The following is a 229,605-nucleotide window of genomic DNA, read 5'->3' on the forward strand; positions in this document are numbered from 1 at the left end:
AGGTCACCAGCGCGCCGTTGGTGGTCAGCCATCAGCAGCAGCTGCCGGCGGTAACGCTGGCGTTCAACGTGGCGGCGGGCTACTCGCTGTCCGACGCGGTGTCGGCGATCCACGAGGTCGAGGCGCAGCTCAACTTCCCGCCGCAGGTGCGCGGCGAGTTCGTCGGCAAGGCGGCCGAGTTCACCTCCTCGCTGGGCGACGAGGTGCTCTTGCTGCTGGCGGCGATCGTGGTGATCTACATCGTGCTGGGCGTGCTGTACGAGAGCTACATCCATCCGCTGACGATCATCTCCACCTTGCCGCCGGCCGGCGTCGGTGCGTTGCTGGCGCTGCTGATATGCGGCATGAGCCTGTCGGTGGATGGCATCGTCGGCATCGTGCTGCTGATCGGCATCGTCAAGAAAAACGCGATCATGATGATCGACTTCGCGATCGAGGCTCGTCGCACCGGACTGAATGCGCGTGACGCGATCCGCCGCGCCTGCCTGCTGCGCTTCCGCCCGATCATGATGACCACCGCGGCGGCCATGCTGGGCGCGTTGCCGCTGGCGCTGGGCAACGGCATCGGCGCCGAACTGCGCCGTCCGCTGGGCGTGTCGATCGTCGGCGGCCTGCTGCTGTCGCAGCTGGTGACGCTGTACACCACGCCGGTGATCTACCTGTACATGGAGCGTTTCTCCGACCGGCTGGCCGCACGCCGCGAGCAGCGTGCCTTGGCGCGCGCGCAGGCAGACGGCACGGCGTGACCGATCGCACCCTTCGCGTCCCGGCGCGAAGGGTGCGCCTGGCACTAGCGCCGATCAACCTTTTCGCGGCATGGACGTTGACCTAGAGACGCCTGCGTCGAATAGATCAGGGCGTCCCCTAGGGATGATTCGTTCACGCGTCATCTGTCATACCACCGCCAGCTTTCCGCTCACGTTGAAGCCATGAACATTTCCGGCACCTTCATCCGCCGCCCGATCGGCACCTCGTTGCTGGCGGCCGGATTGTTCGTGGTCGGCATGATCAGCTACTTCCTGCTCGGCGTGGCGGCATTGCCGAACATGCAGTTTCCGGCGATCTTCGTGCAGGCCAGCCAGGCCGGCGCGGACGCCAATACGATGGCGTCCACCGTGGCCGCGCCGCTGGAGCGGCATCTGGGCCAGGTGCCCGGCATCGAGACCATGCGTTCGTCCAGTTCCGAGGGCAGCACCTTCGTCTTCATGATGTTCGAGAACGGCACCGACCTGGACGCCGCCGCGCGCGAAGTGCAGGCGGCGATCAACGCGGCGGCGCCGGATCTGCCGACCGGGCTCAACGGTGCGCCTGCCTACCAGAAGGCGAATCCGAACGACGATCCGATCATCGCGTTGGCGTTGACCTCGGGCACGCAATCGGCGGCCGACCTGTATAACACCGCCGATTCCCTGCTGGCGCAGCGGCTGCGCCAACTACCCGGTGTGTCGTCGGTGGAGATCGCCGGTGCCGCCACGCCGGCGATCCGGGTCGACGTGAACCTGCGTGCGTTGAATGCGATGGGGCTGTCGCCGGATCAGCTGCGCAACGCGCTGAGCGCGGCCAACGTGACGTCGCCGGAGGGCTTCCTGTCCAACGGCAAGACCACCATGTCGATCAGCGCCACCGCCCAGCTGCATACGGCGGAAGAATTTGCCCAACTGGTGATCGCCAGCAACAACGGCACGCCGGTGCGGCTGTCCGACGTGGCCAAGGTCTACGCCGGCCAGCAGGACGCGTACCAGGCAGCCTGGTTCCACGGACAGCCGGCCGTGCTGATGTACGTCTACAAGAAGGCCGACGCCAACGTCATCGCTACCGTCGATCTGGTCAGGAGCCAGCTGCCGCTGTTGCGCGATTACCTGCAGCCGGGCACCGTGCTGACACCGTTCTTCGACGGCACGCCGACCATCCGCGCCTCGCTGCACGAGGTGCAGGCGACCTTGCTGATTTCGCTGGCGATGGTGATCCTGACCATGGCGCTGTTCCTGCGCCGGCTGGCGCCCACCCTGATCGCCGCGGTGGCGGTGCCGCTGTCGCTGGCCGGCGCGTTCGTGATGATGTACATCCTCGGCTACACGCTCAACAACCTCACCCTGCTGGCGCTGGTGATCGCGATAGGGTTTGTGGTGGACGATGCGATCGTGGTGATCGAGAACATCATCCGCCACATCGACGACGGCATGACGCGAATGCAGGCGACACTGGCCGGCGCGCGCGAGATAGGCTTCACCATCGTCTCGATCACCGCTTCACTGATCGCCGTGTTCATTCCGCTGCTGTTCGCCGGCGGCGTCACCGGCATGTTCATGCACGAGTTCTCGGTGACCCTGGTCTCGGCGATCGTGGTGTCGGCGATGGTTTCGCTGACGCTGACGCCAGCGTTGTGCGGACGCTTTCTGAGCGGCCACCGGCAGCGCGGCGGGCGCGAGCCGATGCCGCCGTCGCGGATCGGCGCTGCGCTGGATCGATTCCACGCCGGCATGCTGCGCATCTATAGCCGCGCCCTGAACTTCTCGCTGCGTCACGCGCTGCTGTTCGCATTGACCCCGCTGGTGCTGATCGTCGCCACGTTCTACCTGTTCGGCGTGGTCAAGACCGGCCTGTTCCCGGCACAGGACACCGGCCTGATCTGGGGCCGCGCCAGTTCCAGCGCCACCGTCTCTTTTGCCGAAAGCAAGCAGCGCCTGCAGCGGTTGACCGAGATGCTGATGGCCGACCCCGACGTGGCCACCGTGGGCTCGCGCCTGGGCAGCAGCCGGCAAGGCACCAGCGGCTCGTTCAATATCAATCTGAAGACCCATGCCGATGGCCGCAAGGACGACACTTTCGCGGTGCTGGCGCGGTTGAGTGCGAAGGCCGCGAATTATCCGGATCTCAACTTGCGGCTGCGTCCGGTGCAGGATCTGCCCAGCGGCGGCGGTGGCGGCACCAGCCAGGGTGCGCAATACCAGGTGTCGCTGCAGGGCAACGACCTCGCCGTCCTGGAAGAATGGCTGCCGAAACTGCAGGCCGAACTCAACAAGAATCCCAAACTGCGCGATGTCGGCACCGACGTCGACGAGGCCGGCCTGCGCCAGAACATCGTGATCGATCGCGACAAGGCCGCGCGCCTCGGCGTATCGGTGGGCACCATCGACGGCGCGCTGTACGACGCATTCGGCCAGCGCCAGGTCTCCACCATCTACTCGGACATCAACCAGTACAAGGTGGTGGTGAACGCGCTGCCCGACCAGACCGCCACGCCGGCCGCGCTCGATCGCGTCTACGTGCGCTCCAGCAGCGGCAAGATGATTCCGATCACCGCGTTCGCGAAGCAGGTGCCGGGCCTGGCGCCCTCGCAGATCAAGCACGAAAACCAGTACACCACGATGGATCTCAGCTTCAATCTCGCCCCCGGCGTAAGCATGGGCGAGGCGATGGCCATCATCCAGGCCACCGTGCGGAACATGCGCATGCCCGGTGACATCAGAGTGCAGCTGGGCAGCGATTTCCGCCGCTTCCAGCAATCGCAGGGCGGCATGTTGTGGCTGGTGCTGGCCGCCGTGCTGACGGTCTACATCGTGCTCGGCATGCTGTACGAGAACCTGATCCATCCGATCACGATCCTGTCCACCTTGCCGGCCGCCGGCGTGGGCGCGCTGATGGCGCTGTGGCTGACCGGTACCGAGTTGTCGGTGGTGGCTCAGATCGCGCTGGTGCTGCTGATCGGCATCGTCAAGAAAAACGCGATCATGATGATCGACTTCGCGCTGGTCGCCGAACGCGAACACGGCAAGAGTCCGATGGACGCTGCCCGCGAAGCATGCATCGTGCGCTTCCGTCCTATCATGATGACCACGATGGTCGCGATCCTGGCCGCCATGCCGATCGCGATCGGTCTGGGCGAAGGCTCCGAACTGCGCCGCCCGCTCGGTATCGCGCTGATCGGCGGCTTGCTGATCTCGCAAAGCCTTACCTTGCTCAGCACGCCCGCGCTGTACGTGATCTTCTCCTGCCTCGCCGAGCGGCGCAGAAGCTGGAGCGCACGCCGGCGCCAACGCAAGGCGATGGTGGCCGGGGCCAACGCCAGGTGAATCTCGCTTCGCGCCGAGCTCGCGGCGTGGCGATGATTTGATGAGCCGAGCGTGAAAGCACTGCCTGAACGTGCACGCAGGGGGCTCACAAGCCGTTAACCGCTGGCCGGGTATCACTGGCCACTGGCTTCAGCAATGTGCAATCGCTTGTCGGCTCGTCCGCAGACGAAACGACGATCCATAACGTGGGGCGGGCCGACGCCCTGAAGGGACGACCCGATCAGGATCGCCAACATCAGGATCGCCAAGCGGTCCTGCGGCAACGCGAATGCGTGGAAGACGATTTTCGACGCCGACCACGATCAGCTCTCGAATCCGGATCGGATCAAGACTGGTCAGGATCAAGACCGGTCAAAAGCTGAAGATTCCCGCCGCGCTCTGAAATACCGCCCGGTTCCAAAAGCAGGAGATGCCTTATGAAGACGACCCGCCAATCCTTGATTCTTGCCGTATCGCTGGGCGCCGTGCTGGCCTTGAGTGCTTGCGGCAAACATCATGATGAATCGGCCCCGTCGACGCCGGCCGCGCCGCCGCATGCCGCCACGGCCCCGGCGATGATGCCTGCGCCGGCCGCCACGGCGAAAACGGGTGCCGGGCCGGCCAGCGGGATGCCCGCCAGCGATGCATCCCCCGCCGTCAACTTCAGTTCGGTAGAGGTGGGTTCGACCGTCGATGCCAACAACAAGATCCTTGCCAGCGGCAGCAGCTTCTCGCCGAAAGACACCATCTACGCCTCGGTCGACACCAGCGGCAACGGCAACGCCACGCTGGCTGCGACATGGAGCGATCAGAACGGCCAGACCTTGCATGAGGACAGCAAGACCCTCACCTCCAACGGCCCGCAGACCACCGCCTTCATGATCGCCAAACCGGACGGCTTCCCGGCCGGCAAGTACAAGGTCGATATTTCCTTGAACGGCAGCCAGGTCGCCAGCAAGGATTTCTCGATCAAGTAAGCCCCCGCGACGGCGATGGACACAGCAAGGGCGCGGCCATGCCGCGCCCTTTGCCGTTGCGGCGACGCGCCGTGCTTTCCCCTCTCCGGCGAAAACGCGACAATGGGAGGCTTTTGTGAGTGCCGACCAGGCTTGCCCGGGTGATCGGAAATGATCCCGGCTGGCGCAAACGCGACGCGTCCGCCAACCCGGACCCGGGCGGCAGCCCCCACCCCTGAATGTCGTAGCAGAGAGGTCCATCAGACAATGTCCACCACGCCAAAGATCATCTACACGTTGACCGATGAAGCGCCGTTCCTGGCCACGCAGTCCTTGTTGCCGATCATCGACGCGTTCACCGGCACCGCAGGCATCAAGGTGGAGACGCGCGACATCTCGCTGGCCGGGCGCATCATTGCGCTGTTCCCGGAGTTCCTGCGCGACGACCAGAAGATGGCCGACGATCTGGCGGAGCTTGGCCAGCTGGCTACCACGCCGGAAGCCAACATCATCAAGCTGCCGAACATCAGCGCCTCGATGCCCCAGCTCAAGGCGGCCATCAAGGAGCTGCAGAGCCAGGGTTACGCGCTGCCGGATTATCCGGATGAACCGAAGGACGCGTCGGAAAAAGACATCAAGACCCGCTACGACCGGGTCAAGGGCAGCGCCGTGAATCCGGTGCTGCGCGAAGGCAACTCCGATCGCCGCGCGCCGACTTCGGTCAAGAACTACGCGCGCAAGCACCCGCATCGCATGGGCCCGTGGAGCGCCGACTCCAAGACCCACGTCTCGCACATGGACGATGGCGATTTCTACGGCACCGAGAAGTCCGTGGTGATCGGGCAGGCCGGCAACGTCAGCATCGAATGGTTCGGCAAGGACGGCGGCCACACGGTGCTGAAGCCGAAGACCTCTCTGCTGGCGGGCGAGATCATCGACGCCGCCGTGATGAGCAAGCGCGCGCTAGCCAGCTTCATCGACGCGCAGATCGCCGACGCAAAGCGGCAAGGTGTGCTGTTCTCCGTGCATCTGAAGGCCACCATGATGAAGGTCTCCGACCCGATCATGTTCGGTGTGGTGATCAGCGAGTTCTACCGCGACGTACTGGCGAAGCACGCCGCCGTGCTGAAGCAGGTCGGTTTCAATCCGAACAACGGTATCGGCGACCTGTATGCGCGCATCGCCTCGCTGCCGGAAACGCAGCAGGCGCAGATCAAGGCCGACATCGACGCGGAGTACGCGCAGCGTCCAGGCCTGGCGATGGTTAATTCCGACAAGGGCATCACCAGCCTGCACGTGTCCAGCGACGTGATCATCGACGCCTCCATGCCGGCGATGATCCGCGACTCCGGCAAGATGTGGGACGCCGAAGGCAAGTTGCAGGACATCAAGGCGGTGATCCCGGATCGCTGCTATGCCGACGTCTATCAGGCGACGATCGATGATTGCAAGGCGCACGGTGCGTTCGATCCCGCAACCATGGGCAGCGTGCCGAATGTCGGCTTGATGGCGCAGCAGGCCGAGGAGTACGGCTCGCACGACAAGACCTTCCAGATCGCCGCCGACGGCGTGGTGAAGGTGCTCGATGAAACGGGCAAGGTGCTGCTGCAGCACGATGTGGAAGCGGGCGATATCTGGCGCATGTGCCAGACCAAGGACGCGCCGATCCAGGACTGGGTGAAGCTGGCGGTGAGCCGCGCGCGCCATACTCCGGCGGTGTTCTGGCTGGATCCGCAGCGCGCCCACGACGCGCAGATGATCACCAAGGTCGAGCGCTACCTGAAGGATCACGACCTCAGCGGCCTGGACATCCGCATCATGGATCCGGTCGCGGCCACGCGTTTCTCGCTGGAGCGCATCCGCCAGGGACTGGACACGATTTCCGTCACCGGCAACGTGTTGCGCGATTATCTGACCGACCTGTTTCCGATCATGGAGCTGGGCACCAGCGCCAAGATGCTCTCGATCGTGCCGCTGATGGCCGGCGGCGGCCTGTTCGAAACTGGTGCCGGCGGTTCCGCACCCAAGCACGTGCAGCAGTTCCTGGAAGAGGACTACCTGCGCTGGGATTCGCTGGGCGAGTTTCTCGCGCTGGCTGCGTCGCTGGAACATCTGGGCAATCGCTACGGCAGCGCCGAGGTCGACGTACTGGCCAAGACGCTGGATCAGGCCAACGGCAAGTTCCTCGACAACAACAAGTCGCCGTCGCGCAAGGTCGGCGAACTGGACAACCGGGGCAGCCATTTCTACCTGACGCTGTACTGGGCGCAGGCGCTGGCCATGCAGGATACGCATCCCGCACTGAAGGCGAAGTTCGCTCCGCTGGCCAAGGCGCTGCAGGAGAACGAGGCCAAGATCGTCGCCGAGCTCAATGGCGCGCAGGGCAAGCCGGTGGATATCCAGGGTTATTACCACCCGAACCTGAAGCTGGTCAGCCAGGCCATGCGTCCGAGTGCGACCTTCAACACCGCGCTGGCGATGCTCGCCACGCGCTGATCACCGGTATCGAACGGCCGTCCATACGGCCAAATGAAACGGGGCGCCTAGGCGCCCCGTTTCATTTGCACGCCATCTGGCATGCCGCTGACGTCAGCGCCGCGATTGCACCGCCATATGCGCGGCCAGCCCCGCCAGCACAGTGCCCATCAGCCAGCGCTGCGCGGCCAGCCATAACGGGCGGCCGGCCAGGAAGCCGGCGATGGTTCCGGCCATCAGCACGATCAGCGCGTTCACCGTGAGGCTGATCGCCATCTGGGTGGAGCCAAGCGCCAGCGATTGCTGCAACACGTTGCCGCGGCCGGGCGTAATGAACTGCGGCAGCAGCGACAGGTACAGCACCGCGGCTTTCGGGTTCAGCAGGTTGGTGAGGAAACCCATCGCGAACAGCTTGCGCGGCCGGTCGCGCTCGAGCTGCCTCACCTGGAACGGCGAACGGCCGCCGGGCCGCAGCGCCTGCCATGCGAGGTAGAGCAGGTAGAGTGCGCCGGCAAGGCGCAGCGCGTCGTAGGCCAGCGGCACCGTGAGCAGCAACGCGGTGATGCCGAGCACGGCGCACAGCAGGTACAGCACGAAGGCCAGCGCCACGCCGCCGAGCGAGATCAACCCCGCCGCGCGACCCTGGTTGATGGAGCGGGAGATCAGATAGACCATGTTGGGCCCCGGCGTCAGCGCGAGGCCGAGGGCGACGAGGGCAAACGCGAGCAGCTTGGATGGTTCAGGCATGGTGGGCACACTCCTAAAAGAGAATCAGGGGGTGCCCAGGCGCGCGGCTCGTGGTCGTCCGCGTTTCCCGATGGTGATCCATCCGAGGCGCCAGTTGCGCGAACGGGTGCCATGATATCGCAGCGCGGTTGCCCAACAACAGGTGGCCGCTTCATCGCCATCGAGGCGGTCAGTCAGCTTCATCCCGGCACAATGGCGCTTTCCGTGAATGGAGCAAGATCGATGCGCTGGCCTGCCATGCTGTGCCTATTAGCCCTCACCGGCCTGTCACCGGCGTTCGCGCAATCGACAGCGACCACCGCGCCGCCGCCACCGGTGCCGTCGGACGCGGCCGAACTCGCCGCCGTGGTGGTGACCGGCGTGCAGCCGGGACCAGGGCTGTGGAAGGTGACCAGGAAAGATCCGGCGACCGGCGATCATGTGCTGTGGGTGCTGGGCACGCTGTCGCCGTTGCCGCAGAGCGTGCAGTGGCAGTCGCACGAGCTGGAGCAGGTGATCAGCCAATCGCAGCAGGTGCTGTTGTCGCCGTCGGTCACGTTCAAGGCGGACGTCGGATTTCTCGGCAAGATGTTCCTGTTGCCTTCGGCCTACAGCGCGCGCAAGAACGACGATGGCCAGACGTTGCAGCAGGTGCTGCCGCCGCCGGTGTACGCGCGCTGGCAGCTGCTGAAACAGAAATACATCGGCAACGATCGCGGCATCGAGCGCTGGCGGCCGATCTTCGTGGCGCAGGAGCTGTACCGGAAGGCGATCAAGGCCAATGGCTTGAGCAAGACCGGCGGCATCCAGGCCAACGTCGACGCACTGGCCAAACGCTACGGCGTCAAAGAGGTGCCGACCAGCTACCAGGTGGTCATCGAGCATCCGCGTGCGGCGCTCCAGGCCTTCAAGAGTTCCGCGCCGCACGACACCACCTGCTTCATCCGCACGCTGGACAGCATCGAACAGGACATGCCGGCGATGAAGGCGCGCGCCAATGCCTGGGCCACCGGCGATCTGCAGGCTCTGCGTGAATTGCCCGACAGCGAGCGGCGCGACGCCTGTGTTTCGGCGCTCGCTACGGCCGGCTTCGCACACACGCTGGGGCTGGACGACGTACCGGCGAAGCAGCAGGCCGTCTGGCTGGCCGCTGCGCGTACGGCACTGGGCAGCAATGCGCAGACGTTCGCGATGCTGCCGATGGCCGAGCTGCTGAAATCGGACGGTTACCTGGCGAAGCTGCAGGCCGAAGGCTATGAAGTCGAAGCGCCGGAGTGAATAGCGCGGGATACCTGTGGGATACCTGTGGGAGCGGCTTCAGCCGCGATGCTCCTGGTTTTCGGAATATCGAGAAGCGTCGCGACTGAAGTCGCTCCTACAACCGCTCAGGCGTCGCTGGCCAGGTCCAGCTGGGCGATCTCGTCGTGGGTCAGCTGCAGCGAAGTGGCGCCGAGCAATTCGTGCAGCTGCTCCACGCTGGTGGCGCTGACGATCGGCGCGGTGAGGCCGGGGCGTGCAATCAGCCACGCCAATGCGACCTGCGCCGGCGTGGCATGGTGTGCCGCCGCGACAGCATCTAGCGCGGCGAGCACCTGCAAGCCGTGCGGATTCAGGAATTTCTTTACGGCGCCACCGCGCGCCGTGCTCTTGGAAAGATCCGCCGCGCTGCGATATTTGCCGCTGAGGAAACCGCTGGCCAGCGCGTAGTAGCTGATCACGCCGATGTGTTCCGCGCGGATCAGCGGCTCCAGCTCCTTCTCGTAACCGGTGCGGCTGACCAGGTTGTATTCCGGCTGCAGGCTTTCGTAGCGCGGCAGGCCGTGCTGCTTCGACACCGCCAATGCATCGGCGAAACGGTCGGCAGCGTAGTTGGACGCGCCGATCACGCGCACCTTGCCGGCTTCGATCAAGCGGGCGAATGCCCCTAGCGTTTCCGCCAGCGGCACACTGGCATCATCCTCGTGCGCCTGGTACAGGTCGATGTGGTCGCACTGCAGGCGTTGCAGCGAGCCGTCGACCGCCTGCTGGATGTTGACCGGTGACAGGCCGGGTTGCTCGGTCCACTTCGCCACCTTGGTGGCGATCAGCACCTGTTCGCGCTTGCCGCTGCGCTTGAGCCACTTGCCGATGATCGTTTCCGATTCGCCACCGCGATTGCCCGGCACCCACGCCGAATAGACGTCCGCCGTGTCGATCAGGTTGCCGCCGGCATCGACGAAGGCGTCGAGCAGTTCGAACGAACGCTTTTCATCGACGCTCCAGCCGAACACGTTGCCGCCGAAGGCGAGCGGGGCGACGGACAAAGACGATCGGCCAAGTGGACGCTTGTGCACGGAGCAGCACCTCGGACTATGGGGAGCGGCAAGCATGCACGGGTCTGGCTAAAAAGAGCGTGACGTATCCGGGCGATGGCGTAACGAGCACGGGTCAACTGGGGGTCAGCGTGGCCCGGCCAATCGCGGCCAGACCACCGCCGCGCAGCACTTCACCGCCATAGCGTTGGCCTTTTTCTTTGCAACATCCTTGTTCCGCTCTGCCTCGGTGCGCGTATCGGCACGCCAGTCCAGGTCTTCCTTGCGTACGAGATGGCCGTGCAGGGACAGTAGATCTTTCCAGATTGAATTCATGGGAATGACTCCTGGGGAAAGCACGAGTTGCTTTGGGGTGGGTTCAAGATACGCGTGCGCCAGGGCGCCAAAAAGCGATATATTCGCAAGCCAGACTTGAGGATTATTCAAGATGGGAAAGTTGCCGTTAGGCCTGCTGCAACAATTCGTGCTGGTTGCCCGGCTGGGCAATCTGTCGCGCGCCGCGACGCAGGCGAACCTCACCGTCAGCGCGCTCAGCCACCAGATGCGGCAGCTGGAAGAGCGGCTGGAGCGCCGTTTGCTGGAGCGCGGCCCGCGCGGGGTCAAGCTGACGGTCGATGGCTGCGCGCTGCTGGAAGCGGTCGGCGAGCATTTCGACGGCATCGAGCACGCGTTGTCGCATTACCAGAAGCGCCGCAACGACACGCTGACCCTCAGTGCCAGTACCGGCATCATGTCGGGCTGGCTGGTGCCGCGCCTGCCGCGGCTGGTTGCCGTGCATCCCGAGCTGGAGCTCAACCTGCAATCGGGTTCGACCCTGGTGAACTTCGAGCGCGAGCCGGTGGATGCGGCGCTTCGCTACGGTCGTGGCGTATGGGCGGGACTGCATAGCGAGCGGCTGTTCGGCGAGTGGATTGCCCCGATTGCCGCGCCTGTCCTGGTGGCGCGGATGGCCGATGCCGACCCGAACGATCTTTCGCAGTGGCCGCTGCTCGGCGATCCCAATCCGTCGAACCGCTGGAAGGACTGGTTCGAGAAAGTCGGCGGTACCGTGCCGCGCCGTTACGTGGCGCACTTCGACAGTTTCGAGGCGCAGCGACATGCGGCGCTGGAAGGCCTCGGGGTGGCGATGGGCCGCATGGTGATGTCGAAGTCGCTGATCGACGCCGGTCGGCTGACGGTGCTTGGCAACCGCTACCTGCCGGTGGATGACGCGTACTGGCTGGTCTATCCCGAACGCTCGAAAGAGCATCCCGGACTGCAAGTGTTTCGCGAATGGCTGCTCGCCGAAGCGGACGATTACTGCAGCCATTTGCCGGTGCCGGGCACAGGCAACACGGCGGCCGGGGATTGACGCGGTTTCGCAAAACCGTCGCGCACGGCATGATGCTTCGCTGTGCATCGTCTGTCCGGAGTTGAGTCATGAAGTCACGCGCCGCCGTCGCCTGGGAAGCAGGCAAACCGTTGTCGATCGAGCAGGTCGACGTTGCCGGGCCCAAGGCCGGCGAGGTGCTGGTACGCATCGTCGCGACCGGCGTCTGCCACACCGACGCGTTCACCCTCTCCGGCGCCGACCCCGAGGGCATGTTCCCGGTGATCCTCGGTCATGAAGGCGGCGGCATCGTCGAAGAGGTCGGTGAAGGTGTCACCTCGCTCGAGGTCGGCGATCACGTGATTCCGCTGTACACGCCCGAATGCGGCGAGTGCAGATTCTGCCTGTCCGGCAAGACCAACCTGTGCCAGAAGATCCGCGTCACCCAGGGCAAGGGCTTGATGCCCGACGGCACGTCGCGCTTCTCGCTGAATGGCAAGCCGCTGCTGCATTACATGGGCACCAGCACGTTCAGCGAATACACCGTGCTGCCGGAAATCTCCGTGGCGAAGATCAACAAGGCAGCACCGCTGGAGAAGGTGTGCCTGCTCGGCTGCGGCATCACCACGGGCATCGGCGCGGTGCTCAACACGGCGAAGGTCGAGCCGGGTGCCACGGTGGCGGTGTTCGGCATGGGCGGCATCGGCTTGTCGGTGGTGCAGGGCGCGGTGATGGCGAAGGCCGGGCGCATCGTGGTGGTCGACACCAACCCGGCGAAGTTCGAGATGGCGAAACTGCTGGGCGCCACCGACTGCATCAATCCGAAGGACTACCCCGACACGCCGATCCAGCAGGTGATCGTCGAGCTCACCGATGGCGGCGTCGATTACTCGTTCGAGTGCATCGGCAACGTGCATGTGATGCGTGCGGCGCTGGAGTGCTGCCACAAAGGCTGGGGCGAGTCGGTCATCATCGGCGTCGCCGGCGCCGGTCAGGAGATCAGTACACGGCCGTTCCAGCTGGTGACCGGCCGCGTCTGGCGAGGCTCGGCGTTCGGCGGGGTCAAAGGCCGCTCGCAGCTGCCCGGTTACGTCGACCGCTACATGGCCGGCGAGATCAGGATCGACGAGATGATCACCGAGGTGCTGCCGCTGGAGCGCATCAACGACGCATTCGAGCTGATGCACGCGGGCAAGGTGATCCGCTCGGTGATCCACTACTGACAGGCCGTAGAATAGGCGCACGCGGCCAGCCTCATTCTGCTGGCCGCGTGCATCCTTGCTTGCCATGTCTGATTGTCCATAAGGTCGTCCTATGAACCGCACCGCCATCCTTGTCGACGGCGCTTTTTTTCTTGCCCGCTACCGCAAGGTATACGGCGAGCGCGATGCAGGCGACGCGCGCGCCGTGGCGAAAACCGTATTCAGCATGGCATTGGAGCATCTGAAGGCGGTCGACCGTCCGCGCGAATCGCTGTACCGGATCTTCTTCTACGACTGCCCGCCGCTGGAAAAGAGTCTCGTCAAACCGGTCAGCGGTGACAGCATCGACTTCGGGCGCACCGGTGCAGCGGCGTTCCGGCGCGAGCTGCACGATCAGCTGCGCCGCCAGCGCAAAATGGCCTTGCGGCTGGGTAGGCTGTCCGAGCGCGGCGAATGGCAATTGAAGCGCAATGCCTACCAGCAATTGCGCGACGGCAGCCTGCATTGGGATGATCTCGGCGACGAGCATTTCGAACCGGACATGCGGCAGACCCAGGTCGACATGAAGATCGGCATCGACATCGCCGCACTGACCTACAAGAAGCTGGTCGACCAGATCATCCTGATCGCCGGCGATGCGGATTTCATTCCGGCGGCGAAGCTGGCGCGCTACGAAGGCATCGACTTCATCCTCGATCCGATGTGGCAGGGCATCGCGCCGGATCTGCATGAACATATCGACGGTTTGCAGTCGGTATGCCCACGACCGTTCTGAATACCCGGTCTACACATGGTTTTCGTGATATTGCGGGCCGATAATGGCTAATACGCCAAGGAGCAATCGATGAAGCGCGAGATGGAAGCGAAGGGGACGAAGATGGCAAAGATGAAACCGGTGCGCGTGGGCGCAGCGCTGTGGCTGGCAGTCTGCCTGGGCCTGCCGATGATGGCCGGCGCCCAAGTGGTGCCGGCGGCCTCGGTCGAGCCCGATCAGCCTGCCGACCAGTTGGTACCACCGACCAGTGCCGGCGATTTCACTTCGGCGCAGCTGGACAGCGCGCTGGCCGGCAGCTGGCGCTCGCCTGCGAACCGTGCCCGCGACGCGTATCGCCATCCGAAGGCGACCTTGCAGTTCTTCGGCATCCGACCGGATCAGACGGTGGTGGAAATCACGCCCGGTGGCGGCTGGTACAGCGAGATCCTGGCGCCGCTGCTGCACGACAACGGGCACTACATCGCCGCCGTGCAGGCGCCCGCAGGCGACGGTGAAGCGCGTCGCGATGGCGATGCCCTGCACCGGAAGTTTGCAGCCGATACGGCGCATTACGGCAAGGCGAAGTTCGTCGAATTCGATCCGAAGGCGCCGGTGTTCGGCGCGCCCGGTTCGGCCGACCTGGTGCTCACCTTCCGCAACGTGCACAACTGGGTCATGGCCGATACCGCGCCGGCGATGTTCAAGGCGTTCTTCGCGGTGTTGCGGCCCGGCGGCGTGCTCGGCGTTGTCGATCATCGTGCCAGCGATGAGGCTTCGCTGGATACGGTGAAGCAGAGCGGCTACCTGCCGACCCGTTACGTCGTGAAACTGGCCACCGCAGCGGGCTTCGTGCTGGAGGAGAGCAGCGAGATCAATGCCAACCCGAAGGACACCAAGGATTATCCGAAGGGTGTGTGGACGCTGCCACCCACACTCTCGCTGGGCGAGCAGGACAAGGCGAAGTACCTGGCAATCGGCGAATCCGACCGGATGACTCTCCGTTTCATCAAGCCGTTGCCGCCGCCGCCCGCCGCATCGGCTCACTGAAGGGGTCGCGAAAAACTGGCCCTCGTCATCCCAGCGAAAGCTGGGACCCGGTGACTCTATTCGTTGAAACCCAGGGGCGCTGGATCCCAGCTTTCGCTGGGATGACGGTCCAGAGCAAGGGTTTTTGAGGTTTCCTGATAGACACGCGAGCCGGATCGCCATGCTGATCGCATTGAACAAGCCGTACGGCGTACTGTGTCAGTTCACCGATCCGGAAGGGCGCCGCACGCTGGCCGAATTCGTCAGGCAAAAAGACGTCTATGCGGCTGGGCGTCTGGATCATGACAGCGAAGGCCTGTTGCTGCTGACCGACGATGGCCGGTTGGCGCATCAGCTGACCGACCCCCGCCACAAGCAGGCCAAAACCTATCTCGCGCAGGTCGACGGCGAGATCGACGAAGCGGCCGTGCAGGCCTTGCGTCGCGGGGTGCAGTTGAACGATGGCCCGACCTTGCCGGCGGAGGCGGTACGAATTGCCGAGCCCGACTGGTTGTGGCCGCGCGATCCGCCGGTGCGTTTCCGCAAGAGCATCCCCACCAGCTGGCTCAGCCTCACCTTGCGCGAAGGCCGCAATCGCCAGGTGCGGCGCATGACCGCGGCCGTGGGCTTCCCGACCTTGCGGCTGATACGCGTGCGGGTCGGCGACTACGCGCTGGACGGGCTCGCTCCCGGCGAAGTCCGGCACCTGTCCGGCTGAGGCGAGCGGCGTTCCGCCGGCGAATGCGCACACCAACGAAGTCGGTCAATGGCAACCATTGATCGATAGGTGGTGCGAGCGTGGGCCTATGGCCGGAACCGGCCAACAACGGCCGATCGGCTGCAGCAAATGGCCGCCGCAAAGCGGTCACTCGGGAAGTATCGAGCGTCGCAGCGCAATGCGAAGGGCTCTTGGGAATCCCGGGGCGATTCAGTATCGCGTGACTGACATGGATTGGAACCTTCCGTGGCGATGGACACACCAAGCCAGGGTTCACGCAGGCATCGTCGCGCTCGCCGATGGCATAACTTTATGGCATCGGTTTGCATGGTTATCCGACGCGGCGGAATACCTCTATCCATGTACGCGCCGTCTTATGCGTCTTCACTAACTGCTTATCATTTGAGAAGACGCCATCAAAGAAAGTCCCATAGGCGGCAATGAAAGCATCCACCTGATGATTTACCAACTTAGCGGTGCACGTTTTCGATTGAGCGCCTTGCGCCCCAAGATCCATCGCCAGAAGCACGTGGCAGAGACACGCTCTGAATATGAGAGTGTTTGCGACTTCCTGCCTCTTGGGCCAGCGGCCCACGTTAGGGTGCCCTCGCAGAACTCCGGTCACCTGGGTTACCAACTGATCAAACATGTGAGCCACCCCCTCGATGGACGGCACGTCACCCTTGCGGATGCTCGCGAGGTCTTCGCGTGAGAAGCCACGGGCAAATTCATCAATGCGTTCTCCCAGCCCGGAAGCCTCTTCCGCAAGGCCATCCATATGCTCCGCCGGAGATCTACTATCGGACACGATGTGCCGGATCGCGCCCGCGTCGCCAGCCCGCGCCTGCTCAAGAAGTCGAGGGTATTCAGTAAACTCACGTGTTTGCTTCTCGGCGATCATCCGGCGCTGAAGCCCAGCCTCGCGGCCGTGCAAGCCTGAACATACCTTTGTCGGTTTAAGGACTAGGACCTGCCGCGGAAATTCGCAGAGAACCTCCATGCTTCGGCACACTCCGTCCACCGCCCCCCTCTTATAGGCCTCCAGAAACAGAAAGTCCGGCAGGACAGCAAAGTGGGTGACCTTCTTTGCCAGATACTCCTGTAGTTTGGACGGCTTCCCGGGAAGCGGCACCAAAAAGTTGGAATCAATCACCATCCGCACGCTATTGCTCCTCACGTTGTTGCTCCTGATATCCGCTATGGATCGACCTCCGTCGGTCGAGCATCCCAGGTGTCGTCGAGTCAGCAAGGGCTGCGAGCGGCCAGGAGCTGTCGGTCGCGGCTCCCGCAAGTTGCCGAATAGCAGTCGTTGGAAGCCTGCCTAGCCGGTGCTTGCGGCAGCGCGAGGAGGCGTGATTCCAGCGTCAGCCGCGTCAGGCTATACCAATTACGGTAAGCCGGACGCAGCCCCGCCAAGTTCCTTCTACATCATGAGGTTGTGTTAACGTTCGCGGAGGCCAACACGGGATGTATAACCGGACCCACGCGTCCGTATATTCAATAGTAAGCCCATCAAATGGAAGCCATGGCGTGAAGTGTTATCAGTGCTCATCCCAAGCCATGTACCAATTCGGCGAGGAAAATATCCCGCTGTGTCTTGATTGCTTCTCCAAGGCTTCGCACATTCAGCAGCAAGAGCTGGAGAATCACGAGCGGATGATGGACTATCTGAGCGATGAAATATCTTCTCAATTTGGCGTGCCGGCTATTGGGCCTCGCTTCCCGCCACGACCAAAGCCCGTGCATATCGGAGACGTCAAGTTGCACAACATCTCAGTCAACAACAGCGTTGTTGGGACGATCAACACCGGGTCAATTGGCAGCGTCGATCAGTCTATTTCTGCGCTCGTACAAATAGGCGAGCCCAATTTGGCGGAGGCAATAAAGGCCTTGTCCGAAGCTATCCTGCAAAGTGGCGATCTAACACGAAATCAAAAAAACGAACTGGTTGAGACCATAAGCGTTGTCGCAAAGGAAGCAGCAACTCCACCGGAGTCCCGGCGCAATACTGTTGCTTTGTCTCTTCTTGAAAAAGCAAGCAAGATTACAGGCATTGCCAACGACATTACTGACGTTTGTCAAAAGTGGTGGCCGGTTCTGGCCGCCGCGTTTGCATTGGCGCGCGGCTAACAACACGTTCAAGGCGGACGGCTTCGCCGCCGCTTAACTCCAGCGTTTGCCTTCAAAAGGCGCTCACCATGAAGCGAAAATTTCCCAACAAATCAAAAGCCGAGGCAAAGGACCGCGTGCTGAAGGCTCTAAACAATTCGACGTACAAGTATCGCACCCTCAACGGTCTCGCACGAGACACACACCTAGATCCAGAGTTCGTCAAGACAGTTTTGGATTCGAGTACAGCAGTTAGGAAATCCTTCGTAAAGTCAAAATCTGGAAAGCAGCTGTACGCCTCAAAGGAAAAGGTATCCGCCACTGAAGATCTCTGGGTTGCTTTCCAAGCCCTAAATTCTGCCAAGTTTGGAAACTGACATGGGACTCATAGAGGGGTTCACCTTGGGTACGCTAGGTGGAATTGTCACGGAACTCTATGGCCTATATCAGCTCCGCAAACACGCCAAGGCTAAACGCCCTGATTGGCTCTGTTCTACTTTCTACTGGGTTACAACAGGGCTTATGGTCGTTGTTGGAGGGGGCGTGGTGGTTCTCTATGTTATTTCCGGCGCCGTCCTCAACCCATGGCTGGCGATCCACTTGGGAGTGGCCACCCCTGCATTGATCGGGACTCTTTCCAAGAGCGCCCCAAATGTGGATCCAGCCGGCTAACAACTCGTTCAAGGCGGATGGCTTCGCCGCTGCTTAACTCCAACGTTAGGTTTTATCGTGCAGCATCGCGAAGAAACACTCCCAAAATTAAACACGCTGCCATTCACGGTGTTTGATACACCGCTCTCAAGCGGCCGGCGCGTCCTGACCGGTGCGCGTTATGAGCATTATTCCTCATAGAAAATGGCATCGAGCATTGCGGCCCTGCCATCCCAGACGGCCCCTTCAATTTTGTTCTTGGGGCGTTCGGAGTTCCACCACGGCGTATCCATGATGCGCCCGATGATCTCATCCCAATAGCGCTCGTAGTTCATGCCTGACTGCTTAATACTAAAGTCGTCGCAGAGCGCTTTTTGGTTCTTGCCGTCCAGGCAAATGAACTGATCCGGGCGCTTGAGCGCAATGAGGCGACTGGCGATGGCTACACCGTGCTTGCCGTTGGGGAACGCCTTGATGAATTCCGCGATGTAGCTTTCGTACTGTGAACGCGTCACGGTTCCGCGTCGTGGAATGTGATCCAGTGCGCGCGAAATGTGCTCGTTGTTGTTGTTGACGGCCTGATGGTAATACCCCGCGCCCTGCATGCTGCCAAACCACCCCCAGCGGTCTTCCTCGTCGTTGGGGAGCCCTGCGATTGTTTTGCGCATGGCCAGATCCATCTCGGCGAATGAATCATTCTCGGCAAACGCCTTACGGACGATGGCGAGAATGTCGCAGCGATTCTCAAAACCGTGATAAGGATCGGCCTTGACAGCCTTGAAGTAATCGCGCCATGCCATGGACATGACAGGCGATTCCGTCGGCGATCGAGAAGCCCTATTAGACCCATACTGGCCATTGAGACGATCGAGCATGGCCCGCTTCTGTTCCCATATCTGCCGATATGCCTTAGCTTCGGATTTCTTGATGGTCTTGGCATCGCCCCAGTATTCCTCGATGAGGCGGCCCATTTTGTGTTCGAGGTTATTGGGCTCCCCAATGGCGCCACCGACTAGAAGCATGGTCTCGGAATTTTTGCCCAGTGCCCCATTGGTGAGATTCGCGCTTCCGATTAGGGCTTCCCAGAAGTCCCTGTTCCGGAACAGGAAGATCTTGGGATGAAAAACGCCGCTGGGCTGAAGGACGAAGCGTACCTCCTTGAGGCCATGGAACGCGTCAAGCACGTCCGGGTGCGTCTGATAAAAGTGCGTGCCAATGACTGCCCTAGATATTCTGCCGTAGTGTGTTTGCAGAAGCTCGAAAACCGAGTTGCCAGAGGTGGCCCAAGCGACCGCGAACTGGATTTCGGTATAGTCCTCGATCAGCCGCGACAGTGTGTTTACCAACTTCTTATTGCTGGAAATCAGTTCCAACGGGATTTCTCCAAGAGCGGTGATGACAAGGTCGACGTAGAACAACTCGGCCTTCCCGAAAGCTGCCGTTCGCGATCGGATCAAATGGGTCGAACATTGCCCATTCGCAACATAGGTGCACACTGGCAGCGCTCTGCCACATCGGCAGGATGTCTGCCATGAACACGATCGACACATCCATCCAACGCCGCGGCCCCTGGAACGAGGGCAATCGTCACCATCGCAACACGTTAAATCTACTTGTCACGCGCATTGGTTAACGGTCTTGTTGTCGGCCGCGATTTGCGCCTGTTCTTGCTCGTTGGCAACGCCCCGCGCCCAATGGACGCTATCGCGCCGCCCCGGTCGGTTCCGGCATACCAGGCAAGATCTCGCGGAGCAACTTTCCGAATGCGGATGTAACGCGAAACTCCGCTCCGCCGTTACGCACTCCGTGAAGGTGTGCCGCTTGGCTAAGTGCCAAAATGCTGAAGAGCATCATGGCATTGATGAGCGCGCCTTGGGCCAATGCCCACGGGTTATGAGCAAGTACGTCGGTGAGGTAACGGCGAATGACCATCCTCCCGCCGTGCACTGCGCCGTGGAGGTCGTCCTTTTCAAGCCTGATGGCATCTGCGAAACCTTGCGCCACTGCGACACCATCCTTTCCGGTTTGTCTGATGACTTCTTCCGCCACGGTTTGCGTCAGCATATCGAACGAAATCGTGCGCGCCTTGGCATTTGGAATGTTTGGAGGCTTCCGCTTCGGCATCTCGTCATTCTCGAAAAACGCCAATACCTCTGCGTCTGTTGAAAGCACCGACGATCCAAAAAACACTGCGCGCATGTAACGTTCCAACTGCGGACGGAACATAGCCTCAGCGGCACTGCCGTACTGAACGGGGTCGGTGGTGAGGAGTCGTGTCGCAGCGGCGGCCACATCTATCGATGACTGCAACAGAGGAAGCGCCACGAGCAGACGCTGATCGCTGTTTTCCCACGCATAGAGCGCGAGCTGCTCTGTCAACTGCTCGATCACTTTATTGGCCGAACTGGCCCGCTGTTTCGTTTGCTCAATCTCGACGTCCCACATGGTTACGCCCTCGAATATCCCTCTAGCATGGCGAGTGATGCTGAGGGTACGGTTTGCGCCACTGTTCCGCCCGCGCGTTAGGGGCGTAGACGGTCATTGAGGTCCCGGATACAGATCCAAGGCGAGGCTCGCCAACTCTGCCCCACGGGCCAGGATCCCATCGACATCCCACTGGTCCAAAGCGATCAGCGCGGTGTTCAAACTGAGATTACTGTGCGCTATAAGCAGGCGCTTCTTGTCCGGGAACGCCTTGTTCTGAGCCTCGCGGTTCACGCTCAGATTCAGAAGTGTGAGGTTGCCCAGGGTACTGAGAGCCACATCCCGTCTGAGGATATCCTCCTGTCTCCCGGTGAGATCCAGTCCACTGAGTTTGGCGTTCGCTGCATGCTCCCTCTCATCTTTTGTCGCGTGCGTCCCGTCGGTCAACGGCCAGTGCGCGTACCAACTGCGGGGCATGATGTGTTCGATGTCCAGATTGCTCAGGTTGGGCAAGACCAGCTCCTCGGTCTTTTTCCCGCGCCGCCACGCGGCCTCCAGCTCGGTGAGCAGTTGGCGAGCTTTGGGCGCGTCTAGGTTGCCGCTGTACAAGGCATAGGAGGTCAACGCGCGCAGGGATTCGGCATCGTCCGGCCACCGCGTCGTGTCGCTCTTGGAACCGGAAAGGTGCTTGCGTACTGCCGTCTCGGAGATTTCCTCCCGATTCAACTGACGCATCACCGACATGAAAATGCTGGCGTACGCCTTATTGGTCAGGCCGCAGACCGCCCGCCGGACCAAGAAGGAGACCAGCAAATTGAACATCGCGGTCTTCTCTGCGTCCGTTCGGTCGGAGGTGGAGATCAGCAACGCCAGCGGATGGAGAGTACTGGCTTCATAGGGGATGATGCGCCGCCCGAACTGGGCAATGGGGAGCGGCCCCTCTCCGGATGTGAGGGCCTGGTAGTGCGCGGCGTATTTGGTCAGGGTATCCAGTTGCTGCGCCGCTGTAAGCGGGGGCTTGCCGCTGGGGGCGGCGTAGGCTTTGTACTGGTTGTAGAGACGAGCCAAGTCCACTTCAGCGCGTCCTTCCGCCTGCAGCATGGTGTAGAGCAACCACTCGAGCCGGGGACGCTTGATGCGTCCGCGCGTTTCGATGTTGGTCCAAGGGGCCTGCTCAAAGGGCGTCCACTTGGTTTCGTAGAGATCAGCCGACTCAGTGTTCTCCCGTGCCGCGCGCATGAAAATGAAGTTACGCACCAGGTCGGTAGCGTTCAACGCAGCGCCCCGTCCGTTCAGGGTTTCGAAGATGGTTTGGGCATCGTCGGCCTCTTCCAGGAAGATCATGACCAGCCGGAGGTCTTCTAGTACCGCCAGGGCCAACGCCTCGGCCCGCTGGCTAGGATCGCCTTCCTCGGTGATCCATTCCTGGAAATGCGCGGCGAAGAACCAGATAGCCTCCAACGCTGGCGGATGCTGCCCATATGCGCGCAGATGGCCCTGCTGAGTGAAGCTGCCAGGAAAGGCCACGCGCAGATCGTTGAAGGTGGTGCAATCGAAGGCGAGTTTGAAGTTGGCCTGGTCGCGGAAGGTCGGCCAGAGTTTGTAGGCCTCCACCTCAGGGCGATTCATGGTGTCCGCCGACCCGTTCCGCATGCAGTCCTCGAAGGTGGCCACCAGCCCTGACACGTGTGCCTCGTTGAAGGCCACCACCAACCCGCGCAGGACAAACTGCAGTGTGGTCAGGCGTTGCTGGCCGTCGATAATGTGAAAAGTGTCCACACCGCGCAACCCCGATCAGGGTTGCTGCTCCACCACGGTGGCACCCAGGAAGTGCGGGGCGATCTGTTTTGGATCTAGGGCTAGCCGGTCCTCCGCCTTGGCCTTGATGTCCTCCCACAAAGCCTCCCACTGGTCAGTCCGGGACCATGCGTAGGCGCGCTGGTAGTGCGGAACTGCAAAGAGGCGGCGCCCTTGATAGACATGACGAATGTCCCACGTTTCTGACTTCATTCCCTCGCCCCTGTATGTTCCGTTGATCGCCGGATTCTACGGGGTCGATGTGGCCAGCGTCCCATCCCGATCCCAGAGACTTTCATACGCCACGGTACGTAATGACATGCTGCTGCGTGCCTCATCGGCTGATGTGCATGCCCTGGTTTCGGATCGCCGATGTCAAGGCTCGTCGATTAGCGGCCTGCCCTAAAGCGGACCGTCACGACCGGCAGGTTGGGGTCGCGAACTGCCGGTCAGTGGTTGGCCAGTCGGTCGATTGCGGCGTTCGGCGGACTGATCATGACAGATCGATTCGGGGGGACGAGGACGTATGGCATTTACCGGGGCTGTCGCTGGAGGCGGAAGGGCAAGACGCCCGGCGATGCGGTCGCTGGGCGTCTTGTTCTTGTCGTGTGCAGGCTTGGGCGGGTCAGTCGTCGGGCTTGGCCGTGGCGGTGGGTTCCAGTGCCCGGGTGAGGCGGTCGGCGAGTTGCCGGAAGCAGTCGGCGAGCATGTTGCGGGGGAGTTCGAGGATGGCATCGTCCTCCTGATGGGTGATGGGGGCGATGCAGTGGGCGTGCAGCAGTAGCTGGTCGCGGATCTGCAGCAGCTCGTAGCAGGCGTCTTCGGACAGACAGCAGTTGTCGTCCTGGCAGAGCGGGGCGTGGTGTTTACTTTCCATGGTGGTGCTCCTGGCGTGGCCGCGCGCGCCTTGCGCGTGCGCGCGGCGGTGCGTGATCGGGCGCGGGGTGGCTTACGCGGCGGTGCGGTCGGCGGGTGTGTGCACGGCTGCTGTTGGGCTATGGCCGGGCTTGGCCGTTGCGCGGCCGATCAGGAGCGGGAGGGGAATGGGGGTGGCGGCATGGGGATAGGTACATGCCGTATGCTTTGTCGTAGCCATGATCAACTCTCGCTTAGTTGGTTGTGGTCAGCGGGTCGTGTGGGTTCCAGCCCATGCGGCCCGCGCTTTTTTGCTTTGCCGTGGATCACCGAACAGGTCGGTAATTTGGGCAAGTAGATCATTACGCAAATGGCGTTGTCGGTCTGTCAGGTCGGGCCGAAAATATGTAGGGAATGGACCGCATTATTTGGCGTGGGATGGCATGTACGGCGATGGTTTAAAAAAAGCGAGCTGATGATTATCAAGACCATCGGCTTTTGATAAATGGCGAATCGGTTCGGCTCGTGCAGGTAAATAAGGAAATGGAAAAGGAGCGAATCGTTGCACGATGGTGCCAACCAGCTATTCGGCAAATCACAGAGCGCTAGCATGGAATTCAAGGATCATTTCTCCAGCCACGCCGCGCTGTATCGCGCCGCCTCTACGCCGATACGCTGGGGCCGGACTGGCCGCCCGAGCGCGCGCTGGTGGACGCCGGCTACCGCGACCTGCCGTTCCCGTTCGCGCCGGTGGGAGCGCCCAGTTTCATGATGCGCGCGGACTGGAACCTCGCGCAGTTTCTCGCCTACCTGCGCTCGTGGTCGGCCACCCAGCGGCATGCGAAGCGCACCGGCATCGATGCGGTTGAGGCGGCCACGCCGTCATTCCCGCGAAAGCGGGAGTCCACAGGTTTTGAGATCACTGGATGATCAGACAGTCGTCTGTTGAAAACCTCGTTTTCGCGGGAATGACGAGCAAAAATACTCGGCTGGAGAGCGTGAGCGTTCCAGCCGTTTAAAGACGAATGGATATCAGAGCCTTGGCAGCCCGAAGAACGCCTCGGCTGCCGCCGTGCTGTTCGCTGCAGTGACTTCCACCGGTTCGCCGCGGTCGCGGGCGATCTCTTCGCAGATGTGCTTCAGGTACATCGGCTCGTTGCGCCGATGCGCGGGCGGCGGTCGCACCGTGCGCGGCAGCAGGTAGGGCGCGTCGGTCTCGATCATCAGCCGGTTGGCCGGAATCTCGCGCACCAGTTCGCGCAGATGGGTGCCGCGGCGCTCGTCGCAGATCCAGCCGGTGATGCCGATGTGGCAATCCAGCGCCAGGTACTCGCGCAACGCTTCGCCGGTGTCGGTGAAGCAGTGCACCACCGCGGCCGGCACTTTGTCGCGATAGCGCTTGAGCAGCGCCACGAAATCTCCATGCGCGTCGCGCTGGTGCAGGAACAGCGGCATCTGCAGGTCGACGGCGATCTGCAGCTGGCGTTCGAACACCTGCAGTTGCACGTCGCGCGGCGAATAGTTGCGGTTGTAGTCCAGGCCGGTTTCGCCCACGGCGCGCACCGCAGCATGGTGCACCAGTTCGCGCAGTGCGGCGTCGGTGGCATCGTCGTAATCGACAGCGTGGTGCGGATGCACGCCGGCCGTGGCGAAAAGCAGGCCAGGGTGCGCTTCGGCCAGCGCCGCGGCGTGACGGCTGCCATCGCGCGAGGCACCGGTCACCATCATGCGCGTCACGCCATGCTCGCCGGCCCGCTGCAACACCGCGTCGAGGTCGTGGTGAAACGATTCATGAGTGAGATTGGCGCCGATATCGAGGAGCTGCATGGGTTTTTCCGTGTCGGGAAACGTCATTCTCGCAGACAGCATCCCGCTGGGGCCCATCGCCGGCGTATGACCTTGCGACCGCGCTGCCAGTTTTTGAACAGGGGGAAATATTCCTAGATGGCGTATTGTCTTTATCGCTGGTCAACCCGGCACAATGTCGGGCTATCCCGAGCATGAACGGCATAGGGCCGAACTCCGGGGAGATTCGCGTGTGCCCGGGTGGATGTGATAACTATGGATTTCACCGTCTCGCGGTCGATCGCGCAGCGGTGTTGGCACGTACCTAGCGGGGTGGATGGATGTCGGCAGCGATTGAGCCGGTAACTGGCGGGGCAGACCGGATGCTGGACGGCCGCGAAGCGGAAGTCTGCGCATGGCTGGTTGCGCGTGGTCGCCTGAAAGACAGCGATCTGGGTCGTGCGCGCCGTTTGCATGAGGAATCGGCCGAGGGCACGCTGACGACCTTGATGGCGCGGCTCGGGCTGGTGTCCGAGCGCGATCTGGCCGAGGCGTGGGCGGAATTGCTGCAGGTGCCGCTGCTGTCCGCGCGCGATGCGCCGGAACTGCCGCCGGCCGAGCTCGAACTGTCGCTGCGTTTTCTCAAGCAGCAGCATGTGGTGCCGGTACATGACGACGAGCACGGGTTGGCCTTGATCGTGGCCGATCCTGCCGATCCGTATCCGCTGCAGGCTGTCGAACTCGCCGCCGGCCGACCGGTGGCGTTGCGGGTCGGGCTGCGCTCGGAAATCGACGGCTTGATCGAACGTTATTACGGCAGCGGCCGCTCGGCGATGGGCACCATCGTGGAGAACCTCGACGGCAGCGCCGCGGAAGAGGACGACGTCGAGCATCTGCGCGACCTGGCCTCCGAGGCGCCGGTGATCCGGCTGGTCAACCTGATTCTTCAACGCGCGGTCGAGCAGCGCGCCTCCGACGTGCATATCGAACCGTTCGAAAACCGCCTGAAAGTGCGCTATCGCATCGACGGCGTGCTGCACGAAGTGGAAGCGCCGCCATCGTCGTCCACGGCAGCGGTGATCTCGCGCGTGAAGATCATGGCGCGGCTCAACATCGCCGAGCGCCGCCTGCCGCAGGACGGCCGCATCCAACTGCGCGTGCAGGGCAAGGAACTCGACCTGCGCGTGTCGACCGTACCGACCAGCTTCGGCGAATCGGTGGTGATGCGCATCCTGGACCGCGAATCGGTGGTGTTCGACTTCGCGTCGCTGGGCTTCACCGACAGTTTCCAGCAGCGTTTCGTCGATGTGCTGGAGCGGCCGCACGGGATCCTGCTGGTGACCGGCCCCACAGGTTCCGGCAAGACCACCACGTTGTATACCGCGCTGTCGAAGATCAATACCAACGACGTGAAGATCATCACCGTCGAGGATCCGGTCGAATACCAGCTCGAAGGCATCAACCAGATCCAGGTGAAGCCGCAGATCGGGCTGGATTTCTCCGGCGCGCTGCGCTCGATCATGCGCCAGGATCCGGACGTGATCATGATCGGCGAGATGCGCGACCTGGAAACCTGCCGCATCGCGATCCAGTCCGCGCTCACCGGCCACCTGGTGCTGTCCACGCTGCACACCAACAGCGCGGCCGGCGGCATCACGCGCCTGCTCGACATGGGCGTGGAGGATTACCTGCTCGGCTCCACCATCAACGGCATCCTGGCGCAGCGGCTGGTGCGCCGGCTCGATCCGGAGACCGCGACGTCTTATGAGGCATTGCCGGAAGTGATCGAACAGTTCGAGCTGGAGAAATACACCGACGAGCGTCCGATCCGGCTGTGGAAGCCGGGCAGCAGCGCGGCCAACCCCACCGGCTACCGCGGCCGCCGCGCCATCATGGAGTTTCTGACCATGAGCGATCCGCTGCGCCGGCTGGTGATGCAGCGTGCCAATGAAGGCGAGATCGAAAGGCAGGCGCGCGCCGAAGGCATGCGCACGATGTACGAGGACGGCATCGCCAAGGCCGTGGCCGGCATCACCACACTGGAGGAGGTGCTGCGTGTCACTCAGGAGGGCTAATGCTCTTTCTCCCTCTCCCCACCGGGGAGAGGGCTGGGGTGAGGGGTCACTCTTGCGGCAAGGCTATTTCGAAGCGCGGCTTGAGCTTGCTTCATGGCAAGCCCCCACCCCTCTCCCCGACGGGGAGAGGGGGCGAACGTGCCGTGCGGGTTCGCATGTGTTTGAGTTTGTCGAGGCTCGGAGGCATCGAGTCCCATGAGTCAGTTTCGATATCGTGCGGTCAACGATGCCGGCGAGATGCTGCAAGGCCAGATGGAGGCTGCCAGCGTCGAGGAAGTGATCGGCCGCCTGCAGGATCAGGGCCACACGCCGCTGGAAGCGCGGCCGGCCGATGGCGCGGCCGGCGGCAGCGGTCTTGCGGGGCTGTTCAAGCGCGGTCCGTTCACCGGCGATCAGCTGGCCCAGTTCACCCATCAGCTGGCGACTCTGCTTGGTGCCGGCCAGCCGCTGGATCGCGCACTCAGCATCCTGCTCGACCTGCCCGAGGGGGAGAACGCGAAGAAGCTGATCGAGCGCGTGCGCGACCGCGTGCGGGGCGGCAACACTTTGTCTTCGGCGTTGGACGAGGAACACGGCGTGTTTCCCAAGCTGTACGTCAGCCTGGTGCGCGCCGGCGAGGCAGGCGGTTCGCTGGAGGAGACGCTGCGCCGGCTCGCCGATTATCTGGAACGCGCGCAGGCGATGCGCGGCAGCATCGTCAACGCGCTGATCTATCCCGCCTTCCTGATGGTCGGCGTGCTGGGTTCGCTGGTGCTGCTGCTGGCCTACGTGGTGCCGCAGTTCGTGCCGATCTTCGAAGACATGCAGGTGCCGATCCCATGGATCACCCAGGCCGTGCTGGTGGTGGGCAATACGCTGCAGTCCTGGTGGTGGCTGATCCTGCTGCTGCTCGGTGGCGGACTGTTCGTGTGGCGCGGGCGTCTGCGCGATCCGGCTGCGCGGCTGGCCTGGCATACCCGCTTGCTGAGCATGCGGCTGGTCGGCCCGTTGCTGTTGAAAGTGGAGACCGCGCGGATCGCGCGCACGCTGGGTACCTTGCTGAAGAACGGCGTGCCGCTGCTGAGCGCGCTGACCATCGCCCGTCAGGTCACTGGCAATCTTGCGCTGGATACGGCCTTGAGCGCGGCGCACGAACAGGTCAAGGGCGGCTCCGGCCTCAGCCTCGCGCTGGGGCAGTCGAAACTGTTTCCGCGGCTGGCGATGCAGATGGTGCAGGTCGGCGAGGAGGCCGGTCAGCTCGACACCATGCTGCTGAAAGTGGCCGACACGTTTGAACTTGAGTCCAAACGCGCGATCGATCGTTTACTCGCTGCGCTGGTGCCGGCGCTCACCATCGTGATGACGGTGATGGTGGCGATCATCATGGCGGCGATCCTGCTGCCGCTGCTCAGCCTGACCAGCAATATCCAATAGACATCCCATCCGCAGATTTGAGGTGATTCCCATGCAGTACAGGCAACCGCGACGTATCGGCTTGAATGCCGGTTTCACCCTGCTGGAAATGCTGGCGGTGATCGTGCTGATCGGCATCATCGGTGCGGTGGTGGTGACGCAGGTCGGCAAGAACGTCGACAAGGGCAAGTACGGCGCCGGCAAGGCGCAGCTGACGACGCTGAGCCAGAAGATCGAGAACTACGCGCTGGACAACGGCTCGCCGCCGCAACAGCTGCAGGATCTGCTGGTGAAGCCGGCCAACGCAACGAACTGGCAAGGGCCTTATGCGAAGGAGTCCGAGCTGAAGGATCCGTGGGGACATGCATTCGGCTATCAGTATCCGGGCCAGAACGGCCGCTTCGACCTGGTCTTCTACGGCCAGGACGGCAAGCCCGGCGGCGACGGCTACAGCAAGGACGTGGGTAACTGGCAGTAAGCATGCGACCCTCGCGCGCCATCGGCTTCACCTTGCTGGAAATGCTGGCGGTGATCCTGCTGGTCGGCATTGCCGCGGCGGCGGTGTCGATCTCGGTGACGCAGGGTTTGGCCAGTGCACGCGTGCGCGCGGCCGGCAGCGAGCTGGCCGGCGCGTTGCGGGCCGTCCGTGCCCAGGCGATCGTGCGCGGGCAGGACCAGCACTTCGACGTGGACACTCAGGCAAACAGCTATCGCAACGTGAAGCAGCAGGAAGTGCTCCTGCCGAAAGGCATGCGCGTGAGCATCACCAGCGCGAAGGAAGACCGGCCGAACGATCATACCGGGCGCATCCGCTTCTTTCCCGACGGGAGTTCCACCGGCGGGCGCATCACCTTGCAGAGCGGCAAGCGCGAGTGGCATGTCAACGTGTCGTGGCTGACCGGCGAAGTGCGTGTGGTCGACGCGGTAGCGCAGCGATGAAACATCAAGGCGGCTTCAGCCTGCTCGAAGTCATCGCGGCGATCATGCTGCTGGCGATCGCGTTCACCGCATTGATGAAGGTGGCCGGCGCGTCGATCAACCTGACCCAGAACGCGGCCGAACACAGCCAGGCGGCGATGCGGGCGCGCAGCCTGCTCGACAGCGTGTTCGTGGGCGAGCCGATCAGATTGGGCAGCAGCTCGGGCCGGTTCGACCAGCAGTACCGCTGGCAGCTCGACGTGACGCCATGGAACGAGGCCGGCAATGCTGCACCGGGGACGCCGCTGCGGCTCTATCAGCTTGACCTGGACGTGCTGTGGGGGCCGCTGGCGCATCCGCGTTCGGCGCATTTCCGCACCTTGCGGCTGGGCGGTCCGGACGTTGCCAACAATGCGCAGGCGTCTCCGTGAAGCGCGCGGCCGGCTTCACCTTGCTGGAAGTGCTGGCCGCGCTGGTGCTGCTGGCGCTGTTGCTGGTCGGCGTGTATTCGGGCATTCGCACCGCCACCCACAGCGTGCGTTCGGGCACGGCCGCGATCGAACGGCTTGATCAGATCCGCTCGGCCCAGCAGTTCCTGCGCCGCGAGCTGGCGCAGAGCCTGGCTCAGCCGATCGGCCACACCGATCAGGGCGAGCCGATCTTTTTCGTGGGTACCGCGCACGAGATGCGCTATGTCGCGCCGCTGCCCGGTTACCTCGGCAAGCTCGGGCCGCAATTGCAGCGACTGCAGCTGGTCGACGACGGCCACGAGGGGCTGCGGCTGGAGCTGAGCCTGGTCTTGCTGCCGCCTGACGGCAAGCCGCCGCAGCCGTTGGGCGAACCCCAGGTGCTGCTCGATCACATCCGCGACGGCGGCTTCAATTATCGCGGTATCGATGCCCGGGGCGCCGCCGTGCCGTGGGCACCGACATGGGCCGATGGCCGGCTGCTGCCGCAGCTGGTGAGCATCACGCTGCGGTCGCGAGACGGTGCCGACTGGCCGCAGCTGGACGTGCCGTTGCGGGTCAACCCGGTACAGACCGGTTTGTTGCAGCGGATGGGCTTGCGCGGCGGGAGCCTGCGATGAGACGTCGGCCACTGCCGCCGCATGGCGATCAGCGCGGGGTTGCGCTGCTGCTGGTGCTGTGGGCATGCACGTTGCTGGCGATCCTGCTCGGCGGCTATGCCGCGCTGGCGCGCACCGAAGGTCTGCAGGCGCGCTACCTGTTTGCGCAGACCCAGGCGCATTACGCCGCGGAAGCCGGCCTGATGCGTGCCGTCTACGGCTTGCAGGATCCGGTGGTGAAGCAGCGCTGGATCGGTGACGGCAGGGTTTATTCGTTCCCCTACGACAACGCCAAGATCACGCTGTCGGCGATCGACGAGAGCGGCAAGGTCGATCTCAACACCGCCACGCCCGAGGTGCTGCAGGCGCTGTTCCGTGCCACCGGTATGAAGCCGGCCGAGGCGCAGGTGTTGGCTGACCGTGTGGTGGATTGGCACAGCCCGGCCGGTCCCGCCGGCGAGGCCGACACCGACCGGGCGGCGTATGTGGCGGCCGGGCGCGATTACGGCCCGCGCCATGGGCCGTTCGTCAGCATCGAGGAATTGCAGATGGTGCTCGGCATCACGCCGGCGCTGTATCGGCAGCTGGCGCCGGTGGTCACGATCTGGTCGGGTACCGCGAGCCCCAATCCGAATACCGCACCGCCGCTGGCGCTGGCCGCGATTCCGGGCATGACGCCGGAACAACTGGCGGCGATCCAGGCCGCGCGCGCCAGGCAGGCGACGGACCCGAGTCTGGTTCTGGGCAATGGAACAACGCATAGTATCCAGTCTGAGGCTACGCTGGCCGACGGCACGCATGCCGTTCTGCGTGCCACGATTCGCTTGACGGGGCAGGGGGGCGCACAGCCGTACACGGTGCTGCGCTGGCAGGAGGGAGAGAAGGAATGAGTACGGCAACGCAGTCGCTGCGGCCGCTGATGGATCGCCTGCGCCGCGCCTGGCGTGCTTCGCCGATGCCGGGATTTTTCCGCTGGTGGGGCGGCGAGCTGCTTCGCTTGTTGCCGCTGCGCTGGCGCGGCTGGTTCGGCAGTGGCGCGGACTGGTATCTGCTGCAGCACTCCGATACACAATGGACGTTGCGCCGCAGCGGCTACGCCGAACTGCTGGCGAATTGGGACGACAGCGTCGACAACCCGGCCGGCGATGCGCGCATCGCGCCGGTGGCACTGGACGCGGCGTTGCACCACGTCGATCGCGAAGATAGGCGACTGGCGCTGCTGTTGCCGGCCGCCGTCGTGTTGCGCCGGGAACTGGCGTTGCCGCTGGCTGCCCGCGACAACCTGCTGCAAGTCATCGCGTTCGAGATGGATCGGCAGACGCCGTTCAACGTGGCGCAGGTGTATTATTCCGCGCGCGAGCTGACCACGTCCGCGGCAGCGGGCCGGTTCAATGCGGAACTGGTTGCGGTCACCCGCGGCACGCTGGATCCGTTGCTGGCGCGCCTGCGCGCGCAAGGTATCTCGATCGACGCGGTGGACGTGGCAGTAGCGAACGATCGCCTCGGCGTCAACCTGTTGCCGCCGGAACAGATACCGCATCGCGTGCGCCCGCGGCGCCGCCTGAATCTGGCGTTGGCCGCTGCCTGCGTGCTGTTGCTGGTATCGGTGCTCGGCGCATGGCTGCACAACCGGCAGACTGCACTCAGCCAGATGCAGACCGAGGTCGACGGCATGCGCGGTGAGGCGCAGCAAGTGGTCGCGCTGCGCCAGCAGCTGCAGGACAACGCCGGCGCGGCCGGTTTCCTGGCCCAGCGCAAGAAGAACACCGTCAGCATGCTCAGCCTGCTGCAGGAAGCCACCACGCGGCTGCCCGACAGCGCATGGCTGGAGCGCTTCAGCGTCGACAACACCGGTCAGATCGGTTTTCAGGGGCAGAGTCAGCAGGCGGCGAAACTGCTCGACACGCTGAAGGATTCCACGTTGATCACCGACGCCAGTTTCCAAGGCAGCATCCAGCCCGATCCGACCACCGGCAAGGAACGTTTCTACCTGACCGCGCGCGTGCACCAGCCCACGACCGGCAAGCCGAAGTCGCCGGCCCCGGCGACGGGCCCGGCAAATGGCGGGAGCGCGCCATGAAGATGACCGCGCTCAATCCGCGCGACAGCCGCATCGCGGCGATCGCATTGCTGCTGCTGGCGCTGCTGCTGGCTTATTTCGTGTTGCTGCATTGGTGGTTCGTGGCGCCGCTGCAGCAGATCCGCAGCGACATGGCCGACCTGCGCGACACACACAGTCGCTATGCCGCAGCGATCGCCGAGAAGCCGGCGTTGCAGCAGCGCATCGCCGCGCTCGGTGCAGGCCAGGCTGCCAGCAGCGCGTTTCTGGCCGCGGACGACCCGAACACCGCCGCGGCTGATCTGATGCAGCGCGTGGTCGACGTGGTGGCCGGCAACACGCAAAGCGGCAGCTGCGTGGTAAGCCAGAAGATGCCGCTGCCGAATCCGCCGGTCAGTGCCGGCGAGCCGTACCGCAAGGCCGCGGTGAGCATCAGCCTGAGCTGCGACATCGAACCGTTGGCGGCGGTGCTGCAAGCGCTGGAGCAGGGCACGCCGTATCTGTTTGTCGACGATCTCGGCATCTACCGCAACCCGGTGGCGGCGCAGCAGAACCACGCGGCGCCGCTGGAGGTGCAGTTCACCTTGTCCGGCTATGTGCGGCCGGCCCGCGGTGCGGCGTCGCCCGCGCCGTCCGGCACCAACGCGACGTCCGCCACCGCGGGAGGCGCGCTATGAACGCCGCGAACCAGCGTCAGCTGACGCCTATCCTGGTTGCGCTGGTAGTGCTGCTGAGTGCCGTGCTGCTGGCGTTGCTGAGCGGTGTCGGCCGCGAAGCGAAGTGGGATGCGCCGCGCTCGCTGGCCGCGCTGCCGCCAACCGGCAATCCTGCCGATCTGCCGCAGCCGTTGCCGCTGCAGAGGTTTGCGCTGGTCTGGCAAAAGCCCTTGTTCAGTCCCGACCGCAAACCGGTGGCCCGCGCGGCCGACGGCGGCAGCAATCTAGGCGATCTCGAACTGACCGGCATCATTCTCACGCCCGGCTTGCGCATGGTCTTGTTGCACGACAAGAACGGCGACAAGCAGGTGCGCCTGCACGAAGGCGAGGCGCTGCCCGACGGCAGCGTGAAGCTGGTGGAGGTGCGCCCGCGTTCGGCGCTGTTCGATTCGTCGGCGGGCCGCACCGAACTGAAGTTGCCGGCCGGCGCTCCGATCGACAACAAGCCCCCTGCGACGGCGAACACCGCTCCGGGTACCGGCACGATCATGCAGATCGAACCGGGCGCTGCCCGCCCGGGCGAGCCGGGCCCCCAGCCCGGCGGCAGCAATATGAGCGTGCCGCAGCAACGGCCCGCACCGAACCCTGCGGTGGAATCGGCCGCCCAGCGGCTGCGCCAGAATATTCAGAAACGTCGGGCCGCTCGCGCCGCCGCGGCCAATGAAGGAGTACGTTGATCCATGTTCCGCATGCTCACCCAGCAAGTCCTGCGCACCGCCACACTTGCCGTCGTCGTGGGCATGGCCGGTTGCGCCAGCCTGCCGCCTGCACCTGACAACGGCGCGCTGCAGCGCGAAGCGATGGCCGGCACTCGCAACCCCGTGCCCGCACCGCTGCCGTTGAACAACGACATCAACAACGAAAGCGCGGCCACCGTGAAAACCGAGGTCAGCCACGGCAGCGGCCAGTTCATCCGGCCCGGTGCTCTGACCACGCCGCGTCCGGCGGCCAGCGGCAATGGCGCGGTGACGTTCAACTTCGAGAACCAGCCGGTGCAGGCGGTAGTCAAGGCGATCCTCGGCGACCTGCTCAAGCAGAACTACACGATCGTGCCGGGCGTACAGGGCAACATCTCGTTCTCCACGTCCGAGCCGGTCGATTCGAGCCAGGCGTTGCCGATCCTGGAAACTCTGCTGTCGTGGACGCACAACGCGCTGGTGCGGCGCAATGGCGGCTACGTGGTGGTGCCGGAGAAGGAGGCCGTCCCCGGCAACCTGGTGCCCAGCCTCGGCGCGGCGTCGCCGCAGGGCGGCATGCAGGCGCGGCTGTTTTCGCTGCACTACATTTCGGCCACCGAGATGCAGAAGTTGATCAAGCCGTTCGCGCGAACGGATTCGATCCTGCTGGTGGATCCGGCGCGCAATCTGCTGGTGATGTCGGGCACGCCGGAGGAGCTGGCCAACTACCAGAGCATGGTGCGCACCTTCGACGTCGACTGGCTGCGCGGCATGTCGGTGGGCGTGTTCAACCTGCAATACGCCAACGTGGGCGAGCTGATGCCGAAGCTGGACGGGATGTTCGGTGCGCACGGCGATACCCCGTTGGCCGGCATGCTGCGCTTCATCCCGATCGAACGCACCAATGCGCTGGTGGTGATCAGCACCCAGCCCGAATACCTGCAGGAAGTCGGCGACTGGATCACCCGCATCGATCGTGGCGGTGGCAACGAGCCACAGTTGTTCGTCTACGACGTGCGCAACATCAAGGCGTCGGACCTGGCGAAGTATCTGGCACAGATCTATACCAATGGCGCCGGCAACGGCGGCGGCGACAACGGCGGCCAGGTCGGTCCGGGCCTGAGCGGCGGCACGCTGGGCAGTGCCAACAATGCCAGCGCGACCAGCATGGGCAGCACCGCGGGCAGCTTCGGCAGCTCGGCTGGCGGGACCAGTGGCGGCCTGGGCAGCGGCGGGCTGGGTGGCGGCCTCAACGGAAAATCCGGCGGCTCCGAAACCGGTGAAAACGCTGGTGCGGCAGGTGGCCTGGGCGGAACGTCGTCCGGTTTCGGCAACACCGGCACGGGCGGCGGCAACAATGCCGGCGCGTCGAGCGACCAGCAGTACAGCTCCAGCGACGGCAGCGTGAAGATCAGTTCGGTCGACAGCAACAACCAGCTGCTGGTGCGCGCACGGCCGTCGCAGTGGGAGGAGATCAAGGCGGCGATCCACAAGCTCGACAACGTGCCGATGCAGGTGCAGATCGAGACGCGCATCCTCGAGGTCAGCCTCACCGGCGAATTCCAGTTCGGCGTGCAGTGGTATCTGGAAGGGCTGACCGGCAGCACCACCGACAGCAACGGCAACATCGTGCCCGGCGAACCGTACCGGCACCGGCAGATCGCGCTGGGCCAGGGCGGCAATGTCTTCAAGGGCCAGCCGTTCTTCTACTCCTTCCTCAACAGCCAGCTGCAGGTCGCCGTGAATGCGATGGAGACCAGCGGCAACACCAAGACGCTGTCGGCGCCGTCGATGGTGGTGATGAACAACCAGTTGGCGAGCATCACGGTCGGCGACCAGATTCCGATCAACCAGACCAGCGTCAACACCGGTATCGGCACGGCCACCAGTTACAGCCAGGTGACCTACCTCAACACCGGTGTGATCCTCAATGTGCAGCCGCGTATCAATCCCGGCGGCCTGGTCTACATGAACATCAGCCAGGAGGTCAGCCAGCGCGACACGTCGGTAGCGCTGGTCAACGGCAATCCGGCCATCTCGCAACGCAAGCTGGCCACCCAGGTGGCGGTGCAGAGCGGGCAGACCGTGCTGCTCGGTGGCCTGATCCAGCAGGCCGAAGGCAACACCGACACCGGCATTCCGGGAATCAATCGGGTGCCCATCTTTGGCCGTCTGTTCGGCAACACCAACCGCAGCCGCAACCGCACCGAGCTGATCGTGCTGATCACGCCGCGAGTGATTCGCGGTGGCGAGGATGCGCGCCAGGTCACCGACGACTACCAGAGCAAGTTCGAGTCGCTGGCGCCACTGCGTGCATCCGCCGATCGTGCCGGCACGGCGCCGGCAGTCGTCGCACCGTTGCCAGCCACGGCACCGGCGCCGGGCTGGCCGGAGCAGTTGCAGCAGCATGCCGAGACCGCGCTGCAGCACTCCGACTACACCACCGCGCAGGATCTGGCGATGCAGTCATGGAAGCAGGGCTCGCGCCACGGTGCCCTGTGCGAGCGCAACTGGCAGGTCATCATCGAAGCGCGCCAGCACAGCAACCGTCTGGGCAGCGTCGACGCCGCGCGCAAGCAGCAAGCAACGTGTCTGCAACAGGCGCCATCGCCATGATCGTGGCGCGGGGCTGAGAGTTTGCCGCGGGCGACCGTACAGGCCGCCCGCGGCTCGTTATCATCGGCGCGGATGACTGCATCTCCGCCGATATTTCCCATTACGCCGCTGTTGCCGCAGATCCGCGCATCGCTTATCGCGCATCCGCGGCTGGTACTGGAGGCGCCGCCTGGCGCCGGCAAAACCACCCAGGTGCCGCTGGCCTTGCTCGACGCGGCGTGGCTGGCGGGGCGGAAGATCGTAATGCTGGAGCCGCGCCGCATCGCCGCACGCGCCGCCGCGCAATTCATGGCGCAGCAACTCGGCGAAGCGGTAGGCCAGACCGTCGGCTACCGCATCCGCTTCGAATCGAAGGTGAGCGCGGCGACCCGGATCGAGGTGGTCACCGAAGGCATCCTGACCCGGCTGATCCAGCACGATCCGGAACTGAGCGGCATCGGTGCGATCGTGTTCGACGAATTTCACGAGCGCCATCTGGCCGGCGATCTTGGTGCTGTGCTGGCGCTGGACGTGCAGGCCACGCTGCACCCCGAACTGCGCCTGCTGGTGATGTCGGCCACGCTGGATGGCGAGCGCATTGCGCAATGGCTGGATGCGCCGCGCATTTCCAGCCCCGGGCGCAGTTTTCCGGTGCGCATCGAGCATCCGCCCGCCCGCACGCAGGAAAGCATCGAGCATCATCTGGCCCGCATCGTGCGGCAGGCACTGGAGGAAAACGACGGCGACGTGCTGGCGTTCCTGCCCGGCCGGCGCGAGATTGCGCGTGCGCAGACCGTGCTGGCGCAGACGCTGACGCGTGACGACGTCGAAGTGCTTGCCCTGCACGGCGAACTCTCGCTGGCCGAACAGCAGGCCGCGCTGGCACCGGCCGAGCCAGGCACGAGACGTGTCGTGCTGGCGACCAACGTGGCCGAGTCCAGCATCACCTTGCCGGGCATACGTGCGGTGATCGATGCCGGCCTCGCGCGCGAGCCGCGCTTCGATCCGAACTCCGGCTTCACCCGTTTGGAGACCGTCAGTATCTCGCAGGCTTCGGCCGACCAGCGTGCTGGCCGCGCAGGCCGCGTGGCGGCGGGCACGGCGTATCGGTTATGGCCGCAAAGCAAGCGACTGGAACCGGCGCGCAGCGCGGAAATCGCCCAGGCCGAATTGTCCGCGCTGGCGCTGGAATTGGCCGCCTGGGGTGTTCCACCCGACGGCATCGCCGCGATGCGCTGGCTGGATCCGCCGCCGACCGGTGCGCTGGCGCAGGCACGCGAGCTGCTCACGCGACTCGGGGCACTGGGCGCCGATGGCCGCATCACCGCGTTGGGCCGGGGCATGTTGGAGCTGGGCGCCGCTCCGCGGCTGGCCGCGGCGGCATGGCGTGCGCCGGTCGAGCTGCGTGCGTTGATCGCCGATCTGCTGGCGTTGATGGAAGCCCGCTCGCCGCTGCGTGGCGAACAGGCGCGCAGCGATGATTTCCGGGTGCGGGTGGCGGCCTTGCATGCGTGGCGCGATCGTCGCGGCAGCACCGCGCGTGGCGAGGTGGACGCCGGCGCGCTGGCGGCGATCGAGCAGGCCAGCAAGGGCTGGCGCCGGCGTCTTGAGATGCGTACCGCGGCCAGCGGCATGCCGGACAGCCACAGTGTGGGCGAGCTGCTACTGCACGCGTTCCCCGACAGAGTCGCGCGCCGCGACGACAGCAATCCATTGCGCTACACGCTGGCCAATGGCCGCGGTGCGCGTCTGCACGAAAACACCGCCTTGCACGGCGAGCCGTGGCTGGTCGCGCTGGATATCCGCCACGAGGCGCGCGACAGCCTGATCCTGGCCGCCGCGCCGCTCGATCCACGCGTGCTGGAACGCGACTATCCAGCCCAGTTCAGGCGCGAACGCACGCTGCGCTGGAACGCCGAACGCGCCGCGGTCGAGGCGTTCGACGAACGGCGCTTCGGCGCCATCGTGCTGGAGCGGCGCAGTGTGCCGGTGCAGCCGCAGGATGCGTTGTCGGCCCTGCTCGCTGCGGTGCGCGCCAGCGGGATCGGCGTACTTCCCTGGAGCGAGCATGCGCGACGCTTGCGGGCGCGCATGCAGGCGCTGCGTGCATGGATGCCTGAGCTGGGTCTGCCCGATGTTTCCGATGCCGCGCTACTGGCCTCGCTGGATGACTGGCTGGCGCCGTATCTGGATGGCAAGCACCGGCTCGATGCGTTGAGCGCGGAAGAACTGTCGCAGGCGCTGACGGCATTGTTCGACTACGAGCAGCGTCGCCTGCTCGATGCGCAGGCGCCGGAAAGTCTCCTGGTGCCCAGCGGCCAGAGCCGACGTCTCGAATACGCCGAAGGCGAGCCGCCGGTGCTGGCGGTGAAGCTGCAGGAACTGTTCGGTCTCGCCGATACCCCACGCGTCGGCAGTGGCCGCATTCCGGTCACGTTGCATCTGCTCTCGCCGGCGGGCCGGCCGATCCAGGTAACTCAGGACCTGAAAGGCTTCTGGGAGCGCACCTATCCGGAAGTGAAGAAGGAACTGAAAGGACGTTATCCGCGCCATCCGTGGCCGGACGATCCGTGGACCGCCACGCCCACGCATCGCGCCAAGCCGCGTCTGCGCCATTGATCGCCTCGAACGCACGGACTGACCGGAAGCGTTACTTCGCGCACGCCATGGCCGCTGCATGGTTGTGTACCCTTGGTCGCAACGGTTTCGCCCGGGGGTACCTTGCCAGAGAAATCTGATTCCCATCATTCCGCGATTCCGGTGTCCTCGCCGCGCCATCTGACGGCGCTTCTGTGGAGTCTGCTGGCGCTGCTGACAGGACTGGCCGTGACGCTGGCCGTCCATGGCCAGCAGGTGCAGGCCCGGGAAGCGGAGCGAACCTTTGTCCGCAATGAGCTTGCCAACAAGAGCTATGCGGCGCTGCAGGCGAAGTTGCATTCGGCCGAGGCGCTGCTGCGTGCCGTGCAGACGCTTTTTCTTGTCTCGGCGGAAGTCACCCCGGCGGATTTCGGCACGCTCTATCTCAACATGCGCCCGCGCGAACAATTTCCCAGCCTGCTTGCGCTGGCGTATGCGCAACGCGAGGTACGGCCCGGCGGCGAGCATTACATAACCCGTTGGGTCAATCCGCTGACGGGGAACGAGGCGGTGGCAGGGCTCGACGTCGGTGCGCAGCCCCGAAATCTGGCTGCCCTGCTGGCTTCGCGCGACACCGATCAAGTCGCGCTTTCGGCGCCGTTCCGCCCGGTGCAGCAGGTCTCGTCCAATGCGCCGGACGACGGCATCACGATGCGGCTGCCGATCTTCAGTCCGGGCAATCCGCCGCGCACGGTCAACGAGCGGCGCGAACGCATGCGCGGCTCGATCGCGATGTCGTTTCGAGTGAGCCACCTGATCGGCGATGCCATCCCGGAGCAGTTGATCCGCGAGCTGCATGTGCGCATTACCGACGCCAGCGATCCGATAGCGCTGCCGCTGTTCGATTCGCATCCGGGCCCGGGCCCGGCCATCCCGGCAAGCGGCTACCGCTTCGAGCGCAGGCTCATCTATGGCGGCCGCATGTGGGACATCTCGATGCAGCCGTTGGACTCCGGTGCCACGCGGATCGCATGGAGCCAGTCCACCTTGCTCGCCGGCTCGCTGATGAGCGTATTGCTGGCGATGCTGGTTTTTTCCGTGGTCAGCACGCGCCAGCGGGCGCTCGATCTGGGTTGGCGGATGAGTCGCCGTTACCGCGAGAGCGAGGAGCGTTTTCGTGCGCTGAACGACCTTTTGCCGATGCTGGTGTTGCTGGCCGAGGTCGAGGGCGGACGGATCACCTACACAAACCGGGCTGCGCGCGATCGTCTCGGTGAACATGTGGGCGAACGGGATATGCCCGATCTGTTCGAGGATCAGTATCTGCGTACGTGGTTGCGCAGCGCGGATACCCGCGGCTGCAGCCGGTTCGAAGCGCAGCTGCGTATCGGCGACGGTGCCAGTTTCTGGGCCAGCGTGGCGATCTCGCGGATCGTGTTGAGCGGCCGCGACAAGCTGCTGGTGGTGGCGAACGACATCAGCGAGCAACGGCAACTGACCGAGCTGCTGAGTCACCAGGCCAGCCATGATGCCTTGACCGGGCTGTACAACCGGCGCGAGTTCGAGCGCCGGCTGCAGGCTGCGCTGACGCTGACCGACAGCGACACACCGCCCGCGGTCCTGCTGTATCTCGACCTCGACCAGTTCAAGCTGGTCAATGACACTTCCGGCCATCTGGCCGGCGATCAGCTGCTGGCGCAGCTGGCCATCGTCGTGGGCAGGCAGCTGGCCAGCACCGACGTGCTGGCGCGTCTGGGCGGCGACGAGTTCGGTGTGTTGATCGCCGATGTGGCCGATCGCGCCGCCGCCGAAGAGATAGCCGAACGCGTGCGCCGTAGCATCGACGGCTACATATTCATCTGGGAGCGGCGCAGCTACACCGTCAGCGCCAGCATCGGCGGCGTGATGATCGATCGTCCGGACATCCTGGTGAAGGACCTGCTCACGCAGGCCGATACCGCCTGCTACATGGCCAAGGAAGTGGGCCGCAACCGGGTGCATTTCTATTCCGAACGCGACGACGAAACCCTGCGGCGCCACGGCGAGATGGAATGGGCCAACCGGCTGCGCTGGGCGGTCGACGAGCATCGCCTGGTGCTGATGTACCAGGAAATCTGGCTGCTGCCGCTGACCTCCGGTGGTGAGGCCGGGATCGAGATGCTGCTGCGGTTCCGCGACGAGTCCGGTCAGTTGGTGGTGCCGGGCGTGTTCATGCCGGCGGCCGAGCGCTACGGCATGATGCCGGTGGTGGATCGCTGGGTGGTCGAAACTACGCTGGCCAACTTCGACCGCTTGCATCCGGCCGGCGCCGAGCTGCGCATGGTGGCGATCAACCTCTCCGGTGCCAGTCTCGAGGATGAGGCGCTGGCGGGGTTGATCATCCGCTGGCTGCGGCAGTATCGGGTCGAGCCGTCGAGGGTCTGCTTCGAGATCACCGAGACCGTGGCGGTGCGAAATCTGTCGCAGGTAGTTCGCTTCATGGAGCAATTGCGCGCCGCGGGCTGCCGCATTGCACTGGATGATTTCGGCGCAGGCATGTCCTCGTTCACTTATTTGAAGAACCTGCCGCTGGACATCATCAAGATCGACGGCAGCTTCGTGCGCGACATGCTCAGTGATCCGGTCAGCCACCTGATGGTCAGGGCCGTCACCGACATCGGCCATCGGCTCGGCCTTGAAGTGGTCGCCGAATGGGTGACCGACCTGGAAACGGTGCAGGCGCTGACGGTGCTTGGAGTCAATTGCGTGCAGGGCTTCAGCCTGCACCATCCCGAACTGGCCGTGTTCCAGAGCGATTGAAAACACCACCGGCATGGCCGCCCACGCTGCGAGTTGCCGCGGATGTTTCGTCGGCCGCCGCAACGTGCACATGTCGGCCTCGCTAGACTGCAGGCATGGACGATACCGCACCCCTCAATCGGTACCAGCTGGCCGAGCTAGGCAGCCTGTTGGCCGAGCCGGCGCGCGCCGCCATGCTGCTGGCGCTGGTCGACGGCACGTCCCGCCCGGCCGGTGAGCTGGCCCATGCGGCCGGCGTCACACCGGCCACCGCCAGCGCGCATCTGCGCCGGTTGCTCTATGGCGGCCTGTTGGCGGCGTACGCGCAGGGTCGTCATCGCTACTATCGGCTGGCCGATGAGCGGGTCGCCGCGATGCTGGAATCGCTGTCGCTGGCACGTGCAACCGCGCCACGGCCGCTGCCGACCCGGGCCGATGCGAAGCTGAGGCGGGCGCGTTGCTGTTATCGGCATCTGGCCGGAACGCTGGGCGTTGCCTTCTGCGCCACCTTGCTGCGGCGCGACTGGCTGCAGACCGGATCGCGCGGCCTGTTCCTGCAGCCGGACGGTGCGGAAGCACTGGCCGCCACCGGGCTGGAACTGACCGATGTCTCGCAGCTGTTTGGCCGGAGCTGCCTGGACTGGACCGAACGCCGCATGCACCTGGGTGGCCCGCTCGGGGTGATGCTGACCTCGGCGATGCTGCAAGCCGGCTGGTTGCGCCCGCTGCCGCATAGCCGCGTCCTGCAACCCAGCGCTGGTGGCCTGCGCCAGCTTGGCATCCTGGGCGTACCGCTCGATTGACGTTGTCTACGGGTGTGCGGAGAGAAATGGACGTCCAGGCGTCCATATGCGGAAAAGCTCGTTACGTATTTATTCGCACGTAATCGTTTTCTTTTTTCCGGATATAGATCCATCGCGCCGTACATTAATGTTTGGAAGCATCAGCAGCATTAATTATTAAATCGCAAGATTTTAAAGAAAGATACGCAAAATAATGCGCAAATCAGGCAATTACTAAAATTGCGACCGTAATCACATAGGATTAATTCCGGGTTGACACCCACTACCCGCACCACTAGTTTCCACCCGTCCGTCGTGGGGATACATCAGGCGGATGGTTCCGTAACAGCATATGGATCGGGGGATCCATGCGCCGTTCAAGCAGTGGCTCGATGCCGTCCTCTAGGCAAGACAGGGGGAGCGACGGTTCACCGGGTATCGCGGAATCGCAAGGCAATTGATCGAAATACCAGAGTCGTGCGAGGGCGCGACATGTCATTGCCACGGGGTCTGGGCGGCCGTGTTAGGCCCGCTCGTCCTCATTTCGGGGAACACATTCATGAAGCATAAGTTTTTATTGAGCACTCTTGCAGCTTGCACGTTGCTCGGCATTGCCGCAGCGCCGGTGTCCGCTTCGGAGACCAACCCGTATTCGCCGGCCAACGGCCACGCCTATCGTCACGGTGTGCTGCCGACCCGCGATGTATTGAACAAGATGAACCATTGGAAGGCCCAGCACGCGCTGACCTCACAGACGGCGGCCACCGGCATCGAAACGCTGAGCTACGGCGGTGCCCTGGACAGCGTGGGTGTGATGAGCGGCAAGGTGAAGGTCTACGTCGTGTACTACGGCACCCAGTGGGGCACGCGCTCGACCAATAGCTCGGGCGACTCCGTGTTCACTGGCGACTCCAGTGGGGCCGCGGCGAAGGCCGAGGAAATGTTCAAGGGTATCGGTACCAACAGCGAACTGTGGTCGGCCGACCTGACCCAGTGGTGCGACGGTCCCAATGTCACCAGCGGCGCCACCAGCTGCCCGTCGAACGCCAACTTCGTGCCTTACCAGAGCGGCGGCACGCTTGCCGGCGTCTGGTACGACAACACCAAAGCGTCGCCCGCCACCGCCACGCAAGCCCAGTTGGCTGCCGAGGCGGTTTCCGCCGCGGCTCACTTCGGCAACACCGCGGCGGGTTCGAACCGCTACACCTACTACATCATCATGTCGCCGCACGGCACCAACCCGGACAGCTACCAGGGTTCGTACTGCGCATGGCATGACTACACCACTTCGTCCTATGGCGATATCGCGTACAGCAACCAGCCGTACAACATTGATTCGGGCCAGGGCTGCGGCGTGAACTTCGTCAACTCGGGCAGCGCCGGTACGCTGGATGGCTGGACCATGACACTCGGCCACGAGTGGCACGAAATGATGTCGGATACGTATCCGGCAGGCGGCTGGACCAACCATACCGGCAATGCGACCTACAACGGCCAGGAAAACTCCGACGAGTGCGCCTGGATCGCGGCGGGTTCACCCGGCGGTGCGGCCAACATCACGTTCGCCACCGGCACGTTTACCGAGCAGGCCAGCTGGTCCAACGACACCAACGCTTGTGCGATCTCGCACCCGATCGTGGGTGGTGGCACCGGTGGCGGCACGCCGGTCGCGAACTTCACTGACACGATCAGCGGCTTGACGGTGAACTTCACCGACAGCTCCACCGATACCGGCGGTACCATTTCGTCGCATGCGTGGACGTTCGGCGACGGCGGCACTTCGACGGCCACCAGCCCGAGCCACACCTATGCGGCAGCCGGCACCTACAGCGTGACCGAAACGGTGACCGACAGCGTCAGCGGCGCGACCAACTCCAAGACGGCATCGGTGACGGTCTCCGGCGGTGGTGGTGGTTCGTCGCAGTTGCTCGGCAACACCGGCTTCGAAAGCGGCACTGCCTCGCCGTGGTCGATGAGCTCCGGCGTGCTGTGCAGCAACAGCACCTGCTCGGGCGAAGTCGCCCATGCCGGCACCTGGTTCGCATGGCTGGATGGCTACGGTTCTGCGCACACCGATACGGTGTCGCAGTCGGTGGCTATTCCGAGCGGCAAGACCTCGGCCACTCTGTCGTACGCTCTGCATATCGACACAGCAGAGACCGGCTCGACGGCGTATGACAAGTTGAACGTGCAGGTCCTGAACAGCTCGGGCACCGTGCTCGCGACCTTGGCGACCTACTCGAACGTCAACGCCGCCAGTGGTTACACCGTGCATACCGCGAACCTTGCCGCGTACATCGGCCAGACGGTGACGATCAAGTTCACTGGTACGGAAGATTCGTCGCTGCAGACCTCGTTCGTGCTGGACGATGTCACGCTGACCGTGCAGTAAGCCACACCGACGGCAGCGGCCTCGCGCGGCTGCCGTCAACGGTTCAGGGATCAGGGATGCGCAAGTCGCGTCTCCGGTTTCGACCAAGGAAGTACTCCGGCCCGATCGGCAACGATCGGGCTTTTTTTGCGCGTGTGCTGCAGCGACAGAAGCAGGCCGACAGGCGTAGACAGGGATAAGAATTCTTCTACCGTCGGATAATCTGAGGATTGACGAATGCAGTAGATCGATTCGCTAGCACGCATTAATGTGTTGATTCGATTTTATCGCAAGATAATACGATTTGCGCAATGTCACATTATCTGTGTTCCGTAATCGTCTAGGACTAATTCCAGGTTGACAGCCATTACCAAACGCCACTAGTTTCCACCGGTCCGTCGCGGGGAAACATGGGGCGGATGGTTCCGTAGCGGCGTCGTGGATCGGGGGATCCATGCGCCGTTCAAGCAATGACTCGACACTGTCCTCTAGGCAAGACAGGGGGAGTGATGGTTTATCGGGTATCGCGGAATCGCAAGGCAAATGATTGAACTACGAGAGTCGTGCGAGGGGCACGACATGTCATTGCCACGAGGTCTGGGCGGCCGTTTTAGGTCCGCTCGTCCTCATTTCGGGGAAATCAATTCATGAAGTCCAATTTTCTGTTGAACACTGTTGCCGCCTGCGCCTTGCTCGGCTTTGCCGCCGCGCCGGCGTTCGCTTCAACTTCGGAGACCAACCCGTATTCGCCGGCCAACGGTCACGCGTACCGTCACGGTGTGCTGCCGACCCGCGACGTGCTGAACCAGATGAACCACTGGACGGCTTCGCATGCGGTTACCGCGGTCAATGCGCTTACCGGTGCGAACACGCTGATCTACGGTGGCGGCACCAGCGGCGTGGGCGTGATGGACAGCCACGTGAAGGTCTACATCGTGTACTACGGCAACCAGTGGGGCACGCGCACCACCAATGCCAAGGGCGACTCCGTGTTCACCGGCGACGCCGACGGCGCCGCGGCGGTGGCTGAGGAAATGTTCAAGGGGATCGGTACCGGCAGCGAGCTGTGGTCGGCGGATCTGACCCAGTGGTGCGACGGCCCCAACGTCGCCACGGGCGCGACCAGCTGCCCGTCGACTGCCAGCTTCGTGCCGTACCAGACCGGCGGAACCCTGGCCGGCGTGTGGTACGACAACTCCAAGGCCTCGCCTCGCGCCGCCACGCAAGCCCAGTTGGCTGCCGAAGCGGTCGCTGCCGCGGCGCACTTCGGCAACACCGCGCCAGGCTCGAACCGCTACACCTACTACATCATCGCGTCGCCGCACGGCACCAACCCGGACAGGTACCAGCGTCAATACTGCGCATGGCACGACTACACCACCTCGTCCTACGGCAACCTCGCATACAGCAATCAGCCGTACAACATGGACTCCGGCGCCGGCTGCGGTGTGAACTTCGTCAACTCGGGCAGCGCCGGTACGCTGGACGGCTGGACCATGACGCTCGGTCACGAGTGGCACGAAATGATGTCGGATACGTATCCGGCCGGTGGCTGGACCGCCAGCAGCGGCCAGGAAAACTCCGATGAGTGCGCCTGGATCGCGGCGGGCTCACCCGGCGGTGCGGCCAACATCACGATGGGCACCGGCACGTTCACCGAGCAGGCCAGCTGGTCCAACGACACCAACTCGTGCGCGATCTCGCACGCGATACTCCACTAATAAGTGGCGAGAGCTTGGCACGGTAAAAAGACGGAATCGATGGCTGTAAAACGGCATTGATGACAGTCTCCAGCAGTAAGTAACCCCGGCGGCAGCCGCTTAGCGCGGCTGCCGCCTCGGTTATTCGAAATGCCCAGAACCGCATCTCAGGTTTCACAGCAGAAATCCTCCGGCCCGATCGGCAACGATCGGGCTTTTTCATGCGGGCGGCATGCGACCATGCACGGATGACTTCGACAACACCTCCTCGACTGGCGATCATCGGCGGCGGCCCAGCGGGCCTGATGGCAGCCGAAGCGGCGTGCGCGGCGGGCGTGGCCGTCGACCTGTACGACACGATGGGTTCGGTCGGACGAAAATTCCTGCTGGCCGGCAAGGGTGGGCTCAACCTGACTCACAGCGAGCCGTTGGCGCGTTTTGTCGAACGCTACGGTGCGCGCCGCACGGAGATCCGGCACTGGCTCGACGCGTTCGATGCGGATGCGCTGCGCGCATGGGCGCGCGGGCTCAGCGTGGAAACCTTTGCCGGCAGTTCCGGGCGGGTATTTCCGGTCGATCTGAAGGCGGCACCGTTGCTGCGTGGCTGGCTGCGCCGCTTGCGCGAGTCCGGCGTGACGTTTCACATGCATCATCGCTGGCTGGGCTGGCAGGCGCATGACACCTTGCATTTCGCCACGCCACAGGGCGCGCGCGCGGTGCCGGCCAAGGCGGTGATCCTTGCGCTAGGCGGTGCCAGTTGGCCGCAGCTCGGCTCCGATGGCGCCTGGATAAAACCGCTGCAGGAAGCGGGTGTCGACTTGGCACCGCTGCAACCGGCAAATTGCGGGTTTGACCTTGAATGGAGCGAACATCTGTCCAGCCGCTTCGGCGGTTCACCGCTCAAACCGGTGGTGGCGCACTGGGTCGATCGCCGCGGGGTGGCCCACGCGCGCCAAGGCGAATGCGTACTCAGCGAATACGGGATCGAGGGCAGTCTGATTTATGCGATCGGCGCGGAGCTGCGCGAACAGATTGCCGAACGTGGTGAGGCGACGCTGATGCTCGACCTGGTGCCCGGCTATACCGAATCGGCACTCGCCGATCGTCTCGCGGCACCGCGCGGCAAACACAGCATCGGCGACTGGCTGCGCCGTCGTGCCGGGCTGGATGCGGCGAAGTGCGCGCTGGTGTTCGAGCTGACCGACAAACCCACCCTGGCCGATCCGTCGGCGCTGGCGAAACGGCTCAAGGCGTTGCCGCTGCGGTTGCGCGCGCCGCGACCGGTGGCCGAAGCGATCAGCACCGCCGGTGGCGTACGGCTGGAGGCGCTGGATGAAAACCTGATGCTGCGTGGCCGTCCCGGCGTGTTCTGCGCCGGCGAGATGCTCGATTGGGAGGCTCCGACCGGTGGCTATCTGCTGACCGCATGTTTCGCCAGCGGCCTGATCGCCGGTCGCGGCGCGGCTCGCTGGTTGCGGACGTAAACGAACCGGCCTCAGTCAGCGGCCACGCTTTGCCGTGCGGGCCGGCTGCACATTTTCGGCGAGCACGCCCAGTTGCGTGCGACGCAGCACCTGCGGCATGTGTTGCCCCACGAAATCGATGAAGCTGCGCAGCGCCGGCGTGTGGCCGTGACGGGACGGATAGACCGCGTGCACGTTGCCCGACGGTAGCGACCACGCCGGCAGCAGCGGAATCAGCCGGCCTTTGGCGATCGGTTCGCGGCAGACGAACTGCGGCAGTTGCGCCGCGCCGATACCGCCGATCACGGCTTGATACAGCACCTGCAAATCGTCGCTGACCAGGCTGGGATGATGCTCGACCTGCTGGGCCCGTCCATCGCTGTCCCGCAGGTGCCAGAAATGCCGGCCCTCGGCGCTGATCACGCCCACACTCGAGAGCCGCTTGAGTTCCAGCGGCTGGGTCGGCTGGCCTTGACGCTGCAGCAAGTCGGGGCTGGCTACCAGTACCTGCGGATCCATGCCGTAGCTGCGCATGACCAGACTGGAATCCTTGACCGAATCGCGCACCCGGAACGCGATGTCGTAACCGCCGGCGATCACGTCCGCCTGATGATGGCAAATGTCCAGGTCGACCTGCACGTCGGGGTGCTGCTTCAGGAAATCGACCAGGACCGGCGCCAGCAGCAACTGCGCGAACAGCACCGGACACGCCACGCGGATGCGTCCCCGCGGAGTCGCCTGGGCATCGTCGATGACGCGTTGGGTCTGCGCGGCGGCGGCCAGCAGCAGCCGGCATTGCTCGTAGTAGCGCCGGCCGATCTCACTGACATGCGAACGCCGCGTGGTGCGCTGGATCAGACGCACACCCAGGCTCGCCTCCAGCCGGGCCACGCGGAAGCTCAGCTGTGACTTGGCCACGCCGAGCGCCTTGCTGGCGGCGGTGAAGGAACCCAGTTCCACCACCTGCACGAAATAGTCGATGTCGTTGAGGTCCTGCACGGCATGTCCTTGCGTCATATCCGGCAGGCTAGCGCAGCGCGCCGCAATGTCTTGCTGCAGCGCGCAATGTGGAGCTATTGTTCTTGTATCTTGGACATTAAACGCAAGGCGAAGGGCTTAATCCTTTGCGGTTTCGGGGTGAAGATTCCACATCGTGGCAAGGTTGGATGCGCTGGGAAAGGCGCGTACCGGAGCGGGGCGGTTCCAGCCTGTCGTCGTTGACTGTTCACGCTAGCCAAGGGGCTCCAAGCCATGCGTGCGATTTCATTGTTTCTTGCGATCCTGTTATGCATGGCATTGAGCATCGGTGGCATGTTGCTGGCTTCCAGAAGCGCACAGGCCCAGCAAGCGGCGGCGAGCAGCGCCAGCCCAGCGGATGCCGGGCACAGCCCGTCCAGCGGACTCAGCCAAAGCGACATCGCGAAGATGTTGCCAGCCACCGACATGGGCGCGAACGCGGCGCGGCAGAACAATCCGCATTTGCCGCCGGTAGACGACACTGCAGCCACGCCATTCGACGCCGCCTCGATTCCGCCCAACCCGCTGGCGCCGAATGCCGACGCGGTCGGTGCGAAGACTTGCGTGGCCTGCCACGCACAGGAAAACATGCAGGCCTCGCACAGCCTGCACGTCGCCTCGTTCCGCGCCGGTGCGGCGAACAGCGGCCCGCAGGCCGCGTGCGAAAGCTGCCACGGACCGGGCTCCGAGCACGCCAGGAACCCGACCGCGCCGGGTTCGATCATCGCGTTCACCCACGATGCGAAAACCCCGCCTCAAGTCCAGGCTGGCGTATGCCTGAGCTGCCACGCCGGCGGCGCGCGACAGCACTGGGTCGGTTCGATCCACCAGAACCGCGGGCTGTCCTGCACCGACTGCCATAACCCGATGGCGCGGCTGTCGCCCGAAGGCGTGCTGGCGAAATCGTCGATCAACGAGGTCTGCGCGACCTGCCACCAGGACATCCGCGCCAAGTTCAACCGCCGCTCGCACATGCCGCTGCCGGAAGGGCAGATGGCCTGCACCGATTGCCACAATCCGCACGGCAGCATCACCAAGCCGTTGCTGAAGACCGATACGGTCAACGAGACCTGCTACACCTGCCATGCCGAGAAACGCGGGCCGTTCCTGTTCGAGCATGCGCCGGTGCGCGCGAACTGCCTCAACTGCCATGACGTGCACGGCTCCAACCAGCAGGCCTTGCTGGTCGCGCCGGTTCCGATGCTGTGCCAGCAGTGCCACACCATGACGCTGCATCCGAACGATCTGCAGACCGCGGCCGGGCTCGGCACCGGCCCGCATCCGGACGAGCGGCTGATCGGGCGCGGCTGTCTGACCTGCCACAGCAATATCCACGGCTCCAACAATCCTTCCGGACCGAAGTTCCACAAGTGACGGAGGCGGACGATGCTTGCGCTGAAAGGAAATCGCACGACTCCGAAAGCCCTGGCTCTGGGCCTGCTGTGCGGAATATTCGGTACACAGGGCGTGCTGGCGAGTGATACCAGCGGCACCATGCGTGTGGGCGACATGCAGTTCGGCAATGCGCTCGACCTGCGCGGCTGGACACCGATGCTGCAGCCGGCCGATCCCGACGGCATGTCGTATCTGCATGCGGGCATGCTGCGCACGCCGACCGGCGCGCTGTATCCGTATCCGCCGATGGTCGATCCGGGCAAGCCGCTGGGCCAGGGCGACTGGACTTACACCGGGATGCTCGAACTCGGCTACCTGCATGTCGGCGGCGACCGCAACGCGGAATATTTCCGCCAATATGCGGATTGGCGCAGCGGTGCCGTGCTGGGCCTGCTAGCACTCAATGTCGACAATCGGAAAACCGGCGAATACGTCGAATTCCGCGGCAGCCACCTCAGCGGCGACGACCAGTTCTATCGCCTGCGCGGCGGACGCTACGGAAGTTACCGAATAGAAGCGTTCTACCGCGACATGCCGCATACCGTGTCGACCAGCGCCTACCCGATCTGGAATGGCATCGGCAGCACCGACCTGACCTTGCCTGCACCGCTGGTCGCCGGTGCCAGCACGCCGGCGCAGGTGGCCGCCGCATCGGCCGCCGCGCCCCGGCGCAATGTCGGGCTCACCCGCACACGCGAAGGGCTCAGCTATGAAGGCGTGCTGTATCGCAACTGGATAGGCTCCGCCTCCATCACCAACGAGAAGCGCACCGGCACCCGCCTGTGGGGCGGCTCGATGTTCTTCAACTACCCATTCCCCGACAACGGCGGCATTCTGGAAACGGTGCGGCCGATCGACTTCCGCACCACCGACATCAACCTCAGTGTGCGCAACGTCGGCAAGATCTGGCACTTCCTCGCCACCTACAACGGCTCGTTCTTCCGCGACCACAAGAATCACCTGAACTTCGAAAGTCCGTTCGCCTTGTCCAACCTGGCCGGCGTGCCGCAGGTGGCCGACATCAAGGACGGCCAGTTCTCGCTGGAGCCCGACAACGACTACCACAATGTGCGGCTGGATCTGTCGCGCGAGCTGAAGTGGAACGGCCAGTTCACCGTGGCCGGCGCGTGGGGCACGATGCGCCAGAACGATGCGCTGCTGCCACCGACCACCTGCACCGGCACCGGCGGCATCTTCATCGCGCCGCCGGCCGACTACACCTTCCAGTGCGCCAACTGGAACACCACCGCCGCGCTGTCGCAGAAGAGCGCGAATGCACGCATCGACACCGGCTTGTTCGATGCGCGGATTACCTTCCATCCCACGCCGGCGTTCGGCTGGCACGCCGGTTTGCGCTGGTATCGCGAAGACAACAAGACCCGCTACCTCGCCTACAACCCGCTCACCGGCCAGTACGGCTACATCTCCGAGAACGGCTCGCAGGGCAGCGTGGTGCCGGGCGAGACCGGCATCTTCGACCCGACCAACCCGCTGTACCGGTCGGCCAACGTCACCGTGCGCAACGTGCCGTTCGGCTATACCGACGCGATTCTCGAACTGGGCACCGACTGGCAACTCGGCCGCAAGACCTCGCTCGGCGTCACCTATACCTTCGACCACAACCTGCCGAAGTATCGCGAGCGCAAGCGCGTCGACGACCAGCGCATCAAGTTCGACTGGGTCAGTCGCGATGTTATCGGGGCCACTGTACGGTTGAGCTGGGAGTTCGCCAAACGCGACGGCGACAAGTACAACTACGATCCGTACGTGCAGTTCTTCTCCGAGTCGCTGCCTGGTTTCGTCGATCCGGCCACCGGCCTGCCGGCGCACACTGTCGCCGACATGCGCAAATACGACCTGTCCAATCGCACCGAGAGCAAGGCGCGCGCGATCGTCACCTATCCATGGGGCGATTCGGCCACGTTGTCGGCCACGTTCTACGGCAATCGCGACCGTTACGATGCGCTGATCGGCCGGCAGAACACCCAGACCACCGGCAGCACCGTGCAGTGGGACTGGCAACCGACGCCGGCGACCACGATGAATGCCTACCTCGGCGCGGAAAGCTCGCGCATGGGCATCTCCAACGTCAACGATGCGGACGGGCCGGACAACGGCAAAGCCTTGGGCACGATAGGCCAGACCGACCCCAATCTTGGCGGCCCGCTGTATCCGTACGCGAACCAGTGGTGGGAGTTCGACCGCGAGCGCAATCGCAATGCGGGCTTGAGCTTCAGCCACGATTTCGGTCGCGCGCGTGCCGACATCAGCTACAACTACACCGGCTCGCTCGGTCATGTCGGCTACACCTACGCCACCATCGGTGCGCTGGCTTATCGCGATGCCGCCGGCGTGGCCGCGGCCGGCGCCGGTTTTCCCGACAACAAGTACCGTACCAACACGCTGGACCTGGGCCTCAGCTTCCGCGTCAATCGCAATGTCGGCGTGCGCCTGTACGGCCGCTACGAGACCGGCGCATTCAGCGACTGGCATTACGCCGGGCTCGACAACACGCTCAGCTACGACCACCGCCTCTACACCGACAAGGGCGGCCAGCTGCACTACAACGTGAGCCTGGTCGGCGTCATGTTGAACCTGAAGTTGTGAGCGCCGTGATGACCTATCGCACAAGTCTCCTGCTGGCTTGCCTGCTGATGTCGACCGCTATGCTCGACGTCGCCGCACAGCAACCCGCCACCCGTACGTCCGCCGCGCCCGCCAGCGTGCTGGACCAGCGCCGCATGCAGCCGATCAGTGGCGACGCCCAGGCCGGGGCCGGCAAGGCGGCGGTGTGCGCGGCGTGCCACGGTGCGCAAGGGGTGGCGATCGCGCCGAACTTCCCGAACCTGGCCGGGCAGTCGGCGACCTATCTTTACGCGCAGCTGAAAGAATTCCACGACGGCCAGCGCACCGATCCGGTGATGAGCGGCCAGGCCGCCGCGCTGAGCGATGCCGACATGCGCAACCTGGCCAGCTACTACGCCTCGCTGGCGCCGAAGCCGGCGGGACGAGCCGATGGCAGTTCGCGCGGCGCGCAGTTGTATCTGGCCGGCGATCCCGCGCAAGGCATTCCACCCTGTCAGGGTTGCCACGGTCCGGCAGGGCTGGGTCCGCAGCCGTATCCAAGCAGCGCACCGCAACCGCCATGGGCTACGTTTCCGCATCTGCGCGGCCAGTCGGGCCTGTACCTGACCAAGGAACTGAGCGACTTCAAGCGCGGCGCGCGTGCCGGCAGCAGCAATGCCAAGGTCATGCATGGCATTGCGTCGACGCTGAGCGACGACGACATGCAGGCGTTGTCGGCTTATCTCAGCAGCTGGTGATGCCTGTCGCCGCGCCGTGATGCGTCAAGGCGTGGGTCGCTTCACCAGCTTGATCTCGAACAACTTCGGCCAGCGCTTGCCGGTGACGAACAGGCGATCGTGCGCGGCGTCGTAGGCGATGCCGTTGAGCACGTCGTTGCCGGGATCCGGCAACTGGCTGATGTCGAACAGACCGCCGAGATCGATCCAGCCCACGACGTGCCCGTTCGCAGGGTCGATCCGCGCGATGCGGTTGGTCAGCCACACGTTTGCGTAGAGCTCGCCCTTGATCCACTCCAGCTCGTTGAGATTGGTGACCGGCACACCGTCGGCCGTCACCGTGATGCGGCGGGTCGTGGCCAGCGATTCCGGATCCAGCACACGCAGCACCGGCGTGCCATCGCTCATGTAGAGGTGGTGATCGTCGCGGGTCAGCGCCCAGCCTTCGCCCGCATAGCTAAACGTGTGCCGCAGCTTGAAGCTGGCCAGGTCGTAGACGAAACCGGTCTGCGTCTGCCAGGTGAGCTGCACCAGCCGGTCTTTCCAGTTCACGATGCCTTCGCCGAAGTACTGCGACGGCAGCTTGTAGCGCTGCACCGTCTCTCCGCTCTGCAGCTCGACCTTGCGCACGGTCGAGGTGCCGGCCTGGCCGGTGCTTTCGTAGAGATAGCCGTCCTTGTAGAACAGGCCTTCGGTATAGGCGCCCGCATCGTGCGGGTAGGTGCGCACGATCTTGTAGCCATAAACCGGTATGGCTGCCTGCGCGACGGCGCTGCCCAGCAGCAGGACGAGAGCGAAGATCGAGGTGAGGCCGGGCGATCGCATCATCGGGTCAACTTTCTGGTCGGTGAATAATGTCGGGGCCAGTAACCGTCAGCCCAGTGGACGCACGCGGAAGTTGCGGCCCTTGATCTTGCCCGCGCGCAGGCGCTCGAGTGCCTTGTTCGCCAGCGCGCGGCTGATCGCCACGTAGGCACGGGTGGCGAACACGTCGATCTTGCCGATGTCTTTCGCGTCGAGCCCGGCGTCGCCGGTGAGTGCACCCAGGATGTCGCCGGGACGCAGCTTGTCCTGCCGGCCGGCATCGATCACCAGCGTCTTCATCGGCGCCAGATGCAAGGTCTTGCCGCGTGACGGCGCCACTTTCAGCGGGCGCCACGGCAGCGGCGCGCCGGCCAGCTCTTCGATGTTCGCCGCCTTCGGCCGCTCGCGCGGCGTGCACAGCGTGATCGCAAGGCCGGTCTGGCCGGCGCGGCCGGTGCGGCCGATGCGATGGGTGTGCGTTTCCGGATCGTGGGCGATGTCGTAGCTCACCACCAGCGGCAGCGCGACGATGTCCAGACCGCGCGCGGCCACGTCGGTGGCGACCAGCACCGCGCAACTGCGATTGGCGAAACGCACCAGCACCTCGTCGCGGTCGCGCTGCTCCATGTCGCCATGCAGCGCGAGCGCGGAGAAGCCGCGGCGGTCCAGCTCCTGCGCTACCGCATCCACTTCGCGGCGCATGTTGCAGAACACCAGGGCATGCTCCGCGTGCGCGCCGCTCAGCAGTTGCGCCAGCGCGTCGGGCTTCTGCGCCGGCTCCACTTCGTGGAAGCGCTGCTCGATCGCCGGCTGTTCATGCACCGGCGCGTCCACTGTCACCTCGACCGGATGCTTCTGCACGCGCTGGCTCACCGCACGGATTTCGTCCGGATACGTCGCCGAGAACAGCAGTGTCTGATGGTGCTTGGCGATGCGCCCGATGATGTCGTCGATTGCTTCGGTGAAACCCATGTCGAGCATGCGATCGGCTTCGTCCAGCACCAATACCTTGATGCCGCCGCCATGCAGGCTTTCGCGCTTCAGATGTTCCTGCACACGGCCGGGCGTGCCCACCACGATGTGCGGGTCATGCGTGAGCGAGGCCAGCTGCGGGCCCAGCGGCATGCCGCCGCACAGGGTCAGCAGCTTCACGTTCGGGATATTTGCCGCCAGCTTGCGGATCGCCTTGCTGACCTGGTCGGCCAGTTCGCGGGTCGGGCACAGCACCAGCGCCTGCAGCCGGATCGTGTCCACGTCGATCGATTGCAGCAGGCTCAAGCCGAACGCCGCGGTCTTGCCGCTGCCGGTCTGCGCCTGCGCGATCACGTCGCGGCCCTCCAGCATCGGCGGCAGGCTTTGCGCCTGCACCGGCGTCATCGTGGCGTAGCCGAGCGTTTCGATGCTGGCAAGCAAGGCGGGTTTGAGCGGGAGCGAGCTGAAGGCGGTCATCTGCGTATGATCGCATGCTTGCCGCCATGCCCCGCGGCGGCTTGCATCCGGACGCCAGCTCGCCGACCCTGTATGGCTACCACCCCAGTGATTACCGCCATGGATATCGTTTTCATCGAAGACCTGCGCATCGACACCGTCATCGGCATCTACGACTGGGAGCGCCGTGTGCGGCAGACGCTGTCGTTCGATATCGAGATGGCGTTCGACAACACGGTGCCGGCGGCCAGCGACGACATTGCGCTGACGCTGAACTACAAGGACGTTTCCAAGCGGCTGATCGGCTACGTGGGTGAGTCCAGCTTCGGTCTGGTCGAGACGCTGGCCGAACGTTGCGCGGCAATCATCCGCGAGGAGTTCGGGGTCGGCTGGGTACGCCTGAAATTGTCCAAGCCTGGCGCGGTGCGGGGTGCGAAGGCGGTGGGCGTACGGATCGAACGCGGCACGCGGCCAGACTGATGGCGCGGGTTTACCTGAGCCTGGGCTCCAATCTGGAGCCGCAGCGTTATCTGCCTGCGGCGATTGCCTCTTTGCGCAAGCGCTTCGGTGCCATCACGGTGTCGCCGGCGTATCGCAGCCGGTCGGTGGGTTTCGACGGCGCGGACTTCGTCAATCTGGCGGTAGGGCTGGATACCGAGCTGTCGCCCGAAGCGCTGAACGATTGGCTGCACGCGCTGGAGGATAGTCATGGCCGCCGCCGCGACCTGCCGCGCTATTCCGATCGCACTCTGGATATCGACATCGTGTTCTACGACGCGCTGGTACTCGACGGGGCGGGGCATCTGCAGATTCCCCGCAAGGAGCTGCAGCATGCTTTCGTGCTGCGGCCGATCGCGGATATCGCACCTGTGTTCCGGCATCCCCAGAGCGGCCTCAGTATGGCGGAGCTGTGGGCGGCGTTTCCGGCGGGACTCGAGCCTCTGGTCGTCGAGCCGTTGCCGGATTGAGCATTCTGCACTGTCGCGCGTGGACGGCTGGTGCTAGAAAGGCACCTTCATAATCCACGGACGAGGGGGCGACGCACATGGCTGGAAAATTTGCACGCAGTTGGGCCTTGATGAAGGCGAGCGCGGCGGTGTTGCGCTCGGACAAGTCATTGCTGGTCTTTCCGTTGCTGTCGGGGCTGTGCACGCTGCTGGTGGCGGCGAGCTTCCTGATCCCGGTCGCAGTGATGATGGTCGGCGGCGAACATGCCGGGCAGGATTTCAATCAACGCATGTCGGCAGGTGCGTATCTGCTGATGTTCGCGTTCTATCTGGTGCAGTACTTCGTGATCATCTTCTTCCAGACCGCGTTGACCGGTGTGGCGCTGATGCATCTGCGCGGCGAACCCACCAGCGTGGCGGCAGGGTTTGCACTGGCGCGTTCCCGCTTGCCGCACATCTTTGGCTACGCGCTGATTGCGGCCACCGTCGGCCTGGTGCTGCGGATGATCCAGGAACGCCTTGGCCTGATCGGGCGGCTGGTGGTCGGTTTCCTCGGATTGGCCTGGACGGTTGCCACGTTCCTGGTCGTTCCGATCCTGGCCAGCGAGGATGTCGGCCCGGTCGATGCGGTGAAGCGCAGCGTGGAGTTGCTCAAGCGCAGCTGGGGCGAAAACCTGATCGGCAACGGCGGCATCGGCGTGGTGTTCGGTTTGCTGATGGTCGTGGCCATGCTGGTGGGCGCGGTGCTGATTGGCGGTGCGGTGGCGCTGCAATCGGTCGTTGCGATCGTGCTGGCGGTGACCGTGGTGGTGCTGGGCTTCATCCTGCTCGGCCTGGTCCAGTCGTCGCTGCAAGGCATCTACTCGGCCGCGCTGTATCGTTACGCGGAAGCGGGCGAGGCCAGTGTCGGTTTCGACCAGGCTTTGCTGGAGCAGGCGTTCGCTCCCAAGAAGAAATAGCCGGCTCGCGAGCACACACGCAGGTGTGATGCACGAGCGCACGCGAATACGCTCCCCTGCATGCAGGGGAGCCCTGGAGTGAAATTCTTCGCGAAACTCACACCGACAGCGTGCGGCCACCATCGATATGGATGATCTGGCCGGTGACGAACGTGGCATCGCGCAGCAGCCACAGCACCGCGCCGGCTACATCGTCCGGCGCGCCCGCACGTTGCAGCGGCGTGCGCGCCAGCATCGCCTGCTGGTCGGCATACGGCTTGCCGTCGCTGGGCCACATCACGGCACCGGGGGCGATGCCGTTGACGCGGATGTCCGGACCCAGATCCAATGCGAGCGAACGGGTCATCGCGGCGAGCGCCGCCTTGGCCATGCAGTACAGCGGGTGTTCCGCCAGCGGCCGTTCGGCGTAGATGTCGATCATGTTGACGATGCCGCCATGCGCTTCCCGCAGGGCGGGGATCGCTGCCTGACTGAGGAAGAACGGCGCCTGCGCATTGGAGGCGAACAACTCGTTCCATTGCTGCGGTGTCGCGGTGCCCAGCGGCGTGGGATAGAACGCCGAGGCATTGTTGACCAGCGCATCGAGCCGGCCGTAGTGCGCCAGCAACCGCTCGATCAGCGCGGGCAGTGCGGGGATGTCGGCCAGTTCGGCTTGCAGCAGCAGCGTGCTGCCGCTGCGCTGCTGTTCCAGTTCATCGGCCAGAGTGCGCGCATCGTCGGCGGAGCGACGATAGTGCAATGCCAGGTCGTAGCCGGCCGCATGCAGCGTGCGCGCGATCACCGCACCCACGCGGCGCCCGGCACCGGTGATCAGCACGACGGGCCGGTCATGGCGTGGCTTCATGCATCGACTCCTGTGGCGATCCAGCGGACAGCTTGCCGCAAAGCATGCGATGCGTCATCCGCCGGCGAGTGATCACTCCGTCTTCGGCTTGCGCGGTTTCTTGCTTGCGGCCTTGCGCGCGGCATGGACGATCTTGCGTGCGGCGCCGGTGGTCGCCTTGTCGGCCAGTTTGTCCATCGCGCGACGCACCGGCGACGCTTTCTTGCGCGGTGCAGGCTTGACCGGTTCTGCAACGGGCTCCTCGCTCTCGTCCACCATCACGGCGTCGCTGCTGAACAACGCGATCGCCGTGCTGGCGACTTGTCCGGTGTCGTAATACGCGTAAGCGCCGACGCCGAGGGCACCGATCACCGGCAGCCAGCGCGAGAGGCCCTCGCTCACCGTGCGCCGGGTCAGTTTTACGCCGACCTGCTTGGCCACTCTTTGCGCGACGGTGTAGGACATCCGGCGGAACACCAGCCGGTCGCCCATCTGCACGACCAGATCGCGGAACGCCTGCGCCGCGGTATGGCGAAACAGACACCACAGCATTTGTTCGCGGCCCAGCGTGTGATTGCGGCCATAGGCGGCGGCGATGTCGCTGACCATCTGGCCCTGGATCTTCCAGATCGCGATCAGCTCCGGCAGCAGGGTCAACCAGCCCAGCGGTCCCGGCGGTAGCGCCAGCGAGCCGGCGGTAAGCGCGGCTCGCTGGGCGGCGCGCTGGGCCAGCCGGCGTGCCTCGCTGGCGGGATCCTTGCTGCTGCCGATCTTGCTGTCCGGCACCTCGCTGACGAAATCGAGGATCGCCTGGGTGACACGGCCGTGCTCGACCGGTGCGATGACGGCCGGAACGTGCTCGCTGTGCTTGGCCATGTGTTGCTCCGCGGAATCGCCGCCATCGGCAGGCGGGCGTCCAAGCAGTCTAGAGGAGCCGCGTGAAGCCAGCCTCAATGGTGGACGCGGGCCGATCGGCAGCGAGTTTCATCTCGGGCATGACTTTTGGCGCAGGTGCGAGAGACGGGAAATATGAGATGTTATAACATTACATAAATTCATTTCCCCACATCCCCCGCTGGAGCCCCTGATGAAGCCATCCCTGCTCGCCCTGAGTCTTGTCGCTGCGCTGGCCACTACCGCCGCTCGTGCAACCGATACGCCTGTGGCGTCCGCCGCTGCACCGGCAGGCACGGACACTCCGGCGGACAGCGGCACCGGCAACGATCAGCCCACGACCAAGAATCTGAGCGCGATCGACGTGTCCGCCAAGCTGGATCAGGCGCGCAATGCGTTGTCGCCGGACACCGGCAGCAGCCAATACGTGATCGACCACAAGGCGATCGCCCAGTTGCCGCTGGGCGCGGCCACACCGATGAACCAGGTGCTGCTGCAGGCGCCCGGCGTGGTGCAGGATTCCTACGGCGGCCTGCACGTGCGCGGCGACCACGCCAACCTGCAATACCGCATCAACGGCGTGATCATTCCCGAGTCGATCGGCGGCTTCGGGCAGAGTCTCGATGCGCGCACGATCGAAAACGTGAAGCTGCTCGATGGCGCGCTGCCGGCCCAGTATGGCCTGCGCACGGCAGCCGTGGTCGACATCACCACCCGCAGCGGACATGAGCTCGGCAATGGCGGCAGCGTCGGCATCACCGGCGGCTCGTATGGCACGCTCAACCCGAATGCATCGATCTGGGGCGGCGATGATCGCTGGAGTTATTTCCTCACGGCCAATTACCTGGAGAGCGACGTCGGCATCGAGAACCCGACGGCCAGCAAGAAACCGATCCACGACCATACCAACCAAGTGAAGAGTTTCGGCGACATCAGCTACCTGATCGACAACGACACCCGCTTGAGCTTCCTGTTCGGCCTGGCCAACAACCGCTTCCAGATTCCGAACAATCCGGGCCAGACGCCGCGGTTCGGCTACTTGGACACGGTCGACTTCAACTCCACCGACCTGAACTCGAATCAACGCGAGAACACCCGCTTCGGCGTGCTCGCGTTGCAAGGCAAGCTGGGCCAGACCGACTACCAGGTGTCGGTAGGCCAACGCTATAGCAGCGTCACCTACACACCCGACCGGATCGGCGAGCTGATGTTCAACGGCGTCGCCTCGAACGTCACCCGCGGCAATCGCGCCAGCACGTTGCAGGCGGATTTCGCCATGCCAATGGGCGGAAGCCACACCTTGCGCTACGGCGTCTACGGCAGCTTCGAACGCGCCGTCAGCGGCAACGATGCCTGGGTGTTCCCGGCCGATGCCGATGGCAACCAGGCCAGCACCGCACCGATCAACATCCTCGACAACAGCCGCCTCATCGCGAAGACCTGGTCGGCCTACGTGCAGGACGAATGGAGCATCAACGACAAGTGGACGCTGAACTACGGTCTGCGCGGCGATCAGTACAAACTGGCGCGCACCGAAAGCCAGCTGAGCCCGCGTCTAGGCCTGGTCTGGCAGGCGACCGACAGCACCACTGTGCACGCCGGCTACTCGCGCTACTTCACGCCACCGTCGACCGAGATGATCGCCAGCTCCAACATCGCCAAATTCGACGGCACCACCAATGCCGTGTCGGACACGGGCAACAACACGCCGCTGGCGGAACGTTCCGATTATTTCGACGCAGGCATCTCGCAGAACATCGGCAGTGCCTTGACGGTCGGCATCGACGCCTACTACCGCAAGGTTCGCCGACTGCAGGACGAAGGCCAGTTCGGTTCGGCGCTGGTGTACTCCACCTTCAACTACGCGCAGGGTCGCGTCAAAGGGCTGGAGTTCACCGCCAATTACCAGCTAGGTCCGTTGTCAGCCTATTTCAACGCGTCGGTCGGCAAGGCCATCGGCGAACACATCATCACCAGCCAGTACAACTTCGCGCCGGAAGACCTGGCCTATGTCCAGAATCACTACATCTTCCTCGACCACGACCAGAAACTGACCTCGTCCGGCGGCATCAGCTACGCACTGAACGACAGCACTAAGGTCGGCGCGAATTACCTGTTCGGCAGCGGTCTACGCAAGGACGGCGCGGTGCCGAACGGCGCATCGCTGCCGGCGTACTTCCAGCTGAACCTCAACGTGTCGCACGACTTTGCCTTCAGCGGTTTCGGCAAGCTGCATACGCAACTGGCGGTACTCAATGCGCTTGATCGTACCTATGAGCTGCGCGACGGCACCGGCATTGGCGTCGGCGCGCCGCAGTTCGGCCCACGCCGTGGCTTGTATCTGAGTGTGCAGAAGGACTTCTGATCGAGCCACGATCCGTGGGAGCACATCCTGTCCACAAGGACTCCCTTCGATTGTGCGCGATGCTTTTGTGGGAGCGACTTCAGTCGCGATAGCTTTTTGGGAGACTACCAAGAGCATCGCGACTGAAGTCGCTCCCACATTGGGTTCGCGCACAGGGTGCGCTCCTGCAGGCATGCGATGCGGGACGCAGAGCGTATCCCGTCCGTTATGCTTGCCGCGCTTCTTTCACTACCGGCAAGACCGATGCCTTCCCGCCTCCCCGAACCCAGCGCCGACGAGCGCGCGCATTCCGACCGCCTGCTGCAGCTGCTGCGCGAGCAGATCGCCTCGCACGGGCCGCTGCCGTTCTCGCAATACATGGAGCGTTGCCTGTATGCGCCGGGATTGGGTTACTACAGTGCGGGCAAGACCAAGTTCGGTGCGGCCGGCGATTTCGTCACCGCGCCGGAACTGGGCGAGCTGTTCGCGCGCTGTGTGATCAACGCGGTGCAGCCGGTGCTGGCCATGCTAGGCAACGACGCCGATTTTCTGGAGCTGGGCGGTGGCAGCGGCGCTTTTGCCGAGGCGGCGCTCAAGGCGCTGGATGCTGGCGGCACGCTACCGCGGCAGTATCTGATCCTGGAACCCAGCGCCGACCTGCGCGAGCGTCAGCGCGAACGGCTGCGCGCGAATCTTCCGGCCGAACTCAACGCCCGCGTGCAATGGCTGGATCGGCCGCCCGAACCGGACTGGCGCGGCGTGCTGTTCGCCAACGAAGTGATCGACGCCTTGCCGGCCACGCGTTTCAGCCTGCGCGATGGCGAGGTTTTCGAGGAGTACGTGGCGCTGGATGGCGAGGGTCGTCTGCGCCGTACCGATCGTCCAGCCGATGCGCTGGTCGCCGCTGCCGTGCGTCACGTCGAACGCGACCTGGGCAGTGAATTTGCCGATGGCTACCGTTCGGAAATCCTGCCGCAATTGCCGTACTGGATCCAGGCGGTCGCCGGCTCGCTGGTCGCCGGACTGGTGCTGTTCATCGACTACGGCTACGTGCGCCGGGAGTTCTATCTGCCCGAACGCGACGACGGCACCTTGATGGCGCATTACCGCCATCACGCGCACAACGATCCGCTGTATCTGCCGGGCCTGAACGACCTGACCGCCTCGGTCGATTTCACCGCTCTGGCCGAGGCCGGCAACAGCGCCGGCTTCGGTGTGGCCGCGTATCTGCCGCAGGCCCAGTTCCTGATCGGTGCCGGCCTGCAGGACATTTTCGAAAGCGAGCAGGCGAAGATCGCCGACGAACACGGTCGCTATCGACTGGCCCAGGAAGTGAAGAAGCTGATGCTGCCCGATCAGATGGGCGAGCGCTTCCAGGCGATGCTGCTGGCGCGCGGTCTCGACGTGCTGCCGCTGCCGGCCGAACTGCTGGCTGCCGACCAGGGCGGCCGGCTGTAGGAGCCCGCTGGCGGGCGATGCTCTTGCTTTGATGGTTGGCTAGGAAAAATCAAAAACAAAAGCATCGCCCGCTAGCGGGCTCCTACCAGTGCCGTCGCGCTTGTTACAACGCCGCGCTGCTGGCGGGCGCCGGTGTCGACGTAGCGGGTGCCGGCAGCGGCAACGGCTCCACCGCCGTCGAATCGGCCGGTCGGCGCGCCAGCCCGCCATGCCGGAACAGCTCGCTGGCCACCTGGTAATACGCAATCGCCTGGTCGATCTGGTTCTCGTTCTGCGGGGTGATCGGGGTGGCGTCGCCGGTGGCGTAGTCGGGCTTCATCTGCTCCAGCTTGCGCTGCGGCTCCAGCACGGTGAGCACATCATGGTGCAGGTAGCCGAGTTTCTCGTAGGTGGCCGGGAACGCGCGCTCGCGGCCGGGCTCCAGCTGAAACAAGTCGTAGCCGAAGAAGCGCGAGCGGTAGCTGAAGTTGAGCAGGCCGAGCACGGTCGGCGCGATGTCGACCTGGCCCATCAACCGCTCCACGCGCTGCGGCTGGATATGTTTCGGCGCATAGATCCACAGCGGGACGTGGTAGCGGTTGATCGGCACGCTGGTCTTGCCGGCACTGGAGGCGCAGTGGTCGGCGGTGATCACGAAGACGGTGTCGTCGAAGTACGATTTCTCGCGCGCGCGCTTGATGAAATCGCTGATCGACCAGTCGGTGTAAGCCACCGCACCTGCACGGGTCTGGTTGGCCTGGCTGACCCGTCCGGCCGGGAAAGTGTACGGCCGGTGGTTGGAGGTGGTCATGATGTGCAGAAAGAACGGTTTGCCCGCGGCCTGCGCGTCGTCCATCTGCTTCAGTGCCAGCGTGTACAAGTCCTCGTCGGCCACGCCCCACACGTTCTCGCTGTGGATCGTGGCGCCCTTCGGAATGTCGCGACGGTCCACCGTGCGATAGCCGTTGTGGCTGAAGAAATAATTCATGTTGTCGAATTCGCCGTAGCCGCCGTAGACGAAATCCGACTGGTAGCCGCGGTCGTTGAAGATGTCCGCCAGCGATAACAGGTTCTCGTTGTTGTGCTCCTTCAGCAGTGAGTCGCCCGGGGTCGGCGGTACCGACAACGAGAGCGCTTCCAGCCCGCGCACGGTGCGGGTGCCGTTCGCGTAGAGGTTGTCGAAGAACAGGCTCTGGCTGACCAGCGAATCGAGGTACGGCGTGATGTTTTCCTTATTGCCGAACGTGCCCAGATAGTCGCCGGACAGGCTCTCGACGCTGATCAGCACCACGTTGAGATGCCGCTCGGGGCCGACGCGGCGGATCGCGCGGGTGAGATCGTGCGGGTCGTCGTTGATGTAGGTGGCATCCGGTGTCTTGAGGCCTTCGCGCACCAGGCGGAACGCCTGATCGTCCGGCAAGGTGCGGTAGAACTTCGCGTAATCGAGATGGCTGCTGCGGAATGCGTTGAAGAACTGGTAGATGCCGTTGCCGGCCAGTTCGTTGACGTAATTGTTGCTGGTGCGATCCTTCACGCCCCCATTGACCGCGGCCAGCGAGACCGCGGTCAGCACCAGCCACAACAGCACGATCCTGCCGCGCTGCCAGAAGCGGCTGCCGTCGTCGCGCGCACGCAGGCCGCGCCGGCCGATCGCAAACACCACCAGGGCGCCCACGACCAGCAGCGCCAGCCAGCGGCCGATCGGATAGGACTCGCGGATGTTGCCGATCACCTCGGTGGTGTAGACCAGATAGTCCACCGCGATGAAATTGAAGCGCACGCTGAACTCGTTCCAGAACACCAGCTCGGATGCCGCCACGAACAGCAACCCGTACAGCAGTACCAGCGCCAGTCCGTACAATGCCCATTGACCGCCGCGCGAGACGTAGGCGAAACCTGGAATCGGCAACACCAGCAGGAACAGCACCACCAGCGGCCAGGTCATGCCCAGGTGCGCGCGATACAGCGCGTACAGCACGCCCAGGCACAGCGCATACACCAGCGCCAGCGCCAGCGCCCAAAGCAGCCATTGCCCCAGTCCAGAAACAGTGGCGCGCCGGGTCGGCACCAGCCACAGGAACAGCACCAGCGGCCAGGCCACGTAGATGTACGTGATCAGGTCATAGCCGAAACCTACGCCGAACGCGTACAGCAGGTTCAACGGCGTGTGCGGCACTTCGTGGCCGGACATGATCAGCAACACCACGCGGGTGACGAATGAAATCGCCACGAAGGTGATGGCCAGCCACAGCAGCGGACGGAAACGCTGACGCAACGGAGAAGTCGGGGTGAATGCACTCGACACGGGGAACTCCAGCGAAAAGACATGAAATCAGCGGGCGCCGACGCGGGCGCGACATGATCCGGGCTTTATACCGCGGATCAGCTTGGCGAATGGTTAGTTTTCAACGCGGTGATGGCGTCGGTCCGGGCCGCTTCCATCGCCGCGCCGATCGCCGGCCCGGCCAGGCCCTGGGCGACAAAGGTCGCCGAGTCGACCGCCGCTGCGGCAGCACGGGCTTCGCGCAGGTAGGCTGCCTGCGGGTAGTCGTCGTGCTCGTGGCCGAGCCGGCCGAGCTTGTCGGCTTCGCAGGCGGCAAGGAATGCGTCCAGCCGCACGGGGCGACGCAATGCGTCGAGCGCACTCAGCAGCTTCAGCACGGTGGCCGGCTTCAGCTCGAACGCGCGATGCGCATTCAGATGCTCGCGACATACCAGTTCGGCCAGCGCGGCATGCTCGGTCGGCACTTTCAGGCGCGCGGCCAATACGCGCAGTGGCGCCACGCCACGATGCTCATGGCCGACATGGCGCGGCAGTTCGTCGGCCGGCGTCAATGCCTTGCCCAGGTCGTGCGTGAGCGCGCAGAAGCCGACCAGGTCGTCGCCCGGCGCGATGCGCGCCGCCGCATCCAGCACCATTTCCAGATGCACGCCGGTATCGATTTCGGGATGGAATTCGGCACGCTGCGGCACGCCGTACAACGCATCGATTTCGGGAAACAGCACAGCCAGCGCGCCGCATTCGCGCAGCACGCGCAGGAACGCCGACGGCTGCGGCTCGCCCAGCGCCTTGCGGGTTTCCGCCCACACGCGCTCAGGCACCAGATGATCGATCTCGCCATCGCGCACCATCTGCCGCATCAGTGCCATGGTTTCAGGTGCCACAGTGAAACCCAGCGGTGCGAAGCGCGCGGCAAACCGCGCTACCCGCAGCACGCGTACCGGATCCTCGACAAACGCCGGCGACACATGCCGCAGCACCCGCGCCTCGATATCGCGCACGCCGTGGTACGGATCGGTCAGCGCGCCGTGCTCGTTCTGCGCGATCGCGTTGATGGTGAGGTCGCGCCGCGCCAGATCCTGCTCCAGCGTCACCGTCGCATCGGCCTGGAACACGAAGCCGTGATAGCCGCGCCCGGTCTTGCGCTCGGTGCGCGCCAGCGCGTACTCCTCGCCAGTCTTGGGATGCAGGAACACGGGGAAATCCTTGCCCACCGGCTTGTAGCCCAGCACCAACAATTCCTCGGGCATCGCGCCGACTACCACATGGTCATGGTCGACCACGGGACGGTTCAATAGTTTGTCGCGGACCGCGCCGCCGACCAGGTAGGTTTGCATGGGGGGATTCTGCCATGCCGGCAAGCCGCCTCAGCAGGACCCGGCTACTCGATGTGCTTGGCGTGAAGTCCCGGCAAACGGGCTCGCTCGTCGCGGCGATCGGCATTCGACAGCCCTAGGCGCCTCCGTTGGTCACCAGTCGGCGCAAAAGCGAACCGCGACAAGACCACGCGCGACGCCACTTGCATCCGGCCATACTGCGACTTACCGAGCGAACGTGACCTGTTCGCTTTATGCCGCCGTCCTGCTCACGTAAGCTGGCAGGCGAAAACCGATGGCGGACAGGGGGCCTTCGATCATGGTGGCAAAGCAGGGGCATCCGCTGCTGCGGGATCGTGCCGCGGGTTTGTCGCCGGCGGCGGCGCAGCGGCTGGACGAGGCGACTACCGCGTTGAGCCGCAACGAGCTGAGTGCCGCCGAGGCTAGCCTGCTGAGTGTGCTGGACCAGGCGCCGGACTGCGTGGAAGCGCGGCGCCTGCAGGGCTTGGTGAAACAGTTGCGTGGCGATCACGCACAGGCCGTGGCGATCCTGCGGCAGGCGCTGGCGTTGAGTCCGGACCACGCGCTGATCCACATGAACCTGGGTATTTCGCTGCATGCTGGCGGTGAGCCTGATGCGGCGCTGGCGTCCTTGCAGCGGGCCTGCAAACTGGCCACCGATTTCGCACCGGCCTGGTTCAACCTGGGGCGGGTGTTGAGCATGCAAGGTCGTCCCGCCGGCGCGGTTACCGCCTTGCATCGCGTGCTGGATATCGATCCGGATCATATTGAAGCGCGGATCATGCTGGCGGAGGCGCAGGCCCGACTCGGTGCGCTGGAGCCGGCGAGCGCGAATTACCGCGAGGTGCTGCGTCGACAACCCGGTCACGCCGATGCGTGGATCGGCTTGACGCACCTGCCGGCCGTGCGTTTCGACAAGGACGATGTCGCCTGGTTGCAGCAGGCCTTGCAGCTGTCGCAGACGCCGCAGGCGCGTGTTTCGCTGGGCTTCGCGCTGAGCAGGGCGCTGGAGGATCAGGCCGACTACCGCGGGGCTTTTCGCGCGCTGTACAAGGCCAATTCGCAGAAGCGCCGCCTGGTGGGGTGGAATGCCGCGGTCGCTCGGGCAAAAGTCAGCACGATGCTCGATGTGTTCGCCACTCCTTTGTCTGGGGCGCCGGATGCCGCGCTGGGCGAGCAGGTGATCTTTCTGGTGTCGCTGCCGCAGTCCGGTGCCGACGCAACCGCGCAGATTCTTGCCGCGCGTCCGCAGGTCGGCGCGGTCGACGTGCTGCCCGACTTGCAGCAGGTCGTTGGCGCCGAGTCCAGGCGACGCGGACAGCCGTTCGCGCAATGGGCTCGTGCAGCCACCGCCGCGGACTGGGCGCGACTGGGACAGGACTATCTCGCGCGCACGGCACAGGCACGCGAAGGCAAGCCGCGTTTCGTCGATGCCAATCCGCTCAATTGGCGGCTGGCGGGTGCGGCGCTGGCGATGTTGCCCGGTGCGCGCGTGGTGAACAGTCGTGGCGACGCGCTGGAAACCAGCTTCGCCTGTTACCGCCAGCTGTTCGACAGCGGCAACGAGTTCAGTTACGACCTCGACCATATTGCCAGCTACTGGCGCGACTACGACAGGCTTTGCCGACACTGGCAGCGCCTGTTCCCGCAGCGCTTCCTCGATCATGTCCACGAGTCGTCGCAGGCCGACCCCGAAGCCCGGGTCCGGCGCCTGTTGGCGTTCTGCGGCTTTGAATACGATCCGGCCTGCCTGGCGATTCATTGCCCGCAACCCATCGCGCGCAGTGCGCCGTACGGCAGCGAGTTGAATCGATTGCGGATGTTGCTTGGTGCTGCCTGATCGGGTGTTGTCGGTCAGCGCCGCAGCGAACGCGCCGCGGCCAGCCGCCGCTGTCGCGCCGATGGGTTGAGCAGCACCGGCAGCCAGGGAGAGAACGGTTGCGGCGTGATGCCGAGCGCGACGTAACCGTCGACCGTGCCCACCGAATCGGTGTGCAGCGAGCGGAAATTGTCGAGCGAGAAGGGTTTGCCTGGCAGCAGTTCGGCGAACTGCGCCTGCAGCCGGCCGAGGCTGTCGGGCAGCGCGATGATGGGCGTGCGCAAGCCGGCGGCCGTGCGGATTTTCCGCACGATCTCGCCCAGCGTGAGCACTTCGGGGCCGTACAGTTCGAAGCTGCGCCGCCGCCCGAGCTTGTCGCTGCCGACGCAACGTGCAATCGCCTCGGCCACGTCGCCGACGAAGGTGGGCGCCATCCGTGCCTTCGCGCGCGCCAGCGGCAACACCGGCATGCGTCGCAGCAGCGCGGCAAAGCGGCTGACCAGTCCATCGCCCGCGCCGAATATCACGCTGGGCTGGTAGATCGTCCAGTCGAGTCCGGATGCCTTGGTCAGCACCTCGGCCTCGCCGCGGGTCTTCAGGTATTGCGACAAACCCTGGCCGGCTTTCAGCGAGCTCATCTGGTGCAGGCGTGGGATGCCGCTGGCGTGACAGGCTGCGATCAGGCGACGGGTCAGCTCCACGTGGGTGCGCTGGAAGGTATTCGGACCGCTCGGGTTGAGGATGCCGACCAGATTGATCACCGCGTCCGCGCCGACGAGGTGCCGGCGCAGCGTGTCGTCGTCGTAGACGTTGGCGCTGCGTACGCTCACACCGGGCAACACGCCCAGTTCGCGGTGCTGCTCCCGATTGCGCGACAGCAGCACGATGCGATGGCCGTCGGCGGCCAGCCGCGGCAGCAGATGGCTGCCGACGAAACCGGTACCGCCGAGAATGACGAGTTGCTGTGCGGCCATGCGGATCTGTCCTGGATAGGCAGCGTCAAGGCGACGCGTTGGGCGCGCTGGATGTCGCTGCCGGAACACTGGCCGGCTCCACGGCCGGACAGCTGATCGCGCGGCGCACCGTCGACGCGTTTGGCAGTCCATACGGCTGGCCGATCGCACTCATGCGCGTGGCCAGCGGCACGGCATTGCCATGCAGGCGCCAGTCGTAGATCACGCTGAACGCCATCACCCGCGCCACATACTCGCGGGTTTCCTTGAACGGGATGGTCGCCACGAACAGGTCCGGCGTCAACGTGCCGCGCGCGGCCAGCCACTGGTCGACGCGGTTCGGGCCGGCGTTGTAGGCAGCGCTGGCCAGCCACGGCGAACCGTTGAAACGCTCGGCCATCTGCGCCAGATAGCGGGTGCCCAGCACGATGTTGGTGGCCGGGTCGTACAGCGTGTCGCCACCGCCCCAGTCGAGGCCATTGCGTTTGGCCACCAGCGCGGCGGTGGCGGGCACCAATTGCATCAGGCCGCGGGCGTCTGCGCCGGAGCGCGCATCGTCCATCCATGCGCTTTCGGCGCGCACGATGCCATAGGCCCAGACCGGTTCGATGCCGGCCTGTTCGGCCTGCGGCACCACGCCGTCCTGACTGGCCAGCGGGAAGCGCAGGTCGTACAGCCGCAGCGCATCGCCGCTGCTGAGAGTGAATACGGCGCGGTCGTACCAGCCGCGGCGATGGGCCAGATCGGAGGCGATCTGCAAGGTGGCCTGATCGGCGTCCTGCAGCGCGCGGGTCCATTCGCGCCGGGCCAGCTTGGGCAGGCCGACCGCGTACAGCTCGAAGGCGCGCAGCAGGCCGGGGTTGGCCAGCAAGGCCTGTTCGCCTTGAGGATTGTCGGCGAGGGTCAACGGGCAGATCGCGTACGGCTGGTCAAGCTTGTCGGCGGCGAGAAAACCGTAGAACGTGGACTTGGTGGCCTGCGCGATGAGCTGCCGGCGTGCCTCGTCGCTGCGGCCCAGCGCGGTCAGCGCGCGGGCGTGGAAGTATTGCCATTCGCCGTCCTGCTGCTGGCTGGCCGGCATCGCGTCGATCGCCTCCAGCACCGCGGTCCAGTTCTGCCGGGCCAGCGCCACGCGCACGCGCCATTCGCGGCTGACATCGGTCTGCATGGCGGCGGGCAGCGCGATCAGGCGGGCCAGCGCGCCATCGTCGAAATCGGTGGCGTGGAACAGCGCCAGCGCGTACAGGATCTGGCCGCGCTGCTGTTCGCTGAAACTGAAGTGCGCTTGAAGTTGCTGCCAGGCCGTGTCGGCGCTGGTGGACTGACGGCGAGCCAGCCGGGTCAATGCCAGCGTGGCGGCCTGCCGGTTGCGCGAGGTGTCGGGCCAGTCGGCTGCGGTAGTCAGCGCGCCGGCCGGATCGCGCAGCGCCAGCGCGAGTCGTTGCGCGGTGGCGCGATCATCTGCCGGCAGCCAGTCGGCCAGCTTGGCGATGGTGCCGGGCTGGCCGGCGTCGGCAGCGCGGTCGATGCGCGTCCACAGCCGTGCACTGGTCAGCAAGCCCTGGTCGTGCGCGGCATCGAGTACTGCATCGCAGGCATCGGGTAGATTCGGTTTGGCCCAGAAGGTGGCCAGGTCCTTGTCGAAATCCAACGTGCCGCCGCTGGCCAGTCGCGCCTGCAACGCATCGCAGCCGAGCGTGTCGCCGAGGCCGGGCTGGTACAGCGCGAGGAAATGGTTCCAGTCCTGGCGACGCGCCAGTTCCAGCAGGAACGAGCGGCGCAGGTCGGCGGCGGGAATCCAGTCGGGATACTGCTTGAGATACGACTCGACGGCGGCGCGGTCGATCTGCTGGATATCGTGTTCCAGCGCCGCCGCCTGCAGATAAGGGTACAGCGGATAGTCGCGCAGGCCGGCGGCCAGGCTCCGCCAGCCATCGCCACCTTGCTGGGCGGCGGCGTACGCCTGCTTGAAGGCGGCGCGCTGAGCGGCACTGGGCTCGGCGGCATGCGCGATCGCGGCGATCAGCAAACAGCCGGTCACCGATAACAACCGGGCCAGCAACGGCCGGCTGAACGAGATGCGCCGAGGTGGGGCGACAACAAACATGGGGACTCCTGCGGTCGATCTATGTGCAGTGTAGTCGATGGTCCGGATTCGCTTGTCGCGAATCGGTGAGGGCTCGCCTGCTAAGCTGATGCGCTTCGTCTTCAGTATTTCCGGGATCGGCATGTCGTCAACGCCTTCGCCAGTTTTTCGTCGAGCCGGGTGGGCGTGGGTAGTGCTGGTGGCGCTGGCTTTGGCCGGTGCGTACTGGTGGTGGGCGATCGGCCGGCCGGTGGCGCTGCCGGATGCGCCGTCGGCGCGGATCGCCTGCGTGTCGTATGCGCCGTTTCGCAACGCCGGCGAAACGCCGCTGGATGCGCTGGCCTTCATCTCTCCCGAGCGTATCGACGAGGATCTGCGTGCGCTGTCGCAACGCTTCGATTGCGTGCGGACCTACTCGCAAGGGCAAGGTCTGAGCGCGGTGCCGCAGATCGCCGAACGCTACGGTATGAAGGTACTGATGGGCATCTGGCTGGGTGCCGACAAGAAGTCGAACGCGCAGCAGATCGAGCTGGGCATCGCCACCGCGCGCAAGTATCCGCAGGTGCTGCGCGGCGTGATCGTGGGCAACGAGGTGCTTTTGCGCGGCGATCTGTCGGCGACGCAATTGGAGGGCTATCTGCGTGAGGTGCGCTCGGCGATCAGCGTGCCGGTAACTTATGCCGATGTGTGGGAGTACTGGATGCGCCATCCCGAGCTGGCCGGCTCGGTCGATTACCTCACCATCCATGTCCTGCCGTACTGGGAGGACGAGCCGGTATCGCCGGAGCGCGCGGTGCAGCATGTGGCGACGGTATACGCGACGGTGCAACAGACGTTTCCAGGACGGCGCGTGATGATCGGCGAAACCGGCTGGCCCAGTGCCGGACGGCCGCGTCAGGCAGCCAGCGCCAGCCTGGTCAACGAAGCGCGCTACCTGCGCGAATTCCTGGTCTACGCGGCGACTGTGCACATGCCTTACAACGTGATCGAGGCATTCGACCAGCCGTGGAAGCGCGTGCAGGAAGGCGCCGCCGGCGGTTACTGGGGCATCTTCGATGTGCAGGCGCAGCCGAAGTTCGCGATGCAGGGACCGGTCATCGAAGAGTCGCATTGGTGGGCCGGGTGGCTTGCCGGTGTCGCTGGCGCCGGATGGTTTGCATCGATCGGAGCATGGCGGCGGCGCTGGCGAGGCTGGCGTGGCTGGACGGCGCTGGCGCTGACCGGCGTCGCCAGCGGCTGTGCGCTGGCCTGGCAGTACCGCCAGATGTGGTATGCCTGCGGCAATCTGTGGGAATGGACGGAATCGTTCATCGCCTGCGGCGTGGCCTTGCTCACAGCACTGCTGCTGGCGCGCTGGATCGCTGCGCGGCTGGCCGGTGTGACGCCGCCTTCCGTCTCCGGATGGCTGCGCCTGGGCTGGCTGTTTGCGCTGGCGTTCTACGGCCTGTTGCTCGCATTCAATGGGCGTTATCGGGATTTTCCGCTGGGCCTGTTCATGCTGCCCAGCGTCGGCTACGCCCTGGTTACCTGGTTGTCCGATCGACGCGACGTGGCGATGCCGCTGCTGGAGGAACGTTTCCTCGCTGCCTGGTTGCCGTTGCTCGCCGCGATCGTGCTGGTGGGGGAAAACGGCATCACGCCGGTGGCGTGGCTATGGTTGGGATTGAACCTGCTGCTGGCGTTGTCGGTGTGGTTCGACTGGCGCAACGCGCGCCTGCAGCCGCAGCAGGCGTAGGCTGCCGATCAACAGTGCCACGGCGCCGATCTCGAAGTCGTAGAGCTCGAATGCGAACGCGCCCAGCGCGGCGGCCAGCCATGCCAGCCACGGGCGTTGCGACAACAGCGACAGCGCAGCGGCGAGCAGTGCCGCGACACCATAGGCGTGATACAGAAAACCCACTATCAGCCACTGCCGTCCGCTGCACCACGCGGGGGCGTTGACGGCGTCGCACTGCTGTCCGATCGCATGGGATTCGATCAGGCTGAAACGAAGCCATGCCGTACCCAGCACGACTGCCAGCAGCAGTACCCATGGCCATCCCCATCGCCACGTTGTCGACTTCATTGGCGCCGACTCCGTGAGGTGTTGCCGCCGACATGTGCCGGCAGGCGGATCTCCGCCGCCAGCGGCAGGTGATCGGAGAACGCCTGCGGCAGCGCCCAGGTCTTGTCCAGGTGGATCGCCGGGGTGGTCAGGATGTGATCCAGCGCGCGCCGCGGCTTCCAGCTGGGAAAGGTCGGGGTCGATTGCGCCGGTGGCTGCAGATTGCATTTGGCGAACAGGTGGGCCATCTCGACGCTGTGCGGCTCTGTGTTGAGATCGCCCATCAACACCGCGTGTGGAAAGTCATGCAGCAACTCCGCAATGAAGCCGAGCTGGCGTGCACGCGCCGGCGCGCTCAGCGACAGGTGCGCGATCATCACCGCCAGCGCGCTGTCGCCTTCGCCGAACTGCGCCAGCAGTGCGCCGCGGCCGGGGATACGGCTGGGCAGCGGATAGTCCAGCACCGAGTGCGGCTCCAGTCGGCTGATCAGTCCGTTCGCCGAATGCGCCAGCCGCGCCATCGCCCGGTTCGGCTGGTGGCTCCAGAACGGCATGCCGGCGGTTTCGGCGAGGTAGCGGGTCTGGTTGAGGAAGCCCGAACGCAGGCTGCCGGCATCGGCCTCCTGCAGGCCGATCACGTCGAACTGCGGCAGTACCTCGGCGAGCCGGTCGAGGTTGTCCATCTTGCTGCGCCCGGGCAGCACGGCGTTGATGCTGCGAGTGACGTATTCGCTGTAACGCTGGACGCTGGCGCCGGCCAGGATGTTGCAGCTCAGCAGGCGCAGACGGCGCTCGGCAGGGGCAGCTTGGAGGAGGGCGGCGCGGGTCATCGCAACACACACTACAGGGAAGGAGGATGCCCACGCTCTTGGACGTGCGCCGGGCAATGCCGCGAAGCATGATCCATCGCATGTGAACAAGACGGCACTCGCGCCACCGGAGGCGGCACGGTGCGGCCGGCTTATTTGCCGCTCAGCTCGCGCTTGACCAGCCAGAGCGTCACCGCAATCATTTCGTCGAACGAGTGGACGGTGGCCACGCGATACTTGCCGTTGACCACGATGGTCGGCGTGCCGTCCACCTGCCACTTCTGGATCAGCGCCAGATCGTTCTTCAGCTTTTCGGTCGTTTCGGCGGACGTGGCGATGCCCATGAACGCGGCGCGGTCGACGCCTTCGCGGGCGTAGAAGTCGGCCAGTTCGTCCATCGAATTGATCGGGTAGTTCTGGCCGAATTTGGCGGCGAACAAGGCCAGGTGCGTGCGGTCGACTACGCCCAGTTGCTTCGCTGCGTAATAGGCGCGCGCATACGGCAGCCACTCGGCGTTGAACGGCGCCGGTACCAGCTTGAACTCCGCGCCTGCCGGCAGCTGCTTGCGCAGTTTCTCGGCGGCTGGTGCGAACTGCGCGCAGTGAATGCAGCCGTACGAAAACACCTCGACCACTTCCACCTTGCCGGCACTGCTGTAACGCTGCTGCGGAGCAGGCAGGGTCACGTACTCGGTGCCTTCGGTGTACGGGGCCGTGGTGCTGGACTGCGCGGTGCACGCGCTGGCCAGCAGCAGACCGCCGAACAGGATGAATGCGTGCAGACGGGCAAATCGCTTGAGCATGGGGTTCTCTCTTCGCTTGGGGGTCGGCATCAATCGAGCCGGCTTACTTGCCGGCCGCTTCCTTGGACACCAGCCACTGGGTCAGCTCGATCGCCTGCGCGTAGCCACCAGCAGAGGTTGCCGTGAAGCGGTACTTGCCGTTGATGATCATGGTCGGGGTGCTGTCCACGCCGTAGGCCTTCATCAGGTCGTCGGCACGCTTCATCTGCGTATTGATGGAGAACGAGTTGGCGATGCCGACGAACTCCTTCGGATCGACGCCGTACTTGGCGTAGAACTTCGCGATGTCGTCGATCGTCGGCCATGCCTCCTTGGGCTTGGGCTTTTCAGCCTTGAGGTCGTAAGTGGACAGCTCGCCGGTTTTCCAGGCGGCGTCGAACATCGCATCGTGGGTCTTGTCGACGACGCCGAGCGCCTGTGCCGCGTAGAACGCGCGCTGGAACACCGGCCAGTTCTCGTCCGGACGGAACGAGGCCGCCAGATAATTCATCACCGCGTTCGGCGGCAGGCTCTTGGCGATCTGGTCGGCGGTGGCATGGAAGCCGTTGCAGGCCGGGCACGCATACGAGAACACTTCGGTCACTTCGATCTTGCCCGGATGGCTGGTCGGCTGCGCCGGCTCGATCACGAAGTAGTTCTTGCCCTCGACCCATTTGCCGTTGTCGACAAAGGGCGCCGCCGCTGCGACAGGTGTGGCAGCGGCCGGTGCGGCGCTGCCTGTGGCAGCCGGCGTTGCGCTGCTGGTGGCTGCCGGTGCGGGGGTTGTGGCGGCGTTGGCCGGGGCAGCGCTGCTTGGTGCGGCTGGCGTGGCCGCGGTGCTGCTGGTTACGGGCGCGGCCGGTGGGACGCTGCCGCCGGTGTCGCTGTCATGGCTGCAGGCGGCAAGCGCGAGCAGGGCGGCACACAGGAACGGCAGACGCTTCAACATGGCAGACCTCGAAAGATGGGGCATGGAACCGACAGCGCCGACACGTCGGTCGGCGCAGGTCTATCAGGGCGAGGGCGTGGCGGCCGGCTGGGTATCGGCGCTGTGCAAACCTTCGATGTAGCTGGACAGTGCGGAGATGTCGTCGGCGTCGAGTTTCTTCGCGATCGCCGGCATGATTTGCGATTGCGCATCGTCACCCCAGGTGGTGCCGTCGTGCCAGGCCTTCAGCGTGGCTTGGACGTACTGCGCGTGCTGACTGGTCAACTGCGGATACATCGCGCCCGGATTGCCGCGGCCGTCGATGCTGTGGCAGGCCATGCAGGCCGGGATGCCGCGTGTGCTGTCACCTTGACGGAATAGGGTCTCGCCCTTTTCGACCAGCGCCTGGTCGGCTACGCCGGGCAGCGGGGTCTTGCTGGCGAAGTAGGCGCCTACGTCGTGCATGTCCTGGGGGGACAGCGGCGTGGCCATGCCCAGCATGATCGGGTTCTGCCGCTTGCCGGCCTTGAAGTCGGTCAGCTGGCGAACGATGTACCGCTCGCTCTGGCCGGCCAGCTTCGGGTATTGCGCGTCGCTGGAGTTGCCGTCCATGCCGTGGCAGGCACCGCAGGCGGCAGCCTTGGCCTGGCCGGCCGCGGCATCGCCGGGTTTGGCGGCTTCAGCCACCGCGGGCGCGACGAGAGGCGCTGCGCTGGCTGGTGTTGCCGCCGTGGCGGCAGCGGCAGGCGCGGCAGTTTTCGGCTGGGCGTCCTGTGCTGTCACCACACTGGCGGACAGTGCAAACACAAGGGCAATGGCGGACCCAAGAACAGCGGGCCGAAAACCAGCGGACCGAAAACTCATACACTTGACTCCCGAGAGACTTGCAAACACTGCCAGTGATTGCGGCCATGCGGCCTGCAGCAGGCAGAAACCGCAGAATTATCCCTGTGCCACCATAGCTTGGTCAAACCATTCCCATGTCGAATCCCTTACAAGGTGCGCAGTTTGTGCTCGCTGCCCACCGCATCAGCCAGCTTCCCGCCGATCAGGGCGCGGAGGTGGCGTTTGCCGGCCGCTCCAACGCCGGCAAGTCCAGCGCGCTGAATGCGTTGACCAATCACAAGGGGCTGGCACGCACTTCCAAGACCCCTGGCCGCACCCAGCAGATGGTCGCGTTCAGCCTGCCGCCGTACAAGGATGTACCAGTGTCGCGGGCGCAGGATGCGCAGGAGCGACCGCCGCCGGCCCAGGTCGATGGTCAGCCACCGTCGGATGTACGCCTGATCGACTTGCCCGGCTATGGCTACGCCAAGGTGCCGCTGGAGATGCGCGAACACTGGAAGCTCGAGATCGACGCGTACCTGCATCAGCGCCGCAGCCTGCGTGGGCTGGTGCTGATCGTCGACATCCGCCATCCGCTGAAGGAGTTCGACCGGCAGATGCTGGAGTTCTGCTTCGCCACCCAGCTGCCATGCCACCTGCTGCTGACCAAGGCCGACAAGCTCTCGCGCGGCCAGGCCACGCAGGCGCTGGCCACCTTGCGCAAGCAGTTCGCCGCCGAAGGCCTGCATGCCACCGCGCAGATCTTCTCCTCCTCCGCCGGCACCGGCGTGGAGGAAGCCCGGCAGGCAGTGATGACGCTGCTGCGGCAGCCGCGGGAAGGCGCCCATCAAGACCGCGAACGCTGACAGAGATCATTGTTGTAGGAGCCCGCTGGCGGGCGACGCCCTTGCTCTTGCTCTTTGGTGGTTGATTTGAAGCGAAGAGCTTTCGTGCGCCGTTGGCGCCCGAGTTACTTTCTCTTTGTGTGGCCAAAGAGAAAGGTAACCAAAGAGAAAGGCCACCCCGCTTGGCGCTTGCCGGGCTCCTGCCCGGCAAGTCCGTGAGCCGGGGCCGGGCTTTTCGACAGGGCATCCTGCCCTGGCGAAAAGGAGTCGACATCCCTGTCGACTCCCGCTGCGCGGCCTGTCGTCCCCGTCTCACCGCCGCACAGGGGCCCCGGTAGAGCAGCGGGCCTTCGTGGCCCGCACTCGGTGAAAAGCTGAGGCGAAGCATCGCTCTGGCTCTTCTGAACAGTACGCGCAGGAGGCGCGTTGCTTTACCGGGGCCCCTCTGAAGCGGCGGGTGGGTGAAGGAAAGCCCGCAGGGTGGTCGGCACGGATGCCGGCCAGTTTGGCGTCAGCACAGGATGTGCTGTCGACAAACCCCGTAACCCACCCGCGGACTTTGCGGGCAGGGATGCCCGCAAAGCGCGTAAGCGGGGTGCCCCTCTCTTTGGTTACTTTCTCTCGGGCAAGCGAGAGAAAGTGACTCGCCCTCCGCAGGAGGACGAAAGCTCTTCGCTCTAGCTAATCAAAAGAGCCAGAGCATCGCCCGCGAGCGGGCTCCTACGCACAGTTGAGGAATCGCCGGGCGGTCAGCCGCGCACGGATTCCATGAACACCGTGCACAGCGCCTGCATGCCGGTGCGGTCGTCCTCGTCGAAGCGATCGATCACCGGGCTGTCGACATCCCACACGCCGAGCAGGCTGCCGTCGGCCTTGATCAGCGGCACCACGATTTCCGACTGCGAGGCGGCATCGCAGGCGATATGCCCGTCGAACGCATTGACGTCGCGCACCAGCTGGGTCTCGCGCGTCTGCGCCGCGGTACCGCAGACGCCGCGGCCGAGCGCGATGCGGATGCACGCCGGCTTGCCCTGGAACGGACCGACCACCAGCTCATTGCCGTCGTACAAATAGAAGCCGGCCCAGTTGAGGTCGGGCAGGCTGTGGTAGATCAGTGCGCCGAAATTCGCCGCGTTCGCGATCAGATCGCGCTCGCCGGCGAGCAGGCCGCGCGCCTGCTGCGCTAGGTCTTCGTAGTGTTCGCGCTTGCTGGCATATGCGTGGGGCTTCAGTTCGAACATGCGGTGTGTCCGGCGGCAAAGCCCGTATTATGCGCCGAGCGATCATGACGGGGATGCAGCATGAGCTTGAACGAACAGCGCGAAGGCATCGAGGCGGGGCGGCTGGACATGTTTGTGGATGGCGCGTTCGCGTTCATCCTGACCTTGCTGCTGATCGGCGGCGAGTCCATTCCCGACAGCACCGGTAAGTTGCTGCTGACGCTCGGCGGCATTCCGGCGTTTGCCATGAGCTTTTTCCAGATCGCGTTTTTCTGGCATGGCCATGTGCGCTGGCGCAAGCGTTGCCACGGCGCCACCCCGGCCGGCCGCTGGCTGTCGCTGCTGCTGGTGTTCTTCGCGATGATTTTCGTCTATCCGCTGCACATGGTGTTTTCCGGGGTATTCAACTGGCTCAGCGGTGGCCTGCTGCCCAGCGATTTCCACCTGGTCGGCGGCCCGGCGGATATGCGCACGCTGTTCGCCTGCTATGGCTTGTCATATGCCTGCATGGCCGGCACGCTGACCCTGCTGTTCATGCACGCCGCGAAGACGGCGGCGAAGCACGGGTTCAACAACGTGGATTCGCGCCGCGAGATGCGCATATGGAGTGTGCCGGCCGCGATCGGGCTGGTCTCGACGCTGACCGCGTTGTTGCTGCCGTTGTCGGCACCGGGGTGGACCTGGTCGATTCCCGGGTTCATGTATTCGCTGCTGTTCCTGATCGGGCCGGTGGTGAGCCGCTTCAACCGCCGCTACGCATCGGCGTGACGGCAGCTGTCTTCATCGCCGGCACCGATACCGGCATCGGCAAGACGCATGCGGCGTGCACATTGCTGCATGCTTTGCGCGCCGCCGGATACAGCGCCTGTGGCATGAAGCCGGTCGCCAGCGGTTGCTTCGAAACGCCTGAGGGCTTGCGCAACGACGATGCGCTGGCGTTGCAGGCGGCGAGCAGCACGATGCCACCGTATGCATTGATCAACCCGATCGCGTTGCGCGATCCGCTGTCGCCGCACCTGGCTGCTGCACATGCCGGCGTGGAAATCGCGCTGGCGCCGCTGCGTGCGGCATTCGATCAACTGAGTGGCACCCATCAAAAGGTAGTGGTCGAAGGCGTAGGTGGCTGGCTGGTGCCGTTGGCGCCGGGATTGCTGGCGGCGGACATCGCGAAGCAGTGGCGGCTGCCGGTGATCCTGGTGGTCGGTTTGCGGCTGGGCTGTCTCAGCCATGCGCTGCTCACCGCGCGGACGATCGAAGCCGATGGCTGCCGCCTGCTCGGATGGATCGGCAATGGCATCGATCCGGCGATGGACGCGCTGGACGAGAATCTGGCGACGCTGCGCGAGTTGCTGCCCGCACCGTGTCTGGGCGTGCTGCCACATGGCCTGGCGTCGGTGCGGGCGGCGAGCCGATTGGTGGCGGCGGTCACCGCCATGGACTGAGCTTCACATCCACTGTGCTTGGATAGGCACTTATCTCGTCGCCGGAGGCAACATGGCCCGCAATCACTATTATCTTTCGGTCGCCGACCTGGCCCATGCGCGGGGCGATGATCCGCGGTTTGCCTGGGATGGGGCTGGTCCGGACGGCTTTGCCGCCGCGCTGCAGCAGGCTTTGCGCAATGACGGCCTGTTCCAGCGCTGGCGCGCGGTGCAGCCCGATCCGGATGCGGTGAACAGCAGTCTGGGCGTCTGCGATCCGGCGGCGCAGGTGACCGCCCAGGTCGCCGACCTGCGCACCGACGTCGATCTGCTCACCGACCTGCCCATGAGCGTGGTGCGCCATCGGCTTTATCTGCTGATCGGTTCGGCGTGGCAGCTGCGCGACATGCGCGCGGCCTGAGCTGGCGTCACGCCACTGGCGGCATGACGTATGGGTTTGGAGAAACCGCAGGGGAATGGGTACAGTCGGCAGCTCCGACTTAACTGTGTCCGGTCACGGACGCGCCACCTTGGGAAGCCCGATGTTCCGTCTCCGCTTGATTGTGATCGCCACCGCGATGGCCCTGGCCGCCTGCTCGCAGCAGCCCAACGGCGCCGCCACCTCCCCCGCGACAACCACGTCGAGTACCCCACCGGCCGCCACTGCCATGACCAGCAACCCGTTCTTCAGCGCCAGCACCTTGCCGTTCCAGGCGCCGCCGTTCGACAAGATCAAGGACACCGATTATCAACCCGCGATCGATGAGGGCATGAAGCAGCAGCTGGCCGAGATCGAGAAGATCGCGAATAACCCGGAAGCGCCCACGTTCGAGAACACCTACGTGGCGATGGAGAAGTCCGGTGTCATGCTGAATCGCGTGATGAGCGTGTTCAGTGCGATCACCGGTGCCAACACCAACGATGCCTTGCAGAAGGTGCAGGAAACCGAGGCGCCTAAGCTGGCCGCGCATCATGATGCGATCTACCTGGACAGCAAGCTGTTTCAGCGTGTCGAGACGATCTACAACCAGCGCGACACGCTCAAGCTTGATCCGGAATCGGCGCGTCTGGTCGAGGTGGTCTACAAAAACTTTCTGCACGCCGGAGCCAAGCTGTCGGATGCCGACAAGGCTCGGTTGAAAGATCTCAACAAGGAAGAATCCACGCTCAGCACGGCGTTCACCAACAAGTTGCTGGCGGCGACCAAGGACGCCGCGCCCGTGCTCGACGACAAGGCGAAGCTGGCCGGCCTGTCCGACGCCGAACTGGCCGCGGCCGCACAGGCCGCCAAGGATCGCAAGCTGGACGGCAAGTACGTGCTGTCCCTGCAGAACACCACCCAGCAGCCCGAGTTGCGGGACCTGAGCGACCGCGCCACGCGTCAGGCATTGTTCGATGCCTCGTGGAGCCGCGCCCAGAAGGGCGACGCCAACGACACCCGCAAGACGATCGAGCGGCTGGCGCAGATCCGCGCCGAGCAGGCCAAGCTGATCGGTTTCCCGAACTACGCGGCGTGGAAGCTGGACGACCAGATGGCGAAGACGCCGGAGATGGCGATGTCGTTCATGGGCAAACTGGCGCCGGCCGCGGTGGCGCGTGCGAAGCGCGAAGCGGTCGATATCCAGGCGCAGATCGACAAGGACCAGGCCGCGCTGAAACAGCCCGGCTTCAAACTGGCGCCGTGGGACTGGAACCGTTACGCCGAGGAAGTGCGCAAGGCCAAGTACGACCTCGACGAAAGCCAGATCAAGCCGTATTTCGAACTCGACAACGTGCTGCAGAACGGCGTGTTCTACGCCGCCAACCAGCTGTACGGGCTGACCTTCAAGGAGCGACACGACATTCCGGTCTATCAGCCCGATGTGCGCGTGTTCGAAGTGTTCGACAAGGACGGCACCTCGATGGCGCTGTTCTACTGCGATTACTTCAAGCGCGACAACAAGAACGGCGGCGCCTGGATGGACAACTTGGTCGGCCAGTCGAAGCTGCTCGGCACCAAGCCGGTGATCTACAACGTCGCCAATTTCAGCAAACCGGCCGCCGGCCAGCCGGCGCTGCTGTCGTTCGATGACGTGGTCACGATGTTCCATGAGTTCGGCCACGGGCTGCATGGCCTGTTCGCCGACGAGCAGTATCCGACCCTGTCCGGTACCAACACCGCGCGCGACTTCGTCGAGTTTCCCTCGCAGTTCAACGAGCACTGGGCGACCGACCCGAAAGTGTTCGCCAACTATGCCAAGAACTACAAGAGCGGCGAGCCGATGCCGCAGGCGCTGGTCGACAAGATCAACAAGGCCAACAAGTTCAACTCGGGCTACGGCATGACCGAACTGGTCGCTGCCGCGCTGCTCGACATGAACTGGCACACGCTGGGCGCCGATGCACCGCTGCAGGATGCCGACCAGTTCGAAGCCGCTGCCCTGAAGAAGGACAAGATCGACCTCGGCTACGTGCCGCCGCGTTACCGTTCCAGCTACTTCCAGCACATCTGGGGTAACGGCTATGCAGCCGGCTACTACGCCTACCTGTGGACCCAGATGCTGGCCGATGACGCCTTCGTGGGCTTCGAGGATCACGGCGGCCTGACCCGCGAGAACGGTGATCGTTTCCGCGCGATGATCCTGTCGCGCGGCAACACCGAAGAACTGGCAAAGCTGTACAAGGACTGGCGCGGCCAGGATCCGGGCATCGAGCCGATGTTGATCAACCGCGGTCTGAAGGACGCTCCGAAGAAATAATCGGCGCACCACTCTTGTGTCACGATCAGGCCCGCCGCGCGCGGGCCTGATCGTGCGGGCCCGACCGTTTCCGGCAGCCGCCGAAGAATGCCGTGCGCGCATCGTGCACGTGGAATAATCGAGCCTCCCCGACCGGAGTGGCCTGCACGTGGACAGCCATCATTTCCTGCGGACCGCGGTGGTGTTCCTGCTCGCCACCGTCATCGCGGTACCGCTGACCAAGCGCTTCCGGCTCGGCGCGGTGCTCGGCTACCTGCTGGCCGGCGTGGCGATCGGACCGCAGCTGCTTGGCCTGATCAAGGATACCGAAGGGGTCGCTACGATCTCCGAGTTCGGTGTGGTGCTGATGCTGTTCGTGATCGGCCTGGAGCTGTCGCCGCAGCGACTGTGGGTGATGCGCCGCTCGGTGTTCGGTACCGGCCTGCTGCAGGTGCTGGCCACTAGCGTGGCCATTGGCGCAGCGGCGTATGTCCTGTTCGGCCTCAGCGGGAAGGCGGCGGTGATCGTCGGCGGTAGCCTGGCGCTGTCGTCCACCGCGTTCGGCCTGCAGATCCTGGCCGAGCGCAAGGAGGCCGGCGCGGCCTACGGCCGTCAGGTGTTCGCGGTGCTGCTGTTTCAAGATCTGGCGGCAATCCCGCTGATTGCCGCGGTGCCGCTGCTGGCTTCATCGACCGCTCAGAATTTCGATCCGTTCGCGGTACTGCGCACGGTCGGCGTGATCCTGGCAGTGGTGGTCGGTGGCCGCTATCTGTTGCGGCCGGTGTTCCGTTTCGTGGCGCGCGCGGATTCGGTGGAAGTGTTCACCGCCACTGCGCTGCTGGTGGTCATGGGCGTCGCGCTGTTGATGGATCTGGCCGGAGTTTCCGCCACGCTGGGCGCGTTCCTCGCCGGCATGTTGCTGGCCGACTCGGAATACCGGCACGAGATGGAATCGAACATCGAGCCGTTCAAAGGCTTGCTGCTGGGCCTGTTCTTCATCAGCGTCGGCATGTCGATGGATATCTCGCTGCTGCTGCGCCGGCCGGGGCTGATCTTCGGCCTGTTGGGGGCGTTGCTGCTGCTGAAGAGCGTGCTGCTGTGGCCGCTGGGACGGCTGCTGGGCGGCCTCAACCGTTCCGACACTTTGCGCATGCTGGTGCTGCTGGCCTGCGGCGGCGAGTTTGCCTTCGTACTGCTGCGGCAGGCGGCCGAGCAGCGGCTGATCGACGCCGGCCAGCGCGACGCGCTGGTGCTGACCATCACCTTGACGATGGCACTGACGCCTTTGCTGGTAGTGCTGGCGGCGAAGGCGTTGAACGTGATGCCGAAGAAACCGGTGCGCGAATTCGACACCATCGACACCGCGCCGCCGCGGGTGATCATCGCCGGCTTCGGCCGGGTCGGGCAGATCATCGCCCGCGTGCTGCGCGCGCAAGGCATCCCGTTCGTGGCGCTGGAGCATTCGGCCGAGCAGGTCGATTTTTCGCGCCGCTTCGGCACCGTCAACCTGTTCTTCGGCGATCCGGCGCGGCCGGAGTTGCTGCGCGCGGCGCAGGCCGACAAGGCCGAGGTGTTTGTGCTGGCCACCGACGATCCGGAGGCGAACCTGCACACTGCGCGGCTGGTAAGGCGGCAGTATCCGCATTTGAAAATCATCGCGCGCGCACGCAATCGCCAACACGTGTTCCGCCTGATGGACCTCGGTGTCGAGGAGCCAGTGCGCGAGACGTTCCATTCCGGCCTCAAGATGACGCGCAAGACGCTGGAGGCGCTGGGTCTGTCGCATGAACTGGCGGTCGATCGGGTCGAACGGTTCCGCCGCCACGACGAGGATTTGCTGAAAAAGCAGGCACTGGTCTACGACGACGAGACCAAGCTGATGCAAAGCACACGCGATGCGCTGGTCGACCTGCAGCGCCTGTTCGAGGCGGATGCCGAGCCGAGTGCAGAGCGCGAGCGAGGGCGTGATCCGGGGGTGCCGCTGGTCGGCGAGGAGTGACCCAGGTCACTACACGGCAGGTTTACGCGGGAATGGAGTAGGTTGCGTCAACCAGCTGTCGATTCCGGCGTTGCCTAGAAACATGCCTACGACTCAACTCCCAGCCTTGCCCGGACCCGTCGTGATCCGCTTTGGCCGGCTCGGCGACACCATTTTGCTGCAGCCGCTGCTGCACAAGTTGCATATGCGCTATGGCAGGCCTTGCCAGTTGCTGGCGCTGGGGGATTGGTCGCCATCGCTCTATTCAGCGCAGCCGGAGGTGGCCGGGTGCATTCCCCTGCACTCGCAGTACGGTCCGATGTGGATGCATCCGCAGCGTTGGCGCGCGGCGCTGGCGTTACGGCGCCTGCGCGGGTCGCCGTTCTATATCTGCGAACCCGAGTACCGCACACGGACCAAGGTACGCCCAATGCTGGCGCTGGCCGGCGTGCCGGCCGAGCATTGCACATTCATCGAAGACATCCCGTCGATCGAAGACGAGCACTGGGTGGACTGGCTGCTGCGTTTCGGCGACACCACACCCACTGCATTTCGCGCAGATAGCGGGTCGGCAGCACCTCCCGCTCAGGCGGCTGCACCGCAGTTGCGCGTCAGTGAGGCCGAGCGCGCCGACCGCGACGCATGGCTGCGCACGCAAGGCATGAGCGGGCGCCCGCTGGTGCTGTTGCAGCCGGCCAACAAGCGCACCATGCGGTGGAACGGAGTGCGCGCCGCCGAGGATGACGACAAGTCCTGGCCGGCGGAGCGCTGGGCCGCGCTGGCGCGCGCCATCAGCTATCGGCAGCCGCAGGCGCAAGTGTTGTTTTGCGGCTCACCCGCCGAGGCCGGTTATCTCGATACCTTGCTGGCGGTCACCGGGGCGGTGTCGTCCAGCATCAACGCCGCGGTATTGCCGCTAGCCCGCCTCAAAGCGCTGCTGGAGATCGCCCACAGCATGGTCTCGGTAGACACCGGGCCGGCCCATCTTGCCGCAGCCATGGGCTGTCCGCTGGTGGTGCTGATGGGCTCCCGCTCGCCGCGGATGTGGACCCCGCGCAGCGGGTCCGGAAGCGAGGTGGTGGTCCTTGGCGGGTTGCCCGCGATTCGACGGGTGGACGAGATCGAAACCGCCCAGGTGGTGAGCGCATGGCGCGCATTGCGCTGGCGCAACGCGGAGGCGATCGCCGGCACCGACGCCGAGAGCAGCGCCGGGACGACCGCTTATTCGGCCGGCTGCGCCGGTTGACGTAGCGTTTGTCGCACGCTCGGGATCGCGCTGCTGCGGGCGGCCAGCTCTAGCGCGATATCGACATAGCCGAGCTGCCGCGCCACGTCCGCCGCAGTGCGGCCGAACGCATCGGCCGCACTGCGGTCGGCACCGCGCGACAGCAGCACGCGCGCCGGCGGCAGCAGCGCATGCATGGCGCAGGCGTGCAGTGCGGTGACGCCACGCTGATCGGCATGTTCGACCTTGGCGCCGGCCTCCAGCAGCAGCGGAACCAGCGCACCGATATGGGTCGCATCGCATTCGCTGCCGGGGCGCAGTTGGGCGCCGAGCAGCAATAGCAGCGGGGTCTTGCCTTCGCTGTCCGCCCGGTTGATGTCGGCGCCGTGCTTGAGCAGGCCATCGAACAGGCGGCGTGCGCGCAAGCTGTCGTTGTGTTCGAAGCCGAACTGCGCAGCGGCATGCAATGCGCTGCGGCCGCCCGCGTCGACCGCGTTGACGTCGGCGCCGGCGACCAGCAATTGATCGACGATCTCCGGATAGCCCATCGCGGCGGCGACCATCAGCGCAGTGGCATCGTTCGGCAGGCGCTGGTCGGTGCCGACCTCGTGTTGCAGCAGCAGGGCGACCAAGGCCTCGCGGCGAGCTGCGACTGCGGCGGCCAGCGGGGTCACGCCGCTGCGCGCGGCCAGCGTGGGGTCGGCGCCGGCGTCGAGCAGACAGGCGGCGATCTCGCGATGGCCGGCGCCGCAGGCGCGCAGCAGGGCCGAAGCACCCTGGTCGTCCTGGGTGTCGACGGCGAAACCCAGTTCCAGCAGACGCTGCACGGTGGCCAGCGCACCGGCCGCCGCCGCGGCTGGCAGGTCGGTCGGTTGCAGTGGGCGATTCGGCCGCGCCCAATCGCGCCAGTCCAGCCAGCGTTCCACTGCCGGGTGTTCCAGCGCCAGTCCCAGTGGCGTCTCGCCGTTCGCATCGGCAGCTTCGGGATTCGCGCCGTAGGCGATCAGCGCACGCACCAGCGGCAGTGCCTGCGCGCCATGTTCGAGCGCGGCAAACAATGGTGTGCGGCCATCGCGATCGCGCGTGTTCGGATCGCAGCCGCGCGCCAGCAGAACCTGCAGCAATTCGGGTTGTGCATTGACCACGGCCAGATGCAGCGGCGTGCGCTCGCGCGCATCCGGGCCGAACGGATCGGCACCACGTTCGAGTAGGCTGAGCGGCAGCGCAGCCGCTTGCGCCACACCGTTGAGGCGCGACAACGCCTGCGCCAGCAGGCCGGCGCCGGCCGGGCTGGCGCCGGCTTGCAGCAGGTCGTCCAGTGCTTCGGTCGAGTTCGGCAACTGCTGCAGCAGTGCGTCGAACAGACGCCGGCCCAGCGGCGGCAGGGTGGGCGCGTCGGCGGTTTCGGCATCGTCGATGCGCGGCGCTTCAAAGCGGGCTTCGGCGTCGAGGCCGTGATCGAGCAGCCAGCGGCGGGCCGCGGCGAGACCGGGCGTGGCCAGATCCAGATACAGCTGCGCCAGTTGCGGCTGCGGCCATTCGCGCACGCGCTCGGCAAAGCCCGACACGATCGCCCAGTGGCCGAAACGCAACGCGTCGAGCAGGTGCGCCGGCGTGTCGGCGCCTTCGGCCAGCACGTCCTGGCTGAGGCTGGCCGGCAGCGGTGTGTCAGGGTCAAGCAGGGCGACCAGGTCCCAGCGGCCGGCGGCCGCTGCGTGATCAAGCGCGCTGCGGCCGTCGCTGCCAGGCGTCTTCGGTTCGGCGCCCAACGCCAGCAATGCGCGCACGGTTTCGCCATGCGCATGCGGCGATTGGCACGCCAGGGTCAGCGCATCACGCCCGTACTGGTCGCGTGCGCGCGCATCGGGCTGGGCTTCGGCCAATCGCTGCACGATGCCGCAGGCACCGGCGCGGGCCGCTTCCATCAATGCGGTGCTGCCATGCTGGTCGGCCAGGTTGATATCGGCACCGGCCGCGCACAGCGTGCGGGCGATTTGCTCGTGTCCTTCGGCGGCGGCACTCAGCAGCGCGTGCCGATGACGCGCATCGACCGCGTTGATCGCGGCGCGATGCTTGAGCAACAGCTTGACTCCTTCGACATCGTCGTCGGCGATGCCGGCGGCGGCGACCAGCGCCGGCTCACCGTCGGCGGGTGCCGGCTTGGCGCCATGTTCCAGCAGGAATTTCGCCAGCGGCCAGTTGGCGGCGCGGCAGGCGGTGGCCAGCGGGCTGATGCCGGCCTTGTTCAATGCATTGATAGGAGCGGCCGCGTCCAGCAGCATGGCCGCCACGCCCGGCTCGGCGCTGAGCACGGCACCGTGCAGGGCGGTATTGCCTTCGGCATCGGCAACCAGCGGGCTGGCGCCATTGGTGAGCAAGGTCAGCACCGCTTCGGCGCGACCGTGCCAGCTGTCGCGGGTGGCCGCCAGCAGCGGGGTGATGCCGCCGCTCGCGCGATTCACGTCGGCGCCCTTGCCGATCAGCGCGCGCAGCAGCCGGGTGTCCGGCAGCAAGGCGGCGAGCATCAGCACCGGGCGCTGGTCGCGGTCGTCGTCGGCCGGCGCGGTGTCGGGATCGGCGCCGGCCTCGACCAGCGCCAGGGCGCGCTCGATATCGCCGCCGCGGGTGGCTGCCAGCAGCGCTTCGGCCTGCTCGGGCGTGCCGGCCGTGCGTTCCTGTTCGCTCAGCACGGGGCGCGGAGCGACTGCGGCGCCGGCCGACAGCGCGGCATGGTCGCCGCGTCGGCGCGGCTGATGCCGTTCGCACAACAGCGCGCGCAGCGTGCGGTTGGCGATGATCAGGCAACCCAGCGGCAGCAGCACGACGCCGTAAATCGCCAAGGCGGCGATACGCGGCTCGGGTGGCAGCACGCCGTACAGTCCGGTCAGCGCGATCGCGCCGAAGGCCAGCACCAGCAGCGACAGCGCGGCCGGCAGGAAGTGACTGAAGAAACGTTCCTCGTGCGACAGGTGCCGACCGAACGCGATGCTGCGCAAGGTGGCGGTGAAGATCCACGAGCCATCGCGCTGGCGCGGATAGGCATCGTCCCAGACGAACACCAGCCCGAACGCCGGCCACAGCCGCCACAGCGCGGTCAGCGCCAGCACCAGCGCCGCGGCCAGGATCAGGGCCGCGCTGAGGCTGGGTGTCTGACTCAACTGCAGCATCGGCCATGCGACCAGCACGAACACCAGCGCGGCGTAGCCGGTGAACATCACCGTATGCGCGGCGCCGCGGCGCAAGACGGTGCGGCCGAAGTGCGGTTCGGGATCGAAGCCGATCGCGTGGCAGATCGCGGCCATGGTCAGCGCATTCGCCAGCAGCAGCGGAATCAGGGTCAGCGGATGAGTGGCCAGTCCGGCGGCGGCGACCGCGAGCAGACCTGGAATGAACCAGGCGAGAGCCTGCATGAGAGGAGGGCGGCGGCGCGATTTGGGCTGGGTCATGGGGACAGTATAGAAATCGTTGGACGTGCAGACGGTAACCAAGTGTTAACGCCACCGACACAGTGACGCGATCACTCGTCCCGGTCATCCCGCGGAGCATGGGTATAGGCGAGATGGTTGGCGGTGGCCAGGGTTTCCTGCGGCGGCAGCTGTAGATGCCAGCCTTGCATGCGCAGGTTGGCGAGCACCTGCTCGGTGTTCTCCACCGGCAACTCGCGTTGCCCGTCCAGATGCACTTCCATCACGAAGCGCAACTCACCCAGCAGCAGTACCAGCGACTCGGGCAGCACATCGAACGCATCACGCTGCGCCAGCCACAGATAGCTGTCGGCTTTGCGCACGCTGGCATAGACAAAGCACTGCATGGCGCCACCTCCGGGGACGATGTAAGGACTGATCAGGGTAGCAGCGTGGCCGTCTGCTTGCCCGCCCCGCGATGCCGGTGGGAGGGTCGCTGGAGTTCGCGCGGAAAGCGCATGGCAGCCAAGTGATGTCTGCCGCACTCGCGTCCATTCGTTAGTTAAATGTTGCGGCTGCACTTGCAACGCCTTGGACGAGCGGGCAAAGTGCGCCGCGGGGGCTTCAAACGCGCGTATGAATTTCATCACGATCGCCGCCCCAGCTATCTACCCGAGCCGCATCACGATAAGCAGGAGCAAGCGATGTCTATGTCTTTCCGTTCCTTCACGGGCGTTGCCCGTCCGCTCGCGCTGGCTGCACTGAGCGTGGCCATTCTTGGCGCACTTGCGCCGGGGGCCGCCAATGCCAGCGCCTTCCAGCTCAAGGAAAACAGTGCCAAAGGCCTGGGCCGCGCCTATGCCGGTTCCGCCACCGCCGGTGGCGACGTCTCGGTGGTGGTGAACAATCCGGCGGCGATGACCGATCTCAAGGGTACCTACCTGCAGGCCGATGTCACCGCGATCAACTTCAGCACCAAGTTCACCGGCACGGCCCACGACGTGCTGGGTCGCCCGATCAGCGGCGGCAACGGCGGCGACGGCGGCACCACCATGCCGGTGCCCGCCTTGTTCTTTGCCACCCAGGTCAACGACCGCGTGCACGTGGGCGCGGGCTTCTCGGTACCGTTCGGCTTCCAGACCGAATACGACAAGAACTGGGTCGGCCGCTACAACGCGGTCAAGTCCAAATTCGAGTCGCTCGATGCCACGCTGTCGGCGTCGTTCGATGTCACCAGCACCTTCAGCGTCGGCGCCAGCGTCATCGCCCAGAAAACCAGCGCCGAACTGAGCAGCGCGATCAACTACAACGCCGTGGGTCTGGGCATCCAGCAGGGCATCGGTGCGAAGACGGCAGCTGGCGTGGCGCAGATCCAGGCCGCGGCTCAGGCCGGACTGATCCCGCCGGCGCAGGCCGCCGCAATGATTCAGGCGGCTGTGCAGCAGGGCCAGGCTGCGGCGGCCGGTGTAGCCGCTGCAACGCCGGTGGGCTCCGACGGCCTTGCCCGCATCAAGGGCGACGACTGGGGCTACGGCTGGCAGCTGGGCGGTTACTGGAAGCTGACCCCGAACGACAAGTTCGCGCTCAACTATCGTTCCAAGATCAGCCATCGTCTGGAAGGCACGGGCAATTTCACCACCACGCCGGGATACAACGCGTTGCTGGCGAATCCCGCGCTGGCTGCCTCGATCCCTCCGTTCTCGCACACCACGGGTACGGCTGACTTCACCACGCCGGCCGTGATCAGCGCGAGCTACTGGCACCAGGCGGAGAAGTTCGGTCTGGGCATCGATCTGGCGTACACCAAGTGGGACGTGTTCAAGAACCTGACGGTGAATTACGGCAATACGCAGCCGTCGACCACGGAACCGTTCGACTGGCGCAACACCGTCTTTGCCTCCATCGGCGGCGATTACTACCTGAACGACAAGGTCACCTTGCGCGCAGGTATCTCGTTCGACACCACGCCGACCCACCTCTCCACGCGCGACGCGCGGGTGCCCGACTCGACCCGTCAGATGGCCTCGTTCGGCATCGGCTACAAGGCCAGCGAGCACTTCGAGATCAATGCGTCCTACGCGCATATCTTCGTCAACCAGGCCCATGTCAACTCGACCAGCGGTACCGGCGACGTGTTGACCGGCAACTTCGACGACTACGGCAACCTGCTGAGCTTTTCGGCGCAGTACAAGTTCTAACCGCGGCAACACGGTTGCGCCCGTCGAACTGATGGACGTCCAAACAAAAACCTCCCCGCGCGAGCGGGGAGGTTTTTTTGTGCGATCAGGCATGGCGGAGGGGCCAGTGCTCAACCGCGCCTGAGCAACAGCTCCAGCACGCGACGGAAGCGTGCACCGTACGGAGGGTTGAGCAGGCCGGCACCGTTGAAGCGGGCCTGCCGGAACACCGGCTTCAGATGCGAGAACGTGCGGAAGCCGGCTTCGCCGTGATAGCCGCCCATGCCGGAAGCGCCTACGCCGCCGAACGGCAGATCGTGCTGGGCGATGTGGTACAGCGTGTCGTTGACACTGACGCCGCCAGCCTGGGTATGCGCCAGCACCTTGTCGATGCTGGCCTGATCCTGCTCGAACAGATACAACGCCAGCGGATGAGCGTGCGCACCCACATAGGCGATCGCCTCGTCCAGGGTGTCGTAGGGCAGTAGCGGCAGCAATGGACCGAAGATCTCCTCGCGCATCACCGCCATCTCTTCGCCGACCTCGCTCAGCAGTTGCGGCGGCAGCAGGCGGCGTGTCGCGTCCTCGGCGGCATCGCCGAGCGGATGCACGCGGGCGCCGGCGGCCAGTGCGTCATCGCGCAGCGCGACGAGGCGCTGGTACTGGCGGTCGGACACGATGCTGGCGTATTGCGTGCTCTGCCCGAGCTGGGGGTACATCCGCGCCATCGCGCGACCGGCGATGGCAATGAACTCGGCCATGCGCGCGCGCGGCAGCAGCACGTAGTCGGGCGCGATGCAGGTTTGCCCGGCATTGACCAGCTTGCCGAACACGATGCGTTCCACCGCATGCTCGAAGCGCGCGCCGGGGCCGACGATGGCCGGCGACTTGCCACCCAGCTCCAGCGTCACCGGGGTCAGGTTTGCCGCCGCGGCGCGCATCACCCGATGGCCGACCGCGGTGGAGCCGGTGAACAGCAGGTGGTCGAACGGCAGCGCGGAAAATGTCTGTGCCACGTCGGCGTCGCCGGTCACCACGACCACTTCGTCGGGCGCGAAATAGTTCGCCATCTGCTCGGCGAGCAGCGCCGAGAAGCGCGGCGTGAACTCGCTCATCTTCAGCATGGCGCGGTTGCCCGCGACCAGCGCGTCGACCAACGGGCCGACTGCCAGATACAGCGGGTAGTTCCACGGCACGATGATGCCGATCACGCCGCGCGGCTGCGGCCGCACCTCGGTACGTGCGGGCAGGAACATCAGGTCGGCCAGACGCCGCTGCGGTCTCATCCAGCGTCGTCCTTTGGACAATGCGTGCCGGATGGCCGACAGGCTGGGGAAAATTTCCAGCAGATCGGTTTCCTCACGCGGACGGCAGCCGAAGTCGGCATGGATCGCCGCGGCGAAAGCCCCGCGCTGCTCGCGCAGCATCGTCTCCAGCTGGTGCAGGCGTTTTGCGCGCACCGGCCAGGCCGGCAACGGGTCACGCGAGTGCGCATCGCGCAGGCGTTGCAAGGTGGCAGGGAGATCGTCGTGGTTGGTCATCGCGTTCTCAGAGTTTCGCGTGCAGTTCCACACCCCACATGCGTGGCGGCGTGATGTTCGCGTACGGTGTTCCAAACACGCTTTCGGTGATGTTGTCCACGCCGGTCACGTAGCGTTTGTTGGCGAGGTTGGTCACGTAGAATGCCACGCCCCAGCGATCATCGGCCGCGCGCCAGTCGAGCCGCGCATCCGCGCGATTCTGCGAGGTGCCGACGCTGAAGTTGGGACTGACCTGGCAGGTGCCTTGCAGTTGCGAATCACGGTTGCAACGCGACTTGCCGCGGTATGCGTAACTGAGGTCGAACTCCAGCGCGCCGTTCGCCACGTTCTGCCAAGTGTAGGCCATGGTGGTCGCGAACGAGAACGTCGGTTCGCCGGTGGGCTGGTTGTTCAGGCTGACACCCGACGGTGCGACGGCATTGCGATAGGTGGCATCGATGTACGCGCCATTCACGCCCAGCCGCAAGGCCCTGACGGGCTGCCACTGCAGCTCCACTTCCGCGCCCGTGGCCTGCTGGTTGCTGCTGCTGACCAGATAGCGCGGTACGCCAGAGCCCGCGCTGTTGGGATCGAGCGTCAGCGCCTGCCGATTGTCGTAGCGGTAGTAGTAGGCCGATGCGTTGAACAGCAGGTTCTGTTCCGGGAATACCGTCTTGATGCCGGCTTCATAGTTCAGCACTTTCTCCGGCGCGAAGTGCGAGCCGATCTGCACACTGTTGTAGCCGCCGGCCTTGTAGCCCTTGGTGATCGACACGTAGCCCATCGCCTCGGGCGTGAACTTGTAGTCCAGCACGGCACGTGGACTCAGGTCGTTCCAGCTGTTCTTGCTTTTCACCAGTACGCCGACCGGGGCGCCGCTGCCCGCGTTGAAGATCAGGTTCTGACTCAGCGCGTCCAGCGCGCCTTGCGCCTCCGGCGGCAACAGGTCGAAGATCGGCATGCCGAACACCTGGTTGCTCTTGAGCTCGGCGATGGTCTGGTCGAAGGCTGCAGCCTGGCGCGGCGGGTTGAACCAGGAGAACTCCTTCTGATCGCGCGTGAAGCGTATGCCGGTGGTCAGGTTGAGGCGGTCGTTCAAGTGCCAGATCACATCACCGAACGCCGCGTAGGCCTTGAAGTGGCCGACGTTGTTTATCTGTTCGCGCCACGGGTCGCCCAGCAAGTTGTAGGGCAGGCCGAACGAAGCGAGCGCCTGGCTGATATCGGCCAGCGGCGTGCCTCCCCCCATCGCGTTCTGTATCAAGGTGTCGACGCTGTCGGTGAACACGTTGGTCTGGCTGGTCTGACGCGCTTGTTCCTGGTAGTAGCTGACGCCGCCTACCCAGTCGATCAGGTCGGTGTTGCCGCTCAGCTTGAACTCCTGGTACCAGCTGTTGTTGTGTTCGATGTTGGTGGTGTCGAGGTAGTCGACGATGTGGTTGGTGCCGTCGTAGTCGCCGCGGTTGAAGGTGTTGAAGTTGCGCCACGCCGTGGTGGAGGTGAGGCTGCCCCAGCTGAAGGAATGGTCGACGCTCAGCGTGGCGCCGTCGAACCGGCGCGTCTCGGCGCCACCGACGGCATCGTTGTAGAGCGGCGCGTGCAACGGATTCAGATAGGTCGACGGGTCGGCCGGAAACGGCGCGCGCTGCTGCGGGTCGTTCGACAGTGCGATCAGGCCGAAAGCCGGGTGCGGCGGCTGGTTGAGCTTCTCGTGATCCCATGACAGCAGTACGCGCGTATCGGGCGTGACATTCCAGCGCCACGCCGCGCGTGTGCCCCAGTCGTTGTCCTTGCCGTAGGCCTTGCCCGTGGCGGCATCCTTTACCCAGCCATCGCTGTGGTTGTCGAGCACGCTGACGCGCAGCGCCATGTCCTTGTTCAGTGGCATGTTGAGCAGCGCGTCGCCGTACTGCTTGCCGTAGTTGCCGAAGCGCACGCGCGCCTTCGCCTCGAACTGGTCGCCGGGTTCGTTGGTGATGATCGAGATAGCGCCAGCGGCCGCGTTGCGTCCGAACAGCGTGCCCTGCGGCCCTTTCAGTACTTCGATCCGCTTGATGTCGTTGAACGCCAGCAGAGCGCCGCCCGAACGCGCCGCATACACACCATCGATGTACACGCCCACGGCCGATTCGGTGCCGACACCGAAATCGTCGGTGCTGATGCCGCGCAGCTCATAGTTCGGCTGGGTCGGCTGGTCGGTGCTGACCACCAGGCCCGGCACGAACAGGTTCATCTTGCTGAGGTCGGTGGCGGCCAGTGTGTCGATCTGCTTGGCCGTGATGATCTGCAACGGGATCGGCACCGACTGCATTTCCTGGCTGCGGCTCTGCGCGGTGACGGTGATATTGCCGAGCTGGGTTGCCTTGACCGCCGCCGTCGACGGGCTGGAATTGTTTTGCGGCGACGTGGCCGTCTGCGCCTGCAAAGAGCCGCCGGACAGCAGAACCCCGCCGCCGAGCAGCAGCGTGTGAAGTGCGATTGAAAGTGGACGTTGGCGCATGCTCATGCCGTGCTCCCCGTGCATGGAATGACCGCGGCGTGCAGGCCGCGGCGGTGTTGGTATCCGGTGTTCAGTGCAGCACCACGCAACTCCCCGGTTGCGCGGCGATCCAGGCCTTGATCAAGGCGAGCCCTTGCTGGTGCACCGTGCTGCGGCCGATCTCCGGCATCATCGTGCCCGGCTCGGTGGACGACAGCCGATAAGCGATGATCGAGTCATCCGGTTTGCCCGGCACGATGTCGAAGAAGCGGTCGCCCGTGCCCTGGCCGGCCGCGGTCGGTGGCTTGCAGATGCCGAGGTGACGATCCTCCGGCGTGTCGTTGGTCAGCGACAGGCCGGTAGTGTTGGCCGCGCCACGCGGGTTATGGCAATGCCCGCAGTTGATGTCGAGGTAGGCGCGCGCGCGTGCATCCAGCGGTGCGCGAGTATCTTCCCAGTTCGCGTCACGCGGTACTTCGGCCGGCGCCGGCAGGCCGTCGAGGTATCCGATTTTCACCAGGTGTTGGAGCTGGTTCTGCGTGCCGTCGGCGTAGTGGTAGTCCTTGTTGATGTGGCGCGCTTTCGGACCGATCGGATGGATCTTGCGGTCGACCCAGTCCTGCGCGTGGCAGCTGGCGCACTGGCTTTCGTCCGGCACCACGTAATTGAAATCCTCGCGGGCGGGCTGTCCTACAGCCGGCTGTGCATCGACCAGGGTCAGCGGCAACACGGCGCCGGTGCGTACCAGCGTGGCTTCGGTCTGCGCGTCGTTCCATAGGTACGGGATCGCCGCCCAACCATCCTGGCGATGCACCAGGATGCGCGTCTCGATCAGGTGCATACGTGACATGTCCAGACCCTGGCCGGCGAAATCGTGCGAGTAGTCGTCGGTGCGCGCCACGTCGGCGGGCTTGCCGTCGGCCGTGCGGCCTTTATCGGGTCTGGGGTAATAGAAGGTCTTGCTGATCACCGTGCCGACCGGGAAATCGAAGGTGTCGGTGGGGTGGTATTTCGCCGAGCTGCCCTTCGGCATCCAGATCGTGCGCAGTTTGTGCGCATAGTCGGAGAACAGCGGCGTGTTGAGGTCGTACGGCACCACGCCGTCGTTGAGCTGCAACTTGCCGTCGCGTACCTCGACCACATGCCAGTCGCTGAGTTTCGGCGGCCGGCCGTCGGCGTGGAACGTCACCGGCGGCATGTCGCGCTGGCAGCCGACCAGCAGCATCAGCGCCAGCAGCACCGAGGCGTACTTCGCGAATTTCACGACCGACATGTCAGACCTTCGGTTCGGGATTCAGTATGACCGGCGGCAGCTTCGGCAGCGCGCACTGGTAGGGCTTGGTATCGGTGCTGGGGCTCTTGTAGTCGTGCGCGCCGTCGGCATTGAGCACGCCGTTGATGTCCTGGATGCAGATCCGGTCATTCGCCGGTGGCAGCCCGTTGACCAGATCCTTGGGATCGCTGTAGCCATCCCACAACACATCGGGGAAATGACCGCCGAGTCCGTATACCGCCGTCTTCAAAGTCTTCAGCTTGAGCCCGTCCGGCGAATCGCCGCCGCCCTTGAGCCGGTTGCCGTAGACGTAGATGCCCTTCGGATACGGGTTGTAGTCGGCAGCCACGCCGCGGGTGTTGTAGTAATTGGTGGAGAAGTAGCTGGCGATGATGATGTTGCTGGTCTTGTTGTCGGCGATGTCGTTGTCGAAGATCTCGACCTTGTCGTTGGAGTTCACCACCACGCCCGAGCCGGCCGGCACACTGGCCACGGCGGCACCCTTGGCGGCGAAGTTGTCGTTGTTGTTCTCGAACACTTTGTTCTTGAACACGCGCGTGGCGTGGCCGGCCTGCGACAGGTTGGGCATGTTGAACACCAGGATGCCGCCGGTGTTCTTCGTTGCGGTGTTCTCGTAGACATCGGCATTGACCGAGTTCTCGATCTCGATGCCGGCCACGTTGTGCTCGGCGCGGTTGCGCCGCACGATGATGTTGTTCGACTGGCCGACGTAGATGCCGGCATCGGAGGCACCGATCACCACCGAATCCTCGACCAGCACGTTCTGCGTCTTCACCGGATACAGGCCATAGGCGCCGTTGGTGGTCTTCGGGCCATCGGTCCACTCGATGCGCACGCCGTGGATGGTGATGTTCTTGCCCTGGTTGATCTTCAGCGCGTCGCCCTTGGTGTCCTCGATCGCCAGGTTCGCGATGGTGAAGTCATTGGCGTTGACCAGCAGGCCTTCGGGGCCGACCAGCTGGCCTTTGAACGACAGCACGGTCTTGTCCATGCCGGCGCCCTTGATGGTGACGCCATCGGTGCGCAGGCTGAGGCCTCGCTTGAGCGCGTAGTGGCCGGCGGGGATGTCGATCACGCTGCCGGGTTTGGCGTCCAGCAGTTGCTCCTGCAGCTTCGCCTCGAAGCTGGCGTCGGCGGCGTTCTGTGCTGGCGCCTCGTGCTTGCCGCAGCCGGCGAGCGCCGCGCCGAGCGCGACGGTGATGAACAGCTTGCGCATGATCGTGAACTCCCCATTCGAACGAAATCGGCGGATGCCGCGCCTGGCGCAGCCCGAACCCGACTGTCGCGCAATCCATCGGCAAGGGGGAGGGTAAAACGGCCACGCGAAGGGGGGTAAATCGGCCAGTCTGCGACGAATCGTCCCCGCTCAGGCCGCGCCGCGGCGTGCTTCCTGGGGGGCCATGCCGGTCCAGCGCTTGAACGCGCGGCGGAACTCGCGCGGATCGTCGAAGCCCACTTCGCCGCCGATCTCCGCCACGCTCAGCGTGCCGGCCTGCAGCAATTGCAGCGCGCGCTCGGCGCGCACGCGATCGTGGATCTCGCGGAAGATGCGACCGCTCTCGGCCAGCTTGCGGCGCAGCGAACGTTCGCTGAGGTTGAGCGTGCGCGCCACGTCGTTGAGTCTGGGCTGCTCGCGCAGCTGGCTGCGCAGCAGCCGTTCCACCGCGGCGACGATTTCCTGGTGCGGCTCGCCACCGTCGGGCGTGCGTTGCTGCGCGCACAGCGCCAGCGCCTGTTTCGCGGTGAGCGGGTTGTAGCCGGGCAGCGGATGGGCCAGCCAGCGGGTGTCGATCAGCATGCGGTTCCGTGGCATGCCGAACTGCAGCTCGCACTGGAACAGTTCGGTGTAGGCGTCGGCATAGCCCGGACGTGGATAGCTCAGTTCCACTCGCAACGGCCGCAGTTCGGGGCCGACCAGTTCGCGCGAGATCATCACCGAACTGGCAAACAGTTCTTCACAGAAGAACGGCAGCAGCTCGATATCGCCGAACTGCGGCGTGGCGACCAGCGCCACCGCCTGTTCGCTGATCGCCTCGAACGTCAGATCGAGCAGGCAGCCACAGATCTTGTGATAGTGGATGCCCGACTGCATCGCCTCACCGAAGGTGCGCGAGGTCATCATCGCCAGTCCGAGCAGGCCGAAGCCGCCGACAGTGCCCTCGCGGCCGATGCGCAGGCCGGCGTCAGGTACGCCCAGCGCCTGCAGCGCACGTCGCACGAAGGTGCTGGCCTGGCGGTATGACACGCGCAGCGCCGGGTCGGCGATCTGCGTGCGGGAAAGCGCCAGGCCGGCGAACCATGCGCGGCTGTCGACACCATGGGCATCGGCCAGCTGCACCAGATAGAGCAGCTTGTTCGAAGGAAACTCGGCGGCGGTGTAGCGCGGATCGTCCGTTGCCAGCGCGGTCGGGTTGCCGTGGCTCAGGTCGATCAGGGCGGCAGGACGTGCCATCGTGCGATTGCTCCGGTGCAGCGGGCCGGTCATCGTGCCAGCGTCGCTGCCTGTTCTATCACGCGAGCACCGCCGACCGCTTGCGCATTGCACAAGCGGCCAGTAGGCGGCGAAGCCTACTCGCCGATCGTCAGCAACGACGCATTGCCACCCGCCGCGGTGGTGTTGATGGTGAGCGTGCGCTCGCCGGCGAAGCGCAGCAGGTAGTGCGGACCGCCGGCCTTGGGGCCGGTGCCGGACAGGTTCTCGCCGCCGAACGGCTGCACGCCGACCACCGCGCCGATCTGGTTGCGGTTGACGTAGCAGTTGCCGACGCGGGCGTGGCTGGCGATGTAGTCGACGGTGTCGTTGATACGGCTGTGGATGCCCAGGGTGAGGCCGTAGCCGGTGGCGTTGATCTGATCGACCACTTGCACCAGCTCGCTACCCTTCCAGCGGATAACGTGCAGCACCGGGCCGAACACTTCGCGGGTCAGCGTGGCGAGTGAGGGAATCTCGTAGGCGCGCGGGGCAAAGAAGGTGCCGTTGGCGGTGGTGGCCGGATCGAGCGCGACCTCGCCGATCTTCTTCGCTTCCTTGTCCATGCGGGCAGCGTGGTCGACCAGGATTTTCTTCGCGTCCTCGTCGATCACCGGGCCGACGTCGGTGGACAGCTGGCCCGGGTCGCCCACCTTCAGCTCAGCCATCGCGCCGGCGAGCATGGCGCAGACCTTGTCGGCGATGTCTTCCTGCACGAACAGCACGCGCGCAGCCGAGCAGCGCTGGCCGGCGGACTGGAACGCGGAGGCGATCACGTCCTTGACGATCTGCTCGGGCAGCGCGGAGGAGTCGGCGATCATCGCGTTCTGGCCGCCGGTCTCGGCGATCAGCGCGGCGATCGGCGCGTTGCGCGCGGCCAAGGCGCGGTTGATCGCCCAGGCGGTGTCGGTGGATCCGGTGAAAGCCACGCCGGACACGCGTGGATCCTTGGTCAGGGCGGCGCCGACGGTGGCGCCGTCGCCCGGCAGGTATTGCAGCACGTCGGCGGGCACGCCCGCGTCGTGCAGCAGCTTCACCGCGGCATGGCCGATCAGCGACGTCTGCTCGGCAGGCTTGGCGATCACGGCATTGCCGGCGGCCAGCGCGGCGCTGACCTGGCCCAGGAAGATCGCCAGCGGGAAGTTCCACGGGCTGATGCAGACGAACACACCGCGACCATTGAGGAACAACTGGTTGCTCTCGCCGGTCGGGCCCGGCAACTGCTCGGGTTGGCCGAACAGACGCCGTGCCATGGTGGCGTAATAGCGCAGGAAATCGGCTGCCTCGCGGATCTCGGCGATCGCATCGGGCAGGCTCTTGCCGGCCTCGCGCACGCAGAGCGCGATGAATTCGCCGCGGCGCGCTTCGAGCTGCTCGGCGGCATGCTCGAGGATCGCGGCACGGCTGGCCGCGGGCAGGCGATCCCAGCCGTGCTGCGCAGCGACGGCGTTGCTCAGTGCCTTGTCGACGATGGCGCTGTCGGCGGCGATGTAGCTGCCGACAGTCTGGCGGCGATCGGCCGGGTTGGTGACGGCGATCGCGGCTGAAGCCGCTCCCACAACCGCGCCCGGTACCAGCGGAGCTGCTGTCCAGGGGCCGGGATTCGCGTTGACCGCGTCGGCCATCGCCTTCAGTTCGTTGTCGTTGGAGAAGTTGACGCCCATGGAATTCTTCCTGGATACCGAATTTGAATTCTGCGCAAGCGCAGAATTGTCCACGTAGATGTTGACCGGCAGCGGGATGCGCGGATGAGGGATCGAAGCAAAGGAGCGCACCGTTTCGCAGGGGTCGGCGACCAGCGTGCGCACCGGCACGCTCTCGTCGACGACGCGGTTGACGAAACTGGTGTTGGCGCCGTTCTCGAGCAGGCGGCGCACCAGGTACGGCAGCAGGTCTTCGTGCGTACCGACCGGCGCGTATACGCGGCAGGGCACGTTGAGCCCGCCCTTATTGACGTCGGGCGGACCGATCACTTCGGCGTACAGGTCGGTGCCCATGCCGTGCAGGCGCTGGTATTCGTATGGGCGGCCTTGTGCGATGTGATGCACGGCGGCGATGGTGTGCGCATTGTGGGTGGCGAACTGCGGATAGATCAGCTCGGCGCCGGCGTTGAACAGGCGCCTGGCGCAAGCCAGGTACGACACGTCGGTATTCGGCTTGCGCGTGAACACCGGGTAGCCGGCCAGGCCGTTTTCCTGCGCGCGCTTGATCTCGGCGTCCCAATAGGCACCCTTGACCAGGCGCACATACCAGCGGCGATTGGCGGCACGGGCGGTCTCGATCAGCCAGTCGATCACGAAGGGGGTGCGCTTGGCATACGCCTGCACCACGATGCCCAGGCCATTCCAGCCTTGCAGCGAAGGATGCGCGAAGACGTCGCCGATGATGTCCAGCGACAGCTCGAGGCGCTCGGCCTCTTCGGCATCGACCGACAACGCGATGCCGTACTTCATCGCCAGCTGCGACAGCTCCAGCAGCTTTTCGCTGAGCTGGCGGTGGGCGAGCTCGCGCTTGGCCACTTCGTAGCGCGGATGCAGCGCGGACAGCTTCACCGAGATCGACGGTGCGTCGGTGTGATTGGCGAACGGACCGCGCGCGCCGATCGCGGCGATCGCGTTGCGGTAATCCTGCTGGTAGCGCTCGGCGGTTTCGCTGGTCAGCGCCGACTCGCCCAGCATGTCGTAGGAATAGCGGTAGACCGCATATTCCTTCTTCGCGCAGCGGTCCAGCGCCTCGTTGATGGTCTGTCCCATCACGAACTGGTAGCCCATGATGCGCATGGCCTGACGCACGGCGAGGCGGATTGCCGGTTCGCCGGCGCGGCCGACCAGTCGCTTCAGAGCGCCGGTGAAATCGTGACGGGTGTCTTCAGCGAGGTTCACCAGATGCCCGGTGAGCATCAGACCCCAGGTGGAGGCGTTGACGAACAACGACTCGCTCTGGCCCAGATGCTTCTTCCAGTCCGCATCGCCGAGCTTGTCGCGGATCAGCTTGTCGGCGGTAGCCTTGTCCGGAATGCGCAGCAGCGCCTCGGCCACGCACATCAGCAGCACGCCCTCCTCGGAGGAGAGATCGTACTGGCGCATGAAGGACTCGACCGCGCTCTGGTCCTTGGCGCGCAGGCGCACGCGGCTGACCAGGTCGGCGGCGAGGTCGATCACTTTCTCGCGTTCGACCGGCGGCAAGGTGGCCTGGGCGAGCAGGTCGTTGACCGCTTCGGTTTCGTCGCGCAGCCAGGCGGCGGTGATGCGTGCGCGCGCCGGCGTGCTGTCGAGGGGGAGTTCGGAACTGAGAATGGGCTGGGTCACGGGCTTGTCGAAGGATTCGCCGCGGCGAAGGGGAGCGCGGGATTGTACGCTGGACTCCGCGGATTTGGGGCGGCGCAGCCGCTGCGCAAGCCGTTTGCCGGCGGCCTTGCGGCGCCATTCGCCGGGCTTCCATGCAGGTCTGATCCGGATCAGTCGGGTGCAACATTCTTGCCCGCTGCCTCGCCGCGGCCTATCATTCCGATGTTCCAGGCACGCCGGATCCCCATGATCGTGCTTCGACCAGCTACCGCCGGCTTGCCGTGCGTGACGATGTGGCTCAAGCCCAATCGCGCGCTAAGCCGGCGCGGTCTGCGTCGATTGATCGTGGTTCTGGTGGCGCTGGTGCTGATAACGGCGGGACTGGGTGCGTGGCAGGGGAACGTGTTTGCTCCGCTGTTCGCCTTGGTCGAATCCGCCGCCGTGGCCGTAGCCTTGAGCGTGGCCTGGCGGGCCGGCGATCGCAGTGAGCGCATCACCCTCGACGCTTCGTCGCTGGAGGTGCGGTCGCTGCCGGGCCGGCGCCGCATGCGTTTCCAGGCGTACTGGGTGCGCGTGCTGCTGGAGCCGGGTGACGGGCGTCAGCGCCTGTTGCTGTCATCGCACGGGCGTGAATTGGAGATTGGCGCTTTTCTGGCGGAACAGGAACGCGTCGAGCTGTCGAGAAAACTCATGGTGCTGCTGGCCGATCTCAACGGCCCGTCGCGCAAGTAGGTTCAACAAAGGTGCAAGACATGACATCTGGCGGCATCAGGCGATCATTCACGGCAGCGGCGACACTCGCCCTTGCATCGTTCGGCAGCGTGGTGCACGCCGCACCCGGTCCGTGGCAGCTGAACATGCAGCGCGGCGAGAGCACCTGGTCGCAGGTGCCGTACCACCTGAACAACATTTCGCTCGCCGTGTGCACGGTGATCGGCATCCTGGTGTTCGGCGCGATGTTCATCGCGATGTTCCGCTTCCGCAAATCGCGCGGTGCCGTGGCCGAGAAGTGGTCGCACAACACCATGGTGGAAGTCGTCTGGACCACCATCCCGGTGGTCATCCTGGTCGTGCTGGCCTACCTGGCCACCGGCGGCCTCACCTCCTGGGCCGACACCACCGGTTCGCAGATGACCGTCAAGGTCACCGGCTACCAGTGGAAGTGGCGCTACGACTATGTCGACTACCAGGGCAAGCCGATCGACAAGGTCGGCTTCATGTCCAAGCTCGATACGCAGAGCGACCGGACCCGCCAGCTCGGTTCGGGCATGGATCCGTTTGCGGTCAAGGTCGGTGACGAGAGCACGTATCTGCTGAACGTCGACAACCCGCTGGTCGTGCCGGTCGACACCAAGATCCGCTTCGTGATCACCAGCGGCGACGTGATCCATTCCTGGTGGGTGCCGGCGACCGGCTGGAAGCTCGACGCGATCCCCGGAATCATCAACGCCGCCTGGGCCAACTTCCAGACGCCGGGTACCTATCGCGGCCAGTGCGCCGAGTTGTGCGGTCAGGATCACGGCTTCATGCCGATCGTGGTGGTGGTCAAGTCGAAGGCGGATTTCGCCGCGTGGCTGGCCGGGCAGCAGGCGAAGTCCGCCGCGCCCGCCGCTGCACCGGCGGCAGCTTCCAGCGCCGCCGCGCCGCAAACCAGCCAGGCCGCTCCGGTAGCGGATACGGCCAAGCAGGGCTGATCCGACCCGGTCGGGCCGTTCCCGGCACACGTTTTTTCACGCAGTCGCATTCAATATTTCAGGTTAGAGGTGCAAGGCCATGTCCTACGCAGCCACCCATGATCATCACGATGATCACCACGGCGCGCCGAAAGGTTTCTTCCAGCGTTGGTGCATGTCCACCAACCACAAGGACATCGGCACGCTGTATCTGGTTTTCGCGCTGACGATGTTCTTCATCGGCGGCAGCTTTGCGATGCTGATCCGTGCCGAGCTGTTCAAGCCCGGCATGCAGCTGATGCAGCCGTACTTCTTCAACCAGCTGACCACCATGCATGCGCTGGTGATGATCTTCGGCGCGATCATGCCGGCCTTCGTCGGCCTCGGTAACTGGATGATCCCGCTGATGGTGGGCGCGCCGGACATGGCGCTGCCGCGCATGAACAACCTGTCGTTCTGGATCCTGCCGTTCGCCTTCCTGTTGATGCTGTCCACGCTGTTCATGCCCGGCGGCGGCCCGGCCGGCGGCTGGACGCTGTATCCGCCGCTGTCGCTGCAGAGCGATTCGCTCGCCTACGTGGTGTTCGCGGTCCATCTGATGGGCATCAGCTCGATCATGGGCGCGATCAACATCATCGCGACCATCCTCAACATGCGCGCGCCGGGCATGGAACTGCTGAAGATGCCGGTGTTCGTATGGAGCTGGCTGATCACCGCGTTCCTGCTGATCGCCGTGATGCCGGTGCTGGCTGGCGCGGTGACGATGCTGCTCACCGACAAGTACTTCGGCACCAATTTCTTCAACCCGGGCGGCGGCGGTGACCCGGTGCTGTATCAGCACATCTTCTGGTTCTTCGGTCATCCCGAGGTCTACATCATGATCCTGCCCGCATTCGGGATCATCTCGGAAATCGTGCCGACCTTCGCGCGCAAGCCGATCTTCGGCTACAAGGCGATGGTGTTCGCGATCGCCTCGATCGCATTCCTGTCGTTCATCGTGTGGGCTCACCACATGTTCGCGGTGGGCCTGCCGCTGGGCGCCGAGATCTTCTTCATGTACGCCACGATGCTGATCGCGGTACCGACCGGCGTGAAGGTGTTCAACTGGGTCGCCACCATATGGGGCAGCTCGATGACGTTCGAGACGCCGATGCTGTTCGCGATCGCGTTCATCATCCTGTTCACCATCGGCGGCTTCTCCGGTCTGATGCTGGCGCTGGTGCCGGCGGACTTCCAGTACCACGACACCTACTTCGTGGTGGCGCATTTCCACTATGTGCTGGTGACCGGTGCGCTGTTCGCGATCATTGCGGCCAGCTATTACTGGCTGCCGAAGTGGACCGGCAACATGTACAGCGAGTTCTGGGGCAAGGTGCATTTCTGGAACAGCGTGATCTGGGTCAACGTGCTGTTCTTCCCGCAGCACTTCCTGGGTCTGGCTGGCATGCCGCGCCGCATTCCCGACTACAACGTGGCGTTCGCCAACTTCAACATGATCAGCTCGATCGGCGGCTTCCTGTTCGGCGCCACCCAGCTGATCTTCATCGGCGTGCTGATCCATTGCGCGTTCTTCTCGAAGAAGAAGGCCACCGACCGCGTGTGGGAAGGCGCCAGGGGTCTGGAATGGACGGTGCCGTCGCCGGCGCCGCACCACACCTTCGAAGTGCCGCCGGTGATCCACGACGACGAGCTGGCGCACGGCCACGTCAACGATTGATCATTCACTATGTCGCCCCAGCCCTTCCGGGCCGGGGCGATGCAAGAAGCCGATCTACATGAAACAGCAGACAATGAACACGGAAATCGCGGCACGCCGCAAAGGTGTACGACGCACCCTGGCGGTGACGGTTTCGATCGCGCTGGCGTTTTTCCTGGTGTCGTTTCTGCAGATCCTGCTGATGAAATAGCGGTACCGCGGTTGCTGTACGGTTTCCTTCAATTACGTCTCCTTCAACCGGTCGGGTTCGACGATCGGCATGCAGTTCCCCGGTCGGCGTGACGGGGCAAAAGTCATCAAGAGAAATCCACGGGGTCTCACCATGGGTCAGCAGCACGACGCTTACTTTGTTCCGGCCAAGAGCTATTGGCCGATCGTGGCCGCAGTGGTCATGTTCACCACCGTGTTCGGTGCCGCGCACTGGCTGAACGCGGAGCCCGGCGACGCCGGCTTCGGCAAGACCGTGCTGATCGTCGGCGTGGTCGGCGTGCTGGGCATGTTCTTCGGCTGGTTCCGTTCGGTCATCAACGAATCGCTGTCCGGCAGCTACAACCACCAGGTGGACGTCTCGTTCCGCATGGGCATGATGTGGTTCATCTTCTCCGAGGTGATGTTCTTCGGCGCGTTCTTCGGTGCGCTGTTCTACATCCGCATGTTCTCGGTGCCGTGGCTCGGTGGCACCGGCCATGGCACGTTGACCCATCAGTTCCTGTGGAGCGATTACGCTGCCGCATGGGGCGCCAATGGCGGCAACGGTCCGGAGCGTGTCGGCGGCAGCTTCAGCACCGTGCCGGCGTGGGGCCTGCCATTGCTGAACACGCTGATCCTGCTGAGCTCCAGCGTCACCGTGACGATTGCGCACCATGCGCTGCGTGCCGGTCATCGGGGCAAGATCCTGGTGTTCCTGGGCCTGACCGTGCTGCTCGGTGCGCTGTTCCTGAATTTCCAGGCGCATGAGTACGTCGAGGCTTACAAGGAGCTGAACCTGACCCTGCACAGCGGCGTCTACGGTTCGACCTTCTTCCTGCTGACCGGCTTCCACGGCCTGCACGTGACGCTGGGCACGATCATGCTGGCGGTGATCTGGCTCCGCGTGCTGAAGGGCCACTTCAACAAGGATCACCACTTCGGTTTCGAGGCGGTGGCGTGGTACTGGCACTTCGTCGACGTGGTCTGGCTCGGCCTGTTCATGTTCGTCTACATTCTTTAAGACGCGGCGTCGGTTCCGCGAGGAGCAAAACCGGCCATTGGCGACTGCTCTGCATTGCTTCAACTTGGGCATCCATGCCCAAGCCATGGCCGGACCCTTCACAAGGACCATGACACGTCCGCAACAAAAAGCCCGCCATCGGCGGGCTTTTTGTTGCGGTGACACCGGGCGATTCAATCGTTACCGGAACTCGCGGCCACGTAGCGCGATTTGTCGCGGCCGGGGCGCGCGGCGGGCGCAGCCGCTACAATCACTGGCCGACATCGTGCGGATGCAGCCAACCCATCCAGATGCCGAGTGCGACCATGCCGATCAGCAACAGCGACAAGCCGATGCGGCGGGTCAGGGCCCACACCGTGCGCTTGTCGTCGTCCTTGTCGGTCATCATGAAATACAGCGCCTGGCCGAGGCTGAAGATCACCACCAGCAGCACCACCACCAGCGCACCTTTGTAGACGGTTTCCACGTGATTGATCCGATCCATTACGACCTGGGCAGTATAGCGACCACCGGCGGGCTCGCCGCGTGAGCGGATTTCGCCGTCCGTCGTGGTGGGCGTTGCTGCTGACGGCGGCCGGAGCCTTGCTGTTCATACGTTTGGGCATCTGGCAGCTGCATCGCGCCGACTTCAAGGAAGCACTTCTGCGGCGGTATGCCGCATCGTCGACCGCGCCCCGGCAGGACTTCGCCAAGGTAGCCGCCGCGCCGCCGGCCGACAGCTTTCCGCGCGTGCAGGTGAGCGGCCGCTATCTTGCCGACCGGCTGTACCTGCTGGACAACCCGAACCACGACAGCCGCGGCGGCGTGGAAGTGTTCGCGCCGTTCGTGCTGCACGGCGTGCTGCGCGATCAGTCGCCGTTGCTGCTGGTGGACCTGGGCTTCCTGCCGGGCAATGGCGATGGCAAGACGCCGCAACTGCCGCCGTTGCCGACCACCGAGATCAGCCTGCAGGGTTTGTACGTGCCGCCACCGCCGACCGGTTTCGAGATGGGCGGCAATGCACTGGCGCGACAGACTCGCTGGCCGAAGAACACCATTTTCCTGGACCCGGCGGAAATCGCCCGCGATCTCGGCCGTCCGCTGTATCCGCGGATGCTGGCGCTGGACGCCGATCCCGCCTCGATCTATGTGCGCGTGCACACTCTCGATTTCTCTTCCATGCCGCCGGCGCGGCACCGCGCCTATGCGTTCCAGTGGTTCACCTTCGCGCTTGCCGCGGTGGTGATCCTGCTGGTCGTGCATCGCAAGCGCAAACCGCGCAAATCCTGATATCACGAAGGTCACGAAGTCCGATGAAGCCAGTCGATCCCGTTGCGTTGCGCAAGAGCCGGATGTCTCTGCTGCTGATTGCGCTGGTGTTTGCGGCGCCGATGATCATTGCCGGCCTGCTCAGTTTTACCGGCTGGCAGCCGGGCGTGAAGGGCAATGGCCACGCGATCCTGCCGCAGCGCAATTTCGTCGATGAGAAGCTGCAGGTGAAACTGGACAATGGTCAGGCGTGGCCGTGGCGCGACAGCGAGCCGCGGCTGACCCTGGTCACGCTGGCCGGGCCGGACTGCGCCGCGCGCTGCTTCGAGACATTGACCGGGATCGCCAAGGCGCGCGTCATGCTCAACCGCAACCAGATGCGCCTGCGCCTGCTGTACGTCGGCGCGCCGCCGGCGGATGCGGGCCGACGCGACGCCATACGCACCTATTGGTCGCTGGGCCGCGATGTCGACGGCAAGCTGGCCGCGTACGCACCGACCACGCCGGACAGCGTCAGCGCGGTGTTGGTGGAATCCAATGGCACGGCGCTGTCGCTGTATCCGGCCGGCTTCGATGTTCCCGGTTTGGCGCGGGATCTGCAGAAGGTGGTCAAGTGATGACGGCGCGCTCGCTGAAAATCCTGCGCGGCCTGTCCCTGCTCGCCGCGGTGTTCGCATTCGGGCTGGTGATGTTCGGCGCGTTCGTGCGGTTGTCGAATGCCGGGCTGTCGTGCCCGGACTGGCCTACCTGCTACGGCCAGGCGACCTGGCCGCATCACGCGCAGGCGGTGGCGCATGCCGACGCAGCATTCCCTGATCGCCCGTACGAGGCGCACAAGGCCTGGCGCGAACAGGTGCACCGCTTCCTTGCCGGCACCCTCGGTGTGATGGTGTTGCTGCTGGCGCTGATCGCGAGCGCGCGCAGACGCAGTGCGCTGCTGGCCGTCATTGCCGGCGCGGTGTTTGCGGTGGTCGGCGTGGCTCTGTACATGCGCGGCGAACACATGTGGTCGTCGTTGCTGGCGGTATGTGCGATGGGTTTGCCGCTGTTCGCCGCGATCCAGTTGCCACAACCCGGCGCCTGGAAGATCAGCGTGCTGACACTGGCGGTGATCATCTTCCAGGCGATGCTCGGCATGTGGACGGTGACCCTTCTGCTGAAGCCAATCGTGGTGATGGGGCATCTGCTCGGGGGCATGACCACGTTCGCGCTGCTGGCGTACGCCGCACTGCGTTTCGTCGGCGTAGCTGCGCCGGACGAGCGCATGGCCGACCTGCGCCGGTTGGTGACGATCGGCCTGGTGCTGTTGTTTTGCCAGATCGCGTTGGGTGGCTGGACCTCGGCGAACTATGCCGCGCTGGCCTGCGGCTACGGCCCCGGCGCGTTCCCGCAGTGCCTCAATCAGTGGGCACCACCGACGGATTTTCACCAGGGCTTCGTGCTGTGGCGCGGGATCGGCGTCAACTACGAAGGCGGCGTGCTGGACATGGCGGCGCGCAGTGCGATCCAGCTCGTGCATCGGTTCGGCGCGCTGGTGGTGTTCTGCTACCTCGGCTGGTTGTCGCACAAGCTGGCCCGGCGTGGCCTGCGCGTCTTTGGCATCGCGATCGCGGTGGCGTTGGTGAGCCAGGTATTGCTGGGCATCAGCAATGTGTACTTCGGTTTGCCGCTGGCGGTAGCGACCGCGCACAATGGTGTGGCCGCACTCTTGCTTTTCACCTTGCTGGCCGCGTTGGCGCGTACCCAGCGTCGGCATGACGAGCCGATGTCCCTGTCGCTGGAGTCACGTTGAGATGGAGCTGTTCCACGAATACCTGCAACTGACCAAGCCGCGCGTCGTCGCGCTGCTGGTGTTCTGTGCGGTGATCGGCATGTTCCTCGCTGTGCCGGGCATCCCGCCGTGGCGCGCGTTGGTGTTCGGCACGCTGGGCATCTGGATGGCCTCAGGTTCAGCGGCCGCGTTCAACCACCTGGTCGACGAGCGCATCGACAAGCTGATGGCGCGCACCGCACGGCGTCCACTCGCCACCGGCAAGCTCACGCCGCGCCAGGTGCTGGTGTTCGCGGTGCTGCTTGGCATCGCCTCGATGCTGGTGCTGGCGCTGCTGGTCAACCCGCTCACCGCGCTGCTCACCTTCGGCGGCCTGATCGGCTACGCGCTGGTCTACACCGCGTACCTGAAGCGTGCGACGCCGCAGAACATCGTGATCGGCGGTCTCGCCGGTGCGATCCCGCCGGTGCTGGGCTGGACCGCGGTGACCGATGCCTTGCATCCGTTCGCGCTGCAGTTGTGCCTGATCATCTTCGTGTGGACGCCGCCGCATTTCTGGGCGCTGGCGATCTTCCGCCGCGACGACTACGCGCGCGCGCAGGTGCCGATGCTGCCGGTCACCCACGGCGTGGTCTACACGCGCTGGCAGGTGCTGTTCTACACCGTGCTGCTGGTGCTCGTGACGCTGCTGCCGGCGCTGACCGGGATGAGCGGTCTGATCTATCTGGGCGGCGCGATCGTGCTGGGCGTGGGCTTTCTGTACTACGCCGTGCGACTGCTGAATCCGCCGGACGAGCTGTTCCCGATGAAGGTGTTCAAGTACTCGATCGTGTATCTGATGGCGCTGTTTGCCTTCCTGCTGGCCGACCACTGGCTGGTCGGACCGATCGTGCAGCAGGGGCTGGCGCTGCAGCATGCGAGTTGAAACCTGATCGGTAAGCCTGGTCGGTTTCGGCCGAACCGGCATGGCGGTTTCCGACAGATTTCATCCATCCACTCAGCCCTTATGGGTTGACACTTCCGCAGCGCAGCACGACAATGCGCGCGCTTGCCGGCGCATCGCGTCGACGGGCTCCCAGTCCTGACAAACCAAGGCATATGGACGTTTACCCTAGTCGCAACGTCGACATCCGCAAGCATCGGATGCCGGCGACGCATAACAACAAGTTGAACGCCTGCGGCGACCGCGAGCGGTCGGCTGGTGCTTTCCTCGACTAGGGAAAGTCCGGCCCACCCCTGACGACGCCATAGGCGTCGTTACGAGGAGATGGGCCCATGAAGCTCCTTCGCGATTCCCTTCTGTTGCGCGCACTGCGCCGGCTACTGGCTGGCCGTCGCGACGTCGTGCGCCGCCCTTACGCCGTCACCGTGCCCGCTCCGCTCGAACACACCCCATTGGGGCAGACCCCATTGGAGCAGGCGACCGGCAACAACGTGGTCGAACTGCATCGCCGGAACTCGAGCCATGCGTCGGCACCGGCCCAGGACAATGCGCTGCCATCGTCCGTACATCGTGCTGTGGTATCCAGTCGCTGATGGTCGCCATCACGTCATGCAAGGGGTGGCCTCCGCCAGTGGCGGCATGGTTCCGGCCGCGTATGCGGCCGTGCGCACCGGCGATGATGCGGTTCGCGGATTGATTCCGCAGACTCGCACCGGCGACAGGTATCAGCGAATTCACGGAAGCGAGTCATGAACAAGCAATCCAATCAGACCACCGCAGTCAAGGCGGCGGGCAAGGGTGCGGCAGCAGTGCATGCGGCGGTTGCGCAGGAGGCGTTTCGCGCAAACGACGAGCTGCTGGCGGCGCTGGAAACCACCCTGGCGGGTCTCGATGAAGAACAAATCGAGACGCGGCTGCATCGCGACGGCGTGAACGAGGTATCGCACGAGAAGCCGCCGCACTGGACGCTGCAGCTGCTGCACGCCTTCAAGAACCCGTTCATCGTCGTGCTGCTGGTGCTGGCCTGCGTGCAGTTGGCCACGGATCATACGAACCTGACTGGTCCGACCATCATCTCGGTGATGGTCGGCATCAGCGTGTTCCTCAGCTTCACCCAGGAATACCGTTCATCAAGGGCCGCCGAGAAGCTGAAGGCGATGGTGCGCAACACCGCCACGGTGACGCGTCGCGCATCGGACGGCCACAGCGAGCGCATCGAAGTACCCGTGGCCGAGCTCGTCGCCGGCGACATCGTGCATCTCGCCGCGGGCGACATGGTGCCCGCCGATCTGCGTCTACTGAGCGCCAAAGACCTGTTCATCAGTCAGGCCATCCTCACCGGCGAATCACTGCCGGTGGAGAAGTCCGCGCCGTCGCATATGCCTGCGGCGAACGCGCCGGGGGCGAATGATGCCGATAATCCGCTGGATCTGGCATCGGTTTGCTACATGGGCACCAACGTGGTCAGCGGCACGGCCACCGCAGTGATCGTAGCCACCGGCTCGCGCAGCTATCTGGGTTCGCTGGCGCGCACCGTAGCGGGTCAGCGCGTGCAGACCAGCTTCGATCGCGGCGTGAAGAGTGTCAGCTGGCTGCTGATCCGCTTCATGGCGGTGATGGTGCCGATTGTTTTCGTGATCAACGGCCTGGACAAGCACGACTGGCTGCAGGCGTTCCTGTTCGCGTTGTCGGTGGCGGTGGGCCTGACGCCGGAAATGTTGCCGCTGATCGTCACCGCGAATCTGGCCAAGGGCGCCATTGCCATGTCGCGCCGGAAAGTGGTGGTGAAGCGCCTCAACGCGATCCAGAACCTCGGCGCGATGGACGTTCTGTGCACCGACAAGACCGGTACGCTGACCTTGGACAAGATCGTGCTGGAGCGGCATCTCGACCTGTATGGCGAGGAGTCCGAGGAGGCGCTGGAATATGGCTACCTCAATAGCCGTTTCCAGACCGGCTTGAAGAACCTGATGGACAAGGCGGTGCTGGAGCATCGCAACCTTGAACCCACCGCGGCGCACTACCGTATCGTCGACGAGATCCCGTTCGACTTCCAGCGCCGCCGCATGTCGGTGGTGGTGAGCAACGGCGAGGGCCCCGAGCTGCTGGTATGCAAGGGCGCGGTGGAGGAGATGCTGTCGATCTGCGCGTACGCGAAGGCCGGCGACGAGATCCTGCCGATGACCGACGAGCAGCGGGCCGAGATCAAGGCGACCACCCGCCATCTCAACGAGGATGGTCTGCGTGTGCTGGTGGTGGCGATCAAGCGCCAGCCGCCGTCCAATCGTGCCTACAGCGTTGCCGACGAGAGCGACCTGATCGCCGTGGGCTGCCTGGCCTTCCTCGATCCGCCGAAGGATACCGCGGGCACCGCCATCGCGGCGCTGCGCCATCACGGGGTCGAAGTGAAGGTGATCACCGGCGACAACGAAGCGGTGACGCGCAAGATCTGCCGTGAAGTGGGCCTGGACGTGGAGCACTCCGCGCAGGGCAAGCACATCGAGCCGCTGGACGACGCCGAGTTGGACGAGCTGGTCAAGCGCACCACGGTGTTCGCCAAGATGTCGCCGCTGCAGAAAGCCCGCGTAGTGAAGTCGCTGCAGCGTCAGGGACACACCGTCGGCTTTCTCGGCGACGGCATCAACGACGCGCCGGCACTGCGCGAGGCGGACGTGGGCATATCGGTGGATACCGCCACCGATATCGCCAAAGAATCGGCCGACATCATCTTGCTGGAAAAGAACCTGATGGTGCTGGAGGAGGGTGTGATCGAAGGACGCATCACCTTCGGCAACATCATCAAGTACATCAAGATGACCGCCAGTTCCAACTTTGGCAACATGTTCTCGGTGCTGGTGGCGAGCGCGTTCCTGCCGTTCCTGCCGATGCTGCCGTTGCAGCTGCTGGTGCTCGACCTGCTGTATCACACCTCGCAGCTGTCGATCCCGTTCGACCGCATGGACGAGGAATACCTGCGCAAGCCGCGCAAGTGGGACGCCAGCGACATCGGGCGCTTCATGGTGTGGATCGGCCCGGTCAGCTCGATCTTCGACATCACGACGTACTGGCTGTTGTGGCATGTGTTTGGTGCGAACTCGCCCGAGCACCAGGCGTTCTTCCAGACCGGCTGGTTCGTCGAGAGTCTGCTCACGCAGACCCTGATCGTGCACATGATCCGCACGCGCAAGATCCCGTTCCTGCAGAGCATCGCCTCGGCGCCGGTGCTGGCCTTGACCGTTGCCGCCATCCTGGTCGGCATGGCGCTGCCTTTCACCGTATTGGGCGCGAAGTTCGGCATGGTGGCGTTGCCGCCGGTGTACTTCGGCTGGGTGGCGCTAACCGTGTTCACGTATTGTGTGCTGACCCAGCTGATGAAATTGCTTTACATGCGCCGCTACGGGCGCTGGCTGTAATCCACGCTGTTGCGTTCGCGCGCAGCGTCCACGGTCAGCGCGGCCAGTTGGCGCAAGCGGGTGCTGCCGGTATCGGCGAGCAGTTCCTTCAATCGGGCGCCGGCATCGAGCTGGTCGAGCGTGTGGCGTTCGGCCAGCGAGGCGGCGAGGGCGCGGCCCATCGAATCGAAGATCAGCGCGTAGGCGAAGGCGTGCAGCACGCCGCCGCCGAGGGTGCCGAGGCCGGGGAAGGCCTTCAATGCATTGCCGGCGACAGCCAGTACGATCGACGTGCCGGTGCGCAAGGTGAGCCTGGCCTGTTGCACGAAGTCGTCGATCTGCACGTCGCTGACTTTCACGCCGTATAGCTCGGCGAGTGCGCGGGTGAGGCCGGTGGCGAGTACGCCCTGGATCACCAGGTCGCTGCCCGGCGCCACCGCGGCGAGCGCGCCGACGATCGCGCGACGCGCATATTTGCGCACGATGCGCTCGGCCTCCTCGGCGCGGGTCCGCGTTTCCAGTGTGCCTGTGCGTTGGTGCAGTCCGGCCAGCACGGCGTTTTCGCGCAGGTTTTCGAGGCCTTCGGCACCGGGTGCTGTGAGCCGGGCCAGCGCTTGCAGCAGCGGTTCGATCGCGGGCTTCCGCTGGCGCTCGACCGATTCGGTGCTGCCGTCGGCGAGCAGGCGTTGATAGCGCTCGCTGCCGCCGGCGCTGATCGCCAGTACCGCATTGGCGATGCCGCGCGACTGCTGGCGCAGGCGGGCCAGCAGCTGTTCGCGCTCCACCGATGTCCACTGATCGGCCTTGTTCAAGACCAGCAGCAGCGGCTTGCCGAAATCGGCGAGCCAGCGCAGCTCGTCGCCTTGGCCGCGGTTGAGATCGCCGGCGCATAGATAGATGACGGCATGCGCGCGCAGTGCTTCCTCGCGCGCCATGGTTTCGTGGGTTTCACCACCGGCTTCCCGGCTGCCGGGTACGTCGGCCAGCACCAGTGTGCGACCGTCGGGAAGTTGGCTGTCGTAATGGCCGACTTCCCGGGTAGTGCCGCCGCGCGCGTCGCTGGCGACCTGGGCGTGCGGCGCCAGTGCGCGGATCAGGCTCGATTTGCCGGTGGAGATTTCGCCGAACAACGCGACGTAGACGCGCGCGCTGGCGCGGCGTCGATCGAGTTCGCCCAGTTCGGTCGTCAGCACGCCGGTATCGGCACCGCGTTCGCGCAACTGGTGGATGCGTTGCTCCAGACTGCCGCGGTCGGGCGCCGGCATCGGCCGCCGTTTGCGTCGCGGCCGCAGCAGCCACCACAGCACACTCAATCCGGCCGCCGCAAAGATCGCCAGGATGCCGCCAAGCGTCCATTGCAACCACGTCGGCAACGCGAGAAAGCGTTGCGCCAATGCCAGCGCACGTTCGGCGGCCGCGAACAGCAGCCATAGCAACGCGGCCATGGCTAGCGCGGAGAACAGCAATCGCAGGCGTCGGGACATGCACGCATTCTAGCGAGCTTCTTCGGGCCGACTCCGCTCGCACCGGTGTCACGGTTTTGGCACTATCGTGAATTGGAGTGACACAGCTTCGACCGGAGCTGTGCGGGTTTCGCGACAGCGGTTCGTGGGGAAGCTGGATGGGGAGCGGTTTCAGGTGGTCGGCATGGCTGTTGGGCATGGCTCTGGTCGTGCTCGCGCTCGCGCCGGATACCCGGGCTGCGCCGGTGGTGCGCGGCGCACAGATGCCCGGTCCGCTGCCGACGCCGCAGTTCCGGCGCTACGAGACGACGGATGGTTTGCCCAGCGGGGCGATCTACGCCGTGGCACAGGACCACAACGGCTTGATGTGGTTTGGTTCGGCCGGTGGTCTGGTACGTTTCGACGGGGTCGGCTTCAAGGTGTTCCGGCATGCGACGGATGATCCGAACTCCTTGCCTGCCAACCCCACGTATTCGCTTCTGATCGATCGCGACAACCGGGTCTGGACCGGCGGCATTTCGACCGGCCTGATTGCCTATGACCAGAAGAGTGGGCGCTTCCGGCAGTGGACCCATGACGACAAGCAGGCGGCCAGCCTTGCCAGCGACGAAGTCTGGGGCATGGCGCAGACGGCCGACGGCAGCTTGTGGGTGGCCACCGAAAGCGGCCTTGATCGCATGCGACCGGATGGAAGCGGGTTCGACCACGTGCCGCTGGATGTTGGTGGGAAACGCTCCGCCTCGTTCGGCCAGACGCGGGCGCTGTTTGCCGGGGCCGATGGTCGCCTGTGGATCGGCGCGGAAAGTGGCTTGTACCTGCGCGAGCCCGACGGCGCTACGCATCAGGTGCCGGTGGATCCCTCGTTTCGCGGCGACCTGAGCAAGACCTGGCGCATCGACGGTGGGCACGGCGAGATCAGGGTGTCGCTGACCGGCGGTCTGCTGATCATCGGCGCCGATGGCGTGGCGCGACCGCTGGCGAGCCGGCAGCTCTCATCGCAACGGATCATGAGCAGTACCCGTGACGCATCGGGGCGGTTGTGGATCGGGACGGCCGATGGCGTGCTGCTGGGCCGCGCCGATATGGGCCTCGCCGATGTGGATCAGGGCGATGGACAGCTGCAGCGGATCGCCGGTCAACCGCTGCTGTCGGGTGGGTTGCCGGGCAACAAGACATGGCAGACCGCGCTCGATGGCGAAGGCGGGCTATGGATTACCTTCGAGCAGTCCAGCATCGCCTACCTGCCGCCGGGATGGAGCGGGTTCTCCCGCTTCACCCACATTCCGGACGATCCCGGCAGCCTGACCGGTATTGCGGCGTCGACGATTCTCATGGGTCGCGACGGCAAGTTGTGGCTGGGTGGCAACGATGGCTGGATCGACAAGCTGGATGCGGCTACCGGCCGGGTGCAGCATGTCGTGCAGGGCGTACAAGGGCAGGTCGTGTCACTGGCAGAGGATTCGCGGGGTCGCCTGTGGATCGACAACCCGCCGCAACTCAACTTGTTTGATCAGAGCCGGTTTGATCAGGGCAGGCTTGATCAGAGCCGGCTCGAGCAGGGCATGCTCAATCGGGGCAAGCTCACTTCGATCGATCTCGGCCATGCTCGGGTGACGCGGCCGGTGTTGCTTTGTGCCGGTGACGATGGACGGATATATATCGCTTCATGGAACGAAGGTGTATTCGTCGTCGACCCCGACAGCCTGGCGATTGCGCCGGTGGCGATGGAGCAGGGCGGCGACGGCATTTTGCGTCCCGATCAACTCACCTTCCATGCCGGCGGCCTCTGGTATGCGAGCGAGGGCGGCTTGTTGCACCGGGACGACAAGGACGGGAAGCTGCTTTTCGTACAAGGCGTGCCGCGACAGGAGATCGTTGCTTTCGCCTTCGATGCGACGGGCTTCTGGCTGGCCACCAATGGCTCGGCGCTCGAACACTATCGGTATGCCGACGGGCGTGCGGTGCGCGATGACAGCGTCGACCTCAGTCACGAGCAGCTCAAATCCGATCTGCGCGACTTGCGGGTGGATAGTCGGGGCCGGTTATGGGTGTTTGCCAATCCGGGCCTATGGCAGTTCGATCAGCACACGCGCCGCTTCCAGTCGTTTGGCCCTGCGCATGGTCTGTCGAATGCAAATTTCGACGGAGCCGCGACCGCCATGGCGCCCAGCGGAATGATGTTTGCCACCAGCAGCGGCGGCGTCGTGGCGTTCCAGCCCGAACGGTTGCTGCAAACCGAGAAGGCCGGCTCGTTACCGGCGTTGTCGCTGGCGTATCTCAGCGTGCAGCGTGCCGGCGAAGTGCGCGCCATCGCCCTCGACAGCAAGGTAGTGCAGCTGGGCTGGCGCGATCGTGATCTGCGCGTGGGTGTACGGCTCGCTTCGTTCATCAATCCCGCGGCCAACCGCTACCGCTTTCGATTGAACGGATTCGACAGCGGCTGGGTCGATGCGGGCAACCGCGGTGAGCGGGACTTTGCGGGACTTGCCGCGGGCGACTATGCGCTAGAAGTCCAGGCAGCCGGCGCAGATGATCGCTGGGTCGGGCTGGCCACACCGATCAGCATCCATGTGCAGGCCCCGCCTTGGGTACGCTGGTGGGCGTGGATCATCTATGCGCTGTTGTTTGCTGCCGTGGTGGGTCTGATCCTGCGCCATTGGCGCCGACGCTTGGCGCAGCGGCATCACATGCAAATGGTCGAACAGCAGCGGCAGATGGCCGAAGCGGCGAGCGCGGCGAAGACGCAGTTCCTGGCCACGCTGAGCCACGAGATCCGCACGCCGATGACCGGCGTGATGGGCATGGCCGAGCTGTTGCTGAGCACGCCGCTGAGTCCGCTGCAGCACGACTACACCCAGGCCATGCAGCGCTCCGGTGGCATGCTGCTGAAGTTGCTCAACGACGCGCTGGACCTGGCCCGCATCGAGGCCGGCAAGCTGGAACTGGAGCCGGCCGTGTTCGATCCGCGCCAGCTGCTCGACGACGTGACGCAGCTGGAGCAGGGGCTGGCCCATGCCAAGGGCATCCGCTTCGTACTGGACGTGGCGGACGACTTGCCCAGACACCTGCTGGGCGATGCGTTGCGGATCAAGCAAGTGTTGTTGAACCTGGCGAACAACGCCTTGAAGTTCACCGAGCACGGCCACGTCACCTTGCGCGCGCAGCGCACTCCCGACGGCTTGCTGTTCAGCGTGAGCGATACCGGTCCGGGCATTCCCGAAGCCAGCCAGGCGCGCCTGTTCGAGCGCTTCGAGCAGGCGGACGGTCCGCAGCGTCGTGCCGGCAGCGGACTGGGTCTGGCGATCTGCCGCGAGCTGGTCGACATGATGGGCGGCAGCATCGAGCTGGAATCGCGTCTCGCGCACGGCAGCACGTTCCGGGTGCGGCTGCCGCTGGCCGAACCGGCGACGGCTGCGCCGCCGCCCTCGACAGACGCCACCACGGACCGGCGCTACCGGCTGCTGCTGGTGGAGGACGACACCATCGTGGCGGCGGTGATCCGCGGCCTGCTCGAACGCGAAGGCCACCGCGTGGTGCACGTCACCAACGGGCTGGCGGCGCTGGCCGAGCTGGCGCAGGCGAGCTTCGAGGCGGTGCTGCTGGATCTGGATCTGCCTGGTGTCGATGGCTTCCAGATCGCGCGGCTGATCCGGCAGCGCGAACAGGCCGGCACACACCTGCCGATCATCGCGGTGACCGCGCGCTCGGGCAGCGAGGACGAGACACGCGCCCGGGCCGCGGGAATGGACGACTTCCTGCGCAAGCCGCTCAGTGGCGAGCAGCTGAGCGCGGCACTGGCGCGAAACGTGAGCAACGACGAATCACCGGTGGACAATTGCGCGTGAAGGCATGGTGGCTGCGCCGCGCTCGCGCCAAGACAGGGGTTTTGGCATCATCAACCCCGTCGGGACAGCCACCGGCACCGTCTACGCGATTGCGCAGGATCACGACGGGTCGGAGACGGAGAGCTCGGGGGGAGCGCAGCGGATGTTTTCAGCAGTATGGCTGAGTGTGGCCCTGGGCCTGACCGCTCCGGCATCGGCTGCATCCGTGTCGCCGCCGGCTGTCACCACCTCGTCCGCCAGCCTGTTGCCGACGCCGCAATTCCGACGTTACGGCACGGCCGACGGCCTGCCCAGCAGTACCGTCTATGCGGTCGCGCAGGATCGCGATGGGGCAATGTGGTTCGGCACCAAGGGCGGCATCGCCCGCTACGACGGCGTCGACTTCAAGGTGCTTCGCCACTCCGCCGATGATCCTGGCTCGCTGTACGAAAACGGCATCGCCTCATTGCTGTTCGATCGCGATGGCCGGCTCTGGGCGACCGGGCTGGAAGCCGGGCTGAATCGTTACGACCCGGCTACGGGCAACTTCACGCATTGGGCGCACGATGCGAAGGATCCGTCCAGCCTGAGCAGCGACAAAGTCTGGACGATCGCACAGAGCGCCGACGGCAGCGTGTGGGTCGGCACGGTCAAGGGGCTGGATCGCATGCGGCCGGACGGTGGCAGCTTCGACCATGTGGCCAATGAATTGCTGGGCAGCGATCCGGCCGCGTTCGGCCTGGTCGCCGCGTTGTATGTCGATGCCCGACAGCAGCTGTGGATCGGCAGCGGTCGTGGCGTGTTCCGCCGCGACCGCGACGGCCACATGCATCGCGTGTCGCAGCTGGGCACGTCCGTGCCGATCGACTCCTGGTACATCAACGGCAATGGCGACGAGGTGCGCATCGCCACCACCAGCGGCTTGTTGCTGGTGGGCAAGGACGACGTGGCGCGTCCGCTCGCCGCGGCCGGGCTTCCACAGGGCAACATATTCAGCAGTGTCCGCGACGCCGCCGGCCGGCTGTGGGTCGGCACGCAGCATGGCCTGTATCTGCAGAATCAGCCGGACGCCCCGCTGCTGGCGGTGACCAACCAGCCGGTGCTGAACGGCAACCTGCCCGGCACCTGGATATGGTCGATGCTGACCGATCACGAGGGCGGTCTGTGGGTGACTCTGCTGGATGGCGGCGTGGCCTATCTGGCACCGACCTGGGACGACACCAGCCGTTTCACGCATATTCCCGATGACCCGGCCAGCCTGCGCGACTCGATCGTCACGGCGATGGCGCGTGGCCGCGACGGGCGGGTCTGGGTCGGCGAGCGCGATGGCCGTATCGACAAGCTCGACCCGCGTACCGGCAAGGTCGAGCACGTGCTGTCCGGTCTGCGCGGCGACGTATTGGGAATGACCCAGGACGAGCACGAGCGACTGTGGATCGCCGTGCGAGGCGCACTCTATCGTTACACCAACGGCAAGCCGCCGGAGCAGGCCGATCCGAATAACCAGCAGTTGAAACATCCGCTGGAAGTGGAACTGGGGCCTGACGGCCAGATGTATGCACGCAGCTTCGGCGAGGGCGTATTCCGGGTCGATCAGGACACGCTCGCGGTCACCCGGGTACCGATGGAACAGCCCAATCAGCGAGTGCTGTGGGGTAACCAGCTGACCCTGCACGGCGGCGTCTTCTGGTATGCCAACGATGGCGGCATGTTGCGCATGAACGCGCAGCATGATCGCTTCGAGGCGGTCCCCGGCGTGCTCAACGACCGTACCGTGAATGCTTTCGATTTCGCGCCCGACGGGCTGTGGATGGTGCGCTCCGACGGACTGGAGCATTACCGCTATCGCGGCGACGGCCTGGTGCTCGATCGCACGGTCGATGCGGCAGCTGGCTGGCCGTCGATCAACGTGGTCGACGTGCAGGTGGACGCGCTGCAACGGGTGTGGCTGCTCGGCCGCGACGGGCTGTGGCGGTTCGATCCGGAGCATGGCCGGTTCCAGTCGTTCGGCTTGCAGAATGGCCTGGCCAACGGCGAGTTTTCGCGCGGTTATGCCTTGATGCCCGATGGCAACCTGTATGCGCCCACGCTCGGGGGCGTGGTGGGCTTCAATCCGGACCGGATACGCGATCACTCCATCATGTCGCCGCTGGCGATCACCCAGATCAGTGTGCGCCGCCACGGCCGATTGCAGACGCTGCCGTTCGGACAAGAGGCGGTCCGGCTGGACTGGAAGGATCGCGGCTTCAATGTGGCGGCGCGGCTGTTTTCGTATGTCGATCCGGCCGCCAATCGCTACCGTTTCAAGTTGCGCGGTTTCGATACGGCATGGGTGGCCACCGGCAATCATGGCGAGCGCGAATTCGCCGGACTGAGTGCGGGCAGCTACACGCTGGAAGTGCAGGCAGCCGGCGCCAATGGCCGGTGGGTGAGTCTGCCGCAGCCGTTGGAGATCGAGGTGGAGGCGCCGCCGTGGACGCGCTGGTGGGCATGGCTGGGTTATGTATTGCTGCTGCTTGCGGCGGTATGGCTCGGCCTCGGAATCTGGCGCCGCCGGCTGGCGCGACGCCACCATGTGGAGATGGTCGAACAGCAGCGGCAGATGGCCGAAGCGGCGAGCGCGGCGAAGACGCAGTTCCTGGCCACGCTGAGCCATGAGATCCGCACGCCGATGACCGGCGTGATGGGCATGGCTGAGCTGTTGCTGAGCACGCCGCTGAGTCCGCTGCAGCACGACTACACCCAGGCCATGCAGCGCTCCGGCGGCATGCTGCTGAAGTTGCTCAATGACGCGCTGGACCTGGCCCGCATCGAGGCCGGCAAGCTGGAGCTGGAGCCGGCCGTGTTCGATCCGCGCCAGCTGCTCGACGACGTGACGCAGCTGGAGCAAGGCCTGGCCCATGCCAAGGGCATCCGCTTCGTGCTGGACGTGGCGGACGACCTGCCCAGACACCTGCTGGGCGATGCGTTGCGGATCAAGCAAGTGTTGTTGAACCTGGCGAACAACGCCTTGAAGTTCACCGAGCACGGCCACGTCACCTTGCGCGCGCAGCGCACTCCCGACGGCTTGCTGTTCAGCGTGAGCGATACCGGTCCGGGCATTCCCGAGGCCAGCCAGGCGCGCCTGTTCGAGCGCTTCGAGCAGGCGGACGGTCCGCAGCGTCGCGCCGGCAGCGGACTGGGTCTGGCGATCTGCCGCGAGCTGGTCGACATGATGGGCGGCAGCATCGAGCTGGAATCGCGTCTCGCGCACGGCAGCACGTTCCGGGTGCGGCTGCCGCTGGCCGAACCGGCGACGGCTGCGCCGCCGCCCTCGACAGACGCCACCACGGACCGGCGCTACCGGCTGCTGCTGGTGGAGGACGACACCATCGTGGCGGCGGTGATCCGCGGCCTGCTCGAACGCGAAGGCCACCGCGTGGTGCACGTCACCAACGGGCTGGCGGCGCTGGCCGAACTGGCGCAGGCGAGTTTCGAGGCGGTACTGCTGGATCTGGATCTGCCTGGTGTCGATGGCTTCCAGATCGCGCGGCTGATCCGGCAGCGCGAACAGGCCGGCACACACCTGCCGATCATCGCGGTGACCGCGCGCTCGGGCAGCGAGGACGAGACACGCGCCCGGGCCGCGGGAATGGACGACTTCCTGCGCAAGCCGCTCAGCGGCGAGCAACTGAGTGCGGCGCTGGCGCGACTGCAGTCGGCCGCCTCGTCGCCGGTGACCGATCCGGTCTGAGTTACATGTCGTTCTTGTGTAGCTCGAAACCGAGCCGCTGGTACTCGCGCCAGCGCAGGCGTGAGCCGTCGCGTTCGGCCGGGTCGGCCGCGACCACTTCCAGCACGCGCTGATAGCGACCTGCAGGGCAGGTCTCGCGCAGGTTGATCAGCAGCGGGCGGTCGGTCGTGTCGATGCCCGGCGGCACGATCAGCACGGCGGTCGCCGCATCGTCGTCGTCACCGGCCAGCTGGTGTGGAATCATCACGTCTTCGTCGAACGCCCACAGCAGCTCGTCGATCGCTTCGGCCTGGGCGTAGTCGCGGGTCAGGATCAGGGTCGGCTGCTGCGCCGCGAACGCCTTCTTCGTCAGCTCGCAGACCAGCAGCAGCGGCTCCTCGCGAAAGCGTGGCTTGTCGATCAGGTAGAAGTCGGCTCGGGGCATAGGGCAAGGAGCGAGTGGAGAGGAGTGAGAAACGAGTGTAGCGGCTCGATGCTTACTCGCTTCTCACTCCTCTCGACTCACTGCTGATTTATGAGCCACTGCGCCAGCAACGCGACCGGCCGGCCGGTGGCCAGGCCCTTGCGGCCTTCATCCCAGGCGGTGCCTGCGATGTCCAGATGCGCCCAGCGCTGGCCTTCGGTGAAGCGCGACAGGAAGCAGGCGGCAGTGATCGCGCCGGCGCTCTTGCCGCCGATGTTGGCGACGTCGGCGAAACCGGATTCGAGTTGCGCCTGATAGTCGTCCCACAACGGCAGGCGCCAGGCGCGATCGAGCGTCTCTTCGCCGGCGGCGAGCAGTTCGGCGGCGAGGTCGTCGTGCTTGCTCATCAGGGCGGTGGCATGTTTGCCCAGCGCGATCACGCAGGCGCCGGTGAGCGTGGCGGCGTCGATCAGCGCCCGCGGCTGGAAAGTCTGCGCGGTCCAGGTTAGCGCGTCGCACAGGATCAGCCGGCCTTCGGCATCGGTGTTGAGCACCTCGATGGTGAGGCCCGAAAGGCTGGTCAGCACGTCGCTGGGACGGTAGCTGTCGCCGTCGGGCATGTTCTCCACGCTCGGCACCACGCAGACCAGGTTGAGCCTGAGGCCCATCTTCACGGCGGCGACGAATGCGCCAAGCACGCCGGCCGCGCCGCCCATGTCGAACTTCATCTCCTCCATGCCGGCGCCGGGCTTCAGGCTGATGCCGCCGGAGTCGAAGGTGACGCCCTTGCCGACGAATGCGTACGGCTTGTCGCCGTCGTTGCCGCCCTTGTACTCGAGCGCAATCAGCCGCGGCTTGTTGATCGAGCCGCGCGCCACGGCAAGCAGCGAACCGAAGCCGAGCTTCTCCATCGCGACTTCATCGAGCACGCTGCAGCTAACCTTGTCCTGCGCGTCGGCGAAGGCCTGCGCCTGCGCCGCGATATAGGCCGGGTTGCAGATGTTCGGCGGCAGGTTGGCCAGTTCGCGGGCGAAGCGCACGCCCTCGGCAATGGCTACGGCCTGGTCGAGGCCGGCCTGCGCGTCGGCTCCAGAGGCGAAGGTGAGCGCGGCCAACTCCGGCTGCTTGCTCTTGTCGCGTGGCTTGAACGTGGCGGTGTAGCGATAAGCGGCGTAGTCGCTGGCCAGTGCGGCGATCCGCACGCGCCACGCGCTGTCGCGACCCGGCACATCCACTTCGGTCAGATAAGACACCGCATCGGCCACAGGCAGGCGGCCCAGCGCGCGTGCCGCTTCGATGTTCACCTTCTGGAAACGTGCCGCATCAAACGATTTCTGGGTGCCCAGGCCCACCACCAGCACGCGTTTGGCGGTGACCCCGGCAGGCGCAAAGAGCAGCGTGCTGCTGCCGGCCTTGCCGCTGATGTCGCCGCTCTCCACCTGGTGCTTGATCAGTCCGCCGGCCGCGCTGTCCAGTTGTGCCGCGGCACTGGTCAGCATGCCGTGTTCGTACACGCCTACCAGCACGCAGGCGGTATCGACGGTTTCAGGAGCGGCAGTGCCGAGGCTGAACTGGAGTGTCATCGGGGTAATTCCTGTATGGGCCCGGCAGCGGCCGGACAGGCTAGACTTGCGGTTTGCCGGCCCGACCGGGTGCGGTGGGTAAGCGGACAAGTTTATCGCATGCTGAGCATTCTCGACCGCTATTTCCTGCGCGAGCTGGCGCAGACCGTGGCCGCCACTGTGGTGGTCTTGCTGGTGATCGTGGCTGGCAGCGCGTTTGCCAAGGTGCTGCAGCAGGTCGCCAACGGCAGTTTTCCGGCCAGTGTGATGTTCCAGGTGCTGGGTCTGCGCACGCTGGACGGATTGACCAACATGATGCCGCTGGCCAGCTTCATCGGCGTGCTGATGGGGCTGGGCCGGATGTATCGCGAGAGCGAGATGCACGTGCTGGCCTCCTCCGGCATGGGGCCGCGCGGCCTGCTGCGGCCGGTGCTGATCCTGGGCGTGGTGCTGGTGTCGATCACCGCGCTGGTATCGCTGTGGCTGGGGCCGTGGGCCGTGCGCACCAGCGACGCGATGGTGGCCGCGGCGAACCGTTCGGTGATCGCCGCCGGTCTGGATGCGGGTCGTTTCACCAACCTGCCGGGCAAGGGCGGCATCATCTTCGTCGACAGCCTGAGCCGCGATGGCAGCAAGCTGGGTCGCACGTTTGTCGCCACCCAGAGCGAAGACAAGAAAGGGCCGCCGCATCTGAAAGTCGTCAACGCGACCAATGGCGAGCTATATCAGGAGAGCAATGGCGACGGCCGTTTCATCGCGTTCAAGAACGGCTGGCAATACGAAATTCCGCTGGGCACCGACAATTGGCGGCAGATGCGGTACGAGCGCAACGACACCTCGCTCTCCAGCGTGCAGGCCGACGACGATGACGACCCGGCGCATTCCAAGGGCAGCTGGACCCTGGCCCAGTCGAACGATCCGGATGATCAGGCCGAGTTTGCCTGGCGCGCGAATGCGCCGCCGCTGACCCTGGTGTTGCTGCTGCTGGCATTGCCGCTGTCGCGGCAGAGTCCGCGCGAGCCGAAGTACGGTCGCCTGCTGCTGGCGGTCGTCAGCTTCTATCTTTATTACCTGCTGCTGGCGCTCGGCCGCGCGCAAATCGGCAAGGGCCACTGGCACAGCGAAGCGCCGTTGTGGGCGCTGCATGCGCTGGTGCTGGCGATGGCCGGCTGGATGCTGTGGAAGCAGTACTCCCCGCGCAAGGTGCGGCAGCCGAAAGCGGGCGCGTGGATATGAGCGTGTTCAACATCAAGCGGGTCGACCGGCTGGTGGCGATGAGCGTGCTCGGTTCGCTGCTGATGGTATGGCTGGTGCTGACCGGCTTCGATGCGGTGACCCAATTCCTGCGCCAGCTCGGCAGCGTCGGCAAGCATGGCTACACGCTGAGCAATGCGGTCGTCTATGTGCTGGTGACGTTTCCGCGCCGCGCCTACGAGATGTTCGGCAATGCCGCGTTGATCGGCGGCCTGCTCGGCCTGGGCGGCCTGGCCGGCACCGGCGAACTGACCGCGCTGCGCGCGGCCGGGATGTCGCGGCTGCGCATCGCGGGATCGGCGGTCGGCGTGGTGGCGGTGTTGATCGTCGGCGTGGTGATCCTCGGCGAGACGGCGGCACCCTGGGGCGATCAGCAGGCGCAGACGATGCAGCTGCGGATGAAATCTGCCGACCTCGGCATGGGCACCAACAGCGGCTTGTGGGCGCGCGACGGCAACAGCTTCATCAACGCCCGCGGCACGTCGCTGAAACGGCATGATGGCCTGAGCACGGTGCAGTTGAGCGACGTGCGTGTGTTCACCTTCACCGACGATGGCCAGCTCAGTCGCTTCGAATGGGCGAAGACCGCCGAACACGACGGCCGGCAATGGATCTTGCGAGACGTACGCAGCACCACGCTCGATGTGCAGGGCACGCATACCACTCTCCTGGCCAGCCAGCCCTGGCAGTCCAGTCTCAATCCGCAGGTGCTGGCGCAGTCGGTGATCCAGCCGCAATACCTTTCCATGCGCGACCTGCGCCGCAACATGCATTATCTGGAAAGCAACGGCGAAAGCCCCGGCAGTTACGCGGTGGCTTTCTGGGGCCGAGCGCTATATCCGCTCAACGTGCTGGTGCTGGTGTTGTGCGCGATGCCGTTCGCGTTCGGCACGCTGCGCTCCGGTGGCCTGGGCAAGCGCATGTTCATCGGCATGCTGCTGGCGATCGGCTGGTATTTCCTGCAGCAGGCGATGGTGAATTTCGGTACGGTCTACGGCATGCCGCCGCTGCTGGCCAATCTGCTGCCGGCCTCGATACTGGCGCTGGCGGCGTGGCTGTATTTCCGACGAAGCGCCTGAGCGAGACGGCCGGTGCGACATCGGCCGGCCGCCGCCATATCGAGGCACCGGGTTCAGACAGAGACTAAAGGATCGGCAATGCACGTGATTGATCTGCGCAGCGACACGGTAACCCGGCCCACCACGGCGATGCGCGCGGCGATGCTGGCGGCGGAGGTGGGCGACGACGTCTACGGCGAAGATCCCACGGTCAACGCGTTGCAGCAGCGACTGGCCGACGAGCTCGGTTTCGACGCCGGGCTGTTCGTGCCCAGCGGCACCCAGTCCAACCTGCTGGCGCTGCTGGCGCATTGCGAACGCGGCGACGAATACCTGGTCGGCATGGACGCGCACACCTACAAGTTCGAGGGTGGCGGTGCGGCGGTGCTCGGCTCGATCCAGCCGCAACCCATCGTGCATGCCGCCGACGGCACGCTGCCGCTGCAAAGCATCGAGGCGGCGATCAAGCCGGTCGATCCGCACTTCGCGCGAACCCGCGTACTGGCGCTGGAAAATACCTGGCACGGCCGCACGCTGCCGTTGGATTACCTCTCCGCCGCGCACGACGTGGCACGTTCGCACGGGCTGGGCCTGCACCTGGACGGCGCCCGCCTGTACAACGCCGCGGTGGCGTGCGGTGTGCCGGCGCGCGAGATTGCACGGCATTTCGACACGGTGTCGATATGCTTGTCGAAGGGACTCGGGGCGCCGGTGGGTTCGGTGCTGGTCGGTTCGCACGCGTTGATCGACAAGGCACGCCGCTGGCGCAAGGTCGCCGGCGGTGGCTGGCGCCAGGCCGGCATCCTCGCGGCGGCCGGTCTGTATGCGCTGGATCATCACGTGGCGCGGCTGGCGGACGACCATCATCGCGCGGAATATCTGGCGGGCCGCCTGCGCGAGATTGCCGGCATCGACCTGCTTGGCCAATACACCAACATGGTCTTCATCGACGTGCCGGCCGAACGCCTGCGCGATCTGGACGTCCATCTGCGCGAGGCCGGCATCCGCATCAGCATCGGCTACCTGCCCACACTGCGGCTGGTAACGCATCTGGACATCGGCGACGACGATATCGAACGCACGGTCCAGGCATTCGCCGCCTTCTTCGGCCGCGGCTGAGCGGAGCCTGCTCAATCGGCTTCGCGACTGTCCTGCGCGATGGGATGATCGCCTTGCGCGGCATAGCGCCGCGCCACTACCGCGCACACCATCAGTTGCAACTGATGGAAGATCATCAGCGGCAATACCAGCGCGCCCAGGCCGCCGAGCTGGCCGGCGAACAGGATCCTGGCCATCGGAATGCCGCTGGCCATGCTCTTCTTCGAGCCGCAGAACACGATGGCGATTTCATCTTTGCGGCGAAAACCGAGCTGGCGTGCGCTCCAGCGTATCGTCGTCATCACCAGTGCCAGCAGCAGTGCGCACACCGCCAGCGTGCACAACAACGCTGAAACCGGTGTGTTGCGCCACAGCCCTTCGACCACCGCCGCGCTGAATGCGGTGTAGACCACCAGCAAGATGGTGCCCTGATCGGTGAATCCCAGCAGCGGCTTGTGCCGGTCCACAAAGCCGCCGATCCAGCGCCGCGCGAGATGGCCCAGCACGAACGGCAGCAGCAACTGCAGCACGATATCCAGCACGCCCCGCCACGATGTGCCGATTTCGCCATGGCTGGCCAGCAGCGCGCCCACCAGCAAGGGTGTCAGCACGATGCCGATCAGGTTCGACATCGAGGCGCTGACCACCGCGGCCGACACATTGCCACCGGCGATCGAAGTGAACGCGATCGACGACTGCACCGTCGATGGCAGCGCGCAGACGAACAGCACGCCGAGATAAAGCTCAGGCGTCAGCAACGCGTGCCCGATGGGTTGCAGCGCCAACCCGAACAGCGGAAACAGCACGAAGGTGCTGGCCAATACGGTCAGGTGCAGCCGCCAGTGCGCGATGCCCTGCACGATCGCCGCGCGCGGCAGCTTGGCGCCGTGCAGGAAGAACAGCAGCGCGATCGCGGCGTCGGTGATCCAGTCGAATACCCGCGCCGCCTCGCCGCGACACGGCAACAGCGAGGCCAGTATCACGGTGGCGAGCAGGGTGAGGGTGAAATTGTCCGGGCGAAAGCGCTGCAACGACATGCGGGTAACTCAATCCTGCTCGCAGCGCGCGCGGCGCCGATGCCGCCACCACAACACCAGCAGGGTCAGCGAAAGGACGCCGACGAGCGCCCACAGGCTGCTCTGGCCGCGCTGGATCCACATCACCAGCCACTCGTGGTTGTCCGCGCCGAAGTAACCCAGATACACCCAGAACGGCACGCTGATCAGCGCGGCCAGGGTGTCGATCAACAGGAAGCGCAGGAACGACACGCGATGGGTGGTGCCGGCGGTGAGGTAGATCGTGGTACGCATGCCGGGCAGGAAGCGCGCGAAGAACAGCATGCGGTTGCCGTACCGGGCGAATTTTTCCTGCACCATGGCATAGCGCGAAGGGGTCAGCACGCGCGCCACGAAGCGCCACTGCAGGATGCGCGCACCGTAATGATGGCCAAGCAGGAAGATGCCGGCGTCGCCCAGCAGCACGCCGAACATCGCCAGTGCGAACATCGCATGCACGTTCGCGTAGCCGAGTCCGGCGATCACGCCGCCGGCGACCAGGGTGATGTCCTCCGGCAACGGCAGGCCGGCGCCGCAGATCATCAGCGCGATGAACACCGCGATGTAGCCGTTCTCGGCGAAGATCGTGATCAGATGCTGCAGCAGATCCATCTATGTCCATGCCTCATGTGCGGAGTTCCCTGCGTCGGCCGCGAAGTGTGACGGCCGACGATTCGCCGTGACGCTGCAAATCATGATTTGCTGCTCATCTGTTCGCGAAGCGGCAATAGCGTGCGCAACTCCGCCTTCTCAGCATCGCTGAGCTGATCGCGCCGAGCGCTGAGGGAGTTGCGGCGCTGGATCAGCGATTGGTGCTCCATGCGCTCGAGTGCCGACATGAACTCCAGCCGCTGGATTTCCGGTTCACCCACCGACAACGCCGCCATCAGTTTCTGCAGCGACGGATATTCCGGCCGCTCGGCGAAGTGTTCCACCAGCACTGCGGAATTGATGCCGGGGCGCGATCGCGCAATGTCGAGCAGTTCGGCCAGCAGTCCCACGCCGGGCTTGTCCAGGCCCAGGAAGCGATAAGGCTTCTCCACCAGATCGGCCAGCCCGGGTTGCGCCAGCAGCAGCGAGATCGCGCTGCGGACCAGGCTGCGCTGCACCGCCACCGGGCGTTGCACGGCGCGATGCGCGGCCGGGTCGGCCTGCAGCATGGCGCGGGCACCGCTGCGTTTTTCGAGTTCCTGCGCCATAAGGTCGCGGAACGCACCGTCAGGCAGTTTCGCGATCAGCGGACGGGCGCGTTCGGCCAGCCGCGCGCGGCCGTCGAGGCTGCCCATCTCCACGTCGTGCGACAGCTCGTTGAAAAAGTAATCCGACAGTGGCATCGCCTGCTTGATGCGTTGTTCGAAGCCATCTCTGCCTTCCTTGCGCACCAGCGAATCCGGGTCCTCGCCATCGGGCAGGAACAGGAAATACGCCTGGCGGCCATCGCGCAGCCGCGGCAGCGCGGACTCCAGCGCCTTCCACGCGGCAGCGCGGCCTGCACGGTCGCCGTCGAAACAGAACACCACGTCGGGCGCGGCGCGGAACAGCACCTCGGTGTGCTCCGGCGTGGTCGCCGTGCCCAGCGTGGCCACCGCAATCGGCAGCCCGGCCTGGTGCAGCGCGATCACATCCATGTAGCCCTCGACCACCACGATCCGCTGCAGGTTCGCGTTGGCCTGCTTGACCTGCCACAACGCGAACAGCTCGCGGCCCTTGTGGAACAGCGGTGTCTCGGGCGAATTCAGATATTTCGGCGACTGCTCCGAACTCAAGACCCTGCCGCCGAACGCGATTACCCGGCCGCGGCGATCGAGGATGGGAAACATCAGCCGCTCGCGGAAGCGGTCGTACTTGCTGCCGCGCTCGCTGCTGGCGACCATGCCGGCTTCGTTCAGCAGCTGCATGCGCCGCTCGCTGTTGCCCAGCGACTTGATCACACCGTCGTAGCCGGCCGGCGCCCAGCCGAGGCGGAAGCGCTTGATCGTTTCCGCGTCCAGCCCGCGCTTTTTGCAATACGCCTGCGCGTCGGCGTTGCGCGGCAGCTCGCCTTCGTACCAGCTCGCGGCGGCGTCCAGCAGCGCATAGAGATCGGTCTTGTCCTCACGCGGTGCGGCCTCGCGACCGCCTTCGCGCGGCACTTTCAGGCCGACCGTCTGCGCCAGTTCCTCGACCGCATCGGGAAATTCCAGGCGCTCGTAGTCCATCAGAAACTTCAACGCGCTGCCGTGCGCGCCGCAGCCGAAGCAATGGAAGAATTGCTTGGCCGGGCTGACATAGAACGACGGCGAGCGTTCGTTGTGGAACGGGCAGCACGCCGTCCACTCGCGCCCCGCCTTCTTCAGCGGCACCCGCCGCTCGATCACGTCGACGATGTCGACGCGAGCAAGCAGTTCATCGATGAAGCTGTCGGGAATCAGGCCGCGCATAACGGCCTAGTCTACATTCCCGACAGCTGCCGGACGTTGGCGCTGGCTACAGGAGGTGGATCACCCCGATCACTGCCAGCACCGCCAGCAGGAACAAGATCACGAAGCACGCGAACAGCACTTTGGCGATGGTTGCGGTCACGCCGGAAACCGAGCCGAAACCAAGCCAGCCGGTAATCAGCGAAACAATGGCGAAAATGATGGCCCACTTGAGCATGCGTGTCTCCCGCGGCGATGAGTGGCCGCGCGGTAGCAGAACATCCGGCGAGCCATGTGCCGATTTGTAGCGGACCGGACGTGAAAGCAATGCATCGCGGACTTGCCGTCAACGACAGCGGCCGGCAAGCTGCATGGTCGGGCTGACAGGAAGATCGAGCATGGTGATCACCGCGGTGATGGTGCACAAACAGCGGGCGCTCGTGCGTACGTTCGAACAGGCAGCCGCGACTACGGCGGCGACGGCGTGCACCGCCGAGCAATTGGGACTGAAGCCGGGCATGGCCTGGCACCAGCTCGTGGGCCACGCGGTGCTGCGTTGCCCGGGCGAGGGGCGTTATTTCCTGGATCTGGCGAACTGGCAGCAGCTGCGTCGCCAGCGCCGGCGCATGGCGCTGGCAGTGGTCGCCGGGCTGTTGACGCTGGTGCTGATCCTGCTGGCGACCCGGACGCGCTGAAGCCTCAGCCGGCCAGCCTGGCCTTGATCTTGCCGGATACCACGGCCATGTCGGCGCGGCCGGCGGCCTTTTCCTTCACCGCAGCCACTACCTTGCCCATGTCACGGGCCGAGCTGGCACCGGTCTCGCCGATGGCGGCGGTGATCAATGCATCGATCTCCGCCTCGTTCAGCTTGGCTGGCAAATAGGTCTCGATCACCACCATCTCGGCGCGTTCGATCGCCGACAGGTCCTCGCGGTGGGCGGCGTCGAACTGGCTGACCGAATCGCGCCGCTGCTTGAGCATCTTCTCCAGCGTTGCCAGCACTTGCACGTCATCCAGCTCGATCCGCTCGTCCACCTCGCGCTGCTTGATCGCCGCCAGCATCAGCCGGATCACGCCCAGGCGATGTTTTTCGCCACCGCGCATGGCGGTTTTCATGTCTTCGGTGAGCTGCTGCTTGAGTGTCATGGCGGGGACCTCCGAGGTGGGGCGGTGCGGCGAGGAAAAACCATTCTACGGAAACGACAAAGCCGGCGTTGTCTTGCGGACAACACCGGCCAGTTCGAATCCGAGTGCTTGCGGTGGCTGCGAGAACCCGCGCCTACCGTGTTTCCTGTTATGCGCGGCGCCGGGGCGCTGCATGATCCATCGGCGGGCGATGGACCGGGGGAAACTCAGTACAGGCGGACTTTGCGCGAGACGTCACGCGACAGACGGCGCAGGTGACGCTTCACCGCGGCAGCGCGCTTGCGCTTGCGCTCCTGGGTCGGCTTCTCATAGAACTCACGCTTGCGCGTTTCAGCCAGGACGCCGGCCTTCTCGCAGGTACGCTTGAAACGACGCAGTGCAATCTCGAACGGCTCGTTCTCGCGAACTTTTACGTTGGGCATGGAAACTCCGAGTGGTAATCTGCCCGCTTGTACGGGACTGTCAAATAGGGCGAGCCGCGAATTATACCGTGGATATCACAGAATTTTCAAAGCCGGTGAACAAGCCCGCCATTGGCCCCGTGCTGGGCATCGAAACCTCTTGCGACGAAACCGGCGTGGCGCTGCTGCGCTGGGAGCCGGAGGCGCCCGGCTGCGGGCTGCTGGCGCATACCTTGTATAGCCAGATCAAGCTGCATGCCGATTACGGTGGCGTGGTGCCGGAACTGGCCAGCCGCGACCATGTACGCAAGCTGCTGCCGCTGATCCGCGAGGCGCTGGCCGAGGCCGGCCTGACCGCGCAGGACCTGGGCGGCGTGGCGTATACCGCCGGCCCCGGCCTGGTCGGGGCCTTGCTGGTAGGCGCTTCGGCCGGGCGCGCGCTGGCCTGGGCGCTAGGTGTGCCGGCGATCGGTGTGCACCACATGGAAGGTCACTTGCTGGCTCCGCTGCTGGAGGACAACCCGCCCGAGCCGCCGTTCGTGGCGTTGCTGGTGTCCGGCGGCCATTCCATGCTGGTCGAGGTGAAGGCGATCGGCCAGTACACGATTCTGGGCGATACCCTCGATGACGCCGCCGGCGAGGCGTTCGACAAGACCGCCAAGATGATGGGGCTGCCGTACCCCGGCGGCCCGGCGCTGGCGAAACTGGCCGAACAGGGCCGCCCGGGCGCATTCCGCTTCTCGCGCCCGATGACCGACCGGCCCGGCCTGGATTTCAGCTTCTCGGGCCTGAAAACCCAGGTGCTGCTGGCCTGGCAGCATTCCGATCAAAGCGAACAGACCCGCGCCGACATCGCCCGCGCGTTCGAGGAAGCCATCGTGGACACGCTGATCATCAAGTGCCGCCGCGCCCTGCAGGCCAGCGGCGCGCAGCGGCTGGTGATCGCTGGCGGCGTCGGTGCGAACCGGAGATTGCGCAGCGAGCTGGCGGCGGCCGCTGTGAAGGATGGTTTCCAGGCCTATTTCCCGCGACTGGATTTCTGCACCGACAACGGCGCGATGATCGCGCTGGCGGGGGCGATCCGGCTGGCCAGCGGCCAGCATCAGGACGCATCGGTGCAGGTTTATCCGCGCTGGGACTTGCAAAGCCTGCCGGCGGCGTAAGGCCACCAGTCGCGACTCACCATTGCGTGCGGCCGGGCAGCAGGCCTTTCAGCTCCGCCTCGGTGAGATTGCGCCATTGCCCGACCTTCAAGTGGGCCAGCTTCACGTTGACGATGCGCACGCGGCGCAGCTGGGTCACCCGGTAGCCGAACGCGGCAGCCATCAAGCGTATCTGCCGGTTCAAGCCCTGGGTCAACACGATCGAGAAGCCGAACTTGGCGATACGGCGTACGCGGCAGGGTTGGGTCATCTGGCCGTGAATGCGCACGCCCTTGGCCATGCCGGCGAGGAATTCATCGGTGACGGCCTTGTTCACCGCGACCAGGTATTCCTTCTCGTGCCCGTTCTCCGCGCGCAGGATCTCGTTGACGATATCGCCGTTGCTGGTCAGCAGGATCAACCCCTCGGAGTCTTTATCCAGCCTCCCGATCGGAAAGATCCGCTGCGGATGGTCGACGAAATCGACGATATTGCCGTCGACGCCGTGGTCGGTGGTGCAAGTGATGCCGACCGGCTTGTTCAGCGCGATGTACACGGCCTTTTTCGCGGCCGGCGTGGCCGCGAGAATGCGCGCACGCACGATCTCGCCATCGACGCGCACCTCGTCGCCTTCCAGCGCCTTGGCGCCCGTGCCGACGACCTCGCCATTGATGCTGACGCGGCCGGCGAGCAGCAGCTCATCCGCCTCGCGGCGCGAGCACAGGCCGGCTTCGCTGATGTATTTGTTGACGCGCATTAGACGAGGAGTGAGTGAAGAGGAGTGAGGAGAGAGTATGTGGAGCGAAGCAGGTAGCGGCTTTCACTCATTTCTCACTCCTCTCCACTCGTTTCTGCTCTCAAGACCGCAGCCCGATGCCGCGCTTCAGCAGCTGCAGCGCCACGATCGACAGTCCGGCCACGAACGCGAGCATGACCGCGAACGCCACGCCCACGTGCACGTCGCTGATGCCGAGCACGCCGAAGCGGAACGCGTTGACCATGTACAGGATCGGGTTGGCCCGCGAGATCGCCTGCCACGGTTCGCCCAGCATGTTCACCGAATAGAACACGCCGCCCAGATAGGTCAGCGGGGTCAGCACGAAGGTGGGCACCAGCGCGATGTCGTCGAATTTCTTCGCGTAGATCGCGTTGACGAAACCGGCCAGCGAGAAGATCGTGGCGCCCAGCAGTACCGAGGCGAACGTGATCAGCGGATGCAGTACGTGCAGGTCGGTGAAGAACAAGGCGATCAGCAAGACCAGGATGCCGACGACAAGCCCGCGCACCACGGCGCCGGAAACGTAGCCGAGCAGGATCACCCAGTTCGGCATCGGCGACACCAGCATCTCCTCCACCGCGCGGCTGAACTTGGCGCCGAAGAACGAGCTGGAGATATTGCCGTAGCTGTTGGTGATGATGCTCATCATCACCAGGCCGGGCACGATGTACTGCATGTAAGTGAAGCCGCCCTCGATGTTGCCGATGCGGCTGCCGATCAGCTTGCCGAAGATGACGAAGTACAGCGTCATGGTGATCGCCGGGGGGATCAGCGTCTGCGTCCAGATCCGCATGATGCGCACGATTTCGCGGCGTACGACGGTATTGAGAGCGACCAGGTTGGCGGCGGTGTTGCTCATGCGGCCTGCTCCTTGCCGGTAGGGGATTGAATATTGCGACCCGGCTCTTGTCGACCATGTTCGACCAGCCGCACGAACAACTCCTCCAGCCGGTTGGTCTTGTTGCGCATCGAGGTCACCAGGATGCCGTGCGTGGACAGTGTCGCGAACAGCGAGTTGAGGTCGTGCGAGCGGGCCATCTCGGCTTCCAGCGTGTGTTCGTCGCGACGGCGCAAGGTGACGCCGGGCAGATTCGGCAGTTGGTCAGGCATCGTCGCCACATCCAGTACGAACGTCTCCACATCCAGCGTCGCCAGCAACCGCTTCATCGTGGTGTTCTCGATGATCGAGCCGTGGTCGATGATCGCGATATTGCGGCACAGCGACTCGGCTTCCTCCAGATAGTGCGTGGTGAGGATCACCGTGGTGCCGGCCGCGTTGATGCCGCTGACGAACTGCCACATGGAACGGCGGATTTCGATGTCGACGCCCGCGGTGGGCTCATCGAGGATCAACAGCTTCGGCTCGTTCATCATGGCGCGGGCGATCATCAGTCGGCGCTTCATGCCGCCGGACAACGTGCGCGCCTGCATCTGCGCCTTGTCCCACAGGCGCAGCTCCTTCAGATATTTTTCCGCGCGCTCGGCAGCGATCTTGCGCGGGATGCCGTAGAAGCCTGCTTCATTCACGCAGATGTCGAACGGCTTTTCGAACTGGTTGAAGTTGATCTCCTGCGGCACCAGCCCGATCAGCCGCATCGCCGCACTGCGGTCGTGGTTGACCGACACGCCGAATACCTTCGCATCGCCGCCGCTGGAGTTCACCAGCGAGGACAGGATGCCGATCAGGGTGGATTTGCCGGCGCCGTTGGGGCCGAGCAGGGCGAAGAAATCGCCGGGCTGCACGGTCAGGCTGATGCCTTTCAGCGCTTCGACGCCATTACTGTAGGTTTTGCGTAGATTGTCGACGACGAGCGCCGGGACCCTATCTGAATTGTCTGGATACTGCGGGGACATGGGCTGCACCGAGGGGGTTAGCCTTTATTATAGCGGGCCAAGCCTAGCCGTCTGGCCCGCCAGACCGCACACACCGTTTCCGGAAACCTTCATGGCCGACCACTTCCAGCTCCGTCTCGTCGACGGCTTCATGCTCGCCCCCACGGTGCGCCACCTCATATTCGAGCGTGTCGACGGCCAGCCGCTGGCGTTCCAGCCCGGTCAGTTCCTGCAGGTGCACTTCCACTACGACGACGGCACGGCGACCAAGCGCAGTTACTCGGTGGCGACCATCGGCGACGGCAGCTCTCCGGTGAAGCGTATCGAGATCGCGGTGAGCTACGTCGAGGGCGGCGCAGCGACCCAATTGCTTGGCGGTCTGGAACCCGGTGGCGTCATCGACGCCAGCGGCCCGTACGGCCGTTTCTGTCTGCAGGCCGCCGATACCCATCCGCGCTACCTGCTGCTGGCCACCGGCACCGGTGTCACCCCGTACCGCGCCATGCTGCCGCAGATCGAGAAGCTGTTGGCTGCCGGAGATCGCGAAGTGGTGCTGCTGTACGGCGCTCGCACCGAAGCGGAGCTGCTCTACGGCGAGGAGTTCGAAGCGTTCGCGCAAACCCATCCCGGCTTCATCTTCCATGGCTGCCTCAGCCGCGAAGCCCGCGCCACTCCGCGCGCCACCGATCGCAGCGGCCATGTGCAGCATGTGCTGGCCGAACTCGGCCCGCATGCCGACCGCGACATCGCCTATCTGTGCGGCAATCCGAACATGGTCGATGCCGCCTTCGCCACGCTGAAGGAATTCGGCCTGCCGGTGCCCCAGATCCGCCGCGAGAAATACATCAGCTCGCGTTGATCAAGTTTGGTCCGGTAGCGCCGATACCATCCACAGCCGCCTGTTTCCGCCTGTCACGGAACGGGTGGCTGCCCTTGCCGGGATTCATCACGACCGGTTCGCGCCGTGCGTGTGTACTTGGCGCCCTGGAGATCGCACCTGATCGCGGCAGGGCGTCCCGATATCACCGCATAGTGTGATCCATGTCTCATTATCGAGAGCCGGTGGCTTCAGCCCCGTCAAGATCGCGCCGAGCCGGCCGAGAGCCACTCATGAGGCCCCGCAAATCTGCGGAGGGCACCTCGAGAGGTGAACGGTATGACAGGTCCGTTTTTCAGCTTCAGCTTGGTGGGATGTGCTCTCGCACTCAGCCTGGTTGCCATGAACGCGAAAGCGGCGGGGGGCCGGATCGCGTTTTCCGGTGCGGTCGTCACACCCACTTGCGGCGTTGTCCCCGCCAGCAGTACGCAGCCGGGTGGCGCAGCGGGCTCGCAGTTCAGCGTTGATTGCTTTGGTTCGGCTCCGGCAGCCACGGCAAAGCCGGCTTACGTGGTCACCGTGAGCAAGTTGACTGCGGCGGAACCGGACAGGGTCCTGGAGTATTTCAGCGACTATGTCGCGGCAAGCCAGGCCACGGCGCAGCGTCCCGTGCTGGTCACCCAGGTCTACGAATGAGCGACTCCGCCGGTTTCCTGGATCTTCGGCCGCACGGGTATTACTGATAGCTCAGGGTAAAGGTCGCCGTGGCGGCAACATTGCCGGCAGTGACGGTATTGGAAATGGCGTGGTACTGGGCTGTATAGGGAAGGGACAGTGCGCCCGACGGTGCCGCACCGGCACTCATGGAGTTCCCGAAAACCACCGTGTTGCCGTTTCCGTCACGCAGCTCCACACCCAGCCCGGTGGCGCTGCCGGTGTTCTTGAGCACATTGTTGTATCCCGCCGGTACGCCGCTGGACGCCGTGAAGGTGATCGCCAACGTGGCCGTGGATCCACTAGGGCAGTTCCCCGCAATGGTGAACGACGTGGCGCCCGTGGTGCTGTCCTTGCCGGAAAATGCACCCGCCGAGACGGTCGGCAGCGCGACACTGAGAGAGGTCGAGCTGACATTGCAGGCCGAAGCCACGAAGGTCACCGAATTGGTCAGCACAAAATATTCCGGCACGATGCTGCCCCATTTCCAATTGGCGATGGTGCCGGCGGGCAGCACGCTGCCGTTGGCGATCGGCCCGGTCTGCACCAGCTGCAGCGTGCTGCCGACACTGTAAGACGAACTGCCGGATGCGGCCGCGTAAGTCGGATAAGGGCCCATGAAGTTGGAAGTGTCATTGGCGTGGATCAGCTGGTAGCCGAGCCCGGGTACCGAGGTCGGATAAATGTAATTCGACCCCCCGGTCGGCGCGCCGCCGACAAGGTTTTGCACACCATAATTCGTGCCGCTCGTGCACGTTACATTCGGTGGGTTGGACGGCGTGGCCGATACCGGCGTGCCGATGACTGCATTCGTGGATAGGCTGAACGGAATCGTGAGGGTGCTGGGCAGCGTGAAATTGACGGGTGAAGAGGTGTAGAAAGTATTTCCGCCGATCCGGTCAAAACTGCAATCCGCCTTGGCGGTCATGGGAACGATCGCGAGCAGCAGCAAAAGACAGAGCAGCCCACCCACGGAGCGCAATACTGCATGCCATGGCCTGGCCGCTGCGGGCTGAGCGAAATTTGAACGAGTGTCGCCCATCATCCACGGCTCCCTGGAACTGCGCCCGCTGGGGTGCAGGTTGCGTCGATTGCTTGATAGCTTGTCATGCTCTTGCCGTTGGCCTGCTCTGGCAGGCGATAGGGGAACGAGCATGCGTGGGAGGTGCCTTGGTCATCCTGCCACTGCGCGGTCAACTGACCCGCCTGCTTGACGCCACGTGCCAGAATTTTTCCGGCCTGTCCGGCCATGCCTAGCGAAACACCTTCCTCGTCGAAGACCTCGGCGCCGAAAGGCAGCGCATCGCCGTTCTTCAGGTGGACTTCGAGGACGACCGTGCGGCCTTGCTTGGTCTTGAATTTCAACATCACCACAGCCCCTGCGTGGGGAGCCACCTGGGTGCTCGTGGCATCGAGCTGGACATCCAGCGGCAGGCCCTTGGGGTCGATGGTCACGGTATTGAGGTTGTACGGCGTGAGGTAAGGCAGCAACGCGTAGCCGGAGTGGTCGATACGCACGCCCGGCGCGCTGGTCAGGCGCGCGCCTTTGGCGCCAGGCACGTAGATGATGCCCACGGTGTCACCCATCGGCTGGCCCAGGGTGATGCCTCCTGGATGGGCGACGACGGCACCGCTTGCGCTGAAGGAGGATTGGGAATAGCCGCTGCCGCTGCCGTAGCTGGCGTTGAACACGGCAAAGGGACTGCGATAACCACCATTCACGCTGGCCGAGCTGCCGGCACCCGCCTCGCCGTGAGACCCGGTGGCGCCGTAGTAGAACTGGTTGTCGTTGCCCAGCGTGCCGTTGAGCATGGCTTGCTGCTGCGAGCCATTCGAATCGTTGTGGCTGGCGCTGAGGCTGAGCGTGGGCGCGTGCTCGCTATGGCCCAGCGGAATGCTGAAGTTGGCGAACAGCTGGTTGTCGTAACGCCCCAGCTGATCACGTGAGCGCGTGGCGGAGACGCTGTAGCTCAGTCGACGGAATATGTTGTTGTAGCCCACCTGGAATTGCGTATCGGTGCCGGTGCGGTTCCAGTAGTCATTGGCCGTCACATTGGCGTACAGGGAACCGCCTCGCCCGCCGAGTCGCTGACTCAGGCTGAGGGTGAAACTGCTGCGCTGGCGTTGCAGCACGGTGGTGTTCAGCAAGGGGTTGTAAGTCGTGCCCGCCAACGCTGCCTGCTGAGCAGGGGTGAGTACCGTCTGCACCGGAACGCCATTGATCAGCGTGGTGGGTGCCGGCAATGCCACGTTGAAGGCATCCAGCCCGCGGCGGGCGTAATCACGGGCGATGGCCGCATCGGTCACGCTGAGGTAGCCGCTGGTCGAATAGCGGTACGCCGCGACTGACAAGGTGGTGTCGGTCTCCGGCAAGGTCTTGCTGTAGCTCAGCCGCATGCTCTGCCCGGCGTGCGAACCGTACCCCGGAATGCTGGCGTGCGACTGGGTGACATCCAAGGCGACGGCGCCGTAGCGCGTGTTGATCGCGCTGCCGAGCAGCATCGCGGCATAACCTTGCGACGCGATGGCGCCGGCATACCCCGTGAGCAGATTGTTGAAACCATGCTGCACGGTGGCTTGAAAGACGTTCGGGTGGGACGAGATCAGCGGGGTGAGCAACTGGCCCGCCGCCAAATCGAAACGCGTGGTTCCCGGCCGCAGCAACTGTGCCACTGACGCGTACGGCACGGAGAACGCATGAGTGCGGCCATCGGCCTCGGTGACCGTTACATCCAGATTGCCGCCGTAGCCGGTCGGGTAGAGATCGTTGATCGTGAATGGACCCGGTGCGACGGTGGTCTGGTAGATCTGCACGCCGTTCTGACGAATGGTCACCTTGGCATTCGTGCTGGCGACGCCACGGATGAGCGGCGCGTAGCCACGCATCGAGTTCGGCAGCATGCGGTCATCGGTTGCGAGCTGCACGCCGCGCAGTTCATAGCTGTCGAAGACCTGGCCATCGGTGTAGCTGTCGCCGATGGTCAGCCGGGCGCCGAGCGAGGGCAAGTCGCGCTGCACGTAGCTGTCGATGTTGTGCCACTGGCGACGCGCAGGTGCGCCTGCGCTGGCCGACTGCCAATTGACGGTGGAGTCGTTGCGCACATGCCAGGGCCCGATGTTGAAGCCGGCATTCAGGCCAAGATAGCTGCTGGTCTGGCTGACCCCGCTGCTGCTCGTGCGGTAGCTGTTGAAGTTGTAGTTGAGCAACCCCGCGGGAACGCCGGCGTCCCAATATTCGGGGCTGACATAACCGCGCGGCATCTGCCCGAGGTACGCCTGCGGCACGCTGGCGTCCAGCCGAAGCGCGGCCATGTCGAAGCTCAATGTGGCGCCGGGGATCAGGCTGTCGAAGCTGACGCAGCTCGCGGGGTTGCGCAGCTCCGACACCACTTCGGGCGACAGCTTTGGCGGATGCAATCCGAGACGGTCGAGCAGTTCGCGATCCACGCACGGTGTCGCGCTCGCCTTCGGCGAGGCAGCAGCAAAGCGCACGTCGACGCGTCCGAGCCAGTTGGCGTTGAGATAGAGGTCGGTGTTATAGCTGCCCGGCAATACCGGGTTGCCATGTTCGAAGCGCGAGAGGTCGGTAGTGTTCTGACCCTGGCCGGATAGCAGGCTGCGATCAAAGCTGGCATCGGCGCCGCTGGCGTCGAGAGCCGGTGCCGACGCATCGGCGCCGGATGCGGGCCTGGCTGCTGCGGTAATTGCCCAACCCGCCAGTACGGATGCAATGACCGCGCAAAGAACTACCTGGCGACGACGCGCCACTCGCCCGCGCGGATCTTCCGCCGGACCAAGCTGGCGCACGTCCTTCATGGCGCAATCGAACCCTTGTAGGTCGTCGACGCACCATAATCATTGATCACGCTGTAGCTCAGCGGCGTCCCCGAAGCGGGCGCCTGCGTGAGTGCCTTGACTGCAAGCTTCAGCGTGCCGAGCGGATCGACCATGCCAGTGTCCACGGCATACTGCTTGCCGCCGACATCGAGTGAAAGCGCGGCGATCGTGATGTAAAACGGGGACGGGTTATGGGCTTCGAGCGCAAAGCCGGGGCTCGCGGGTACCACTTTCCAGGTCAGCTGGCCTGCGGCCTTGAGCGGATCACCGGTCAGCTCGGCTGGCCGATAGAACAACTTGAGTCGTGAGCGGATCGCAAACTGCAGCAGATTCTTTCCTGCCGTCTCCGACGCGCTGGGTTTCGGTGGCACCTCGAGGACATTCAGCCAGAACAGCGACTCGCGATCGAGGGGCAACTGCGGCTGTGTCGCGATGATGCGCAGACTCTGATCGCGGTTCGGCTCCATCCGGAACAGCGGTGGCGTGATCAGGAACGGCACATCGGATTTGTCCGGTGTGGACTGGGGATTGCCGCGATCTATCCAGGCTTCGACCAGCGCAGGCCGGTCGCCGCGATTGGTCAGGCGCAGCGTGACCTCGCGATCCTGCGCAGGAAACACCACTCTTGTGCCGCCGATGACCACACTGGCGTTGGCGACACCGGCGATCATGGAAAGCGCTATCAAGGCTGCGCGGGCTGCGCAGAGAAGGCTTCTCATCGAGGTATTCCGTTCGAGATCAATACGCAGCGGCTACCCGCGAGGGCGCTGCGACCAAGCTTCGTGGTCGCAGCGCTCCGATTCCACGCTTACTGATAGGTAAGGGTGAAGCCGACCGAGGAGGTCACGAGACCCGCCGTGGTCGCGGTGGCAGTGGAGATGTACTGCGCCGTGAGCGAGGTGGAACCGGCACCGGAGGCGACGGCGATCGTGGGCGCGTTGGCCTGGGTGTTGGTGTTGATGACCGCGGCGGCGCTGTTCAGCAGCTGAATCTGGACGTTCGAGCCGCCGCTGGTGGCGTTCTTCAGGTTGCCGCTGGTGGTGTCGACGTTGGTGCCGTTGAAGGCCATTTTTGCGCTGGCGGTATTGGTGTCGCAACCGGTCAGGGCAATGGTGAACGGCGTTGCGCCGGCCACGGTCCCTACCGACGAGCCGAATGCTGCAACCATCACGGTCGGCAACGCGACCGTGCTGGTGCCGCTGCCGTTGACGCTGATGGCGCAGGTATCGGCAAGCACCTTGCCGGTGAAATTGATGGTGCCGGTGGAAGCCGCCTGAGCGCCCAGAGGGGCGAGCGCAGCAAAACCGAAGCTGGCAATCAGGGCGGCGGAGAGCAGAGTCTTGTTCATGCGTTCTTTATCCTTTGGACGGTGATTCTTGGTTGAAAAACTGAAAGTGCTCGAGGGCTGTTTTGACAACGGCAGCCCAAGTCAATAGCGGGTGTTGGCGGCAGCTAAAGCAAGCGGTATGCCAAGCATCGATGAAAACGATTTAGCGGGTACTCCCGCTGGATTTCCCGAATTCGGCGAGCCTGAGGGGACGAGGGTCGGCCATACGATGTAAGGCATACCTGACAAAAACGGTCACGGTCGAAGTGCGAACTACGTCACTATTATTAACATAAACATCACAGTTCTTCCATGGAAACGAGACCGGCGTCACGAGTTTTTGGCAAAATGTAAAGCTAGCTTGACATTGGTTCGACGATTGCCTAGGCTCCGCTTGTCAAGGTTGCTTGACATGAAATCGGAGAGTCCCTTGCGTCAGGTGCGTCAGCTCCATCAGCGCTATCAGCGCGAATTCTGGCCGGCGATGGCGGCCTATGTCGCGATCATGCTTCTGCTGTGGCCGTTGCTGCCGCAGGTGCATAACGCGCTGCTGAAACTAATCATGGCGCTATTGCCGGTGATGCCGGTGCTGCTTGTCGTGCGCGCAATGGTGCGGCTGGTGCTGGGCAGCGACGAACTGGAGCAGCGTATCCACCTGATCGGCCTGGCGGTGGCGGCCACGGCCGTAAGCACACTCAGTCTGGCCGGTGGTTTCCTGGCCGCCGCCGGCATCATCAGGCTGGATGGCACGATTCTGATCTGGGTATGGCCGACCCTGGTGGTGATGTATGCCGTCGGGCGCGGCTGGGCCAGCCGCCGCTACGGCGGCGCCTCGGATGTGATGTGCGACAGCGGCCTGGCCTTGCATTGGCAGTTGCTGTTCGCTGCGCTGGTCATCGCCGCGGTCGCCGGGCTCGGACGTCATCAGCTGAGCGATTACCAGTTCGGCATGCTGTGCGGCGTGAGCGGGGCGCTGGGGTTGGGGGCGCTGCTGCGGGCGATCCAGCATTGGCGCAAACGGCAGCGCGGCGAACACGAGGCGTCGTGATGCAGGCTCGACAGCCTATATCGGCGGTTGCCGATGAATAACCACGTCCGCGAACTGCGCGGTGAACAGGGCTGGTCGCAAGCCGATCTGGCCGAACGGCTGGACGTGTCGCGGCAGACCATCAACGCGATCGAGACCGGCAAGTACGATCCCAGTCTGCCGCTGGCATTCAAGATCGCGCATTTGTTTGGCCGTTCGATTGAATCGATTTTTTTACCGGGTGAGGAGTGACAGGCATGGCTTTGAAGGGACGTACCGCGATCCGCATCGGTGCGGTGCTCGCGGGCTTGGGAGCGCTGGCCTGGAACCAGTTCCATCATGGCGAGCAAGCCGCGCCGCCGGCCGCGTCTGCCGCCGTGACGAAAGCCGTGCCGCCGGCGAAACCGCAGACCTGGACGCTGGGCTCGCTGACACTGACGGCGTGCGACCTGGCCCAGCCGAACAGCGGGCTCAGTACGGCGGCTTGGTGCGCGGATTTTCCGGTGCCGGAGAATCGCGCCGATCCGCATAGCCGCACGATCAAGCTCAAGCTGGCCGTGTTGCGTTCCAGCGCCCAGGTGGCAAGCAAGGACATGCTGGCGTTTCTGGTGGGCGGCCCCGGTCAGGCGGCCACCGATTCGGCCAGTCAGATAGCAGCGATGCTGCAACCGTTGCTGGCGCACCGCGACGTTCTGCTGCTGGACCAGCGCGGCACCGGCGGCTCGAACGGGCTGACCTGCAAGGATTCCGCTGACACCGCAGGCCCCGACGACGACAGCACCTTCAATGCGGCCAAGATGCGCAACGCCGCCGCCGAATGCCTCAAGCAGCTGAGCGACCGCGCCGATCCGCGTTACTACACCACCACCATCGCGACGCAGGATCTCGAGGACGTGCGCAAGTCGATCGGTTCGCCGCAATTCGACCTGCTCGGCGTGTCGTATGGCACGCGGATGGCGCAGCAGTATCTGATGCGTTACCCGGACGCGGTGCGCAGCATGGTGCTGGACAGCACGGTGCCGAACTCGCTGGCGCTGGGCGAGGATTTCGCGCGCAACCTGGATGACGCGCTGAAGGCGCAGTTCGCGCGCTGCACGGCGGAGCCGGCTTGCAAGAAGCAATTCGGGGATCCGGACCAGACGCTGTATCAGCTGCGCGACGCGCTGCGGGCGAATCCGCACGAGGTAAGCTTCCGCGATCCGCAGAGCTACCGCACCGTCAAGCGGGTTTTGAACGAGAACTCGCTGGCCAGCGTGGTGCGGATGTTTGCCTATACGCCGGCTACCGCCGCGCTGTTGCCGTTGTCGATCGACGCGGCGGCGCATGGCGATGTCGGCCCGCTGCTGGGTCAGGCCAAGATCTTGTCCGCCGACCTGGCCGAGCTGATGGGCAGTGGCATGCAGTACTCGGTGATCTGCAGCGAAGATGCCGACCTGCTTGCGCCGCGTCCGCAGGATGCCGACACCATCCTCGGCACGCACATGATCGATGCACTCGGCGCGGTCTGTTCGGTATGGCCGAAAGGCACGCGCCCGGCCGATTTCCATCAGCCGCTGAAAACCGACAAGCCCGTCCTGCTGCTGGCCGGTCAGTACGATCCGGTGACGCCGCCGCGCTACGCCGAGGAAGTGGCCAAGGGCCTGCCGAACGCGCGCGTGCTGGTCTTCAAGGGCCAGGCGCATAGCGTGATGGCGGTCGGTTGCGCGCCGCAACTGGTGCAGCACTTCATCGAAAAACCCGATCCGAAAACGCTGGACGCGAGCTGCCTGGACCGTCTGCGGCCCACCCCGATCTTCATCGACTTCAACGGAGCCACTCCATGATCGAGGTAAGCGATCTGCACAAGGCGTTCGGCACGGTGAAGGCCGTCGACGGCGTGAGTTTCACCGCCCGCGACGGCGAGATCACCGGCCTGCTCGGTCCCAACGGCGCCGGCAAGACCACCACGCTGCGCATGCTGTACACGCTGATGACGCCCGATAGCGGCCAGGTGCTGGTGGACGGCATCGACGCGGCGGTCGATCCGCTTGGCGTACGTCGCCAGCTCGGCGTGCTGCCGGATGCGCGTGGCTTGTACAAGCGACTGACCGCGCGCGAGAACATCGATTACTTCGCGCGGCTCCATGGCCTGCCGGAAGCTCTGCTCAAGAGCCGTCGCGACGCGCTGATCGAGGCGCTGGAGATGGGCGACATCGCCGATCGCCGCACCGAGGGCTTTTCGCAGGGCCAGCGGGTGAAGACCGCAATCGCCCGCGCGCTGGTGCACGACCCGCGCAATGTGATCCTCGACGAACCGACCAACGGGCTCGATGTGATGGCCACGCGGGCGTTGCGCCAGTTCATGGCCCGGCTGAAAGGCGAAGGCCGCTGCGTGCTGTTTTCCAGCCACATCATGCAGGAGGTGGCCGCCTTGTGTGACCGCATCGTGGTGATCGCGCACGGCCGCGTGGTGGCCGACGAATCGCCCGATGCGCTGCGTGCGCAGACCGGCGAGAACAATCTGGAGGATGCGTTCGTGAAGATCATCGGTAGCGACGAGGGCCTGGCCGCATGAATACCGTTCCCACGAAACTGCAGCGCAGCCGTGCTTTCCTCACCGTGTTCCTGAAGGAGGTGAAGGAGAACCTGCGCGATCGGCGCACGCTGATCAGCGCCTTCCTCACCGGCCCGCTGCTGGGGCCGGTGATCTTCGTGATGCTGATCAACGTCACCCTCAACCGCGAGTTGGACAAGGCCGAAAAGCAGCTGCCTGTACCGGTGATCGGCGCCGAGTACGCGCCGAATCTGCTCGATGCCTTGCGGGCCGGCGGCGTGGTGCCGGGCGCGGCGGTGGCCGATCCCGCACAGGCCGTGCGCAAGCAGGACGCCGATGTGGTGCTGCGCATTGCCTCCAACTATGGCAAGGCTTGGCGCAAGGGCGAGCCGGTGCAGGTGGAGCTGTTCTACGATTCCTCGCAGCGCGATGCGAACACCTCGGTGGAACGGGTGACCCGCCTGGTCGAAAGCTATGCACGCCAGCAGGGCGCAATGCGGCTGGTCGCACGCGGCATGTCGCCGAGTGCCGCGTGGCCGCTGCAGGTCGCCAAGCGCGATCAGGCCACGCCGCAGTCGCGTGCGGTGCTGATGTTCGCGATGCTGCCGTATTTCTTCGTGATCACCATCTTCATGGGCGGCATGTATCTGGCGATCGACCTCACTGCCGGCGAACGCGAGCGACAGTCGCTGGAGCCGCTGTTCGCCAACCCGGTGCCGCGCTGGAAGATCCTGTGCGGCAAGCTCGCTGCGATCGGCGTGTTCTCCACGACCAGCCTGCTGATCTCGCTGCTGGCATTCGCGGTAGTCGGCCAGTTCATTCCCGCCGAGAAGATCGGCATGGAACTGGATCTCGGCGTGCGCTTCGCCGCTTACGTGCTGCTGCTGATGCTGCCGCTGGTACTCCTGCTGTCCGCACTGCAGTCGATGGTGGCGGCGTTCGCGAAGAGTTATCGCGAGGCGCAGACCTACCTGTCGCTGCTGATGCTGGTGCCGCTGATCCCCAGTGCGCTGTTGTCATTCATGCCGATCAAGGCGCAGGCGTGGATGTACGCGATACCGCTGCTGGGCCAGAACCTCGGCATCATGCAGCTGCTGCGCGGCGACGGTGTCAGCGCCGAACAGATCGGCCTGTGCCTGGCCGGCAGCCTGGCGGCGGCGCTGATCGCGATACTGGCGACGATCCAGCTGTACCGCTCGGAGCGCTTGGCGATTTCGGCATAGTTCACCTCGCCGACCCGCACTCTGCAGGAGCGCACCCTGTACGCGATGCCCTTCCTCAACATGACGAAGAGCATCGCGTACAGGGTGCGCTCCTACACGCGGGTGCGAGGACATGCGGAAACGCTGGATTCAGCCCGGCGGCGCCGTCAGCTCGCGCGCGTCGAGGTAGCCGTCGCGGTTGCGATCGAGCTTGTGGAACTGGCGCCGCAGGTTGTTCTGGAAGTCGGTCAGCGTGATCGGCCGGCCGCGGCCGCCGGGTAGTTCATCGGTTTCGAGGATGCCATCGCCGTTGCTGTCCATGCTGTGGAAACCGCGGCTCATGTACGCCACGTACTCGGCTTCGCTGACCCGGCCATCGCCATTGCTGTCGAATAGCTGCAGGTATTCCGAGCGCGAGTTCTGGGCGAGCAGGATCGAAGGCATCAGCAACATCAGCGCCAGTACGACCCCGCCAGGACGCACGTTCAGCGTACGCTGCCGTGGATGCCGATGAACTGCAGGAACTCCGCGCGGGTGCGCGCGTCGTCGCGGAACGTGCCCAGCATCTGGCTGGTGATCATCGACACGCCCCGCTTGTGCACGCCGCGAGTGGTCATGCACTCGTGGCTGGCGTCGATCACCACCGCCACGCCGGCGGGCTGCAAGGTGTCCTGGATGCACTGGGCGATTTCCGCAGTGAGCTTCTCCTGCACCTGGAAGCGGCGTGCGAACCCGTCCACTACGCGCGCCAGCTTGCTGATGCCGACGACCCGGCTGGTCGGCATGTAGCCGACATGGGCGCGACCGATGATCGGTGCCATGTGGTGTTCGCAATGGCTTTCGAACTCGATGTCGCGCAACACCACCATCTCGTCGTAGCCGGCCACTTCTTTGAAGGTGCGGCGCAGGTAGTCGCCCGGGTCGGATTCGTAGCCGGAGAACCAGTCGCGGTAAGCCTTGACCACCCGCTTGGGCGTATCGAGCAGGCCCTCGCGCGCCGGGTCTTCGCCGGCCCAGCGCAGCAGCGTGCGCACGGCTTCCTCGGCTTGTTCCCGGGTGACGTCAGTGGGGTTGTGCGGGTCGCTCATGCGGATGCCTTTGGCTTGCGGGTGATGCAGTTTAGCGTTCGCGTCAAGCGCACGCATCGGCTAGCGTCTTGCCGGTCAGGCATCGTCCTCGCGGGCCAGATCGGTACCTTCGAGGCCGCTTTCGAGAAATTTTTCGGTGGTTTCCGGATCGTCGCCCGCGGACGACAGCTTTTTCGGCATGGATCGCTTCGGCTTGATGCCTAGGTCCCGCAGTTGTTCCGCTTGGCGAACCAGTCCGCTTCTCGGGTTGATCAAGGCCTTTTCGGCGGCTTGCGTCGCCACGGTCGCCCTGGCCAGCGCGTCGCCGATGGAAACCACATGCTCGCTGAAGCGCACCGCGGCGTCGTACATCAGGCCGCCGCGCTTGACGATCTCCTCCATGCTGCGCGTGGTCTTGTCGACGCGCCAGATGTATTCGATGGTGCGCAGCACGGTGAACAACGTGTTCGGCGACACCAGCGCGACGTGCCGCTCCAATGCGTACTGCGCGAGGCCGGGATCGGCTTCGCTGGCCGCCATCAACGCGCTTTCGATGGGCACGAAAAGCAGGGTGAAATCCACACTCTTCAAGTTGTACAGGGACGGATAGTTCTTGCCCGACAGATCCTTGATGTGCCGCTTCAGCGACGCGGAGTGGGCTTCCAGCGCCGCCGCCCGGGCCGCTTCGTCATCGGTCGAGGCGACGTATCGCTCGTAGGCGACCAGCGATACCTTCGCGTCGATGACGATGGCGCGTTCCTGCGGAAGATCCAGCACGACATCGGGAATGAGCCGGCCATCGGCTTCGTCGGTGTGATGGCTCGCCTGGGTGCGGAATTCGATCCCTTCGCGCAGCCCGGCCAGTTCGAGAATGCGCTGCAACACCGCTTCGCCCCACATGCCGCGCGTCTTGCTCTCGCCGCGCAGCGCGTTGGTAAGCGACTGGGCCTTGGCGCCGATGTCCTGGTTCAGTTCGGTGAGGTGGCGGATCTGCGCGATCAACCCTTCGCGCGCCGTGAGGTCGGCCTCGCGGGTCGCCTCGACCTTGCCCTTGAAATCGTCGAGCGTCTTGCTGAAGGGGCCGAGCAGGTCCGACAGCGTGTTTTTCTGCTGTTCGTTGAGCCGGGCGCCTTTTTCCTCCAGCAGCGCGCTGGCCATCAGCTTGAACTCCTTGGCCATCTCCTCCTTCGCGTCGGCCAGCAGTTTGCTGGTGTCCACCTCGCGCTGTCTCGCGGATTTCACTTCCTGTTCGAGTCGCGCCTGCGCTTCGAGGAGTCCGCTCTTCTCGTCGGCCAGGCTCTTGCCGGCGGCCGCCAGAATGGCGATCTGTTCATTGGCGATGGCCAGGTTTTTCCCCGCCGCATCGTGCTGGCTGGACATGCTGGCCAGCTCGGCGCGTCTTGCGGAAAGCTCTTCCTGCACGGCGTTGAGTGCTTTCTCCAGCTCGCCCGCCCGCTCCGCCTGTGCCTGCGCGTAGGCCAGACGCGACGAGGTTTCGCGAAACCGGGTTTCGGCGTCGTCGCGGGCCTTTTCGGCGTCGCGCCCGCGCAGCAGCACAGTCACCTGCAAGGCGATGACGACGAGCACGACAACAACGAGAGCAAGCAGCAGCAGTTCGGTGGCAGACATGGTGCGTTCCGCGTCAAGACAGGCTGCCAGTTTACGCGCTGACGTATCAGCTGCTGCGACGGCTCGCGCGAGTGGCCTGCAGCGACGACTCGCCGAGGCGCCATGGCGGGTCTGGAACGTTTCCGGGCGTGGATACATCTCATGGCAAGTCGAGCCATCCTGCCAGTGGCTGGTCGACTTGCACGAGTCGGTGCTGCCGCCGACAAGTCCGGCTGGGGTGGCGCATGATGACGGCATTCATCCCATCGAAGGAGCATGGTATGGAATACGTACACGACTATCTGATCGTTGGCGCGGGCATGGCCGCCGATGCGGCCGCCAAGACCATCCGCGAAGCGGACGCGACGGCGAACATCGGCATCGTCGGTGACGAGACGCGGGCGCCGTATCAGCGGCCGCCGCTGAGCAAGGCATTGTGGAAGGGCGACAAGTCGCCCGCCGATATCGATCTGGCGACCTCGGAGAGCGGCGCGCAACTGCATCTCGGCCGGCATATCGAATCGCTGGATCGTGTGGCGCACACGGCGCGCGACGATCACGGCGACAGCTATCGTTACCGCCGCCTGCTGCTGGCCACCGGCGCCACGCCGCGGCGGCTGCCGTTCGATGGCGGCGAGCGGACGATCCATTTCCGTACGCTTGACGATTACGAGGCGCTGCGCCGTTACGCCAAGGCTGGGGCATACATTGCGGTGGTTGGCGGAGGTTTCATCGGCAGCGAGTTGGCGGCGTCGTTGAGCAGCGTGGGCTGCAAGGTGACGATGCTGTTTCCCGGCGCGGCGATGGGTGCCGGACGCTATCCGGACGGCCTGGCCGGCTACCTCGACGACTACTACCGCAGCCACGGCGTGGATGTACGCAGCGGCGTCAAGGTGACCGGCGGCAACGCGACCGACGGCGGCGTGGAGCTGGAGCTGTCCAACGGCGACGTGCTGCGGGTGGAAGCGGTGGTGGCCGGCCTCGGCGTGACGCCGAACACGGTACTGGCCGAGCGGGCCGGTCTCGCCGTCGACGACGGTATCGTGGTCGACGCGCACCTGCGCACCAGCGATGCCGACATCTGGGCCGCTGGCGACGTGGCGAATTTTCACAGCACGGCGCTGGATCGACGTTTGCGCGTGGAGCACGAAGATGCAGCAATCAGCATGGGCCGGCACGCGGGCCGCGCGATGGCTGGGGCCGATGCGGCATACATCACGCAGCCGTTCTTCTATTCCGATCTGTTCGATCTCGGATATGAAGCCGTAGGCTTGCTTGATACCCGGCTGCAGGTGATCGAGGACTGGCGTGATCCGTATCGCGAAGGTGTGGTGTATTACCTGGACGCCGGCCGCGTGCGCGGCGTGCTGCTGTGGAACGTATGGGACCAGGTCGATGCCGCGCGCGAATTGATCGCGCAGGCAGGGCCGTTCGATGCAGCCTCACTGCGGCATCACCTGCCGCGACATGTCTGAGTGAGGCTCTCGCTGGGCGCGTGAGAATCTCAGTGCTTCGGATCAGCCGGTCCGGATTGCCAGAAGTCGGCGGGGTAGTGCAGTTTCAGCACGGTCACGTTGCCGCTCGGTAGCTCGTAGGGTAGCGCGGTGCAGCCTTGCGCGACCTGACGTTGCGCAGCGAGCAGGGTCAATCTTGCCATGCCCTGGCGGTCAGGTGATTCCCCGACAGAAGTGGTTGGGGACGGGTGAAGTTCGGCTTCGCGGACGACAATGCCGAAGCCATCGGGTGTCACCCCGTCGACGTAGCCGGCTGGCATGGTTTCCACACCCTTCAGCACGTTGATGGTCAGCTTTCGGCCACAGCTGCCGGTGCTGACCACCTGCACGGCCTGCAATACGGTGCGCACCAGTGCATCAGCAGCAGCGGGCAGTTCGGCAGACAGGGAGGTCGGTACGTCCAGACGCAGCTTGTAGTTGTACAGGTCATGGTGGAACAGGTAGGTGCGTGAGACGGAGTCGCCCTGTTTGAGATGTACCTGCATGGGGATCATGCGGCCCTGCCACGTGCTGCCGTCGCGCCGTTGCAAGTCGTAGTTCAACGGTTCACCCCAGCGCACGTCGCTGTAAATGCCGCGTTCGGCGGCAAGCTTCACGCTGTCGCGGAATGTCCGTTCGGCATGCTCGAGTGTTTCGTTGCCACCACCGGGATAGACGTAGATATCGGTGGTCATCGGCGGCAGCAGTCCATCGTGATAGCGCAGGGCGACACCACCCAGCATCTGTCCTTGATCGCCGTAGTTCACCGTCTTGATCAGCACGTATTCGCCGATCAAGCGGGGCGCGATGATATAGGCATCTTCGATGATCGGGCGCGAGGGCTGTTCGGTGGCGCGACAGACCGATGCCAGCGCGAGACAGCCAAGCGCGAAGCTGGCGGCGATTCTGTGCATGAGCGAACTTCCCCCAGATGGCCTGCGTACTATCGACGTCGGCCGGTCAGTCAGCAAGCTGGTCAGTCCACCCGGCAGAACACTGCCTTCAGATAGCGGCCTTCCGGTACATCGGTGCGGAAGGGATGGTCTGCACCGGCGCCGCGCACTTCCAGCACCTGGATCTCGCGGCCCGCGTTGAGCGCAACTCGGCGCAGCATCTCCAGGAATTCGCTTTCGCCGACCAGGCCGGTGCACGAGCAGGTCAACAGCAGGCCGCCGGGCGGGATGATGTCCAGCGCCATGCGGTTCATCGCGAAGTATTTCTTCAGCGCGTCCATCACCTTGCTGCGGTCGCGGGTGAGCTTGGCAGGATCGAGGATCACCGCGTCGTATTGCTCGCCGCGCGCTACCGCTGCGCGCACCCAGTCGAAGATGTCGGACTGCTCGAACTTGACCTCGACGCCGTTGGCGGCAGCGTTGGCGCGGGCAATTTCGAGGATGCCTGCGTCGAGATCCACGCCGACCGCCTCGCGCGCGCCAGCCGCCATCGCGTGCACGGCGAAGCCGCCCGCGTTGCAGCACAGGTCCAGCACGCGGCGGCCCCTGGCCAGTTCGGCGAAGCGCTGGCGGTTGTCGCGCTGGTCGGCGAAGAAGCCGGTCTTGTGGCCCGAACCCGGTGCGGCGTGGAAGCGCAGGCCGTGTTCGTGCACTTCCACCGCTTCGGGCACCTCGCCGCTGCGGCAGTCGAACGACTCCTGCTTCTGCACGTGCGATTCGGCGAACCAGTACAGCCGCGCACCGGGGAAATGGTTCAGCAATGCGGCGTGGATCGCCTCGCGGAACTTCCACATGCCGGCGGCGAAGTATTCGATCACGAGGATGTCGGCATAGCGATCGACGATCAGCCCGGACAGGCCGTCGCCCTCGCTGTGCACCACACGCCAGGCATCGCTGACGCGGTCCAGTTGCAGCCAGTCGCGGCGAAGCTGCACGGCGCGGTCGATGTGCGTGGCGATCCAGTCGGCGTCGATCGCCTTGGCCGGATCGCTATCGAGCAGACGCAGCGCGATGCGTGCATGCCCGTTCCAGAAACCGCGGCCGACGAAACGGCCCTTGGCATCCTGCACCTCCACCACGCTGCCGGGCGGCAGTCGCGATTCGGGTTTGTATACCTGCGCCGACCACACCCAGGGATGGCCGGGATTACGGTCGGACTTCAGGCGAATCACAGGCAAGGCAGCGTCGGGTGCGGAGTGCGGGGTCATGGTCATCGGCGAATGATAGCTTGCGCCGCATGCTCGCCCGCATGGCATCACTCCAGCTGGGTCAGCGCCGAAGCCTCCTCGGCTATCGGTTCCGTGCGTCCATGCGGTAGCGGCATGTCGCCGGCGCCCATGTTGACGAACACGATCTTGTCGATGGTCAGGATGCTCTTGTGAGTGATCACGTTGCGCACTTCGCAGCGCAAGGTGATCGAGGTGCGCCCGAAATGCGTGGCGCGGATGCCCATCTCGATGATGTCGCCCTCGCGCGCCGAGCTGACGAAATTGATTTCGGACATGTACTTTGTGACCACCCGGGCGTTGCCCAGCTGGTTGATCACGTAAACGGCCGCTTCCTCGTCGATCCAGCGCAGCAAGCTGCCGCCGAACAGGGCGCCGTTGGGATTGAGGTCTTCCGGCTTCACCCATTTGCGGGTGCGGAAAGTCATTGTCGGCTGGCTCATGGCGGGTCCGCCTTGGCTAACGATACCGACTACAGCTTATCCGTTCGGGCACAAATTTGCTGCAAAGCAACATAGAACATTCAGGTTCCGCTGCTCCGATGATGGCGGGACAGCCCGCCAGGCCTTTGCCATGGCCATTCTCAGGGCTAAATGAGCCTTTCGCAGTCGATCAACGCAAGCGCAGCGCCAGCCACGACAGCAGTGCCAGCAGGTTGATGCCGAGTCGTGAGACGGCCGGGCCGGCCACCGCCAGCACGAAGCCCTGCGAGCCGAAGTGCCAGTCGATGCTGAGCCGCGGCGCGGCCTGCAACGTGGCGAACACATTCACGAAGGCGCCGCAGTGCAGCGCATAGCTGAAGACCGGAAACGCGACCAGCGGCAGCTGCAGCAACTGCGCCCAGGCCGACATACGCACGCCGTGCTCGCTGCCGGTCATCAACTGAACCCCGGCGGCCAGCACGAAGCCGTACAACACCAGACCGATCAGCGCGATCAGACTGTCGTGGGCGCCGAACGGCAAAAGCCGATGCAGCATCGCTGCCACGCCATAGAAGCCACCGGCGATTTCGAGGATGCCGATCAGGCGGAAGAGAATGTTGCGCACGTGTGGCCTCGCTCAAAAAGCACAAGCTTAGCCGAGCGGGACCGATGCCATCTGCGCAGAGCGTCGTGATCTTTCACGCCGATGTCGTCGGCACGCGGCAACGCGACTCAGGCGATCAGCACGCCGCGTGCTTCCTCGACGATCGCGTGCGGTACGAAGCGGGCGCTGTCGCGGGTGATCAGCGAATTGTCCTCGCGAATGCCGATGCCGCAGGCGCGGTCGCCGACGATCCAGCTGCCGATCAGCGGGTAATGGCCGTCGAAGCCGGTCAGCGGATGGCAGGCCTGGCGGATGCACGGACCGTCGCCGTACGGGCCTGCGGTGTGCAACTCGCGGCCATCGTCCAAGTGCATCGCGACGTTCGCGCCCTCGCGCGAATGCAGCGGCTTGCGCACCCAGCCGCGCGGCAGTTCACCGCCGTCATCAAATTCGGCCGCCAGCAGATTCGGATGGCCGCGGTGGGCGTCCCACAACAGCGGCAAGATGCCCTTGTTGCTGAGCAGTGCCTTCCACGGCGGCTCGATCAGCAGCAGGCCGGAGCGCGGCAGGTACGCACCGAATGCTTCGCGGAACATGTCTTCCAGCGGGTACAGCTTGAACAACGAGCCGATTACCCGGTCGTCCAGATCGGTGAAACGGCCATCAGCCGACACGCCGATGTCTTCGATCGCCAGCGTGCCGCAGTCGATACCGGCCTGCAGCGCACAGTCGCGCAGATAGGCGATGGTGCCCTGGTCTTCCGCCGAGTCGCGTACCGCGGCGAAATGAAACGGCCGTGGCAACCGGCGCGCGATCGTGCCGAATGCTTCCACCAGCGATTCGTAGATCGAGTTGAACTGGTCGCTTCCGGCCGGCAGCTGGCCGCGCGCGAGCTGATCCTCCAGCCATTGCCACTGGAAGAACGCGGCCTCGTACAGCGAGGTCGGCGTGTCGTAGTTCAGCTCATAGAGTTTCGCCGGGCCGCTGCCGTCGTAGGCAAAATCCATGCGGCCGTACAGATGCGGCTGGCGCTCGCGCCAGCTCTGCGCGATCCAGTCCCAATAGGGCTCGGGAATCGCCAGCTGGCGCAGCTGCTGTTCGTCGACGACGATGCCGTCGAGCAGATCGAGCGCCATCGCATGCAGTTCTTCGCTGGGTGCTTCGACGTCGTGCTCGATCTCACGCAGGCTGAACGCGTAGTAGGCGGATTCATCCCAGTACGGTGCATCGTCGATGGTATGGAAACCGAAGCCACACTCGGCGGCTTTGCTGCGCCAATCGGTACGCTCGGCCAATGCAATGCGGCGCATCAGCTGCCGAAGCCGCGACTGCTGCCGGACGTGCCGAAGCCGGAACGGCTGGTGGTGACCGCATGATCGGCCGTGGCGTTGATCGGCACCATCGCGCTGCCGGCCCCGCCGCGATAGACACCGGCACCGCCGGGGGCCGGCTGTTGCCAGCCCCCGTTGCTGTCGCGGAACGCAGGCGAACTGTTGAACCCACTCATCGGCGAACCATTGCGCAACATCTGCGACAGGAAGAAACCGGTCATCAGCGGGCCGAAGAACGAATGGCTGGCGCCGTCATTGCGCTCCGCGCACTGCTCTTTTCCGTAGCTGGCTTCGCATGCTTCGCGATTGGCGAAACGCGGTGCGGTGGCTGCGGCGTCCTTCTGCGCCTTGTCGAACGCCTGCTGGCAGGTGCTGCGGTCGTTGGTCTGCGCCACGCAGGTCTCGACCGAAGTGTACACACCCTCGCGTGCCGCACCTTCGCTGCGATCGCAGGCGCTAAGCAGCAGCGGAACCGTGCTCATCAACAGCAGGGCGGCGGTCTTGGATCGCTTCATGAAGGGCGCTCGCACAGGATATCCGGCCAAGCATGCCTGCTTGGCTGCGCGGATGAAAGTTTCTGCGGGTCCGGTGTGTGCGAATGCCGCATCGACGCTGCCGATCGTTATTCGAGTTCGTCGGCCAGCTCGTGCAGATCGGCAAGGTGCTGCTCCCACCAGCGTGATTCGGCGACGAACGGAAACGCGGCGGGGAAGGCTGGGTCATGCCAGCGCGCCGCGATCCAGCCGGCGTAGTGCAGCTGGCGCATCGCGCGCAAGGCCGGGATCAGCGCCAGCTCGCCGTCGTCGAAATGGCGGAATTGCCGATAACCCTCGAGCACGGCGTCCATCGCACGTTCGTCGTTGGCCAGCATCCACAGATCCTGCACGGCCGGGCCGGTTCGCGCGTCGTCGAAGTCGACGAAGTGCGGGCCGGCATCGGTCCACAACACATTGCCCGGATGGCAATCGCCGTGCAGGCGCAGTTGCGGTACCGGGCCGATCGCTTCCAGGCGGGCGCCGATGGCGGCATCGAGCCGTGTCGCCGCCGCGCGGTAGTTCGTCTGCAGCGACGCCGGCAGCAGGGTGGAGTCGAGCACGGCCTGCATTGGCTGCCGCACCATCGTGTCGCGATCGAGCCGGCCGCGATGGACGAAGGGCGTACGCGCGCCGACCCCATGCATGCGCGCGATCAGCCGGCCCAGCCATTGCAGCTGATCGACCGCCTCAAGCTCAGGCGCGCGGCCGCCGCGGCGTGGCGTCAGCGCGTAGCGAAAGCCGTCGTGCAATAGCAGCGTATGACCACCGAACACGAGCGGCGCGACTACCGGCAGTTCGGCATCGGCCAGTTCCTGCGCGAAGCTGTGTTCCTCGACGATGGCCGCGTCGCTCCAGCGACCGGGCCGGTAGAACTTCGCGATCACCGGCGCCGTCTCTTCCAGGCCGACCTGCCACACGCGGTTCTCGTAACTGTTCAATGCCAACAGGCGGCCGTCGGGCCACAGCTCGCAGGCAGCAACGGCGTCGAGCACCAGGTCGGGCGTTAGGGAGGCGTAGGGCGTGTCGTTACTCAACGTAGTCCCACGGTACGTGCGGCAATCACCGCCATGGTGATGCGCGAGATGCATACCAGCGCGCCGTCCTCGTTCTCGATGCGGATCTCCCACACCTGGGTGGTGCGGCCAAGGTGCAGCATCCGCGCCGTGCCGGTGACGGTGCCGCTGCGCACGCCTCGGATGTGGTTGGCGTTGATGTCTAGCCCGACCGCCAGTTCTTTTTCGGGATCGAGCGTAAGCATCGCGGCGGTGCTGCCCAGCGTTTCGGCCAGCACTACCGAGGCGCCGCCATGCAACAGGCCGTATGGCTGATGGGTGCGATGGTCGACCGGCATGGTGCCGGCCAGCCAGTCGTCGCCGATCGCGGTGATGCGGATGCCCAGCGTTTCCATCATGGTGTTGGCGCTCCACGCATTGATGCGCGCGAGGTCGGTAGATTGTTTCCAGAGGCTCATCGTTGATTCCTGCAGGTCGTGCCCGCATTGTTGTCCGCTACGATCGCAACGACAATGCGCCTGGTGCATACCGTTACCCTCAAATCCTCGGACCGCCAGTTTTCGGTGGCTGACGGCGAAACCGTGCTGGAAGCGGCGCAACGGGCAGGCGTGGCCTTGCCGTATTCCTGTCGCGCCGGCGTCTGCGGCAGCTGCAAGGCTACTTTGCTGCAAGGTCATTGCGAGTACCCGCGCAATCCGCCGCTGGCGCTGAGCGCCAGCGCGCTGGCCCATCATGCGGTGCTGCTGTGCCAGGCGGTGCCGACCAGCGACCTGTTGCTGGAGGCGCGCGAGGTGACCTCGGTGGAGGACATCGCGCGGCGCCAGCTCGGCATGGTGGTCACCGACAAATGGCGGCTGGCGTCGGACGTGACCGGCGTGCGCCTGCTGCCCGCGCACGGCGAGCGCCGGCTCAACCGGCTGCCCGGGCAATATGTGGACGTGCTGCTGGAGGACGGCAAGCGCCGGCCGTTCTCGATCGCCAACGGCCCGCAGGCGGACGGCATGATCGAGCTGCACGTGCGCCACGTGGCCGGTGGGGGCTTCACCTCGTGGGTCAACGATGCCTTGGAGGTGGGTGATCATCTGCGCATCGAGGGACCGCTGGGCACCTTTGTGCCGCGCGAGGATTCCGAGCGGCCGATGCTGTTCATGGCCGGCGGTACCGGCTTCGCGCCGGTCAAGGCGATCGTCGAGCACTTCATCGCGCTGGGCACGCGCCGGCCGATGCAGTTGTATTGGGGCGCGCGCACGGCGGCGGATCTGTATATGCGTGCACTAGCCGAACGCTGGGCGCGCGAATTGCCCAACCTGCAGTTCCATGCGGTGGTGTCCGAGCCGGAGCAGGCCGCAGGCCTGCGCACAGGGCTGGTGCATGAGGCAGTGCTGGCCGATCAGCCCGACCTGTCCGGCCACGACCTGTACATGAGCGGGCCGCCGGCGATGATCGACGCCGCCCACCCGTTGTTCCTTGATGCTGGTCTGCCGGAAGAGCGGCTGTATTACGACTCGTTCGAGTACGCGCCGGATGTGCTGGCGCAGATCATGGCGGCGCGCGCGGGCATCCACGACAGTTAGAGAAGTGAGTGGAGAGGAGTGAGAAACGAGTGGACAGTGCGGCTGTTCAGGCGCTTCTCTCTTTTCTCACTCCTCTCCACTCTTTCCTGCTACTTATTGCCTTTGGCAACCGGCAGCTGCGCCGCGTGCCACGCCAGCACGCCGCCACCCAGGGTGTAGACCTTCTCGAAGCCGGCCTTGACCAGCCGTTGCGCGGCCTTGGCCGAATTGCCGTGGCCGTCCTTGTCCATCACCACGACCGGCAAATCCTTCGCCTTGGCCAGCTCCTTCTTCTCCGGATCGAACTGGCTCATCGCCACGTGTTTCGCGCCGGGTACGTGCATCTTCTCGAAATCGGCTAACGAGGACAGGTCGATCAGCAGCGGATTGTCGCGGTTGATCAGCCCGGTCAGTCCGGCCGGAGTCAGTTCCTTGGTCTTGCTGAAGAGCTCCATGATCTGCGTGGCGACCAGGGCCACCAGCAGGATCACGAACAAGGCCGCAAGGGCCGTGTGATTGCCGATAAATTCGGGCAGCTTGCGCAGGATGTCGTTCATCGTCGGTCCACAGGCGCGTTGGCTGCGCCGATACGGGTAAACCGGCGATTATACGGGTACGGCGCGGCCGCCGTGGCCGGCTCAGTCCTGCGTGATATCCGGCAGGCCGCTGGTCAACCACCAGTGCTTGGTCTTTTCGTCGTAGTGCCAGCTCTGGTGGTCGACAATGGTGCGTTCGGACTGGGTGTGGACGTTGACCAGGCTGATCTGCGCCGTCTGCTGCACGTCGAAGTCGCCGGTGGGCACCGGGCCCGCGCCGGCGTCGTACTCGGTCACCCGCACCTGCTGGTAGCGCGCCAGATCCAGCTTGCTCAATGGATGGGCGGCGCGGGCGGTGGGTTCGATGAACTGCGCCGCACTCTGGAAATCACCCCAGCGCAGCGTGCTGCCGTAGGCGTTCAGCGTGGTGGTCAGCGCGTCGCTGCGGGTCTTGGTGGCGCAGCCAGCCAGCGACAGCACGGACAGCACGGCGAGGATGCTCAGTAGGCGGCGCATGGATGGTCTCTTCCCGATGGATACCGGTCCATTCTGCCTCAATCGCGCCGCTTGGCCACGAACCGTGCGCTCAAGGTGGCGGCGGGTTTGCCGTGATCGCCCGGCACCACGCAGGCGACTTCGATGCGCGCCCGGCCGCGCGTGGTCAGCGTGTTGAAGAAGGTGGTCCAGCTCGCGTCGGCGGCCAGCCGCGCCTCGCTGCGGAAGTCCTGCCACATCGGCGACAGGTAGCGCACGCTGGATTCGGCGACGAACACGTCGCAGTCATGGCCGTACCGGCGCAACGCCATTTCCACCAGCGCCCAGCCGCTCAGAGTCATGAGGCTGACCAGGCTGCCGCCGAACGCGCAGCCCTTGTCGTTGACGTTCGGCGCCAGCGGCGCCAGCAGGCTCAGCATGTCGTCGTCGCTGTGGATCAGCTGCACGTCCATCGCATGGGCCAGCGGCATCTCATCGCGGATGAACTGGATCAGCTGTTGTGCCTGGTCGGTGGTGTCGTGGGTAGTGCTCACGTTGATGAGGGGGTCCGCGGGGAAGGAAAGACCTCCCAGTGTAAAGCGGCCGGTACACTGCGGCCATGGCAGCGAGCGGATGCGGTGCGCGGATGCAGCGACAATCTCCAGTGGGCAACGAGGGTCTGGACGGCCGGATCGTGGTGATCACCCGCCCCGCCGGCACCGCCACTGCGTTGGCGCGCCGGGTGCGCGCCCTGGGTGGCGTGCCGTTGCTGCTGCCAGGACTGGCCTTGCGCGGCGCGGTCGACGAGTCCGTCGCGCGCGCCGGTCTGCACACGGCACTGCGGGACGAGTTGCTGGTGTTCACCAGTCCCGCGGCGGTGCGCCACGCTGCGGCACTGGCGCCATTGCAAACAGTGGCCACAGTGCTGGCGGTGGGCCGGGGTACGGCGCGGGCATTGCGGCGATATGGCGTCGACGCGCCACTCGCACCCTCGCGGCAGGACAGCGAAGGACTGCTGGAGCATCCCGCTTTGCAGGATTTGCGCGGTTGCCGGGTTGCCCTGATCGGCGCGCCCGGCGGTCGCGGCGTATTGCGCGACCAGCTCGCCGCACGAGGTGCGCAACTGCGCGAGCTGCATGTGTATCGGCGGGTACTGCCGCGACTGACTCGCCGCCATGTCGACGCATTGCAGCAGTTGCCGACGTCGGCGCGGGTGCTGCTGTCCAGCGCCGAAGCGCTGCAGAATCTGCAGCAGCTGTTGCCGCCACCGGCATGGGCGCGGTTGTGCGCGGCCACCATGGTGGTCAGCAGTGAGCGGCTGGTGGCTATCGCCTGCGCCGCCGGATTCAATCGCGTCGTGCTGGCCGCTTCGGCATTGTCGGCCGATATGCTGGATGCGGCGCGGCGCGTGCGCTGATTCTTCACGCCATCGAGCTACGAACGCGGCCGTATGGGCTGCTAGCATGTGCGCATGAGCAACGTAGACAAGCCGAACGAGCCCGCCGCGCCCGAGGGCGCCCGTCCCGACCGCGCGACGATGGATGCCGCGCCGGTCGATCCGTCGTCGACCCGCCCGGCACGGGCTGCGACCCCGAAGCCCGCGCCGCGACCGCACGGTGGCGGCAGTCTGGCACTGGCGGTGTTGTTATCGCTGATCGCACTAGGGGTTGCCGGTTACGTCGGCTGGCAGCAATTTGTTCAGACGCAGAGCGTCCATGCATTCATGCTGACAGCAATGGATCTGAATACACGCGTCGGTGGTCTGGAAACCAGCTTGGCCGGCGTCAACAGTGAACGCAGCAGCCTCAATCAGCGCCTCAGCGACGCGGCAGCGGTCAACCGTTCGCTACGCGAGGAACTGCTCGGCCAGGCCGAGCGCACACGCAATCTCGAAGACGCGGTGGCGAAGCTGGCCGAGAAGAGCCTGTCCGGTCACGACGCGATGCTGCTGGACGAAACCGAATCGCTGCTGCGCATGGCCAGCGAACGCTACACCCTGTTCCACGATGCACAGGGCGCCGCCGCCGCGTATGCGCTGGCCGACCAGACCCTGGCCGCGGTCAACGATGCCGCGTTCAGCGGGCTGCGCCAAAGTATCGGCGCCGAACGCGAGGCCCTGGCAAAAAGTCAGCCGGCCACTCAGGCCAGCGCGCTGCAGCAGTTGGTCGAGCTGCGCGGCGCCCTCGACAGCCTGCCGCTGAAACCGCTCAATTCGCCGGATACGGCACAGGCACAGGACGCGTGGTCGCGCATCGGTCGTGCGTTGGCCAGTGTGGTCAGCGTGCAGCGCGACAACGGCGCGCCGCTTTCGGTGGCCGATGCGCGCTTCGCACGTGAACTGGCGGCGCTCGATCTGGCCCAGGCGCAGGCCGCGTTGCTGGCCTACGAAAGCAAGGACTATGCAGCCGCACTGCAGCGCGTGGACAGCAGCTTGTCGGCCCAGTTCGACGGCACTGCGCCCGCGGTGCAGCAGGCGCACCGGACGCTCGCCGAACTGGCCAGGCAGCTACCGACCAGTTCACCGGTGCAGCTTGGCGCCGCACTGACCGAACTGCGCAACCTGCGCGCCGTGCATGCGCTCAGCCCGGCCACGGCCAGCGCCGCACCGGCCACGGCAAGCAGCGCTGCGCGGGCGGGCGGAGCCCGGCCATGAAGGTGTGGCGCTGGATCCTGCTGCTGGTGATCGTCGCTGCGCTGGCCGCGTTCGGCTGGCACTGGGTAGCGGACGATCCCGGCTATGTGCTGCTGCGCCTGCGCGGGTGGCGGGTCGAAACCACGCTGGTTGCGGCGGTTCTGATCCTGCTGGTGGCATGGGCACTGCTTGTCGCGTCGTGGCGTCTGCTGCGCTGGCCGTTCGGCGCGTTCTCGCGCCGGCATCGGCGGCTCAGCCAACAGCGCATGGGCGCTGGCCTGATCGCGTTGATCGAAGGTCGCCACGGCGACGCCGAGCGAGATCTCAATCGCGCTTCGCGTCTGGACAGCTTGCGCGGACCGGCCCTGCTGGCTGCCGCCGAAGCCGCCTCGCGCCGCGGCGAACACGGTCGCGCGCTGGAAGCCTTGAACCAGGCATCGCAGTCCGCGCCACAGGCTGCCCGCGTGCTGCGTGCCCGCCTGCTGCGTCGCGAAGGCAAGCCGGCCGAAGCGCTGGCGTTGCTGACCCCCGAGTCCGACAAGGGCACGTTGACGCCGGGTGGCTGGCGCGAGTTGGCGCTGGCGGCATTGGCCCAAGGCGATATCCGGCGTGCCCGCGAAGCGCTGGATCCCTTGCAGAAGAGCGGCGCACTCGGCAGCCGCGCCTACGCCGCACTGGAAGCCAGCGTGCTCACCGCGACGATCAACGCCGCGCCCGATGGTGCCAGCCTCAACACGCTGTGGTCGCAGCTGCCGAAGGCGCAGCGCCGGGTGCCCGCGGTGATCGACGCGTACGCCCGCCGCGCGGCCTCGTTCGGCCTGACCCTGCCGGCGATGGATGAGGTCGAGTCGGCGCTGCGCCGAGAGTGGTCGCCGTTGCTGATCGAAACCTACGGCACGCTGGCTGGCGACGACATCGAAGCGCGCCTGCGTCGCGCCGAAAGCTGGCTCGATGCACATCCGAACGACGCCAATTTGCTGCTCACGTTGGGTCGCATGTGCGTGCGGCTCAAGCTGTGGGGCAAGGCACGCCAACACCTCGAACGCTCGCTCGCGCTGACGCCGAGCATGGCTGCATGGGAAGCGCTGGGCGATACATTTGCCGGACAAGGCGATGCGGAACAGGCGCAACGCTGCTATCGCAATGCGTTGGCCTTCGGTCGCGGCGGGGTGATCACCCCGTTGGCGCAGCGCGCGCAAGCCGGCCAACCCGACACGCAGCCCATCGCGATCGAGGAGCGCGACCAGCATGGTGTGCCGCGGTTGCGTGGGTAGGCTCAGCTTGAGGTGTCATAGCGCCACCGCTGCATCTGCTTCCGATCCTCCGTTGACAATCCATGTGGGTGCTCCGACAGTGGCGACGTGCCTCGGCTGAGATGGCGCGATAGGGCGATGCTTCCATCTCACGACCCGACCAACGGAAGGAGACGGCAAGATGAGAGACGTACATCCGCGCATCCTCGCGATAGGTTTCGCGATGCTGCTGATTCTCTGCAGCAACGCAACGGCAGCGGCCGACACCCAAAGTCCGGCCGCGACGTCGAGTAGAACCGCGTTGAACGCCGCATGGGCGCAGGTGCTGGATGAACATGTTCCGCTCATCGGGCGTCAGCAGGCGTTGTCGCAGATCGAGCAGGAAGCACAGACTGGCGACCAACATGACTTGTACCTTCTCGGCTCTCTTTACTATATGGGGCGGCGTGCATCCGGATCACTCGTGCAGCAGGATCTGGATAAGGCCAGCCTTTACCTGAGCAACGCCGCCATGCATGGCAGTGTCCTGGGGATGGCCAAGACGGCTGAGATCAAGTTCGCTACGCATCAATATCGTGAGGCGATGAATTGGGCCCAGATATACGGCCACTACGCACTGCTGCTGCCGAAGAACGGCCGCCCGCATGACGGCTACGCGGCAGAGCTGGTGCAGCGGATCCTCGACAAGCTGGGAAGATCGGCGATACCTGAGATCATGCGCGACGTGGACAGTTTCATCGCCTTGCATGACGCAGAAATCCGGGCGGGCACCGAAAGCAAGTTCACGGGGGAGAACCTTCACCCCTTTCCGAAAGCCAAGGCGTACGTCGCGCCAGATGCCCGCTTCGCGCCGCGCGCCGGTTTTGCCGATTATTTGATCGCGTTCAAGCCCGATGGATCGGTGGCCAACGTCTTCCTGCTCGACGCTGTTCCCGATCCAACGCTGGGTCGGACCTTGCGCGAATACGCTATGGAAATGGCGATAGCTCCTGCCGAGGGCAGCGCCGGAAACGCGTTGCGCTACGCGTGGATGCCGGTAACGTACGACGACGGACGGTATCGCGTTACTCCTGCGCGTTGATCCCCATTCCCGATTCCCGGAGCGCGTCGGAATTTTCGTGGGAATGAGCCGCTCGATTCTTCGGCCAACCAGCCAACGCAGACTTAAAGCGGCGTCAGATTCGCATACGCCGCCACCAGCCATTTGCTGCCAGCCGCTTCGAAGTTAACTTGCAGCCGCGTGTGCGCTCCGCTGCCTTCGGCGCTGATCACCACGCCTTCGCCGAAGCTGGGATGACTGACCCGCTGGCCCAGCTTCACCGGCAGGGTTTCTTCCAGCGACGGCGATATTTCGATGGAGCGACCGGCGTAGAGCGGGCGGGTGACCTGCACGCGCGGGCGTACTTCGTCGATCAATTCGGGCGGCATTTCGCCGAGGAAGCGCGATGGTCGCGCCAGCATCTCGGTGCCGTGCATGCGCCGCGATTCGGCATGGGTGACGATGAGCTTTTCGCGGGCGCGGGTAATGCCGACGTAGGCGAGCCGGCGCTCTTCTTCCAGCCGTCCCTCGTCGTCGACCGAGCGTTGGCTGGGGAACAGACCTTCCTCCATACCGACCAGGAACACCACCGGAAATTCCAGTCCCTTGGCCGAATGCAGTGTCATCAGCTGCACGCAGTCGTCCCATGCCTCGCCCTGGTTATCGCCCGCTTCCAGGGCGGCATGCGACAGGAAGGCCGACAATTCGCCGAGGCCGGCGTCGATGTCCTCGGCGGTGCGCTCGAAGCGGCTGGCGACGTTGACCAGTTCGTCCAGGTTCTCCACCCGCGACTCGGCATTGCCGCGCGAGTCCTTCTCGTAGAAGTCGCGCAGGCCGGTATGGGTGATCGCGTGGTCGATCTGTTCGGCGAGGTTCAATGAAGAAAAAGTCCTGGCCATCTCATCGATCAACGTAAGGAACGCCTTCACCGCATTCTTCGCGCGGCCGGCCAGCTCGCTGCCGCTGCTCAGCTCGGACAGCACGGCCTCCCACATCGAGGTGTTCTCGCTGCGCGCGCTGCGACGCAGCGCATCCAGCGTGCGATCGCCGATGCCGCGCGGCGGCGTGTTCACGGCGCGCTCGAACGCCGCGTCGTCATGGCGATTCGCGGTAAGCCGCAGATAGGCCAGCGCATCCTTGACCTCGGCGCGGTCGAAGAAGCGCTGACCGCCGTAGACGCGGTACTTGATGTTGCGCTGGGTCAGCTGTTCTTCGAAGTTGCGTGATTGCGCGTTCGAGCGATACAGGATCGCGCAATCCTTCGCGTAGCCGTGCTCGCTGATGTATTCGCGAATGCGCTCGATCACGAAACGCGCCTCGTCCTGCTCGTTGTACGCGGCGTACAGCGCGATGCGCTCGCCGTCCTCGCCCGCCGTCCACAGCTGCTTGCCGAGACGGCTGCCGTTGCGCTGGATCACGCTGTTGGCGACCTTCAGGATGGTCGAGGTGGAGCGGTAGTTCTGTTCCAGCTTGATCGTGCGGGCACCCGGGAAGTCGCGCAGGAACTGCTGCACGTTCTCCACTTTCGCGCCGCGCCAGCCGTAGATCGCCTGATCGTCGTCGCCGACCACGAAGACCTGGCCGGTCGCGCCGGCGAGCACGCGGATCCACGCGTACTGCAGCGTGTTGGTGTCCTGGAATTCGTCGATCAGCAGGTAGCGCCAGCGCTGCTGGTAGTACTCCAGCACGGCGGGATTCTTCAGCCATAGCTCGTGCGCGCGCAGCAGCAGCTCGGCGAAATCGACCAGGCCGGCGCGGCGACAGGCGTCCTCATAGGCTTTGTAGATGTTTACAAACGTATGCGTGACCGGATGATCGCGATGCTCGATGCTGTCCGGCCGTTTGCCCTCGTCCTTCCAGTTGTTGATCTGCCAGCTGGCTTGCCGCGGCGGAAATTTCGCATCGTCCAGCCCCAGCCCGGCCACCACCCGCTTGACTAGGCGCAGCTGGTCGTCGGCGTCGAGGATCTGGAAGGTTTCCGGCAGGCCCGCCTCGCGCCAGTGTCGGCGCAACAGGCGATGCGCGATGCCGTGAAAGGTGCCGACGGTGAGACCCTGAGTGCCACCGGGAATCAGCGCTTCCAGCCGCGCGCGCATTTCGCCGGCAGCCTTGTTGGTGAAAGTGACGGCGAGAACGGCCCACGGCGGCACCCGTTCGGCCTGGGTCAGCCAGCCGATGCGGTGAGTGAGCACGCGGGTCTTCCCGGAACCGGCGCCGGCCAGCACCAAGTAGTGGCCGGGCGGGGCGCAGACGGCTTCGCGCTGGGCTTCGTTGAGCGGGTCGATCAGGTACGAGACATCCATCGCGTCAATTGTAGCGGGCCGCAAACGAAAACCGCCGCGGAGGCGGCGGTTTTCTGGGGGTTTCGGTGTGGCTCAACCCTTTTTCATGAAGCCGCCGAGCGTCAGCAGGCCACCGACCGCGATGCCGGCGATGCCGATCCATTGAGGGACGCCCTTGTCATGAGTGGCGGTTATTTTGGCCGAGCCGACTTGCAGCAGCGTATCGGTGTCCTGATAACTGGCGTGGCCGGAGACGACCCAGATGCCGGCCACCAGCAAGATGATGCCGACGATGATCAGTCCTGCGCGCATGGATGTTTCCCCTTGGTGGATGTGGCTCGAGGGTTTGAGTATGCCGACTGTCGATGTGCACAAAAAGTACAGGCCAAAATGCAGGCCGGACGGCGGGCAAAAAAAGGCCCTGAAGGTTAGGGGGAACCTTCAGGGCCGGGCGGACGCGAGGGACCCAGGGGAGAGGTTCGCGTCCGTGGCGGCTCAGGGAGGTGAGCCAGCCATGGATGCCGTTGCGTGCATCCGATGACTTTGATGCGGATTCGGCGGGAAAGTTTCAAGTTCCGGCAAAAAAATTTATTGCGGGTTCATCTGACGGAAACTTAACGCGTAATGGGGCGAACAGCGGCCTCAGTGCGCTTCGTCCCAATTCGCGCCCACACCGACATCGACCAGCAGCGGCACCGCCAGTTCCGCGGCGCCGGACATTCGTTCGATCACCGCGGCGCGCACTTCGTCGATCGCGTCCGCACGCACCTCGAACACCAGTTCATCGTGCACCTGCATCAGCATGTGGGCGTCGTCGCGACCCTTCAGCCAGCCGGCCACCGCGATCATCGCGCGCTTGATGATGTCGGCCGCGCTGCCTTGCATCGGTGCGTTCACCGCAGCGCGCTCGGCGCCCTGGCGTAGGCCTTGATTGCGCGAGGTGAGGTTTTCCAGGTACAGCCGGCGGCCGAAGATGGTTTCGACATAGCCGTCGCGATGGGCCTGTTCGCGCGTGGCATCCATGAATGCGCGCACGCCGGGATAGCGCGAGAAATAGCGGCCCATGTAATCGCCCGCCTCGCCACGGTCGACGCCGAGCTGACGCGCCAGCCCGAAGGCGCTCATGCCGTACATCAGGCCGAAGTTGATCGCCTTGGCGGCGCGGCGCTGGTTGGTGGTGATGTCTTCCGGCGGCACGCCGAACACTTCCGCGGCGGTGGCGCGATGCACGTCGCCGCCGGCATGGAACGCGCGCAGCAGGCCTTCGTCGCCGGACAGATGAGCCATGATGCGCAGCTCGATCTGCGAATAGTCCGCCGCGAGAATTTTCCATCCCGGCGGTGCGATGAACGCCTGACGGATGCGCCGGCCTTCTTCGGTGCGTACCGGGATGTTCTGCAGGTTCGGATCGGACGAGGAGATCCGCCCCGTCGCCACCGAGCCCTGGTGATAGCTGGTGTGCACGCGGCCGGTGCGTGGATTGACGATGCCCGACAGCTTGTCGGTGTAGGTCGAGCGCAGCTTGGCCAGGCCGCGGTAGTCGAGGATCATCCGCGGCAGTTCGTGCGTATCGGCGATGGCTTCCAGCGCTTCCTCGTTGGTGGATGGCTGACCGGTCGGCGTCTTCAGTTTCGCCTGCAGGCCGAGCTCGTCGAACAGCACCGCCTGCAACTGCTTGGGCGAATCGAGGTTGAATTCGTGCCCGGCCAGTAGGTACGACTGCTGCTGCAGTTCCAGCATGCGCTTGCCCAGTTGCTGGCTCTGCCGGCGCAATTCGTCGCCGTCGATCAGCACGCCGCGCTGCTCCATTCCGGCCAGCACCGGCACCAGCGGGATCTCGATGTCCTCGTAGACCTTGCGCAACGCCGGCACACCCTCGAGCTTGGGCCATAGCGCAAGGTGCAGGCGCAAGGTGATGTCGGCGTCCTCGGCGGCGTAGCGGCAGGCGGTATCCAGATCCACCTGCGAGAACGAGATCTGCTTGGCGCCCTTGCCGGCGACTTGCTCGTACTTGACCGTCTCGTAGCCCAGGTACTTCTTCGCCAGCGAGTCCATGTCGTGGCGCGTGGCGGTGGCGTTCCACACGTAGGATTCAAGCATCGAGTCGTGCTTCAAGCCCTGCACGACGATGCCGTAGTTCGACAAGATGTTGATGTCGTATTTCGCGTGCTGGCCGAGTTTCGGGCGGGTCGGATCCTCGAAGATCGGCTTCAGCGCGTGCAGCACCGCGTCGCGATCGAGCTGAGGAGGTGCGCCGGGATAATCGTGGCCCAGCGGGATGTAACAGGCCTTGCCCGCTTCCACCGCCAAGCTGATGCCGACGATGTCCGCGCGCATCGCGTCGATGCTGGTGGTCTCGGTATCGAACGCGATCAGCTCCGCCTGCTGCAGTTTTTCCAGCCAGGCGTCGAATTGCGGCTGGGTGGCGACCAGTTCGTACTCGCCGGCGAATGAGAAGTCCGTCGCCGCTGTGGGAGCGACTTCAGTCGCGATGCTTTCCGTCGTCGCCGGAGCCAGAGCATCGCGACTGAAGTCGCTCCCACCGGTGGATGCCGCGCCATCCAGCTCCTTCAACGCCGCCTTGAACTCGTAGCGGGTGTACAACTCGCGCAGCTGCGCGGTGTCGGCGTCGCGCTGGGCCAGGTCGGTAGGGCCGAACTCCAGCGGCACGTCGACCTTGATCGTCACCAGCTCGCGCGACAACGGCAGTCGGGGCAGTGCCTCGCGCAGGCTTTCCCCGATCTTGCCGCCAATCTTGTCGGCGTTCGCGATGACGCCGTCCAGCGTGCTGTACTCGGCCAGCCACTTGGCGGCGGTCTTGGGCCCGCATTTGGGCACGCCGGGCACGTTGTCGACGGTGTCACCGGTGAGGGCGAGGAAATCGATGATCTGCTCCGGCCGTACGCCGAATTTCTCCATCACGCCGTCGCTGTCCATCACCGTGTTGCTCATGGTGTTGACCAGGGTGACGTGCGGGCTCACCAGTTGCGCCATGTCCTTGTCGCCGGTGGACACCAGTACCTCGATGCCCAGCGCCTGGGCCTGCACGGCCAGCGTGCCGATCACGTCATCGGCCTCCACGCCGGGCACGCGCAGGATAGGAAAGCCGAGCGCGGCGACGATCGCCAGCATCGGCTCGACCTGCGCGCGCAGGTCGTCCGGCATCGGCGGGCGGTGCGCCTTGTATTGGGCATACAGCGCGTCACGGAAGGTCGGGCCAGGCGCGTCGCTGACGAAAGCCAGATATTCCGGCTTGGCCTTCAGCGTGGCACGCAGCATGTTGACCACGCCGAACAGCGCGCCGGTCGGCTCGCCGTGCGCGTTGCTCAAAGGCGGCAACGCATGGAATGCGCGGTACAGGTAGGAGGAGCCGTCGATCAGGATTAATTTGGGCATCGAGTGTGCTGACCTATGCGAAGCAGGTCGCGCCGGGAGCTGTTTGCCGGCGGGACAAGGAAGAGTGAGGGAGTGTATGTCGATACACGACCGAATGATGACGCAGGACTGCCAGCAAACAGACCCGGCCCTTCGGCTTGCCCTGCCGTGGCCGCCATGCGGCGGCGCGCAGTTTGGCCATGCGATGAGCATGGCCTGCACTTCGCACCACCACCTGACGACCACGGCAGGGCGACGCGGCCTGCTTCGCATAGGTCAGCACACCCCACCATTCTCGCATGCGTGCGCGAAACGTCGCGCTTCACGGAAGGTCGGCCGGTGCGCTGTTATGCTCAGCTCCCCGATCGAGGTTGCCGCCATGAAAACCGCCACCTTGCTGGTTGCCGCCAGCGTCCTGTTCGCTTCCCATCTGCTGGTATCGAACGTATCCGCGCAGTCGTCTCCCTCGGCCAATGTACCGCCGCCGCCCGGAATCAATGATCCGGGCGTGCAGGCCGTGACGCCGGCAGCGAAACCCGCCACCAAGCCTGCCGCCAAACCCCGCTCGGCCCACGCCACGTCGGCCCATCGACCACTGGACCTGAAGCCGCAGGCATTGCCCGCGATGCAGGACGACGGTACCGCCCATGCCGGGCGCGACAAGTCGCTGCCCGAGATCAAGGTACGCCAGGAAGGCGACAACAGCATCCAGGAATACAGCCGCAATGGCCGCGTCTATATGGTGGTTGTGACGCCCAAGAACGGCATCGAACAGACCTACATGGTCGATCCCCAGGGCCGGCTGGTCGATGAACACGGCCAGAAGCCGGTGGGGCCGGTGATGTACAAGGTGCTCGAGTGGGGCAAGGCGAAGCCGCCCGCCGAGGAGTCGAGCGGGGCAACGCCCAGCGACAACGGGCACTGAGCCTGGCGTTGAACGCCGCCATCGGCGCAACGTGCCGAGGCAACACCGTATCGATATCGAACGGAGAGCAAGGCGATGCAACTGCGTGAAAGCTGGCTGCTGTTTGCGTTGGGCTCGGCGCTGTTCGCGGCGCTGACCGCCTTGTTCGGCAAGCTCGGTGTGGTCGGCATCAACTCCAACCTCGCCACCTTCATCCGCACCATCGTGATCCTGATCGTCACCGCCGGCATCCTCAGCCTGCGCCAGGAATGGGTCAAACCCACCGGGCTGCCGCTGCACAGCTGGCTGTTCCTGGTGCTGTCCGGCATCGCCACCGGCCTGTCCTGGCTGTGCTACTACCGCGCGCTGCAACTGGGCCCGGTGAGCAAGGTGGCACCGATCGACAAGCTCAGCGTGGCGATTGCGATCGTACTGGCGCTGCTTTTCCTCGGCGAAAAACCGAGCCTGCCGTTGCTGATCGGCGGCGGCCTGATCGTGGCCGGCGCGATGGTGATTGCATTGTTCTGACGACGGCTACGCCGGATCGTCCAGTTCCGGATAGTGGCGGAAGATGCCGTCCTCGTTGAACGCCAGCCGGCGTGGGGACTCGAGGTAGGCGGCGATGTTCGGGCGCTCGGCCACCCGCTGTCTGAGCGCGGTGAGTTGCGGCAGCTTGGGCGACAACCGGCGCATCGCGTGCGGAAATGCGTAGTCCAGTCCACTCATTAGCTGGAACAGCGACAGATCGACGTAGGAGTGTTGACGCAAGGGGTGGCGACCGCCGCCACGCTGCAGCACGTTCTCGAAGTAACCGAGGAATTTGGGCATTCGCGTCTCGCGAAGGTCGCCGGCGCGCCGCTTCGCTTCCGCCTTCTGGTCTGCGTAATACAGCCCGCTGGCAACCGGATGGTGGCTATCGTGCACTTCGGCAACGATGTCGCTGATGGTCAATTCCAGCTGATGCGCATAGATGCGTCCGGACTCGCTATCGGGTGCCAGACCGAGTCGCGGACCAAGGTACTGCAGGATGTTAGCGGTCTGCGCGATGACCAGCCGGCCGGCCTTGAGGAACGGCGGCGCGAATGGCCGCGCGCCTTCGTGTTCTCCCTCGAGAAAGGCCGCCATGACGCCGTCGCCTTTCTCACGCGCCACGTCGGCGTAGCCGGCGCCGGCATCTTCCAGCGCCAATCGCACGAACTCGCCGCGACCCTGGATGCGCGTCCAGTAATACAACTCGTAACGCATGGCAGTCTCCGGTTCGAAGACATCGATGCTGGAACAAAAGACTTCCACGGCGTGTGTAGGAGTCCGCCAGCGGGCGATGCTCTTGTTCTGATGGTGGAAAAAATTCAGAGCAACTGCATCGCCCGCAAGCGGGCTCCTACATGGTTTGCATATGCCTCAGTGGCGGAAGTGGCGCATGCCGGTGAACACCATCGCCATGTCGTGCTCGTCGGCGGCCGCGATCACTTCGCTGTCGCGCATCGAGCCGCCGGGCTGGATCACCGCACTGATGCCGGCCGCCGCCGCCGCGTCGATGCCATCGCGGAACGGGAAGAACGCATCGGACGCCATCACCGAGCCGCGTACTTCGAGCTTCTCGTCGGCCGCCTTGATGCCGGCGATCCTCGCGCTGTAGACGCGGCTCATCTGGCCGGCGCCGATGCCGATGGTCTGGCGATCGCGGGCGTAGACGATCGCGTTGCTCTTGACGAACTTGGCCACCTTCCAGGCGAAGATCAGGTCGTGGATCTGCGCTTCGGTCGGTACGCGGCGGGTGACGATCTTCAGGTCCTCCACGCCGATCATGCCGGTGTCGGCGCTCTGGATCAGCAGGCCGGAGCCAACGCGCCTGGAATAGTTGCCTGGATGGGCGTGCAACAGGCTGCCATCGGCCGGCAGCGGAATCACCAGCACGCGCACGTTGCCCTTCTTGGCGAAGGCCTTCAGCGCGTCGTCCGCATAGGCCGGCGCCAGCACCACCTCGACGAACTGGCGCTCGACGATGGCCCGTGCGGTGGCGCCGTCCACCTCGCGGTTGAACGCGATGATGCCGCCGAAGGCCGAAGTGGGATCGGTCTGATAGGCGAGGTCGTAGGCATGGCCGATGCCGTCCAGGCTCACCGCCACGCCGCACGGGTTGGCGTGCTTGACGATCACGCAGGCCGGCTTGACGAAGCTGCGCACGCACTCCCACGCGGCATCGGCATCGGCGATGTTGTTGAACGACAGCTCCTTGCCCTGCAGCTGGCGGAACGTGGCCAGCGTGCCGGGTGCCGGATACAGGTCGCGGTAGAACGCGGCCTGCTGATGCGGGTTCTCGCCGTAGCGCAAGTCCATCACTTTCACGAAGCGGCCGTTGACCTGGCCGGGGAAGGCGGCATGGCCTGCGATCGCGTCTTGTGTCTCGTTGAGTTCGAGGCCGGACAGATAATCGCTGATCGCGCCGTCGTAACTGGCGACGCTATTGAACGCGGCGACGGCGAGTTTGAAGCGCGTGTTACGGCTCAGGCCGCCATGCTGTTCGATCTCGGTCAGCGCATCTGCGTATTGGTCAGGCGAGGTCAACACACCGACGTCATTCCAGTTCTTCGCTGCCGAACGCAGCATCGCCGGGCCGCCGATGTCGATGTTCTCGATCGCGTCTTCCAGTGTGCAATCCGGCTTTGCCACCGTGCTTTCGAACGGATACAGATTCAGCACCAGCAGGTCGATCGGCGCGATACTCAGCTCGGTCATCACCGCGTCGTCGGTGCCGCGTCGACCCAGCAGGCCGCCATGCACTTTCGGGTGCAGCGTTTTCACGCGGCCGTCCATGATCTCGGGAAAACCGGTGATGTCGCTGACGTCGGTGACCGCGACGCCAGCTTCGCGCAGCGCCTTCGCGCTGCCGCCGGTGGAAAGCAGCTCGATGCCCTTGGCGGCGAGACGTCGGCCCAGATCGATCAGGCCAGTCTTGTCGGAAACGCTGAGCAGGGCGCGACGGACCGGGACGAACTGGGGGGTGGACATGAGCGGGTTTCCAGGAGGGGAAAGCCGCTCATTATAGCCGTCTGATTGACGGCTGGCCTTGGTGGGCGGCCTCGATTAAGAGTTACAGCAGGCCGTGGGCGGCCAGCTTCTTGCGCAAGGTGGCGCGGTTGATGCCCAGCGCAGTAGCCGCTCGGCTCTGGTTGCCGTCATGGAAGGCCAGCACCTCGCGCAGCAAGGGCAGCTCGACCTCGCGCAGCACCAGCGCATGCAGACCTTCGGTGCATTCGGTATCGCCGATGTCGGCGAGATAGCGTCGCACCGTACGGCTGACGCATTCGCTCAGCGCACTCGAAGAGCCGGCGTTGTGCAGGCCAGTTTGAGGGCCGGCGTTATGTGCGCCTGCACTCTGCGACGAGGTCTGTGTTACGGCCTCGACGACAGGCAGTCTTACGGCATTCACGGGCATCTTCCCTCACGTACGAAGCGGCCGCTGTGCGGGCCGCCGCCTATGGTTATGACTGATGTTGCAAGTCGCGGCGTGTCTCGAATGACGATCGGCATTCTGCGCGAGGGGTCGAGTCTACCCGTGCCGGCCGATAATTTTAAGTCCCTGGGTCGCTCTATTCGAAGTTGAATTCAAACGCCACGGCTTTGTCGCCCGGGTCCTCGAGCTCCAGCAGTAGCACGGCGGTAGCGCCGGGCGCCAGACCGTGCTGCAGAATCGTGCTGTCGTCGAGGTATTCGCGCGGCCGCAGCCGACGCATCCCGATGCGTCGACCCTGCGCATCCGACAAGCTGATCGTCAGGACCGGATACGGTTGCGCGAAGGCCGCGTCGTTGCGCACGCTGGCGCTGATCATCAGCGCACCGGCAACACTGGGATGCGCTTGCACATTGCTGGCGAGCAGTTGTAACTGCTGGGGCGCGGCGACCAGAGGCAGCTCGCAGCCGAGTACGGCGCAGCTGCTGCGCAGCCAGCCGCCCAAGGTGGGGTTGCGGATCAACGGGTCGCGTTCGGCCCAGGCTAGCTGGGTGGCCAGCAGCAGCAACAGCAGCAGGCATGCGACAAGCCACGGCCAGCGCCGCTCGCCGGACGAACGCAGGCGTCGCCGATGTGGGCGCTTGTGTGATCGCCTGGGCTGCTTCGCCCGCGGTTCGCGGGCGAAGCGCGGTGCGAACACCAGCTGCGAGAAATCCTCGGCAGCCGGTTCGGCAGCCACGACCACCTCGTCCTGGACGACGATCGGTGGATGGGGTCGCGGCCGATAGACCACCAGGTCGACGCGGGGTGGTTCGAACGCCGGCTCGTTCACCCCCATTTCGATAAACGGTTCGGGCGGCAGCTGATCGGTGAGCGTGGCGATACTGTCGAAGCTGGCCTCGCAATGTCCGCACACGACGTGGCCGTGCGCCTTCGCTAGCGTCTGCGCGTCCAGTGAAAACACGGACAGGCATTCGGGGCATTGTGTATACATGCGGGCCGTTTTGAATCGGTGTCCCGCAAGCTTAGCAGGGTGGTCGCGCCGGCAAGCCGGAGAAACCGTCTCAGCCGCGGCGGCGACCGCTGATACGGACCCAGTCTTCGCGCGTATCCACCCGCAAATCGTCGAACCATTCGGCGTAGCGCTGCAGCAGTTCGTCCTGCTGGCCGACCAGGATGCCGGAGATCGCGAACGGTGCGCCGGGCTTCGCGGCGGCAGCGAACGTCGGCGCCAGTTCGCCGAGCGGGCCGGCGAGGATATTGGCGATGAACACGTCGGCAGGAGCGGCCGTAGCGTTGAAATCTTGCGGAAGGAACACGGCGAGACGATCCGCCACGCCATTGCGTTCGGCGTTGTCGATGGATGCAGTGAGTGCTTGCGGGTCGTTGTCGACGCCGACCGCGCTGGCCGCGCCGAGCTTCAATGCGGCGATCGCCAGGATGCCGGAGCCGCAACCGAAGTCGGTCAGCGTCTTGCCGGCAAGGTCCAGGGCATCCAGCCATTCCAGGCACAACGCGGTGGTGGGATGGGTGCCGCTGCCGAACGCGAGACCGGGGTCTAGCCGCACGACCACCAGCTCTTCATCGCCACTTTCATTGTGCGTGGGCGGCTCGATGTTCCACGGATAGATCCACAGCCGCCGTCCGAATGGCATCGGCTTGAACTGGTCCATCCAGGCGCGTTCCCAGTCCTGGTCGGCGACGTCGCGAAACGTCAGCTGATCCGGCTCCAGCCACGGCAGCAGTTCGCCGAGCGCCTCGGCCAGACCACGCCGATCGGCGCCGGCGTCGAACAGCGCATTCAGCGTGATCGTCGGCCACAGCGGCAATTCACCGACGCCGGGCTCGAAAATGGCCTGCTCGTCCGGCGTCTCGGCATTGGCGTCCTGCAGCGTGATTGACAAGGCGCCGAGATCGTCCAGCGCTTCTTCGGTGCCGGGCTGCTGCTCGGTGCGGACGATGAGGGAAAGTTCGAGAAAGGGCATGCTGAATCCGGATCGTCAAACGAATGTAGGAGCGCACCCTGTGCGCGAACGCTCTTTACCACGAACGGTAAGGCACTCGCGCACAGGGTGCGCTCCTACATGAGGGCTTAGTGTGCGGGCGGGTGCTCTTTCTGCTCCGCCATCCGCTTTTCCAGATAGTGGATGTTCTGCCCGCCATGCTGGAAGCCGACGTCGGCCATGATCCGCTGCTGCAGCGGGATGTTGCATTTGACGCCCTCGATCACCGTCTCGGCGAGCGCCAGACGCATGCGCGCGATCGCGGTCTCGCGGTCGGGGCCGTGCACGATCAGCTTGCCGATCATCGAGTCGTAGTTCGGCGGGATCTTGTAGCCATCGTAAAGATGGGTGTCGACGCGCACGCCGGGGCCGCCCGGTGCTTCGAAGCGCTTCACCGTGCCGGGACTGGGCATGAAGGTGTCGGGATCCTCGGCGTTGATGCGGCATTCGATGGCATGGCCGCGGATCACGATGTCTTCCTGCTTGATCGACAGCTTCTCGCCGCCGGCGATCAGCAACTGTTCGCGCACCAGATCGATGCCGGTGATGAGCTCGGTCACCGGATGCTCGACCTGGATGCGCGTGTTCATCTCGATGAAGTAGAAGCGGCCGTTCTCGTACAGGAACTCGAACGTGCCGGCGCCGCGATAGTTGATGCGGATGCAGGCGTCGACGCAGACCTTGCCGATCGCGGCACGCTGTTCCGGCGTGATGCCGGGCGCCGGCGCTTCCTCGACCACTTTCTGGTGGCGGCGCTGCATCGAGCAGTCGCGCTCACCGAGATGGATCGCGTTGCCCTGGCCGTCGGCGAGGACCTGAATCTCCACGTGGCGCGGATTTTCCAGGAACTTCTCCATGTAGACCTGCTCGTTGCCGAACGCAGCCTTGGCTTCAGCCTTGGTCATGGTGATCGCGTTGCCCAGGTGCGCCTCGGTGCGCACCACGCGCATGCCGCGGCCGCCGCCGCCGCCGGCGGCCTTGATGATCACCGGGTAGCCGATCTCGCGCGCAATCTTCACGTTGGTGTCGACGTCCTCGCCGAGCGGACCGCCGGAGCCGGGCACGCACGGCACGCCGGCCGCTTTCATCGCACGGATCGCCTCCACCTTGTCGCCCATCAGGCGGATCACCTCGGCGGTCGGGCCGATGAAGATGAAGCCGGACTGTTCCACCTGTTCGGCGAAGTCGGCGCGCTCGGACAGAAAACCGTAGCCCGGATGGATCGCCTGAGCGTCGGTGATCTCGGCCGCCGCGATGATGCGGGGGATGTTGAGGTAGCTGTCGACCGATGGGCCGGGACCGATGCAGATCGATTCATCGGCCAGGCCGACGTGCTTCAGATTGCGATCCACAGTGGAGTGCACCGCCACGGTCTTGATGCCCAGACTGTGGCAGGCGCGCAGCACACGCAGCGCGATTTCGCCGCGATTGGCGATGACGACCTTCTCGAGCATCCGGGCGGCCTCAGGCAATCACGAACATGGGTTCGTCGAATTCCACCGGCTGGCCGTTCTCGACCAGAATCGCCTGCACGGTGCCGGCCACATCGGCCTCGATCTGGTTGAACATCTTCATCGCCTCGATGATGCCCAGCGTCTCGCCGGCCTTGACCTGCTGGCCGACTTTGACGAAGGCAGGCGTGCCCGGCGTAGCGGATGCGTAGAACGTGCCGACCATCGGCGCCTTGACCACGTGGCCGGCCGGCAGCGCATCGGCGGCCGGGGCCTCGGCGACGGCAACAGCCACCGGGGCTGCGGCGACGGGAGCGGGTGCGGCAGCCGCGGCCACCGGGGCTGCGGCAACCGGGGCGGTGTTCTTGGGCACGCGCGACAGGCGGACGACTTCCTCGCCCTCCTTGATCTCCAGTTCGGCGAGGTTGGATTCCTCGAGCAGGTCAATCAGCTTCTTGATTTTGCGCAAATCCATCGGATCAGCCTTTTTCAGTCATGCCACCAGGGGTGGCCGGAAGGGAATGAGTTGGCCGTGCGGCCGGGTTTGTCGTTTTAGGCCGCGTCGGACGACGGCGTGCGCAGCCGCTGGATCGCCGCTTCCAGCGCGAGCCGGTAGCTGTCGCCACCGAAGCCGCAGATCACGCCGACGGCGAGATCCGCCAGATACGAGTGATGGCGGAACGACTCGCGTGCGAACACGTTGGACAAGTGCACTTCGATGAACGGGATCGCCACCGAAGCCAGTGCATCGCGCAAGGCAATGCTGGTATGGGTCAATGCACCAGCATTGATCAGGATCATCGCAGTCTGATCGTCGCGGCTCTGATGGACGCGGCCGATCAGCTCATGCTCGGCGTTTGACTGGCACCAGGCCAGCTCGTGTCCGGCTTCCTGCGCGCGGACGGCCAGTCGCTGATTGATATCGCCCAGCGTCTCGCGGCCATAGATCTGCGGCTCGCGGGTACCCAGCAGATTGAGATTGGGTCCGTGCAGGACCAGGATTTTCGCCACAGCATCGTCCAGCTTGGGTCCGGCGGCTCCGGAATCCGGCGCAGTGTGCGCGTAGTCGCGAATGTTGTCCAGTTCACCGCAGATCGGCGATGTTTGGCGGAGAAGAGCAAATTTCCGTGCGGAAGCGTATGTCCGCCTTGCTCAGGGTACGGCATGCGCCGGGCTGAGCCACTGTTCCAGTTGCGAAGTGGAAAGGGCTCCGGTATGTGTCGCCAAAATGCGCCCATTTGCGTCGATCAGCACGCTATATGGCAAGACTTCACGGGAATCACCCAGCTGCGACGATGTGCTTGGTTGAGTCAATTGGCCCAGTAAAATCGGGTAATTCACGGGATGTGCGGCCAGAAAGGCATGTACGCGGGCAGGCTCGTCCATCGCAATACCGAGCACGATCGGCGCATGATCGCCGAACTTTTCCTGTGCCTGGCTCAGCGCCGGCATCTCTTCCAGACATGGCACGCACCAGCTGGCCCAGAAATTGAGCAGCACGCGGTGGCCGCGGTTGTCGCTCAATCGATGCAGCTTGCCGTCGAGATCGGGCAACGCCAGCGCGGGTAGCGGTTGGCCGATCAGCGCCGAACCCATCGGTGCCGGCTGCTGGCTGCGATGTTCGACATAGCCGCCGATGGCGGCGGCCAGTACGGCCAGGCCCAGAATCAGCCAGTTGCTGCGGCTCAACATCAGCGCGCAGCCTCGGTCAGCGCCTGCTCGACCCGTGAGGAAGTCAGTACCGTCGACAACTGCTTGCCCGGGCCGCCGTTTTTCGGGAACACCACATATAGCGGCACACCGGGCGAGTTGTACTGCTGCAGAAATGCGCTGATGGTCGGATTGACGTCGGTCCAGTCGCCTTTCATATAGACCGCGCCCGTGCGGCGGAGCAGGTCGCGGAACGCCTGCGTGTCCAGCACGGTGTGCTCGTTCGCCTTGCAGGTGACACACCAGTCGGCGGTCATGTCGACGAAGACCGGGGTGCCGGCCGCGCGTAGTTGGGCCAGTTTCTCCGGGCTGTAGGCGACCACGCCTTCCTCGGTCGCGGCGGCACTCGACGGCGGCGACACGTGGGCGAGCAAGTACATCGGCACCAGTGTGGCGATCGCCAGTATGGCGACCAGCGCCTTGCTGATGGTGCCGCGCGAACGGCTGCGCTCGAACCACCACAGCGTCATCGCCAGCAGCACCATCGCCACCAGCACCAGGCCGACCGCATCGGCACCGCGCTGGTTCGCCAGTACCCATACCAGCCACACCGCGGTCAGATACATCGGGAAGGCCAGTACCTGCTTCAGCGTCTCCATCCATCGTCCCGGCCGCGGCAACAGGCGCGCCAGCGCCGGCACGAAACCGATCAGCAGGAACGGCAACGCCAGTCCGATGCCCAGCGCGAGAAACACCAGCAGCGCGGCCAGCATCGGCGCGGCGAACGCATACGCCAGCGCGCTGCCCATGAAAGGCGCCGTGCACGGACTGGCCACCACCACCGCCAGCACGCCGGTGAAGAAATCGCCGGCCGGGCCGGAGCGATTGGCCAGGCTGGCGCCGGTATTGCCCAGCGTGGCGCCGAACTGCACCACGCCGGACATCGACAGCCCGACCGCCAGCATCACGCAGGCCAGCGCGCCGACCAGCAGCGGCTGCTGCAATTGAGTGCCCCAGCCCAGCGCGTGACCGGCCGAGCGCAAGGCGAGAATGCCCAGACCCAGCACAGCAAAGCTGACCAACACGCCAGCGGTGTAGAACAACGCATGCCGACGCGCCGTGGCTCGGTTCTCGCCGCTCTCCAGTACGCTGACCGCCTTGATCGACAATACCGGCAGCACGCACGGCATCAGGTTCAGCACCAAGCCGCCACCCAACGCGAGCAGCAACGCAGCGATCAGGCTGACCTGCAACGGACCCTCGCCGACGCTGGCCGGTGGCGGCTCCGGCGCCGTCTGGATGGTCTGGCCGCTTGCGGCAACGCCGCTGCCGAGATCGATGCTTACCGCACGCGTCATCAGCGGATAACACAGGCCACCGTCCTGGCAGCCCTGGAAGCTGGCTTCCAATGTCAGTTGTCTGCGTCCGGCGAGGTTGCCATCCACCGTTACCGGCAACTCGACCTGGTCGAAGTACACGGTGACGTCGCCGTAGTGCTCGTCGTGATGTCTGGTGCCGGCCGGCCAAACCGGCTTCAGGCTGAGGCCGGCTGCATCCTTGAGCTTGAGTGCGGTCTGGTCGCGATACAGGTAATAGCCTTTCGGCATCGTCCAGCGCAGCAGCAGGTGATTCGGCCTCTGCGCCAGTGCCTCGAAGCGGAATGCCTGTTCGGCCGGCAGCGGCGAGCTGTCCATGCCGGCGGTCACGCTGTTGGCACGGCTGCCCAGTTGCCCCAGCGCGGTGCCCAGTGGATTGTTGCCTGCAGGTGAGGCTGTGCTGCCGGTGTTCGCCGGCAGCGGCAGATCAAGCTGCTCGGTATGCGGCGGGTAGCAGATTTTCGGATCGACCTCGTGGCAGCCCTGGTACTGCACGCTCAGCTTCAGCCGCGTGGTGCCGGCAGCGACGGTGTACGGAAGGCTGGCGTCGACACCATGGTGATAGGTCTCGACATCGCCCAGGTATTCGTCGTGGTGCTTCTCGCCGTCGGGCAGCTGTGCCGCGCCCAGCGTCACCCCGTCGCCGCCCTTGAACTTCATGCGGCCGCGATAAAGGTAATAGTCCGGTGCGATGGTCCAGTGCAGTTTCACGATGCCTGGAGTCGACACGTCGGCACTGAGCTTGTACGCCTCGGTCACCGGGAGCAGGCCGGCGAGGTCATCTTGCGCGAATACCGGCAACGCGCTCAGGCACAGGATCAGCCAAAGACAAAGCAGGGCAGAGAAGCGGGTGGCCAGATGGCCAGGACGGATCGAACGCATTGCTACTCCAGCATCAGGAGCCCGGGCCAAGACTCGGGCGAAAGGGGATTATGGCTCAGCTAGGGAGGGGAGGTTGCCGGGCGAGGCCTCTGCTACTAGGTCTCTTCCACGATGGGCATGGGGTCGGCTGTCGCCATCGGGCGGAAACGAATCACCCCCGTGGTCAACGCGGTACCGAACAGGATCACGGCACAGCCCACGGCCATCGCGACGGTGAATGCCTCGCCGAGGAACAGCGATCCCCACAACACGCCGAACGCGGGGATCAGGTACAGCACGATCATCGTGCGCGCCGCACCGGCGCGGGCTATCAATCGGAAAAACAGGACGTAAGCCACTGCCGTACAGGCAACGGCAAGGCCAAACATGGCGATCCATGCCTGTGCGCCAGGCGCCTTCGCCGGCCACAGCCATACCGTAGACGGCGCCAACGCCAATGCCGCGACGAGCTGGCTGCCCGCCGCCGCCGTCATGGGGGACACTGTCTTCAGACGCCGATGGCTGTAATGCACGGAGAACGCGTAGCAAACCGTGGCCGCCACGCAGGCCAGCATGGCGAGTATCGTTCCCGCCCCGCCGTGGCCGAAGCCGGCCGTGTCGCCAATCAACCAGAGCACACCGGCCAGTCCGATCACCAGCCCGGTCATGTGCGGGGCGGTGAGTTTTTCGTTCAGCCACAACCAGCCGGAAGCGGCGACTAGCAACGGGGTGATCGCGTCAAAGATGGCTGATAGCCCAGCCGGAAGGATCTGTGCCGCAAACGAGAACAACACGTACGGCAATGCGGAATTGGTCAGGCCCATCACGGCGAGCGGTTTCCAATAGGCGCGCAGCTCGGCGACGCGACGGCGCGAGGCGAACAAGGGTGCAAAGCAGGCGGCGGCACCGATCGCCCGCATGCCGGCCAGGGGCATGCTGCCGAACTCGCTTGCACCCATGCGCATAAACAAAAACGACGCACCCCACAAGGCACCGAGCAGCAGCAGTACAGCGATGTCTGACCTTTTCATAGCGGAAGCTCGTCGAAGTTTGGCCGGTGCAAGCTATTCCAGGTCGCTGACAGAGATTGTCAGCAGTCTTGGGGGGGCTTTTGCCTGGGTTGCGCACGCAGATGAATCAGCGCGCGCTCGAACGGGTGATGAGTGTTGGATGCAGATTAGGTGTAATTTTGGCATGTTATAAGATCCACACTTTGGCAAAATCATGGATCCAATTTTCGGGTTTCCGATTACTCTTCCCCCACCCGGTTCGCGTGAGCTTCTGCGCGTTCTGCATAAAGAGTTGCGCGGGGCGATTCTCGACGGGCGACTGAAACCGGGTTTGCGATTGCCGGCGACTCGCGAGCTGGCAGGCATGCTGGCGATCTCCCGCAACACCGTAGTCGCGGCTTACGACTTGTTGCTGAGCGAAGGTTACGTGGTCGCACGGCGTGGTGCCGGCAACTACGTCGCCGACACGCTGGCCCGGCGCGATGCGCCACGTCCATCTGAAGCCAGCGTCGACATGGATCGTCGCCTGGCGCCACATTGGCGGAAGTCTCCTGGGCCCTTTTCGGCGGCACCGGACCGAGTGTTCCGCGACGATTTCAGCCTTGGTGTGCCTGACAACACGCAGTTTCCGTTTGACGTGTGGCGCCGCTTGTCGGCTCGCGCGCTGCGCACGCTGTCGAAGTCGCCGCCGGCCTACGGTCAGCCCGAGGGGCGGCCGGCCCTGCGTGAGGCCATCGCCAAGCACATCTCGTTCGCCCGCGCTGTCGCCTGCCACGCCGATGATGTGATCGTCACCAGCGGGGCGCAGCAGGCGTTCGATCTGCTTGCGCGGGTGCTGGTGACACCTGGACGCAGCACGGTGGCGGTCGAGGATCCCGGTTATCCGCCGCTGCGTGCGGCGTTCGCTGCAGCCGGTGCGAACGTGGCCGCCGTGCCGGTCGATGACGAGGGTCTGGTGGTCGAACGGTTGCCCGTCAGTGCGCGGGTGATCTACGTGACGCCATCGCACCAGTTTCCGCTCGGTGTCGCGTTGTCGCCGCAACGTCGCGCGGCGCTGCTGGAGTTCGCGCGGGCGCAGCGCGCTGTCGTGATCGAGGACGACTACGACGGCGAGTTCCGATACAGCGGGCGGCCACTGGATGCGTTGCAGACGCTCGATCGCAGCGGTTCGGTCTGTTACGTCGGGACGTTTTCCAAATGTCTCTTTCCGGCACTGCGCCTGGGCTATGTGGTGGCTCCGCCGTGGCTGCGACCGGCGCTCGCCGCGGCGAAGCAGCTCGCCGACTGGCATTGCGATGTGCTGGCGCAGGACACGCTCGCCGCGTTCATCGCCGAAGGGCATCTGGTGCGCCACGTGCGCAAGATGCACAAGGTCTATGCCGAACGGCGCGAAGTATTGCTGGACGCGCTGGCGCGGCACGGCGATGGTCGCCTGCGGGCGCTGCCGTCGGAAGCCGGCCTGCATCTGTCGGCGCGGATTCCGCGTTCATTGAATGCGGAGATGCTGGTTGCCCGTGCCGCCGCAGAAGGCATACAGCTGGACGCCGTGGGTCGCTATGCCTTGGGTCGGTACGCGCCGAATGGTCTGGCGTTCGGCTTTGGCATGATCGCCGCCGATCGTGTCGACGAAGCCATCCGCCGGGTGGTGATGCTGATGGATGGCTAAAGGAATCGCGGTCTTCGGTGTCATGGCGAGTGGCTCCATCACTTTGCTGCAAAGTGGCTCTTATGGCGGTCAGGCGAAATCGTGAGCATGCGCTTGTGTGCTTTCATTTCTGGGAATTGTCATGCGCTATATGGCTTTGCTGTTTGTGATGTTGCTTGCTTGGGTTAGTGCGCCGCTACATGCCGACACCGGTCAGCAGCGTGCCGAAGCCGCCGGTCATGGCCTGGTTGGCTCACCCGCGCCGCGCATGGTGCTCAAGACCATCGACGGACAGACCATCGACCTGGCCAGCCTCTATGGCAAGAAAGCCGTCTATCTGAAGTTCTGGGCCACCTGGTGCGTGCCTTGTCGCGAACAGATGCCGCACTTCGAACACACTTTCGAACAGGCGGGGCCTGACTTGGCCGTGATAGCCATCGATGTGGGCTTTGATGACACGGTGGCGGATGTCCGAAAGTACCGCCAGGCGATGGGACTGCATATGCCGATCGTGTTCGATGACGGCACGCTGGATCAGGCCTTTCAGCTGCGAGTGACGCCGCAGCACGTCGTGATCGGCCGCGACGGCCGCATTCTGTATGTGGGCCACATGGCCGATGCCAAGCTGGATGCTGCACTGCTTGCTGCACGCACGACGTCGGGAGTACCCGTAAAGAGCGTGCAGGCGCCGAAGGAGGAGCCGCCTGTCGACGTGGGCGATCATCTGCCGGCGTTTACGGCGCGGACACTGGACGGCCAGACGTTCCATGCGCAGGACGCCGGCAAGAAGCTTCCGACGGCGCTCGTGTTCCTTTCGCCGTGGTGCGAGTCGTATCTCGCGACCAGTCGGCCAGGTGTGGCCTCAAGTTGCCGTGCGGTGCGCAAGCAGGTAGCTGCATTGTCTGGCGATGATCATGCGCGCTGGCTCGGCATCGCTTCGGGTTTGTGGGCGAGCAAGGACGATCTCGGCAATTACCAGCGCAAATACCATCCCGGCATTCCGCTCACCCTGGACGAATCCGGTGCGTTGTTCCGGCGCTTTCGCGTCATGCACGTGCCGACCTTGTTGATAGTCGATGCTGACGGACGCATCGTGCGTCGAGTCGAAGGAACGGATGCGAACCTGGCGGCGGAGCTGAAGTCGCTGGCGAAGCGACAAGCGCCAGCGCGATGACGCTTGCTCCATTCAAGCCACCGTCAAACCACTTCGGAGCCATGCCATGTCCCGCCTGTTGAGCTTCGCCCTTTACGCTGCGGCCAGCCTGGTTCTCATAGGGACGGTCGCCATGCCGTCCATCGCGCTGGCTGCAGAGGAGCACCACGTGCTGGATGCTCCTCTGACCCTGGCGCCGGGTCGCCGATTGATGGCGATCAGCGTCACCTACGCTCCCGGTCAGTCGACCCGGCCGCATCATCATGGTGGCGATGCTTTCGTCTATGTGTTGTCGGGTCATATCCGCAGCCAGATGGCGGGAAGTCCGGTGCGGGTCTATGGACCTGGCGAAAGCTGGTTCGAGCCGGCGGGCACGCACCATGTGGTCAGCGGCAATGCGAGCAAGAGCGAGCCAGCGACCATGCTGGTCGTCTTCGTCTCCCTGCCGCAGGCAGAGCTGACGACGATGGACGCGCCATCGGCTCAGCCGCCGGCGCGCACCCATTCCAGATAGGCGTCGTGGCCGCGTTCCACGGGTATGGCGATCAATTCCGGCAATTCGTAGGGGTGCAGTTCCAGCAGCCGGGATTTCAGAGCCTCGAAGCGCCGGGCCGTGGTCTTGATCAACAGCAGTTCCTCGCGCTCGGTGGTTACCGCACCCTGCCAGCGGTAGGTGGAGCTGATGCCGGGCACGCGGTTGACGCAGGCGGCCAGCTGCTCGCCTACCAGTGCCTCGGCGATCTCCTGTGCACACACGGCGTCAGGGCAGCTGCAATAACAGAGCAGGACAGGGTCTGGGGTCGGCGGAGGGCGGGCCATCGACCAAGCGTACGAGGAAATGTGGGGAAAATGGGCTCGTCATGCCCAGTGGATGTGACGAACCGATTTTGCGGGCGGCCCTTGAAACCTGGCCCGGTCCACCCAACCTGCTGTCCATCCCCTGGTTCAAATGTTCTTGCAGCGGCGCGCTATACCCGTAAAATTGGCACTCGTTTACCTCGAGTGCTAACAAGACTGCCGACCAGGGTCCTGAAAGCCTTGTCCCATCTCAATAGTCAACTGGAGTTGTCCATGAGCACACTGCGTCCGTTGCATGATCGCGTCATCGTCAAGCGCCTGGAAGAGGAGCGCGTCTCCGCCGGCGGCATCGTCATCCCCGACAGCGCCACCGAGAAGCCCACCCGCGGCAAGGTCGTCGCCGCCGGCACCGGCCTGATCATGGCCGACGGCAAGGTGCGTCCGATGTCGCTGAAGGCTGGCGACACTGTGCTGTTCGGCAAGTACGCCGGCCAGGAAATCAAGATCGACGGCGAAGATCTGGTGTTCCTGAAGGAAGACGACATCGTGGCTGTGATCGAAGGCTAAGAGTCAAGGAGAGAGTGAAGAGGAGTGAGAAAAGAGTCGATCGCGTCCTGTCGCGAACACTCTTGCTCATGCCTCGGTCTACTCCCTCTCGTTTCTCACTCCTCTCAACTATTTTCTAAAGGTCTCTAGATATGGCAGCTAAAGAAGTACGTTTCGGCGAAGACGCCCGCGCCCGCATGCTCAAGGGCGTGAACACCCTGGCCAATGCGGTCAAGGTCACGCTGGGCCCGAAGGGCCGCAATGTCGTGCTCGAGAAGAGCTTCGGCGCGCCCACGATCACCAAGGACGGCGTGTCCGTCGCGAAAGAGATCGAGCTGGCCGACCGCTACGAGAATCTCGGTGCGCAGATCGTCAAGGAAGCCGCTTCCAAGACGTCCGATGTCGCCGGTGACGGCACCACCACCGCGACCGTGCTGGCACAGGCGTTCATCCAGGAAGGCCTCAAGGCCGTGGCCGCGGGCATCAACCCGATGGACCTGAAGCGCGGCATCGACAAGGCCGTTGCGGCCGCCGTCGGTGAACTGAAGAAGATGTCCAACCCGACCGCGAACGACAAGGAAATCGCGCAGGTCGGCACGATCTCGGCCAACTCCGACGCCAACATCGGCGACATCATCGCCACCGCGATGAAGAAAGTCGGCAAGGAAGGCGTGATCACGGTCGAGGAAGGTTCGGGCCTGGAGAATGAACTCGACGTCGTCGAGGGCATGCAGTTCGATCGCGGCTACCTGTCGCCGTACTTCATCAACAACCAGCAGAGCCAGCAGGTCGAGCTGGACGACCCGTACATCCTGATCCACGACAAGAAAGTGTCGAACGTGCGCGAGCTGCTGCCGGTGCTGGAAGCCGTCGCCAAGGCCGGCAAGCCGCTGCTGATCGTGGCCGAGGAAGTCGAGGGCGAGGCGCTGGCCACCCTGGTGGTCAACACCATCCGCGGCATCGTCAAGGTCGCCGCCGTCAAGGCGCCAGGCTTTGGTGACCGTCGCAAGGCGATCCTGGAAGACATCGCGATCCTGACCAACGGTCAGGTCGTGTCCGAGGAAGTGGGCCTGTCGCTGGAGAAGACCACGATCGCCGATCTGGGTCGCGCCAAGCGCATCGTCATCACCAAGGAAAACACCACGATCATCGACGGTGCCGGCGAAGCCGAGAAGATCCAGTCGCGCATCGCGCAGGTCAAGGCGCAGATCGAAGAGACCTCGTCGGACTACGACAAGGAGAAGCTGCAGGAGCGCGTGGCCAAGCTGGCCGGCGGCGTTGCGGTGATCAAGGTCGGTGCCGGCACCGAGATCGAGATGAAGGAAAAGAAGGCCCGCGTCGAAGACGCCCTGCACGCCACGCGCGCAGCCGTCGAAGAAGGCGTGGTCCCGGGCGGCGGCGTCGCGCTGATCCGCGCGCTGAAGGCGGTCGAAGGCCTGAAGGGTGACAACACCGATCAGGACCTGGGCATCGCGATCACCCGCCGCGCGCTGGAAGCGCCGCTGCGTGCCATCGTCGCCAACGCTGGCGAAGAGCCGTCCGTGATCCTCAACAAGGTCAAGGAAGGCAAGGGCAACTTCGGCTACAACGCGGCCACCGGCGAGTTCGGTGACATGGTGGCGATGGGCATCCTGGATCCGACCAAGGTGACCCGCACCGCGCTGCAGCACGCTTCGTCGGTCGCCGGTCTGGCGATCACCACCGAAGCGATCATCGCCGAGCTGCCGAAGAAGGACGAAGGCCATAGCCACGGTGCTGGCGGCATGGGCGGCGGCATGGGCGGCATGGGCGGTATGGACTTCTAAGTCCCGCTCCCTCGCTGCATGGAAGAAAACCCCGCCTGGTGCGGGGTTTTCTTTTGAGCGCATCGCCGGAGTCACCGTGGAAAATTCGCAAAGACCTTGTGCCAGATTTTCAGGTGGCCAGGTACAAGAAAGCCCCGGGTGTCGCCACCCGGGGCTTCGCTTCATGCAAGGTTGTGGAACTCAGTGCCCCGACGTGGAAGGCACGGCAGGCTCCTGTGCGGAAGCCTTGGTCTTGGCGTCCACCTTGGCATCGCCGCCCACCGACTGTTCGGTGGCGGTCTGCTTGACCGCCGTGCCGACCGAGCCGGCGGTGCGGTCGGCGGACTGGATTGCGGAATGTGCAGTGTCACGTACGGCGCCACCGACGCCCTGGCCGGCTTCACCGGCCTTGCCGGCCATGTTGGCGGTGTCGATGCCCGCACCGGTATCGACGTTGGCGTTGGCATGCGTATCGCCTGCGCTCGCCCCGGCCGAGCCACTGGCATTCATGCCGGCATTGGCGCTGCCATTGCCCGTGATGGTCGAACGGGTTTGGTCGACTGCCTTGTGCGTCATGTGCTTCGTATGGCGCAGGGTCTGGGTAGTCTGCGCGTCGGTCTGGTCGACCGCATGCATGGCGCTGGGCATGGCGTTGGGCAAAGCTGCACCGGCATTCACGCCGGCGCCGACGTGTCCCGCGCCACCGACGTGGACCTGGGCGAACGCGGGAATGCTGAGCGCACTGGTAGCAACGATGAGGGCGGCAAGCATGGTCTTGTGCATGGCATGTTTCCTTCGGATTGAGTGGGCGCGATGGAGCGTGCTGCTCCAGCGCTGTGATGACGCTAGTCGCCATTACCCCACTGATGGATGAACACACTCGCCAAGACTTCAGCCGGCAGACAGCTCACTGAATCGCAGCCCGAATCGGGATATGGCGACGACGTCGTTTTCACAAGTGCATGCCGGACGAATGTCCGGGCATCCTGCCGTGTTCACTGTGGCAGTGCGGTGGCGGCCTGCGCTTGCATCGGCTCGGTGCTGCTGTGGGCAATGTCGCTGGCAGGCAGCGAAACGGACTTCGGCAGCAGTTTGTCGAGTTTGCCGTCCATGCGCAGTTGATTGACGCTGGACATGGCCTGGTCGAGCTGCTGCTGGTCGCTGTCTTCGTCGGGCGGCGGCGCACCGGGGGCCTCGGTCAGTGGGGCGAGCTGCGGGCCGATCAGCCTGGTCAGCGCGTAATAAGCATCGTCATGGATGCCTGCCTGTTCCAGCAATATGCCTGGCAGCAGCCACGCTGCGGTGTCCTCCTGCTCGGGCCGTCCCCGCTGGTGCGGATCGACCAGCAGCCAGGTACCCGCCTGCGCCAGCATGTCCTTGTCATCGACGAAGCCGGTGATGCGATAACTGTTGCTCAGTCCCGGCAGATGATCGCCGTAGAACAACACCAGGCTCGGCCGTTGGCGCTGAGCCAGCCATGCCACCAGCCGGCCCAGTTCGGCGTCGGCGTGTTGCAGGTGGTAGAGGTAGGTCTGCAGCTCCTGCTTGTCGATGCCGGTGATGCCATCGGGCACGGGAATGGCATCGCGTTCGGCGCGGTTGGCTGGTTCGACGTCGTAGGGGCCGTGCGCCTCGATGCTGATGGCGAAGAGGAATTGCGGCGGCCCGTGGTCCTTCAATTGGCGCATGATCTCGTCGGTCATCGCGCTGTCGGCCATGTATTTGCCGTCCATCGCCGCATGGGCGGGAAACGACGATTGCGATACGAAGCGATCGAAGCCGAGCAACTTGAACGCGGTGTTGCGGTTCCAGAATGTCGGCTCATTGCCGTGCAGCGCGATGGTTTCGTAGCCATGCCTCTTGAGCGTGTGCATCAGGCTTGGCACTGCCTTGTGACTCATCTGCAGATAGGGAAACTGCAGATTGTCGAAGTAGCGCAGCGACAGCCCGGTGAGCACCTCGAACTCGGTGCGGATGGTGCCGCCGCCGAAGGTCGGCACATGCAGCTTGCCGGCGATTCCGTGCTCAGCCAGACGGCGCAGATTCGGCGCGAAGTTGCTGGTTTCGTAGCCGCGCATGATGGCGGGGTCGAAAAAAGATTCGCTCTGCACCACCACGATGTCGGGCAACGGACCGTTTGCCGTCGGCACCTGCATGGACTGTTGCAGCGCTGCCGCAGACTGGTCGATCAATTGCGCGGCGGCCACGCGATCCGGCTTGCGCTTGCCGTGACCGTATTGCAGATGAAACATCACCAGCGAACTGAGCAGGCCCGAATGGGTGCTGGTGGCCGAAGCCGACCACGGTTCCAGCCACAGCACCTGACCGTTGTAGATTTTCCCCCAGACCGGCAGGCCGGCCAGCAGGCTGGTCAGCACCAGTGCCAATACGCCACCGACCAATAGCCGCTTGCCGCGGGTGCGTCGGGGAAACAAGGGTGGCTCGTAGCGCCACATCGCGACGACCAGGCCCACGCCGATCAGCAGCCCCAGATACGGCCATGCGCTGTGCGGCAGGTAGCCGGCGAGCAGGTGCATGCCACCCCTGCGCAACTGGCCGACCATGCGGAAATCGTCCGGCAGCAGCGGCGTGCCGAGGTTCGCGATCTTCAGCACATTGACGCTGTAGACCAGTCCCTGCAGCAGGAAAGCCAGCCCGAACGACAGCAGCACCCGGCGGCTGATCACCAGCAGCAGGCCGGCCAGCAACAGCCCCGGCCACGCGTTCGCCAGCGGAAACCTGGGTTGATCGAGCAGCCGCAGCGGAGTGACGCCCATGCCGCCGTCCACCATGCCGGTCAGCAGCACGAACGCCAATGCCAGCAGCAGCACCAGTGCGACCCGTGGAGTCCATGTGCGCCAACGGCCGGGCGTGTTTGCGAAGCTCAGGGGCATGGCCGTCCTGCAGTTGCTGTCATGGGGTGGACACGAGAATGTAACGGGATGCGAATGAACAGGGTGTAGGCGGCGAACGGCGAGTTTCGGGCTTGTCCGCGTGTTAATCAACGCGCAATCGACACATAACCAACGCGCAGGGCACGAGTCGGTGCACCGGATGTGGCCGCGCATACCACCCCGGGTCGGCCGCATGTCCTTTGCGGCACAATGGCCCGATGCCTGTCCATGAATCCCCTGCGCTGCGCGCGTTGATCGACGACCGCTACAGCGACCTTGCTGCCCGCTGCCGCGCCGCCGGCGTGCCATTGCACGACGACGCCGGCGTGGCCGAACGGATCCGGCGCACCTTGCTGGCCAGCGACTTCGCCTTCGAGGTGTGGCGGCGCCAGCCGCAGCTGCTGGCGCCGCAAGGGCTGGAGCGCCTGCGCTCCGGCAGCGATGCCAGCGCGCGCATCGACGCGCTGAAGCTGCCCGTCGATGAAGCCGCCTGCATGGTCGCGCTGCGCCGCTTCCGTCACGCCGAGGCATTGCGGCTGGTGTTTCGTGACGTCAACGGACTGGACGAATTGCCGGAAACCTTGTCGGCCACCAGCGTGTTGTACGAGGCGCTGCTGGGTGTGGCGCTGGACTGGTCCGAACACGCGCTGGCGGCGCGCTACGGCCACAGCCGCACGCAGGAGGGCGTACGGCAGCGATTGCTGGTGATCGGTTTCGGCAAGCTCGGTGGCAGTGAGCTGAATTTCTCCTCCGACATCGATCTGGTGCTGGCTTATCCGCACGGTGGCCAGACCGACGGTGCGCGTCCGCTGGACAACAGCGAATACTTCATCCGACTCGGCCGCCAGTTGGTACGGCTGCTGAACGAGCCGACCATGGACGGCATCTGTGCGCGGGTCGACCTGCGGCTGCGTCCGTTCGGCAATGCCGGTCGCCTGGCGCTGTCGTTTGCGGCCATGGAGCAGTACTACCAGAGCGAGGGACGCGACTGGGAACGCTATGCCTGGATCAAGGCGCGACCAGTGGCCGGTGATCGGGCTGCCGGCAAACAGCTGCAGGAACTGCTGCGGCCGTTCGTCTACCGCAAGTATCTCGATTACACGGCGTTCGCCGGACTGCGTGAGATGAAGGCGCTGATCGATGCGGAAGTGGCGCGCAAGGATCTGGCCGACAATCTCAAGCTCGGTCCCGGCGGTATCCGCGAAATCGAATTCATCGTGCAGTTGACCCAGCTGATCCGCGGCGGTCGCGAACCCAGCCTGCGGGTGCGCGGCCTGCTGCCGGCGCTGACCGCATGCGAGGCGCGCGGACACATCGGCGCCGCGCGCGCGCGCATGTTGCGCGAGGCGTATGTGCTGCTGCGCCGTGTGGAAAACCGCGTACAGATGCTGCGCGATGCCCAGACTCACGACATTCCCGATGACGCCCTCAGTCGCGAACGCATCGCGCTTAGCCTGGATTATCCCGACTGGGACACGCTGGACGCGGCACTGGCGAAACAGCGCGCCATCGTCAGCGAGGAATTTGCCGCTGTGCTGATGCCGCAAGGCGGTCGCGCCGCCAGCGTGCCTGCAGCGGACATGGTCTTGTGGCAACGCGCTTGTGACGGATCGCTCGATGCCGCGGTGCTGGAGGCGTCCGGTTTCGTACCCGGTGCCGAACTCGCGGACGTCCTGCTGAAATTGCCGCAGGCCGCATCGGTGCGGGCGATGTCTGCGCGTTCGCGCGAACGGCTGGATCATTTGATGCCGCAGTTGTTCAGCGCCGCTCGCGTCACGGTGGCACCGGTGGCTAGCCTGCTGCGTCTTTGCCGGCTGATGCAGGCAGTGGCGCGGCGCTCGTCGTATCTGGCCTTGCTGGAGGAGCAGCCGGCCGCGCGCAAGCGGCTGGTGTGCCTGTTCGGCGAAAGCGCTTTCCTGGCGGAGTGCGTGATCGCGCAGCCGTTGCTGCTGGACGACGTGCTCGATCCGCGCATCGATCAACTGCCGTTCAAGCGTGCCGACATCGCCGCCGAGATCGCCCGTGTGCTGACCACGCTGGACGAGCGCGAGGCCGAGGCCGAACTCGACCGTATCAACGAGTTCAAGGCGTCCACCGCGTTCCGTCTCGGGCTGGCCTTCAACGACGGTCGCGCCAATGCGGTCGCCACCGCACGGCGGCTCGCCGCCTTGGCCGAATCGGTAGTGGGCGCCGTGCTGGCGCTGGCCGAGCGCGAGCTGATCGCCCAGCATGGGCGGCTGCCAGGCGAGGGCTCCGGTTTCGGCGTGCTCGGCTACGGTAGCCTCGGTGGCGAGGAGCTGGGCTTCGCGTCGGATCTGGATCTGGTGTTTGTCTTCGATGGCCGTCGCGCGCAGGCGCTGAGCGACGGTCCGCGCCCGATCGAGGGTTCGCGCTGGTACCAGCGGCTGGCCCAGCGGGTGATGAACTGGCTCACCATATTGACCCGCGGCGGCCGTCTGTACGAGGTCGATACGCGACTGCGTCCGGACGGCTCAAAAGGTCTGCTGGTCAGCAGTCTGGACGCGTTTGCCGCGTACCAGAAAAGCCGCGCCTGGACGTGGGAGCATCAGGCTTTGCTGCGCGCGCGGCCGGTGGCCGGCGATGCGGCACTCAACCGCGAGCTGGCCAACGTGCGTCGCGAGATTCTTGCCGTGCCGCGCGATCTCTCCGCTGTGCTGACCGACGTCAGCAACATGCGGCAACGCTGGCGTGCCGAACGCGACCGCTCCGACGCGCGCCAGCTCGATCTCAAGCAGGGCCACGGCGGCCTGCTCGATATCGAGTTTGCGCTACAAGGCCTGGTGCTGGCGCACGCGACGCAACGGCCCGACTTGCTGGGTGTCACCGCGAATGCCGGCTTGATCGAAGCGTGTCGCACGGCTGGCTGGCTCGATGCCAATCAGGCCGCGATCCTGACCGTAGCGCATGCCGACCTGCTGCAACGCGCGCTGGCCTGCACGCTGGATCTGCGACCGCGCGTGGCGCCGCGCGATGCCGAGCTGGAACAGCTGTGCGCAGGCGTGCGTGAAGTCACCGATACGCTCGGTTTCGTCTTCGACGCATCCGGCAACCCGGGATAGCGGTTGGATGCGGCGGTGCCGATGCGCTCCATGGACGGGTGAACGAAGGCCCACCGACGAAGCTTGTCTGGCACCTCGTTAACAGGGCAAGATCAGCGCAAAGCTAACGTCACCCGGAAGTATCGACGTCGTTCGCAAGGGGGGACATGACAAGGCGGTTGCCCGCGATTCTGTTCGCGATCTCGATCTGTATATCCGGTACGCGGTCAGCCGCCGCATTGGATCCACAGACGCCGTTCCACGCCTTGATTCTCGATCACTGGAGCGTAGAGCAAGGTCTGCCGCAGATCACGGTGCTCGGCATCACGCAGGACAGCGCAGGCTTCCTGTGGATCAACACCCAGCTCGCCGTGGCGCGTTTCGACGGCGCGCAGTTTGTCACGTTTGACCGTGCCGCCACCGGGGTCGACACCAGCATGCTCACTGCTGTCTGGGCAGATCCGCTGGGACAAGTCTGGTTCGGCGGCGCACACGGCTTGTTGCGCGAACGCGACGGCCATTTCACGGCTCTTGGCGGCGATGCAGTCCAGGCGATCATCGATGCCGGCGACGGCACGCCGCTGCTGGCCACCTCGACCGGTCTGGCGCGGGTGCATGATGGACGGATCGTGACGGTTCCTGGCTACAGCGGCCCCGCGTTCAGTCTGCTGCGCGAGGGCAAGGTGCTGTGGATCGGTGGTCTGGGTCGCGTCTGCCGCCTCACGGGAACGCTGGATCAATCGACCGTGGCATGCGTGCAACAAGGCGCCGCACCGCGCCAGCCAGTAGGCGTCACCAGCATGGCCAGCACGCACGGTGTCCTGTGGCTGGGCACGCGCCTCGGGCTGATGCGCATGGACGGGAGTCACATGCTCCCCTCCGGTCTGGGTGACGAACTCGACACCACCTCGATTGAAAGTCTGTTGACCGATCGTGGCGGTACGTTGTGGATCGGCACCGTGCCTGCGCTTTATCGGCGCTTGCCTGACACGGGTCTGGAGCGGGTGGACGACGGCGACATCATGCACGCCCCATGGATCCAGGCGCTGTACGAGGATCAGGCAGGCAATCTGTGGATCGGCACGCATATCGGCGGTCTGTACCGGGTCTGGAATGGTTGGGCACGGCGTGTGTCAACTCGCGATGGAGTGGTGGATTCACTGGTCTGGAGCGTCGTGCGCGGACCCCACGGCGAGGTCGTGCTCGGTACCAATTCCGGCCTGGAAGTCTTTGACGGGCAGCGGGCGCACCCGCTGATTCCGGGCAGCGCGCTGCCGAATCCGTCGGCCTACGATTTGTACTACGACCATCGAGGCCGGTTGTGGATCGGCACCCGCGCGGGCATCGCGGTCTACGACCACGACAGCAACGTCACTCCATCCGCGTTGTCTGCGCTGGACAGCTGGCAGATCAACGATATCCGCGAAGCCGCCGATGACGACTTCTGGATCGGCACTTCCGGCGGCCTCTATCGCTGGCATGCCGGCATGCTCAGCCGCGCCGACTCCGGAGCGTTGGGCGCTGCGGTGATGATCCGCTCGATCCTGCCGCTGGCGCCGGACCATCTGTACCTGGGCACCGAAGATGGGGTACGCGAACTGCGCGATGGCCGCCTGACGCAGCCGGCATGGGCCGAGCCGCTGAGCGGCCATTTCGTCACCCGCGTGGCCATGCTGGACCACGACAAGCTGGGTATCGCCACCACCGATGCCGGCGTCGGTGTCATGGTCAACGGACAGTTGCGCATGACCAGCCAGAAGGATGGCCTGCCCAGCGACAACGCCTGGACGCTCGACGTGCTCAACGGCCAGCTCTACGTCGGCTCGATTGTCGGCGCATGGCGGCTGCCGTTAGATCAGCTGCCATTGCCGGGTTCGCCGGCACGCCAGGTTGTACCGCAACTGATTGCCGGTGAGGCGCGCGCTACCAGCTTGCGCAGTGTGCACTGCTGCAACGGTGGTGCCGGCTCACGCAGCCTGGTCGCCGGTGATGTCATCTGGTACAGCACGACCGATGGCGCGCTTGGGCTGAATACGCGCACGCTCGGCGCCCAGCCGAAGCCGCCCGCGGCGGCGATCGAATCCATCGAACATGCCGGTGTACTGCTGCCGGGCGAGCCCCTGGATTTGCGCGAGGGAGTGCGCGACCTGGCTATTCAATACACCGCACCCTACCTGCGCATCGGTACGCTGAAGTTCCGCTATCAGCTGGAGGGCTACGATACGGACTGGCAGGACGCGGGTGTCCGGCGCAGCGCGTTCTACACGCACCTGCCGCCTGGCAAGTACCGTTTCCGGGTTGCTGCCACGCTTGCCGGCGCCCCCGGGTTCGGTCCCGAGACGGATCTGGCGATCCGGATCGAACCGCATTGGTACGAACGCGTGCTGGTACGCGGCATGGCATTACTGCTGTTGTGTCTGACGATCATCCTGCTGGTCGCGTGGAGCATGCGCACGCAACGCCGCCGCAGTGCGCGGCTGGAAGAGCAGGTCACCCAGCGCACCGAGCAGCTTGCGCGGGCGGTCGAACGCTTGCGTGTGACCAACCTGGCGTTGGCCGAGGAAAGCCACACCGATGCCTTGACCGCGCTGCACAACCGGCGCTACCTGTTGATGCGTCTGCCCGATCTGCTTGCCGGCGACGAAAGCATCGCGGTGCTGCAACTGGACATCGACTATTTCAAAGACGTCAACGACGGTTACGGTCATGCAGTGGGCGATGCCGTATTGCGTGCGCTTGGCCGCTTGCTTACGGCTGCGAGACGCGACAGCGACATCACCGTGCGCTGGGGTGGCGAGGAGTTTCTGCTGCTGCTGCGCGACGTCGATGCGGCGAGTGCGCTGGCCATCGCGGAACGTCTGCGTCGCGATATCGCCGCGCAGGATTTCATCGATGGCCGCGGCGGCAAGATCAAACTGAGCTGTTCGATCGGCTTCAGTCTGCATCCTGTCGCCGCGCACGTCGACAGCTCGACGTTCGATGCGGCGCTGGAACTGGCCGACCTTGCCCTATATCGCGCCAAGCAGGATGGGCGCAACGTCAGCGTTGGGCTGGTCGCCACTGCGCCGATACCGGCAGAAATTCTGTGCACGCCGCTGGCGCCACAACTCGATGGACTGCTGGCCTCGGGTCACCTGCGCTGGGTGCGCGAAGCTTCTTAACGTCTGTGCAGACGCCCAGCATCGCCGTGCTTTCCGATCGCGTCGCTCAGCCCTCGACGTGGCTGCAAATCCGGTCGCGCAGAACACTTGCGATCATGCCGGTCTCGCGCAGTGGCGGCGCGCGCCCCACCGTGGCCACATCGTCGATATCCTGCAGCAAGCCGGCGCTGCGCAATGCATGATGAAACCGTTCGATCTTCGCCGGCAGTGGCGCGTTGACGAAGGTTTGCACCGGGCAGCCGACGGCGCAGGCCTCGCTGAGCATGTTCACCGAGTCGGGCGTGACGACCAGCCGGTCAGCCCAGCCGAGTACGCCGGGATACGGATTGCGACCGTCGTCGCGACCGGCCCAGAGCAGGCCGGGTACGCCTCTCAGGGCGTCACGAAAAACCTCGATCAGCGCGGGGGAGGTGCGCCGCGAGGCCAGCACCAGCAGGCTGCCGCCTTCGTGGCGCTGGCGTTGCAGCAGGCGTGCGGCCAGTTGGCCGGCATAGTCCGCATTCAGCGCGATGCCCTTGCGCGGACCGCCGAGCAGTACGCCGACACGCGGTTGCGGCAGATCGGCGAAGTTGGGGCAGGATTCGCGCCCGTCGGCCAGCCATGTGTCATCCACCGAATTCAACGAACCCAGCGGCTTCAGCACGTTGGCGCCGTCGACCTGGTCGTGCTGCGGCGCGATCACCGTATCCCAGTGGGCAGGGTCGATACGCGGATCGAGGATCTGCACGGTGTAGCACTGACGATCGGACAGGCGGCGCAACAAGCGGGTGAACAGTGCCGCCGCGCGACCGCAGCCGATCGCCACATGGGGCCATGGCGGCGCAAACAGTCCGCGCTGGCTGACGGGCAGGGCGAATCGGTTACCGAGCGTGAGCCGCGGTGCCAGCCATGACCATGGTGCGCGCGGCTCCAGCAGCAGGTGGCGGATCGGCATCTGCAGATGTTCGGCCAGTGCCAGGGCCTGGCGCTGATTGCCGGCGGCCGCATCGGTGATCACCCAGCATTCGCCGTGCAGCTTCAGCATGAGCTTGGGCACCGTCGCATTGTTTCCCAAATGAGCACAGTACGTTCCCCATAGACGTTATCTGCTGGCGTACGCCCGCCTATACACTTGCACGCCATGACGCCGTCGTCGGCGCTTCCATGCAGAGGATACCCATGACCGAGTTGCTTTCCGAGGCCAGCCTCGACCAGTTGTTTCGCGACGCCCGTACCTTCAATGCCTGGCTGCCGAAGGATGTGAGTGACGAGCAGCTGCATCAACTCTATGAACTGGCCAAATTCGGCCCGACCAGCGCGAACTCCTCGCCGATGCGCGTGGTGTTCGTGAAGTCGAAGGATGCCAAGGCGAAGCTGGCGCCGTTCCTGTCCGAAGGCAACCTCGCCAAGACCATGGAAGCGCCGGTGACCGCGATCATCGCCACCGACCACGAGTTCTACGAACAGCTGCCGAAGTTGTTCCCGCACGCCGATGCGCGCAGTTGGTTCGTCGGCAACCAGCCATTGATCGACACCACCGCGTTTCGCAATGCCACGCTGCAAGGTGCCTATGTGCTGATGGCGGCGCGTGCGCTCGGGCTCGATTGCGGACCGATGTCCGGTTTCGACAATGCGGGCGTAGATGCGGCATTTTTTTCCGGTACCACCATCAAGTCGAATTTCCTGATCAGCATCGGCCATGGGGATGCCAGCCGCAATCTGTTCCCGCGCAGCCCCCGGTTGTCGTTTGACGAAGCCTGCACGATCGCCTGAAGCAACCCCGCCTTCAACCCTTTACCCAGGAGTTCCCCTCATGCATGCATTGAAGTATCTCGCTCTCGCCAGCCTGCTTGGCGTCGCCGTATCGGCACAGGCTGCACCGGTCACCTACAAGCTCGATCCGGGCCACACCATGGTGCTGTTCAGCTGGAACCACTTCGGCTATTCCAACCCCACCGCCGACTTCGGCCTGGGCGACGGGACTGTGGTGTTCGACGAGCAGAATCCGGCGAAGTCGAGCGTGGACGTGACCTTGCCGCTGGCCAGCCTCGACACCCACGTGCCGGCGCTGGACAAGCATCTGAAGGAAGCCGATTTCTTCGATGCCGACAAGTACCCGACGGTGACGTTCAAGAGCACCAAGGTGCAGCCGCTGGGCGGCCATAAATTCAATGTCACCGGCGACCTTACCGTGCACGGCGTGACCAAGACGGTAGTGCTGGCGGCCACGCTGAACAAAGTCGGCCCGCACCCGATGAGCAAGGCGCAGGCGATCGGTTTCGACGCCACCGCCAGCATCAAGCGTTCGGACTTCGGTGTCGGTGCGTATGTACCGAAGGTCGGTGACGAGATCAGCATCCGCATCACCACGGAAGGCTCGGTGCCGAAGGCCGACGCGGGCAAGTAAGCTCCCTCGGTCCACAAAAAAACCGCGCCATCGCTGGCGCGGTTTTTTTTGTGTCGCAGTGGCGTCAGTTGGATTTCACGCCGGCATCCTTCAGCGACTCCAGCTTGCTCATGTCGATGCCGGTAGCGGCCTGTTTCAGCTGATCGATGCCGTCGGCCGTGCCGCTCGCCTTGACCGTGAAGCGTTTGCCAAGCACCACGCTGTATTCACCGGATTTGGACTCGGTATTCCATGCCTCGTGGATCATGTTGCCGTTCGCGGTGTAGGTTTTCTCGTAACCGTGGTCGGTTTCCTTTTCCTCTTCCGGCGCCATCGCGGCGGCCATTGCCATGAAGCCCTTGGCGCCGCCGGTATCAGTGATTTCCAAGGTGATGTGCTGGCCGCTGTCATTGGAGTATTCGGCGGTGGCTTCGGAAATCTGCATGCCCATCGCATTGTTGCGCTGGGCGGAAGTGCTGGTGCGCTTGAGGTTGCCCAGGCTGTCGGGCAGGAACGCCTTGATCTGATCCGGCGCAAGCGCCTCGACGGTGCCGCTGCCGGATACGGCGCCCATCATCTTGCCCATCGCGGCCGATTGCGCGGCGTTGTCGCCGGACTTCTGCGCGGCATCCAGTTCCTTGCCGGCTTGTTCGGCGCGCTGGCCCATCGCGGCGAGTTTGCCGAGCGCGCTGTCGCTGTCGACGGTCACGCTGTCGCCGTTGCTGCCGGTGATGTGCATGCTGCTTATCGCCGCACCGGTCATCGCCGCCGAGCCGATGACGCTGCCGACGATCAGGACAATGATCCAGCTCAGCACGATCGCGATGATGACGCTGACCGCGGTATAGCCGCCGGCTTTCTCCGCCGGGCACTTCATCGTACGCGGCAGACCCAGATACAGCAGGTAGATGGCGTAGACGCCCCCCGCTACTGTGATCAGCCAGCCCAGCCAGGGCACGATCACCGCAATGCCGGCCACCCAGCCGGCGGTCCATGAGTAGGCGACGGTCTTGAGCGCCTGCACCATGTCCTTCTGGCCGCCGAAGGTGGGCGCCAGCGCGTTGATGATCAGTGCCATCAAGTAGACCAGCACCAGGGTCAGCACGTAATGCAGAACCATGCCGACGATGCCCATGCCGATCGGTGTGCGCACGGTGATGCCGAATACGCTGGTGCCGATCAGGCTGCCCTTGATGAAGCCCGCGACGATCGGGAAGGCAGCGACGATCGCGATGTAACCGGCATAGAGGCTGCTGGTCGTGGCCGATTCGGCGGCGACGACGGGCCACTCGGTCCTGGGTGTCATCAGGATGGCCTTGACGCGTTCGATGATTTTTCCGAAATCCATGGTCTGCTCCCAAAGCAGTTGCAGTTGGCCCGGAACGACACGCCGGGTCGAAAATGATGTACCCACTTCGTGACAAAACCTGCAGCAGCCTGCCGGCCATTAGCCGCGGCTGATTCCCCGCTTCACCCCCTCTGCCCCCCGACAGAAGGCTGCAGCCTGCTACCATTTGCGGCCTGATGTCCAGTCTGGAGTTCGCTGATGTCTCCCCCCCTGTCCGCGACGGTGCCGCTGGTGCCGGCAAATGCCGAAAATCGTTACGAAGTGACGCGCGCCGACCTGCCGTTGTCCTGTCCGATGCCCGGCATGGAGCTGTGGAATTCGCACCCGAAGGTGTACCTGCCGATCGTCGATGACGGCGGGGAATCAACCTGCGCCTACTGTGGCGCGAATTACGTGCTGCGCGACTGATCGTCTGGAGGCATTTAGAGGCATTCGAGCCGCTGGCGGCACCGTTTTTGCTTGCCTTGGTAGAATGAAAGCCTCCAGCCCAGAGCTCATGTCCAGCATTGCCGTCCCCGCCAAGCTGCTGACTGTGGTCCAACTGATCCCTGCACTGCATTCTGGTGGAGCGGAGCGTTCGGCCCTGGAGATCGCCCGGGCGCTGGTACAGGTCGGTCACCGCTCGATAGTGATCTCGGCTGGCGGACGGCTGGTCGAACAATTGCAGGCGGGCGGGAGTGAACACATCACACTCGATCTGGGCCGCAAGTCGCTGCGCACACTGGGCCGGCTAGGCGCGTTGCGGCGGATATTGCGCGAGCTGAAACCGGACATCGTGCACGTCCGTTCACGGCTGCCGGCCTGGCTGGGCTGGTGGGCGGTGAAGGGGATGGCGCCGCAGCCGCATTTCATCACCACGGTGCATGGACTCAATTCGCCGGGGCGCTACAGCGCGATCCTGCTGCGCGGCGAACGGGTGATCGCGGTGTCGCAGACCGTGCGCGATTTTGTGTTGAGCCACTATCCATGGCTGGAGCCGGCCAAGGTGCGGGTCATTCCGCGTGGCATCGATCCGGACGCGTTCCCCTACGGACATCGACCTGACGATGCGTGGCAGAAGGCGTTTTTTGCCGAATATCCGGCGTTGAGCGGTGCGCCTTTGCTGACGTTGCCTGGGCGCGGTACGCGGCTGAAGGGGCATCACGACGCGATCGAGCTGCTGGCCGATCTCAAGCGCCGCGGCATCGAGGCGCGTCTGCTGCTGCTGGGCGTGATCGAGCCCGGTCGCGAGGCGTATGCAGCCGAACTGCACGAGTTGATCCGCGCACGCGGGGTCGCCTCGCAGGTTGTGCTGACGCCGCCGCGCCACGACGTCCGTGACATCTATGCGGTATCGGCGCTGGTGCTGCAACTGTCGAACAAGCCCGAATCGTTCGGACGCACCGTGATCGAAGCGTTGTCGCTGTGCCGGCCGGTGCTCGGCTATGCGCACGGTGGTGTCGGCGAGTTGCTGGCGGAGCTGTATCCGGCTGGCCGGGTGCCGCCTGGGGATCGCGAGCGGCTGGTCGAACGCGCGGCCGAGTTGCTGCGGGTAGCGCCGCCGATTTCGCCGCTGCAGAGTTACCGCCTGATCGACATGCAGCAGGCCACCCTGGCGCTGTATGACGAAGTGGCCGCCGGCTGAGAACCAGCCTGGGTCCGCGAACGTTCGCGCTCGCCTACAATGCGTGACCGCCTCCGTTCCGGTCCGCCCATGAATTCTTTCGGCACCTCACTCAAGGCCGCACTGCGTTCCCCATTGCTGCCGTTCTGGCTGGTAGTGGCGTTGCTGCCGTTCGGACGCAGTTCGGAACTGGGCACATTCCTGTGCCTGCTCGGCGTGATCATGCTGTTTGCGCGGGACCCGCAGGCGCTGCAGCAGCACGCCGGCGCGCGTCTGCTGCTGTGGTTGCTGGCCGCCTATATCGGCGCGGCGCTGCTGTCCGCCGTCGATGCCATCATGCCCGGCAAAAGCTGGGGCACCGTGGCCGCACTGTTGCGCTACGTACCGCTGGGTTTGTATGCGTGCTTCGCGGTCCGGCGCGAGCACAAGTTGCAGGCAATGTATGTGGCTGTCGCCCTGGTGCTGGCGCTGTGGTGCGCCGACGCGTGGCTGCAAGCGCTGACCGGCTGGAGTCTGGGTGGCCACGCCGAGGCACTGCGGGTCTCCGGCATTTTCGGCGCCGACAATCTCAAGCTGGGCCCGACCTTGGCGGTGCTGTCGCCGTTTGCGTTGTGGGCGGCACGACGACGCTGGGGTCTGCCGGGTCTGTTGATCGCTTTCGTGCTGATACTCGGACCGGTGTTGCTGGCCGGCTCGCGCGCGGCATGGCTGTGCTACGCGCTGGTGGCGCTGGGTTTCGCCTGGCGCGAGGCCCACTCGCCGCTGCGATTTGCCGGAATCTGCATGCTCGCGGCGGTGCTGCTGGCCTTGGCCGGCGGCATCGCCTGGAAAACTTCCGCGCGTTTCCACGATCGGATGCAGCGTACCCTGCTCGTGTTGAATGGCACCGATCAGTCAGTCGATACCGCGCTCAGCGGCCGGCTCGATATCTGGCACGCCAGCGTCCGCATGATCGCGGCGCATCCCGTCAACGGTGTCGGCGTGCGCGGCTTTCGCTATGCCTATCCGCAGTATGCACCGGCGAATGATCCGTTCGTGGTGACCGAAGAAGCCTGCGGCGTCGGCGAGGGTGCCTGCCATGCACACCAACTGGTACTGGAGGTGCTTACCGAGACCGGTACGATCGGCCTGCTGCTGTGGCTGGCCGCCGTGGCGCTGGCGTGGCGCGCATGGCGCCGGGTCGGTGCGGCGGCGCGCACGCGGGCATTCCCCGCCACGCTGGCGCTGGGTGTGATGCTGTTTCCGTTGAACACCCATCTGGCGTTCTATTCGGCATGGTGGGGACTGCTGTTCGCCTGGCTGCTCGGGTTGTGGTGCGCGGCGTTGTATGTGGAGGGCGACGATGGCCGAGCGTGAGCGGTTGTCGGTGGTAGTGACCACGTTCAACAACGCCGATACGCTCGATGCTTGCCTGCAAGGGGTGAGCTGGGCCGACGAGATCGTGGTGCTGGATTCGGGCTCGACCGATGCCACCGCTGCGATCGCCGCGCACTACGGTGCCCACGTCCACACCCAGCCGTTTGCCGGCTACAGCGCGCAGAAGCAGGCGGCCATCGACCTGGCCAGCCATCGCTGGGTATTGCTGCTGGATTCCGATGAATCGCTGGACGCGGACGCTGCCGGGCGGCTGCAGCAGGCGTTGCTGACACCGCAGCATGCGGGCTATCAGTTGTGGCGGCGCGAGTGGCAATTCTGGCGCTGGCAATCGCGGCGCAGCCGGCTCAACCACTACGTGCGCCTATTCGATCGGCAGCGTGCGCGGATGAGCGGCCACGAGGTACATGAAGAGGTGCAGTTGGATGGTTCGATGGGCGTGCTGGACGTGGTCATCGATCACCATGGCGAGCCCGACATCAGCGGGCGCGTGACCAAGGCGAACCGCTATTCCAGCATGCAGTTGACCGATCTGGCCCGGCGCGAGGTGCGCTGGCTGCGACTGCGCATGGTGTCGTATCCGACAGTGGCGTTTCTGCGCTACTACGTACTGCGGGGGCATTGGCGCTCCGGCTGGGCCGGTTTCATCGCGGCGCGGATCCATGCGTTCTACGCATTCCTGAAATACGCCAAGCTGTACGAGTTGCAGCGCCGCCGGCAGGATTGATACCACCCCCCATTAACCGGCGCCGCATCAATCCTCGATCAGGCTTCGCTGAAATTCTTCGGCGATCACCTGCGTGCTGAAGTGCTGTTGCACGTAGTCCTGCGCCGCCGCACCCATCGATTTGCGCAAGACGGGGTCGCACAGCTTAAGGATGGCGTCGCGCCATGCCGCGACGTCGCCCGGCGGCAGCAGCAGGCCGGTCGCACCGGCATCCAGTGTCTCCGGGATCCCGCCGATATTGCTGCCCAGCACGGGGACGCCCGCGGCCTGCGCCTCGACCGAAACCCGGCCGAACGTTTCCGTCGCGATCGACGGGAAGGCCAGCATGGAGAACGCGCTGTAATACGGGTGGACGTCATGAATCCAACCCAGGAAGTGATGCCGGTCCGAAGTAGCGGTAACGGCCGCACGCTCGCGCAGGGTTTGTGCGTCCGGGCCATCGCCCAGCCATATGCAGTGCAGTCGCGGCTGTTCCGCCATCGCCGCGGTGGCGGCATCGAACAGGGGAAAGATGCCTTTGCCGGTGTGCATGCGGCCGGTATAGCCGAGCACGATCGCGTCCTCGTCCAGGCCGAGCGAGCGCAGGATCTCGCGGCGCTGCTGCGGATCGAACCGGCACAGCTCCAGGTTCACCGGATTGTACAGCACACGCACCAGATGGCCCGGGATGCCGCGATCCAGATAGGCCTGGCGGGCATGTCTGGAGACGGCGAAGAAGCGTTGCGCGAGACGTGGGATCAGGTAGGCGGAAACAGCTTTCATGGCGGGCGTGCGATGCCGGAACAGTGCCACCGGCACGCGCAGCAGCCGTCCGGCCAGGATCAGCGGCCAGTACTCCTTGCCGAAGTTTCCGATCAGCCAGTCGGGCTTCAGTTCACGCGCGGCCTTGAAGACGGCGGCATAGCCGCGCAGGTCGAGCACGTTGCGGAATTTCGCCTTGTACAGGCGCACACGGGACTGCGCCAGCCCTTGCCAGATCAGGCCGTCGGGATAGATCACCGCGCTCACTTCGTGCCCGGCCTCGGCCATCGCCTGCACCAGGGCGACAAAGTGACTGGCGGCACCGGTGTTCTCGGGATTGGTGCCGACAAAAAGGAGTTTCACGCCCGGCGATCCTCGTAACCCGACATCACCCGCATCGCGAATTGCGGTAGCAGATGATGGCGCGCGATCTGTACTCGCGGCAGCTGCCACAAATCCATGCCGGCGCTGGCCCGGCCGCGACGGGTCGTGGTGGCGGCGGCGAAACCGGCTTCGCGTACCATCCCGGCCACGCGATCGTCGGCATCGCCATACGGGTAGCAGAACTGGGTGACCGGCACGCCGAGATGATCTTCCAGCGTCGCCTTGCTGCCGCGGATCTCGTCGCGCAATTGGGCATCGCTGGATTGGGTCAGCCGGGGATGGCTGACGGTATGCGCACCGACCTCCATGCCGCCGTGCTGCCAGCTGCGCAGTTGCTGCACCGACATCAGCGGCTTGCGCACGCCCAGCCGTTCGTCGTCCCACTGGTTGTATCGACCGATGCTGCCGCTGACGACATAGCAGGTGGCGCTGAAGCCGTGGCGCTGCAATATCGGCAGTGCAGACTCCAGGTTGTCCGCATAGCCATCGTCCAGTGTGATGACGGCGATGCGGCCGCTGCGCTCGCCTCGCAGATACGGCATCGCATCCGACATGGAAAGCCCGCGGTAACCGAAACGCCGCAACAGCCACATCTGCCGCGCGAATGCGGCGGGACCCACGTACAGGCTGCGCCAACGGCGAATATCGCGCGGCGCGTTCGCGATGTTGTGGTAGGTGAGAATCGGCAGCGCGGCTGCCCGCTCCGGTGCGGTGCGTGTCATGCGTGGCGGATCGATGCTTGTGGGAGTTCCGGAAATCGGCGCGGGTTCATGCGGCATTTTCGCACGAAGCGTGCCGGTTTCAGTATGGAGATGGCCCGTCATCCGGCCGTGTCTTGAAGCGCTTGTGCACCCACAGGTATTGCGCCGGTGCTTCGCGCGCCATCTGTTCGATGCAGGCATTGACCCGGGCGGTATCGTCCAGCACGTCCGAGCCTGGAAAATTTTCCAGCGGCGCGCCGAGCCGCAGGGCGTAACCGCTGCCGTCGGGCAGACGGCGATGGAAGAACGGGATCACTACCGCACCGGACATCCGTGCCAGGTGATGGGTGGCGGTGATGGTCGCTGCCGGCACGCCGAAGAACGGTACGAACACGCTGTCCTTGCTGCGCATGTCCTGATCCGGCGCGTACCACAGCGTGCCGCCGCCACGCAGGTATTTCACCGTGCCGCGGATATCGTCCTTGTCGAACATCGCGGCCGCATAGTGCAATCGCGCCCGCAGCACGACCCATTCGAACGCGGCCGAATCCATCCGCCGGTACATGCCGGCGATGCGGATGCGCTGCGAGACCAGCCGCGCGCACAGCTCCAGATGCGAGAAGTGGCCTCCTACCAGCAGTACGCCCTTGCCCTGCGCCCGCGCGGCCTCGAGATGCTGCAACCCCTCGATGCGGGTTGGAATGTCGGCCATGCGGCGGTCGCTGCCCATCCAGCCCAGTGCAAATTCCACCAGCATCAGGCCGATGTCGCGCAGGTTGGCGTCGACCAGCGCGGCCCGCTCGGCGGCGTCGAGCTCGGGGAAGCACAGTGCGATGTTGGTCTCGGCGATATGCCTCCGCTCGGAGGGAACTCGCAATACCAGCGCGCCGGCACGCCGTCCCACCCACATCAGCGCGCGCTGTGGCAGTCGCGCGATCAGCCAGATCACGGCCACGCCCACCCACGCCGGCCATTGGCGCGGCGCAAGCAGGGAACGGGTGAAGGTGGGGCGGGGCATGCCGGGCATCGCGGGCATTGTAGCGGGCCGTCTCCGATATGGAGCCAGTTCGGTTCGGCGGCTCTCGCTATACTCGCGCGTCCGCTGCAAGGATCGACTGTTGCGCTATCTCTATACCCTCGCGATGTTTCTGGCTACGCCGCTGCTGGTATTGCGGCTGCTGGCGCGCGGGGTACGTTCGCGGCCCTACCATCACCGTTGGCCGGAGCGGTTCGGCTTTTTCGACACGCCCGGATTCATCGGAAGCCTGTGGGTGCATGCCGTATCGGTCGGCGAGGTGAACGCAGCCGAGCCGCTGATCAAGGCGTTGCGCCGGGATTATCCGAACGCGCCGCTGGTGATCACCACGGTCACGCCGACCGGTACCGCGCGCGTACATCAGCTGTTTGGCGACAGCGTGTTCCACGTCTACCTGCCGTATGACCTGCCGTTTGCCGTGGGCAGATTCCTGAAACGGATACGGCCACGACTGGCGCTGATCGTGGAAACCGAGATATGGCCGAACCTCTACTTCGCCTGCCGCCGGCGGGGTATTCCGCTGATGATCGTCAATGCGCGGCTGTCCGAGCGTTCGCTGCGCGGCTACAAGCCGCTGCGCGGGCTGGCGCGTTCGGCGTTGCGTTGCGTCCGGGTGATTGCGGCGCAGTCGCGCACCGATGCCGCCCGTTATCGGCTGCTGGGTGCCGACCCACAGCAAATCCTGGTCACCGGCAACATGAAGTTCGACATGCCGATACCCGACGGCGCCGTGGCGAAGGGTGCCGCCATGCGCAACCATTGGGGGCCACGGCGGCCGGTATGGATGGCCGCGAGTACCCACGAAGGCGAGGAGCTGGCAGTACTCGAGGCACACCTTCAGGTGTTGCACCGATTGCCCGATGCGCTGCTGCTGCTCGCACCGCGTCACCCTGAGCGCTTCCGGGTCGTCGAACAAGCGGTGCGCAGCCTGGGCTTCACGGTCGCCACACGCAGCAGCGATGACGTGCCGTCGCCGTCGCATCAGGTATTCGTGATCGATGCGATGGGGCAGCTGATGCCGTTCTTCGCGGCGACCGAGGTGGCTTTCGTCGGCGGCAGCCTGGTGCCGATCGGCGGCCACAATGTACTGGAGCCCGCCGCCTTGTCCGTTCCGGTCGTGGTGGGTCCGCACACTTTCAATTTCGCGGAGATCACCCACAGCCTGATCCAGCAAGGTGGTGCCGAACGCGTGGCTGCCGCCGATCAACTCGGCCCGGACGTGCTGAAGCTGTTGCTCGACGCCGCCAAGCGCGCGCGAATGGGCAAGGCGGCGCAGCAAGTGTTCGAGCGCGAGCGCGGTGCGGTGCAGCGAATCATGCAGCTGATCGATACGGCGCTGCAGGAATAGCCCGCATGCGAAAGGCGCTGGCAGCAAAACGGCCGGGTTTGATCCCGGCCGTTTCGGCGTGCAGCGCGCGGCGGTTTACTGCAGCAAGGCGTTGATCGTCTCGATGTCCTTCAGATCGGCTGTGCCGGCGGTTTCCTTGAGCAGCAGCTTGTTGAGGATGAACTGATGGCGAGCTTGCGAGTAGCTGCTTTCCGAAGAGGTCAAGATCTGGATCGCCAGCAGCACGTTGGTCATTGTCTGCGTGCCGACTTCGAAGCCTGCGCGAGTCGCTTCAAGCGCCTTCTGACCGGAGTCCACCGAGGCCTTGGCCGACTCCACTTGGGCAATGCCGGCAATCACCGAACGGTAGTAGTTGAGCGTATTGCGCACCACCAAGCGACGCTCCGATTCCATCGCGTCGGTAGCGGAATCGCGCTGGTAGATCGACTGGCGCACACGCGACTGAGTTGCACCGCCGGAAAAGATCGGCACGTTCAGGGTCAGCCCGATGGTGGTCGAGGAGGGGTCGCGAAAGCGGCTGTTGGCGTCGGTTTCGGACCAGCTGGCACCCTTGCCGTAGGTTACCCCCGCACTGATCGTTGGCAGGTGGCCGGCACGCGCAGCGGTGATGCTGTGCTCCGCGGCTTCCACATTGTTTTTCTGCGCGAGCAGGTTGGGGTTGGTTTGCAAGGCCTGCTTGACCCAGCTGTCCTGATCGGCCGGTGCCGGCGGCTCCATCGGCAGGTCGTCGCGCAGTTTCTTCAGATCGCCGGTCGGCTTGCCGGTGATCTGGGTGAGTGCCTCGCGGGCATCATTGAGCGCGTTCTGCGCGGCGATCGTCTGCGATTTGGCCGCCTCGTAATAAGCCTTCGCCTGATAGACGTCGGTAATCGCCGAGAGGCCGACCTTGAAGCGCTGGTCGGACTGCTCGTACTGCTGCCGGAACGCATCCTCGTTGGCCTTGGCGTAGGTCAGCTCATCCTGGCTGGTCAACACGCCGAAGTAAGCGGTGGCCACCCGTACGTACAGTTCCTGCGCCGCCGCCTGGTACAGCTCGTCCTGGGCATCCGAAGCAGAGTGCGCAGCCTTGAGGTTGGCGTACTTGCTGAAGTCGAGCACGGTCTGGCTGAGGGTGCCGTTGATCCTGCGCGAGCGGCTATGCCCGATCAGGTTGCCGCCATTGGTCTGACTCAGGCTCATGCTTCCGTCGATTTGCGGCAGCAGCAGCGCACGTGCCTGATCCACGCCTTCGCCAGTGGCCAGCCGGGTGGCGTCAGCCTGTGACAGCACCGGATCGTTGGCGCGCGCGTCGTGGTAGGCATCGAGCAGATCCGTGCCGTGGCTGGGCAGCGACATGGCGGCCAGTGCCAGGGCCAGGGTGAGCAGCTTCAAACGCATGGGTTGCCTCATGGGGGATCGGTCGGGGCGTAGTCAGAAGACGAACCGTTGCGGGGGTTCGGCGTGAGTCAAATAGGGTAGGTCGGTTTCGAACAGGGTTTCTTCGCGATAACGGCCAGCACCTTCATGGGTCAGCAAGGTGGCCTGCTGCACCGGCGAGAGCCCGCGTAAGGCCAGCAAACGGGCGCCAGGCTTGAGCCAGGTCAGCCAGCGCGGAGGAATCTCGAAGACGGCGCCGGTCACCACCAGCGCGTCGAACAAGCCATCGGGTTGCCACGCCAGGACGGCCTCAGCGGTGACCAGGCTGGCGTTCGTGATGCTTGCCGCCTGCAGTCGCTGCGCCGCCGATGCGGTGAAATCGGCGTGCATGTCCACGCTGATCACCTGCGCCGACAAGGTGGCCAGACAGGCGGTGAGAAAGCCCGAGCCGGTGCCGATTTCCAGCACGCGATCGGTCGGCTGCAACTCCAGCGCCTGCAGCACGCGGCCTTCCACCACCGGCTTCATCATCACTTCGCCATGGCCCAGCGGCAGGCACAGGTCGGCGAAGGCAAGCTGGCGATGTTCGGCGGCGACGAAATCCTCGCGGCGCACACGACTGATGACGTCCAGCACACGGCCGTCCAGTACGTCCCATGGACGCACCTGGTTTTCCACCATGTTCAGTCGTGCCTGCTCGATATTCATGGCCATCTGCTCGTGTCCCGTGCGGATCAAAAAAGGTCAAAGAGAATAAGCGCTGGAGCTCACTCCCACAATGACAGGTCCGACAGTGACAAGCCTGCCGGTTGCGCGTTGGCCTACGAAGTGCCGGAAGTCATCGCAAGCGGCTGACGGACGTCACCCGCGATCGGATGCATCCACAAATGGCGTCGAATCGCTGGATCGGCCGCATTCTGGAAAATAAGTGAACCACTGCGTATAATAAAGCTCGAATTCCCTTTTGTGTAGGTGGAGGCATGAATACCAGCGCGCCAATCAAACCCCAGGGCCCCGGTCGCCCGAAGGACATGGAGAAGCGCGCGGCGATTCTGGCGGCGGCCAAGGCGTTGTTCATCCGCAATGCGTTTGCCGGTACCAGCATGGACGCTATCGCAGCTGATGCCGGAGTATCCAAGCTCACCGTCTACAGCCATTACGGCGACAAGGACAACTTGTTCCGTGAAGTGATCCGTTCGCGCATCCAGGACTTGCTCCCGGAAGAGACCTATTTCTTCAATCCCCAGGTCGATATCAAGGACACCTTGCTGCGGGTGGCACTGACTCATGCGCATCTGGATTGCAATCCCGAAACCGTAGGCACCTTCCGCGCCATCCTCAGCGACTGCCGGCAAGGCAATCCGCGCTACGGCAAGCTGATCTGGGAAGAGGGTGCCATGCGTACGCATGGCTTGATGGAACGTCTGCTGCGCCAGGCGGTTGACGCCGGCCAGCTCGACATCGACGACGTGCCGCGCGCCAGCGCGCAGTTCCTGACCCTGATCAAGGGCAACCTGATGATGCGCCAGATGTTCGGCTGCACCGAATGTCCCGAGAGCTACGCCCAGGAAATCGAGACCACGGCGCGAACCGGCGTCGACATGTTCCTGCGCGCGTACCTGCCGCGCTGACACTCCTGCATTCGGTTTGCCGTTTGAGTCATCGCTTTGAAAGATACGGGCTGGCATCAGCCGGCCGAAGGCGTCTGTTCGAATCAGGTCTGCTGAATACCAGCGTAGGAAGCTTCGTTGCATAGTTCAGTCGCAACGCGTCACCGAACTCGATATGCAGGCATGAGGTTCTGCTCGAAGTAGGTTACCCCGGGACTTGCGCGATTATGCCGCCGTATACTTTGCGGACGAGGTCGTCGCGCTCAATGTCGGGATGGTGGAGAAAATCCATCGAATCTTTGCTGACGCTGCCGACCTCCATTTCCGAGGTTGAGACCATCCATGAAGCTCCAAGCGCCGTTCATCCAGCTGCCATTTCTGTTTGATGCGTCCCGGCTGCTTGCCGAGGTCAATGCGCTGGATGCCTCATGCTGGCGCGACCACCCGGAAAAGTTTCCGGGCAATTTCGCGTTGCCGCTGATTTCGCGGGGCGGCGATCCGCAGCATGACGGCTTTGCAGGCCCGATGCGGCCCACCCCGTATCTCGAACGGTGCCCCTATCTCGTGCAGGTGCTCGAAAAGGTGGGCGCCGTATGGGGGCGCAGCCGCCTGATGAAATTGAGCGGACACGCCGAAGTCACGCCGCACGTCGATGTCAACTATTACTGGCATGACCGTGTGCGGGTTCATATTCCGATCGTGACTCAACCTGCCGTGCGCTTCCTGTGCGGGGATGACGAGGTCAACATGAAAGCGGGTGAGTGCTGGATATTCGATACCTGGCGCATGCACCGGGTGATCAATGCCGCGGACGCCGAACGGATCCATCTGGTGGCGGACACGGTGGGTAGCGAGCGCTTCTGGAGCACGGTCGAGCATGGCCGGATACCGGGAGTGGAACCCGATCGGACAGATTGGGAGGCGGAAAGGTTCGCACCACAGTCATCATCGTCATTGCCACGCCTTGCCTGCGAAAGCGCCAACTTGCCGGAGATCATGACGCCGTGGGAACTGCGCGAGTACCTGAACTTCCTGTTCGATGAGACGAGTCCGCATGCTCAGCTTGCGCCGGCAAAGCAGCTCGCATTGCGTTTCATCACTGCGTGGCAGGCGACATGGGCGCAATACGGTAGTGATCATGCGGCATGGCCGGTCTATCGCGAGAAGTTGAATACTTTCGAACAATTGATGGGGCACCTCGCAGCGCCGTTGAAACTGTTCAACAATATGGCATTCCTGCAGGCTTTGAATGGCTTAACCGTAGTGATGCTCGGGGATCGCCGACATGCGCGTTTGCTCCAGCAAGCGAGACAGGTGTCTTGATGCAGGGGGCTCACCCGATCGGAAATCTGCGCGATCCGGTCTTCGATCGTCCGGTATTCATCATCTCGCCACCGCGTTCTGGCTCCACTCTCCTGTTCGAAACTCTCGCGCAGGCACGCGACCTTTTCACCACCGGTCAGGAAAGCCATGGATTGATCGAGGGAATCAATGGCCTGCGTCCGGCACAGCGCGGCTACGATTCCAATCGATTCGACGAGTCCACTGCAACGCCCGAGGTGGTCGGCGAGCTGCGCCGGCGTTTTCATTCGCAGATGCGTGACCGGAATGGTCACCCGCCGACACAGCTACCGTACCGTTTCCTGGAAAAGACCCCGAAGAACGCATTGCGCATCCCGCTGCTGACCAGGGCATTTCCGGAAGCCTGCTTCGTTTACCTGCACCGGGATCCGCGACAGACCCTGAGCAGCATGATCGAGGCTTGGCAATCCGCGCATTTCCGCACATACCCGCAGCTACCAGGGTGGACGGGGCTGCCGTGGTCGCTGCTGCTGGTACCCGGCTGGCGGGAGCTGATCGGACGTCCACTACACGAGATTGTTGCCGCGCAATGGGAGATCACCACGCGCATATTACTGGACGATCTTGCAGCGTTTCCGGCGGATCGTTGTCACGTGATCCGTTATGACGAATTTCTGGCGGCGCCGATGGCGGAAATGACACGCCTGTGCGGTGCTCTCGGTCTCGGATGGGACAAGCCGTTGGGCGCAACACTGCCGTTATCCGGCTACACCGTGTCCCGGCCTGCACCGGACAAGTGGCGCCGGCACGCCGAACTGATCGAACATATTCTTCCGGGGTTGCAGGCCACATTCGATCGCGCTGAACGGTTCGCCGCGCGCTGAAGGCTGTTGCCGGGTCATTTATTGTGCCGCGCGGGATTCCTTCACCCGGCTTTTTCATGCGGATTTCTACGCTGAGCGGACTTCCCGCGGTGCCGGCCGGTATATCGCGGTCGCACCCTTTCCAGCCCCCGCAGGAGCAAGTCATGGCCAAGACCAAACCGTTCGTCAGCGACATCGAGAACATCCGCAAGCGCGCACGCAAGGACATCGACAAAGGCGCGATGACAGCGGGTTACAGTGCTGACCGGGCTACTGTGGTCAAACTGCTCAATCATGCGCTGGCCACCGAACTGGTCTGCGTGCTGCGCTACAAGTACCACTACTACATGGCGTCGGGCATCAACTCGCAGGCGATCAAGGCGGAGTTCCTCGAACACGCCAACGAGGAGCAAGGCCACGCCGACCAGATCGCCGAGCGCATCACCCAACTGGATGGCAAGCCGAATCTGTCGCCCGAGGGTCTGCTCAGCCGCAGCCATTCCGACTACGTCGAGGGCGAGGACCTGGTCGACATGATCAAGGAGGATCTGGTTGCCGAACGCATCGCGATCGACAGCTATCGCGAGATGATCACCTATATCGGTACCGATGACCCGACCACCCGCCGCGTGCTGGAAGGCATCCTGGCGGTGGAAGAGGAACACGCCGAGGACATGAATACGCTGCTGGAACAGCTGGGCAAGAAAGGCGAGCCCGCCAAGCCGGCGCCTGGCAAGAAGCCGGCGACCAGCAAACACGGTTGATCGCCACGAACGAACGGAGCGCGTGCGCCCATTCGTTCAGGGCATCACCAGCCAGCCAGCGCCAGTTTACCGATCGTCTTGCCTGACTCCAGCCGGCGATGCGCTTCGCGCAGGTTCGCGGCGTTGATCGGAGTCAAGGTTTCGGTGCGCGTGCCACGCAGTTCACCGGCATCGATCAGCGCGGCCACGCGCTCGAGGATGCGGCCTTGCTCGGCCTGGTCGGCGGTTTTGAAGCGGGGTCGGGCGAACATCATTTCCCAGTGGATGCCGATCGACTTGGCCTTGTACGGATCGCCTATCTTCAGAGCACTGCTAGGCTCGACGATCAGTCCGACATGGCCCAGCGGCGCAAGAACTTCGCCGAGAATGTCCCAGTAGCGAACGGTATCGGCGAGATTGAGTGCGGCATCGACCTGGTCGAAACCCAGCGCGGCCAGTTGCGGTGCCAGCGGCTGGCGGTGATCGATCACGTGGTGCGCGCCCAGCGAGCGACACCAGTCGATGGTTTCGGCACGCGAAGCGGTGGCGATGACGGTGAAGCCGGCGCGCCGCGCCAGCTGGATCGCGATCGAACCGACGCCGCCGGCACCGCCGATGATCAGCAGCGACTTGCCTGCGCCGCCCTTCTCGCTGTCGAACGGCATGCGTTGGAACAGCAGCTCCCACGCGGTGAGCGTGGTCAGCGGCAGCGCTGCCGCATCGGCAAGGTCGATCGACCGCGGTGCATGGCCGACCAGGCGTGCGTCGACCAGTTGGTACTCCGCGTTGCTGCCGGGGCGACTGATGTCGCCGGCGTAATAGACGCGGTCGCCCGGCTCGAATCCGCTGACGGCCTCACCGAACGCTTCGACCGTGCCGGCGGCGTCGTAGCCGAGTACTTTCGGCTGGGCTTCGACCTGCGGCTTCGGCGAACGGACCTTGGTGTCGACCGGATTTACCGAGATGGCCTCGACACGCACCAGCAGGTCGTGCTCGCCGGGCGTAGGTCTGGGCAGTTCGACATCGAGCAGCGATTGCGGATCGTCGATCGGCAGGTAGCGGGTGAGTGCGACGGCTTTCATGCTTGCGACTCCGTGGCGACGTTGAACGATACCGCTGGCGGATTGCGCTCGGCGAACATGCCATTCCAGTAAGGGTAGTAGGGATAAGGCGGAGTAACTGCGCTGGCCGCGTCGAGCCGGGCGAGGGCGTCGTCGTCGAGTGTCCAGCCCACCGCGCCGAGGTTGTCGCGCAGTTGGGCTTCATTGCGCGCGCCGATCAGCACCGTGGAAACGGTGGGCCGTTGCAGCAGCCAGTTCAGCGCAATCTGTGGAACCGTCCGGCCGGTTTCCGCGGCGACCGCCTCCAGCACATCGACCACGCGATAAAGCCGCTCCTCGTCGACCGGAGGTGCGAAGCCCGCCGTCTCGTGCAGGCGGCTGCCTTGGGGTAGCGGCTGGCCGCGACGAATCTTGCCGGTGAGCCGGCCCCAACCGAGCGGACTCCACACCACCGCGCCGAGACCTTGGTCGAGCCCCAGCGGCATCAACTCCCACTCGTAGTCGCGCCCGATCAGCGAGTAGTACGTCTGGTTCGCCACGAAGCGCGAATAGCCCTGCGCGTCGGCCGCGGCCTGCGACTTCATCAGCTGCCAGCCGGAGAAGTTCGACGCGCCGAGATAGCGCACCTTGCCTGCGCGCACCAGATCGTCCAGCGTCGACATCACTTGCTCCACCGGCGTCATGGCGTCGAAGTGGTGCAGTTGCAGCAGGTCGATGTAATCGGTACCGAGCCGTTTGAGCGCACGTTCCACGCCGCCGATCAGGTGATGGCGCGAGGCGCCGACATCGTTCGGGCCATCGCCCGCGCGCAAGGTGAGCTTGGTCGAGATGATCGCCTGCTCACGCCGACCCTTCAGCGCTGCGCCGAGGATGGCTTCCGATGCGCCGTCCGAATAGACGTCCGCGGTGTCGAACAGATTCGCACCGGCGTCGAGGCAGATATCGATCAGCCGCTTTGCTTCTTCGATATCGGTATGGCCCCACGCACTGAACAGCGGTCCCTTGCCGCCGAACGTGCCGGCGCCGAAGCCCAGTGCGGGCACTTTGAAGCCGGAGTTGCCGAGATAGCGGTATTCCATGAAGGCGATCCTTACGAAAGTCAGAGAGGGGTTTCGGCACAGGTCACGATGGCCACCCGCCGTGACGGTCGGATGTCCAGCCGTACGCTCCATAGCGCGACAACGAATCCGAGCACCGGCAGCAGCGCCGCTACCCAGCTCACCGCGCCCAGGCCCGGACCATGGCTGATCACCATGCCGCCCAGCCATGCACCGATCGCGTTGCCGAGGTTGAACGCGGCGATGTTGAAGCTCGACGCCAGCACTTGGCCGCCGGTGGCCTTTTGCAATACGCGCAGCTGGAGCGGCGCCACGGTGGCGAAGGCGGCGACGCCGAGCAGGCCGCTGAAGGCGATCATCGCTGGCTTGCTGTGCAGCGCGAACGTCATCATGCCGAGCACGATCGCCAGTGCGGCCAGCGAGCCCAGCAGGGTCGCCACCAGCCGGCGGTCGGCAAGACGGCCGCCGAGCAGGTTGCCGACCACCATGCCGCCGCCGAACACCAGCAGGATCGGCGACACCGCGCTGTCGGCGAAACCGGTGACGCGGGTGAGGATAGGCTGGATATAGGTGAACACCGCGAACACGCCGGCAAAGCCGAGCACGGTCATCAGCAGACCCAGCAGCACCTGTGGATGCGCGATGCCTTTCAGTTCTTCGACGAACTTCATCGGTGCGCTGTCGCCGCGGTCGGCTGGCACCAGCATGGCGATGATCACGGTGGCGAGCACGCCAATCGCGCTGACCGCCCAGAACGTGGCGCGCCAGCCGAAATGCAGCCCCAGCCACGCGCCGGCCGGCACGCCGAGCAGGGTCGCCACGGTCAGGCCGGTGAACATGATCGAGATCGCCGAGGCCTTGCGATCCTCCGCTACCAGCCCGGTCGCCACCACCGCGCCTACGCCGAAGAAGGTGCCATGGGCCAGCGAGGTGATCACCCGCGCGAGCATCAGCACCGCGTAGTTCGGCGCCAGCGCGCTGGCCAGGTTGCCGATGGTGAAGATCACCATGAGCGCGATCAGCGCGGTCTTGTGCGGCAGCCGGCTGGTTGCCGCGGTCAGCAGCGGCGCACCGACGAATACGCCCAGCGCATAGCCGGAAATCAGCAGGCCAGCCGCGGCAATGCTGACATGCAGGTCGGCGGACACCTGCAGCAGCAAGCCCATGATCACGAATTCGGTAGTGCCGATGCCGAACGCGCCGGCGGTCAGCGCGTATAGCGCCAAGGGCGTGCGTGCACGGGTGATGGCAGTGGAGGACATGGCGACAATCCAGGCAGAAACGATGCATCAGCTTAGGCAGTTGTCTTTTCGTCAAAAACCACCAAGATGACTAATCATTTTCAATGAATAGTTGATAGTTATGGACCGTGTTGGCGATCTCAGCCTGTTCCTGCGCGTGCTTGACCTAGGTTCGATCAGCGCAGCCGCGCGCAGCCTAGACCTGTCGGTGGCGGTGGCCAGCCAGCGCCTGAAGCGGCTGGAGCGTGACCTCGGTGTGCGCCTGTTGCACCGGACTACCCGCCAGCTGCACGCCACGCCGGAAGGCGCCGCCCTGGCCGAACAGGGACGCGCACTGGTGGAGGATCTGGAGGCGCTGACCGGCGGCCTTCGCCAAGCCGCCACCGAGGTGGCTGGAACCTTGCGGGTCACTTTGCCGGCATCGTTCGGACGTCAATACATTTCGCCGCTGCTGCCCGAATTCCTGGCGCGGTATCCACGGGTGAAACTCAGCGTGAATCTCAACGACCAGATGCTGGATCTGGTCGGCTCCGGCTTCGATCTGGGCATCCGCGTCGGCGCGCTGGGCGACTCAGGGCTGGTGGCGCGCCAACTGGCGGTGAACCGGCGCGTGCTGTGCGCATCGCCCGATTATCTGCGCCGGCATGGCACGCCGCGTACTCCGGCGGATCTGGCCGCGCATGACTGCCTGCTGCTGGTAGGCAGTCAGGGTCGCCAGGACGTGTGGCGTTTCGGCGATGGTCACGGCGGCGAGATCGCACAGCGGGTGGATGGCCGCTTCGAGAGCAATCTGGGCGAGTTGTTGCGCGACGCTGTGGTAGCCGGATTGGGTATTGCGATGCACTCGGTCTGGCATGTGCACGAAGAATTGCGCACGGGACGGTTGCAGGTGCTGTTGCCGGAGTATCCGCTGGCCGCCACCGGCATCCACGCGGTGATGCCGCAACGCCGGCTGGTGCCGCCGCGGGTACGCGCGTTCGTCGATTTTCTGGCCGAGCGGTTGGGTGATCATCCGCCATGGGAGAACTGAGCGTGTGCGATTGAACGCACCGCGGGCAAACCCCGCCAAAGGCGGGCGGGGTTTGCGAGGGACCGCTGTGCGTGGCGATCGATGAGGCCGTTACTGCACGGTGAGATGGTAGATGAAGGTCAGGTCCTTGCCGTCACTGTCGTGATTGTGCCGCACGATGGTGTGCATGCCTGGCGACATCGGGCGGAACATCATGAAGTAGCCGTACATGATGCTGGGCTGGTAGCCGCCGGTGATGCACGGATCGAACTGCACCTCGCTGGGGTCGCCCTTGAGCGCGAACAGATCATCGGAGGTGTAGATGTAATGCAGCGGGTTGAAGATCGGCCGGCCATCGAGCGTCAGATCCAGCTCGGTGACCATGTTGTAGGTCACCGCGTCGGCGACCAGGAAGTCGTATAGCGACTGCCCCGGTTTCGGGCCGAAGGCCGGATCGGGGCAGGGCCAGTCGTCGGCCACGGCGCCGATTTGCAGAAACACCGCCTTGCCACTCGGAATCGTGCAGGTCCGCGTGTAGGTGCCGGACATCATGGCGGCGATCGGCGCCAACTGCCAGACCGGCCCGCTCTGACCGACAGCGCAATCGGCGCCGGTGGGATCGAGGTATGGGTTGTGATCGAAGGGCTGCGCGTAGATCCATTGCCAGTTGAGCTCGGCCCAGCTGGACATGCTCTTGCCGAACGGCTGCGAGTCCTTCGGGTACAGCATCGGATTGAGCCAGTCGTCGGGCGAAAAGGGCTGGGTTGCATTGGCGGCGGTCATTACGCAACAGGCGGCGAGCAGCGTGCAGAGTTTCTTGATCATGACCATATCTCCTTGCGTACGTGGGTCGGTGCAGCCGGCGGGGAAGTGGGGAGCGCGCCGGCCGGATTTCCGGGGGACTTCCCTTGGCGGAAAGCCGTGCCAGCTTCCCGCGGCCGTCGCGGCGGCGCTTTCAGAAACCTGCGCGGTGCGGAGCGCTGGATCCAGGGGTCTCGGCAGCCGCACGCGATGCCACAACCGTGACGCCACCGCTTTCAGAAACGTGCTGGCGAATTGCATGCCGGGCGGCGTCGAGTCGCCCGTCGGAGCGTATGATTTTCCGTAGGGGTTTCAGCGGATGGCGGAGCGCTATCGATGTCGATCATGCAGACCGTGCTGCAGTCGTCGCATTTCATGGTGATCAACCATGTCTGCAAGCGGCCGCGCGTCGACTGTGGTGGACCGCAAGGCTCTGAGCCGGCGCGCTTCATCTTCACCCGACGGGGTTCGTTCGCGGTGCATGTGGGTGCCAGAACCTATTTCGCGCGGCCGGGGCAGGCGATCCTGCTGCAGAAGAATGTCGAATACCGCATCTCGCACCCGGATTTCGATAGCTGCGATTGCTGCACTGATGTGTGGATCGACGATGCCGTGCTGGACTCGTTGGACATGACCGGCGCCATCGCAGCGCCATGCCGGGAATTCAGCCACGACCTGCAGTTCCAGAAGACCCATGTGGAAATGTTGCTGGGCCTTCGGCACGGTGGCGACATGCCGGACGCGGCCGAGGAAGTTCTGCTCGATACACTGGACAGTCTGCTGCAGTCATGCGCGGCGGTTCGCCCGCGCGCGAGGCAAGCCGGGATGGCACATCGGGTGGCGCGGGTGGAAGAGGCCATCATCGGCCACGCCGGAGAGAATCTGGACGTCCATAGCCTGGCGCAGCTCGCCGGCTGTTCGTCTTTTCACCTGTGCCGTATCTTCCGCGACAGCACCGGGCAATCGCTGCGGCAGTTTCGATTGCAGCAGCGTCTCGGTAACGCGCTGGGACGTCTTGGTGACGGCGAGGAGGATCTGGCCGCACTGGCCTGTGATGTGGGCTTCAGCAGCCACAGTCACATGACCGAGGCGTTCCGCCAGTCGCTGGGCGCTTCGCCCAGCGAGCTGCGTGAGGACCTGCGGCATAGCGATCTGCTGCGTCTGCGGAACAGGCTGCGTGCTCCGTTCGGATCACGCAGCCGTCTGAGCTGACCTGCCGCTTCGCGGATAAGCTGAACTCAGTTCTTTTGCTCGGCCTGGTAGCGCGCGATGCCGGCCACGATCTCGGCCTTCGCCTCGTCAGCGCCGACCCAGCCTTCGACCTTGACCCACTTGCCCTTCTCCAGGTCCTTGTAGTGCTCGAAGAAGTGACCGATGCGCTCCAGCCAGTGCGGCGAGACGCCCTTCATGTCGGTGATGTGCGCATAGCCCGGGAAGATCTTAGGCGCCGGCAATACGATCAGCTTCTCGTCGCTGCCGGCCTCATCCGACATCTTCAGCATGCCGACCGGGACGCAGCGGATCACCGAGCCAGGGATCAGCGACAGCGGCAGAATCACCAGCGCGTCCAGCGGATCGCCGTCACCGCCCAGCGTGCCCGGCACGTAGCCGTAGTTGCACGGATAACGCATCGGAGTGGACAGGATGCGATCGACGAAGATCGCGCCGCTCGTCTTCTCCACTTCGTATTTGACCGGCTCGGCATCCTTCGGGATTTCGATGACCACGTTGATTTCGTGCGGCACGTCGCTGCCGGCGGGGACGAGATGCAGACCCATGGGATGTCCTTGGTGCGGATGAGAAAGTTGGTCCGCAAGGATACGGCAAACGCTGCTGCGACGCAGCAACGATACATGTGCCACGATCGGTTTAGGCCTTTTTCGGCATCCGGTAAGGCCGCTCGCGCAGCCATTTGGTGGCGATCCACTTCTCGCCGCGCAGCACCGGCAGACCCGCATGCAGCGAGTTGAGATCGCCGCTTTCATAGGCGAAATAGACGGCCGCGCCGCGGCGCGCGGTGACGGTCAGACCGATCTCCGGGAACGCGGTGCCGCCACCTTGCTCGGGCGTGTTCAGGTACATCACCACACTGGCGATGCGTTGCCCGCCGGCAGCCGTGATCGCGCCGTAGCCTGGTTGCTCCGGATCGAACCAGTCGTAATGCGGTTCGTATTCCTGACCCGGTAGGTAATGCAGGATCTGCAGCCCTTCGCCGTGGTTCACCGGCACGCCGAGCAAGGCGGCCAGGCGTTGTTCGATGCGACCGACCAAGGGCAGCTCGTTCAAGGTGAAGAACATGCCTTCGCTGGTACGCCGCTGATCGACTTGATGGCGGCCATCGCTGTCGACGGTGAGGGCGCGCTGCAGTCGCGGTCGCGCCAGTTCGATCAGTTCGGCGCATTCCTGTTCGGTGAGCATGCCGTCCAGCACCCGCAGCATCGGAGCCTCCACGCTGATCGGGATCTGGATGGCGTGTCCGTCGATGCTGACCTCGGGCGCCTCGGGAGGTCTTGTGCGCAAGCCTTGCGGTGCGGGGCTGCCGGTACTCGCATGCAGCGCGGCCAGCGGCAGTTTCATCACCTCGGCGACGATGCTGCGGCTCTGCCGCGGATCGTAGCCGTTCTCCTTCATCAATCGCAGCACGTCGTGCACGCCATGGCCTGCTCGTGTCGTGGCAAGAATCCATTCGCGCAATTCCGGGCTGATCGTGATGCGTGATTGCATGGCGGGTTGAGTTGACTGACGAACTGGAAAGGTTACTTCATGCAGCGTCCCCGATGCTGCGGGCGGCGTCGGAAATCATGCGGGCGTCGATCTCGTCCATGCAGGCTCCAAACAGCTTCATGGCGTCACGGAGTTCGCCGGTGGACAGGCCGCAATAGCCGAGCAGCAGACCCTGGCGCGATGGCGGGTTCAGATAGTGTGGCGCCATCGAATACATGCCCAGCCCACGGGAACTGGCAAGTTCGAGCAACGCCTCCGCGCGAGCCTTGTCGTAATCGCGGAACCACACGACCACATGCATGCCAGCCGGTGAATCGACGATCTCCACACGCTCGCCGACATACTGGCGCAAGCCGTTGATGAGTTCCTGATGGCGGGCCTTGAGCTCTTTGCGAACCACGCGCAGGTGCCGCTCGAATCCACCGTCCTCCATGTAGTGCGCCAGCGCCGCCTGTTCGAAACCCGGGCAGGCAAAGTCATTGAGGAACTTGGCGGTGATGAAGTCCTCCCGCAGCGCGACAGGCAGGACCATGTAGGCCAGTCTCAAGGTGCCGAACAGAACCTTGGAGAAAGTCCCGACGTAGATCACCCGATCGGCTTGGTCGAGCGAGCGCAATGCCGCCAGCGGCTGGGCGTCATAGCGGAATTCGCCGTCGTAATCGTCCTCGAGAATCCAGCATTGCTGTGCATCGGCGTAACGCAGCAGCTCCAGCCGGCGCGACAGCGACATCACGGCGCCAGTGGGAAACTGATGAGAGGGGGTGACGCAGATCAGCGAAGGCGCTGTTGCGGGCAGTTCGCTGCACACCAGTCCGTCGTTGTCGGTGCGAACCCCGCAGATGCGGGCCCCATGCGCGATCAGCGCCTGATACGCGCCGAAATAATGCGGTTCCTCCAGCACCACGCTGTCGCCTTCGTCCAGCAGCACGCGGGCGGTCAGCGAGAACGCCTGTTGGGATCCACTGACGATAAGCACATCCTCCGGCCTTGCCTGCACACCGCGCCGGCGGGCGAGATAGTCGCAAACCTGCTGACGCAGTGCCGGCAGGCCCTGCGATCCCGTGCCGGCTGTCGGCATGTAGGCGGCAGCCCGGGCCAGTTCGCGCGCCCAGACGCTGCTGAGCATGGGATTGATGGTCGGCTCGCCGTAGTTCATGTGATAGCGCAATCCGCGATGCAGCACGGCCATCTTGCGATCCTGCACCTGTCGCGCACGCTCCGCGTAGTGCGAAGGTGCGCTGATGACGTCCACGGGCGACTGCAATGTCGCCCCTGGCTGCAGCGTGGCGACATAGCTGCCCGAGCCCACGCGGGCGTCGATGAAACCTTCGGCGCGAAGTTGTTCGTAAGCGGCCAGGACGGTAGTGCGCGAAAGTTCGAGCTCTTGCGCCAGGACCCGCGTAGGCGGCAGCCGCGAGCCTGCAACCATGCGGCCGTCCAGTATCGCGGCCTTCATGGCGCGGGTGAGCTGTGCGTAGTGTGGCCCTTGGCCATCCAGTTCCAGAAACATGCCGACTCTCCGATTGGCTCCTGCAAATAGGGCGAAATTGGTCATGGATGAAAGACGCGGCAGCGCCTACTCTGCCATGGGCGACGCTCCGGAAAGCGCCTTTGCCGCGCCGCGCCAGGATCAGGTCAGGCGCGCCGGCATTGCCCTCGGCACACCCTGGATTGTAGGGTGCGATCGACCTCGCGCTTCATCCGATAAAAGGAAACCTCATGGGAAGTGCCACACGTCTTGGCAGCGGTCTTTTCGGTATCGGCATGCTGGCTTTCGGCGTGCTCAACTTTGTGTTCGGCACTCCCGTCCTCGGGCTGGAGCCGCTGCCTGACTGGCTGCCGGCGCAGACCTTGTGGACCTATATCATCGCCTTGTTGCTGGTCGTGGGTGGTGTTTGTGTCCTCAGCGATCGGCTGCGACCACGCCAGTCGGCGATCATGCTGGGCGGGCTGCTTTCTCTCTGGTTGATTCTTCAGGTGCCGACACTGCTCGCCAATATCCACAATGGCAGCAAGTGGACCTCCGCGTTCGAGTGCCTCGCATTGTGCAGTGCTGCGTGGGTGCTGGCACACGCATTGTCGGATAGCGCGACCGTGCGCACATCCTGGAACGGTCGACTCCGTCGGCTGGCAGACATCGGCCGTTACGGTTTCGGCATCACGCTGCCGGTGTTCGGCGCATTGCATTTCATTTACTGGCAATACGTCGCCAGTGTGATTCCCGGCTGGATCCCGGGCTCCCCGGTGTTCTGGGCGTATTTCACCGGCTGCGCGCACATCGCGGCCGGACTGGCCATCCTCAGCGGCGTGCAGGCGCGGCTGGCCGCGACGATGCTGGGCATCATGTTCGGCAGCTGGGTATTGATCGTGCACGTTCCGCGAGTGCTGGCCAGTCCCCATAATCAGTCGGAGTGGACCAGCCTGTGCGTTGCCATCGCGCTGTGTGGTGGCGCCTGGCTGATGGCCGGATACCTCGCGAGGTCGAGCGTGACGGTGGATACAAGTCAGGATCATCGCCCGCAACGGGAACCTGCTTCTGCGTAATGCGTGATGGATGACCGGCTGTCGGGAAGTACCTGGCGGCCGGTCCGAGGCAAGCTCGTGCCCGTGCCGACATTTCGCGGCGGAAGCACTCGGCGGCAACGACCCCGAGGCCGATGCAACGCAGTCATCCGATCCTCGCCGGCAGCACGGAATATTTACGAGAGCCGCAGTTTGGCGAAATCGTGCGCAGCGCGATGTGGCTTGGTCTAATCGTCGTGTCATGCGGCTCGGTGGCAACGCCGCCGCGACGCGCGAAACCGAACAGGTTGAATATCTCGATCAAAGAGACTTGGCCGAAGACCCTCGCGCTCGTCTGTGCTTCAGCGGAATGGCGGAAGATCAGCTTGTGCACCTGAGCCATTGCCGCCGGGCGCACCAGCACTCTGGTC

Annotated in this window: 196 protein-coding genes, 1 pseudogene and 1 riboswitch (1 of these 198 running past the window's edge); of the genes and pseudogenes, 101 read left to right on the forward strand and 96 right to left on the reverse strand. The window is 64.8% G+C overall.

From position 1 onward, the window contains the following. The 4 genes from BUA26_RS16830 to BUA26_RS16845 form a co-directional block, all read left to right on the forward strand. On the forward strand, window positions 1–746 hold the end of the coding sequence (locus BUA26_RS16830; protein WP_072762051.1) for an efflux RND transporter permease subunit. Its footprint begins 2,494 nt before the window's first position; the window shows 746 of its 3,240 coding nt (coding positions 2,495–3,240); the start codon falls outside the window, past its left edge; its stop codon occupies window positions 744–746. Between the two features lie 183 nt (window positions 747–929). Beyond that, a complete protein-coding gene (locus BUA26_RS16835; RefSeq protein ID WP_072762052.1) occupies window positions 930–4,073 on the forward strand; it encodes an efflux RND transporter permease subunit in 3,144 nt (1,047 codons plus the stop codon). A 416-nt stretch (window positions 4,074–4,489) separates the two neighbouring features. After that, the gene (locus BUA26_RS16840; RefSeq protein ID WP_072762053.1) at window positions 4,490–5,029 is read left to right on the forward strand and encodes a hypothetical protein; all 540 of its coding nucleotides are present in this window, start codon (window positions 4,490–4,492) and stop codon (window positions 5,027–5,029) included. 246 nt (window positions 5,030–5,275) lie between these two features. Further along, complete coding sequence (locus BUA26_RS16845; RefSeq protein ID WP_072762054.1) at window positions 5,276–7,504, forward strand: NADP-dependent isocitrate dehydrogenase; 2,229 nt, start codon at window positions 5,276–5,278, stop codon at window positions 7,502–7,504. Window positions 7,505–7,597: 93 nt separating this feature from the next. Here the strand turns inward: BUA26_RS16845 and BUA26_RS16850 are convergent, their stop codons facing one another. Then, on the reverse strand, window positions 7,598–8,230 hold the full coding sequence (locus BUA26_RS16850; protein ID WP_072762055.1) for a LysE family translocator: 633 nt from the start codon (window positions 8,228–8,230) through the stop codon (window positions 7,598–7,600). Between the two features lie 26 nt (window positions 8,231–8,256). Further along, window positions 8,257–8,338, reverse strand: a riboswitch (ZMP/ZTP riboswitch). A 114-nt stretch (window positions 8,339–8,452) separates the two neighbouring features. Here BUA26_RS16850 and BUA26_RS16855 point away from each other — a divergent pair. Then, window positions 8,453–9,487, forward strand: a complete 1,035-nt coding sequence (locus BUA26_RS16855) for a TraB/GumN family protein (protein WP_072762056.1) — start codon at window positions 8,453–8,455, stop codon at window positions 9,485–9,487. Window positions 9,488–9,594: 107 nt separating this feature from the next. Here BUA26_RS16855 and BUA26_RS16860 read toward each other — a convergent pair whose 3' ends face one another. Both BUA26_RS16860 and BUA26_RS16865 read right to left on the reverse strand, forming a co-directional pair. Beyond that, window positions 9,595–10,542, reverse strand: coding sequence for an aldo/keto reductase (locus BUA26_RS16860; RefSeq protein WP_072762057.1), 948 nt, complete (start codon window positions 10,540–10,542; stop codon window positions 9,595–9,597). A gap of 105 nt (window positions 10,543–10,647) precedes the next feature. Continuing rightward, the gene (locus BUA26_RS16865) at window positions 10,648–10,836 is read right to left on the reverse strand and encodes a hypothetical protein (RefSeq protein ID WP_072762058.1); all 189 of its coding nucleotides are present in this window, start codon (window positions 10,834–10,836) and stop codon (window positions 10,648–10,650) included. Window positions 10,837–10,948: 112 nt separating this feature from the next. On the opposite strand from BUA26_RS16865, the gene BUA26_RS16870 reads away from it, so the two are divergent. The 5 genes from BUA26_RS16870 (at window position 10,949) to BUA26_RS16890 (ending at window position 15,530) form a co-directional block, all read left to right on the forward strand. Then, the gene (locus tag BUA26_RS16870; RefSeq protein WP_072762059.1) at window positions 10,949–11,872 is read left to right on the forward strand and encodes a LysR substrate-binding domain-containing protein; all 924 of its coding nucleotides are present in this window, start codon (window positions 10,949–10,951) and stop codon (window positions 11,870–11,872) included. A gap of 68 nt (window positions 11,873–11,940) precedes the next feature. Beyond that, entirely contained in the window at window positions 11,941–13,053 is a 1,113-nt protein-coding gene (locus BUA26_RS16875) for an S-(hydroxymethyl)glutathione dehydrogenase/class III alcohol dehydrogenase (RefSeq protein WP_072762060.1), read from the forward strand. A gap of 91 nt (window positions 13,054–13,144) precedes the next feature. Continuing rightward, window positions 13,145–13,807: an NYN domain-containing protein gene (locus BUA26_RS16880; RefSeq protein WP_072762061.1), complete on the forward strand. Its 663-nt coding sequence runs from the start codon at window positions 13,145–13,147 to the stop codon at window positions 13,805–13,807. A 69-nt stretch (window positions 13,808–13,876) separates the two neighbouring features. After that, window positions 13,877–14,833, forward strand: a complete 957-nt coding sequence (locus BUA26_RS16885; RefSeq protein ID WP_255368402.1) for a class I SAM-dependent methyltransferase — start codon at window positions 13,877–13,879, stop codon at window positions 14,831–14,833. Between the two features lie 160 nt (window positions 14,834–14,993). After that, window positions 14,994–15,530: an rRNA large subunit pseudouridine synthase E gene (locus BUA26_RS16890; RefSeq protein WP_072762062.1), complete on the forward strand. Its 537-nt coding sequence runs from the start codon at window positions 14,994–14,996 to the stop codon at window positions 15,528–15,530. 331 nt (window positions 15,531–15,861) lie between these two features. On the opposite strand, the gene BUA26_RS16895 is transcribed toward BUA26_RS16890, so the two are convergent. Beyond that, complete coding sequence (locus BUA26_RS16895) at window positions 15,862–16,686, reverse strand: hypothetical protein (RefSeq protein ID WP_072762063.1); 825 nt, start codon at window positions 16,684–16,686, stop codon at window positions 15,862–15,864. Between the two features lie 404 nt (window positions 16,687–17,090). On the opposite strand from BUA26_RS16895, the gene BUA26_RS16900 reads away from it, so the two are divergent. Continuing rightward, window positions 17,091–17,660: a hypothetical protein gene (locus BUA26_RS16900; RefSeq protein WP_072762064.1), complete on the forward strand. Its 570-nt coding sequence runs from the start codon at window positions 17,091–17,093 to the stop codon at window positions 17,658–17,660. Window positions 17,661–17,728: 68 nt separating this feature from the next. Beyond that, window positions 17,729–18,016: a hypothetical protein gene (locus BUA26_RS20265; RefSeq protein WP_143154315.1), complete on the forward strand. Its 288-nt coding sequence runs from the start codon at window positions 17,729–17,731 to the stop codon at window positions 18,014–18,016. Window positions 18,017–18,478: 462 nt separating this feature from the next. Here the strand turns inward: BUA26_RS20265 and BUA26_RS16910 are convergent, their stop codons facing one another. The 5 genes and pseudogenes from BUA26_RS16910 to BUA26_RS16925 form a co-directional block, all read right to left on the reverse strand. After that, on the reverse strand, window positions 18,479–19,708 hold the full coding sequence (locus tag BUA26_RS16910; protein ID WP_072762066.1) for a phospholipase D family protein: 1,230 nt from the start codon (window positions 19,706–19,708) through the stop codon (window positions 18,479–18,481). A 283-nt stretch (window positions 19,709–19,991) separates the two neighbouring features. Then, entirely contained in the window at window positions 19,992–20,735 is a 744-nt protein-coding gene (locus BUA26_RS16915; protein WP_072762067.1) for a hypothetical protein, read from the reverse strand. Window positions 20,736–20,828: 93 nt separating this feature from the next. Then, window positions 20,829–21,953, reverse strand: a complete 1,125-nt coding sequence (locus BUA26_RS20835) for an HNH endonuclease family protein (protein ID WP_343124230.1) — start codon at window positions 21,951–21,953, stop codon at window positions 20,829–20,831. Between the two features lie 12 nt (window positions 21,954–21,965). Further along, window positions 21,966–22,724 (reverse strand): annotated as a pseudogene (locus BUA26_RS20780) (DUF262 domain-containing protein); the annotation flags it as partial. 412 nt (window positions 22,725–23,136) lie between these two features. Then, window positions 23,137–23,388, reverse strand: coding sequence for an XAC0095 family protein (locus BUA26_RS16925; RefSeq protein ID WP_072762068.1), 252 nt, complete (start codon window positions 23,386–23,388; stop codon window positions 23,137–23,139). A 686-nt stretch (window positions 23,389–24,074) separates the two neighbouring features. On the opposite strand from BUA26_RS16925, the gene BUA26_RS16930 reads away from it, so the two are divergent. Further along, a complete protein-coding gene (locus tag BUA26_RS16930) occupies window positions 24,075–24,296 on the forward strand; it encodes a hypothetical protein (protein WP_072762069.1) in 222 nt (73 codons plus the stop codon). Between the two features lie 102 nt (window positions 24,297–24,398). Here the strand turns inward: BUA26_RS16930 and BUA26_RS16935 are convergent, their stop codons facing one another. Further along, the gene (locus tag BUA26_RS16935) at window positions 24,399–25,193 is read right to left on the reverse strand and encodes a TatD family hydrolase (protein ID WP_072762244.1); all 795 of its coding nucleotides are present in this window, start codon (window positions 25,191–25,193) and stop codon (window positions 24,399–24,401) included. A gap of 341 nt (window positions 25,194–25,534) precedes the next feature. Here BUA26_RS16935 and gspE point away from each other — a divergent pair, with 341 nt between their 5' ends. The 17 genes from gspE to BUA26_RS17020 all read left to right on the forward strand — a co-directional run bounded on the left by gspE (window position 25,535) and on the right by BUA26_RS17020 (window position 48,341). Next, window positions 25,535–27,226 (forward strand): type II secretion system ATPase GspE, encoded by a 1,692-nt coding sequence (gene gspE / locus BUA26_RS16940; protein ID WP_178368625.1) that lies wholly within the window; start codon window positions 25,535–25,537, stop codon window positions 27,224–27,226. Between the two features lie 195 nt (window positions 27,227–27,421). Beyond that, window positions 27,422–28,639 carry a type II secretion system inner membrane protein GspF gene (gene gspF / locus BUA26_RS16945; RefSeq protein ID WP_072762071.1) on the forward strand — a complete coding sequence of 406 codons (1,218 nt, stop codon included), beginning with the start codon at window positions 27,422–27,424 and terminating at the stop codon, window positions 28,637–28,639. Window positions 28,640–28,670: 31 nt separating this feature from the next. Further along, on the forward strand, window positions 28,671–29,096 hold the full coding sequence (gene gspG, locus BUA26_RS16950; protein WP_072762072.1) for a type II secretion system major pseudopilin GspG: 426 nt from the start codon (window positions 28,671–28,673) through the stop codon (window positions 29,094–29,096). Between the two features lie 2 nt (window positions 29,097–29,098). Beyond that, complete coding sequence (locus tag BUA26_RS16955) at window positions 29,099–29,557, forward strand: GspH/FimT family pseudopilin (protein WP_072762073.1); 459 nt, start codon at window positions 29,099–29,101, stop codon at window positions 29,555–29,557. Beyond that, window positions 29,554–29,967, forward strand: a complete 414-nt coding sequence (locus tag BUA26_RS16960) for a type IV pilus modification PilV family protein (RefSeq protein ID WP_072762074.1) — start codon at window positions 29,554–29,556, stop codon at window positions 29,965–29,967. Before BUA26_RS16955 ends, BUA26_RS16960 begins: the two co-directional genes overlap by 4 nt. Then, complete coding sequence (locus tag BUA26_RS16965) at window positions 29,964–30,623, forward strand: prepilin-type N-terminal cleavage/methylation domain-containing protein (RefSeq protein WP_072762075.1); 660 nt, start codon at window positions 29,964–29,966, stop codon at window positions 30,621–30,623. The genes BUA26_RS16960 and BUA26_RS16965 overlap by 4 nt, the downstream gene beginning before the upstream one ends. Further along, window positions 30,620–31,492: a type II secretion system minor pseudopilin gene (locus tag BUA26_RS16970; protein ID WP_072762076.1), complete on the forward strand. Its 873-nt coding sequence runs from the start codon at window positions 30,620–30,622 to the stop codon at window positions 31,490–31,492. The genes BUA26_RS16965 and BUA26_RS16970 overlap by 4 nt, the downstream gene beginning before the upstream one ends. Then, on the forward strand, window positions 31,489–32,682 hold the full coding sequence (locus BUA26_RS16975; RefSeq protein ID WP_072762077.1) for a PilN domain-containing protein: 1,194 nt from the start codon (window positions 31,489–31,491) through the stop codon (window positions 32,680–32,682). Before BUA26_RS16970 ends, BUA26_RS16975 begins: the two co-directional genes overlap by 4 nt. Further along, window positions 32,679–33,338: a type II secretion system protein GspM gene (gene gspM / locus BUA26_RS16980; RefSeq protein WP_072762078.1), complete on the forward strand. Its 660-nt coding sequence runs from the start codon at window positions 32,679–32,681 to the stop codon at window positions 33,336–33,338. Before BUA26_RS16975 ends, gspM begins: the two co-directional genes overlap by 4 nt. Continuing rightward, window positions 33,335–34,054: a general secretion pathway protein GspN gene (locus BUA26_RS16985; protein ID WP_072762079.1), complete on the forward strand. Its 720-nt coding sequence runs from the start codon at window positions 33,335–33,337 to the stop codon at window positions 34,052–34,054. Before gspM ends, BUA26_RS16985 begins: the two co-directional genes overlap by 4 nt. 3 nt (window positions 34,055–34,057) lie before the next feature. After that, a complete protein-coding gene (gene gspD, locus BUA26_RS16990) occupies window positions 34,058–36,670 on the forward strand; it encodes a type II secretion system secretin GspD (protein ID WP_072762080.1) in 2,613 nt (870 codons plus the stop codon). Window positions 36,671–36,742: 72 nt separating this feature from the next. After that, the gene (gene hrpB / locus BUA26_RS16995; protein ID WP_072762081.1) at window positions 36,743–39,268 is read left to right on the forward strand and encodes an ATP-dependent helicase HrpB; all 2,526 of its coding nucleotides are present in this window, start codon (window positions 36,743–36,745) and stop codon (window positions 39,266–39,268) included. Window positions 39,269–39,409: 141 nt separating this feature from the next. Continuing rightward, window positions 39,410–42,025 (forward strand): bifunctional diguanylate cyclase/phosphodiesterase, encoded by a 2,616-nt coding sequence (locus tag BUA26_RS17000; protein ID WP_255368403.1) that lies wholly within the window; start codon window positions 39,410–39,412, stop codon window positions 42,023–42,025. 95 nt (window positions 42,026–42,120) lie between these two features. Further along, window positions 42,121–42,807 carry an ArsR/SmtB family transcription factor gene (locus tag BUA26_RS17005; protein WP_072762083.1) on the forward strand — a complete coding sequence of 229 codons (687 nt, stop codon included), beginning with the start codon at window positions 42,121–42,123 and terminating at the stop codon, window positions 42,805–42,807. A gap of 538 nt (window positions 42,808–43,345) precedes the next feature. Beyond that, entirely contained in the window at window positions 43,346–45,178 is a 1,833-nt protein-coding gene (locus tag BUA26_RS19925) for a PKD domain-containing protein (protein WP_083573059.1), read from the forward strand. 626 nt (window positions 45,179–45,804) lie between these two features. Further along, complete coding sequence (locus BUA26_RS17015; protein WP_072762084.1) at window positions 45,805–46,878, forward strand: hypothetical protein; 1,074 nt, start codon at window positions 45,805–45,807, stop codon at window positions 46,876–46,878. A 227-nt stretch (window positions 46,879–47,105) separates the two neighbouring features. Then, the gene (locus BUA26_RS17020) at window positions 47,106–48,341 is read left to right on the forward strand and encodes a TIGR03862 family flavoprotein (protein WP_072762085.1); all 1,236 of its coding nucleotides are present in this window, start codon (window positions 47,106–47,108) and stop codon (window positions 48,339–48,341) included. Between the two features lie 15 nt (window positions 48,342–48,356). Here the strand turns inward: BUA26_RS17020 and BUA26_RS17025 are convergent, their stop codons facing one another. Beyond that, on the reverse strand, window positions 48,357–49,319 hold the full coding sequence (locus BUA26_RS17025) for a LysR substrate-binding domain-containing protein (protein WP_072762245.1): 963 nt from the start codon (window positions 49,317–49,319) through the stop codon (window positions 48,357–48,359). 252 nt (window positions 49,320–49,571) lie between these two features. Here BUA26_RS17025 and BUA26_RS17030 point away from each other — a divergent pair, with 252 nt between their 5' ends. Genes BUA26_RS17030 through BUA26_RS17040 form a run of 3 tightly spaced genes read left to right on the forward strand, consistent with a single transcriptional unit; the run spans window position 49,572 to window position 54,055 of the window. Continuing rightward, window positions 49,572–50,711 carry a DmsE family decaheme c-type cytochrome gene (locus BUA26_RS17030; protein ID WP_072762086.1) on the forward strand — a complete coding sequence of 380 codons (1,140 nt, stop codon included), beginning with the start codon at window positions 49,572–49,574 and terminating at the stop codon, window positions 50,709–50,711. A 12-nt stretch (window positions 50,712–50,723) separates the two neighbouring features. Beyond that, a complete protein-coding gene (locus BUA26_RS17035; RefSeq protein ID WP_072762087.1) occupies window positions 50,724–53,339 on the forward strand; it encodes an MtrB/PioB family outer membrane beta-barrel protein in 2,616 nt (871 codons plus the stop codon). 8 nt (window positions 53,340–53,347) lie between these two features. After that, window positions 53,348–54,055: a c-type cytochrome gene (locus BUA26_RS17040; RefSeq protein ID WP_083573075.1), complete on the forward strand. Its 708-nt coding sequence runs from the start codon at window positions 53,348–53,350 to the stop codon at window positions 54,053–54,055. A gap of 24 nt (window positions 54,056–54,079) precedes the next feature. Here BUA26_RS17040 and BUA26_RS17045 read toward each other — a convergent pair whose 3' ends face one another. Then, complete coding sequence (locus BUA26_RS17045; RefSeq protein WP_072762247.1) at window positions 54,080–54,859, reverse strand: glutaminyl-peptide cyclotransferase; 780 nt, start codon at window positions 54,857–54,859, stop codon at window positions 54,080–54,082. Window positions 54,860–54,907: 48 nt separating this feature from the next. Then, window positions 54,908–56,287, reverse strand: a complete 1,380-nt coding sequence (gene dbpA, locus BUA26_RS17050) for an ATP-dependent RNA helicase DbpA (RefSeq protein WP_072762088.1) — start codon at window positions 56,285–56,287, stop codon at window positions 54,908–54,910. 99 nt (window positions 56,288–56,386) lie between these two features. Between dbpA and folB the strand changes: the two genes are divergently transcribed. The 3 genes from folB to BUA26_RS17065 all read left to right on the forward strand — a co-directional run bounded on the left by folB (window position 56,387) and on the right by BUA26_RS17065 (window position 58,172). Beyond that, entirely contained in the window at window positions 56,387–56,746 is a 360-nt protein-coding gene (folB, locus tag BUA26_RS17055; RefSeq protein WP_072762089.1) for a dihydroneopterin aldolase, read from the forward strand. Beyond that, window positions 56,746–57,234, forward strand: a complete 489-nt coding sequence (folK, locus tag BUA26_RS17060) for a 2-amino-4-hydroxy-6-hydroxymethyldihydropteridine diphosphokinase (RefSeq protein ID WP_072762090.1) — start codon at window positions 56,746–56,748, stop codon at window positions 57,232–57,234. Before folB ends, folK begins: the two co-directional genes overlap by 1 nt. Before the next feature lie 77 nt (window positions 57,235–57,311). After that, window positions 57,312–58,172: a DUF6159 family protein gene (locus BUA26_RS17065; RefSeq protein ID WP_072762091.1), complete on the forward strand. Its 861-nt coding sequence runs from the start codon at window positions 57,312–57,314 to the stop codon at window positions 58,170–58,172. A 97-nt stretch (window positions 58,173–58,269) separates the two neighbouring features. Here the strand turns inward: BUA26_RS17065 and BUA26_RS17070 are convergent, their stop codons facing one another. After that, window positions 58,270–59,016: a pteridine reductase gene (locus BUA26_RS17070; protein ID WP_072762092.1), complete on the reverse strand. Its 747-nt coding sequence runs from the start codon at window positions 59,014–59,016 to the stop codon at window positions 58,270–58,272. 72 nt (window positions 59,017–59,088) lie between these two features. Further along, on the reverse strand, window positions 59,089–59,871 hold the full coding sequence (locus BUA26_RS17075) for a hypothetical protein (RefSeq protein WP_072762093.1): 783 nt from the start codon (window positions 59,869–59,871) through the stop codon (window positions 59,089–59,091). 211 nt (window positions 59,872–60,082) lie between these two features. Here BUA26_RS17075 and BUA26_RS17080 point away from each other — a divergent pair, with 211 nt between their 5' ends. Further along, a complete protein-coding gene (locus BUA26_RS17080) occupies window positions 60,083–62,254 on the forward strand; it encodes a TonB-dependent receptor (RefSeq protein ID WP_072762094.1) in 2,172 nt (723 codons plus the stop codon). Window positions 62,255–62,497: 243 nt separating this feature from the next. After that, window positions 62,498–63,691 (forward strand): class I SAM-dependent methyltransferase, encoded by a 1,194-nt coding sequence (locus BUA26_RS17085; RefSeq protein ID WP_072762095.1) that lies wholly within the window; start codon window positions 62,498–62,500, stop codon window positions 63,689–63,691. A gap of 103 nt (window positions 63,692–63,794) precedes the next feature. Here the strand turns inward: BUA26_RS17085 and BUA26_RS17090 are convergent, their stop codons facing one another. Both BUA26_RS17090 and BUA26_RS17095 read right to left on the reverse strand, forming a co-directional pair. After that, window positions 63,795–65,975: an LTA synthase family protein gene (locus tag BUA26_RS17090; protein WP_072762096.1), complete on the reverse strand. Its 2,181-nt coding sequence runs from the start codon at window positions 65,973–65,975 to the stop codon at window positions 63,795–63,797. Window positions 65,976–66,052: 77 nt separating this feature from the next. Further along, on the reverse strand, window positions 66,053–67,288 hold the full coding sequence (locus BUA26_RS17095) for a multifunctional CCA addition/repair protein (RefSeq protein WP_072762097.1): 1,236 nt from the start codon (window positions 67,286–67,288) through the stop codon (window positions 66,053–66,055). 298 nt (window positions 67,289–67,586) lie between these two features. On the opposite strand from BUA26_RS17095, the gene BUA26_RS17100 reads away from it, so the two are divergent. Next, window positions 67,587–69,128 carry a tetratricopeptide repeat-containing sulfotransferase family protein gene (locus BUA26_RS17100; protein ID WP_072762098.1) on the forward strand — a complete coding sequence of 514 codons (1,542 nt, stop codon included), beginning with the start codon at window positions 67,587–67,589 and terminating at the stop codon, window positions 69,126–69,128. Window positions 69,129–69,142: 14 nt separating this feature from the next. On the opposite strand, the gene BUA26_RS17105 is transcribed toward BUA26_RS17100, so the two are convergent. Then, window positions 69,143–70,081, reverse strand: coding sequence for a complex I NDUFA9 subunit family protein (locus BUA26_RS17105; RefSeq protein WP_072762099.1), 939 nt, complete (start codon window positions 70,079–70,081; stop codon window positions 69,143–69,145). Window positions 70,082–70,106: 25 nt separating this feature from the next. Beyond that, a complete protein-coding gene (locus BUA26_RS17110) occupies window positions 70,107–72,167 on the reverse strand; it encodes a transglycosylase SLT domain-containing protein (RefSeq protein ID WP_072762100.1) in 2,061 nt (686 codons plus the stop codon). Window positions 72,168–72,288: 121 nt separating this feature from the next. Between BUA26_RS17110 and BUA26_RS17115 the strand changes: the two genes are divergently transcribed. Next, window positions 72,289–73,881: a glycoside hydrolase family 17 protein gene (locus BUA26_RS17115; protein ID WP_072762248.1), complete on the forward strand. Its 1,593-nt coding sequence runs from the start codon at window positions 72,289–72,291 to the stop codon at window positions 73,879–73,881. On the opposite strand, the gene BUA26_RS17120 is transcribed toward BUA26_RS17115, so the two are convergent. From BUA26_RS17120 to BUA26_RS17140, 5 genes are all read right to left on the reverse strand, one after another. Next, on the reverse strand, window positions 73,798–74,211 hold the full coding sequence (locus tag BUA26_RS17120) for a hypothetical protein (protein WP_072762101.1): 414 nt from the start codon (window positions 74,209–74,211) through the stop codon (window positions 73,798–73,800). The two genes, BUA26_RS17115 and BUA26_RS17120, sit on opposite strands and share 84 nt — an antisense overlap. Then, window positions 74,208–75,020 (reverse strand): endonuclease/exonuclease/phosphatase family protein, encoded by an 813-nt coding sequence (locus BUA26_RS17125; protein WP_072762102.1) that lies wholly within the window; start codon window positions 75,018–75,020, stop codon window positions 74,208–74,210. The genes BUA26_RS17120 and BUA26_RS17125 overlap by 4 nt, the downstream gene beginning before the upstream one ends. A gap of 131 nt (window positions 75,021–75,151) precedes the next feature. Next, window positions 75,152–75,802 carry a thiol:disulfide interchange protein DsbA/DsbL gene (locus BUA26_RS17130; protein ID WP_072762103.1) on the reverse strand — a complete coding sequence of 217 codons (651 nt, stop codon included), beginning with the start codon at window positions 75,800–75,802 and terminating at the stop codon, window positions 75,152–75,154. Between the two features lie 43 nt (window positions 75,803–75,845). Then, on the reverse strand, window positions 75,846–76,730 hold the full coding sequence (locus tag BUA26_RS17135) for a thiol:disulfide interchange protein DsbA/DsbL (protein WP_072762104.1): 885 nt from the start codon (window positions 76,728–76,730) through the stop codon (window positions 75,846–75,848). A 63-nt stretch (window positions 76,731–76,793) separates the two neighbouring features. Continuing rightward, window positions 76,794–77,573 carry a c-type cytochrome gene (locus BUA26_RS17140; protein WP_083573062.1) on the reverse strand — a complete coding sequence of 260 codons (780 nt, stop codon included), beginning with the start codon at window positions 77,571–77,573 and terminating at the stop codon, window positions 76,794–76,796. A 116-nt stretch (window positions 77,574–77,689) separates the two neighbouring features. Between BUA26_RS17140 and yihA the strand changes: the two genes are divergently transcribed. Beyond that, window positions 77,690–78,400, forward strand: coding sequence for a ribosome biogenesis GTP-binding protein YihA/YsxC (yihA, locus tag BUA26_RS17145; protein WP_072762105.1), 711 nt, complete (start codon window positions 77,690–77,692; stop codon window positions 78,398–78,400). A 728-nt stretch (window positions 78,401–79,128) separates the two neighbouring features. Here yihA and BUA26_RS17150 read toward each other — a convergent pair. Next, window positions 79,129–79,620: a GAF domain-containing protein gene (locus BUA26_RS17150; RefSeq protein ID WP_072762106.1), complete on the reverse strand. Its 492-nt coding sequence runs from the start codon at window positions 79,618–79,620 to the stop codon at window positions 79,129–79,131. A 60-nt stretch (window positions 79,621–79,680) separates the two neighbouring features. On the opposite strand from BUA26_RS17150, the gene BUA26_RS17155 reads away from it, so the two are divergent. The 6 genes from BUA26_RS17155 (at window position 79,681) to BUA26_RS17180 (ending at window position 86,961) form a co-directional block, all read left to right on the forward strand. Further along, a complete protein-coding gene (locus BUA26_RS17155) occupies window positions 79,681–80,367 on the forward strand; it encodes a TMEM175 family protein (RefSeq protein WP_072762107.1) in 687 nt (228 codons plus the stop codon). Next, entirely contained in the window at window positions 80,364–81,041 is a 678-nt protein-coding gene (bioD, locus tag BUA26_RS17160) for a dethiobiotin synthase (RefSeq protein ID WP_072762108.1), read from the forward strand. The genes BUA26_RS17155 and bioD overlap by 4 nt, the downstream gene beginning before the upstream one ends. Before the next feature lie 52 nt (window positions 81,042–81,093). Continuing rightward, window positions 81,094–81,441 carry a hypothetical protein gene (locus tag BUA26_RS17165; RefSeq protein WP_072762109.1) on the forward strand — a complete coding sequence of 116 codons (348 nt, stop codon included), beginning with the start codon at window positions 81,094–81,096 and terminating at the stop codon, window positions 81,439–81,441. 121 nt (window positions 81,442–81,562) lie between these two features. Next, the gene (dcp, locus tag BUA26_RS17170; protein ID WP_072762110.1) at window positions 81,563–83,758 is read left to right on the forward strand and encodes a peptidyl-dipeptidase Dcp; all 2,196 of its coding nucleotides are present in this window, start codon (window positions 81,563–81,565) and stop codon (window positions 83,756–83,758) included. Between the two features lie 148 nt (window positions 83,759–83,906). Beyond that, entirely contained in the window at window positions 83,907–85,736 is a 1,830-nt protein-coding gene (locus BUA26_RS17175; protein WP_072762111.1) for a monovalent cation:proton antiporter-2 (CPA2) family protein, read from the forward strand. Between the two features lie 121 nt (window positions 85,737–85,857). Beyond that, window positions 85,858–86,961: a glycosyltransferase family 9 protein gene (locus BUA26_RS17180; protein ID WP_255368404.1), complete on the forward strand. Its 1,104-nt coding sequence runs from the start codon at window positions 85,858–85,860 to the stop codon at window positions 86,959–86,961. Here BUA26_RS17180 and BUA26_RS17185 read toward each other — a convergent pair. Beyond that, the gene (locus BUA26_RS17185) at window positions 86,937–90,386 is read right to left on the reverse strand and encodes an ankyrin repeat domain-containing protein (RefSeq protein ID WP_072762113.1); all 3,450 of its coding nucleotides are present in this window, start codon (window positions 90,384–90,386) and stop codon (window positions 86,937–86,939) included. The two genes, BUA26_RS17180 and BUA26_RS17185, sit on opposite strands and share 25 nt — an antisense overlap. A 71-nt stretch (window positions 90,387–90,457) precedes the next feature. Further along, window positions 90,458–90,751, reverse strand: a complete 294-nt coding sequence (locus BUA26_RS17190; RefSeq protein ID WP_072762114.1) for a YcgL domain-containing protein — start codon at window positions 90,749–90,751, stop codon at window positions 90,458–90,460. A 297-nt stretch (window positions 90,752–91,048) separates the two neighbouring features. On the opposite strand from BUA26_RS17190, the gene BUA26_RS17195 reads away from it, so the two are divergent. Beyond that, window positions 91,049–92,542, forward strand: coding sequence for an OmpP1/FadL family transporter (locus BUA26_RS17195; RefSeq protein ID WP_072762250.1), 1,494 nt, complete (start codon window positions 91,049–91,051; stop codon window positions 92,540–92,542). Between the two features lie 110 nt (window positions 92,543–92,652). On the opposite strand, the gene BUA26_RS17200 is transcribed toward BUA26_RS17195, so the two are convergent. The 6 genes from BUA26_RS17200 to putA all read right to left on the reverse strand — a co-directional run bounded on the left by BUA26_RS17200 (window position 92,653) and on the right by putA (window position 103,592). Next, entirely contained in the window at window positions 92,653–94,062 is a 1,410-nt protein-coding gene (locus BUA26_RS17200; RefSeq protein ID WP_072762115.1) for a coniferyl aldehyde dehydrogenase, read from the reverse strand. A gap of 7 nt (window positions 94,063–94,069) precedes the next feature. Beyond that, on the reverse strand, window positions 94,070–96,547 hold the full coding sequence (locus tag BUA26_RS17205) for a TonB-dependent receptor (protein ID WP_083573064.1): 2,478 nt from the start codon (window positions 96,545–96,547) through the stop codon (window positions 94,070–94,072). Between the two features lie 64 nt (window positions 96,548–96,611). Beyond that, a complete protein-coding gene (locus tag BUA26_RS17210) occupies window positions 96,612–97,793 on the reverse strand; it encodes an SO2930 family diheme c-type cytochrome (protein WP_072762116.1) in 1,182 nt (393 codons plus the stop codon). A gap of 1 nt (window position 97,794) precedes the next feature. Beyond that, window positions 97,795–99,030, reverse strand: coding sequence for a parallel beta-helix domain-containing protein (locus BUA26_RS17215; protein WP_072762117.1), 1,236 nt, complete (start codon window positions 99,028–99,030; stop codon window positions 97,795–97,797). Window positions 99,031–99,180: 150 nt separating this feature from the next. Then, complete coding sequence (locus BUA26_RS17220) at window positions 99,181–100,266, reverse strand: AraC family transcriptional regulator (RefSeq protein ID WP_072762251.1); 1,086 nt, start codon at window positions 100,264–100,266, stop codon at window positions 99,181–99,183. Window positions 100,267–100,382: 116 nt separating this feature from the next. Then, a complete protein-coding gene (gene putA / locus BUA26_RS17225; RefSeq protein ID WP_072762118.1) occupies window positions 100,383–103,592 on the reverse strand; it encodes a bifunctional proline dehydrogenase/L-glutamate gamma-semialdehyde dehydrogenase PutA in 3,210 nt (1,069 codons plus the stop codon). A 270-nt stretch (window positions 103,593–103,862) separates the two neighbouring features. Between putA and BUA26_RS17230 the strand changes: the two genes are divergently transcribed. The 5 genes from BUA26_RS17230 (at window position 103,863) to BUA26_RS17245 (ending at window position 108,171) form a co-directional block, all read left to right on the forward strand. Continuing rightward, a complete protein-coding gene (locus tag BUA26_RS17230) occupies window positions 103,863–104,303 on the forward strand; it encodes a DUF2244 domain-containing protein (RefSeq protein ID WP_072762252.1) in 441 nt (146 codons plus the stop codon). A gap of 20 nt (window positions 104,304–104,323) precedes the next feature. Continuing rightward, window positions 104,324–105,265, forward strand: coding sequence for a cytochrome c oxidase subunit II (gene coxB / locus BUA26_RS17235; RefSeq protein WP_072762119.1), 942 nt, complete (start codon window positions 104,324–104,326; stop codon window positions 105,263–105,265). A 79-nt stretch (window positions 105,266–105,344) separates the two neighbouring features. Further along, entirely contained in the window at window positions 105,345–106,961 is a 1,617-nt protein-coding gene (gene ctaD, locus BUA26_RS17240; RefSeq protein ID WP_072762120.1) for a cytochrome c oxidase subunit I, read from the forward strand. A 58-nt stretch (window positions 106,962–107,019) separates the two neighbouring features. Further along, window positions 107,020–107,151: a hypothetical protein gene (locus BUA26_RS20785; protein ID WP_255368405.1), complete on the forward strand. Its 132-nt coding sequence runs from the start codon at window positions 107,020–107,022 to the stop codon at window positions 107,149–107,151. Window positions 107,152–107,283: 132 nt separating this feature from the next. Beyond that, complete coding sequence (locus BUA26_RS17245; protein WP_072762121.1) at window positions 107,284–108,171, forward strand: cytochrome c oxidase subunit 3; 888 nt, start codon at window positions 107,284–107,286, stop codon at window positions 108,169–108,171. A 250-nt stretch (window positions 108,172–108,421) separates the two neighbouring features. On the opposite strand, the gene BUA26_RS17250 is transcribed toward BUA26_RS17245, so the two are convergent. After that, the gene (locus BUA26_RS17250; protein ID WP_072762253.1) at window positions 108,422–108,637 is read right to left on the reverse strand and encodes a twin transmembrane helix small protein; all 216 of its coding nucleotides are present in this window, start codon (window positions 108,635–108,637) and stop codon (window positions 108,422–108,424) included. 59 nt (window positions 108,638–108,696) lie between these two features. Between BUA26_RS17250 and BUA26_RS17255 the strand changes: the two genes are divergently transcribed. The 6 genes from BUA26_RS17255 to mgtA all read left to right on the forward strand — a co-directional run bounded on the left by BUA26_RS17255 (window position 108,697) and on the right by mgtA (window position 115,546). Beyond that, window positions 108,697–109,440: an SURF1 family protein gene (locus BUA26_RS17255; protein ID WP_072762122.1), complete on the forward strand. Its 744-nt coding sequence runs from the start codon at window positions 108,697–108,699 to the stop codon at window positions 109,438–109,440. 23 nt (window positions 109,441–109,463) lie between these two features. Continuing rightward, entirely contained in the window at window positions 109,464–110,036 is a 573-nt protein-coding gene (locus BUA26_RS17260) for a hypothetical protein (RefSeq protein WP_072762123.1), read from the forward strand. After that, complete coding sequence (locus tag BUA26_RS17265; RefSeq protein WP_072762124.1) at window positions 110,036–111,211, forward strand: COX15/CtaA family protein; 1,176 nt, start codon at window positions 110,036–110,038, stop codon at window positions 111,209–111,211. Before BUA26_RS17260 ends, BUA26_RS17265 begins: the two co-directional genes overlap by 1 nt. A 1-nt stretch (window position 111,212) precedes the next feature. Beyond that, window positions 111,213–112,115 carry a heme o synthase gene (gene cyoE / locus BUA26_RS17270; protein WP_072762125.1) on the forward strand — a complete coding sequence of 301 codons (903 nt, stop codon included), beginning with the start codon at window positions 111,213–111,215 and terminating at the stop codon, window positions 112,113–112,115. 350 nt (window positions 112,116–112,465) lie between these two features. After that, window positions 112,466–112,726: a hypothetical protein gene (locus BUA26_RS17275; RefSeq protein ID WP_072762126.1), complete on the forward strand. Its 261-nt coding sequence runs from the start codon at window positions 112,466–112,468 to the stop codon at window positions 112,724–112,726. A gap of 156 nt (window positions 112,727–112,882) precedes the next feature. Continuing rightward, a complete protein-coding gene (mgtA, locus tag BUA26_RS17280; protein WP_072762127.1) occupies window positions 112,883–115,546 on the forward strand; it encodes a magnesium-translocating P-type ATPase in 2,664 nt (887 codons plus the stop codon). On the opposite strand, the gene BUA26_RS17285 is transcribed toward mgtA, so the two are convergent. After that, the gene (locus BUA26_RS17285) at window positions 115,528–117,009 is read right to left on the reverse strand and encodes a GTPase (protein WP_072762128.1); all 1,482 of its coding nucleotides are present in this window, start codon (window positions 117,007–117,009) and stop codon (window positions 115,528–115,530) included. The genes mgtA and BUA26_RS17285 overlap by 19 nt on opposite strands. A gap of 176 nt (window positions 117,010–117,185) precedes the next feature. On the opposite strand from BUA26_RS17285, the gene BUA26_RS17290 reads away from it, so the two are divergent. Both BUA26_RS17290 and BUA26_RS17295 read left to right on the forward strand, forming a co-directional pair. After that, window positions 117,186–120,833: a hybrid sensor histidine kinase/response regulator gene (locus BUA26_RS17290; RefSeq protein WP_072762129.1), complete on the forward strand. Its 3,648-nt coding sequence runs from the start codon at window positions 117,186–117,188 to the stop codon at window positions 120,831–120,833. 142 nt (window positions 120,834–120,975) lie between these two features. Further along, window positions 120,976–124,545, forward strand: a complete 3,570-nt coding sequence (locus BUA26_RS17295) for a hybrid sensor histidine kinase/response regulator (RefSeq protein ID WP_072762254.1) — start codon at window positions 120,976–120,978, stop codon at window positions 124,543–124,545. 1 nt (window position 124,546) lies between these two features. Here BUA26_RS17295 and BUA26_RS17300 read toward each other — a convergent pair whose 3' ends face one another. Together BUA26_RS17300 and BUA26_RS17305 are read right to left on the reverse strand one after the other, a co-directional pair. Then, window positions 124,547–124,969, reverse strand: coding sequence for a DNA polymerase III subunit chi (locus tag BUA26_RS17300; protein ID WP_072762130.1), 423 nt, complete (start codon window positions 124,967–124,969; stop codon window positions 124,547–124,549). 77 nt (window positions 124,970–125,046) lie between these two features. Next, the gene (locus BUA26_RS17305; RefSeq protein WP_072762131.1) at window positions 125,047–126,531 is read right to left on the reverse strand and encodes a leucyl aminopeptidase; all 1,485 of its coding nucleotides are present in this window, start codon (window positions 126,529–126,531) and stop codon (window positions 125,047–125,049) included. A gap of 99 nt (window positions 126,532–126,630) precedes the next feature. Between BUA26_RS17305 and lptF the strand changes: the two genes are divergently transcribed. The 3 genes from lptF to ltaE all read left to right on the forward strand — a co-directional run bounded on the left by lptF (window position 126,631) and on the right by ltaE (window position 129,941). Continuing rightward, complete coding sequence (gene lptF, locus BUA26_RS17310) at window positions 126,631–127,746, forward strand: LPS export ABC transporter permease LptF (RefSeq protein ID WP_072762132.1); 1,116 nt, start codon at window positions 126,631–126,633, stop codon at window positions 127,744–127,746. Continuing rightward, window positions 127,743–128,843: an LPS export ABC transporter permease LptG gene (gene lptG / locus BUA26_RS17315; protein ID WP_072762133.1), complete on the forward strand. Its 1,101-nt coding sequence runs from the start codon at window positions 127,743–127,745 to the stop codon at window positions 128,841–128,843. The genes lptF and lptG overlap by 4 nt, the downstream gene beginning before the upstream one ends. 78 nt (window positions 128,844–128,921) lie before the next feature. Then, window positions 128,922–129,941: a low-specificity L-threonine aldolase gene (ltaE, locus tag BUA26_RS17320; protein ID WP_072762134.1), complete on the forward strand. Its 1,020-nt coding sequence runs from the start codon at window positions 128,922–128,924 to the stop codon at window positions 129,939–129,941. Window positions 129,942–129,952: 11 nt separating this feature from the next. Here ltaE and BUA26_RS17325 read toward each other — a convergent pair whose 3' ends face one another. The 4 genes from BUA26_RS17325 to BUA26_RS17340 form a co-directional block, all read right to left on the reverse strand. Further along, window positions 129,953–130,957 (reverse strand): bile acid:sodium symporter family protein, encoded by a 1,005-nt coding sequence (locus tag BUA26_RS17325; RefSeq protein WP_072762135.1) that lies wholly within the window; start codon window positions 130,955–130,957, stop codon window positions 129,953–129,955. Between the two features lie 9 nt (window positions 130,958–130,966). Continuing rightward, the gene (locus BUA26_RS17330; protein ID WP_072762136.1) at window positions 130,967–131,587 is read right to left on the reverse strand and encodes a DedA family protein; all 621 of its coding nucleotides are present in this window, start codon (window positions 131,585–131,587) and stop codon (window positions 130,967–130,969) included. Between the two features lie 80 nt (window positions 131,588–131,667). Beyond that, window positions 131,668–133,395: a DNA primase gene (gene dnaG / locus BUA26_RS17335; RefSeq protein WP_072762137.1), complete on the reverse strand. Its 1,728-nt coding sequence runs from the start codon at window positions 133,393–133,395 to the stop codon at window positions 131,668–131,670. Between the two features lie 46 nt (window positions 133,396–133,441). Next, the gene (locus BUA26_RS17340; protein ID WP_072762138.1) at window positions 133,442–133,612 is read right to left on the reverse strand and encodes a DUF1328 domain-containing protein; all 171 of its coding nucleotides are present in this window, start codon (window positions 133,610–133,612) and stop codon (window positions 133,442–133,444) included. A gap of 160 nt (window positions 133,613–133,772) precedes the next feature. Between BUA26_RS17340 and BUA26_RS17345 the strand changes: the two genes are divergently transcribed. Continuing rightward, window positions 133,773–134,069, forward strand: coding sequence for a hypothetical protein (locus BUA26_RS17345; RefSeq protein WP_072762139.1), 297 nt, complete (start codon window positions 133,773–133,775; stop codon window positions 134,067–134,069). Window positions 134,070–134,073: 4 nt separating this feature from the next. Here the strand turns inward: BUA26_RS17345 and BUA26_RS17350 are convergent, their stop codons facing one another. Both BUA26_RS17350 and rpsU read right to left on the reverse strand, forming a co-directional pair. Then, entirely contained in the window at window positions 134,074–134,520 is a 447-nt protein-coding gene (locus BUA26_RS17350; RefSeq protein WP_072762140.1) for a GatB/YqeY domain-containing protein, read from the reverse strand. A 206-nt stretch (window positions 134,521–134,726) separates the two neighbouring features. Further along, the gene (gene rpsU / locus BUA26_RS17355; RefSeq protein ID WP_007081639.1) at window positions 134,727–134,942 is read right to left on the reverse strand and encodes a 30S ribosomal protein S21; all 216 of its coding nucleotides are present in this window, start codon (window positions 134,940–134,942) and stop codon (window positions 134,727–134,729) included. Between the two features lie 68 nt (window positions 134,943–135,010). Here rpsU and tsaD point away from each other — a divergent pair, with 68 nt between their 5' ends. Continuing rightward, window positions 135,011–136,084: a tRNA (adenosine(37)-N6)-threonylcarbamoyltransferase complex transferase subunit TsaD gene (gene tsaD / locus BUA26_RS17360; protein WP_255368406.1), complete on the forward strand. Its 1,074-nt coding sequence runs from the start codon at window positions 135,011–135,013 to the stop codon at window positions 136,082–136,084. Window positions 136,085–136,100: 16 nt separating this feature from the next. Here the strand turns inward: tsaD and BUA26_RS17365 are convergent, their stop codons facing one another. The 3 genes from BUA26_RS17365 to BUA26_RS17375 all read right to left on the reverse strand — a co-directional run bounded on the left by BUA26_RS17365 (window position 136,101) and on the right by BUA26_RS17375 (window position 138,695). Further along, window positions 136,101–136,820: a pseudouridine synthase gene (locus BUA26_RS17365; protein ID WP_072762141.1), complete on the reverse strand. Its 720-nt coding sequence runs from the start codon at window positions 136,818–136,820 to the stop codon at window positions 136,101–136,103. A 100-nt stretch (window positions 136,821–136,920) separates the two neighbouring features. Next, window positions 136,921–137,700, reverse strand: coding sequence for an ABC transporter permease (locus tag BUA26_RS17370; RefSeq protein ID WP_072762142.1), 780 nt, complete (start codon window positions 137,698–137,700; stop codon window positions 136,921–136,923). Beyond that, a complete protein-coding gene (locus BUA26_RS17375; protein WP_072762256.1) occupies window positions 137,697–138,695 on the reverse strand; it encodes an ABC transporter ATP-binding protein in 999 nt (332 codons plus the stop codon). The genes BUA26_RS17370 and BUA26_RS17375 overlap by 4 nt, the downstream gene beginning before the upstream one ends. A 91-nt stretch (window positions 138,696–138,786) precedes the next feature. Between BUA26_RS17375 and BUA26_RS17380 the strand changes: the two genes are divergently transcribed. Further along, window positions 138,787–139,533, forward strand: a complete 747-nt coding sequence (locus BUA26_RS17380; protein WP_072762143.1) for an FAD-binding oxidoreductase — start codon at window positions 138,787–138,789, stop codon at window positions 139,531–139,533. Window positions 139,534–140,227: 694 nt separating this feature from the next. On the opposite strand, the gene BUA26_RS17390 is transcribed toward BUA26_RS17380, so the two are convergent. From BUA26_RS17390 to BUA26_RS17405, 4 genes are all read right to left on the reverse strand, one after another. Next, window positions 140,228–141,250 (reverse strand): fimbrial protein, encoded by a 1,023-nt coding sequence (locus tag BUA26_RS17390; protein ID WP_178368621.1) that lies wholly within the window; start codon window positions 141,248–141,250, stop codon window positions 140,228–140,230. After that, entirely contained in the window at window positions 141,247–144,021 is a 2,775-nt protein-coding gene (locus BUA26_RS17395; protein WP_083573066.1) for a fimbria/pilus outer membrane usher protein, read from the reverse strand. Before BUA26_RS17395 ends, BUA26_RS17390 begins: the two co-directional genes overlap by 4 nt. After that, window positions 144,018–144,713, reverse strand: a complete 696-nt coding sequence (locus BUA26_RS17400) for a fimbrial biogenesis chaperone (RefSeq protein WP_255368410.1) — start codon at window positions 144,711–144,713, stop codon at window positions 144,018–144,020. Before BUA26_RS17400 ends, BUA26_RS17395 begins: the two co-directional genes overlap by 4 nt. Before the next feature lie 137 nt (window positions 144,714–144,850). Next, the gene (locus BUA26_RS17405; protein WP_072762147.1) at window positions 144,851–145,390 is read right to left on the reverse strand and encodes a fimbrial protein; all 540 of its coding nucleotides are present in this window, start codon (window positions 145,388–145,390) and stop codon (window positions 144,851–144,853) included. 391 nt (window positions 145,391–145,781) lie between these two features. Between BUA26_RS17405 and BUA26_RS17410 the strand changes: the two genes are divergently transcribed. From BUA26_RS17410 to BUA26_RS17430, 5 genes are read left to right on the forward strand one after another with little or no spacing between them, the layout of a single operon-like run. Then, window positions 145,782–146,417, forward strand: coding sequence for a hypothetical protein (locus BUA26_RS17410; protein ID WP_083573067.1), 636 nt, complete (start codon window positions 145,782–145,784; stop codon window positions 146,415–146,417). 33 nt (window positions 146,418–146,450) lie between these two features. Further along, window positions 146,451–146,648 (forward strand): helix-turn-helix transcriptional regulator, encoded by a 198-nt coding sequence (locus tag BUA26_RS17415; protein WP_072762148.1) that lies wholly within the window; start codon window positions 146,451–146,453, stop codon window positions 146,646–146,648. Between the two features lie 5 nt (window positions 146,649–146,653). Next, window positions 146,654–148,219 carry an alpha/beta hydrolase gene (locus BUA26_RS17420; RefSeq protein ID WP_072762149.1) on the forward strand — a complete coding sequence of 522 codons (1,566 nt, stop codon included), beginning with the start codon at window positions 146,654–146,656 and terminating at the stop codon, window positions 148,217–148,219. Beyond that, window positions 148,216–148,950 carry an ABC transporter ATP-binding protein gene (locus BUA26_RS17425; RefSeq protein WP_072762150.1) on the forward strand — a complete coding sequence of 245 codons (735 nt, stop codon included), beginning with the start codon at window positions 148,216–148,218 and terminating at the stop codon, window positions 148,948–148,950. Before BUA26_RS17420 ends, BUA26_RS17425 begins: the two co-directional genes overlap by 4 nt. Beyond that, window positions 148,947–150,152 carry an ABC transporter permease gene (locus BUA26_RS17430; protein WP_072762151.1) on the forward strand — a complete coding sequence of 402 codons (1,206 nt, stop codon included), beginning with the start codon at window positions 148,947–148,949 and terminating at the stop codon, window positions 150,150–150,152. Before BUA26_RS17425 ends, BUA26_RS17430 begins: the two co-directional genes overlap by 4 nt. Before the next feature lie 129 nt (window positions 150,153–150,281). Here BUA26_RS17430 and BUA26_RS17435 read toward each other — a convergent pair whose 3' ends face one another. The 3 genes from BUA26_RS17435 to rmuC form a co-directional block, all read right to left on the reverse strand. Then, on the reverse strand, window positions 150,282–150,584 hold the full coding sequence (locus BUA26_RS17435) for an EF-hand domain-containing protein (RefSeq protein ID WP_083573076.1): 303 nt from the start codon (window positions 150,582–150,584) through the stop codon (window positions 150,282–150,284). A 32-nt stretch (window positions 150,585–150,616) separates the two neighbouring features. Next, window positions 150,617–151,219, reverse strand: coding sequence for a GTP cyclohydrolase I FolE (folE, locus tag BUA26_RS17440; protein ID WP_072762259.1), 603 nt, complete (start codon window positions 151,217–151,219; stop codon window positions 150,617–150,619). Window positions 151,220–151,294: 75 nt separating this feature from the next. Then, window positions 151,295–152,827 carry a DNA recombination protein RmuC gene (rmuC, locus tag BUA26_RS17445; protein ID WP_072762153.1) on the reverse strand — a complete coding sequence of 511 codons (1,533 nt, stop codon included), beginning with the start codon at window positions 152,825–152,827 and terminating at the stop codon, window positions 151,295–151,297. Between the two features lie 260 nt (window positions 152,828–153,087). On the opposite strand from rmuC, the gene BUA26_RS17450 reads away from it, so the two are divergent. Then, complete coding sequence (locus BUA26_RS17450) at window positions 153,088–154,281, forward strand: NAD(P)/FAD-dependent oxidoreductase (RefSeq protein WP_072762154.1); 1,194 nt, start codon at window positions 153,088–153,090, stop codon at window positions 154,279–154,281. Between the two features lie 29 nt (window positions 154,282–154,310). On the opposite strand, the gene BUA26_RS17455 is transcribed toward BUA26_RS17450, so the two are convergent. The 8 genes from BUA26_RS17455 to BUA26_RS17490 form a co-directional block, all read right to left on the reverse strand. Then, window positions 154,311–155,213 (reverse strand): hypothetical protein, encoded by a 903-nt coding sequence (locus tag BUA26_RS17455; RefSeq protein WP_072762155.1) that lies wholly within the window; start codon window positions 155,211–155,213, stop codon window positions 154,311–154,313. A gap of 62 nt (window positions 155,214–155,275) precedes the next feature. Then, window positions 155,276–156,460 carry a class I SAM-dependent rRNA methyltransferase gene (locus BUA26_RS17460; RefSeq protein ID WP_072762260.1) on the reverse strand — a complete coding sequence of 395 codons (1,185 nt, stop codon included), beginning with the start codon at window positions 156,458–156,460 and terminating at the stop codon, window positions 155,276–155,278. 47 nt (window positions 156,461–156,507) lie between these two features. Continuing rightward, window positions 156,508–156,921 carry an acyl-CoA thioesterase gene (locus BUA26_RS17465; protein WP_218587856.1) on the reverse strand — a complete coding sequence of 138 codons (414 nt, stop codon included), beginning with the start codon at window positions 156,919–156,921 and terminating at the stop codon, window positions 156,508–156,510. Window positions 156,922–157,090: 169 nt separating this feature from the next. Next, window positions 157,091–157,525, reverse strand: coding sequence for a hypothetical protein (locus BUA26_RS17470; RefSeq protein WP_072762157.1), 435 nt, complete (start codon window positions 157,523–157,525; stop codon window positions 157,091–157,093). Window positions 157,526–157,632: 107 nt separating this feature from the next. Then, window positions 157,633–158,814, reverse strand: coding sequence for a glutathionylspermidine synthase family protein (locus BUA26_RS17475; RefSeq protein ID WP_072762158.1), 1,182 nt, complete (start codon window positions 158,812–158,814; stop codon window positions 157,633–157,635). Continuing rightward, a complete protein-coding gene (locus tag BUA26_RS17480) occupies window positions 158,814–159,350 on the reverse strand; it encodes a DUF1190 domain-containing protein (RefSeq protein ID WP_072762159.1) in 537 nt (178 codons plus the stop codon). The genes BUA26_RS17475 and BUA26_RS17480 overlap by 1 nt, the downstream gene beginning before the upstream one ends. Window positions 159,351–159,457: 107 nt before the next feature. Further along, the gene (locus BUA26_RS17485; RefSeq protein WP_072762160.1) at window positions 159,458–160,405 is read right to left on the reverse strand and encodes a serine/threonine protein kinase; all 948 of its coding nucleotides are present in this window, start codon (window positions 160,403–160,405) and stop codon (window positions 159,458–159,460) included. Next, window positions 160,402–160,842 (reverse strand): hotdog fold thioesterase, encoded by a 441-nt coding sequence (locus BUA26_RS17490; protein ID WP_072762161.1) that lies wholly within the window; start codon window positions 160,840–160,842, stop codon window positions 160,402–160,404. Before BUA26_RS17490 ends, BUA26_RS17485 begins: the two co-directional genes overlap by 4 nt. Before the next feature lie 63 nt (window positions 160,843–160,905). Here BUA26_RS17490 and BUA26_RS17495 point away from each other — a divergent pair, with 63 nt between their 5' ends. Further along, window positions 160,906–161,958, forward strand: a complete 1,053-nt coding sequence (locus BUA26_RS17495; RefSeq protein WP_255368407.1) for a 2Fe-2S iron-sulfur cluster-binding protein — start codon at window positions 160,906–160,908, stop codon at window positions 161,956–161,958. Between the two features lie 89 nt (window positions 161,959–162,047). Here BUA26_RS17495 and BUA26_RS17500 read toward each other — a convergent pair whose 3' ends face one another. The 3 genes from BUA26_RS17500 to BUA26_RS17510 form a co-directional block, all read right to left on the reverse strand. Further along, window positions 162,048–162,494, reverse strand: a complete 447-nt coding sequence (locus tag BUA26_RS17500) for a rhodanese-like domain-containing protein (protein WP_072762163.1) — start codon at window positions 162,492–162,494, stop codon at window positions 162,048–162,050. Window positions 162,495–162,575: 81 nt separating this feature from the next. Beyond that, on the reverse strand, window positions 162,576–162,989 hold the full coding sequence (locus tag BUA26_RS17505) for a hypothetical protein (RefSeq protein ID WP_072762164.1): 414 nt from the start codon (window positions 162,987–162,989) through the stop codon (window positions 162,576–162,578). Between the two features lie 38 nt (window positions 162,990–163,027). After that, window positions 163,028–163,501 carry a YiiD C-terminal domain-containing protein gene (locus tag BUA26_RS17510; RefSeq protein ID WP_072762165.1) on the reverse strand — a complete coding sequence of 158 codons (474 nt, stop codon included), beginning with the start codon at window positions 163,499–163,501 and terminating at the stop codon, window positions 163,028–163,030. A 92-nt stretch (window positions 163,502–163,593) separates the two neighbouring features. On the opposite strand from BUA26_RS17510, the gene BUA26_RS17515 reads away from it, so the two are divergent. From BUA26_RS17515 to BUA26_RS17530, 4 genes are all read left to right on the forward strand, one after another. Further along, window positions 163,594–164,364: a uroporphyrinogen-III synthase gene (locus BUA26_RS17515; RefSeq protein ID WP_072762166.1), complete on the forward strand. Its 771-nt coding sequence runs from the start codon at window positions 163,594–163,596 to the stop codon at window positions 164,362–164,364. 54 nt (window positions 164,365–164,418) lie between these two features. Continuing rightward, window positions 164,419–165,600 (forward strand): uroporphyrinogen-III C-methyltransferase, encoded by a 1,182-nt coding sequence (locus BUA26_RS17520; protein WP_072762167.1) that lies wholly within the window; start codon window positions 164,419–164,421, stop codon window positions 165,598–165,600. Continuing rightward, a complete protein-coding gene (locus tag BUA26_RS17525; protein WP_072762168.1) occupies window positions 165,597–166,853 on the forward strand; it encodes a heme biosynthesis HemY N-terminal domain-containing protein in 1,257 nt (418 codons plus the stop codon). Before BUA26_RS17520 ends, BUA26_RS17525 begins: the two co-directional genes overlap by 4 nt. A gap of 202 nt (window positions 166,854–167,055) precedes the next feature. Further along, window positions 167,056–167,913 (forward strand): hypothetical protein, encoded by an 858-nt coding sequence (locus BUA26_RS17530; protein WP_072762169.1) that lies wholly within the window; start codon window positions 167,056–167,058, stop codon window positions 167,911–167,913. Window positions 167,914–167,996: 83 nt separating this feature from the next. Here the strand turns inward: BUA26_RS17530 and uvrD are convergent, their stop codons facing one another. The 3 genes from uvrD to polA form a co-directional block, all read right to left on the reverse strand. Further along, window positions 167,997–170,174 carry a DNA helicase II gene (gene uvrD, locus BUA26_RS17535; protein ID WP_072762170.1) on the reverse strand — a complete coding sequence of 726 codons (2,178 nt, stop codon included), beginning with the start codon at window positions 170,172–170,174 and terminating at the stop codon, window positions 167,997–167,999. Window positions 170,175–170,246: 72 nt separating this feature from the next. Further along, window positions 170,247–170,465, reverse strand: coding sequence for a hypothetical protein (locus tag BUA26_RS17540; RefSeq protein ID WP_072762171.1), 219 nt, complete (start codon window positions 170,463–170,465; stop codon window positions 170,247–170,249). Between the two features lie 330 nt (window positions 170,466–170,795). After that, window positions 170,796–173,549 (reverse strand): DNA polymerase I, encoded by a 2,754-nt coding sequence (gene polA, locus BUA26_RS17550; protein ID WP_072762173.1) that lies wholly within the window; start codon window positions 173,547–173,549, stop codon window positions 170,796–170,798. 358 nt (window positions 173,550–173,907) lie between these two features. On the opposite strand from polA, the gene BUA26_RS17555 reads away from it, so the two are divergent. Together BUA26_RS17555 and BUA26_RS17560 are read left to right on the forward strand one after the other, a co-directional pair. Further along, window positions 173,908–174,453, forward strand: a complete 546-nt coding sequence (locus BUA26_RS17555) for a DUF2782 domain-containing protein (protein ID WP_072762261.1) — start codon at window positions 173,908–173,910, stop codon at window positions 174,451–174,453. A gap of 75 nt (window positions 174,454–174,528) precedes the next feature. Beyond that, the gene (locus tag BUA26_RS17560) at window positions 174,529–174,960 is read left to right on the forward strand and encodes an EamA family transporter (RefSeq protein ID WP_072762174.1); all 432 of its coding nucleotides are present in this window, start codon (window positions 174,529–174,531) and stop codon (window positions 174,958–174,960) included. 6 nt (window positions 174,961–174,966) lie between these two features. Here the strand turns inward: BUA26_RS17560 and BUA26_RS17565 are convergent, their stop codons facing one another. The 11 genes from BUA26_RS17565 to BUA26_RS17615 all read right to left on the reverse strand — a co-directional run bounded on the left by BUA26_RS17565 (window position 174,967) and on the right by BUA26_RS17615 (window position 186,258). Then, window positions 174,967–175,677: a glutathione S-transferase gene (locus BUA26_RS17565; RefSeq protein ID WP_072762262.1), complete on the reverse strand. Its 711-nt coding sequence runs from the start codon at window positions 175,675–175,677 to the stop codon at window positions 174,967–174,969. A 156-nt stretch (window positions 175,678–175,833) separates the two neighbouring features. Further along, window positions 175,834–177,444 carry a bifunctional phosphoribosylaminoimidazolecarboxamide formyltransferase/IMP cyclohydrolase gene (gene purH, locus BUA26_RS17570; RefSeq protein WP_072762175.1) on the reverse strand — a complete coding sequence of 537 codons (1,611 nt, stop codon included), beginning with the start codon at window positions 177,442–177,444 and terminating at the stop codon, window positions 175,834–175,836. 82 nt (window positions 177,445–177,526) lie between these two features. Further along, window positions 177,527–177,871: a helix-turn-helix domain-containing protein gene (locus BUA26_RS17575; RefSeq protein ID WP_072762176.1), complete on the reverse strand. Its 345-nt coding sequence runs from the start codon at window positions 177,869–177,871 to the stop codon at window positions 177,527–177,529. Window positions 177,872–178,025: 154 nt separating this feature from the next. Next, the gene (locus BUA26_RS17580) at window positions 178,026–178,880 is read right to left on the reverse strand and encodes a zinc-ribbon and DUF3426 domain-containing protein (protein ID WP_072762177.1); all 855 of its coding nucleotides are present in this window, start codon (window positions 178,878–178,880) and stop codon (window positions 178,026–178,028) included. 70 nt (window positions 178,881–178,950) lie between these two features. Then, on the reverse strand, window positions 178,951–179,871 hold the full coding sequence (gene prmA / locus BUA26_RS17585) for a 50S ribosomal protein L11 methyltransferase (protein ID WP_072762178.1): 921 nt from the start codon (window positions 179,869–179,871) through the stop codon (window positions 178,951–178,953). Between the two features lie 107 nt (window positions 179,872–179,978). Next, on the reverse strand, window positions 179,979–181,343 hold the full coding sequence (gene accC, locus BUA26_RS17590; protein ID WP_072762179.1) for an acetyl-CoA carboxylase biotin carboxylase subunit: 1,365 nt from the start codon (window positions 181,341–181,343) through the stop codon (window positions 179,979–179,981). Between the two features lie 10 nt (window positions 181,344–181,353). Next, entirely contained in the window at window positions 181,354–181,815 is a 462-nt protein-coding gene (gene accB, locus BUA26_RS17595) for an acetyl-CoA carboxylase biotin carboxyl carrier protein (RefSeq protein WP_072762180.1), read from the reverse strand. Between the two features lie 77 nt (window positions 181,816–181,892). Then, the gene (gene aroQ / locus BUA26_RS17600; protein WP_072762181.1) at window positions 181,893–182,351 is read right to left on the reverse strand and encodes a type II 3-dehydroquinate dehydratase; all 459 of its coding nucleotides are present in this window, start codon (window positions 182,349–182,351) and stop codon (window positions 181,893–181,895) included. A gap of 141 nt (window positions 182,352–182,492) precedes the next feature. Further along, on the reverse strand, window positions 182,493–183,032 hold the full coding sequence (locus tag BUA26_RS17605) for a TlpA family protein disulfide reductase (RefSeq protein ID WP_072762182.1): 540 nt from the start codon (window positions 183,030–183,032) through the stop codon (window positions 182,493–182,495). Further along, window positions 183,032–185,248: a protein-disulfide reductase DsbD family protein gene (locus tag BUA26_RS17610; RefSeq protein ID WP_072762183.1), complete on the reverse strand. Its 2,217-nt coding sequence runs from the start codon at window positions 185,246–185,248 to the stop codon at window positions 183,032–183,034. The genes BUA26_RS17605 and BUA26_RS17610 overlap by 1 nt, the downstream gene beginning before the upstream one ends. Window positions 185,249–185,343: 95 nt before the next feature. Further along, on the reverse strand, window positions 185,344–186,258 hold the full coding sequence (locus BUA26_RS17615; RefSeq protein ID WP_072762184.1) for a DMT family transporter: 915 nt from the start codon (window positions 186,256–186,258) through the stop codon (window positions 185,344–185,346). A gap of 193 nt (window positions 186,259–186,451) precedes the next feature. Here BUA26_RS17615 and BUA26_RS17620 point away from each other — a divergent pair, with 193 nt between their 5' ends. From BUA26_RS17620 to BUA26_RS17630, 3 genes are all read left to right on the forward strand, one after another. Next, on the forward strand, window positions 186,452–187,903 hold the full coding sequence (locus BUA26_RS17620) for a MocR-like pyridoxine biosynthesis transcription factor PdxR (protein ID WP_072762185.1): 1,452 nt from the start codon (window positions 186,452–186,454) through the stop codon (window positions 187,901–187,903). Window positions 187,904–188,024: 121 nt separating this feature from the next. Continuing rightward, window positions 188,025–189,056, forward strand: coding sequence for a TlpA family protein disulfide reductase (locus BUA26_RS17625; protein ID WP_072762186.1), 1,032 nt, complete (start codon window positions 188,025–188,027; stop codon window positions 189,054–189,056). Between the two features lie 46 nt (window positions 189,057–189,102). After that, entirely contained in the window at window positions 189,103–189,549 is a 447-nt protein-coding gene (locus BUA26_RS17630; RefSeq protein WP_072762187.1) for a cupin domain-containing protein, read from the forward strand. Here the strand turns inward: BUA26_RS17630 and cutA are convergent. After that, window positions 189,519–189,854, reverse strand: a complete 336-nt coding sequence (cutA, locus tag BUA26_RS17635) for a divalent-cation tolerance protein CutA (RefSeq protein WP_072762188.1) — start codon at window positions 189,852–189,854, stop codon at window positions 189,519–189,521. The genes BUA26_RS17630 and cutA overlap by 31 nt on opposite strands. Before the next feature lie 252 nt (window positions 189,855–190,106). On the opposite strand from cutA, the gene BUA26_RS17640 reads away from it, so the two are divergent. Together BUA26_RS17640 and groL are read left to right on the forward strand one after the other, a co-directional pair. Continuing rightward, window positions 190,107–190,400 carry a co-chaperone GroES gene (locus tag BUA26_RS17640; protein ID WP_007081521.1) on the forward strand — a complete coding sequence of 98 codons (294 nt, stop codon included), beginning with the start codon at window positions 190,107–190,109 and terminating at the stop codon, window positions 190,398–190,400. Window positions 190,401–190,531: 131 nt separating this feature from the next. Then, entirely contained in the window at window positions 190,532–192,184 is a 1,653-nt protein-coding gene (gene groL, locus BUA26_RS17645; protein WP_072762189.1) for a chaperonin GroEL, read from the forward strand. 180 nt (window positions 192,185–192,364) lie between these two features. Here groL and BUA26_RS17650 read toward each other — a convergent pair whose 3' ends face one another. Together BUA26_RS17650 and BUA26_RS17655 are read right to left on the reverse strand one after the other, a co-directional pair. Further along, window positions 192,365–192,946: a hypothetical protein gene (locus BUA26_RS17650; RefSeq protein WP_072762190.1), complete on the reverse strand. Its 582-nt coding sequence runs from the start codon at window positions 192,944–192,946 to the stop codon at window positions 192,365–192,367. A gap of 212 nt (window positions 192,947–193,158) precedes the next feature. After that, the gene (locus tag BUA26_RS17655; protein ID WP_072762191.1) at window positions 193,159–195,057 is read right to left on the reverse strand and encodes an LTA synthase family protein; all 1,899 of its coding nucleotides are present in this window, start codon (window positions 195,055–195,057) and stop codon (window positions 193,159–193,161) included. A 218-nt stretch (window positions 195,058–195,275) separates the two neighbouring features. Here BUA26_RS17655 and glnE point away from each other — a divergent pair, with 218 nt between their 5' ends. Both glnE and BUA26_RS17665 read left to right on the forward strand, forming a co-directional pair. Then, window positions 195,276–198,137, forward strand: coding sequence for a bifunctional [glutamate--ammonia ligase]-adenylyl-L-tyrosine phosphorylase/[glutamate--ammonia-ligase] adenylyltransferase (gene glnE / locus BUA26_RS17660; protein ID WP_072762192.1), 2,862 nt, complete (start codon window positions 195,276–195,278; stop codon window positions 198,135–198,137). Between the two features lie 146 nt (window positions 198,138–198,283). Next, window positions 198,284–201,277 carry a ligand-binding sensor domain-containing diguanylate cyclase gene (locus tag BUA26_RS17665; RefSeq protein WP_083573070.1) on the forward strand — a complete coding sequence of 998 codons (2,994 nt, stop codon included), beginning with the start codon at window positions 198,284–198,286 and terminating at the stop codon, window positions 201,275–201,277. A 46-nt stretch (window positions 201,278–201,323) separates the two neighbouring features. Here BUA26_RS17665 and BUA26_RS17670 read toward each other — a convergent pair whose 3' ends face one another. Then, the gene (locus tag BUA26_RS17670) at window positions 201,324–202,301 is read right to left on the reverse strand and encodes a mitochondrial fission ELM1 family protein (RefSeq protein ID WP_072762194.1); all 978 of its coding nucleotides are present in this window, start codon (window positions 202,299–202,301) and stop codon (window positions 201,324–201,326) included. Between the two features lie 134 nt (window positions 202,302–202,435). On the opposite strand from BUA26_RS17670, the gene BUA26_RS17675 reads away from it, so the two are divergent. Beyond that, entirely contained in the window at window positions 202,436–203,029 is a 594-nt protein-coding gene (locus BUA26_RS17675) for a malonic semialdehyde reductase (protein ID WP_072762195.1), read from the forward strand. A 40-nt stretch (window positions 203,030–203,069) separates the two neighbouring features. Next, window positions 203,070–203,663: a YceI family protein gene (locus BUA26_RS17680; protein WP_072762196.1), complete on the forward strand. Its 594-nt coding sequence runs from the start codon at window positions 203,070–203,072 to the stop codon at window positions 203,661–203,663. Window positions 203,664–203,727: 64 nt separating this feature from the next. Here the strand turns inward: BUA26_RS17680 and BUA26_RS17685 are convergent, their stop codons facing one another. After that, complete coding sequence (locus BUA26_RS17685) at window positions 203,728–204,990, reverse strand: Yip1 family protein (RefSeq protein ID WP_072762197.1); 1,263 nt, start codon at window positions 204,988–204,990, stop codon at window positions 203,728–203,730. A 198-nt stretch (window positions 204,991–205,188) separates the two neighbouring features. Between BUA26_RS17685 and BUA26_RS17690 the strand changes: the two genes are divergently transcribed. The 4 genes from BUA26_RS17690 to BUA26_RS17705 all read left to right on the forward strand — a co-directional run bounded on the left by BUA26_RS17690 (window position 205,189) and on the right by BUA26_RS17705 (window position 208,694). Beyond that, window positions 205,189–205,398 (forward strand): zinc-finger domain-containing protein, encoded by a 210-nt coding sequence (locus BUA26_RS17690; protein ID WP_072762198.1) that lies wholly within the window; start codon window positions 205,189–205,191, stop codon window positions 205,396–205,398. Window positions 205,399–205,486: 88 nt separating this feature from the next. Continuing rightward, complete coding sequence (locus BUA26_RS17695; RefSeq protein ID WP_072762199.1) at window positions 205,487–206,614, forward strand: glycosyltransferase; 1,128 nt, start codon at window positions 205,487–205,489, stop codon at window positions 206,612–206,614. Window positions 206,615–206,683: 69 nt separating this feature from the next. Then, the gene (locus BUA26_RS17700) at window positions 206,684–207,949 is read left to right on the forward strand and encodes an O-antigen ligase family protein (protein WP_072762200.1); all 1,266 of its coding nucleotides are present in this window, start codon (window positions 206,684–206,686) and stop codon (window positions 207,947–207,949) included. After that, on the forward strand, window positions 207,936–208,694 hold the full coding sequence (locus BUA26_RS17705; RefSeq protein ID WP_072762201.1) for a glycosyltransferase family 2 protein: 759 nt from the start codon (window positions 207,936–207,938) through the stop codon (window positions 208,692–208,694). Before BUA26_RS17700 ends, BUA26_RS17705 begins: the two co-directional genes overlap by 14 nt. A 27-nt stretch (window positions 208,695–208,721) precedes the next feature. On the opposite strand, the gene BUA26_RS17710 is transcribed toward BUA26_RS17705, so the two are convergent. The 3 genes from BUA26_RS17710 to lpxL all read right to left on the reverse strand — a co-directional run bounded on the left by BUA26_RS17710 (window position 208,722) and on the right by lpxL (window position 211,538). After that, complete coding sequence (locus tag BUA26_RS17710; RefSeq protein ID WP_072762202.1) at window positions 208,722–209,798, reverse strand: glycosyltransferase family 4 protein; 1,077 nt, start codon at window positions 209,796–209,798, stop codon at window positions 208,722–208,724. Continuing rightward, the gene (locus tag BUA26_RS17715) at window positions 209,795–210,541 is read right to left on the reverse strand and encodes a polysaccharide deacetylase family protein (protein ID WP_072762203.1); all 747 of its coding nucleotides are present in this window, start codon (window positions 210,539–210,541) and stop codon (window positions 209,795–209,797) included. The genes BUA26_RS17710 and BUA26_RS17715 overlap by 4 nt, the downstream gene beginning before the upstream one ends. A gap of 79 nt (window positions 210,542–210,620) precedes the next feature. After that, entirely contained in the window at window positions 210,621–211,538 is a 918-nt protein-coding gene (lpxL, locus tag BUA26_RS17720) for an LpxL/LpxP family Kdo(2)-lipid IV(A) lauroyl/palmitoleoyl acyltransferase (RefSeq protein ID WP_255368408.1), read from the reverse strand. 100 nt (window positions 211,539–211,638) lie between these two features. Between lpxL and waaA the strand changes: the two genes are divergently transcribed. Beyond that, window positions 211,639–212,904: a lipid IV(A) 3-deoxy-D-manno-octulosonic acid transferase gene (waaA, locus tag BUA26_RS17725; protein WP_072762205.1), complete on the forward strand. Its 1,266-nt coding sequence runs from the start codon at window positions 211,639–211,641 to the stop codon at window positions 212,902–212,904. 75 nt (window positions 212,905–212,979) lie between these two features. Here the strand turns inward: waaA and BUA26_RS17730 are convergent, their stop codons facing one another. Together BUA26_RS17730 and BUA26_RS17735 are read right to left on the reverse strand one after the other, a co-directional pair. After that, window positions 212,980–214,281, reverse strand: coding sequence for a TolC family outer membrane protein (locus BUA26_RS17730; RefSeq protein ID WP_072762206.1), 1,302 nt, complete (start codon window positions 214,279–214,281; stop codon window positions 212,980–212,982). Between the two features lie 33 nt (window positions 214,282–214,314). Continuing rightward, window positions 214,315–214,974 carry a protein-L-isoaspartate O-methyltransferase family protein gene (locus BUA26_RS17735; RefSeq protein ID WP_072762207.1) on the reverse strand — a complete coding sequence of 220 codons (660 nt, stop codon included), beginning with the start codon at window positions 214,972–214,974 and terminating at the stop codon, window positions 214,315–214,317. A 266-nt stretch (window positions 214,975–215,240) separates the two neighbouring features. On the opposite strand from BUA26_RS17735, the gene BUA26_RS17740 reads away from it, so the two are divergent. The 4 genes from BUA26_RS17740 to BUA26_RS17755 all read left to right on the forward strand — a co-directional run bounded on the left by BUA26_RS17740 (window position 215,241) and on the right by BUA26_RS17755 (window position 218,799). After that, window positions 215,241–215,891 carry a TetR/AcrR family transcriptional regulator gene (locus tag BUA26_RS17740; RefSeq protein ID WP_072762208.1) on the forward strand — a complete coding sequence of 217 codons (651 nt, stop codon included), beginning with the start codon at window positions 215,241–215,243 and terminating at the stop codon, window positions 215,889–215,891. A 321-nt stretch (window positions 215,892–216,212) separates the two neighbouring features. Then, window positions 216,213–217,193, forward strand: coding sequence for an aspartyl/asparaginyl beta-hydroxylase domain-containing protein (locus tag BUA26_RS20790; RefSeq protein WP_072762209.1), 981 nt, complete (start codon window positions 216,213–216,215; stop codon window positions 217,191–217,193). Then, on the forward strand, window positions 217,193–218,056 hold the full coding sequence (locus tag BUA26_RS17750) for a sulfotransferase family protein (RefSeq protein ID WP_072762210.1): 864 nt from the start codon (window positions 217,193–217,195) through the stop codon (window positions 218,054–218,056). The genes BUA26_RS20790 and BUA26_RS17750 overlap by 1 nt, the downstream gene beginning before the upstream one ends. Before the next feature lie 143 nt (window positions 218,057–218,199). Further along, a complete protein-coding gene (locus BUA26_RS17755) occupies window positions 218,200–218,799 on the forward strand; it encodes a ferritin-like domain-containing protein (RefSeq protein WP_072762211.1) in 600 nt (199 codons plus the stop codon). 44 nt (window positions 218,800–218,843) lie between these two features. Here the strand turns inward: BUA26_RS17755 and BUA26_RS17760 are convergent, their stop codons facing one another. Genes BUA26_RS17760 through BUA26_RS17770 form a run of 3 tightly spaced genes read right to left on the reverse strand, consistent with a single transcriptional unit; the run spans window position 218,844 to window position 222,159 of the window. Further along, window positions 218,844–219,860, reverse strand: coding sequence for a zinc-binding alcohol dehydrogenase family protein (locus BUA26_RS17760; protein WP_072762212.1), 1,017 nt, complete (start codon window positions 219,858–219,860; stop codon window positions 218,844–218,846). Further along, the gene (locus tag BUA26_RS17765; RefSeq protein ID WP_072762213.1) at window positions 219,857–220,918 is read right to left on the reverse strand and encodes an aldo/keto reductase; all 1,062 of its coding nucleotides are present in this window, start codon (window positions 220,916–220,918) and stop codon (window positions 219,857–219,859) included. Before BUA26_RS17765 ends, BUA26_RS17760 begins: the two co-directional genes overlap by 4 nt. Window positions 220,919–220,938: 20 nt before the next feature. Further along, a complete protein-coding gene (locus BUA26_RS17770) occupies window positions 220,939–222,159 on the reverse strand; it encodes an MFS transporter (RefSeq protein ID WP_072762214.1) in 1,221 nt (406 codons plus the stop codon). 100 nt (window positions 222,160–222,259) lie between these two features. Between BUA26_RS17770 and BUA26_RS17775 the strand changes: the two genes are divergently transcribed. Further along, entirely contained in the window at window positions 222,260–223,168 is a 909-nt protein-coding gene (locus BUA26_RS17775) for a LysR family transcriptional regulator (protein ID WP_072762215.1), read from the forward strand. 90 nt (window positions 223,169–223,258) lie between these two features. Here BUA26_RS17775 and BUA26_RS17780 read toward each other — a convergent pair whose 3' ends face one another. Further along, window positions 223,259–223,972 carry a hypothetical protein gene (locus BUA26_RS17780; protein WP_143154317.1) on the reverse strand — a complete coding sequence of 238 codons (714 nt, stop codon included), beginning with the start codon at window positions 223,970–223,972 and terminating at the stop codon, window positions 223,259–223,261. 312 nt (window positions 223,973–224,284) lie between these two features. Between BUA26_RS17780 and BUA26_RS17785 the strand changes: the two genes are divergently transcribed. Beyond that, window positions 224,285–225,160 carry a helix-turn-helix transcriptional regulator gene (locus BUA26_RS17785; protein ID WP_072762217.1) on the forward strand — a complete coding sequence of 292 codons (876 nt, stop codon included), beginning with the start codon at window positions 224,285–224,287 and terminating at the stop codon, window positions 225,158–225,160. A 26-nt stretch (window positions 225,161–225,186) separates the two neighbouring features. Here BUA26_RS17785 and ppa read toward each other — a convergent pair whose 3' ends face one another. From ppa to BUA26_RS17800, 3 genes are all read right to left on the reverse strand, one after another. Beyond that, entirely contained in the window at window positions 225,187–225,726 is a 540-nt protein-coding gene (gene ppa / locus BUA26_RS17790; protein WP_072762218.1) for an inorganic diphosphatase, read from the reverse strand. A gap of 91 nt (window positions 225,727–225,817) precedes the next feature. Further along, complete coding sequence (locus tag BUA26_RS17795; RefSeq protein ID WP_072762219.1) at window positions 225,818–226,672, reverse strand: 2OG-Fe(II) oxygenase; 855 nt, start codon at window positions 226,670–226,672, stop codon at window positions 225,818–225,820. Between the two features lie 37 nt (window positions 226,673–226,709). Next, window positions 226,710–228,182: a MocR-like pyridoxine biosynthesis transcription factor PdxR gene (locus tag BUA26_RS17800; protein ID WP_072762220.1), complete on the reverse strand. Its 1,473-nt coding sequence runs from the start codon at window positions 228,180–228,182 to the stop codon at window positions 226,710–226,712. A 209-nt stretch (window positions 228,183–228,391) separates the two neighbouring features. Between BUA26_RS17800 and BUA26_RS17805 the strand changes: the two genes are divergently transcribed. Continuing rightward, complete coding sequence (locus tag BUA26_RS17805) at window positions 228,392–229,216, forward strand: DoxX family membrane protein (RefSeq protein ID WP_072762221.1); 825 nt, start codon at window positions 228,392–228,394, stop codon at window positions 229,214–229,216. Window positions 229,217–229,340: 124 nt separating this feature from the next. Here the strand turns inward: BUA26_RS17805 and BUA26_RS17810 are convergent, their stop codons facing one another. After that, window positions 229,341–229,568, reverse strand: coding sequence for a hypothetical protein (locus BUA26_RS17810; protein WP_143154318.1), 228 nt, complete (start codon window positions 229,566–229,568; stop codon window positions 229,341–229,343). Window positions 229,569–229,605: the final 37 nt, after the last annotated feature.

Origin of the sequence: Rhodanobacter sp. OK091 (assembly GCF_900142825.1) — a bacterium.
Taxonomy (GTDB): domain Bacteria; phylum Pseudomonadota; class Gammaproteobacteria; order Xanthomonadales; family Rhodanobacteraceae; genus Rhodanobacter.

Excerpts from the sequence above, each read along its gene's own strand:
- ppa (WP_072762218.1), bottom strand. The coding sequence starts at position 225,726 with ATGGGTCTGCATCTCGTCCCCGCCGGCAGCGACGTGCCGCACGAAATC.
- BUA26_RS17695 (WP_072762199.1), top strand. The coding sequence starts at position 205,487 with ATGTCCAGCATTGCCGTCCCCGCCAAGCTGCTGACTGTGGTCCAACTG.
- accC (WP_072762179.1), bottom strand. The coding sequence starts at position 181,343 with ATGCTCGAGAAGGTCGTCATCGCCAATCGCGGCGAAATCGCGCTGCGT.
- BUA26_RS17125 (WP_072762102.1), bottom strand. The coding sequence starts at position 75,020 with ATGACCCGCGCCGCCCTCCTCCAAGCTGCCCCTGCCGAGCGCCGTCTG.
- BUA26_RS17435 (WP_083573076.1), bottom strand. The coding sequence starts at position 150,584 with ATGTTGCTGATGCCTTCGATCCTGCTCGCCCAGAACTCGCGCTCGGAA.
- BUA26_RS17605 (WP_072762182.1), bottom strand. The coding sequence starts at position 183,032 with ATGTTGAGCCGCAGCAACTGGCTGATTCTGGGCCTGGCCGTACTGGCC.
- BUA26_RS16890 (WP_072762062.1), top strand. The coding sequence starts at position 14,994 with ATGCTGATCGCATTGAACAAGCCGTACGGCGTACTGTGTCAGTTCACC.
- BUA26_RS17680 (WP_072762196.1), top strand. The coding sequence starts at position 203,070 with ATGCATGCATTGAAGTATCTCGCTCTCGCCAGCCTGCTTGGCGTCGCC.
- BUA26_RS17020 (WP_072762085.1), top strand. The coding sequence starts at position 47,106 with ATGACTTCGACAACACCTCCTCGACTGGCGATCATCGGCGGCGGCCCA.
- BUA26_RS17130 (WP_072762103.1), bottom strand. The coding sequence starts at position 75,802 with ATGCTCAAGCGATTTGCCCGTCTGCACGCATTCATCCTGTTCGGCGGT.
- BUA26_RS17700 (WP_072762200.1), top strand. The coding sequence starts at position 206,684 with ATGAATTCTTTCGGCACCTCACTCAAGGCCGCACTGCGTTCCCCATTG.
- BUA26_RS17500 (WP_072762163.1), bottom strand. The coding sequence starts at position 162,494 with ATGAACGACATCCTGCGCAAGCTGCCCGAATTTATCGGCAATCACACG.
- BUA26_RS16955 (WP_072762073.1), top strand. The coding sequence starts at position 29,099 with ATGCGACCCTCGCGCGCCATCGGCTTCACCTTGCTGGAAATGCTGGCG.
- BUA26_RS17620 (WP_072762185.1), top strand. The coding sequence starts at position 186,452 with ATGGATCCAATTTTCGGGTTTCCGATTACTCTTCCCCCACCCGGTTCG.
- folE (WP_072762259.1), bottom strand. The coding sequence starts at position 151,219 with ATGAGCGACCCGCACAACCCCACTGACGTCACCCGGGAACAAGCCGAG.
- BUA26_RS16915 (WP_072762067.1), bottom strand. The coding sequence starts at position 20,735 with ATGTGGGACGTCGAGATTGAGCAAACGAAACAGCGGGCCAGTTCGGCC.
- BUA26_RS17465 (WP_218587856.1), bottom strand. The coding sequence starts at position 156,921 with ATGAGCCAGCCGACAATGACTTTCCGCACCCGCAAATGGGTGAAGCCG.
- BUA26_RS17705 (WP_072762201.1), top strand. The coding sequence starts at position 207,936 with ATGGCCGAGCGTGAGCGGTTGTCGGTGGTAGTGACCACGTTCAACAAC.
- BUA26_RS16895 (WP_072762063.1), bottom strand. The coding sequence starts at position 16,686 with ATGGTGATTGATTCCAACTTTTTGGTGCCGCTTCCCGGGAAGCCGTCC.
- BUA26_RS17750 (WP_072762210.1), top strand. The coding sequence starts at position 217,193 with ATGCAGGGGGCTCACCCGATCGGAAATCTGCGCGATCCGGTCTTCGAT.
- BUA26_RS16880 (WP_072762061.1), top strand. The coding sequence starts at position 13,145 with ATGAACCGCACCGCCATCCTTGTCGACGGCGCTTTTTTTCTTGCCCGC.
- BUA26_RS17290 (WP_072762129.1), top strand. The coding sequence starts at position 117,186 with ATGGCTCTGGTCGTGCTCGCGCTCGCGCCGGATACCCGGGCTGCGCCG.
- BUA26_RS16870 (WP_072762059.1), top strand. The coding sequence starts at position 10,949 with ATGGGAAAGTTGCCGTTAGGCCTGCTGCAACAATTCGTGCTGGTTGCC.
- folK (WP_072762090.1), top strand. The coding sequence starts at position 56,746 with ATGGCGCGGGTTTACCTGAGCCTGGGCTCCAATCTGGAGCCGCAGCGT.
- BUA26_RS17655 (WP_072762191.1), bottom strand. The coding sequence starts at position 195,057 with ATGCCCCTGAGCTTCGCAAACACGCCCGGCCGTTGGCGCACATGGACT.
- BUA26_RS17410 (WP_083573067.1), top strand. The coding sequence starts at position 145,782 with ATGAAATCGGAGAGTCCCTTGCGTCAGGTGCGTCAGCTCCATCAGCGC.
- BUA26_RS17190 (WP_072762114.1), bottom strand. The coding sequence starts at position 90,751 with ATGCAGTGCTTTGTCTATGCCAGCGTGCGCAAAGCCGACAGCTATCTG.
- BUA26_RS17760 (WP_072762212.1), bottom strand. The coding sequence starts at position 219,860 with ATGAAAGCCGTCGCACTCACCCGCTACCTGCCGATCGACGATCCGCAA.
- BUA26_RS17350 (WP_072762140.1), bottom strand. The coding sequence starts at position 134,520 with ATGACACTCAAGCAGCAGCTCACCGAAGACATGAAAACCGCCATGCGC.
- BUA26_RS17070 (WP_072762092.1), bottom strand. The coding sequence starts at position 59,016 with ATGAAGCCACGCCATGACCGGCCCGTCGTGCTGATCACCGGTGCCGGG.
- gspD (WP_072762080.1), top strand. The coding sequence starts at position 34,058 with ATGTTCCGCATGCTCACCCAGCAAGTCCTGCGCACCGCCACACTTGCC.
- BUA26_RS17530 (WP_072762169.1), top strand. The coding sequence starts at position 167,056 with ATGCTGCTGATTCTCTGCAGCAACGCAACGGCAGCGGCCGACACCCAA.
- BUA26_RS17065 (WP_072762091.1), top strand. The coding sequence starts at position 57,312 with ATGGCTGGAAAATTTGCACGCAGTTGGGCCTTGATGAAGGCGAGCGCG.
- BUA26_RS17650 (WP_072762190.1), bottom strand. The coding sequence starts at position 192,946 with ATGCACAAGACCATGCTTGCCGCCCTCATCGTTGCTACCAGTGCGCTC.
- dnaG (WP_072762137.1), bottom strand. The coding sequence starts at position 133,395 with ATGCGCGGCCTGATTCCCGACAGCTTCATCGATGAACTGCTTGCTCGC.
- BUA26_RS17300 (WP_072762130.1), bottom strand. The coding sequence starts at position 124,969 with ATGCCCCGAGCCGACTTCTACCTGATCGACAAGCCACGCTTTCGCGAG.
- BUA26_RS17455 (WP_072762155.1), bottom strand. The coding sequence starts at position 155,213 with ATGCACAGAATCGCCGCCAGCTTCGCGCTTGGCTGTCTCGCGCTGGCA.
- BUA26_RS17230 (WP_072762252.1), top strand. The coding sequence starts at position 103,863 with ATGTGGCTCAAGCCCAATCGCGCGCTAAGCCGGCGCGGTCTGCGTCGA.
- BUA26_RS16925 (WP_072762068.1), bottom strand. The coding sequence starts at position 23,388 with ATGGAAAGTAAACACCACGCCCCGCTCTGCCAGGACGACAACTGCTGT.
- BUA26_RS16985 (WP_072762079.1), top strand. The coding sequence starts at position 33,335 with ATGAACGCCGCGAACCAGCGTCAGCTGACGCCTATCCTGGTTGCGCTG.
- BUA26_RS17765 (WP_072762213.1), bottom strand. The coding sequence starts at position 220,918 with ATGGAATACCGCTATCTCGGCAACTCCGGCTTCAAAGTGCCCGCACTG.
- ctaD (WP_072762120.1), top strand. The coding sequence starts at position 105,345 with ATGTCCTACGCAGCCACCCATGATCATCACGATGATCACCACGGCGCG.
- BUA26_RS17080 (WP_072762094.1), top strand. The coding sequence starts at position 60,083 with ATGAAGCCATCCCTGCTCGCCCTGAGTCTTGTCGCTGCGCTGGCCACT.
- BUA26_RS17800 (WP_072762220.1), bottom strand. The coding sequence starts at position 228,182 with ATGTTTCTGGAACTGGATGGCCAAGGGCCACACTACGCACAGCTCACC.
- BUA26_RS16845 (WP_072762054.1), top strand. The coding sequence starts at position 5,276 with ATGTCCACCACGCCAAAGATCATCTACACGTTGACCGATGAAGCGCCG.
- BUA26_RS17260 (WP_072762123.1), top strand. The coding sequence starts at position 109,464 with ATGAAGCCAGTCGATCCCGTTGCGTTGCGCAAGAGCCGGATGTCTCTG.
- BUA26_RS17330 (WP_072762136.1), bottom strand. The coding sequence starts at position 131,587 with ATGGATCTGCTGCAGCATCTGATCACGATCTTCGCCGAGAACGGCTAC.
- BUA26_RS16855 (WP_072762056.1), top strand. The coding sequence starts at position 8,453 with ATGCGCTGGCCTGCCATGCTGTGCCTATTAGCCCTCACCGGCCTGTCA.
- polA (WP_072762173.1), bottom strand. The coding sequence starts at position 173,549 with ATGCCCAAATTAATCCTGATCGACGGCTCCTCCTACCTGTACCGCGCA.
- BUA26_RS19925 (WP_083573059.1), top strand. The coding sequence starts at position 43,346 with ATGAAGCATAAGTTTTTATTGAGCACTCTTGCAGCTTGCACGTTGCTC.
- BUA26_RS17520 (WP_072762167.1), top strand. The coding sequence starts at position 164,419 with ATGAGCAACGTAGACAAGCCGAACGAGCCCGCCGCGCCCGAGGGCGCC.
- BUA26_RS17075 (WP_072762093.1), bottom strand. The coding sequence starts at position 59,871 with ATGGCCAAGCACAGCGAGCACGTTCCGGCCGTCATCGCACCGGTCGAG.
- BUA26_RS17285 (WP_072762128.1), bottom strand. The coding sequence starts at position 117,009 with ATGTCCCGACGCCTGCGATTGCTGTTCTCCGCGCTAGCCATGGCCGCG.
- groL (WP_072762189.1), top strand. The coding sequence starts at position 190,532 with ATGGCAGCTAAAGAAGTACGTTTCGGCGAAGACGCCCGCGCCCGCATG.
- lptG (WP_072762133.1), top strand. The coding sequence starts at position 127,743 with ATGAGCGTGTTCAACATCAAGCGGGTCGACCGGCTGGTGGCGATGAGC.
- BUA26_RS17560 (WP_072762174.1), top strand. The coding sequence starts at position 174,529 with ATGCAACTGCGTGAAAGCTGGCTGCTGTTTGCGTTGGGCTCGGCGCTG.
- BUA26_RS20835 (WP_343124230.1), bottom strand. The coding sequence starts at position 21,953 with ATGCGCGCGGCACGGGAGAACACTGAGTCGGCTGATCTCTACGAAACC.
- BUA26_RS17805 (WP_072762221.1), top strand. The coding sequence starts at position 228,392 with ATGGGAAGTGCCACACGTCTTGGCAGCGGTCTTTTCGGTATCGGCATG.
- BUA26_RS17670 (WP_072762194.1), bottom strand. The coding sequence starts at position 202,301 with ATGCTGAAGCTGCACGGCGAATGCTGGGTGATCACCGATGCGGCCGCC.
- BUA26_RS17215 (WP_072762117.1), bottom strand. The coding sequence starts at position 99,030 with ATGCGCAAGCTGTTCATCACCGTCGCGCTCGGCGCGGCGCTCGCCGGC.
- BUA26_RS17100 (WP_072762098.1), top strand. The coding sequence starts at position 67,587 with ATGGTGGCAAAGCAGGGGCATCCGCTGCTGCGGGATCGTGCCGCGGGT.
- BUA26_RS17195 (WP_072762250.1), top strand. The coding sequence starts at position 91,049 with ATGTCTATGTCTTTCCGTTCCTTCACGGGCGTTGCCCGTCCGCTCGCG.
- gspG (WP_072762072.1), top strand. The coding sequence starts at position 28,671 with ATGCAGTACAGGCAACCGCGACGTATCGGCTTGAATGCCGGTTTCACC.
- rpsU (WP_007081639.1), bottom strand. The coding sequence starts at position 134,942 with ATGCCCAACGTAAAAGTTCGCGAGAACGAGCCGTTCGAGATTGCACTG.
- BUA26_RS17565 (WP_072762262.1), bottom strand. The coding sequence starts at position 175,677 with ATGCGTTACGAGTTGTATTACTGGACGCGCATCCAGGGTCGCGGCGAG.
- BUA26_RS17755 (WP_072762211.1), top strand. The coding sequence starts at position 218,200 with ATGGCCAAGACCAAACCGTTCGTCAGCGACATCGAGAACATCCGCAAG.
- BUA26_RS17185 (WP_072762113.1), bottom strand. The coding sequence starts at position 90,386 with ATGACCCAGCCCAAATCGCGCCGCCGCCCTCCTCTCATGCAGGCTCTC.
- BUA26_RS17450 (WP_072762154.1), top strand. The coding sequence starts at position 153,088 with ATGGAATACGTACACGACTATCTGATCGTTGGCGCGGGCATGGCCGCC.
- BUA26_RS17040 (WP_083573075.1), top strand. The coding sequence starts at position 53,348 with ATGACCTATCGCACAAGTCTCCTGCTGGCTTGCCTGCTGATGTCGACC.
- cyoE (WP_072762125.1), top strand. The coding sequence starts at position 111,213 with ATGGAGCTGTTCCACGAATACCTGCAACTGACCAAGCCGCGCGTCGTC.
- BUA26_RS17640 (WP_007081521.1), top strand. The coding sequence starts at position 190,107 with ATGAGCACACTGCGTCCGTTGCATGATCGCGTCATCGTCAAGCGCCTG.
- BUA26_RS17415 (WP_072762148.1), top strand. The coding sequence starts at position 146,451 with ATGAATAACCACGTCCGCGAACTGCGCGGTGAACAGGGCTGGTCGCAA.
- BUA26_RS17245 (WP_072762121.1), top strand. The coding sequence starts at position 107,284 with ATGGGTCAGCAGCACGACGCTTACTTTGTTCCGGCCAAGAGCTATTGG.
- BUA26_RS17780 (WP_143154317.1), bottom strand. The coding sequence starts at position 223,972 with ATGATCAAGAAACTCTGCACGCTGCTCGCCGCCTGTTGCGTAATGACC.
- lptF (WP_072762132.1), top strand. The coding sequence starts at position 126,631 with ATGCTGAGCATTCTCGACCGCTATTTCCTGCGCGAGCTGGCGCAGACC.
- mgtA (WP_072762127.1), top strand. The coding sequence starts at position 112,883 with ATGAACAAGCAATCCAATCAGACCACCGCAGTCAAGGCGGCGGGCAAG.
- BUA26_RS17265 (WP_072762124.1), top strand. The coding sequence starts at position 110,036 with ATGACGGCGCGCTCGCTGAAAATCCTGCGCGGCCTGTCCCTGCTCGCC.
- BUA26_RS17035 (WP_072762087.1), top strand. The coding sequence starts at position 50,724 with ATGCTTGCGCTGAAAGGAAATCGCACGACTCCGAAAGCCCTGGCTCTG.
- glnE (WP_072762192.1), top strand. The coding sequence starts at position 195,276 with ATGCCTGTCCATGAATCCCCTGCGCTGCGCGCGTTGATCGACGACCGC.
- BUA26_RS17575 (WP_072762176.1), bottom strand. The coding sequence starts at position 177,871 with ATGCCCGTGAATGCCGTAAGACTGCCTGTCGTCGAGGCCGTAACACAG.
- rmuC (WP_072762153.1), bottom strand. The coding sequence starts at position 152,827 with ATGTCTGCCACCGAACTGCTGCTGCTTGCTCTCGTTGTTGTCGTGCTC.
- BUA26_RS16835 (WP_072762052.1), top strand. The coding sequence starts at position 930 with ATGAACATTTCCGGCACCTTCATCCGCCGCCCGATCGGCACCTCGTTG.
- lpxL (WP_255368408.1), bottom strand. The coding sequence starts at position 211,538 with ATGCCCCGCCCCACCTTCACCCGTTCCCTGCTTGCGCCGCGCCAATGG.
- BUA26_RS20790 (WP_072762209.1), top strand. The coding sequence starts at position 216,213 with ATGAAGCTCCAAGCGCCGTTCATCCAGCTGCCATTTCTGTTTGATGCG.
- BUA26_RS17115 (WP_072762248.1), top strand. The coding sequence starts at position 72,289 with ATGTCGTCAACGCCTTCGCCAGTTTTTCGTCGAGCCGGGTGGGCGTGG.
- BUA26_RS16975 (WP_072762077.1), top strand. The coding sequence starts at position 31,489 with ATGAGTACGGCAACGCAGTCGCTGCGGCCGCTGATGGATCGCCTGCGC.
- BUA26_RS17460 (WP_072762260.1), bottom strand. The coding sequence starts at position 156,460 with ATGACCCCGCACTCCGCACCCGACGCTGCCTTGCCTGTGATTCGCCTG.
- BUA26_RS17120 (WP_072762101.1), bottom strand. The coding sequence starts at position 74,211 with ATGAAGTCGACAACGTGGCGATGGGGATGGCCATGGGTACTGCTGCTG.
- BUA26_RS17135 (WP_072762104.1), bottom strand. The coding sequence starts at position 76,730 with ATGTTGAAGCGTCTGCCGTTCCTGTGTGCCGCCCTGCTCGCGCTTGCC.
- cutA (WP_072762188.1), bottom strand. The coding sequence starts at position 189,854 with ATGGCCCGCCCTCCGCCGACCCCAGACCCTGTCCTGCTCTGTTATTGC.
- uvrD (WP_072762170.1), bottom strand. The coding sequence starts at position 170,174 with ATGGATGTCTCGTACCTGATCGACCCGCTCAACGAAGCCCAGCGCGAA.
- BUA26_RS17665 (WP_083573070.1), top strand. The coding sequence starts at position 198,284 with ATGACAAGGCGGTTGCCCGCGATTCTGTTCGCGATCTCGATCTGTATA.
- BUA26_RS17015 (WP_072762084.1), top strand. The coding sequence starts at position 45,805 with ATGAAGTCCAATTTTCTGTTGAACACTGTTGCCGCCTGCGCCTTGCTC.
- gspF (WP_072762071.1), top strand. The coding sequence starts at position 27,422 with ATGAGTCAGTTTCGATATCGTGCGGTCAACGATGCCGGCGAGATGCTG.
- BUA26_RS17005 (WP_072762083.1), top strand. The coding sequence starts at position 42,121 with ATGGACGATACCGCACCCCTCAATCGGTACCAGCTGGCCGAGCTAGGC.
- BUA26_RS17295 (WP_072762254.1), top strand. The coding sequence starts at position 120,976 with ATGTTTTCAGCAGTATGGCTGAGTGTGGCCCTGGGCCTGACCGCTCCG.
- BUA26_RS17475 (WP_072762158.1), bottom strand. The coding sequence starts at position 158,814 with ATGCGCCGCATTGCATTGGCCGAGCGTACCGATTGGCGCAGCAAAGCC.
- BUA26_RS17370 (WP_072762142.1), bottom strand. The coding sequence starts at position 137,700 with ATGAGCAACACCGCCGCCAACCTGGTCGCTCTCAATACCGTCGTACGC.
- BUA26_RS17515 (WP_072762166.1), top strand. The coding sequence starts at position 163,594 with ATGCAGCGACAATCTCCAGTGGGCAACGAGGGTCTGGACGGCCGGATC.
- BUA26_RS17150 (WP_072762106.1), bottom strand. The coding sequence starts at position 79,620 with ATGTTCGAACTGAAGCCCCACGCATATGCCAGCAAGCGCGAACACTAC.
- BUA26_RS17425 (WP_072762150.1), top strand. The coding sequence starts at position 148,216 with ATGATCGAGGTAAGCGATCTGCACAAGGCGTTCGGCACGGTGAAGGCC.
- BUA26_RS20785 (WP_255368405.1), top strand. The coding sequence starts at position 107,020 with ATGAAACAGCAGACAATGAACACGGAAATCGCGGCACGCCGCAAAGGT.
- gspE (WP_178368625.1), top strand. The coding sequence starts at position 25,535 with ATGCTGGACGGCCGCGAAGCGGAAGTCTGCGCATGGCTGGTTGCGCGT.
- BUA26_RS17205 (WP_083573064.1), bottom strand. The coding sequence starts at position 96,547 with ATGAGCATGCGCCAACGTCCACTTTCAATCGCACTTCACACGCTGCTG.
- BUA26_RS17345 (WP_072762139.1), top strand. The coding sequence starts at position 133,773 with ATGGTGATCACCGCGGTGATGGTGCACAAACAGCGGGCGCTCGTGCGT.
- BUA26_RS17610 (WP_072762183.1), bottom strand. The coding sequence starts at position 185,248 with ATGCGTTCGATCCGTCCTGGCCATCTGGCCACCCGCTTCTCTGCCCTG.
- BUA26_RS16885 (WP_255368402.1), top strand. The coding sequence starts at position 13,877 with ATGAAGCGCGAGATGGAAGCGAAGGGGACGAAGATGGCAAAGATGAAA.
- BUA26_RS17085 (WP_072762095.1), top strand. The coding sequence starts at position 62,498 with ATGCCTTCCCGCCTCCCCGAACCCAGCGCCGACGAGCGCGCGCATTCC.
- BUA26_RS17430 (WP_072762151.1), top strand. The coding sequence starts at position 148,947 with ATGAATACCGTTCCCACGAAACTGCAGCGCAGCCGTGCTTTCCTCACC.
- BUA26_RS17405 (WP_072762147.1), bottom strand. The coding sequence starts at position 145,390 with ATGAACAAGACTCTGCTCTCCGCCGCCCTGATTGCCAGCTTCGGTTTT.
- BUA26_RS17305 (WP_072762131.1), bottom strand. The coding sequence starts at position 126,531 with ATGACACTCCAGTTCAGCCTCGGCACTGCCGCTCCTGAAACCGTCGAT.
- BUA26_RS17380 (WP_072762143.1), top strand. The coding sequence starts at position 138,787 with ATGGCCGACCACTTCCAGCTCCGTCTCGTCGACGGCTTCATGCTCGCC.
- BUA26_RS16865 (WP_072762058.1), bottom strand. The coding sequence starts at position 10,836 with ATGAATTCAATCTGGAAAGATCTACTGTCCCTGCACGGCCATCTCGTA.
- BUA26_RS17690 (WP_072762198.1), top strand. The coding sequence starts at position 205,189 with ATGTCTCCCCCCCTGTCCGCGACGGTGCCGCTGGTGCCGGCAAATGCC.
- BUA26_RS17795 (WP_072762219.1), bottom strand. The coding sequence starts at position 226,672 with ATGCAATCACGCATCACGATCAGCCCGGAATTGCGCGAATGGATTCTT.
- BUA26_RS17735 (WP_072762207.1), bottom strand. The coding sequence starts at position 214,974 with ATGGCCATGAATATCGAGCAGGCACGACTGAACATGGTGGAAAACCAG.
- BUA26_RS16970 (WP_072762076.1), top strand. The coding sequence starts at position 30,620 with ATGAGACGTCGGCCACTGCCGCCGCATGGCGATCAGCGCGGGGTTGCG.
- BUA26_RS17525 (WP_072762168.1), top strand. The coding sequence starts at position 165,597 with ATGAAGGTGTGGCGCTGGATCCTGCTGCTGGTGATCGTCGCTGCGCTG.
- BUA26_RS17325 (WP_072762135.1), bottom strand. The coding sequence starts at position 130,957 with ATGTCGTTGCAGCGCTTTCGCCCGGACAATTTCACCCTCACCCTGCTC.
- BUA26_RS17540 (WP_072762171.1), bottom strand. The coding sequence starts at position 170,465 with ATGCGCGCAGGACTGATCATCGTCGGCATCATCTTGCTGGTGGCCGGC.
- BUA26_RS16875 (WP_072762060.1), top strand. The coding sequence starts at position 11,941 with ATGAAGTCACGCGCCGCCGTCGCCTGGGAAGCAGGCAAACCGTTGTCG.
- BUA26_RS17395 (WP_083573066.1), bottom strand. The coding sequence starts at position 144,021 with ATGAAGGACGTGCGCCAGCTTGGTCCGGCGGAAGATCCGCGCGGGCGA.
- folB (WP_072762089.1), top strand. The coding sequence starts at position 56,387 with ATGGATATCGTTTTCATCGAAGACCTGCGCATCGACACCGTCATCGGC.
- BUA26_RS17210 (WP_072762116.1), bottom strand. The coding sequence starts at position 97,793 with ATGTCGGTCGTGAAATTCGCGAAGTACGCCTCGGTGCTGCTGGCGCTG.
- BUA26_RS17420 (WP_072762149.1), top strand. The coding sequence starts at position 146,654 with ATGGCTTTGAAGGGACGTACCGCGATCCGCATCGGTGCGGTGCTCGCG.
- BUA26_RS17155 (WP_072762107.1), top strand. The coding sequence starts at position 79,681 with ATGAGCTTGAACGAACAGCGCGAAGGCATCGAGGCGGGGCGGCTGGAC.
- BUA26_RS16840 (WP_072762053.1), top strand. The coding sequence starts at position 4,490 with ATGAAGACGACCCGCCAATCCTTGATTCTTGCCGTATCGCTGGGCGCC.
- BUA26_RS16935 (WP_072762244.1), bottom strand. The coding sequence starts at position 25,193 with ATGCAGCTCCTCGATATCGGCGCCAATCTCACTCATGAATCGTTTCAC.
- BUA26_RS17480 (WP_072762159.1), bottom strand. The coding sequence starts at position 159,350 with ATGAAGCGATCCAAGACCGCCGCCCTGCTGTTGATGAGCACGGTTCCG.
- BUA26_RS17490 (WP_072762161.1), bottom strand. The coding sequence starts at position 160,842 with ATGAGCCTCTGGAAACAATCTACCGACCTCGCGCGCATCAATGCGTGG.
- BUA26_RS17105 (WP_072762099.1), bottom strand. The coding sequence starts at position 70,081 with ATGGCCGCACAGCAACTCGTCATTCTCGGCGGTACCGGTTTCGTCGGC.
- BUA26_RS17165 (WP_072762109.1), top strand. The coding sequence starts at position 81,094 with ATGGCCCGCAATCACTATTATCTTTCGGTCGCCGACCTGGCCCATGCG.
- BUA26_RS17095 (WP_072762097.1), bottom strand. The coding sequence starts at position 67,288 with ATGCAAACCTACCTGGTCGGCGGCGCGGTCCGCGACAAACTATTGAAC.
- BUA26_RS17030 (WP_072762086.1), top strand. The coding sequence starts at position 49,572 with ATGCGTGCGATTTCATTGTTTCTTGCGATCCTGTTATGCATGGCATTG.
- yihA (WP_072762105.1), top strand. The coding sequence starts at position 77,690 with ATGTCGAATCCCTTACAAGGTGCGCAGTTTGTGCTCGCTGCCCACCGC.
- BUA26_RS17220 (WP_072762251.1), bottom strand. The coding sequence starts at position 100,266 with ATGGCACGTCCTGCCGCCCTGATCGACCTGAGCCACGGCAACCCGACC.
- BUA26_RS17715 (WP_072762203.1), bottom strand. The coding sequence starts at position 210,541 with ATGACACGCACCGCACCGGAGCGGGCAGCCGCGCTGCCGATTCTCACC.
- dbpA (WP_072762088.1), bottom strand. The coding sequence starts at position 56,287 with ATGACCGCCTTCAGCTCGCTCCCGCTCAAACCCGCCTTGCTTGCCAGC.
- BUA26_RS17580 (WP_072762177.1), bottom strand. The coding sequence starts at position 178,880 with ATGTATACACAATGCCCCGAATGCCTGTCCGTGTTTTCACTGGACGCG.
- purH (WP_072762175.1), bottom strand. The coding sequence starts at position 177,444 with ATGTCCACCCCCCAGTTCGTCCCGGTCCGTCGCGCCCTGCTCAGCGTT.
- BUA26_RS17615 (WP_072762184.1), bottom strand. The coding sequence starts at position 186,258 with ATGAAAAGGTCAGACATCGCTGTACTGCTGCTGCTCGGTGCCTTGTGG.
- BUA26_RS17390 (WP_178368621.1), bottom strand. The coding sequence starts at position 141,250 with ATGATGGGCGACACTCGTTCAAATTTCGCTCAGCCCGCAGCGGCCAGG.
- BUA26_RS17555 (WP_072762261.1), top strand. The coding sequence starts at position 173,908 with ATGAAAACCGCCACCTTGCTGGTTGCCGCCAGCGTCCTGTTCGCTTCC.
- accB (WP_072762180.1), bottom strand. The coding sequence starts at position 181,815 with ATGGATTTGCGCAAAATCAAGAAGCTGATTGACCTGCTCGAGGAATCC.
- BUA26_RS17400 (WP_255368410.1), bottom strand. The coding sequence starts at position 144,713 with ATGATCGCCGGTGTCGCCAACGCCAGTGTGGTCATCGGCGGCACAAGA.
- BUA26_RS17275 (WP_072762126.1), top strand. The coding sequence starts at position 112,466 with ATGAAGCTCCTTCGCGATTCCCTTCTGTTGCGCGCACTGCGCCGGCTA.
- BUA26_RS17140 (WP_083573062.1), bottom strand. The coding sequence starts at position 77,573 with ATGAGTTTTCGGTCCGCTGGTTTTCGGCCCGCTGTTCTTGGGTCCGCC.
- dcp (WP_072762110.1), top strand. The coding sequence starts at position 81,563 with ATGTTCCGTCTCCGCTTGATTGTGATCGCCACCGCGATGGCCCTGGCC.
- BUA26_RS17375 (WP_072762256.1), bottom strand. The coding sequence starts at position 138,695 with ATGTCCCCGCAGTATCCAGACAATTCAGATAGGGTCCCGGCGCTCGTC.
- BUA26_RS17770 (WP_072762214.1), bottom strand. The coding sequence starts at position 222,159 with ATGTCCTCCACTGCCATCACCCGTGCACGCACGCCCTTGGCGCTATAC.
- BUA26_RS16850 (WP_072762055.1), bottom strand. The coding sequence starts at position 8,230 with ATGCCTGAACCATCCAAGCTGCTCGCGTTTGCCCTCGTCGCCCTCGGC.
- ltaE (WP_072762134.1), top strand. The coding sequence starts at position 128,922 with ATGCACGTGATTGATCTGCGCAGCGACACGGTAACCCGGCCCACCACG.
- BUA26_RS17775 (WP_072762215.1), top strand. The coding sequence starts at position 222,260 with ATGGACCGTGTTGGCGATCTCAGCCTGTTCCTGCGCGTGCTTGACCTA.
- BUA26_RS17675 (WP_072762195.1), top strand. The coding sequence starts at position 202,436 with ATGACCGAGTTGCTTTCCGAGGCCAGCCTCGACCAGTTGTTTCGCGAC.
- BUA26_RS17685 (WP_072762197.1), bottom strand. The coding sequence starts at position 204,990 with ATGGATTTCGGAAAAATCATCGAACGCGTCAAGGCCATCCTGATGACA.
- BUA26_RS17340 (WP_072762138.1), bottom strand. The coding sequence starts at position 133,612 with ATGCTCAAGTGGGCCATCATTTTCGCCATTGTTTCGCTGATTACCGGC.
- prmA (WP_072762178.1), bottom strand. The coding sequence starts at position 179,871 with ATGCCCTTTCTCGAACTTTCCCTCATCGTCCGCACCGAGCAGCAGCCC.
- BUA26_RS16900 (WP_072762064.1), top strand. The coding sequence starts at position 17,091 with ATGTACCAATTCGGCGAGGAAAATATCCCGCTGTGTCTTGATTGCTTC.
- BUA26_RS17730 (WP_072762206.1), bottom strand. The coding sequence starts at position 214,281 with ATGCGTTTGAAGCTGCTCACCCTGGCCCTGGCACTGGCCGCCATGTCG.
- BUA26_RS17200 (WP_072762115.1), bottom strand. The coding sequence starts at position 94,062 with ATGACCAACCACGACGATCTCCCTGCCACCTTGCAACGCCTGCGCGAT.
- BUA26_RS17045 (WP_072762247.1), bottom strand. The coding sequence starts at position 54,859 with ATGCGATCGCCCGGCCTCACCTCGATCTTCGCTCTCGTCCTGCTGCTG.
- BUA26_RS17625 (WP_072762186.1), top strand. The coding sequence starts at position 188,025 with ATGCGCTATATGGCTTTGCTGTTTGTGATGTTGCTTGCTTGGGTTAGT.
- BUA26_RS17505 (WP_072762164.1), bottom strand. The coding sequence starts at position 162,989 with ATGCGCCGCCTACTGAGCATCCTCGCCGTGCTGTCCGTGCTGTCGCTG.
- BUA26_RS17365 (WP_072762141.1), bottom strand. The coding sequence starts at position 136,820 with ATGCGCGTCAACAAATACATCAGCGAAGCCGGCCTGTGCTCGCGCCGC.
- BUA26_RS17630 (WP_072762187.1), top strand. The coding sequence starts at position 189,103 with ATGTCCCGCCTGTTGAGCTTCGCCCTTTACGCTGCGGCCAGCCTGGTT.
- gspM (WP_072762078.1), top strand. The coding sequence starts at position 32,679 with ATGAAGATGACCGCGCTCAATCCGCGCGACAGCCGCATCGCGGCGATC.
- BUA26_RS17740 (WP_072762208.1), top strand. The coding sequence starts at position 215,241 with ATGAATACCAGCGCGCCAATCAAACCCCAGGGCCCCGGTCGCCCGAAG.
- BUA26_RS17110 (WP_072762100.1), bottom strand. The coding sequence starts at position 72,167 with ATGTTTGTTGTCGCCCCACCTCGGCGCATCTCGTTCAGCCGGCCGTTG.
- BUA26_RS20265 (WP_143154315.1), top strand. The coding sequence starts at position 17,729 with ATGAAGCGAAAATTTCCCAACAAATCAAAAGCCGAGGCAAAGGACCGC.
- hrpB (WP_072762081.1), top strand. The coding sequence starts at position 36,743 with ATGACTGCATCTCCGCCGATATTTCCCATTACGCCGCTGTTGCCGCAG.
- BUA26_RS16960 (WP_072762074.1), top strand. The coding sequence starts at position 29,554 with ATGAAACATCAAGGCGGCTTCAGCCTGCTCGAAGTCATCGCGGCGATC.
- coxB (WP_072762119.1), top strand. The coding sequence starts at position 104,324 with ATGACATCTGGCGGCATCAGGCGATCATTCACGGCAGCGGCGACACTC.
- BUA26_RS17785 (WP_072762217.1), top strand. The coding sequence starts at position 224,285 with ATGTCGATCATGCAGACCGTGCTGCAGTCGTCGCATTTCATGGTGATC.